The 187,413-nt window shown below is 59.8% G+C and carries 166 protein-coding genes and 3 tRNA genes; 88 read left to right on the forward strand and 81 right to left on the reverse strand.

Annotated elements, in window-relative coordinates:
- Positions 1 to 46 precede the first annotated feature (46 nt).
- From ACYVDM_RS16395 to ACYVDM_RS16405, 3 genes are read right to left on the reverse strand one after another with little or no spacing between them, the layout of a single operon-like run.
- Positions 47 to 1,453: an efflux transporter outer membrane subunit gene (locus ACYVDM_RS16395; protein ID WP_415787099.1), complete on the reverse strand. Its 1,407-nt coding sequence runs from the start codon at positions 1,451 to 1,453 to the stop codon at positions 47 to 49.
- Entirely contained in the window at positions 1,450 to 3,462 is a 2,013-nt protein-coding gene (locus tag ACYVDM_RS16400) for a MacB family efflux pump subunit (RefSeq protein WP_415787101.1), read from the reverse strand. Before ACYVDM_RS16400 ends, ACYVDM_RS16395 begins: the two co-directional genes overlap by 4 nt.
- Entirely contained in the window at positions 3,459 to 4,661 is a 1,203-nt protein-coding gene (locus ACYVDM_RS16405; protein ID WP_415787103.1) for an efflux RND transporter periplasmic adaptor subunit, read from the reverse strand. Before ACYVDM_RS16405 ends, ACYVDM_RS16400 begins: the two co-directional genes overlap by 4 nt.
- A 236-nt stretch (positions 4,662 to 4,897) precedes the next feature.
- Here ACYVDM_RS16405 and ACYVDM_RS16410 point away from each other — a divergent pair, with 236 nt between their 5' ends.
- The gene (locus ACYVDM_RS16410) at positions 4,898 to 5,617 is read left to right on the forward strand and encodes an IclR family transcriptional regulator (RefSeq protein WP_415788819.1); all 720 of its coding nucleotides are present in this window, start codon (positions 4,898 to 4,900) and stop codon (positions 5,615 to 5,617) included.
- A gap of 51 nt (positions 5,618 to 5,668) precedes the next feature.
- On the opposite strand, the gene ACYVDM_RS16415 is transcribed toward ACYVDM_RS16410, so the two are convergent.
- A complete protein-coding gene (locus tag ACYVDM_RS16415) occupies positions 5,669 to 6,586 on the reverse strand; it encodes an isocitrate lyase/PEP mutase family protein (protein ID WP_415787105.1) in 918 nt (305 codons plus the stop codon).
- 221 nt (positions 6,587 to 6,807) lie between these two features.
- On the opposite strand from ACYVDM_RS16415, the gene ACYVDM_RS16420 reads away from it, so the two are divergent.
- Positions 6,808 to 8,364, forward strand: a complete 1,557-nt coding sequence (locus tag ACYVDM_RS16420; RefSeq protein ID WP_415787107.1) for a phospholipase D family protein — start codon at positions 6,808 to 6,810, stop codon at positions 8,362 to 8,364.
- Between the two features lie 108 nt (positions 8,365 to 8,472).
- On the opposite strand, the gene ACYVDM_RS16425 is transcribed toward ACYVDM_RS16420, so the two are convergent.
- The 12 genes from ACYVDM_RS16425 to ACYVDM_RS16480 form a co-directional block, all read right to left on the reverse strand.
- Positions 8,473 to 9,294 (reverse strand): SAM-dependent methyltransferase, encoded by an 822-nt coding sequence (locus ACYVDM_RS16425; RefSeq protein WP_415787109.1) that lies wholly within the window; start codon positions 9,292 to 9,294, stop codon positions 8,473 to 8,475.
- A gap of 27 nt (positions 9,295 to 9,321) precedes the next feature.
- Positions 9,322 to 10,761 carry an APC family permease gene (locus tag ACYVDM_RS16430; RefSeq protein ID WP_415787111.1) on the reverse strand — a complete coding sequence of 480 codons (1,440 nt, stop codon included), beginning with the start codon at positions 10,759 to 10,761 and terminating at the stop codon, positions 9,322 to 9,324.
- Positions 10,762 to 10,817: 56 nt separating this feature from the next.
- A complete protein-coding gene (locus ACYVDM_RS16435) occupies positions 10,818 to 12,191 on the reverse strand; it encodes a heavy metal sensor histidine kinase (protein ID WP_415787113.1) in 1,374 nt (457 codons plus the stop codon).
- 5 nt (positions 12,192 to 12,196) lie between these two features.
- On the reverse strand, positions 12,197 to 12,895 hold the full coding sequence (locus ACYVDM_RS16440; RefSeq protein ID WP_415787115.1) for a heavy metal response regulator transcription factor: 699 nt from the start codon (positions 12,893 to 12,895) through the stop codon (positions 12,197 to 12,199).
- 192 nt (positions 12,896 to 13,087) lie between these two features.
- Complete coding sequence (locus tag ACYVDM_RS16445) at positions 13,088 to 13,468, reverse strand: YchJ family protein (protein WP_415787117.1); 381 nt, start codon at positions 13,466 to 13,468, stop codon at positions 13,088 to 13,090.
- Positions 13,469 to 13,471: 3 nt separating this feature from the next.
- Positions 13,472 to 13,756, reverse strand: a complete 285-nt coding sequence (locus ACYVDM_RS16450) for a GNAT family N-acetyltransferase (RefSeq protein ID WP_415787119.1) — start codon at positions 13,754 to 13,756, stop codon at positions 13,472 to 13,474.
- A 29-nt stretch (positions 13,757 to 13,785) separates the two neighbouring features.
- Complete coding sequence (locus ACYVDM_RS16455; protein WP_415787121.1) at positions 13,786 to 14,166, reverse strand: hypothetical protein; 381 nt, start codon at positions 14,164 to 14,166, stop codon at positions 13,786 to 13,788.
- Positions 14,167 to 14,223: 57 nt separating this feature from the next.
- Entirely contained in the window at positions 14,224 to 15,489 is a 1,266-nt protein-coding gene (locus ACYVDM_RS16460; RefSeq protein ID WP_415787123.1) for a glutamate-5-semialdehyde dehydrogenase, read from the reverse strand.
- A gap of 175 nt (positions 15,490 to 15,664) precedes the next feature.
- Positions 15,665 to 16,720 (reverse strand): DNA polymerase III subunit delta, encoded by a 1,056-nt coding sequence (holA, locus tag ACYVDM_RS16465; protein ID WP_460475426.1) that lies wholly within the window; start codon positions 16,718 to 16,720, stop codon positions 15,665 to 15,667.
- Between the two features lie 3 nt (positions 16,721 to 16,723).
- Complete coding sequence (locus tag ACYVDM_RS16470; protein WP_415787127.1) at positions 16,724 to 17,380, reverse strand: LPS-assembly lipoprotein LptE; 657 nt, start codon at positions 17,378 to 17,380, stop codon at positions 16,724 to 16,726.
- Positions 17,381 to 17,392: 12 nt separating this feature from the next.
- Complete coding sequence (gene leuS, locus ACYVDM_RS16475) at positions 17,393 to 20,050, reverse strand: leucine--tRNA ligase (protein ID WP_460475427.1); 2,658 nt, start codon at positions 20,048 to 20,050, stop codon at positions 17,393 to 17,395.
- 196 nt (positions 20,051 to 20,246) lie between these two features.
- Positions 20,247 to 20,720 (reverse strand): HU family DNA-binding protein, encoded by a 474-nt coding sequence (locus ACYVDM_RS16480; RefSeq protein ID WP_415787131.1) that lies wholly within the window; start codon positions 20,718 to 20,720, stop codon positions 20,247 to 20,249.
- Positions 20,721 to 21,031: 311 nt separating this feature from the next.
- Between ACYVDM_RS16480 and ACYVDM_RS16485 the strand changes: the two genes are divergently transcribed.
- The 4 genes from ACYVDM_RS16485 to ACYVDM_RS16500 all read left to right on the forward strand — a co-directional run bounded on the left by ACYVDM_RS16485 (position 21,032) and on the right by ACYVDM_RS16500 (position 27,538).
- Complete coding sequence (locus ACYVDM_RS16485) at positions 21,032 to 22,846, forward strand: chloride channel protein (protein WP_415787133.1); 1,815 nt, start codon at positions 21,032 to 21,034, stop codon at positions 22,844 to 22,846.
- Positions 22,847 to 22,893: 47 nt separating this feature from the next.
- The gene (locus tag ACYVDM_RS16490) at positions 22,894 to 23,442 is read left to right on the forward strand and encodes a hemerythrin domain-containing protein (protein WP_415787135.1); all 549 of its coding nucleotides are present in this window, start codon (positions 22,894 to 22,896) and stop codon (positions 23,440 to 23,442) included.
- Positions 23,443 to 23,670: 228 nt separating this feature from the next.
- A complete protein-coding gene (locus tag ACYVDM_RS16495; protein WP_415787137.1) occupies positions 23,671 to 25,488 on the forward strand; it encodes a SulP family inorganic anion transporter in 1,818 nt (605 codons plus the stop codon).
- A 286-nt stretch (positions 25,489 to 25,774) separates the two neighbouring features.
- Positions 25,775 to 27,538, forward strand: coding sequence for a monovalent cation:proton antiporter-2 (CPA2) family protein (locus ACYVDM_RS16500; protein WP_415787139.1), 1,764 nt, complete (start codon positions 25,775 to 25,777; stop codon positions 27,536 to 27,538).
- 70 nt (positions 27,539 to 27,608) lie between these two features.
- Here ACYVDM_RS16500 and rpmG read toward each other — a convergent pair whose 3' ends face one another.
- Both rpmG and rpmB read right to left on the reverse strand, forming a co-directional pair.
- The gene (rpmG, locus tag ACYVDM_RS16505) at positions 27,609 to 27,776 is read right to left on the reverse strand and encodes a 50S ribosomal protein L33 (RefSeq protein WP_003810296.1); all 168 of its coding nucleotides are present in this window, start codon (positions 27,774 to 27,776) and stop codon (positions 27,609 to 27,611) included.
- Between the two features lie 30 nt (positions 27,777 to 27,806).
- Positions 27,807 to 28,043 carry a 50S ribosomal protein L28 gene (gene rpmB, locus ACYVDM_RS16510; RefSeq protein ID WP_415787142.1) on the reverse strand — a complete coding sequence of 79 codons (237 nt, stop codon included), beginning with the start codon at positions 28,041 to 28,043 and terminating at the stop codon, positions 27,807 to 27,809.
- A 350-nt stretch (positions 28,044 to 28,393) separates the two neighbouring features.
- Between rpmB and ACYVDM_RS16515 the strand changes: the two genes are divergently transcribed.
- The 4 genes from ACYVDM_RS16515 to ACYVDM_RS16530 all read left to right on the forward strand — a co-directional run bounded on the left by ACYVDM_RS16515 (position 28,394) and on the right by ACYVDM_RS16530 (position 33,389).
- Positions 28,394 to 29,653: a class I SAM-dependent methyltransferase gene (locus tag ACYVDM_RS16515; protein WP_415787144.1), complete on the forward strand. Its 1,260-nt coding sequence runs from the start codon at positions 28,394 to 28,396 to the stop codon at positions 29,651 to 29,653.
- 492 nt (positions 29,654 to 30,145) lie between these two features.
- The gene (locus ACYVDM_RS16520; protein ID WP_415787146.1) at positions 30,146 to 31,144 is read left to right on the forward strand and encodes an ABC transporter substrate-binding protein; all 999 of its coding nucleotides are present in this window, start codon (positions 30,146 to 30,148) and stop codon (positions 31,142 to 31,144) included.
- 113 nt (positions 31,145 to 31,257) lie between these two features.
- On the forward strand, positions 31,258 to 32,115 hold the full coding sequence (locus ACYVDM_RS16525) for an ABC transporter permease (protein WP_415787148.1): 858 nt from the start codon (positions 31,258 to 31,260) through the stop codon (positions 32,113 to 32,115).
- Positions 32,112 to 33,389: a quaternary amine ABC transporter ATP-binding protein gene (locus tag ACYVDM_RS16530; protein WP_415787150.1), complete on the forward strand. Its 1,278-nt coding sequence runs from the start codon at positions 32,112 to 32,114 to the stop codon at positions 33,387 to 33,389. Before ACYVDM_RS16525 ends, ACYVDM_RS16530 begins: the two co-directional genes overlap by 4 nt.
- A 156-nt stretch (positions 33,390 to 33,545) precedes the next feature.
- Here the strand turns inward: ACYVDM_RS16530 and ACYVDM_RS16535 are convergent, their stop codons facing one another.
- Both ACYVDM_RS16535 and ACYVDM_RS16540 read right to left on the reverse strand, forming a co-directional pair.
- Positions 33,546 to 34,016 (reverse strand): MaoC family dehydratase, encoded by a 471-nt coding sequence (locus tag ACYVDM_RS16535; RefSeq protein WP_415787152.1) that lies wholly within the window; start codon positions 34,014 to 34,016, stop codon positions 33,546 to 33,548.
- A complete protein-coding gene (locus tag ACYVDM_RS16540) occupies positions 34,013 to 35,266 on the reverse strand; it encodes a CaiB/BaiF CoA transferase family protein (RefSeq protein ID WP_415787154.1) in 1,254 nt (417 codons plus the stop codon). The genes ACYVDM_RS16535 and ACYVDM_RS16540 overlap by 4 nt, the downstream gene beginning before the upstream one ends.
- 70 nt (positions 35,267 to 35,336) lie before the next feature.
- On the opposite strand from ACYVDM_RS16540, the gene ACYVDM_RS16545 reads away from it, so the two are divergent.
- Entirely contained in the window at positions 35,337 to 36,230 is an 894-nt protein-coding gene (locus ACYVDM_RS16545) for a LysR family transcriptional regulator (protein ID WP_415787156.1), read from the forward strand.
- An 86-nt stretch (positions 36,231 to 36,316) separates the two neighbouring features.
- Here ACYVDM_RS16545 and ACYVDM_RS16550 read toward each other — a convergent pair whose 3' ends face one another.
- The 8 genes from ACYVDM_RS16550 to ACYVDM_RS16585 form a co-directional block, all read right to left on the reverse strand.
- Positions 36,317 to 36,691, reverse strand: a complete 375-nt coding sequence (locus ACYVDM_RS16550; RefSeq protein ID WP_415787158.1) for a tautomerase family protein — start codon at positions 36,689 to 36,691, stop codon at positions 36,317 to 36,319.
- A gap of 86 nt (positions 36,692 to 36,777) precedes the next feature.
- On the reverse strand, positions 36,778 to 37,872 hold the full coding sequence (locus ACYVDM_RS16555) for a mandelate racemase/muconate lactonizing enzyme family protein (RefSeq protein ID WP_415787160.1): 1,095 nt from the start codon (positions 37,870 to 37,872) through the stop codon (positions 36,778 to 36,780).
- Entirely contained in the window at positions 37,869 to 38,651 is a 783-nt protein-coding gene (locus ACYVDM_RS16560) for an ABC transporter ATP-binding protein (RefSeq protein WP_415787162.1), read from the reverse strand. The genes ACYVDM_RS16555 and ACYVDM_RS16560 overlap by 4 nt, the downstream gene beginning before the upstream one ends.
- Before the next feature lie 2 nt (positions 38,652 to 38,653).
- Positions 38,654 to 39,409, reverse strand: a complete 756-nt coding sequence (locus tag ACYVDM_RS16565) for an ABC transporter ATP-binding protein (protein WP_415787164.1) — start codon at positions 39,407 to 39,409, stop codon at positions 38,654 to 38,656.
- Entirely contained in the window at positions 39,406 to 40,413 is a 1,008-nt protein-coding gene (locus ACYVDM_RS16570) for a branched-chain amino acid ABC transporter permease (RefSeq protein WP_415787166.1), read from the reverse strand. Before ACYVDM_RS16570 ends, ACYVDM_RS16565 begins: the two co-directional genes overlap by 4 nt.
- Positions 40,410 to 41,270, reverse strand: coding sequence for a branched-chain amino acid ABC transporter permease (locus tag ACYVDM_RS16575; protein ID WP_415787168.1), 861 nt, complete (start codon positions 41,268 to 41,270; stop codon positions 40,410 to 40,412). Before ACYVDM_RS16575 ends, ACYVDM_RS16570 begins: the two co-directional genes overlap by 4 nt.
- A gap of 30 nt (positions 41,271 to 41,300) precedes the next feature.
- Positions 41,301 to 42,488, reverse strand: coding sequence for an ABC transporter substrate-binding protein (locus ACYVDM_RS16580; protein WP_415787170.1), 1,188 nt, complete (start codon positions 42,486 to 42,488; stop codon positions 41,301 to 41,303).
- An 87-nt stretch (positions 42,489 to 42,575) separates the two neighbouring features.
- Positions 42,576 to 43,697, reverse strand: coding sequence for a mandelate racemase/muconate lactonizing enzyme family protein (locus ACYVDM_RS16585; RefSeq protein ID WP_415787172.1), 1,122 nt, complete (start codon positions 43,695 to 43,697; stop codon positions 42,576 to 42,578).
- A gap of 276 nt (positions 43,698 to 43,973) precedes the next feature.
- Here ACYVDM_RS16585 and bktB point away from each other — a divergent pair, with 276 nt between their 5' ends.
- The 10 genes from bktB (at position 43,974) to ACYVDM_RS16635 (ending at position 54,654) form a co-directional block, all read left to right on the forward strand.
- Positions 43,974 to 45,155: a beta-ketothiolase BktB gene (bktB, locus tag ACYVDM_RS16590; RefSeq protein WP_415787174.1), complete on the forward strand. Its 1,182-nt coding sequence runs from the start codon at positions 43,974 to 43,976 to the stop codon at positions 45,153 to 45,155.
- Positions 45,156 to 45,278: 123 nt separating this feature from the next.
- On the forward strand, positions 45,279 to 46,049 hold the full coding sequence (locus tag ACYVDM_RS16595; protein ID WP_415787176.1) for a class I SAM-dependent methyltransferase: 771 nt from the start codon (positions 45,279 to 45,281) through the stop codon (positions 46,047 to 46,049).
- A 137-nt stretch (positions 46,050 to 46,186) separates the two neighbouring features.
- Positions 46,187 to 46,966 (forward strand): GntR family transcriptional regulator, encoded by a 780-nt coding sequence (locus ACYVDM_RS16600; RefSeq protein WP_415787178.1) that lies wholly within the window; start codon positions 46,187 to 46,189, stop codon positions 46,964 to 46,966.
- Positions 46,917 to 48,215: a malonyl-CoA decarboxylase domain-containing protein gene (locus ACYVDM_RS16605; RefSeq protein WP_415787180.1), complete on the forward strand. Its 1,299-nt coding sequence runs from the start codon at positions 46,917 to 46,919 to the stop codon at positions 48,213 to 48,215. The genes ACYVDM_RS16600 and ACYVDM_RS16605 overlap by 50 nt, the downstream gene beginning before the upstream one ends.
- An 82-nt stretch (positions 48,216 to 48,297) precedes the next feature.
- A complete protein-coding gene (locus ACYVDM_RS16610) occupies positions 48,298 to 49,059 on the forward strand; it encodes an enoyl-CoA hydratase/isomerase family protein (protein ID WP_415788821.1) in 762 nt (253 codons plus the stop codon).
- Positions 49,060 to 49,064: 5 nt separating this feature from the next.
- Positions 49,065 to 50,606 (forward strand): malonate--CoA ligase, encoded by a 1,542-nt coding sequence (locus ACYVDM_RS16615; RefSeq protein ID WP_415787182.1) that lies wholly within the window; start codon positions 49,065 to 49,067, stop codon positions 50,604 to 50,606.
- Between the two features lie 169 nt (positions 50,607 to 50,775).
- The gene (locus ACYVDM_RS16620) at positions 50,776 to 51,759 is read left to right on the forward strand and encodes a Bug family tripartite tricarboxylate transporter substrate binding protein (protein ID WP_415787184.1); all 984 of its coding nucleotides are present in this window, start codon (positions 50,776 to 50,778) and stop codon (positions 51,757 to 51,759) included.
- Positions 51,760 to 51,971: 212 nt separating this feature from the next.
- Complete coding sequence (locus ACYVDM_RS16625) at positions 51,972 to 52,946, forward strand: ABC transporter substrate-binding protein (RefSeq protein ID WP_415787186.1); 975 nt, start codon at positions 51,972 to 51,974, stop codon at positions 52,944 to 52,946.
- Positions 52,947 to 52,966: 20 nt separating this feature from the next.
- Positions 52,967 to 53,857 carry an ABC transporter permease gene (locus ACYVDM_RS16630; protein ID WP_415787188.1) on the forward strand — a complete coding sequence of 297 codons (891 nt, stop codon included), beginning with the start codon at positions 52,967 to 52,969 and terminating at the stop codon, positions 53,855 to 53,857.
- Between the two features lie 2 nt (positions 53,858 to 53,859).
- The gene (locus tag ACYVDM_RS16635; protein WP_415787190.1) at positions 53,860 to 54,654 is read left to right on the forward strand and encodes an ABC transporter ATP-binding protein; all 795 of its coding nucleotides are present in this window, start codon (positions 53,860 to 53,862) and stop codon (positions 54,652 to 54,654) included.
- A gap of 298 nt (positions 54,655 to 54,952) precedes the next feature.
- On the opposite strand, the gene ACYVDM_RS16640 is transcribed toward ACYVDM_RS16635, so the two are convergent.
- Positions 54,953 to 55,759 (reverse strand): TOBE domain-containing protein, encoded by an 807-nt coding sequence (locus ACYVDM_RS16640; RefSeq protein WP_415793258.1) that lies wholly within the window; start codon positions 55,757 to 55,759, stop codon positions 54,953 to 54,955.
- Positions 55,760 to 55,880: 121 nt separating this feature from the next.
- Between ACYVDM_RS16640 and ACYVDM_RS16645 the strand changes: the two genes are divergently transcribed.
- The 11 genes from ACYVDM_RS16645 (at position 55,881) to ACYVDM_RS16695 (ending at position 70,179) form a co-directional block, all read left to right on the forward strand.
- The gene (locus tag ACYVDM_RS16645; RefSeq protein WP_415793257.1) at positions 55,881 to 56,474 is read left to right on the forward strand and encodes a DUF4136 domain-containing protein; all 594 of its coding nucleotides are present in this window, start codon (positions 55,881 to 55,883) and stop codon (positions 56,472 to 56,474) included.
- A complete protein-coding gene (locus tag ACYVDM_RS16650) occupies positions 56,471 to 57,658 on the forward strand; it encodes a patatin-like phospholipase family protein (protein ID WP_415793256.1) in 1,188 nt (395 codons plus the stop codon). The genes ACYVDM_RS16645 and ACYVDM_RS16650 overlap by 4 nt, the downstream gene beginning before the upstream one ends.
- A 181-nt stretch (positions 57,659 to 57,839) precedes the next feature.
- Positions 57,840 to 59,168 carry an efflux RND transporter periplasmic adaptor subunit gene (locus ACYVDM_RS16655; protein ID WP_415793255.1) on the forward strand — a complete coding sequence of 443 codons (1,329 nt, stop codon included), beginning with the start codon at positions 57,840 to 57,842 and terminating at the stop codon, positions 59,166 to 59,168.
- A gap of 61 nt (positions 59,169 to 59,229) precedes the next feature.
- Positions 59,230 to 62,463, forward strand: coding sequence for a multidrug efflux RND transporter permease subunit (locus ACYVDM_RS16660; protein WP_415793254.1), 3,234 nt, complete (start codon positions 59,230 to 59,232; stop codon positions 62,461 to 62,463).
- Complete coding sequence (locus tag ACYVDM_RS16665) at positions 62,460 to 64,058, forward strand: efflux transporter outer membrane subunit (protein ID WP_460475428.1); 1,599 nt, start codon at positions 62,460 to 62,462, stop codon at positions 64,056 to 64,058. The genes ACYVDM_RS16660 and ACYVDM_RS16665 overlap by 4 nt, the downstream gene beginning before the upstream one ends.
- Before the next feature lie 76 nt (positions 64,059 to 64,134).
- Complete coding sequence (locus ACYVDM_RS16670) at positions 64,135 to 64,875, forward strand: pyridoxine 5'-phosphate synthase (protein ID WP_415793252.1); 741 nt, start codon at positions 64,135 to 64,137, stop codon at positions 64,873 to 64,875.
- A gap of 28 nt (positions 64,876 to 64,903) precedes the next feature.
- Entirely contained in the window at positions 64,904 to 65,341 is a 438-nt protein-coding gene (gene acpS / locus ACYVDM_RS16675; RefSeq protein ID WP_415793251.1) for a holo-ACP synthase, read from the forward strand.
- 44 nt (positions 65,342 to 65,385) lie between these two features.
- The gene (gene nagZ / locus ACYVDM_RS16680) at positions 65,386 to 66,441 is read left to right on the forward strand and encodes a beta-N-acetylhexosaminidase (protein ID WP_415793250.1); all 1,056 of its coding nucleotides are present in this window, start codon (positions 65,386 to 65,388) and stop codon (positions 66,439 to 66,441) included.
- On the forward strand, positions 66,404 to 68,233 hold the full coding sequence (gene uvrC, locus ACYVDM_RS16685; protein WP_415793249.1) for an excinuclease ABC subunit UvrC: 1,830 nt from the start codon (positions 66,404 to 66,406) through the stop codon (positions 68,231 to 68,233). Before nagZ ends, uvrC begins: the two co-directional genes overlap by 38 nt.
- 81 nt (positions 68,234 to 68,314) lie before the next feature.
- Entirely contained in the window at positions 68,315 to 68,887 is a 573-nt protein-coding gene (pgsA, locus tag ACYVDM_RS16690; RefSeq protein ID WP_415793248.1) for a CDP-diacylglycerol--glycerol-3-phosphate 3-phosphatidyltransferase, read from the forward strand.
- Positions 68,887 to 70,179, forward strand: coding sequence for an MFS transporter (locus ACYVDM_RS16695; RefSeq protein WP_415793247.1), 1,293 nt, complete (start codon positions 68,887 to 68,889; stop codon positions 70,177 to 70,179). Before pgsA ends, ACYVDM_RS16695 begins: the two co-directional genes overlap by 1 nt.
- Before the next feature lie 19 nt (positions 70,180 to 70,198).
- On the opposite strand, the gene queF is transcribed toward ACYVDM_RS16695, so the two are convergent.
- The gene (gene queF, locus ACYVDM_RS16700) at positions 70,199 to 71,020 is read right to left on the reverse strand and encodes an NADPH-dependent 7-cyano-7-deazaguanine reductase QueF (RefSeq protein WP_415793246.1); all 822 of its coding nucleotides are present in this window, start codon (positions 71,018 to 71,020) and stop codon (positions 70,199 to 70,201) included.
- 403 nt (positions 71,021 to 71,423) lie between these two features.
- Here queF and aceA point away from each other — a divergent pair, with 403 nt between their 5' ends.
- The 3 genes from aceA to ACYVDM_RS16715 all read left to right on the forward strand — a co-directional run bounded on the left by aceA (position 71,424) and on the right by ACYVDM_RS16715 (position 74,658).
- Positions 71,424 to 72,749 carry an isocitrate lyase gene (aceA, locus tag ACYVDM_RS16705; RefSeq protein ID WP_415793245.1) on the forward strand — a complete coding sequence of 442 codons (1,326 nt, stop codon included), beginning with the start codon at positions 71,424 to 71,426 and terminating at the stop codon, positions 72,747 to 72,749.
- 224 nt (positions 72,750 to 72,973) lie between these two features.
- Positions 72,974 to 73,894 (forward strand): ABC transporter ATP-binding protein, encoded by a 921-nt coding sequence (locus ACYVDM_RS16710; protein WP_415793244.1) that lies wholly within the window; start codon positions 72,974 to 72,976, stop codon positions 73,892 to 73,894.
- 2 nt (positions 73,895 to 73,896) lie between these two features.
- Complete coding sequence (locus ACYVDM_RS16715) at positions 73,897 to 74,658, forward strand: ABC transporter permease (protein ID WP_415793243.1); 762 nt, start codon at positions 73,897 to 73,899, stop codon at positions 74,656 to 74,658.
- A 42-nt stretch (positions 74,659 to 74,700) separates the two neighbouring features.
- On the opposite strand, the gene ACYVDM_RS16720 is transcribed toward ACYVDM_RS16715, so the two are convergent.
- Positions 74,701 to 75,459, reverse strand: coding sequence for a GntR family transcriptional regulator (locus tag ACYVDM_RS16720; protein WP_415793242.1), 759 nt, complete (start codon positions 75,457 to 75,459; stop codon positions 74,701 to 74,703).
- Positions 75,460 to 75,631: 172 nt separating this feature from the next.
- Between ACYVDM_RS16720 and ACYVDM_RS16725 the strand changes: the two genes are divergently transcribed.
- From ACYVDM_RS16725 to ACYVDM_RS16745, 5 genes are all read left to right on the forward strand, one after another.
- Positions 75,632 to 75,913 carry a UxaA family hydrolase gene (locus tag ACYVDM_RS16725; protein ID WP_415793241.1) on the forward strand — a complete coding sequence of 94 codons (282 nt, stop codon included), beginning with the start codon at positions 75,632 to 75,634 and terminating at the stop codon, positions 75,911 to 75,913.
- A gap of 43 nt (positions 75,914 to 75,956) precedes the next feature.
- Positions 75,957 to 77,132 (forward strand): UxaA family hydrolase, encoded by a 1,176-nt coding sequence (locus ACYVDM_RS16730; RefSeq protein WP_415793240.1) that lies wholly within the window; start codon positions 75,957 to 75,959, stop codon positions 77,130 to 77,132.
- An 88-nt stretch (positions 77,133 to 77,220) separates the two neighbouring features.
- Positions 77,221 to 78,234 (forward strand): Bug family tripartite tricarboxylate transporter substrate binding protein, encoded by a 1,014-nt coding sequence (locus ACYVDM_RS16735; RefSeq protein ID WP_415793239.1) that lies wholly within the window; start codon positions 77,221 to 77,223, stop codon positions 78,232 to 78,234.
- 63 nt (positions 78,235 to 78,297) lie between these two features.
- Positions 78,298 to 79,227, forward strand: coding sequence for a hydroxyacid dehydrogenase (locus ACYVDM_RS16740; RefSeq protein ID WP_415793237.1), 930 nt, complete (start codon positions 78,298 to 78,300; stop codon positions 79,225 to 79,227).
- Positions 79,228 to 79,254: 27 nt separating this feature from the next.
- The gene (locus ACYVDM_RS16745; RefSeq protein ID WP_460475429.1) at positions 79,255 to 80,265 is read left to right on the forward strand and encodes an Ldh family oxidoreductase; all 1,011 of its coding nucleotides are present in this window, start codon (positions 79,255 to 79,257) and stop codon (positions 80,263 to 80,265) included.
- Between the two features lie 88 nt (positions 80,266 to 80,353).
- Here the strand turns inward: ACYVDM_RS16745 and ACYVDM_RS16750 are convergent, their stop codons facing one another.
- Entirely contained in the window at positions 80,354 to 81,967 is a 1,614-nt protein-coding gene (locus tag ACYVDM_RS16750) for a thiamine pyrophosphate-binding protein (RefSeq protein ID WP_415793235.1), read from the reverse strand.
- Positions 81,968 to 82,136: 169 nt separating this feature from the next.
- On the opposite strand from ACYVDM_RS16750, the gene ACYVDM_RS16755 reads away from it, so the two are divergent.
- Positions 82,137 to 82,859, forward strand: coding sequence for a haloacid dehalogenase type II (locus ACYVDM_RS16755; RefSeq protein WP_415793234.1), 723 nt, complete (start codon positions 82,137 to 82,139; stop codon positions 82,857 to 82,859).
- A gap of 61 nt (positions 82,860 to 82,920) precedes the next feature.
- Here ACYVDM_RS16755 and ACYVDM_RS16760 read toward each other — a convergent pair whose 3' ends face one another.
- On the reverse strand, positions 82,921 to 83,967 hold the full coding sequence (locus ACYVDM_RS16760) for an NADP(H)-dependent aldo-keto reductase (RefSeq protein ID WP_415793233.1): 1,047 nt from the start codon (positions 83,965 to 83,967) through the stop codon (positions 82,921 to 82,923).
- A gap of 182 nt (positions 83,968 to 84,149) precedes the next feature.
- On the opposite strand from ACYVDM_RS16760, the gene ACYVDM_RS16765 reads away from it, so the two are divergent.
- Positions 84,150 to 84,572 (forward strand): VOC family protein, encoded by a 423-nt coding sequence (locus ACYVDM_RS16765; RefSeq protein WP_415793232.1) that lies wholly within the window; start codon positions 84,150 to 84,152, stop codon positions 84,570 to 84,572.
- A gap of 132 nt (positions 84,573 to 84,704) precedes the next feature.
- Positions 84,705 to 85,541 (forward strand): class II glutamine amidotransferase, encoded by an 837-nt coding sequence (locus ACYVDM_RS16770; protein ID WP_415793231.1) that lies wholly within the window; start codon positions 84,705 to 84,707, stop codon positions 85,539 to 85,541.
- Positions 85,542 to 85,601: 60 nt separating this feature from the next.
- On the opposite strand, the gene ACYVDM_RS16775 is transcribed toward ACYVDM_RS16770, so the two are convergent.
- From ACYVDM_RS16775 to araD, 4 genes are all read right to left on the reverse strand, one after another.
- On the reverse strand, positions 85,602 to 86,090 hold the full coding sequence (locus ACYVDM_RS16775) for a VOC family protein (protein WP_415793229.1): 489 nt from the start codon (positions 86,088 to 86,090) through the stop codon (positions 85,602 to 85,604).
- Positions 86,091 to 86,249: 159 nt separating this feature from the next.
- Complete coding sequence (locus ACYVDM_RS16780) at positions 86,250 to 87,239, reverse strand: Bug family tripartite tricarboxylate transporter substrate binding protein (RefSeq protein WP_415793228.1); 990 nt, start codon at positions 87,237 to 87,239, stop codon at positions 86,250 to 86,252.
- Positions 87,240 to 87,379: 140 nt separating this feature from the next.
- Positions 87,380 to 88,099, reverse strand: a complete 720-nt coding sequence (locus ACYVDM_RS16785) for a ribonuclease activity regulator RraA (protein ID WP_415793227.1) — start codon at positions 88,097 to 88,099, stop codon at positions 87,380 to 87,382.
- Between the two features lie 51 nt (positions 88,100 to 88,150).
- Positions 88,151 to 89,884, reverse strand: coding sequence for an L-arabinonate dehydratase (gene araD, locus ACYVDM_RS16790; RefSeq protein WP_415793226.1), 1,734 nt, complete (start codon positions 89,882 to 89,884; stop codon positions 88,151 to 88,153).
- A gap of 104 nt (positions 89,885 to 89,988) precedes the next feature.
- Here araD and ACYVDM_RS16795 point away from each other — a divergent pair, with 104 nt between their 5' ends.
- Entirely contained in the window at positions 89,989 to 90,693 is a 705-nt protein-coding gene (locus ACYVDM_RS16795) for a GntR family transcriptional regulator (RefSeq protein WP_415793224.1), read from the forward strand.
- Between the two features lie 122 nt (positions 90,694 to 90,815).
- On the forward strand, positions 90,816 to 91,748 hold the full coding sequence (locus tag ACYVDM_RS16800; protein ID WP_415793223.1) for a PhzF family phenazine biosynthesis protein: 933 nt from the start codon (positions 90,816 to 90,818) through the stop codon (positions 91,746 to 91,748).
- 39 nt (positions 91,749 to 91,787) lie between these two features.
- On the opposite strand, the gene ACYVDM_RS16805 is transcribed toward ACYVDM_RS16800, so the two are convergent.
- Positions 91,788 to 92,369, reverse strand: coding sequence for a TetR/AcrR family transcriptional regulator (locus ACYVDM_RS16805; RefSeq protein WP_415793222.1), 582 nt, complete (start codon positions 92,367 to 92,369; stop codon positions 91,788 to 91,790).
- A gap of 182 nt (positions 92,370 to 92,551) precedes the next feature.
- Here ACYVDM_RS16805 and ACYVDM_RS16810 point away from each other — a divergent pair, with 182 nt between their 5' ends.
- Positions 92,552 to 93,361, forward strand: a complete 810-nt coding sequence (locus ACYVDM_RS16810; protein ID WP_415793221.1) for a hypothetical protein — start codon at positions 92,552 to 92,554, stop codon at positions 93,359 to 93,361.
- Positions 93,362 to 93,392: 31 nt separating this feature from the next.
- On the opposite strand, the gene ACYVDM_RS16815 is transcribed toward ACYVDM_RS16810, so the two are convergent.
- The 4 genes from ACYVDM_RS16815 to ACYVDM_RS16830 are packed head-to-tail and all read right to left on the reverse strand — an operon-like array spanning position 93,393 to position 97,309.
- The gene (locus tag ACYVDM_RS16815; RefSeq protein ID WP_415793220.1) at positions 93,393 to 94,847 is read right to left on the reverse strand and encodes an FAD/NAD(P)-dependent oxidoreductase; all 1,455 of its coding nucleotides are present in this window, start codon (positions 94,845 to 94,847) and stop codon (positions 93,393 to 93,395) included.
- Entirely contained in the window at positions 94,844 to 95,152 is a 309-nt protein-coding gene (locus ACYVDM_RS16820; RefSeq protein ID WP_415793219.1) for a (2Fe-2S)-binding protein, read from the reverse strand. The genes ACYVDM_RS16815 and ACYVDM_RS16820 overlap by 4 nt, the downstream gene beginning before the upstream one ends.
- Positions 95,145 to 96,275, reverse strand: coding sequence for an NAD(P)/FAD-dependent oxidoreductase (locus tag ACYVDM_RS16825; RefSeq protein ID WP_415793218.1), 1,131 nt, complete (start codon positions 96,273 to 96,275; stop codon positions 95,145 to 95,147). Before ACYVDM_RS16825 ends, ACYVDM_RS16820 begins: the two co-directional genes overlap by 8 nt.
- A 44-nt stretch (positions 96,276 to 96,319) precedes the next feature.
- Entirely contained in the window at positions 96,320 to 97,309 is a 990-nt protein-coding gene (locus ACYVDM_RS16830) for a Bug family tripartite tricarboxylate transporter substrate binding protein (RefSeq protein WP_415793217.1), read from the reverse strand.
- Positions 97,310 to 97,425: 116 nt separating this feature from the next.
- On the opposite strand from ACYVDM_RS16830, the gene ACYVDM_RS16835 reads away from it, so the two are divergent.
- A complete protein-coding gene (locus ACYVDM_RS16835) occupies positions 97,426 to 98,349 on the forward strand; it encodes a LysR family transcriptional regulator (protein WP_415793215.1) in 924 nt (307 codons plus the stop codon).
- On the opposite strand, the gene ACYVDM_RS16840 is transcribed toward ACYVDM_RS16835, so the two are convergent.
- The 4 genes from ACYVDM_RS16840 to ACYVDM_RS16855 form a co-directional block, all read right to left on the reverse strand.
- Positions 98,307 to 100,028: a hydantoinase B/oxoprolinase family protein gene (locus ACYVDM_RS16840; protein ID WP_415793214.1), complete on the reverse strand. Its 1,722-nt coding sequence runs from the start codon at positions 100,026 to 100,028 to the stop codon at positions 98,307 to 98,309. The genes ACYVDM_RS16835 and ACYVDM_RS16840 overlap by 43 nt on opposite strands.
- 29 nt (positions 100,029 to 100,057) lie before the next feature.
- The gene (locus tag ACYVDM_RS16845) at positions 100,058 to 102,091 is read right to left on the reverse strand and encodes a hydantoinase/oxoprolinase family protein (RefSeq protein ID WP_415793212.1); all 2,034 of its coding nucleotides are present in this window, start codon (positions 102,089 to 102,091) and stop codon (positions 100,058 to 100,060) included.
- Between the two features lie 239 nt (positions 102,092 to 102,330).
- Positions 102,331 to 104,130, reverse strand: coding sequence for a gamma-glutamyltransferase family protein (locus ACYVDM_RS16850; protein WP_415793266.1), 1,800 nt, complete (start codon positions 104,128 to 104,130; stop codon positions 102,331 to 102,333).
- A gap of 20 nt (positions 104,131 to 104,150) precedes the next feature.
- The gene (locus ACYVDM_RS16855) at positions 104,151 to 105,653 is read right to left on the reverse strand and encodes an ABC transporter substrate-binding protein (protein ID WP_415793211.1); all 1,503 of its coding nucleotides are present in this window, start codon (positions 105,651 to 105,653) and stop codon (positions 104,151 to 104,153) included.
- A 296-nt stretch (positions 105,654 to 105,949) separates the two neighbouring features.
- Here ACYVDM_RS16855 and ACYVDM_RS16860 point away from each other — a divergent pair, with 296 nt between their 5' ends.
- A complete protein-coding gene (locus tag ACYVDM_RS16860; RefSeq protein WP_415793210.1) occupies positions 105,950 to 106,306 on the forward strand; it encodes a helix-turn-helix domain-containing protein in 357 nt (118 codons plus the stop codon).
- Entirely contained in the window at positions 106,303 to 107,706 is a 1,404-nt protein-coding gene (locus tag ACYVDM_RS16865; RefSeq protein ID WP_415793209.1) for a HipA domain-containing protein, read from the forward strand. The genes ACYVDM_RS16860 and ACYVDM_RS16865 overlap by 4 nt, the downstream gene beginning before the upstream one ends.
- A 149-nt stretch (positions 107,707 to 107,855) precedes the next feature.
- Here ACYVDM_RS16865 and ACYVDM_RS16870 read toward each other — a convergent pair whose 3' ends face one another.
- Positions 107,856 to 108,794: an MBL fold metallo-hydrolase gene (locus ACYVDM_RS16870; protein ID WP_415793208.1), complete on the reverse strand. Its 939-nt coding sequence runs from the start codon at positions 108,792 to 108,794 to the stop codon at positions 107,856 to 107,858.
- Positions 108,795 to 108,865: 71 nt separating this feature from the next.
- Between ACYVDM_RS16870 and ACYVDM_RS16875 the strand changes: the two genes are divergently transcribed.
- Positions 108,866 to 109,762, forward strand: coding sequence for a DMT family transporter (locus tag ACYVDM_RS16875; protein WP_415793207.1), 897 nt, complete (start codon positions 108,866 to 108,868; stop codon positions 109,760 to 109,762).
- A 105-nt stretch (positions 109,763 to 109,867) separates the two neighbouring features.
- On the opposite strand, the gene ACYVDM_RS16880 is transcribed toward ACYVDM_RS16875, so the two are convergent.
- The 5 genes from ACYVDM_RS16880 to ACYVDM_RS16900 form a co-directional block, all read right to left on the reverse strand.
- The gene (locus tag ACYVDM_RS16880; protein WP_415793206.1) at positions 109,868 to 110,746 is read right to left on the reverse strand and encodes a spermidine synthase; all 879 of its coding nucleotides are present in this window, start codon (positions 110,744 to 110,746) and stop codon (positions 109,868 to 109,870) included.
- 111 nt (positions 110,747 to 110,857) lie between these two features.
- Positions 110,858 to 111,970: a porin gene (locus ACYVDM_RS16885; RefSeq protein WP_415793205.1), complete on the reverse strand. Its 1,113-nt coding sequence runs from the start codon at positions 111,968 to 111,970 to the stop codon at positions 110,858 to 110,860.
- Between the two features lie 149 nt (positions 111,971 to 112,119).
- The gene (locus ACYVDM_RS16890) at positions 112,120 to 113,523 is read right to left on the reverse strand and encodes a PepSY-associated TM helix domain-containing protein (RefSeq protein WP_415793203.1); all 1,404 of its coding nucleotides are present in this window, start codon (positions 113,521 to 113,523) and stop codon (positions 112,120 to 112,122) included.
- Between the two features lie 56 nt (positions 113,524 to 113,579).
- A complete protein-coding gene (locus tag ACYVDM_RS16895) occupies positions 113,580 to 113,996 on the reverse strand; it encodes a DUF2946 family protein (protein ID WP_415793201.1) in 417 nt (138 codons plus the stop codon).
- Between the two features lie 12 nt (positions 113,997 to 114,008).
- Positions 114,009 to 114,263 (reverse strand): hypothetical protein, encoded by a 255-nt coding sequence (locus ACYVDM_RS16900; protein ID WP_415793200.1) that lies wholly within the window; start codon positions 114,261 to 114,263, stop codon positions 114,009 to 114,011.
- A gap of 209 nt (positions 114,264 to 114,472) precedes the next feature.
- On the opposite strand from ACYVDM_RS16900, the gene ACYVDM_RS16905 reads away from it, so the two are divergent.
- From ACYVDM_RS16905 to ACYVDM_RS16925, 5 genes are all read left to right on the forward strand, one after another.
- A complete protein-coding gene (locus tag ACYVDM_RS16905) occupies positions 114,473 to 114,895 on the forward strand; it encodes an organic hydroperoxide resistance protein (protein ID WP_415793199.1) in 423 nt (140 codons plus the stop codon).
- A gap of 3 nt (positions 114,896 to 114,898) precedes the next feature.
- Positions 114,899 to 115,090, forward strand: coding sequence for an oxidoreductase-like domain-containing protein (locus ACYVDM_RS16910; protein WP_415793198.1), 192 nt, complete (start codon positions 114,899 to 114,901; stop codon positions 115,088 to 115,090).
- A gap of 68 nt (positions 115,091 to 115,158) precedes the next feature.
- Complete coding sequence (locus tag ACYVDM_RS16915; RefSeq protein WP_415793265.1) at positions 115,159 to 115,485, forward strand: hypothetical protein; 327 nt, start codon at positions 115,159 to 115,161, stop codon at positions 115,483 to 115,485.
- Between the two features lie 66 nt (positions 115,486 to 115,551).
- Positions 115,552 to 116,151, forward strand: coding sequence for an NUDIX domain-containing protein (locus tag ACYVDM_RS16920; protein WP_415793197.1), 600 nt, complete (start codon positions 115,552 to 115,554; stop codon positions 116,149 to 116,151).
- Entirely contained in the window at positions 116,132 to 116,386 is a 255-nt protein-coding gene (locus ACYVDM_RS16925; protein WP_415793264.1) for a DUF3820 family protein, read from the forward strand. Before ACYVDM_RS16920 ends, ACYVDM_RS16925 begins: the two co-directional genes overlap by 20 nt.
- On the opposite strand, the gene ACYVDM_RS16930 is transcribed toward ACYVDM_RS16925, so the two are convergent.
- Both ACYVDM_RS16930 and ACYVDM_RS16935 read right to left on the reverse strand, forming a co-directional pair.
- Entirely contained in the window at positions 116,370 to 117,548 is a 1,179-nt protein-coding gene (locus ACYVDM_RS16930; RefSeq protein WP_415793263.1) for a hypothetical protein, read from the reverse strand. The genes ACYVDM_RS16925 and ACYVDM_RS16930 overlap by 17 nt on opposite strands.
- Positions 117,545 to 118,273 carry a helix-turn-helix domain-containing protein gene (locus ACYVDM_RS16935; protein ID WP_415793196.1) on the reverse strand — a complete coding sequence of 243 codons (729 nt, stop codon included), beginning with the start codon at positions 118,271 to 118,273 and terminating at the stop codon, positions 117,545 to 117,547. Before ACYVDM_RS16935 ends, ACYVDM_RS16930 begins: the two co-directional genes overlap by 4 nt.
- A gap of 262 nt (positions 118,274 to 118,535) precedes the next feature.
- Between ACYVDM_RS16935 and clpB the strand changes: the two genes are divergently transcribed.
- The gene (gene clpB / locus ACYVDM_RS16940; RefSeq protein ID WP_415793195.1) at positions 118,536 to 121,133 is read left to right on the forward strand and encodes an ATP-dependent chaperone ClpB; all 2,598 of its coding nucleotides are present in this window, start codon (positions 118,536 to 118,538) and stop codon (positions 121,131 to 121,133) included.
- A gap of 192 nt (positions 121,134 to 121,325) precedes the next feature.
- Here clpB and ACYVDM_RS16945 read toward each other — a convergent pair whose 3' ends face one another.
- Positions 121,326 to 122,183, reverse strand: coding sequence for a LysR family transcriptional regulator (locus ACYVDM_RS16945; protein ID WP_415793194.1), 858 nt, complete (start codon positions 122,181 to 122,183; stop codon positions 121,326 to 121,328).
- A gap of 93 nt (positions 122,184 to 122,276) precedes the next feature.
- On the opposite strand from ACYVDM_RS16945, the gene ACYVDM_RS16950 reads away from it, so the two are divergent.
- Positions 122,277 to 123,290, forward strand: a complete 1,014-nt coding sequence (locus ACYVDM_RS16950; RefSeq protein WP_415793193.1) for a zinc-dependent alcohol dehydrogenase family protein — start codon at positions 122,277 to 122,279, stop codon at positions 123,288 to 123,290.
- A 60-nt stretch (positions 123,291 to 123,350) separates the two neighbouring features.
- On the opposite strand, the gene ACYVDM_RS16955 is transcribed toward ACYVDM_RS16950, so the two are convergent.
- From ACYVDM_RS16955 to ACYVDM_RS16975, 5 genes are read right to left on the reverse strand one after another with little or no spacing between them, the layout of a single operon-like run.
- Positions 123,351 to 124,736: a sulfite reductase subunit alpha gene (locus ACYVDM_RS16955; protein WP_415793192.1), complete on the reverse strand. Its 1,386-nt coding sequence runs from the start codon at positions 124,734 to 124,736 to the stop codon at positions 123,351 to 123,353.
- A 19-nt stretch (positions 124,737 to 124,755) separates the two neighbouring features.
- Positions 124,756 to 125,802 (reverse strand): FAD:protein FMN transferase, encoded by a 1,047-nt coding sequence (locus tag ACYVDM_RS16960; protein WP_460475430.1) that lies wholly within the window; start codon positions 125,800 to 125,802, stop codon positions 124,756 to 124,758.
- Between the two features lie 30 nt (positions 125,803 to 125,832).
- Positions 125,833 to 126,633 carry a DUF4198 domain-containing protein gene (locus tag ACYVDM_RS16965; RefSeq protein ID WP_415793191.1) on the reverse strand — a complete coding sequence of 267 codons (801 nt, stop codon included), beginning with the start codon at positions 126,631 to 126,633 and terminating at the stop codon, positions 125,833 to 125,835.
- A gap of 28 nt (positions 126,634 to 126,661) precedes the next feature.
- Positions 126,662 to 127,177: a DUF2271 domain-containing protein gene (locus ACYVDM_RS16970; protein ID WP_415793190.1), complete on the reverse strand. Its 516-nt coding sequence runs from the start codon at positions 127,175 to 127,177 to the stop codon at positions 126,662 to 126,664.
- Between the two features lie 22 nt (positions 127,178 to 127,199).
- Positions 127,200 to 127,829: a PepSY-associated TM helix domain-containing protein gene (locus tag ACYVDM_RS16975; protein ID WP_415793189.1), complete on the reverse strand. Its 630-nt coding sequence runs from the start codon at positions 127,827 to 127,829 to the stop codon at positions 127,200 to 127,202.
- A 65-nt stretch (positions 127,830 to 127,894) separates the two neighbouring features.
- Here ACYVDM_RS16975 and crcB point away from each other — a divergent pair, with 65 nt between their 5' ends.
- Positions 127,895 to 128,278, forward strand: a complete 384-nt coding sequence (crcB, locus tag ACYVDM_RS16980; RefSeq protein WP_415793188.1) for a fluoride efflux transporter CrcB — start codon at positions 127,895 to 127,897, stop codon at positions 128,276 to 128,278.
- Positions 128,279 to 128,287: 9 nt separating this feature from the next.
- On the opposite strand, the gene hpnE is transcribed toward crcB, so the two are convergent.
- From hpnE to hpnC, 3 genes are read right to left on the reverse strand one after another with little or no spacing between them, the layout of a single operon-like run.
- Complete coding sequence (gene hpnE / locus ACYVDM_RS16985) at positions 128,288 to 129,604, reverse strand: hydroxysqualene dehydroxylase HpnE (RefSeq protein WP_415793187.1); 1,317 nt, start codon at positions 129,602 to 129,604, stop codon at positions 128,288 to 128,290.
- Positions 129,601 to 130,467: a presqualene diphosphate synthase HpnD gene (hpnD, locus tag ACYVDM_RS16990; protein WP_415793186.1), complete on the reverse strand. Its 867-nt coding sequence runs from the start codon at positions 130,465 to 130,467 to the stop codon at positions 129,601 to 129,603. Before hpnD ends, hpnE begins: the two co-directional genes overlap by 4 nt.
- Before the next feature lie 47 nt (positions 130,468 to 130,514).
- Entirely contained in the window at positions 130,515 to 131,339 is an 825-nt protein-coding gene (gene hpnC, locus ACYVDM_RS16995) for a squalene synthase HpnC (RefSeq protein WP_415793185.1), read from the reverse strand.
- A gap of 114 nt (positions 131,340 to 131,453) precedes the next feature.
- On the opposite strand from hpnC, the gene alr reads away from it, so the two are divergent.
- The 5 genes from alr to ACYVDM_RS17020 all read left to right on the forward strand — a co-directional run bounded on the left by alr (position 131,454) and on the right by ACYVDM_RS17020 (position 135,957).
- The gene (gene alr, locus ACYVDM_RS17000) at positions 131,454 to 132,584 is read left to right on the forward strand and encodes an alanine racemase (RefSeq protein WP_415793184.1); all 1,131 of its coding nucleotides are present in this window, start codon (positions 131,454 to 131,456) and stop codon (positions 132,582 to 132,584) included.
- 22 nt (positions 132,585 to 132,606) lie between these two features.
- Complete coding sequence (locus ACYVDM_RS17005; RefSeq protein ID WP_415793183.1) at positions 132,607 to 133,323, forward strand: SDR family oxidoreductase; 717 nt, start codon at positions 132,607 to 132,609, stop codon at positions 133,321 to 133,323.
- A 110-nt stretch (positions 133,324 to 133,433) separates the two neighbouring features.
- Positions 133,434 to 134,795, forward strand: a complete 1,362-nt coding sequence (gene radA, locus ACYVDM_RS17010; protein WP_415793181.1) for a DNA repair protein RadA — start codon at positions 133,434 to 133,436, stop codon at positions 134,793 to 134,795.
- 61 nt (positions 134,796 to 134,856) lie between these two features.
- Positions 134,857 to 135,636, forward strand: a complete 780-nt coding sequence (locus tag ACYVDM_RS17015; RefSeq protein ID WP_415793180.1) for a sulfite exporter TauE/SafE family protein — start codon at positions 134,857 to 134,859, stop codon at positions 135,634 to 135,636.
- 84 nt (positions 135,637 to 135,720) lie between these two features.
- Entirely contained in the window at positions 135,721 to 135,957 is a 237-nt protein-coding gene (locus ACYVDM_RS17020; protein ID WP_415793179.1) for a hypothetical protein, read from the forward strand.
- On the opposite strand, the gene ACYVDM_RS17025 is transcribed toward ACYVDM_RS17020, so the two are convergent.
- The 6 genes from ACYVDM_RS17025 to radC all read right to left on the reverse strand — a co-directional run bounded on the left by ACYVDM_RS17025 (position 135,924) and on the right by radC (position 141,965).
- Entirely contained in the window at positions 135,924 to 137,345 is a 1,422-nt protein-coding gene (locus ACYVDM_RS17025) for an MATE family efflux transporter (RefSeq protein ID WP_415793178.1), read from the reverse strand. The two genes, ACYVDM_RS17020 and ACYVDM_RS17025, sit on opposite strands and share 34 nt — an antisense overlap.
- The gene (locus tag ACYVDM_RS17030) at positions 137,342 to 139,072 is read right to left on the reverse strand and encodes an ArnT family glycosyltransferase (protein ID WP_415793177.1); all 1,731 of its coding nucleotides are present in this window, start codon (positions 139,070 to 139,072) and stop codon (positions 137,342 to 137,344) included. Before ACYVDM_RS17030 ends, ACYVDM_RS17025 begins: the two co-directional genes overlap by 4 nt.
- Before the next feature lie 118 nt (positions 139,073 to 139,190).
- Complete coding sequence (locus ACYVDM_RS17035; protein WP_415793176.1) at positions 139,191 to 139,457, reverse strand: type B 50S ribosomal protein L31; 267 nt, start codon at positions 139,455 to 139,457, stop codon at positions 139,191 to 139,193.
- 179 nt (positions 139,458 to 139,636) lie between these two features.
- On the reverse strand, positions 139,637 to 140,485 hold the full coding sequence (gene kynA, locus ACYVDM_RS17040; protein ID WP_415793175.1) for a tryptophan 2,3-dioxygenase: 849 nt from the start codon (positions 140,483 to 140,485) through the stop codon (positions 139,637 to 139,639).
- A 63-nt stretch (positions 140,486 to 140,548) separates the two neighbouring features.
- The gene (kynB, locus tag ACYVDM_RS17045; protein WP_415793174.1) at positions 140,549 to 141,178 is read right to left on the reverse strand and encodes an arylformamidase; all 630 of its coding nucleotides are present in this window, start codon (positions 141,176 to 141,178) and stop codon (positions 140,549 to 140,551) included.
- Positions 141,179 to 141,287: 109 nt separating this feature from the next.
- Positions 141,288 to 141,965, reverse strand: a complete 678-nt coding sequence (radC, locus tag ACYVDM_RS17050) for a RadC family protein (protein ID WP_415793173.1) — start codon at positions 141,963 to 141,965, stop codon at positions 141,288 to 141,290.
- Between the two features lie 226 nt (positions 141,966 to 142,191).
- On the opposite strand from radC, the gene ACYVDM_RS17055 reads away from it, so the two are divergent.
- Genes ACYVDM_RS17055 through maiA form a run of 3 tightly spaced genes read left to right on the forward strand, consistent with a single transcriptional unit; the run spans position 142,192 to position 144,326 of the window.
- Positions 142,192 to 142,671, forward strand: a complete 480-nt coding sequence (locus ACYVDM_RS17055; RefSeq protein WP_415793172.1) for an FKBP-type peptidyl-prolyl cis-trans isomerase — start codon at positions 142,192 to 142,194, stop codon at positions 142,669 to 142,671.
- A complete protein-coding gene (gene ispH, locus ACYVDM_RS17060; protein WP_415793170.1) occupies positions 142,671 to 143,657 on the forward strand; it encodes a 4-hydroxy-3-methylbut-2-enyl diphosphate reductase in 987 nt (328 codons plus the stop codon). The genes ACYVDM_RS17055 and ispH overlap by 1 nt, the downstream gene beginning before the upstream one ends.
- 24 nt (positions 143,658 to 143,681) lie before the next feature.
- Positions 143,682 to 144,326 (forward strand): maleylacetoacetate isomerase, encoded by a 645-nt coding sequence (gene maiA, locus ACYVDM_RS17065; RefSeq protein ID WP_415793169.1) that lies wholly within the window; start codon positions 143,682 to 143,684, stop codon positions 144,324 to 144,326.
- 68 nt (positions 144,327 to 144,394) lie between these two features.
- On the opposite strand, the gene ACYVDM_RS17070 is transcribed toward maiA, so the two are convergent.
- A tRNA-Thr gene (locus ACYVDM_RS17070) sits at positions 144,395 to 144,470 on the reverse strand.
- 212 nt (positions 144,471 to 144,682) lie between these two features.
- Between ACYVDM_RS17070 and ACYVDM_RS17075 the strand changes: the two genes are divergently transcribed.
- A tRNA-Asn gene (locus tag ACYVDM_RS17075) sits at positions 144,683 to 144,758 on the forward strand.
- 344 nt (positions 144,759 to 145,102) lie between these two features.
- Positions 145,103 to 145,516, forward strand: a complete 414-nt coding sequence (locus ACYVDM_RS17080; RefSeq protein WP_415793168.1) for a GreA/GreB family elongation factor — start codon at positions 145,103 to 145,105, stop codon at positions 145,514 to 145,516.
- Between the two features lie 10 nt (positions 145,517 to 145,526).
- Here ACYVDM_RS17080 and ACYVDM_RS17085 read toward each other — a convergent pair whose 3' ends face one another.
- Entirely contained in the window at positions 145,527 to 146,414 is an 888-nt protein-coding gene (locus ACYVDM_RS17085; protein ID WP_415793167.1) for a bactofilin family protein, read from the reverse strand.
- Between the two features lie 401 nt (positions 146,415 to 146,815).
- Positions 146,816 to 148,936, reverse strand: coding sequence for a bifunctional 2',3'-cyclic-nucleotide 2'-phosphodiesterase/3'-nucleotidase (locus tag ACYVDM_RS17090; RefSeq protein ID WP_415793166.1), 2,121 nt, complete (start codon positions 148,934 to 148,936; stop codon positions 146,816 to 146,818).
- Between the two features lie 164 nt (positions 148,937 to 149,100).
- Here ACYVDM_RS17090 and ACYVDM_RS17095 point away from each other — a divergent pair, with 164 nt between their 5' ends.
- Complete coding sequence (locus ACYVDM_RS17095; protein WP_415793165.1) at positions 149,101 to 150,147, forward strand: CobW family GTP-binding protein; 1,047 nt, start codon at positions 149,101 to 149,103, stop codon at positions 150,145 to 150,147.
- 743 nt (positions 150,148 to 150,890) lie between these two features.
- On the opposite strand, the gene ACYVDM_RS17100 is transcribed toward ACYVDM_RS17095, so the two are convergent.
- Positions 150,891 to 150,967 (reverse strand) — tRNA-Met (locus ACYVDM_RS17100).
- 78 nt (positions 150,968 to 151,045) lie between these two features.
- Between ACYVDM_RS17100 and scpB the strand changes: the two genes are divergently transcribed.
- A complete protein-coding gene (gene scpB / locus ACYVDM_RS17105; RefSeq protein ID WP_415793164.1) occupies positions 151,046 to 152,026 on the forward strand; it encodes an SMC-Scp complex subunit ScpB in 981 nt (326 codons plus the stop codon).
- Here scpB and ACYVDM_RS17110 read toward each other — a convergent pair.
- Positions 152,016 to 152,408, reverse strand: a complete 393-nt coding sequence (locus tag ACYVDM_RS17110; protein ID WP_415793163.1) for a hypothetical protein — start codon at positions 152,406 to 152,408, stop codon at positions 152,016 to 152,018. The genes scpB and ACYVDM_RS17110 overlap by 11 nt on opposite strands.
- Positions 152,409 to 152,898: 490 nt before the next feature.
- On the opposite strand from ACYVDM_RS17110, the gene rluB reads away from it, so the two are divergent.
- From rluB to typA, 7 genes are all read left to right on the forward strand, one after another.
- The gene (rluB, locus tag ACYVDM_RS17115) at positions 152,899 to 154,686 is read left to right on the forward strand and encodes a 23S rRNA pseudouridine(2605) synthase RluB (protein WP_415793262.1); all 1,788 of its coding nucleotides are present in this window, start codon (positions 152,899 to 152,901) and stop codon (positions 154,684 to 154,686) included.
- Positions 154,687 to 155,041: 355 nt separating this feature from the next.
- Positions 155,042 to 155,548, forward strand: coding sequence for a ribosome maturation factor RimP (gene rimP / locus ACYVDM_RS17120; RefSeq protein ID WP_415793162.1), 507 nt, complete (start codon positions 155,042 to 155,044; stop codon positions 155,546 to 155,548).
- Positions 155,545 to 157,023 (forward strand): transcription termination factor NusA, encoded by a 1,479-nt coding sequence (nusA, locus tag ACYVDM_RS17125; protein WP_415793161.1) that lies wholly within the window; start codon positions 155,545 to 155,547, stop codon positions 157,021 to 157,023. Before rimP ends, nusA begins: the two co-directional genes overlap by 4 nt.
- Before the next feature lie 87 nt (positions 157,024 to 157,110).
- Positions 157,111 to 160,224, forward strand: a complete 3,114-nt coding sequence (infB, locus tag ACYVDM_RS17130; protein WP_415793160.1) for a translation initiation factor IF-2 — start codon at positions 157,111 to 157,113, stop codon at positions 160,222 to 160,224.
- 29 nt (positions 160,225 to 160,253) lie between these two features.
- On the forward strand, positions 160,254 to 160,655 hold the full coding sequence (gene rbfA, locus ACYVDM_RS17135) for a 30S ribosome-binding factor RbfA (RefSeq protein ID WP_415793159.1): 402 nt from the start codon (positions 160,254 to 160,256) through the stop codon (positions 160,653 to 160,655).
- A gap of 39 nt (positions 160,656 to 160,694) precedes the next feature.
- A complete protein-coding gene (truB, locus tag ACYVDM_RS17140) occupies positions 160,695 to 161,447 on the forward strand; it encodes a tRNA pseudouridine(55) synthase TruB (RefSeq protein ID WP_415793158.1) in 753 nt (250 codons plus the stop codon).
- Entirely contained in the window at positions 161,444 to 163,267 is a 1,824-nt protein-coding gene (gene typA / locus ACYVDM_RS17145) for a translational GTPase TypA (protein WP_415793157.1), read from the forward strand. The genes truB and typA overlap by 4 nt, the downstream gene beginning before the upstream one ends.
- Positions 163,268 to 163,459: 192 nt before the next feature.
- Here the strand turns inward: typA and ACYVDM_RS17150 are convergent, their stop codons facing one another.
- Positions 163,460 to 164,140, reverse strand: coding sequence for an LOG family protein (locus ACYVDM_RS17150; protein ID WP_460475431.1), 681 nt, complete (start codon positions 164,138 to 164,140; stop codon positions 163,460 to 163,462).
- Here ACYVDM_RS17150 and polA point away from each other — a divergent pair.
- The 3 genes from polA to ACYVDM_RS17165 all read left to right on the forward strand — a co-directional run bounded on the left by polA (position 164,139) and on the right by ACYVDM_RS17165 (position 168,718).
- Positions 164,139 to 166,856 (forward strand): DNA polymerase I, encoded by a 2,718-nt coding sequence (gene polA / locus ACYVDM_RS17155; RefSeq protein ID WP_415793156.1) that lies wholly within the window; start codon positions 164,139 to 164,141, stop codon positions 166,854 to 166,856. The two genes, ACYVDM_RS17150 and polA, sit on opposite strands and share 2 nt — an antisense overlap.
- A gap of 97 nt (positions 166,857 to 166,953) precedes the next feature.
- Positions 166,954 to 167,796 carry a ZIP family metal transporter gene (locus ACYVDM_RS17160; protein ID WP_415793155.1) on the forward strand — a complete coding sequence of 281 codons (843 nt, stop codon included), beginning with the start codon at positions 166,954 to 166,956 and terminating at the stop codon, positions 167,794 to 167,796.
- Positions 167,797 to 167,929: 133 nt separating this feature from the next.
- Positions 167,930 to 168,718 (forward strand): dienelactone hydrolase family protein, encoded by a 789-nt coding sequence (locus tag ACYVDM_RS17165; RefSeq protein WP_415793153.1) that lies wholly within the window; start codon positions 167,930 to 167,932, stop codon positions 168,716 to 168,718.
- Between the two features lie 46 nt (positions 168,719 to 168,764).
- Here the strand turns inward: ACYVDM_RS17165 and ACYVDM_RS17170 are convergent, their stop codons facing one another.
- Positions 168,765 to 170,432 carry a Na/Pi cotransporter family protein gene (locus ACYVDM_RS17170; protein WP_415793152.1) on the reverse strand — a complete coding sequence of 556 codons (1,668 nt, stop codon included), beginning with the start codon at positions 170,430 to 170,432 and terminating at the stop codon, positions 168,765 to 168,767.
- Between the two features lie 180 nt (positions 170,433 to 170,612).
- Between ACYVDM_RS17170 and ACYVDM_RS17175 the strand changes: the two genes are divergently transcribed.
- Both ACYVDM_RS17175 and ACYVDM_RS17180 read left to right on the forward strand, forming a co-directional pair.
- A complete protein-coding gene (locus ACYVDM_RS17175; protein WP_415793151.1) occupies positions 170,613 to 172,004 on the forward strand; it encodes an L-serine ammonia-lyase in 1,392 nt (463 codons plus the stop codon).
- 129 nt (positions 172,005 to 172,133) lie between these two features.
- Positions 172,134 to 173,042, forward strand: coding sequence for an ankyrin repeat domain-containing protein (locus ACYVDM_RS17180; RefSeq protein ID WP_415793150.1), 909 nt, complete (start codon positions 172,134 to 172,136; stop codon positions 173,040 to 173,042).
- On the opposite strand, the gene lpxO is transcribed toward ACYVDM_RS17180, so the two are convergent.
- Positions 173,020 to 173,919: a lipid A hydroxylase LpxO gene (gene lpxO, locus ACYVDM_RS17185; protein ID WP_415793149.1), complete on the reverse strand. Its 900-nt coding sequence runs from the start codon at positions 173,917 to 173,919 to the stop codon at positions 173,020 to 173,022. The two genes, ACYVDM_RS17180 and lpxO, sit on opposite strands and share 23 nt — an antisense overlap.
- 125 nt (positions 173,920 to 174,044) lie before the next feature.
- Here lpxO and dnaE point away from each other — a divergent pair, with 125 nt between their 5' ends.
- The 5 genes from dnaE to ACYVDM_RS17210 are packed head-to-tail and all read left to right on the forward strand — an operon-like array spanning position 174,045 to position 181,383.
- A complete protein-coding gene (gene dnaE, locus ACYVDM_RS17190) occupies positions 174,045 to 177,536 on the forward strand; it encodes a DNA polymerase III subunit alpha (RefSeq protein ID WP_415793147.1) in 3,492 nt (1,163 codons plus the stop codon).
- Entirely contained in the window at positions 177,536 to 178,639 is a 1,104-nt protein-coding gene (locus ACYVDM_RS17195; protein WP_415793146.1) for a glycosyltransferase family 4 protein, read from the forward strand. The genes dnaE and ACYVDM_RS17195 overlap by 1 nt, the downstream gene beginning before the upstream one ends.
- Before the next feature lie 23 nt (positions 178,640 to 178,662).
- Complete coding sequence (locus tag ACYVDM_RS17200; protein WP_415793259.1) at positions 178,663 to 179,514, forward strand: polysaccharide deacetylase family protein; 852 nt, start codon at positions 178,663 to 178,665, stop codon at positions 179,512 to 179,514.
- Entirely contained in the window at positions 179,511 to 180,260 is a 750-nt protein-coding gene (locus ACYVDM_RS17205) for a glycosyltransferase family 2 protein (RefSeq protein WP_415793145.1), read from the forward strand. Before ACYVDM_RS17200 ends, ACYVDM_RS17205 begins: the two co-directional genes overlap by 4 nt.
- A gap of 10 nt (positions 180,261 to 180,270) precedes the next feature.
- A complete protein-coding gene (locus ACYVDM_RS17210) occupies positions 180,271 to 181,383 on the forward strand; it encodes a glycosyltransferase (protein ID WP_415793144.1) in 1,113 nt (370 codons plus the stop codon).
- Between the two features lie 74 nt (positions 181,384 to 181,457).
- On the opposite strand, the gene ACYVDM_RS17215 is transcribed toward ACYVDM_RS17210, so the two are convergent.
- From ACYVDM_RS17215 to ACYVDM_RS17225, 3 genes are read right to left on the reverse strand one after another with little or no spacing between them, the layout of a single operon-like run.
- Positions 181,458 to 181,736 carry a YkgJ family cysteine cluster protein gene (locus ACYVDM_RS17215; RefSeq protein WP_415793143.1) on the reverse strand — a complete coding sequence of 93 codons (279 nt, stop codon included), beginning with the start codon at positions 181,734 to 181,736 and terminating at the stop codon, positions 181,458 to 181,460.
- Between the two features lie 17 nt (positions 181,737 to 181,753).
- Positions 181,754 to 182,518 carry a YdcF family protein gene (locus ACYVDM_RS17220; RefSeq protein ID WP_415793142.1) on the reverse strand — a complete coding sequence of 255 codons (765 nt, stop codon included), beginning with the start codon at positions 182,516 to 182,518 and terminating at the stop codon, positions 181,754 to 181,756.
- A gap of 13 nt (positions 182,519 to 182,531) precedes the next feature.
- Positions 182,532 to 183,443 carry a glycosyltransferase family 9 protein gene (locus ACYVDM_RS17225; RefSeq protein WP_415793141.1) on the reverse strand — a complete coding sequence of 304 codons (912 nt, stop codon included), beginning with the start codon at positions 183,441 to 183,443 and terminating at the stop codon, positions 182,532 to 182,534.
- A gap of 129 nt (positions 183,444 to 183,572) precedes the next feature.
- Between ACYVDM_RS17225 and msbA the strand changes: the two genes are divergently transcribed.
- The gene (msbA, locus tag ACYVDM_RS17230) at positions 183,573 to 185,348 is read left to right on the forward strand and encodes a lipid A export permease/ATP-binding protein MsbA (RefSeq protein WP_415793140.1); all 1,776 of its coding nucleotides are present in this window, start codon (positions 183,573 to 183,575) and stop codon (positions 185,346 to 185,348) included.
- A gap of 182 nt (positions 185,349 to 185,530) precedes the next feature.
- Here msbA and rng read toward each other — a convergent pair whose 3' ends face one another.
- Positions 185,531 to 186,994 (reverse strand): ribonuclease G, encoded by a 1,464-nt coding sequence (gene rng / locus ACYVDM_RS17235; protein ID WP_415793139.1) that lies wholly within the window; start codon positions 186,992 to 186,994, stop codon positions 185,531 to 185,533.
- Between the last annotated feature and the right edge of the window lie 419 nt (positions 186,995 to 187,413).

A 187,413-nucleotide genomic window follows, 5' to 3' on the forward strand; every position in this document is an offset into this window, starting at 1 on the left:
ACGCCCGCCGCCTCCGGCCAGAGGCTTACAACCCACCCTGTGGCGCTCAATCCTCACTGTCCGCTTGGCGGGTATCGCCGCCTAGCGCCTGGTACAACTGAACCTGGTTGAGTAGCCGGTCCAGCGTGTTCTGATCTCGTTCGATCTCGGCGGTACGGCGTTTTTCTTGAGCGTCGAGCCAGAATCGCAACGCGACGGCGCCGCTGCGATAGCGTACCTCGTACATATCTTCTGCTTGCTGCGCCGCGGCCAGGGATTGCGCTAGCAGTTCGCCCTGTGCGCGGAGTTGGGTGCGCGCCGACAGGGCGTTTTCGACATCGGTCATGGCCTGGTATAGCGCTTGACGGAACAGCAGCACGCGCAGTGCGTATTCCTCCTCGGATACCTGGATGCTCAGGCGCATCTGGTTCCAATTCAGAAACGGCAGCGTCAGTCCCGCTCCCAGCGTGCCGACCGGATTTTGCAGCAGATTGCTCAGTGCCGTGCTGGCGCTACCCAAGGCGCCGGTCAGCGTGATAGGTGGATAGAAGCTCGAGCGCGTGGCGTCCGTCTGTGCCAGAGCTTGGCGCAACCGCAATTCGGCGGCACGCAGGTCGGGTCGGCGCGCGAGCAAATCGGCTGGCACCCCAATCGGCACGGTCGGCAGAGTGGTCGGCGGTAGCCGCGGCGGATCGGCCATGGTGCGGTTTGGCGGGCCATCGAACAAGATCGTCAGCGCATTGACCGTCTCGACACGCTGCTGTGCCATCAGGGTCCGGGCAGCCTGCTGGCTGGCCAGGTTCTGGCGCGCTTCGGCCACTTCCAGCGCCGAGGTGCCGCCTGCGTCGTATTGCACTTGCACCAGTTCCAGCGTGCGCTGTGCGTAGGCGATGCTTTCGTCGGCACTGGCCAGGCGCTGGTTGATGAAGGCTGTCTGCCAGTACAGTGTGGCGGTGGTGCCTACTAGTGACAGGGCAGCGCTGGCGCGATCTTGCTCTGTGGCGGCGGCTTCCCATTCGGCAGCGTCAGTTTGGGCCTGCAGGCGGTCCCACAGATCAAGCTCGTAGCTGACGGTCAGGTTGGCATTGTTATTGCGCAGGATCGTCCGGTCGCCATCCAGGTTGCGCTGGCGGCTGATATCGACAGCGCCGCCGAGCGTGGGAAATTGGTCCGAGCGCGCCAGGCCGGCCCGTAGCTGCGCCATGCGCACGCGCACGGCGGCGGCGGCCAGGTCGTTGTTGCGCGACAGCGCCAAGTCGATCAGTTGCGTGAGTACCGGGTCGTCGAAGTTGCGCCACCAGGTGCCGCCGGCGTTGGCCGTGTCCTGCGCCGTGGCTTGCGTCCAGGTCGGCGGATTTTGTACCGCCGGGCGTTCGTAGGGGGTGCGCATCAGGCCGCAGCCGACTAGCGCTAGCGGTAATGCCAGCAGCAGCGCAGTGGCGATGTGGCGCGCGCGGATGAAAGGAGTGTTCATTCTCGAGCCAGAGATTCGACCGGGTCGAGCCGGGCGGCGTTGCGTGCCGGCAGGTAGCCGAAGCCCACGCCGATCAGCGTGGCGCACACAAAGGCGGCCACCATCGACGCGCCGGAATAGATCAAGCGGAAACTGCCGCCGGAAGCCTGCGCCACCAGCACGCCCAGGCCTAGCGATAGCAGGATGCCCAGCAAGCCACCGATCAGGCAGACCAACACGGCCTCGATCAGGAACTGCTGCATGATATCGCTGCGCCGCGCGCCGACCGCCATCCGTACACCGATCTCGCGGGTGCGCTCGGTGACTGACACCAGCATGATGTTCATCACGCCAATGCCGCCCACCACCAGCGAAATGATGGCAATCGCCGACACCAGCAGCGTCATCGTGGCCGTGGTGCGCTCGATGGTCTGCCGGATGGTGTCGCTGTTGAAAACGAAGAAATCCTTGGTGCGGTGGCGCTGCAGCATGAGCTGCGTGACGGCTTGTGCGGCGATCTCGGTGGGCACGGTGTCCTTGACCCGCACGGTAATGCCGCGCAGATGCTGCTGGCCCAGTACACGGCTGAGCGCGGTGGTGTATGGGATCCAGACATTGAGCGTCTGGCCATCGCCGAACATGCTTTCTTTGCGGACCGTTACGCCGATGACACGCGCCGGCACGGCGCCCAGGAAAATCACCTGTCCAATCGGTTCGGTGTGATTGCCGAACAGCGCCTTGCGTGTGTTCTCGTCGATCACGACTTCCTGGGCACGCCGCGTCACGGCTTCGGCATCGAAGAATTGGCCTAAGGCCGGCTGCAGGCCTCGCACGCGAAAGAACTGCTCGCCCACCCCCTGGATCGAGCCATTGACCGACACGTTACGGTAGCGCAGCGAGGCGGTGGTCGACACCTGGGGGGTGGCGCTGTCCACATAGGCTTGGCGCGCCAGCGCGTCGGCATCGGCTGGCATCAGGGTGCGAATAGTGGCGGCTTTTTCGTCACCGAAGTCCTTGCCCGGATAAATGTCTACAGTGTTGGTGCCGATCTCGCTGATGTCGGCCAGGATCTTCTGCCGTGAACCCTCGCCCAACGCCACTACCGACACCACCGCGGCGATACCGATCACGATGCCCAACATGGTCAAGAAGGTGCGCAGCCGGTGCGCGTTCATGGCCAGCAATGCCATGCGCATCGCCTCGCCGACACGCTCTACCTCGGCCAGCCAGGGGCGCGCGCGCTCGCGTGGTGGGTCGGCTCGCACCGGGTCGGTGGACGCCGCGGGCGCGGCGGGCGGCGCCGGTGGCGGGGCGGTGTTGCGGCGGTCCGCCACGATCTGGCCGTCACTGATTTCAATGATGCGGCGCGCATGGTGTGCGACGTTCATGTCGTGCGTGACGATGACGACAGTGTGGCCTGCGTCGTTGAGTTCTTCCAGGATGCGCAGTACCTCCTGGCCGGTATGCGTGTCCAGCGCGCCGGTCGGCTCGTCGGCCAGGATGATGCGTCCGCCGTTTGTCAGGGCTCGCGCGATGCTGACGCGCTGCTGCTGACCACCTGACAGTTGGCCGGGGCGGTAGTCCAGGCGCTGGTCCAGCCCCAGGCGGCGCAACAGGGCCTGGGCCCGATCGCGTCGAATGCCGCGTGGCGTGCCGGCATAGATCGCCGGCATCTCTACGTTGCCCTGCGCAGTCAGGTCGGCCAGTAGATGGTAGCGCTGGAAGATGAAACCGAAATGTTCGCGCCGCAGTTCGGCCAGTTCGTCCGGGGTCATCGTATCGGTCGCGCGGCCATCGACCTCGTATACACCGCGGCTGGGCCGGTCAAGGCAGCCCAGGATATTCATCAGCGTGGATTTTCCCGAGCCGGACGCGCCCACGATGGCCACCATTTCGCCTGCGTCGATGCGCAGGTCCACCTCGCGCAGCACTGCCACGACCTGGTCTCCGGCGGCGAATTCGCGCCAGACGCCGCGCAGGCTGACCAGCGGATGTTCGTCCGGGGTGTCCCGCATGGTCGGCAGCGTCATTGCGCCACCGCGGGGGCAGCGGCCTCGGCAGACACCACGCGTTCGCCCGCCGACAGACCTTCCAGCACCTGGGCGTTGACATTGTTGTTCATGCCCACCTTGATCTGGCGCTTGGTCGGCTCGTTGTCCGTGCCTACCACCTGCACGGTGTAGCGGCCATCTTCGCCGCGCTTGCCCAGCGCGGACGATGGGATGATCAGGGTCTGCTTGGCCTCGCCCAGCACAATGAAGACTTGCGCCGTCATCGAAATGCGCAGTGTCTCGTCCGGGTTGGGCACGTCGAAGAGGCCGTTGTAATAAACCGCCTCGCTGGTCCCGCTGGCGGCAGTTCCGCCACCTGTCAGCGTGCTGGTGCTTTCGTCGCGCTGGATTGAGTCGGGCGCGGGTTCAATGGCGCGCAGGGTACCGTAGTAGCGTTTGTCGGGTTCGCCCAGAATCGTGAAATACACTTTCTGACCCGGTCGCACGCGTGTGACGTCGGCTTCCGAGATCTGCGCTTTGACGGTCATGGTGTCGACCTGTGCCACTTTGATGATGGTGGGCGCGGTCTGGATCGAGTTCACCGTCTGGCCTTCTTTGGTGACGATGGCCACCACCTTGCCGCTCATCGGTGACGAGATGCGGGTGTAGCCGAGGTTGACGCGCGCCGTGTCGACCTCGATCTCGGCCTGGGCGATTTGCGCATCCAGGGCTACGATGTCGGCGCGCGTGACGTTCAGTGTGGCCTCGGCTTGTTCGAAGTCTTCGCGCGAACTGGCATCGCGCGCCAGCATCTGGCGTTGGCGCGCGTAGGCCAGCTCGGCCTGTTTCAGCGTGGCTTGCTTGGCCTGCCGCTCGGCCTTGCGCGTAGCCAGCGCGGCCTGGACGTTGCGCAGGTCGTTCTGCTGGGTCATGTCATCGATCTCGGCCACCAATTGGCCCTGCTCGACTTCGTCGCCCAACTGTACTTTCAGCGATTTTAGTTGGCCCGACACCTGAGCGCCGACGCTGACCTGCCGCACGGCTTCCAGCGTACCGGAGGCCAGCACGCTGTCTTCCATGTCGGCCAGGCGGGCCTCTGCAGTGACGTAGTCGGGCTTGGGTGGTACGCTGAAGAACAGCATCTTGCCCAGCAGCAGCATGGCCACCAAGGCTATTGCGATCCAGAGATAACGTTTTTTCTTGGTTTTACCCAGAGGCTTCGCGGTCGAATTCGTCATGCAAGGGTTTTAAGACGGACGGGGAGGGCAGTGCTGGGCTTCGCCGGGCATAAGGCGATTTGCGCACCACCGCGTATGGTACTCGATGGTGAATGATTCTCATGAACTGCGCATGACTTAAGGGGTATCCGGTGGATGTTACTAAATGACTGACTTGCATATTGAATTTTATTAAATAGAATTAAATTCTTTATAATAAAATTAAAATGATTCCAGTCAGCACGACATATAAAGCCATGCCCAGATATCCCGTACGCCCGCAAAATGCCGCCCATGCTTCCGAAGGCGGGGTAACCGCAGTTGATCGAGCCTTGACTATCCTGGCTGCTTTTCGAGATACGGATCACGGGCTTACGCTGAGCGAGCTGTCCGAGCGGGTGCAACTTGTTCCCAGCACCGTGCTTCGTCTCCTTGCGTCGCTGCTGCATTTCAATCTCGTCACGAAGCGCAACGATGGCCGCTATGCATTGGGTCATGGGGCGGCACAGCTTTATCGCGTGTATGCCTCCTCGTTCAATCTGCAAGATCTCGTTTTGCCCGCGCTTGAGCAGTTGGTTGCCCGTAGCCAGGAGAGCGCTTCTTTACACGTGAGGCAGGGAGATCACCGTTTGGTGCTGTTTCGCGTCAATTCACCACAATCGTTATCCGATCAAAGCCAGGCCGGTGACCTTTTGCCGCTGGAGCGGGGTTCTGGCGGACACGTGTTGCTCGCCTTCGCCGGTGCAACAGGACGCCAATACGATGAAATACGCCAGGCAGGATTCAAGGCATCGCCGATCAGCGACCGGTCACCGGACCTCGCTGGCATATCGGCTCCAGTGTTTGATGCGCAAGGCGGTCTTCGCGGCGCGCTCGTGCTCACCATGCCTGCCCAGCGATACGCCCCGACGCATATTCAAATTGTGTGCGAAGAGGCTAGGAAATTAACGGAAAGATTGGGAGGTAACGTGTCGTGACTTCTGTGTGTTTGGCGCGCCAGCGCAATACCAGCGCGCGATAAAACTCGCTTAGTCGTGACGCAAACGATCTTCGGTCGCGGTCCATTTTTCGTATTCGAACAGGGACCACAGCTGACGATGCGACAGCATGCGATCGGCTGCGCCGGCCGTCGTTCCTGTGCTGGCCAACTCTTTCAGCATTTGCTGCCCCGCGTAGGTAAAGCAGCGGGTTACGGCATTGGGATAGATCGCGAGCGAGAACCCCAGTTGCGTCAATACATCCGCAGGCAGGATCGGTGTGCGGCCGCCTTCGACCATGTTGGCCAATACCGGGACATTCAATCGCCGAGCGACTTCGGCCAATTCGTCTTTATTCTCAGGACTCTCCACAAACAGCACGTCCGCGCCCGCTTCTGCATATAGAGCCGCACGCTCTAGCGCAGCATCGAGGCCCTGGTCGGTTCGTGCATCGGTGCGCGCCACAATGACGAGATCGGGGTCGATCCGTGCGTCGACGGCGGCTTTGATGCGACCGACCATTTCATTGGTGGACACGAGGTTTCTTCCGCCTTCGTGTCCGCACTTTTTGGGCCAGGCCTGGTCTTCTATTTGGATACCGGACACACCTGCTCGTTCGAATGCTCTGACAGTACGGATGACATTCAGCGGGCCGCCATAGCCCGTATCCGCGTCAACGATGACGGGCACCGATACGACGTCGGCCACGCGAGATGCACGATCTAGGACCTCGGAAAAGGACATAAGACCGACGTCCGGCGCGCCCAGTGCGGACATCGACATGCCGGATCCGGTCAAGTACGTCGCTTCGAATCCGGCCTGCTCCACCAGTCGTGCGCCGATGCAGTCGTAGACACCCGGCGCGACCAGCACGTTCTGCGCGGCAAGCCGACGTCTTAGCGCTGCATTTCTACCGGTTGGTTGACGCAAGCCGAGGGGGTAATCCTGATGGTTAATAGGAACGGTCACATGCTCTCCAAAACGAAGTAGTCAGGTTATTTGATATTTTATCTAATAGAATTTAATTTATTCTAATAGAAATACTATTCAATGTTCCGATCTGCTGTCAAGGCGGTGATTCCTTTGAATGCCTCGCGATTCTTTGAAATCCGGTATCGGGGCAGTTCTGGCATGTCACGATGCGTCATCGTGCGCCAGTGTAAAGTTGGGCTTTCCTTTCCTCTGTCTGTATGGCGTGTACCCGTTTTGCGCTTGTCCTTTGCTTGTGCCTCGGTTTGCTTGGAGGCTGCTCCTTGCCTGATCTCTCGGCGCGCACCCCCAGCGTCGCGCTGAGTCAAACCGAAGCGCAGGACACCGCGTTGGGCCGCGCTATTGCGCCGCAAGCCCGACAGCACCCCGGGAAAAGTGGTATCTATGCGCTGCCCGACGCGCACGATGCTTTTGCCGCCCGCGCATTGCTGGCACGGTCCGCGCAAAAGACGCTGGATGTGCAGTACTACATTTGGCGTGGCGACGTCACCGGTACTCTGCTGCTCGAAGAGTTGCGCGCGGCAGCGGATCGAGGCGTACGTGTCCGTTTGCTGCTGGACGATAACGGCACCTCAGGGCTGGACAGCGAGTTGGCGGCGTTGCACATGCATCCCAACATCGAGATCCGCTTGTTCAACCCCTTTGTGGTGCGACAGCCCAAGATCCTCGGTTTTGTGACCGACTTCATGCGTTCGAATCGCCGCATGCACAACAAGTCATTCACCGCTGACAATCAAGCGACGATTGTGGGCGGACGCAATGTAGGCGACGAGTACTTCGGGGCCGCAGAGGCAGTGCTGTTCGCGGATCTGGATGTCATGGCTATTGGAGCGGTGGTCAATGACGTATCCGCCGACTTTGATCGTTATTGGGCGAGTGAATCAGCCTACCCGGTCGACCTGATTCTGCCCAAGGTCGATGCGGCGGTCTTGCAGACACTGGCATCGACTGCGAAAAGCGTGGCTGAATCCCGGCCCGCGGCGGAGTATATGCGGGCGATTAAAGAGTCTGCGTTCATTAGCCAAATGCTGCAAGGGACTCTCGTCTACGAATGGGCCGACACGCGCCTGGTCAGCGACGATCCGGCCAAAGGCCTGGGCAAGGCTGCCTCTGATGCCATGCTGACGTATCAATTGACCGAACTCCTGGGACGTCCAACTCACAACGTTGATCTGATTTCGCCGTATTTTGTGCCCACCGCGGCTGGTGTGGAAGTGTTTACGAAAATGGCGAAAAGCGGCATCAAGCTGCGCGTGTTGACCAACTCATTAGATGCGACAGACGTCGCCGTGGTTCATGCGGGCTATGCCAAGCGGCGCAAAGACCTGCTCGAAGCCGGCGTCACGCTGTACGAGATGCGCAGCAGATTGCCAGAGACCGATCGGAAAGATAAGGATAAAGAAAAAGGCGGGCCCTTTGGTAGCTCAGGTTCCAGTTTGCACGCCAAGACTTTTGCCGTGGATCAGAAGCGGGCATTCGTGGGCTCATTCAACTTCGATCCGCGTTCGGCGCACTTGAATACAGAGTTGGGCTTCGTCATTGAAAGCCCGATCATGGCACGCCAGATCGGGAGCTCCTTCGACAAAGAAATACCCGAGAGCTCATACGAGGTTCGCCTGTCGGAGTCCGGCAAGATAGTTTGGGTAGAGACCCTGGGCGGTCAGCAGATTTATCACGACACGGAACCTGAAACTAGCCTGTTCAAACGTGCCTATGTCGCGTTTCTGTCCGTGTTGCCTATAGAGTGGCTGCTGTAAGTTGAAAGTACTTTCTGCTGTACCGCCCACTGCGCACCCTACCTGCATGTACATGAGGCGATATTAACGAGGCCCGCTGTCCAGCATGCGTTGACCGAGTACTCCGTGCTACTCGCGCGATGCTTGCCAGGCTGTGTTGTCTTGCGTCGCGCCCTCCATGCGCTTGCCTGATACTTGGCCTGTGTATTGCTGGTCTCCCGCGGTGAACTGAATCGCTTCGCCATTGAGGCGTGCTTCGGTAATCGGTATGACGTTGGTGCCGTCGCGCAGCGATCCACTCAGCATTTGATAGCGTTGGTTGAGTACCAGCTCCTTGTCACCGAGCTTCCAGGTGCCGGCGACTTTGGCGGGGACGATCCATTTGTGAGCGTTGCAATAGGCGGAGCAGTTTTCGTTGACTTGGTCGGATTCATCAGGTTGCCAATCACCCATGGTGAATGAGTTGGAGACAACGCGCGTGCCGGGTTTCATTTCCAGGATGATCGGGCGTAAGCGCTCGTTCAGACTGGGCAACAAGAACAACGTCAAGACCGTCGCCTCGGAGAAATCCGACTTGAAAATATCGGCTTGTTCAAATTTTGCCTTGTCGGCGACGCCTTCGGCTTTTGCCGCCTGTTTCGCCAAGGCGACCATGTCGGGGTTGAATTCGATGCCGCGTGCCGTAGCGCCGCGTTTGGCGGCGGTGATAACGGTGCGACCGTCACCCGAGCCGAGGTCGACCAGGCGATCTTCAGGGGTGAGTTCGGCCATTTCCAGCATACGATCGACCAGCGCTTGGGGCGTAGGCACCCAGACCACGTCTTTACCGGATTGACCAACGGTAGGCTCGTAGGTCGAGGTCTCGGTGGTCGCGGTTTGGGCGGCAAGGTTGGCATGCCAGGCCATGGCGCAGAGCGCCGCGGACACTAAGGATTTTTGCAACGTTTGCATGGACGTTCTCCTTGTTAAGAAGGTAAGTCAGTGGGCGTTGTCGTCGCTCGGATCGGCGGCGACAGTGGGTTCAACGGCTTTGTTCCTGAGCAACAAGAGGGGAGTGCCTGCGGCTAGTACGGCGATACCTACCCAGGCCGCTGCGCCGGTGTGCAGCGTACTGGCGTACAGCATGTACAGGCAGGTCAGGCAGAACACAATCGGGGTGATGGGATACAGCGGCACGCGGTAGGGGAGTTCACGCCCGGGATGTCTCCAGCGCAGCACGAACACGGCAAGGCCGATCAATAACAGAAACCCCCAGAAAACGGGCGCGGTGTAGTCCACCATGGCCTTGAAGCCATCGCGGGTGACCGCGCCCATGGCGATCAAGGTCAGGGCGATGGCGCCTTGGACGAGTTGTCCATTGGCGGGGGTTTTGCCGCGGCCGTTCCAGACGCCCATCCAGCGCATGACGGACAGATCTTGCGCCATGGCATAAAAGACCCGCGCGCCGGTAAAGATGGTGGCGTTCAGTGTGGATACCGCGGCCACGATGATGGCCAGGGTGACGACGATTTCGCCGGTGCCGCCGGCGACGCGCCGCATCATGTCGGCGGCCACCGCATCCGAACTGCGCAGTCCGTCCAGGCCGAGTATCGACAGCAAGGCCACATTGGCCAGCACATACAGAATGACCAGAATCAGGGTGCCGGCTACTAGCACTTTTGCGATGTTGCGTGGGGCGTCTTTGAGTTCGCCCGTCAGATAGGCTGCCTCGTTCCAGCCGCCGAAGGTCAACAGGACAAAGATCATGGCTACGCCCAGGGCGGCGGTTTCTGTTGGGGCGGTCGGTGTTGCTGGTGCCGTTTCGGCGGGTGAGCCGAATAATCCAAAAAGAATTACCGCGGCCAGTGCGCCGATTTCGATCAAGGTCACGACAACCTGGAGGGTCTTGCTTTGCGCGGTGCCGATGACGTTGATGCCGGTGAACAGCATGACGGCCAGTGCCGCGTAGAGCGCGGGGCCGTAGCGTCCGAGCGGGAATAGCTGGGAAACATAATCCCCCAGCACAAATGCCACGCCTGCGATGGCGCCCGTTTGAATGACGGTACCTCGTGCCCAGCCAAACAACATGGCGACGGGGCGACCGTAGGCGCGCGATAGAAAATGATATTCGCCACCGGCATGAGGGTGCGCGGCCGAGAGCTCGGCATAACACAGTGCGCCCATCAATGTGACCAGGCCGCCCGCGACCCACACCATGATAAACGCCCATTCAGAGTTGACATTGGCGGCCACGATGGATGGAGTTCGAAAGATGCCTATGCCGATGACGATGCCCACCATGATGATGACGGCGTCAAAGACCGATAGCGTGCTGACGGGTTTGGCCGATGCTGTCTCGGATCGTGACGTGGGTGATGACACCCGTGGCGCGGTCGGGAGGGCAAGGGAGTCCGTACTGTGCTGGGAAGGGCTGTTCATGAATTTGTCAGGTTCTGGACAATCGACCGCCAGCATGGCGGGTGAAACGATGGGGACTAAATCGACTTCAGCAAAGAGAAGCCGAAGGTGTTGATACCGTGTTCGCTACGAATAAAGACGGCGCCACCATGCATGGAAGCAATCGCGCGTACGATGGATAAACCCAGCCCGTGGTGAATGCCACTCTGGGTGCGCGCGACATCGCCACGATAAAAGCGTTCGAATAGACGAGACTGCAGGTCAGGGGGGATCGGGTCGCCATGGTTGGAAACGGAAATCCACGCATGATCGCCGCGCGTTTCAATGGCGACGATGACATCGGTGCCGGTATAGGCATAACGCGCGCTGTTGGACAGCAGATTAGCCAGCGCGCGATGAAAGAGACGCTTGTCGGCGTGTACCTGAGCATCGCCCTCGACGCGCACGACGAGATGGCGTTCGGAGAAGGTGTCTTCGACGTATTCCACTGTCTTGCGCGATTCGGTCAATAAAGAAATGTCGCTGAGTTCCGCGGCACGATGCCCGTTGTCGGCGCAGGACAGGAACAGCATATCGTTGACGATGCTGCTCATGCGTTCGAGCTCTTCCAGATTGGACTCAAGGAGATCTTGCAATGCACCGAGGTCGCGTTCGCGCACGAGAGCGACCTGGGTCTGGCCGATCAAATTGGTCAGTGGTGTGCGTAGCTCATGGGCGACGTCAGCGTTAAAGCCCTCGAGTTGCAGCCAGGCGGCTTCGCGACGTTCCAGAGCGTTGTTGAAGGACACGGCCAACTCGCGGATTTCGGGGGGCAGTCCGACGGTATCCAGGCGTTCACGTGGGTTGTTGGGCGGCAGGAGGTTGGCTTGCCGGCTCAGCTTACGGACGGGACATAGCCCCAGTTTGGCTATCCAGTAGCCCAATATCGCAACCAGCAAAATACCCAGCGCTGACGCAATGCTCATGACCTGGGTGAATTTCTCTTTGGTATCGATATGGGCCGAGGCATCCAGCGCCACAATGAACTCGACTTCGGGGCGATCGCCAGAGGCCGGAATCGCGCGGCTCATGACGGCCCAGACGTTGGCAGGATCACGGACTTTGACGAAACCGAATGGCGCTTTGGGCATCGCCTGGCCGTTTTCCAGCAGGAATGGGCCACCGTAAGCAAACCGGTCGTCAGCGCTCCGTATCCAGTAGCGAACACGGGCGCCTTCTTGGGAAAAACCATCGAGTTTGCGGCGCACGAGCTCCCATTGAGGTTCGGTGTGACGTGCCTCGATCATGGGGTCAAGCAACGTGTGATGAAACTCGAGCTCGCCACGCACTTGCTCGCGTACGGACTCCGTCAGGAAACAATACAGAAAGAACGCCACCCCTGAAAACACCACCGCGGCGGTGATGGCGAACATCGTAGCCAATCGCCATGCAATGGACGTGCGGCGGCTCATGCCTATCATGCGGTGTCGTCCGGTTGGTCACCGTGTCGGTCCTCGAGCACATACCCCATACCGCGCACGGTATGCAGCAGTTTTCGCGAGTAAGGCGCGTCAACTTTGGCGCGCAGTCGTTTGACGGCGACTTCGACGACATTAATGTCGCTATCGAAATTCATGTCCCAGATTTGCTCGGCGATCGTGAGTTTGGACAGAATCTCTCCCTCGTGGCGCGCCAGCAGACTGAGCAGTGAGAATTCCTTGGCAGTAAGCTCCAGTCGCTGCCCGGCGCGGGCGACTTTGCGTGCCAGGAGGTCGATATGCAGATCGTCAATTTGTAGCGTGGTGGGTTCTCGTGCCTCGGTGCGGCGTCGTGTCTGGGCTTGCAGGCGCGCGACCAATTCCGTAAAGGAGAAGGGCTTGGGCAGATAGTCGTCGGCCCCTTTGCGTAACCCGATGACACGATCATCGACGGCGCCACGGGCGGACAACATGATGATGGGAGTGGATTTCTGGCGGCGCAGTTGGGTCAGTACGCCGTGGCCATCCAGGCCGGGCAGCATCAGATCGAGCACGATGGCGTCGTAGTCGAATTCCAGGGCCAAATGCAGGCCATCCACGCCCGTGTCAGCGACATCAACGGTATAGCCGAGCTCGGTCAGCCCCCGCAGAATATAAGAGGATGTCTTTGCTTCGTCTTCAACGACAAGTACACGCATGAGGTGGGATCGCTCTTGTACAAGGGGGAAACAACTCGTACCACGGGAAATCAGTCTACGTAGGCGTGTGGGTCACCGCGCTGACGATACGCTGACATTTTTGTCAGCTACACCGCTATGTCGCGTATTTTGAGGGGTAGGCTTGGCGCCGGCCGATAGCCGATGCCAAGCGTAACGTCCAGTGTAGGCGAATCAGCGGTGTTCGCCATCCAGGTAGAGCCAGTGGCCGTCGACGCGCAGGAATCGGCTGATTTCGTGCAGGCGCGTGGCTCGGCCCGCCTGACGGTAACGTGCGACGAATTCAACACTGGCGTGCTCGGCATCCTGCTGGATGTGCTGCTTGATTTGCAGCCCCAGCCATTTCAAGTCCGCGGGATTGGGGTCGAGTTGTGTTGGTCGCGTATCTGGGTGCCACGTATCGCGTAAATACGACAGTTCGTCCAGGACAAACGCGCTGTAACGCGAACGCATCAAGGCCTCTGCGGTGGGGGCCTGCAGACGTTGCGAGCCACGATGCCATGGCTCGCAGCATCGTGCATAAGTCAGGCCGCTTTCGCACGGGCATGACGGCATGGATCAGGCTACCAGGTCTTGATAATCGGGGTGCCGAGCGATGTAGGCCGCGGCATAGGAGCATACCGGCAGGACGAGCCAGCCACGTTTGCGGGCCGTGTCCAGGGCATGGCGGGTCAGCGCCGCGGCGATTCCCCGGCCGCCAATCGCGCCAGGTACGCCCGTGTGCTGGATGATCATGGTGTTGCCACGCAGTTGGTAATCCAGCACGCAAAGGTGCCCATCCACGTCGGCTTGAAAGCGACCTTGTGCTTCGTCGTGCGTAATGGCAATTGGGGTGTCGGACATAGGGTGCGTGAGATCAACGGCCTGTGAGATCAACGATAGAGCAGCAGCATGACCCAGACTGCGATCATGGCGATCAAGCCCACCCAGCATGACATCCAGAATCCGACGATAGGGACTTTGATGCCGAAGGGGACGCGCTTGGGATCGACGTGGCTGAGCTGTTTGTTGGCATGTGCAAACATACCGAAATTGAATCCGGGGAAGGCCAGGCGAAAGAAGTAATCTTGAAAAATCGTGGTTTTGATGACGAGCGGAAAACGGCGAAAGGATCCGTGCTCGAGCAGCGGGTGCTTGAGCGTGGCATTAATGCGTTCTGTGCGAAAGAAAAACAGCACGAGGCCGCACAAGCAGCAGACGACAAAACATAACGTGACGAGACTGAAAGCGTAGGCGAGTACTTGCGTGGGCATAATATTTAATTGGTAACGAGTGGGCGACGGGTCGGGCGTGGCGGAGCTGGGTGGTATCTAACCCCGTGTCTGCCCTTCGCCGTTCAGTATCCATTTTAGGGTGGTGAGGCCTTCGAGGCCGACTGGACCGCGTGCGTGCAGGCGGTTGGTCGAAATGCCGATTTCTGCGCCCAGGCCGTATTCGAAGCCATCGGCAAAGCAGGTGGGCAGATTGACATAGACGGAGCTGGAGTCGACTTCACGCTGAAAACGCTGAGCCGCGGAGAGGTCTTCGGTCACGATTGATTCGGTGTGGCCGGAGCTCCATCGGGCGATGTGCTCTATGGCTTCGTCGAGCGAGTCGACGATACGCACCGCCAGGATGGGCGCCAGATATTCCGTGGCCCAGTCTTGCTCGGTGGCGGGTTTGGCGGCCGGCACGATGTCACAGGTACGAGGACAGCCGCGCAGTTCGACGCCGTGTGCGGTAAAGGCCGTGGCCAGTCGGGGCAGGATGGAAATGGCGGCGCCGGCATCGATCAGCAGGGTTTCCATCGTGCCGCAAATCCCATAGCGATAGGTTTTTGCATTAAAGGCGATGGTGTGGGCTTTTTCCGGATCGGCGGCCGCGTCGATGTAGACGTGGCAGTTGCCGTCCAGGTGTTTGATCAAGGGGACGCGTGCCTCGCGTGCCAGGCGTGCAATCAGGCCTTTGCCGCCGCGCGGAACGATGACATCGATGTGCTCGGTCATCGTGATGAGCTTGCCGACGGCCGCGCGGTCGGTCGTGCCGACGACTTGAACAGCCTCGGCAGGCAGACCCGCGGCCTGCAGGCCGGTTTGTACGATCTCGCCGAGCGCGACGTTGGAGTGAAAGGCCTCGCTACCCCCACGCAAAATCGTGGCATTGCCGGATTTCAAGCACAGCGCAGCGGCGTCGATGGTGACGTTGGGGCGAGATTCATAGATGATGCCGATGACACCCAGCGGGACCCGCATCTGGGCGACCCTCATCCCGTTGGGGCGGGTGCTGCCTGCCGTGGTGCTGCCGACGGGGTCTGGTAGGCTCGTGATTTGACGCAGACCCTCGGCCATCTGGGCGAGCGATTTGTCCGACAGGGTCAGGCGATCGAGCAGGGCGGGTTCCAGACCGTTGGCGCGCGCGGCCTCGAGGTCTTTGGCATTGGCGGCCTTGAGCGTGTCGCCGCGCTCGAGCAGGGCGTCGGCCATGGCGAGCAAGGCCCGGTTTTTCGCCGCGCCGGTGGCGCGCATCATGGCACGCGATGCGCGTCTGGCGTTCTCGCCCAAGGCCAGCATGGCGGAATCGAGATCAGAAAAGGACATGAACGTGTCTAGCAAGATTTTGTAAGTGGCGCCGCGTTGTGCACCAGCAGATAGGGTTAAGTGTACCTGTTGCGCCCTGATGGGCTGCTGAGGGAGCACACTGGGGCGCCGCGGAAAACCAGGCGTCGGCAGGCGAACCAACGGCACTGGTACCCGTGGTGGCCCTCTTCACGAATCAGGCACGCCTGCCGGCAGCGGCCACGCGCAGAGCCAGCCGGGTCATTTCTTCCCAAGGATCGGATAGGCGGCCGGGGACGGTCAGGCCCTTGATCAGGCGGTCGACCTCGTGGGCGTGCTGGACGGCGACGGGCCAGGCTTTGGCCGGGATGCGTCCCAGGGCCTGCAGGGCCAGTTTTTCATGGGCGCCGAAAATTCGCAGACGGCGCATCAGGGCGCCGGTATCCTGGCCGTTGGCGCGTGCCTCGGCCACACGCGCCAGGAGACGGATCTCGTCGCCGACGGCCCAGAGCACCAAAGGCAGGGCTTCGCCCTCGGCGCGCAGGCCTTCGAGCATGCGAACGGTGCGTGAGGCATCGCCCGCCAGCATGGCATCTCGCAAACCGAATACATCGTAGCGGGCTACGTTGAGCACGGCGCGCTCGACGTCCTCGGCAGCCAATTGACCCTCGGGATAGAGCAGTGCGAGCTTCTGGATTTCCTGGTGGGCCGCCAGCAGGTTACCTTCGACTTTATCGGCGATCCATTGCAACGTCGTACTGTCGGTACGCTGGTTTTGGCGCGCGAGGCGCGCCCCGATCCAGGCGGGCAGGCGGCCGCGCTCGATGGCGGGCAGCTCTACCATGATGCCGTTTTGCGCCAGCGCTTGCGCCCATTTGGTGTCGCGGGTGGCTTTGTCCAGACGGGGCAACGCCACCACAATCATGGTATCGGGGTCGGGCTGCGCGGCGGCCTGGGTGGCCAGTTTGGTCAGCGTATCCGCACCGGTCTTGCCTGGTTTGCCGGTGGGGAGCTTAATTTCCAGAATGCGCCGGTCGCCAAATAGCGAGACGCTTTGAGTAGCGGCAAAGACGGCGCTCCAGTCACTACGCGCATCCATGATCATGGACGTACGGTCGGTATAGCCCGCCTGGCGCGCGGCGGCACGCAGCGCGTCGGTGGTTTCGATAACCAGCAGGGGTTCGTCGCCGGACAGCACGTACAGCGGCGCCAGGCTTTGCCCGGCGCGCTGTAGATGATCGGCCAGGCGATCAGCGTCCAGCTGTTGCCCCATGCGTCACCAATTGCCCGTACCGGGCGACCCGGGCGTCTGCCAGGTTTCAGGCCGCTCGTTCGAAGGCGCGAAATTGGGATCGTAGACCGGGTTATCGGGATTAATGTCGCCGCGTTGGGCTGCGGCGTAGGCCGTATGGACCTCAGGCGCGGTCAGGCGTCGTAGCAGCCGGCTGACGAGAGACTCCTGCATGGATTCGTACAGGGTTTCCATTTGTGCTTGCTTGGCCTGGACGACTTGGTCGTCGTAGGGCATTTCGCGATAGACCGACAAAGTGGTATCGGGCAGGATGGCGATGCCCTTGTTGGTGATCAGACGAAAGGTAAAGATGATACCGAGTTCGTATTCTTCGACGCGGCCTTGTGCATTGAGGGAGACCTCGCGCAACGATCGGTCGTTAGCCACCAGTTGCAAAATGGCGGCCGCCTCTTTGGGTGTGCCGACCAGCTTTGTGTCGGGGGACGACGCCCGGATGGCGCGGCGGACGTCGGCGCCAAAGCGGGTGTTGTCGGGAATGCCGACATAGAGCGTTTCAAAGGGCAGGGGGGTGACGCCGCGCATGGTAAAGCCGCACGCCGCCAGCAGCATGACGGTCGCCAAGCTGACGGCACGCAGCCACCAGCGGGAGCAGTGTTGCGGGCGGGATGGGGCAGAGTGCATGCGTGACCTCTTTTAACCGACGACGTTGACCAGCTTGCCCGGCACGACAATGACGCGCTTGGGCGGGCGACCTTCGAGGAAGCGGGCGACCTCGTCCTGGCCGGCGGCGATTTGCTCGATGTCCGCTTTGGAGGCCTGGGCCGCGACGCGGATCGAGCCACGCAATTTGCCGTTGACCTGGAGCATAAGTTCGATTTCGTCGGCCACCAGGGCTGCCTCGTCGATCTGCGGCCAGGGCGCGTCCAGCAGATCGCCCAGGACGTCCGCGTAGCCCAGGTCGCGCCACAGGAGCCAAGTGACGTGCGGGACGACCGGGTACAGCACGCGCAGCAAGATGCCGAGGGTCTCGGCACGCGCAGCATCCGCCATCACGCCGTCGGGCAGTTCGGCGCCGTCGATGGCGTTCAGCATTTTCATGCATGCCGACACGACGGTGTTGTACTGAATGCGCTGGTAATCGTAGTCGGCCTGCTTGAGTAGGTTATAGACTTCGCGACGCAGGTCTTTGACGGGGGTGGGTGCTTGCGACCAATCAGGGCTGGCCGTCAGGCCACGCGCGACGGTTTCGTGCTGGGCGTGGCCCAGCGACCAGAGGCGGCGCAAGAACCGATTGGCGCCGTCCACACCGGAGTCCGACCATTCCAGCGTTTGCTCGGGCGGACTGGCGAACATGACGAACAGGCGAGCGGTGTCGGCGCCCAGGGTGTCGATGAGCGCTTGCGGATCGACCCCATTGTTCTTGGACTTGGACATGGTGCCCACGCCGCCGTACTGTATGTCGGAGCCATCGGACTTGAGCTTGGCGCCAGTGATGGCGCCCTTGGCGTCGTACTGGTTTTCGACGTCTTCGGGCCAGAAGTACTCGACGCCGCCCTGTTCGGTTTTGCGAGAGTAGATATGGTTGAGCACCATGCCCTGGCACAGCAGCTTGGTGAACGGCTCGCTAAAGTTCAACAGGCCCAGGTCACGCATCACTCGTGTCCAGAATCTGGCGTACAACAGGTGCAGCACGGCATGTTCGATGCCACCGATGTACTGGTCCATGGGCATCCAGTAATCGTTACGGCTATCCACCATGGCCTGATCGTTGCCGGGCGAGGTATAGCGCATAAAGTACCAGGACGAGTCCACAAAGGTGTCCATCGTGTCGGTCTCGCGCCGCGCGGGCTTGCCGCAGCTCGGGCACGAGCATGACAAGAAAGCCTCGTTTTTGGTCAGCGGATTGCCGCTGCCATCGGGGATCAGGTCGTCGGGCAGCACCACCGGCAGGTCTTTTTCAGGGACCGGTACCGGGCCGCAGTCGGCGCAGTGAATGATGGGGATGGGGGTGCCCCAGTAGCGTTGACGCGAAATTCCCCAGTCGCGCAGGCGCCACGTGGTTTGCTTTTCTCCCAAGCCTTGCGGAGCCAGGTCGGCGGCGATCGCATCGACGGCCTGCTTGAATGACAGGCCGTCGTATTTGCCGGAATTGACGGTGCGACCCTGTTGCTTGTCGCCATACCATTCTTGCCAAGCGTCGGTAGAGTACGTCTTGCCCTCGACTGCGACGACTTGCTGGATGGGCAATTGGTACTTTTTGGCAAAAGCGAAATCGCGTTCGTCATGGGCAGGCACGCCCATGACCGCACCGTCGCCGTAGCTCATGAGCACGTAATTGCCGACCCAGACGTCGACAGGCGCGCCCGTCAAGGGGTGCGTGACAGTCAGGTCGGCTCGCATACCGGCTTTTTCGCGGGTGGCGATTTCGGCTTCGGTCGTACCGCCGAGCTTGCATTGCTCGATGAATGCGGCCAGCTCGGGGTTGGACCGGGCGGCGTGCGTGGCCAGCGGATGCTCGGGCGCGACGGCGCAGAATGTGACACCCATGATGGTGTCGGCACGGGTCGTAAAGACGTAGAGCTTGCCGTCCTGGATCAGTTGGCCGTCCGCGCCGGTGATCTGGTGCGGGAAGGCAAAACGCAGGCCCTCGGATTTGCCGATCCAGTTTTCTTGCATGATGCGAACGCGTTCGGGCCAGCCAGGCAAGCCCGTGCGCACTTGGTCGAGCAATTCGTCGGCGTAATCCGTAATGCGCAGGTAGTACCCGGGAATCTCGCGTTTTTCGACGAGCGCGCCCGAACGCCAGCCACGACCGTCGATGACCTGTTCGTTGGCCAGTACGGTGTTGTCGACCGGATCCCAGTTGACGACTTGGGTCTTACGATAGGCGATGCCTTTTTCGAGCATCTTCAGGAACAGCCATTGGTTCCATTTGTAGTATTGCGGATCGCAGGCGCACATTTCGCGCGACCAGTCGATCGCCAACCCCATCGCCTTCATTTGTTTCTTCATGTAGGCGATGTTGTCGTAGGTCCATTTGGCCGGTGGCACTTTGGACTTGATGGCGGCGTTTTCGGCGGGCATGCCAAACGCATCCCAGCCCATGGGCATGAGCACGTTGTAGCCGCGCATACGCAACTGGCGCGCCATCATGTCGTTGATGGTGTAGTTGCGGACGTGACCCATGTGTAGCTTGCCGCTGGGGTAGGGCAGCATGGAACATGCGTAGAACTTTGGCTTTGGGGTGCCATCGGCGTTCTGGGCGTGTTCGGTGACACGGTAGGCGTCGCGCGCCTGCCAGTCTTGCTGGGCGGCGGCTTCGACGGCGGTGGGGCTGTAACGTTCCTGCATGGGCTCGTGCGCGTATCTAGAAAAAGAATAAGGGCCGTCCGGCGCAATGCCACGGACGGTCAAACCGCTAATTATAGAGAGTCCCTGCGTTTGGGGCGCCGAAGGCCGATTTTCGGGCGACGGCAGGGATCAAAACGACAAGGCCCGCCTCTTGCGAGACGGGCCTTGTCGTTGAAACTGAGGAGCGGGCTCGAAATTACTGAGCGGCGTCTTTCAGTTTCTTGAGCGGGCGAACCTTGACCTTGACCGAAGCGGGCTTGGCCGGGAACCAGCGCTCTTGGCCGGTGAACGGGTCTTTGCCGAAGCGCTTGGCCTTGGCGGCGATCTTTTGCACGGTCACTTTGAGCAGGCCGGGCATGGCGAACTCGCCGACGCCGCGCTTGTTGACCGAACCCAGAACGGCGCTTTCCAAGCTAGCCAGCACGGCCTTGACCGATTTGGCTTCTACGCCGGTCTGCTCGACCAGGTGAGCAATCAATTGCGACTTGTTCAGTGCTTGTTTGATGACGGGAGCCGAAACCGTTTTCTTTACTGCAGCGGTCTTGGCGACGGTTGCCTTTTTAGCAGGTGCTTTTTTAGCGGGTGCTTTCTTGGCCGCAACCTTGGTGGCAGGGGCTTTGGCAGCAGTTTTGCTAACTTTCTTGGCGGGAGCTTGTGCTTTGGTAGCCATGGTCGAAATCCGTATGTTGAGAACACGAGATAGCTCGGTACCGAAGATCGGCACTTGGCACCTCGCGCCCGATGATAGCGGAACTTCGCGCGTACGGGCGCATTTCTGTGCGTTAAGGCCTTAAAACATGTTGTTTTCGTGACAAAAGAGAGAGGTATGTTGATATGGCCGTGTGTCTGCGTGGTCTCATCGGCCGCGCTCTCAGTTAGCTGTAATTTGCGTCGTGATACGATATTTTTGGGGTCGGCACACTGCCGATCCCGTTTTGTTTTCTAGACATTGTCTTTGTTCTTTAACCCTGTGTTTGCCCTATGGCCCCTCTTGCTTCTTTGTCTCCCACCCGTACACCGGGCACGTCGCGATTAGGCGATTTCACGACGGATCGTCGCGTTCTCTTGTTGATGTTGATGGCCGCGTTGGTCGGCTTGGCGGGCGTCGGTGCTGCATGGGTGTTGCTGCGCTTGATCACGCTGTGCACCAATTTGGCGTATTTCGGCCGTTTATCACTAGAGGAGATACCGATAGCGAGCCATACCTTGGGTTGGGCGTCCGTTGCCGTGCCGGTGGTAGGGTGCATCATCATTGGGTTCATGGCACGTTACGGGTCGGAAAAAATCCGCGGCCACGGTATTCCAGAAGCAATGGAAGCCATCTTGATCGGCAAGAGCCGTATTCAACCCAAGGTTGCGGTGCTCAAGCCATTGTCCTCGGCGGTATCAATCGGTACAGGCGGTCCGTTTGGCGCGGAGGGGCCCATCATCATGACGGGCGGCGCGATTGGCTCGTTGTTGGCGCAGATGGTGCATATGAGTTCCAGCGAACGCAAGACGTTGCTTGTCGCAGGAGCGGCGGCGGGTATGACGGCCGTATTTGGAACGCCCATTGCCGCGATTTTGCTGGCGGTAGAGCTGCTGTTGTTTGAATGGAAGCCGCGTAGCTTTTTGCCGGTGGCCGTGGCTGCCATCGTCTCGGCCTCGGCGCGGCCCCTGTTATTACATAGCGCGCCGATTTTTCCGTATGCCGGATTGGGCGAGCCCTCACTGCCGCATGTGCTGGCCTGGGCAGGTTTAGGTGTGTTGGCGGGCCTGGGGTCAGGGGTGCTGACGTCGCTGGTTTATTTGTTTGAAGACTGGTTTGAGAAACTCCCTATCCATTGGATGTGGTGGCCGGCCATAGGCGGCTTGGTCATCGGTCTGGGTGGCTTGATCGAGCCATCTGCGTTAGGGGTCGGCTATGACAACATTGCTGATTTGCTGGCGGGCAAACTGGCGATTCAGGCCGTATTGCTGCTGTTATTGGTGAAAGTGGTGATCTGGTCCGTCGCGTTGGGGTCCGGAACATCGGGGGGCGTGTTGGCCCCGCTGCTGATTTTTGGCGGTGCGTTGGGGGCGCTGGCGGCGCCGCTGTTGCCGCAGGCCAGTCCGGGTTTCTGGGCCCTATTGGGCATGGCGGCGATGATGGGGGGCACGATGCGCGCGCCACTGACCGCGACCTTGTTCGCGGTAGAGTTGACCGGTAATTTCAGTGTGTTGTTGCCCGTCTTGACAGCGTGTGCGTTTGCCTATGGGCTGACCGTGTTGCTGTTGAAACGCTCTATCCTGACCGAGAAAATCGCGCGTCGCGGCCATCACATTACGCGTGAATATCACGTCGATCCTTTCGATTTGGTGCGGGTGTCGGCAGTGATGACGACCTCGGTTCAGACGCTGCCCGCCTCATTGTGTGTCGCTGAGGCGATCGAGCACTTTACGACCGCGGAGCGGCGCCATACCGCCTATCCCGTGGTGGATACGCAAGGTAAAGTGGTTGGGGAAATGACGCGCGCCGATAGTCTGGCCTGGACCTTGGAAGACGAAGACGCTGCGCGGCCGTTAGGCGAGATATTGGCGGGTCGTGAGCTTTTCGTGGGTTATCCTGACGAGCTAGCCAGCCAAGTGGCGGATCGCATGGCCTTGACGGGGGGCGGCCGCGTGCCGATTGTCGAGCGTGCGACGGGTCGCCTGGTGGGGCTGGTGGGCCGCAAAGACTTGCTGCGTGTGCGGGCCGGCCGACTGCGGGACGAGCGTGAGCGCACCGCATATTTTCGCTGGCGCGGTGCGCGTCGACGTTCGGTCGACCCTCAGTAGGGACTATCGGGTAGAGGTGAGCCGGGCCGTTCAATAAGGATACGATCATGGCAGTCGATATTTCGGGTTTTTCATCGCCAGCCGTCGGGCTGGATACACCGTTGGAATTGCTTTCGGCCTGTCATGATCGGATGGGGCGGCAATGCGCGACTCTCACCCGCTTGGCCGCGCATGTGGCGCAACATGGCGCCGATACCGTGGCACAGACCGCGGCGGCCAGTGTCTTGCGTTACTTTGATACCGCGGCCTTGCTGCATCACCGTGACGAGGAGGACGACCTATTTCCCGCCTTGATCGAGTCCATGGCGGGCTCGGATGCGGTGTGTCTGCATGCAATGGTCGATGGGCTCACACAAGAGCATCGTCAGTTAGAGGCCCTTTGGCATCGTTTGCACGAGCCATTGGCGGCGTTGAACGCGGGACAGTCCGCGAACTTGGACTCGTCTCTTGTCGAGCGGTTTTGTGCGATGTATGCGGCGCATATTCAGCGGGAAGAGGACGAGTTGTTGCCGATGGCAGGCCGGCTACTGGACGATTTGGCGCTGTCCGACATGAGCCGAGCGATGCGGGCACGGCGTGGCGGCGGCGCGAGCTGAGGACTCCCGGGACACAGCGTGATGATAGACACGATGAGGCGCCTGTCAATACCGAACGTGAGGGGTGCCGTGATCTGGTTTGTCAGGTGATCCTGCGTTGCGCGCATCGGTGCATACGGCTACCCTAGATACCCGCTGGGAGACAGCAATGCGTCGGCATCGTACCGGCGACCGGCCTGTCAATGGTCGACCGCGATCCGAATTGGCTAATAACCGCATGACATTAGGATGATGCAGCGCGTGGGCAAGGTGTTAAGCCGCTTGTTGGGGACATGGGTCCATGATGTTGGGCCCGCCTCGTTGCGAGCCGATGCGGTCGCGGGGCTGCTGGGGGCGTTGCTGGTATTGCCGCAAGGGGTGGCGTTTGCCACGCTGGCCGGGCTACCCCCTCAATATGGGTTGTATTCCGCGATTGTGCCCTGTGTGGTGGCCGCGCTGTTTGGCTCCAGCCGACATGTCATGTCCGGCCCCACGAATGCCAATTCGCTGGCTCTCTATGCGGTGTTGGCGCCGCTGGCCGTAGCGGGCAGTCACGAGTATATCCAGATGGCCCTGGCCGTCACGATTTTGGTGGGTGTCTTGCAATGGCTGGTCGGCATCCTCAGATTGGGTGCGCTGGCGAACTTCATTTCCCCATCGGCATTGTTCGGTTTTACCAGCGGTGCGGCCTTGCTGATTGCGGTGCATGCGCTTAAAGACGCGTTGGGTATACATGGCATCGAGGCGCATGGGGCGGGAGCGGTGCTGCTGGGCGTCGCGCAAGGGTTGCCCGCGCTGCACTGGGGGGCCTTCTTAGTGGCGCTGGTCACGATCGCCATATCGATCGCGGTACGCCGCTGGGATCGCCGCAAGCCTCACCTATTGATAGGGCTGGTGGCTGGTACGGCGGTGGCGGCGATGCTGAATGCCTGGGTTTTTTTGGGTAATGCCGAGCGCATCCCGGTGCTGGGTTCGCTGTCGCAGCCTTGGCCGCCCTTTCATGTACCCGATATCCCATGGCGTTCGCTGCCGGAGCTATTGGGGCTGGCATTTGCCCTGTCCATTGTGGCGCTGGCGCAATCCATCTCGATTGCCAAGGTCGTGGCGTCGCGATCGGGGCAGGCGATTGACGCCAATCGCGAGTTCATCGGACAGGGTTTGTCGAACATGGTGGGCGGATTTTTTTCGTCCTATTTATCCTGCGGCTCGCTGAATCGCTCCATTCCCAACTACGAGGCGGGGGCGCGCACCCCCATGGCGGCCGTTTTCGCGGCGGTGCTGCTGGTGTTGCTGGTGACCGTCAGCGCCCCGTTGTTGGCAAGCATCCCGGATGCGGCGATTGCCGGGCTGCTGCTCGTGGTGGCCTGGAATCTGCTGGACTTGCCGCACTGGCGCCGCCTCGCTCAGGTACAGCGCAGCGAGTTTCTGATTGCGCTGGCGACGATGGCCGCCACGGTGATGATCCGCATGGAAATCGCGATTTTGCTGGGCACGCTGCTGTCATTGATGACGTACTTGCACCGTACCTCGCATCCCGCCATGCGTACGATGGGGTTCAGGGCTGACGATCCGGACCGTCATTTTGCGGTGCTGGATGATACGCCTGATGCACTGCCCGAATGTCCCCAACTCAAGCTGTTGCGCATGGAGGGCTCGGTCTATTTTGGTGCGGTGGCGCATGTGGCGGATCGTCTGCAGGCCCTGCGGATGGAGCCTGATGCGCCCCGGCATCTGCTGGTCATGACCAAAAGCATGAATTTCATCGACCATGCCGGCGCCGTAGTGTGGGAATACGAGTTGCGCAAGCGGCGCGAGATGGGGGGCGATCTGTATTTTCATCGCCCGCGACCTGGGGTGATGCAAATGTGGCGCCGCTCTGGGTTCGTTGATGACTTGGGCGAAGACCACCTCTTTCCGGACAAGGCGACCGCGATTGCGCGGATCTACCAACGCTTGAATCCGGATATCTGCAAAGGCTGTACGGCTCGCATATTTCGTGAGTGCGGGCCGCCGGGCTACGCGGGGCAGCCGTCCGCGACGTGTGGTGACAAATCGTCGGCCGCGTGAAAGCAGATAGAAAATAGCCGAACTCAATCCTCTGGCAAAGACCGCTAGAAGGGCGGTCTGTGTCTCGAAGGCCTTGGCGTGGGCGAAGCGGTGTTCCACTTTGCGCCACACAGTTTGATAAGGGTCGAGACTAGCTCGCCGAGTATGGCAATGATATTCTCCGCTTTCAAAAATCGAGGAAAATGTCATGGGAAACGTTCTGATCCCCAACTGTCGTGTTCCTCGGTGACGAGCCCGTATGCCGGCCTTTCGTCGTTGAATTCTTCAATATTAGAAAGGTGACTTGATGGCTGAAGCGAGCCTGGGACAAATGATTGGACCTGCGGTCGTCCTGATGGGAGCGGCTGTGGTTGCGGTGCCATTGTTTCGGCGGCTCGGCCTCGGGTCGGTTCTGGGCTATTTTGCCGCCGGCGTGCTGGTGGGCCCATCGGTGCTTGGGTTATTCACCGACGCCCAGTCCATCCTGCATTTCTCGGAAATTGGCGTGGTGATGTTCCTGTTCGTGATCGGATTGGAACTGCGACCGCACAAGCTGTGGGCGATGCGCGGTCAGATCTTCGGACTGGGCCTTGCTCAAGTTGCCGCCGCGATCACGGCTCTTGCGTTGACAGCCATGGTGATCTTCGGCCTTTCTGCGCCGGTGGCTTTCATCGCCGGGGCGGGCTTCGTCCTTTCCTCGACCGCCGTCATCATGTCGGTGCTGCAGGATCGGGGCGAGATTTCGAGTACGGAGGGTCAGAAATCGGTTGCGATCCTTCTGTTCGAGGACCTGATGATCGTGCCGCTTCTGGCGGTGGTCGCCTTCCTGTCCCCACTGTCGCACGGACAGGCAGGATGGACCGATATTCTTCTGGCATTCGCCGCGCTGCTGGCGCTGTTGGTGGTGTCGCGCTGGTGCCTGAATCCGTTCTTCGCCCTGCTGGCACAAACGCGGGCGCGCGAAGTGTTGACGGCAGGCGCGTTACTGGTGGTGCTTGGCGCGGCGCTGCTGATGGACGTCGCCGGCCTCTCGATGGCGATGGGTGCGTTCCTCGCCGGGGTGATGCTGTCGAGCTCAAGCTACAGGCATCAGATCGAGAGTGACATCGAGCCGTTTCGTGGGCTGCTCATGGGGCTGTTCTTTTTGGCCGTCGGCATGTCGCTCGATTTTTCCGTTGTCGCGGCCGAATGGCAGCTTCTGCTGTCCTTGTTGGTTGCGTTCACAGTCGTGAAGGGTGCCGTGGTCTATGTGGTCGCGCGCCTGTTCGGCGGCTCCAACCACCAGGCGTTGCACCGGACGTCCATGTTCTTGCAGGGAGGGGAATTCGCCTTTGTGCTTTATGCCGCGGCGACGTCGGGCGGCGTGATCGATGCACGGGAAAATGCGCTTTTCGCCACCGTTGTGATTTTGTCGATGGCGCTGACTCCTTTGCTCATGATCGTGGCCGACCGCCTGCTGCGTACCGAAGCATCGATGGACGGCGTCGATGTCGCTTGCGATCTGAAGGGGCGAATACTTGTCATCGGCTTTGGCCGCTTCGGTCAGATTGCTTCCCAGATTTTGCTATCCAAAGGGGTCGAACTGATCGTCATCGATAAAGAGCCCGACCGCATCCGCGATGCGGGGCGATACGGATTCAAGGTTTTTTTCGGCGATGGCACTCGACTCGACACCTTGCGCCACTCCGGTGCGAGTGAGGCCGATGCCATCATGGTCTGCATAGATGCCCCTAAGGCCGCGTTGCAGATTGTGGAGCTGGCGCAGCACGAATTTCCACAGGCGAAGCTTCTGGTGCGAAGCTATGACCGTGGACATTCGATGGAACTGATCCGCGCGGGTGTCGAATATGAGATTCGAGAGACGGTTGAATCCGCCTATTTAATGGGAGCGCAGGGTCTGCGAGCGTTGGGTTTTGCCGAACTGGATATTGAGGAGGCGGCCGAGGGCATTCGTCAGCGGGATGCCCAGCGGCTATCCGAGCAAGTACAAGGGGACCTCATGTCGGGTCGAGATCAACTGCATTTGCAACCCGTTCCAGAGCCGCTCACCCGACCGTCAGGATCGAAATAACCGAATGACAGTCGAAAAAAAAAGCCTCGCATGCATGCGAGGCTTTTTAATTGACGCAAAACCAGCGGAATTACTTCAGCTTGGTTTCTTTGTAGTCGACATGCTTGCGAGCGACGGGATCAAATTTCTTGATCAGCATCTTCTCGGGCATGTTGCGCTTGTTTTTGGTAGTGGTGTAAAAGTGGCCCGTGCCGGCAGTGGACTCGAGCTTGATCTTTTCGCGGATACCTTTGGCCATTTCGTGCTCCTAGATTGTGATGGGGCCTGATTAGGCCTGTTCGCCGCGGGCGCGCATGTCGGCCAGAACAGCGTCGATGCCGTTCTTGTCGATGATGCGGATGGCCTTGGTGGAAACGCGCAGGCGAACCCAGCGGTTTTCGCTCTCAACCCAGAACCGGCGCGTTTGCAGGTTGGGGAGGAAGCGACGCTTGGTCTTGTTGTTAGCGTGCGAAACGTTGTTGCCCGTCATCGGGCCTTTGCCAGTTACTTGGCATACGCGTGCCATGATTTTTACCTCTAAGTATTTCTGGCCGCGTATGGCGAAGCTGGGGAAGGAAAGTCAGGTATGGGCTTGCGCCCGTGCTTATTACCCGCTACCTGCCGCCCGCTGTACCTATACACGGGGTGCTGGTCGAAAGTGGTAGCAACAAAGCATAGTTGGCTACTCACGGGAAAACTTCATACTAAGCTCGCTATTCTAATACAGAAATGCCAGAAAAATCAATAGCCTGTTCCGCCAGGCCCGTGGGCTGTCCGCCACACTACGGCGCGCAGGGCAGGGCGCGGCGCCAAAGGCTGGCCCTTTCCAGTGATTTTCGGATAGAGTTACTGCGTCTTTCATGTCGGGGAGAAACTGTGAATCCGTTGCTGTCTGTTGTGGAACGCAAGTTGCAGTCATTGCCAGTCGCCGTACAGCTAGAGATGCCTGATGGCGCCATCGTGGGCCCTACCGACCCCAAGGTCCGGTTTGTGGCACGCGACAAGGGGGCACTGGCGCACTTGGCCGAAGGTGCCGTCGGTGTGCTGGGCCAAGACTACGTCGAGGGTCGCATCGATATTCAGGGCAATATGCGGGATGTGATGGCGGCCTCCGCGGCGCTGTTGCCAGGCTCACCGGTCGACGCCGCGCGCGGCGGCTGGCTGACCGAATTGGTACGCAAGGTCGTGTCCGTCTGGCGCCATTCCGTCGAGCGCGATGCCAAACAAATCGAATTTCATTACGACCTGTCCGATGATTTTTATGCACTGTGGCTCGATCCGCGCCGCGTCTATTCTTGCGCATATTTTCGTACGCCGGACATGAATCTGGCGCAGGCCCAAGAAGCCAAGCTGGATCACATTTGCCGCAAATTGCGCCTGCAGGCCGGCGAGCGGTTCCTGGATGTGGGCGCCGGCTGGGGCGGACTGTTGCTGTGGGCTGCCGAAAATTACGGCGTCGATGCGACCGGGATTACTTTGTCGCGCAACCAGCATGCCTATGTCAACAAACTGATCCAGGAAAAAGGACTTTCGGGCCGGGTGCGCATGGAGTTGCTCGACTACCGCAAACTCGACGAGTCCACGCCGTTCGACAAGCTGGGGTCCGTGGGGATGTTTGAGCACGTGGGCCGGGCGCAATTGCCCGACTATTTCGCCAAGCTGCGCAGGCTGGTCAAGCCGGGCGGGCTGATCATGAACCATGGTATTACCGCGGCCGGCCTCTATAACGCCGAACTCAGTAGCGGCATGGGCGAATTCATCGAAAAATACATATTTCCGGGCGGTGAGTTGACGCACATCAGCAGTGTGATGGGCGCTCTGACCCAGGGCGGCCTCGAAGCCGTGGACGTGGAAAACTTGCGCCCGCACTACGCCCGCACACTATGGGCATGGAGTGATGCGCTGGAGGCTCGATTGCCCGAGGCCAGCCGAGTGCTGCAGGGCGAAGAGGGGGCCCGCTCGCTGCGTGCCTACCGTCTGTATCTGGCGGGTTGCGCGATGGCGTTCGAGCACGGCTGGATTGCGCTGCATCAGATCCTGGCGACGGGCCTGTCCGACGGACGCTCTGACGAGTTGGATAACCCGTCTGACTTGGCTTATCCGTGGCGGCGTACGTATATGTACACCGACGCTTGATGTGTGAGCGACTGCCAGCCTGCCATCGTCGGGCATCAATACGCATGACCTGGCTTGGCGGACTGGCGTTTACCCGTATAAACGAGACTATTAGAAACAATAATTATCTAAATGGTTCTTTATGATGTTGCACTGCCGCACCACGTAAACAGGGGCTTTCCACTCGATCTCTTAGTAATGACCCTAGCTGTTTTTGGGCTTTGTGCATCTAATTGTTTCGGCTCAGTTCTTGGTGTGCGAGACAAAATCGGCTAAGATGCCGTCTTCTTCATTTAGTTGTATTCAAAATTCTGTCAGCTCGACACCCCTTTAATAGAGGTGCTCGGGTTTACTGTCTGACAAGGCCGTCGCCACCTTCGGCGCTTGGTCCTGCTGCTAGTGTCGGTTTGTATTGGCGGTTCTGCCCGTCTTCCGCACAACCCCCTTAGCTCCACGGCATTAAGCAACTCGACGAGTTTGCATATGTCCCTGAACCTATGGAGGCAAAATCCAATGCATTTAAATCCTGTCAAAACCCTGGCCGCCGCAGCGGTATTTTTTGCGTTCGCCGGGTCCGTCCAAGCCGCGGATGCCAAGTGCGAGCTTGATCGCACAGTCAAATTCGGTGGTATGAACTGGGAATCTAATCTGGTCCTGGTCGATGTCGAGCGCTTCATCATGGAAAAGGGTTATGGTTGCAAGACCGAAACCCTGCCCACGGAGACTTTGCCGGCACTGGCCGCGCTAGAACGTGGTGATCTGGATATCAATAGCGAAATCTGGCTCAACAGTGTGGCTGATCCTTGGGACAAAGCCGAGAAGACCGGCAAGGTCAAGCGCATTGGCGATGTCTACATGGGCGGCGAGGCCTGGTTCATCCCCCGCTACACCGCCGAGCGTTTGCCCGAACTCAAGTCCGCCGCAGACCTGCCTAAGTTCAAGGACGAGTTCAAAGACCCGGAAGAGCCCTCGAAAGGCCGTTTCTATGGCTGCCCGGCCGGTTGGGGCTGCGAAGTAACCAGCACCAATCTTTTCCATGCCCTGAAGCTCGACGATACCTATACGCTGTATTCCCCGGGAACGGGCGCGGCCCAAAAAGCAGCACTGACGTCCGCCTACAAACGTAAGCAGGACGTGGTGTTTTATTACTGGTATCCCACGCCGTTGGTGGGGGCGCTGGATCTGGTCAAGCTGGAGTTGCCGCCCTATGACGCCGAAACCCATAAGTGCCTGACCTCGACGACATGCAAGGATCCGAAGCCAAGCGCCTATCCTGATAATCCCGTATTTACTGCGGTCAGCACCGAGTTTTCCAAAGAAGCCCCTCAACTGACCGAGTTCCTGTCCAAGGTGTCGATACCTCTGCCCGAGGTTGATAAGACCCTGGCCCACATGGAAGAGTCCGGCGACGACTCGGCAGCCGTTGCCGAGTGGTTCTTGAAAAACAAGGCTGATATCTGGACCAAGTGGGTGCCTGCCGAGGTCGCGACGCGCGTCCAGGGTGCGCTGTAAATCAGCGATAACGTCGCCTCACGTGGGCGCAGATCGCTTGCGTGACGAGGGTCATGCGGCTGACGGTAGATTGTCGGCCGCATCCCCTGCGGCATGCCCGTAAGGAGTTCTTGATGTTTCCAGAAATCATTCCGCCACGTGCTGTGCGTGGCGCGATCGACGCATTTGTCGATCAACTAGTTACCCGCTATGCCGACACGCTGGAGGCTATGTCGCAGCCGTTCCTGAGCGTATTGGTCTGGCTGGAGCACCTGCTGCGCAGCACCCCCTGGTGGGTCGTCGTGCTGGTCACGATCGCGATCGCATGGGGCGTGAGCCGTCGCATTGGCTTGAGCCTGGCGATGGGCGCGCTGTTGTGCGTCATTGGCGTGCTGGGTTTGTGGGACGCGGGCATGCAGACGCTGGCCCTGATGATCATGGCAGCCGGCCTGTCCGTCATGATTGGTATTCCACTCGGGATACTGATGGCGCGCGTCAACTGGCTGCGCTCCATCATGCTGCCACTGCTGGACATCATGCAGACGATGCCCAGTTTCGTGTATTTGATTCCGGTTGTGATGTTGTTCGGACTGGGCAAAATCCCTGCGATCATCGCGACGGTGATTTATGCCGTGCCGCCGCTGATTCGTCTGACGGATCTGGGTATTCGCCTGGTCGATCGTGAGGTCCTCGAAGCTTCGCGCGCCTTTGGGGCGAACGCCCGCCAGCAATTGTTTGGCGTGCAACTGCCGCTGGCGTTGCCGAACATCATGGCGGGTGTCAATCAGACGACCATGATGGCGCTCTCGATGGTGGTCATCGCCTCGATGATCGGTGCACGTGGCCTGGGTTACGAAGTGCTGTTAGGCATCAATCGCCTGGAAGTCGGTCGTGGTCTGCTGGCAGGTCTGGGGATTGTGGTGCTGGCGGTGCTGTTTGACCGCATCACGCAATCGTATGGACACCGCGTTCGTCAGGGAGCCCATCGATGAGCAAGATCGAAGTCAAAAATATTTTCAAGATCTTCGGCCCGCACTCGGCCAAGTGGCTGCCTGCCGCCCGAGATGGTATTTCCAAGGAAGATCTGTTGGCCAAAAGCGGCCACACGCTGGGGCTGCGCGACATCAGCCTGTCGATTGAGGAGGGCTCCATCTACGTCATCATGGGCCTGTCGGGCTCGGGCAAGTCGACATTGATCCGCCATTTCAATCGCTTGATCGAACCGAGCGCGGGCCAGATCCTGGTCGACGGTGTCGATGTGGTCAGCCTCGGCAAGCGCGAGCTGGAAGTCTTTCGCCAAAAGACCATGAGCATGGTGTTTCAGCGCTTTGGCTTGTTTCCGCACCGCACGGTGCTGGACAACGCGGCGTATGGCTTGACCGTGCAAGGGGTTCCCAAGGCCGAGCGCGAAAAGCGTGCCCTGCACTGGCTGGACCAAGTGGGTCTTAATGGTTTCGAGAAACAGTATCCGCATCAACTCTCCGGTGGGATGCAGCAACGTGTGGGTCTCGCGCGGGCACTGGCCACCGATGCCGAGATCCTGCTGATGGATGAGGCGTTTTCGGCCCTGGATCCGCTAATTCGCCGCGAAATGCAAGATAACCTGCTGCAGTTGCAGGCCAAGCTGAACAAGACCATCGTGTTTATCACGCACGATCTGGACGAGGCGCTGCGCCTGGGTAACCGTATCGCGATCCTGAAGGACGGTGAGCTCGTGCAGGAAGGTACGCCGGAAGACATCTTGCTGAATCCAGCCAATGATTATGTGCAGGCCTTCTTGCAGGATGTGAACCGTACCAAGGTGCTCAACGCGGCACACGCGGTCAACCCGCCGCGACTGACACTGACCATGCGTTCGCGTCCCACCCATGCGCTGGACCGCATGCAGGCGCTGAGCTTTGAATATGCCCCGGTGCTTGACGGCAAGCGTTTAGCTGGCGTGCTGACCGCCACTGATGCGCAGCGCGCCGTCGAGGCGGGGGCCCGCGATGTGTCGGCGTATGTCGAGGATTTGGCGTCGGTGCCGGCAACGGCAGGATTGGATGAAGTGCTTGCCCGCCTGGTGCACAGCGATCAACCGGTGGCCGTGACGGGCGACGATGACGAGTTTATCGGGATGCTGTCGCGCAAAAAAGTCGTGGATTTGGTGACGCCCACGTTGCAAGAGGGAACAGACGGCGTGGAGCCGTCTACGGCTTCGACGCAAGCGGTATCCTCCACCGACGACTCTGCGGTCGGCAAGAAGGAATCCGAAACGACGGCCTGACTCGGCAAGGTTGCGTGATCCGGCTAGTTTGCTTGAGGACTGCTGGTGATGGCGGGGTTTTGCGGATGTGCGCTGAGCTCGCCGATGCTGGCGGGCCCGGTTCCGGTCGGTACGACCATACCTTGCCAGGCGCTTGGCGTCTGGCAAGACCTCCTGTCAGTCGGGCCGTCCCGCCAGCAACCGGGTGGCGGTGTACGTCATGACGGTTTGTTCACGCTGATTATGCACATCGACGGATGAGTGGACGACGGCGCGATTGTGCTGTGACGTCGGGCGGATGCCGGTCACCTCTACGGTGGCCCAGATGGTGTCTCCCGCGACGACGGGCGCCAGCATTTTTTTGTGTACCTCTAGCAGTGCCAGGCCCGTGCCTTGCACCATGCCCTGCATGAGCAGCCCTTCGATCAACCCATATGTCAGTGCGCCGGGGGCGGGGCGGCCGCGTATGGCACCGTGCTCGAAGGTGGCATCGATAAAAATCGTTTCCAGCATGCCGGTCGCGCTGATGAAATTGATGATGTCCGTCTCGGTAATTGTGCGACGGAACGTGCGAAAACGTTGGCCGACCTGCAGGTCTTGCCAGTAGTAGCCTTGGCCAAGCAGGGTAAGGGGCTGGTTGTTCGTCATGAGGATTCCTTGGGTAAAGGGGGCGATGGGTTGGGAGGGGAGCTCTGGTGCGCACCGCCCTGAGCCAGGAGCTGTTCGATCTGATCGGCCGATAGCCCCGCCTGTTGCAGAACTTCGCGCGTATGTTCACCTAGTCGAGGCGGCATGGCAGGTGCGACGTCCGAGCGCTGCAGGCGGACAGGATTGCGTGTAAAGCGGTAACGATGTCCCGCGGCACTAGTCAGGGGTACGAAAAAGTCCACGCTGCGCAGGTGTGGATCGCGTTCGAGGTCCTCTAACTGATTGACGGGTGCTGCCGGGATCTCCAGCCGCTGGCACAAGGCCAGCCAGTGCGCCGTGTCATGGTGCGCGACGATACTGCCGACTTGCGCGTACAGGTCTTCGATATGTTGGGTACGTGCCGTAATGTCGGCAAAACGCGCATCCGTCGCCAGCTCCGGTTGGCCCGTCTCGTTGAAAAAACGCTGCCAATGGGCATCGGTGTACGGCATCATGCACAAATAGCCATCGGTAGTCTGATAGGGGCGTCGCCATGGCGCCAGGACACGCGGATACCCGGCAGTGCCTGGTGTGTCCTCCAGGTGACGGCCGTAGAAATGCTCGACCAGCAAATACGACGCCATGGATTCGAACATGGGGACTTCCAGTTGTTGTCCCTGTCCGGTGCGTTCGCGTTGAAATAGGGCGGCCAGAATGGCGTGGGCGGCGACTTGGCCGCAGGTCTTGTCGGCAGCGATCGTGGGCAGGTAGCGCGGTTCTCCGCCTTGTCGTTGGGTAATGTCGGCGATACCGGCCAGTCCTTGCACGATATCGTCATAAGCCGGCTGACCCGCATAGGCACCGCCTTCTCCAAAGCCATACAGGCCGGCGTAAATCAGGCGTGGATTGCGGGCACACAAGGTTTGCGGATCCAGCCCCAGTTTCGCCATTTTGGCCGGACGCATGCTGTGCATGAGGACATCGGCGCTGTCTACGAGTTTCAGCAACGCATCGCGTGCGTCGGCTTGTTTCAGGTTCAGGACGATACTGCGCTTGTTACGGTTGATGCCCAGGAATATCGCTGCCAGATCGGGCTCTTGCCTAGGCCCCGTGCGGCGAGTCGAGTCGCCCTCGGGCGACTCGATCTTGATGATATCGGCGCCGTAATCGGCCAGTATCAATGAGGCGTAGGGGCCAAAGACCACCGTGGTCAGGTCAAGTACGCGTACGCCCGCCAGGGCGCTGTGTTCGGGATTGATAGGTGCTGTCATGGGCAAATGCTAACGATCAGAGACATACACGTCTAATATGGCGTTGGTATAGCGTGATATGGAATTTGTTATGGCTATGGACCTGCGGCAATTACGTCAGTTTGTCACTATCGCGGAGCTGGGCAGCTATCGACGGGCCGCCGAGGTATTGCATATTGCTCAGCCGGCACTGTCGGTATCGATACAGAAACTGGAGCACGGTGTGGGCGTACAGTTGCTGGAGCGGGGCGCCAAAGGCGTCTCGCTGACCCCTGCGGGCGCGGCATTGATGGCGGACGCCCGTCGTGCCTTGTTCCACGCCGAACAGGCGCGGCAGTCTGCCCGGCGCGTGGCCTTGGGCGAACTGGGCCGATTGCGTCTGGGATTCGTTGGCTCGGCAACGTATATGTTGTTGCCACGCTGCCTGCCCGAGTTTCGGCGCTGTTACCCCGATGTCGAACTGGCGTTGCGCGAAGACAGCACCCTACGTCTGGCGGAAATGCTGCGCGCCAATGAAATCGATGCGGGATTGGTGCGTGGCCCATTGTCCGAGGACTTTTCATTGTCGGCGTGGGTGGTCGAGCGTGACAGTCTGATTCTTGCGGTACCGGCTGAGCATCCATTGGCGCATGGTCCTGTGCATTTACAGGCCGTGCAGTCGGAACCGTTCGTGATGTACGCGCCCGATCATGTCCCTGGTTTGTACGGGATTACTCACGAGTTGTGCCGCAAAGCGGGTTTTTCTCCGCGTATCAGTCAGGAGGCTATCCAGGTCCAGACGCTCGTCAGCCTGGTCGCTAGTGGTTTAGGGGTGGCGTTGGTCCCTGGCGTGACGCGTGCATATTCCCACCCGCATGTAGCTTTTGTGGACTTGTTGGATGCCGAGGCGCATGACGTGCTGGCGTTGTCACTGGTCGCGCATCGTGATACCTCGTGCGCGCCCGTATTGATGCTGCGCGACACGATGCTGTCGGTAAGAAAATAGATTGGGCGGCAATCGCGTTGTTAATAAAGCGCGTTTTGTGTCGCAATGCGTGGGCGGGCCGTCGCGCCCGCCACCGTGTGATGATCTTAGCGTCCCGCTGCCAACGCGGTGATGCCGTTGGCCACACCCATGTCCGTCTTGGGAATGTCGGTGATGATCACGCGGACATCTTGCTCCGAAATGTCGATGCTTTTGTGGATGGCCTGGCTCAGGGCGGCGATCAGCGCGGCTTTCTTTTCGGGGGTGCGGCCTTCGATGAGGCGCGCCAGTACCAATGCCATGGGTTTGGCGAGTTCGCCCGCGACGATGACGTGATCGGAGGCGACTTCTTCCAGCACCACGCGCACGGAGGGCAGCGGCGCCGCAATACTGTCGACCACAGCTTGTGAGCTGTTTTTCAACAAGTTGGTTTTCTGGGCGGCGCTGTGGCCTTGCATGATCTGGATGTTCAGTATGGGCATGGTCGTTCCTGAGGAGTCACGCGAGCTTGGGCTCAGTAGAGTGTAGGGTGTTTGGCATCATAGCAATCTCGTTGCCATAGCAGTCTTTAGACGCGGTAGCGTGCAACGATTTCTGGGTCGGGATCGCAACCGAGACCGGGACTTTGCGGGATGTCGACTTCGCCATCGGGGCCGGGTAAACCGACATCGCCGAATAACCCGGCTTCGAGTTGCACACCGAATATTTCGATACCGCCGATGTGTGAATACACCGCGGCCATTTGCAGTGTCGCCAGCAGGCCGGGACCAAAATACGGAGAGTGAGGGGCCACAGCCCGGCCGTGCCGGCGCGCCAATTCGGCTACCGCACGAAACTCAGTAATGCCGCCGACTTTGGTGATGCTGGGCTGAAAGTAATCTAGCGCACCAGATTCAGCCAACGGCTGAAACGCCCAGGCATTGCCGACGTTCTCCCCGGCGGCCAGCGGGATGTTGGCCTCTCGTTGCAAGCGTGCCAGGCCCGCGACGTCTTCGGGAGGCCAGACGGGCTCCTCCAGCCATTTAAGTGCATAAGGCTCGAGTCGATGCGCCATGCGCAGTGCCTCATCCGCGGGCCAGGCGCAGTTCACATCCAGCATCAGTTCGACATCATCTCCCAACGCCTGACGGGCTGCGGCGACCGCGGGTATCGTGACTTCGTGCAGCTTCACGCGTTGAAAGCCACGTTCCAGCGCGCGCTCGCAGGCCGTGGCAATGATGTCGGCTTCGTGCAAGCGCATCAGGCTGGTATAGGCTGTTACCGAACGGCGCGACCCTGCGCCCAGTAGTTGGCAGACCGGCATACCCGCGCGTTTGCCAGCCAAGTCCCACAGGGCGATATCCAGCCCGGATAGTGCATAGATGACCGGCCCATTGCGGCCAAATATGTGCAGGGGCCGCTTCAGGTCCTCCATCAGCTGAACGATGTCGTTGGCGTCACGGCCGATGGCGAGCGGGCTCACGATCTTGTCCAGGGCCGCCACGGTCGCTGGAATGGCGTTGTAGCCGAATGCCTCACCCCAGCCGATCAGGCCATCGTCGGTGCTGACCTTGACGAGGAGATAGTTCAGCTTCGACCACACGGTCCCGCCAAAACCGGTAAGCGGCCCGTCGTGCCGGTACGGGATGGAGACGACGATGGGCTCGATCGCGGTGATCTTCATGATGTGGCTCCGGTGGCGGCAAACGGGGGCGGGGTGGCGTGACCACCCAGATAGATGCGCTGAATCAGTTCGCCCGCCTGCACCTGGGTGGGTGTGCCCTCGCCGCCGATGTGGCCGGTCTCGACCAGGTAGCAATAATCGGCAAAACGCAGCGCTTCTTTCACGAGTTGCTCGACCAGTAATACGGCCATGCCGGTGCGTGTCAGATCCTTGGCGACGGTGAGGATGCGATCCACCACCATCGGGGCGAGTCCGCCGGAGGGCTCGTCCAGGATAAGCAGCGCGGGTTCCGCGATGACACCTTGGGCAACGGCCAGCATCTGTTGTTGTCCGCCACTCAAGCGAGAGGCGGGCTGTAGGCGTTTTTCCGCCAGCTCTGGAAACAGCTCGTAGATACGAGGCAGGCGGCTACGGTCACCATGCCGATGGGTCGCATAAGTGCCCAGCAGCAAATTGTCTTCGACCGTGAGTCCGGTAAAGACACGGTGCCCTTCCAGCACGACGTTGATGCCAGCCCGTACCGTGGTGCGCGCATCGGCTGAGGAAATGTCCTGGCCGCGAAACGTAACGCGGCCAGCCTGCTTGGGAATCAAGCCCGCCACGGCATGCAGCATGGACGTCTTGCCCGCGCCATTGCGGCCCAGCATGACGACAAACTCGCCTTGATGCACACGCAGATCGACGCCGTGCACGACTTGTGCTTTGCCGTAGGCGACTTGTAGGCCCGAGACGTCCAGCAGGATCGGCGCCGATTCATGGGTGCGTTGATCGTTCTGCATGATTAGGCTCCCAGGTAGACGCGTATGACTTCGGCGTTGTGACGCACCTCTTGCGGCGTGCCGTGCGCGATCATGCGTCCCAGATTGAGCGTGGTCACGCGATCGCATAAACGAAACACAAAATCGGTGTGGTGCTCAACGATCAGCACGCCCAGTCCGGCCTGGCGCAGGACGGTAATGATCTGGGCCAATTGCTCGATCTCGTGTTCAGTCAGTCCGCCGGCGGGTTCATCCAGCAAAATGAAGCGGGGTCGCATGGCAAGGCAGCGCGCGATTTCCAGAAAGCGTTGTTCGGCGTGATCCAGCAGGTTCGCAGGTCGTTCGGCGACGCGTTCCAGCCCGACACCGCACAGCATCTCGTAGGCCAGGTCGCGCGCCTCGCGCTCGCGCCGGCGCATGGCGGGCAGCGACAGCACGGTGCGCAGAAAGCCCGCGTTACTTTGCTTCCAGCTTCCCAACATCACGTTTTGCCAAGCGCTCAGGCTGCCCAGCAGACGTGGTTTTTGAAAGGTACGGGCAATGCCTTGCAGGGCGCGACGTTGTACCGACGCCTGAGTGATCGGCGCATCGTCCAGCGTCAGTGCGCCGCTATCGGTGGGGTAATACCCGGAAAGCAGATTAAGCAGCGTGGTTTTTCCGCTGCCATTAGGGCCGATGAGCCCGTGGATCTCGCCCTCGGCAAGCGTAAGGCTGACATCGTCCACGGCGGTAATACTGCCGAATCGTTTGGTGACGGTGCTGGCGCAAAGTTGACTCATGAGGGGCGGCCTCCGCGAATAGCGCTCAGCAGGCGCGGTAGATCGGGAGAAACCACGTGCTTTTCGGGTTTGCGCGGTGCAAGCTTGTTGCGTATCACGCGCACAATACTGCCGATGCCTTCCGGTACCAATAGGACGACAAGCAACAGCAGGATGCCATAGAACAATTGTCCCCAGCGCGCTAACGGGGCAACCAGCTCGGGCAGCGCGGCCAGTACCAGCGTCCCGACAAACGGCCCCATGATGACGCCGCGTCCGCCAATCACAATGCAAACGAAGAAGAACAGACTGAGCTCGAAAACAAAGGTCTCTGGTGTGATGTAGCTTTGTAATGAGGCAAAGAGCGCGCCCGCAATACCCGCCGTGACCCCGCTGAACGTATAGATGGCCAGTTTGATGCGAAAGATCGGTACCCCGACCGCAGCTGCCGTCACGGTGCTGTCGCGCAGCGCGATCATGGCGCGTCCCCATGAAAAGCGGGCCAAATTCCATACCAGCCAACTGACGACACCAGCGATGGCGGCGACCAGCCAATATAGGCCGGCAGGGCTATCGAACGGCGCATCAAAAGAGGCCACGCTGATACCAGCGCCGCCGCCCGTCAGATCGTCCAGGGCCAACGAGAACTCCGTGACCATCAGGGCAAAGGCCATGGTTGCCATCGCGAAGTAAAACCCGGGCAGGCGCAGCGATGGCAGCCCCAGCAGAAAGCCGCATGCGCCGCAAAGCACGGCCGACATGCCCATTGCGGCCCAGGGGCTGACCGCATAATTTCCTGTCAGGATGGCGAAGGTATAGGCGCCGATCGCCAGCAGGCCGACATGCCCGATAGAAAGCAGGCCGGTATATCCCACGACCAGATTCAGGCTGGCAATCAGGATCCAATAAGTGCCGATCAGCGTAGCCACATGCAGGTGGTAGCCATTGCTGGTCAACAACGGTAGTGCTGCGAGCAGGAGCACGCCGATGAATAGCGGCCAATGGATTTTTTGTGTGGTTTTCATACTTGCCGCACCTGCTTATTGCCGAACAAGCCTTCGGGTTTGATTAAGAGAAAGAGCATCAACAACCCCACTGCGATGGTCTGTTGATACTCGCCGCCAAAGAAGTAGGTGGCAAAGGTGCTGAGCAGCCCCAACGTAATTCCCCCCACGATCGCCCCGACATTGCTGCCCAGGCCACCCGCGGCCAACGCGATAAACCCATAGAGTGTCAGCGTGAGTCCGAGGGCAAAGTAGGCAAAGGTCAATTGGCCCGCGGCAAATCCGACCACGCCACCCAGCAATCCGGAGAGTGCGTAAGAAAAGGCGCGCACTCTTTCGGTGGAAATGCCGCGTGCGCGCGCGGCATAAGCATCCTCGGCGACAGCCAGGAATACTTTTCCGAATAGGGTGCGCCGGTAGAAGAGATCCAGCCCCAGGGCCAGCAATACCACGCAGCCGATCGGCAGCCAATATTTTTGATCCCAGATGCCGGCGGTGTAGTCCTGCGGGATCAGGCGCGGAAAGGCGCGCGGTTCCGTTCCCCACCATAGCCCGATCGCTTGCTGGACGATCGTCGCCAACGCCAGCGTGCTGAGCAGCCATAGGTGTTCATCTGAACGGGCCAGAATGCGCCGGATGGCCACCGCTTCGGTGACCAGGCCAAACACGATGGCCGCCGCCACTGAGCCCGCCAGACCGACCACGGTGGGCAAGCCCAGGTCGCCGATCAGCCAGGCGCCTACGACGCTGCTCACCATGAAAATGTGGCCGGTCGTGATGCTCAGCACCTTGGAGGTGGAATACATCACGTTATAGGCTAGCGCGGCGGCGGCATAGAGCGCGCCGATCGCCAAGCCTGTCACAAGGACAGTCAGCATGGAAAACTCCTCGATGTATTGGGGATCGCCTTACTGAGGAGCGATCTTGAAGCTGCCATCCTTGAAGGTGTTCGCCAGATTCATGACCATGCCGGAGTCGGGAAAGCCGTTGCGATTTTCTGCCGTCCAGGTATAGGTGGCATAAACGCCCGGAAAGTCGCTCGTGCTTTCGAGTGTCTTGCGAAAGGCCTCGGCATCGGTGCTGCCATTCTTTTTGACTGCGTGCTCGATGATCTTGACGGTGTCGTAGCCGAGCGCGACCCACCAGAATGTAAAGTCAATTTTCCCGCCCAGTTTCGGTCGCATGGCATCCATCAGCGCTTGCGTGCGCTCGGGGAGTTTGCCCGAGGCGTCGTAGGTCGTGCTGACATAGCCGGCCCCATAGGTGTTATCCCAATACGAGGGCTTGTTCAGCAAGTCCCGAATGGGCAGGCCCATGAGCGCGGGGTGACCCACGACCGGGACGTCCCACTGCATGTTTCCACGCGCATTGAGGATGCGGGCCAGCAGGCCCGTAGCGGCCGACCAGGGCATGATGACGTCCGCACCGGCTTCGCGCGCTTTCTGGATTTCGTCGGTGACGCTGGTCTTATTGGGATCGATCAGGACGGAGTACACCGGCTTGATATCCAGTTCTTCAAGCAGGGCTGCGGCACGCTTTGCCGAGGATGCGCCATAGCCGCTGGTGTCGCCAATCACGGCGATTTTCTTGAGCTTCAGCGTTTCCAGGGTGTATTTATTGGCAGAGGAAATCCACTGGTCGTTCGTATTGATCACCCGAAAAGCCAGGGGATATTTTTTGGCGTTGGTCAGCGAGTCGACGGTCCCGATGATGAGGTTGGGCACGCCGGCTTTTGACAGGATAGGCACGGTCGCCAGCGACTCGCCGGAGTTGACCGGCCCGATGATAAACGACACTTTGTCGTCGTAGGCCAGTTGTTTGGCATAGCTGACGGCCTTGGTGGGGTCGCCCGCCGTGTCACGGGTGAGCAGTTCCAGTTTACGGCCGTTGATGCCGCCCGCGTTATTGATCTCTTCGACTGCGAATTGCACGCCCTGGTTCTCGGCGATGGCGGCAGAAGAGAGCGGACCGGTCAATGAGGATAGCCAGCCTATCCGGATGGGTCCGCTTTCCTCTGCCGCGTGAGCGGGCAGAGCGGCCGTGGCCATCGTGGCCAAGCAAAATATAGGCGCTGCAAGTTTCTTGAAAATGATCATGTTTGTCTCCGTCTGTTTTTACCCAGTTCTGATCCTGGGTTTTTCGGCAAGGTTGTGCACGAGCGGTCGGCGCGTGCGAATCCACACTCAGCTGCCGCTGGCCGCGCGTGGGGAAATCAGATAGGGGTCAATGCTTTCCCAGTCGAAGGTAAAGCCTGTGCCGGGACGATCGGGGACCGCCACGCAGCCGTCGGCGTCGACCGTCATACGCTCATGGAAGAGGGGTTCGAACCACGGCATGTGTTCGGCCCACGTTGCATTGCCCGCGGCGGCGACGATATGCAAGCTGTGCTCCGTGAAAATGTGGGGTGCAACAGGGAGATCGTGCGTAGCGAGATACCTGACGGCTTTGAGCATTTCGGTATAGCCGCCCATGCGCTGCAGGTCGGGCATGAACACACTGGCTGCGCGTTCGCGCGCCATGCGGCGAATGCCATAGCGCGTATATTCCGTTTCGCCGCTGGCGATGGGCATGGGCAGGCGGCGGACAATCTCGGCGGCGCTGTCGTCATCCCATGTGGGAACGGGCTCTTCGAACCAGGCCAAATCGTAGGGGGCGAGCTCACGGCCCAGGCGCAATGCCCGACTCAGATCCAATCCCTGATTGGCATCTGCCATCAAGGTGATCTGATCTCCTATAACGTCACGCACGGCCTGGACGCGGGCGATGTCTTCTTTCCAGTCGGGCGAACCCAGCCGCATCTTCATGGCCTTGAATCCCTGGTCCAGGAACGCACGCGCTTCTGCGCGCAATTCGTCGCGGCTGGACGATAGCCAAAGTCCAGCGCTGGCGTACACGGGGACGCGGTCCCGGTGTGCGCCGAATAGCTTATACAAGGGGCGATTCGCCAGTTTGCCGATGCAATCCCAGCACGCAATGTCGATCGGGTTGTAGGCCAGGATGGCTATGCCGCTCTGGCCGTAGAAATTGCAACTACGAAGAAAGTCTGTCCAGAGTGCCTCGACATCATGCGGATCACGACCTATTAACAACGGTTCGAGCGATCGAGTGAATTGTGCGATGGCCTCCAGTCTTTGTGCATTGAAGCAAAAGCCATAGCCTTCGCCCGTGACACCCGCATCGGTCTCGATAGAAACCAGCAGGCAGCAGACGTCCGCAATTTCGTGGATAGAGGTTTTGAGAGGGCGTGGAAGAGGGATCGTGGCAAGCCGGACGTGCAAGGCGATAATGCGTACAGCACTCGACATGAAAAGTCTCCGCGATAAGGGTTTACCAGGGGATTGGCGCAGTGGCCGATACGCGTGCAAACGATACGCATGTACGGTCAGGTCGAGCATGCGTACACAGGTCAATAAGGAAGTATGGTTACTAGGCGCGGCTATTACTAATATTTTTTTGAAGGTTGGTTGATATCTATTGCGTATCGAAATTGTCGTGCGCCGACCCTTCGGCTTGTGCGGCGGTATGATGAGGTTATTGTTGCCGGTATGGTGCCGGCATGCCGGACTCCAGGAGAATATTGCATGAACGAAGTCATCATCGCTGCTGCTACCCGGACTGCCATCGGCGATTTTGGCGGCGCGTTGAAAGACGTGCCGCCTATCGATCTGGGGGCCGCCGTTATCAAAGAGGCCCTGGTGCGTGCCGGGGTCGGGGGCGACGAGGTCGGCCATGTCGCGGTGGGCCACGTTATCAATACCGAACCACGTGACATGTATTTGTCGCGGGTCGCCGCCATGAATGCCGGCATTGCCAAAGAAACGCCTGCGTTTAACGTCAACCGCTTGTGCGGCTCGGGGCTGCAGGCCATCGTGTCGGCGGCACAGACGATCTTGCTGGGCGATGCCGAAATCGCCATTGGGGCAGGGGCGGAAAGCATGAGCCGCGCACCCTATATCGCGCCGGCGCAGCGCTGGGGCGCGCGCATGGGGGACGCGAAGATGCTGGATATGATGACGGGCGCGTTGTCGGATCCGTTCGCCGGTATCCATATGGGTGTGACCGCCGAGAACGTCGCGGCCAAGTTCGGTATCAGCCGCGAGGATCAGGATGCCCTGGCGGCTGAGTCTCATCGTCGTGCGGCCGCCGCTATCGATGCGGGTTATTTCCGCGACCAAATCGTGCCTATTGTGCAAAAGACGCGTAAAGGCGATGTCGTCTTTGATACGGACGAGCACGTGCGGCGTGATGTGACCGTCGAGAACCTGGCTGGGCTGAAAACCGTGTTCCAGAAGGAAAACGGCACGGTTACGGCGGGTAACGCCTCGGGCTTGAATGACGGTGCGGGTGCAGTCGTGCTGATGAATGCCGCAACCGCTGAAAAACGCGGCGTCAAGCCATTGGCGAGGCTGGTCGCTTATGCCCACGCGGGGGTTGACCCCAGCATCATGGGCATTGGGCCGATACCCGCCACCCAGGCCGTCTTGAAGCGCGCCGGTCTTACGGTGGATCAATTGGACGTCATCGAGGCCAACGAAGCCTTTGCCGCGCAGGCGTGCGCAGTGGCCCGCGAGTTGGGGCTGGACCCGGCCAAGGTCAATCCCAACGGCAGCGGTATCGGCCTGGGGCACCCCATTGGCGCGACCGGGGCCATCATTACCGTCAAGGCGCTGTACGAACTGCAGCGTATCCAGGGACGTTATGCCTTGGTGACGATGTGCATTGGCGGCGGGCAGGGCATTGCCGCCATCTTCGAGCGCGTCTAAAGCAAGTCCTCATCACGGCCCGGGTGTTTGAACTTCGTTCAGGCACCCGGGCCGTTGTGGCGTTTGGGCTGGCCATCGTTGCGGTCTGGCTACAATCACGCGGTTATTGTCTGAGCCATTCTGATGCCCACCCGTACTACGCCCGCCGCTGCTGACCAACCCAATCTGTCCGAATCCGACGGTATCCGGTATCTGCACTTTGGAACGGAGTGGATTCAGGGCGCCATGCGCATCAAGGCGCCCGGCGAGCTGGTGCTGGAGTACACCGCCCAGATGATGGCCTGGTTGCTCTTTCTGGCGCCACCGAAAGAAGAGTCGATTGGTTTGCTTGGTCTGGGTGCGGGTTCGCTGACACGCTTTTGTCTGAAGCACACGCGCAGCCCCCTGGCCGTGGTGGAATGGAATCCCCAGGTCACCGCGGTGTGCCAGATGTTCTTTCGCTTGCCTGCCTCCTCGCGCCTGAGCGTGCACCATGACGATGCGGCGGTCTGGGTGGCCGATCCGCAACGCGCGGGGAGCTGCCCCGTGCTCATGGTGGACCTGTACGATGCCTCGGCGCGCGGTCCGGTGCGCGACTCGGTGACTTTTTATCGACATTGCCGCCGAGTTTTGGGCGAGGTCGGGGTCCTGTCGGTCAATCTATTTGGCCAGCACGAGAGCTTTGACCGCAATATCGAAAACCTGCGCGTGGCATTTGACGATCGTATCGTGCTGTTACCCGAGATTGACGCCGGCAATCAGATCGTGTTGGCCTTTAGCGGCCCGTCACTGGGCATCACCCCGGCGCAACTCCTTGCCCGGGCGGAAGAGGTGGAAAGCCAATATGGCTTGCCCGCTCGTCGCTGGGCGCGCGCGCTGACCCGCCACACGGTGAACGGCATTCTGCATTTCTGATGCAGGCGTTTCTCCGCGCAATTTTCTCTTGACTAAGGGATTGCCCTAGGTAATGGCAGGCTTTCGTACGGCCGCGATAACTACTATGATGTGAATTCCTATAATTATGAATTATAGAAAGCCTGAACGGGTTCTCCATGACTATACGCATCGTTCGTCAAGCGTTGTATCTCGAGGTCGCCGACCGCTTGCGGGGCATGATCCGGTCACAGGCGTTGGCCAGCGGTGAATGGATCGACGAGGTACGCCTGACCCGTGAGTTGGGCATTTCACGTACGCCGCTACGCGAGGCCCTCAAGGTATTGGCCACCGAGGGGCTGGTGCGTCTGGAGCCGCGTCGCGGCTGCTTTGTGAATGAGCTGTCACTGCAGGATCTGGAAGACATTTTCCCCTTGATGGCTATGCTCGAGGGGCGCTGTGCATACGAGGCCACATTGAAAGCCACAGGCAGCGAGTTGGCCGACCTGGATGGCCTGCATCAGGCATTGCAAGCCCATGCGTCAGCGGGGCAGATCGACGCGTATTACGACACGAATGCGCAAATTCACGAGGCGGTTCAGGCCCTGGCCAATAACCGCTGGCTATCCGACATGGTGGGTAATCTGCGCAAGGTGCTCGGCCTGTTTCGTCACAAGAGTCTGGTGGTGCCCGGCCGCATTCATGAGTCCTGCGCCGAACACATGGCTATTTTCGCGGCGCTGAAGGCGCGCGACCCCGATGCTGCCGAGGCGTTGGCCCGCAAACATTTGCTTCGCCAATTGGATGCGCTGCGTTTGCTGGCCCGGCAGGCCGAGGCGGCCACTGCCGCGGCCAACCCTGTCGATCCACTTTCGTCCCCCAGTATGTCCGCTACACAGGAGACTACCCATGCCCGCCCTAGACTCCAACCCGCTCGCTCGCGGCGCTCGGCCGCCTGAGGCCGATCCCATGTCGGATGAAAAAACGGTCGTCGAAAGCGCCAGCCTGATCACACGCCTTGGTCGCTTGTGGGACCGGGACCGGTTGCCCGGCACGGCTGAAATTCTGCCGCTGTTCCAGGCCCGGCTGACCGATGTGGCGGCCAATAAACTGGCGCGTACCTGGTGTGCGTCGTATACCGCCGCCGATGGCAAGCGCCGGCGCGAGTTGCTGGCCGGGTTGGCACAGGTCGATGCCGGACTGCAGCCGCGCGGAGATCGTGGTCTGATTCTTTTCAAGCGCTTGAACGCGTTGCCCGATGGCTTGCGCTTTCTGGTGGATTTGCGGGCCGACATGCTGCGTTGGCGCAAGCAGGTGGCGGGTTTGCAGGCCCTGGACAAAGACCTGGAAAGCCTGCTGTCCGCCTGGTTTGATGTGGGCTTGCTGGAACTGCGCCCCTTGACCTGGGATTCACCGGCCTCATTGCTGGAAAAGCTGATCATCTACGAGGCCGTGCATGAAATTAAATCGTGGGACGACTTGCGTCATCGCGTGTCTCCCGATCGCCGCTGTTATGCCTACTTTCATCCGCAAATGCCGGACGTGCCTCTGATTTTTGTCGAGGTGGCCTTTTCGGCGCAGATGGCCGACAACGTGCAGGTCTTGTTGGACACCACCTCGCCGGTACAAGATTTGGACAAAGCCCGATGGGCGATCTTTTATTCCATTTCGAATACACAGCCGGGACTGCGCGGCATCAGTTTTGGCAACTTCCTGCTCAAGCGCGTGATTGATCGCTTGCTCGAGGAATTGCCCAAGCTGCGTTCCTTTGCCACGCTATCGCCTATCCCAGGCCTGGTCGATTGGCTATCGCGCCTGAGCGCCGCCGAGGTCGAGTCTATCGTGCGCGATAAGCAACGCACACGCGCCGGGGCGCCTGATGGCGCGCGCTGGGCCGCGCGGCTGACCAAGGCCGCAACGGGCAAGCCATCGGAGGTTGTGCAGCGCGCCGCGATGCGGCTGGTGACGCAGTATCTCTTGACGATGAAAAACGGCCAACCGATTGATCCTGTTGCCCGCTTTCACTTGGGTAACGGCGCACGCATCGAACGCCTGAATTGGGCCGCGGATATCTCGGCCAAGGGCTTGGCGCAGTCTTGCGGCATGATGGTCAACTATCTGTATGAACTGGAAGAACTGGACGCGAATCTTGTGCGGTTAGGCGAGGGTAAACCTCGCATCAGTCGCGGTATCGCGCGTATCGGATAAGGACGTCATGAGCGAACAGAACGTATCGGTCCCTGACCAGGGTCAGGGACCGGATCAAGGGTACGGGCAGGGTAGTGTCGCCATGACGCGCGAAGAGGGCTTGGCATGGGTGACGCTATCGCATCCCGGGCGTCTGAATGCCATCACCATTTCCATGTGGGAACAACTGCGCAGCGTGTTCGACGCTTTGTCGGCAGACACGTCCGTGCGTTGCGTCATTGTGCGTGGAGAGGGGGGGCAGTTTGCCGCGGGCGCCGACATTCGTGAGTTTGCACAGCAGCGTGGAAACATGGCACAGGTGCGCCGCTATCACCAGCATATCCTGGCCCCGGCACTGATGGCCGTCGCCAATTGTCCTCATCCTGTCGTGGCCCAGATCGACGGGGTGTGCGTGGGTGGTGGCCTGGAAATCGCCTGTCAATGCGATCTGCGTATTGCCGGCGAATCAGCGCGTTTTGGCGTGCCCATTAACAAACTGGGTTTTCCCATGGCGCCTGACGAAATGCGGGGATTGTTGGCGCTGGTAGGGCGTGCCACCACGTTGGCGATTTTGCTGGAGGGGCGTGTATTCGACGCTGCCGAAGCCCGGTCGCTGGGCTTGCTGACCCGTGTCGTCCCGGATACCGAAGTGGCCGCTCAGGCTCGCGCCAGCGCGGATCGCATTATGCGCGGCGCCCCGTTGGCTGCACGTATTAATAAACGCCAGTCACGCCATTTGCAGCAAGGCGCGCCGCTGGAAGAATCACACTATCAAGATTTTTTTTCTTACGCCGAAAGCCAGGACCACCGTGAAGGCGTCTCCGCCTTTCTGGCAGGGCGGGCGCCGGTATTTACAGGAGACTAAATAAGGTGAATAACGCCAATTTGTACACTGTGCTGGCTAGCGGTTTTCCCGCGGATCGTCGTCAAGTGGCTCTGGAAACTCCCGAGCAGCTCTACACCTGGGACGACATCGATCATGCCAGCGCATGCCTGGCCAATTTGTTGAGCTCGCTCGATTTGCCCGATGGCTCACGCGTCGCGGTACAAGTTGAAAAGTCACCTGAAGCCCTGCTGCTGTATTTGGCCACGCTGCGTGCGGGCCTGGTATATCTGCCCTTGAACACCGCCTATCGCGAGTCGGAAATCGCTTATTTCCTAGGGGATGCCGAGCCGGCCGTCGTGGTGTGTTCCAGTAAAAATCTGGGCTGGGTCAGCAAAGTGGCCGAGCAGGCCGGTACGGCCCATGTATACACCCTGGACGAGAATCGTACGGGGTCCTTGCTGGATGCCGCGGCAGGATTGAGCCAGTCGTTCGAGGCCGTGGAACGCGGGACCGATGACCTGGCGGCCATTCTCTATACCTCGGGGACCACGGGCCGCAGCAAGGGCGCCATGTTGTCGCATGGCAATCTAGCCTCCAATGCGCAGGTATTAAAGCAGTATTGGGGCTGGCGTTCGGATGATGTGTTGTTGCACATGTTGCCGATCTTTCATGTACACGGCTTATTTGTGGCCTCGCATGGTGCTTTGCTGGCCGGTGCGCGCATGGTCTGGTTGCCCAAGCTGGATATGGAGCAGGCATTGCGTTATCTGCCGCGCTGCACGGTAATGATGGGGGTACCCACGTATTACGTGCGCCTGTTGGCCGATGCACGGTTTACGCGCCAGGTGTGCCAGCGCATGCGCTTGTTTATTTCCGGCTCGGCGCCGCTGTTAATGGAAACGTTCGACGATTTTCGCGAGCGTACCGGCCACACGATCCTTGAACGTTATGGCATGAGCGAAACGGTCATGCTCACCTCGAATCCGTACGATTCGGCCAATGGTGAACGCCGGGGCGGCACAGTGGGCAAGGCGTTGCCGGGCGTGCAGGTGCGCGTGGTCGATGATCGCGGCGCGACGCTGGGCGCGGGGGAGATCGGCAATGTGCAGGTGCGTGGCCCGAATGTGTTTTCCGGCTATTGGCGCATGCCTGAGAAAACCCGCGAGGAGTTCACCGCGGATGGTTGGTTCCGCACCGGAGACGTCGGCCGCTGGGGCGGCGAATCGGGCGGGGCTGACGTCCCTGCCGATTATCTGTCTATCGTCGGCCGCAGCAAAGACTTGATTATTTCGGGCGGCTACAACGTTTACCCCAAGGAAATCGAGTTGATCATCGATGAAATGCCGGGTGTGCTGGAGTCGGCCGTCATTGGCGTGCCGCATCCCGATTTCGGTGAGGCCGTCGTTGCGGTGGTGGTGGCGCGTGACGGCGCCGTGCTGGATACCGCTGCGATGCAGGATGAATTGAAAACCCGCATCGCCAATTTCAAGGTTCCCAAACAATTGCATTTGATTGGGCAACTGCCGCGCAACACCATGGGTAAAGTACAAAAAAACGTCCTGCGCGAGTCATACACGGCCGCGTGATTTTGATTAACTGTTCCAGACAGGAGGCCCGCACCCTACCAGGATAATGGCTACCACAACCGCGCTCGCAGGAGGTGAGAAACACCGGGACGCGCGGCGGAAGTATTGATGCATTCATATAGAACAAATACGGGCGGCGCCGCGGCGCTGTTTCAATCGAGGAGACGAAATGAAGCATTCCATGATTCGTGCATTGAGTTTGGCAACTGCGCTGGGAGCCTGCGCGGCACTGGCGCCGACTGCCGCGATGGCAGATTGGCCCGATCATCCTATTAACCTCATTGTGCCGTTTCCGGCGGGTGGGGGGACCGATACCTTTGCCCGGCCACTGGCACAGCAACTCAGCATGCAGCTCGGTCAAACCGTGGTGGTGGACAACAAGGGCGGGGCGGGCGGCACAGTGGGTGCGTCCGTCGCGGCGAAAGCCAAACCGGATGGCTATACCTTTTTTATGGGTGGCGCCCATCATGTGGTGGCACCTGCCTTGTATAAAAATCTGACCTATGACATCCAAAAGGACTTCGTGCCCGTGGCGTTGTTGGCGCAACCACCGCAAGTCGTGGTGATCAATACGTCCAAACTGCCAGTCAACACGTTGCAAGAGCTCATTGAGTATGCGCGTAAACGACCGGGCGAGATCAACTTCGGCACTGCGGGCAAGGGCAGTACTCACCATCTGGCGGGCGAGATGTTCGCCATGCAGACGGGCATCAAAATCGTGGACGTGCCGTATCAGGGAGCGGGGCCTATGCTGTCGGCATTGATCGGCGGCCAGGTCGATATGGCGTTTGACGGTTTGGGTTCGTCGGCCGGGCACATTCGCTCTGGCACGATCAAACCGCTGGCGATGGCGGCCGCACAGCGTTCGCCGTCCTTCCCGGATGTGCCGACGGCCGCCGAAGCGGGTGTGCCCAATTACGAGGTGTCGACCTGGTACGCCATGTGGGCGCCCGCAGGTACCCCGCAGCCCATCGTGGACAAAATGATCGCCGAGGTCACCAAGGCGCTGAACAACCCCAAGGTCAAACAAACCTGGGCCGGCAACGGGTCTGCCACACCCGATCTCACCGGTGCAAAGTTCGGTGAGTTTGTGGATAGCGAAGTCATCCGCTGGGGCAAAGTCGCCAAGGACTCCGGCGTTACACTGGATTGATGGTAGGTGCGGCTGACGTGCGCGTCGCGCACGTCAGCCGTTTTGTTTTCTTGCCTGGGCGGAGATGGGCTTAAGACGGTATATTCACAGCTTAAACTAATGGCACACGAACCATTAAACTAAGCAACACACGGGCGGGCAGATTGGCAACAAGCCGACGATGCCCAGTGTGTACCACCAATAACACCCAAACGGTGCAAGGAGCAAACCCAATGCGAATCGGAAAAAAACATTTTCTGGCGATGGGGGCAGTAGCAGTGGCGCTGGCTATCTACGGAACCCCTGCTGCGGCAAAACAAAAATCAGTGGCCGTGACAGCCATCGTTGAGCATCCCGCGCTGGATTCAGTGCGCGACGGCGTGAAAGACGCGTTAGAAAAAGCTGGCTACGAGCCTGGTAAAAATCTGAAATGGCAGTATCAAAGTGCGCAGGGCAATACCGGTACCGCGGCACAGATCGCCCGTCAGTTCATTGGTAACCGTCCCGATGCCATTGTGGCCATCGCGACGCCTTCGGCGCAGTCTGTCGTTGCCGCGACGAAAGATGTTCCGGTGGTGTATTCCGCAGTGACGGATCCGGTTGCCGCGCAACTGGTGCCCAGCATGGGACCCTCTGGCACCAACGTGACCGGCGTATCGGATTTGCTGGCGCTGGACAAGCAGATCGAGCTCATCAAGAAAATCGTACCCGACGCCAAGCGGGTGGGGATTGTCTATAACCCGGGCGAGGCAAACTCGGTCGTGGTGGTCAAGCAACTGCAAGCGCTGTTGCCCAAGGTCGGCATGAGCCTGGTCGAAGCCGCCGCGCCGCGTTCGGTTGACGTCGGATCGGCCGCGCGCAGTCTGATCGACAAGGTCGATGTCATTTATACCAACACCGACAACAACGTGGTGTCGGCGTACGAGTCCCTGGTGAAGGTGGGCAACGATGCCGATATTCCGCTGATCGCGTCGGATACCGACAGCGTCAAGCGCGGTGCGATCGCGGCGCTGGGTATCAACTACTACGACTTGGGCGTGCAAACGGGCAAAATCGTTGTGCGCATTCTCAAGGGTGAAAAACCTGGCGCCATTGCCTCGGAAACCAGCACGAATCTCCAGTTGTTTGTGAATCCGGGCGCTGCGAAGGCGCAAGGCATCACATTGCCTGAGGACCTGGTGAAATCCGCCGCCGAAGTCATTAAGTAATCGCCGGCGGGATTTCATTTATGTCTTTATTTTCGTTACTTGGCGCGCTGGAAATTGGTCTGATTTTCAGTCTGGTCGCGCTAGGGGTGTTTATTTCTTTTCGTTTGCTGCGCTTTCCCGATCTGACGGTGGACGGTAGCTTTCCGCTGGGCGGCGCGGTGGCGGCAACGCTGATTTCCGGCGGTGCAGATCCGTTTTCGGCGACGGTGGCGGCCACGGTTGCCGGGGCTGCGGCGGGGTTTATCACCGGTTGGTTGAATGTGAAGCTGCGCATCATGGATTTGCTGGCCAGCATTCTCATGATGATTGCGCTGTATTCCGTGAATCTGCGGGTCATGGGACGACCCAACGTCCCGTTGATTACCGAGCCGACGGTTTTTACGATTTTGCAGCCTGAGTGGCTAAGCGACTATGTGGCGCGCCCGCTGATTTTGGTGGGCGTGGTGTTTGTCGTTAAATTGGCACTCGATTGGTTTCTGGGGACTCAGTCTGGTTTGGCAATGCGTGCCACGGGATCGAACGGTCGCATGGCACGTGCTCAGGGCGTCAATACCGGTGGCATGATTTTGGCGGGCATGGCCTTGTCCAACGCGATGGTCGGTCTGGCGGGAGCGCTGTTTGCACAAACCCAAGGCGGAGCGGATATCTCGATGGGTATCGGCACGATTGTGATTGGCCTGGCCGCGGTGATTGTCGGCGAGAGTATTTTGCCGTCGCGCAAGTTGGTCCTGGCGACACTGGCAGTTGTCCTGGGCGCGTTGGTTTACCGGTTCTTTATTGCGCTGGCGCTCAATAGCGATTTGATCGGCCTGAAGGCGCAAGACCTGAATCTGGTGACGGCGTTGCTGGTCACGGTTGCACTGGTGATCCCTATGCTGAAGCGCCGTTTGCTCGGCAAGAGGGGGGGCTGATCATGCTGCGTGCACAAGACATCAATATGACGTTCAACGCGGGTACGCCGATCGAGACGCGGGCGCTGCGCGGATTGTCGCTGGAGATCCCGAGTGGCCAGTTTGTCACGGTGATTGGTTCGAACGGCGCCGGCAAGTCGACGTTTTTGAATGCGGTGTCTGGCGATCTGCCGATCGATTCGGGGCGCATTGAGATTAATGGCGAGGACGTAACGGGTAAGTCGGTCTGGGCACGCGCGGACCGGGTGGCTCGGGTGTTTCAGGACCCGATGGCGGGGACCTGCGAGGACCTGACGATCGAAGAGAACATGGCGCTGGCGCAGTTGCGTGGCGAGCGCCGGGGTTTTGGTCGCGCGGTCAAGGCCAGTATGCGAGAGGGGTTCCGGGCACAGCTCGCGCGGTTGGGGCTGGGCCTTGAGGGGCGTTTGTCCGATCGCATTGGTTTGCTTTCAGGCGGGCAGCGGCAGGCGGTGAGTCTGTTGATGGCGGCATTGCAGCCGTCGCGTATTTTGCTGTTGGATGAGCATACGGCGGCCCTGGACCCGCGGACGGCGGATTTTGTGCTGCGGTTGACGGCGCGCATTGTCGCGGAGAACAAACTGACGACGATGATGGTGACGCACAGTATGCGACAGGCGCTGGATGTGGGTGACCGCACGGTGATGTTGCATCAGGGTCAGGTCGTGCTGGATGTTTCTGGCGACGAGCGCAAGGGCATGGAAGTGCCGGATTTGCTGGCGATGTTTGAGCGCGTGCGGGGGGAGACGCTCTCGGATGATGCGTTGCTGCTGGGGTAGCTGCAATGTCTTGGGCCTCGCTTTTAGTCTTAGCCACGGGTGTTTCTATTGCGGCGTGCCTGTCACGCGCTTGAGCGTCGCGCCGGCGTAATCAGCCCGGCTCGGCCCATGACCACGGGCCTCGGTCCCGCTGCGCGGGACTGCCCGGGCTTCAAAATGCCGGCGCGACGCTCAAGCGCGTGACAGGCACTGGTAATGGGGCATGCCTCGGGGGCTGATTGCCATGGTTTTGCCATGGTTGTGGGGCATACTTGTTGTTTGTGTTTGTTGGGCGTTTGCGCTTTTGGGGCACTCGCGCTTATGCGAGCACACCCAGGATTACGTTGTTGGCATCGAAGATCGCGATGACTTGGATGCCGGGAGCGAGTTGCAGGGCGTTGGCGCTTTCTTGGGTGATGACGGCGATGATGCTGGTGCCGTTGGCGATGTCTACGACGATTTCGTTGTTGACGGCGCCGGGATGAATGGCGGCGATGGTGCCGGCGAGTTGGTTGCGGGCGGATAGGCGCAGGTTGTCGCTGGGCAGGGCGATCATGACCGAGGGGGCTTTGATCAGCGCGATGGCTTCGCTGCCGGGAGCCAGGTCGAGGTCGGCGGTGCTTTCGCGGGTGATGGTGGCGATGATGTCGTGGCCGCTGGCCAGGCGCAGGGTGATTTCGTCGTTGACGGCGCCGGTGCGGATAGCGGTGACGGTACCGAGGAGTTTGTTGCGCGCGCTGGTTTTCAGCATGATCCGTCTCATGAGGTTGAGGTCGCTGGGGGCATCGAGGTTGGTTTGGGCCAGGTGCGCCATGACGCGACGGTGTTCGGCTTCTAGCGTTTCGAATGTGGCGATGAGTTGCCGGGCGCGGGGGGTGAGTTGGGCGCCGCCGCCGCCTTTGCCGCCGGTGGCGCGCAGGACGAGGGCTTCGCCGGCAAGGTTGTTCATCGCGTCGATGGCATCCCAGGCGCCTTTGTAGCTCATGCCGACGGCACGGGCGGCGGCGCTGATGGAGCCGGTGCGTCCGACTTGGGTGAGCAGGTCTATGCGGTTTTTGCCGCCCCAGGGCTGGGTCCCGACCCGTAGCCAGAGGGATCCGTCGAGTTCCAGGGGATGAGTGGTCATGGTGGGGAGGTCGATGATGGTACGGGTAGCGGGACCTTGGCCTTAACGAGAATGAGATTCCATTGCAAATTTATAGGCTTCAAGGCATGATGTTTGCGCACTTATTGCGGAGAATTTCGTTATGAAACGCGTTGCGCTTTTCCCTGTGCTGGCTGTCGCGGGCCTGTTGTCGGCCTGCTCGGCTCCCACGATTCGCAGTGATTATGATCACAGCGCCAATTTTGCTCAGTATCGCAGTTTTGGTTTTATGTCGCCTTTGGGTACGGATACGTCGGGCTATAGCACGCTGTTGACGGCGCGGCTAAAGACGGCAACGCGTGGGCAGATGGAGATGCGGGGGTATGTTTATTCCGAGCAGTCTCCTGATCTGCTGGTGAATTTCAATGCCAAGCTGCAGGATAAGACGCAGGTGACGCCGGCGCCGATGATTCCGTATTATGGCTACCGTACGGGCTTTTATGGTGGCTGGCCGGGTTATGGCTGGGGCGGTAATGATGTGTATCAGTACACCGAAGGCACGCTGAATGTGGACCTGATCGACGCGCGGCGCAAGCAGTTGGTCTGGGAGGGCGTTAGCCAGGGGATTATTGATGATCAGGCGACGGCAGCGTCGTCGGAAAAAGTCGAGGCGACCGTGGCGCAGATATTTCAGCGTTATCCGTTCCGCGCCGGTAGTGCGGCGCCCCAAACCCCTCAGGCAGGTAAGACTCGATGAGCAAGCCAACTGACCCGCGCGGGACGCACTCGTCGCAGGCTGACGCTTACGAGACGGTGGCGTTGGTCCTGCAGGGTGGCGGTGCGCTGGGCTCGTATCAGGCGGGGGTCTATCAGGGGTTGCACGAGGCCGGTATTTCCCCGAACTGGATTGCCGGGATTTCGATTGGCTCAATCAACGCGGCGATTATCGCGGGCTCTCCAATGGATGAGCGCATCGAGCGTCTGCGCGGTTTCTGGGAAGATATTTGTCGTCCGACAGGATTTTCGGCTTTGCCTTGGGGCGATGCGTGGGCGCAGGCGTTTCAGGGGATACCCTTTGGATTTGGGTCACCGATGATGAATAGCCAGTTGGCTGCGTACCGGGCGTTGACCGAGGGGCAGCCTGGATTTTTTTCGCCACGCTATCCGCCGCCGTACCTGCTGCGGGGCGGCCCCGAGGCCACCAGTTTCTACGATACGTCGCCATTGGCCGCGACCCTGCACAAGTATGTCGATTTTGATCTGCTCAATCGAGGCGCAGTGCGGGCCAGTTTTGGCGCGGTGAACGTGCGTACCGGTAATTTCGCGTATTTCGATAATAAGCAGATGCCGTTGCGGGCAGAGCATATTATGGCGTCGGGCGCGCTGCCGCCCGGGTTTCCGGCGATCGAGATCGACGGGGAGCACTATTGGGATGGTGGCGTAGTGTCGAATACGCCGCTGGCCCATGTGCTGGCGGCCTTGCCGATCAAGGACACCTTGGCTTTTCAGGTGGATCTTTGGCCTGCAAGGGGGGCGTTGCCGACCAATCTCGAAGAGGTGGCCGAGCGTCAAAAGGACATCCAGTATTCCAGTCGTACCCGTACGGTGACCAATATTCACCAGCGCCTGATGAAGTTGCGCCGCGGGTTGCAGCGCGTGCTCGAGCATTTGCCCGAGGATGAACGCAATAGCCCGGACTTGGCGGACATCCGCGAGCTTGCCTGTACGCCCGCGGTGAACGTGGTCAATTTGATTTTCGAGGCCAAGCACTATGAGCGTAATTCGAAAGATTACGAGTTTGGCACCGAGGCGATGCGCGAGCATTGGCAAAGCGGATTGACGGATATTCGGCACACGCTGGCGCAGCCCAGAGTTTTGGATCGCCCGCATGCCAATCAAAGTTTTGTTTCGCACGACATCCATCGTACGAAGCCGCAGTGACGCGACAAGATCGATATCGTCGAATTTCAGATGGTGCCGCGATATTGTGGTTAATTTGATGTCAAATGCGGTGGTTTTACGACAAAAATGAGGTTACAGTAACGGCCTTGGCGGGCGTGACTACCCCGTTTCAGCGCCGTGCGCGAGTTTGCGCGCCTCGGCTCTACTCCGTGAGGAATCCATGCGTTTTCCGCATCATCGTGTCTCGGGATTCGGTGTCGCTGTGTTGGTTGCTTTAGCACTGGCAGGCTGCAATGAAAGACCCCAAATGAACCCCGGTATGCCGCAAGTTAGCGTCATTACGGTACAACCCAAACCTGCTTCCATTGTGTCCGATTTGCCGGGCCGTGTTGATGCCGTGCGCGACGCCGAGATCCGCGCGCGTGTGACAGGTATCGTGCAAAAAATCGAGTTTGAACAAGGCAGCGAGGTTAAAGCGGGCCAACTGTTGTTCAAGATCGATCCTTCCCAGTATCGGGCGACGCGTGATCAGGCCGCTGCCCAGCTCAAGCAATCGCAGGCCGATCTGTACAGCACCAAGGCACTGGCGGATCGCTATGCGCCGCTGGTCAAGGCCAATGCGGTCAGCAAGCAGGAATACGACAACGCCGTGGCCGGCTACCGACAGGCCCAGGCCGCAGTGGCGGCTGCCAAGGCCAATCTTGACTCCGCTGAGATCAACCTGGGGTACACCGATGTCACGTCGCCGATCGACGGGCGTATCGGCAAGGCACTCGTCACCGAAGGCGCGTTGGTCGAAGGAACGTCGGCCACGCAAATGGCCTTGGTACAGCAGTTAGACCCTATTTATGTCGATTTCACGCAGAGCACGACCGACTTGGCCAGGCTGCGGCAGGCGTTTGCCAGCGGACAGATCGAGCGTATGGGGGCAAATGCCGCCCGTGTGAAGGTGATCCAGGAAGACGGTACCGAGTACGCCCATCCGGGCAAGCTGCTGTTTACCGGTATTACGGTCGATCCGACCACGGGACAGGTTAATTTGCGCGCCGAGGTGCCCAATCCCGATCACGTCTTGTTGCCTGGCATGTATGTGCGCGTGCGCCTGGAGCAGGGGACGAATCAGCAAGCGCTGATGGTGCCTCAACAATCTCTGCAACGCACGGCCGATGGCTTGCAAAGCCTGATGTTGGTCAAGGACAAAAAGGTCGAGCAGGTCGCTGTGACGACGGGTGGCGCGATTGGTACCGAGTGGCTGGTGACCAGCGGCCTCAAGGCAGGAGATGTCGTGGTCGTCGAGGGCTTCCAGAAAATTCGTCCGGGTGCACCGGTAGAGACGTCTGCCTGGACGCCGGGGGCCGAGGGCAAGGCTGCGGCACCTGCAGGGGGCAAGCCGGCCGATGGCAAACCCGCGCAAGACAAACCCGCCGAAGGTAAACCAACTGAAGCCAAGCCCGCTGACGGCGCACCTGCCGAAGGCAAGCCAACAGAAGGCAAGCCCGCGGAGGGCACCGCGCCACCTGCACAGCCCGATTCCGGGCACAAATCCTAAACGGCACGCGGCGCGATGCGCCGCGTGCCTGTTTTCGTGAGCACTTTCCGGGTTAGCCCACATGCCGCAATTTTTTATTGATCGACCAATCTTCGCCTGGGTAGTCGCCCTGTTCATTCTGTTGGCAGGCTTGTTGGCTATTCCCAATATGCCGATCTCGCAGTATCCCGACGTGGCACCACCGGCCATTACGATTACGGCGACTTATCCGGGGGCCTCGGCCGGCGAGGTCGCCGAATCGGTGACCAGTATCATCGAAGACCAACTCAATGGCGCCAAGGGGCTGCTGTATTACGAGTCTGTCAGTGACTCGAATGGTCAGTCGACGATCACCGCGACGTTTACGCCCGGCACCGATCCGGACTTGGCGCAGGTAGACGTACAGAACCGAGTGTCGAACGTCACCGCCCAGTTGCCGACGGCCGTCGCGCAACAAGGGATCCAGTACGAGCAGACCAGCACGGGCTTTCTGATGATCGTGACGCTGTCGTCGACCGACGGCTCACTGAGCGAGACGGCGCTGGCGGATTACATCACTCGCAACGTCCAGAACCCCGTCTCGCGGGTGCCTGGCGTGGGGCAGTTCCAATTGTTTGCGGCCCAGCGCGCGATGCGCATCTGGATCGATCCCGACAAACTTGTGGGCTATAACCTGAGCGCGTCCGACGTCAATACGGCCATCAGTCAACAAAACGTGTTGATCTCGGCGGGTAGCATGGGTGCGCCGCCCAACCCTGACAGCCAGCGTATTACCGCCACGGTGGTGGCTAACGGACAGCTGTCTACGGTAGAGGGGTTTGGCAATATCGTGCTGCGCGCCAATACCGATGGTTCTTCGGTGCGTCTGCGTGACGTGGCCCGTGTCGAGGTGGGTGCTGATAATTATCAGTTTGGTGCCCGACTGAACGGCAAGCCCACGGCGGCCTTTGCGGTGGTGCTGTCACCCGAGGCCAACGCGTTGGCCACGGCGCAGGGCGTACGCGACCAGATGGAATCGTTGTCCCAGTATTTCCCGGGCAACATCAAGTTCGACATTCCGTACGACACTGCGCCGTACGTGAAAATATCCATCGAACAGGTTCTGCACACTTTGGCTGAGGCCATGGTGCTGGTGTTCCTGGTGATGTTCCTGTTCCTGCAGAACGTGCGCTATACCCTGATTCCGGCCCTGGTGGTGCCGGTTGCGATGCTAGGGGCGTTTGCGGTGATGCTGGCGCTGGGCTTCTCGATCAACGTGCTGACTATGTTTGCCATGGTGCTGGCCATCGGGATTTTGGTCGATGACGCTATCGTGGTGGTCGAGAACGTCGAACGCATTATGGCGTCCGAGGGGTTGTCACCCAAGGAAGCCACCAAAAAAGCCATGCCGCAGATCAGCGGCGCTATCGTGGGTATTACGCTGGTGCTGGTCACAGTGTTCCTGCCGCTGGCATTCATGAGCGGCTCGGTCGGGGTGATTTACCGTCAGTTCTCGGTGGCAATGGCGGTGTCCATTTTCTTCTCGGCATTCCTGGCACTGAGCTTTACCCCCGCCTTGTGCGCTACGCTGCTCAAGCCGATTCCCAAGGGGCATCACGAAACCAAGAAAGGCTTTTTCGGATGGTTCAACCGCAGATTTGACGCGACCACGCATAGCTACCAAAACTGGGTGGCCCGCATCCTGCACCGGGGCGGTCGCATGATGTTGGTGTTCCTGGTGCTGGTGTTGCTGCTGGGCTGGTTGTATCTGCGTCTGCCGTCGTCGTTTCTGCCCGAAGAAGATCAGGGCTATGTGGTCAGCAACATCGAGTTGCCGACGGGCGCCAGTGCCAACCGCACGGTCGAAGTGATCGAGCAGGTTGAGGAATACTTCATGAACCAGCCCGCCGTCGAAAATATCATTGCCGTTCAGGGCTATAGCTTTAACGGTAATGGTCTGAACGCGGCGATTGCCTTTACCACGCTGAAAGACTTTTCAGAACGGACGAGTCGCGAGGATTCGGCAGGCGCGATTGCATTCAAAGCCTTTCAAAAGCAGTTGATGGGCATTCATGACGCCACGGTGTTCACGCTGGTGCCGCCGGCGATTTCGTCGCTAGGTAACGCGACCGGCTTTGACTTGCGTCTACAAGACCGCGGGAATGCCGGGGGTGCGGCATTGGCGCAGGCGACGGCGCAGTTGATGAAAATGGCGAGCGAAAGCCCGGTGCTGTCGCAGGTGCGTATTACCGGGCTGCAACCCGGACCGCAGTTGTCATTGGACATCGATCGTGACAAAGCGGCGGCGCTGGGCGTGGACTTCAACGCCGCGGCCACGTTGATCGCGACGTCACTCGGGTCGGCCTACATCGACAAGTTCCCCAATATGGGGCGCATGCAGAATATCTGGGTGCAGGCAGAGGCACGTCATCGTATGCAGGTGGACGAAATCCTCAGGATGAACGTCGCCAATGCCAGCGGTCAGATGGTGCCCCTGTCGAGTTTCGTGTCGTCTAATTGGACGCAAGGTCCCATTCAGGTGGTGCGCTACAACAGCTACAACTCCATGCGGATCGGTGGCGATGCGGCGCCGGGTTACTCCACCGGTGAGGCGATGGCCGAAATGGAGCGCCTGGTCGCACAGCTACCCTCGGGCTTTGGCTACGAGTGGAACGGCTTGTCGTACCAGGAGCGTCAGGCCGGTAACCAGGCGCCTATCTTGATGGGACTGGCGTTGCTGGTGGTCTTCCTGGTGCTGGCGGCCCTATACGAAAGTTGGGCGATTCCCCTGTCGGTGATGCTGGTGGTGCCGTTGGGGATGCTGGGGGCGGTCGGTCTGGTCTCTCTCCTGGGCATGTCCAATGACGTGTATTTCCAGGTGGGGATGGTGACGGTGATCGGGTTGGCGGCCAAGAACGCCATTCTGATTGTTGAGTTTGCCAAGGACCAGTACGCCCGTGGCATGGGCCTGCACGAGGCCACTGTCGAAGCAGCGCGCTTGCGGTTCCGCCCTATTTTGATGACTTCAATGGCCTTTATCCTGGGTGTGGTGCCGTTGGCCATGGCCACGGGGGCCGGCGCAGCCAGCCAAAGGGCCGTGGGCATTGGCGTGCTGGGCGGCATGTTGGCGGCCACGCCGTTTGCGGTGATTTTCGTGCCGACCTTCTTCGTCGTGATGCTCGGTCTCTTTAAAACCAAACCGCGTTTGCTGGGCAATGAGCTCAAGGAGTTCGAGGCCGAGCAGGCTGCAAAACGCGCCCGCGAGGCCGCGGAGTCTAATCAATCTGGTAACGAACCCAAGCCTGATTCGGCTACCGGCCAGGAGGGCAAGGAATGACAGCCCTGATGTACAAACGAACCGCGTTATCGGTATGTGTGGCGGCCATCATCAGTGGCTGCTCGCTGGCACCTGACTATCATCGTCCCGAGTCGCCCGTGCCGGGCGACTGGCCGACGCAGCCCAAGGTGCAAATCGGCTCGACGAGCGGCCGCGCCTCGGTGTCTGAACAGCCCGCCGCGGCTGTCGCTCCAGAAGGGACCGTGCCGGCGGCAGATCTCGGCTGGCGCGAGTTTTTCCGTGACCCGCGACTGCAGGCGTTGATCGAATTGGCGCTGATAAACAACCGCGACCTGCGCGTGGCGGTACAAAGCGTCGAAGAAGCGCGCGCCCAGTATGGCGTGCAGCGGGGGGCGCAATGGCCCAGCATCGGGGCGGGTATCGAGGGCTCGCGTCAGCGCATGCCGCCGAATATGCGCGTCGGTGGCGAAGACGCGCCTTCGGTTTCCAGCAGCTATCAGGCCGGCGTCGGCATGACCGCTTTCGAGATCGATTTGTTTGGCCGCTTGCGTAGCCTGTCCGATGCTGCATATCAAGCCTATCTGGCTACAGAGCAAGCGCAGCGCAGCGTGCACATCACGCTGGTGGGGGCGGTCGCCCAGGCGTATTTCAATATGCGTGCAGCCGAGGTTCAGCTCGAGCTGACCCAAAAGACCCTGGCGGCGCGGCAAGAGTCCTACAACTTGGTCAAACGCCGTTTCGATGGTGGCGTTGCCTCGGAAATGGACCTGAACCAGTCCCGGAGTCTGCTGGATTCGGCGTCCGCCGATCTGGCGCAATTGGCGCGTTTGCGTGCGCAATCAATCAATGCGCTGACCGTATTGGTCGGCGTGTCTTTGCCGGATGGTCTTCCGCCCCCGGCGGAGTTTGGCCGCGATCAGTTGCTGGCAACCGTGCCGGCGGGCTTGCCGTCTGACATGCTCGAGCGCCGGCCCGATATCATGGCCGCCGAAAATACCCTGAAATCTTCCAATGCCAATATTGGCGCGGCGCGCGCGGCATTTTTCCCGACCATTTCCCTGACGGGCATGCTCGGCGTGGCCAGCGATTCGCTGGGAACACTGTTTCGTGGCGGCCAGGGAGCCTGGAGTTTTGCCCCGTCGATTACCACGCCGATCTTTTCGGGCGGCAGTATCCGCGAGGGCCTGAACCTGGCCGAGGCGCGCAACAATATCGCGGTCGCGCAGTACGAACAGACGATCCAGCAGGCATTCCAGGAGGTCTCCGACGCGTTGGCGGGCGAGGCTACCTACGGGGCGCAAGTCGATGCGTTGCGTTCGCTGCAGACCTCTACCGCGCGCACCCTTGAATTGTCTAACATGCGTTACGTCAATGGCATCGACAGCTATTTGCAGGTTCAAACGGCGCAGGTCGATTTTTTCAGCGCCCAATTGAGCTTGGTGCAGGCGGGATTGGCCGCACTGAACAACCGCGTCGCCCTGTACAAGGCATTGGGCGGAGGATGGTCCGAGGTGACGCCGCTGGCGTCCGGCGACACGACAACACCGACGTCCAGTGCGCCGGCGGGCAATCCGTCGACGACAACGCGCACCTCGGTGCCGCAGCCGAGTGTCGCGCCCGCATCGGGTTCTTGATCTGGGGCTACACTTGAGGGGGCATCTGGCCTGTTATGGCTAGATCCTCCTCCTCCGTTTCACCCACGAAAGCACCATGATAGAACTAGGCGTCAACATTGATCACGTGGCGACGCTGCGCCAGCAGCGCCACACGACTTATCCCGACCCTGTACAGGCCGCCCTGCGTGCCGAAGACGCCGGGGCCGACCTGATTACCCTGCATCTGCGCGAAGACCGTCGCCATATTCAGGATGCGGATGTCCATGCTATTCGGCCGTTGCTGCGCACCCGCATGAACCTGGAGTGCGCGATCACGCCGGAAATGCTCGAGATCGCTTGCCAGGTGCGGCCCAACGATGTGTGTCTAGTGCCTGAAAAACGTACAGAACTGACCACCGAAGGCGGGCTGGATGTGGCTGGGGCATTGTCTGCCGTCAGCAGCGCCGTGGCGCGCTTGCATGAGGCCGGTATTCGCGTTTCGCTATTCATCGATCCCGACCCTCATCAGATCCAGGCGGCCGCCGAGGCCGGCGCGACGGTGATCGAGCTGCACACGGGCTCCTATGCCGAGGCGAGCGGCGATCAGGTTCAACACGAACTCGACCGCGTGAGCCTTGGTCTGGCCGAGGGCTTGCGTCATGGCCTGCGGGTGAACGCCGGGCATGGACTGCACTACGGCAATGTGGCGCCGATTGCCGCGCTGGACGGGATTACCGAACTCAACATCGGGCATGCCATCGTGGCGCAGGCGGTATTTGACGGCTGGGACAAGGCGGTGCGCGACATGAAAGCGATCATGGTGCAGGCGCGCTTGCTGGCTGTACGCGGTCGCTGAATCCGATCCGTGTCTTATCGCGAACCCGATGTCTCAAGCCCCCGCTCATTCGCCCCCGACGCCGCCTGGCAGCATTGCCGGCATCGGGATGGATTTGCTGCGCATAGATCGTATCGAGCGCGCCTTGGCACGCCATGGCGATCGCTTTGCCGAAAAGATTCTGGGGCCGGACGAACTGCAGAAATTCCACGCCCGTCGCGCTCGCGATGCCGCGCGCGGCGTGCGTTTCCTCGCGACGCGGTTTGCCGCCAAGGAGGCCTTTTCCAAGGCCATTGGCTTGGGGATGCGCATGCCCATGACCTGGACACGGGTACAAACGTTGAACGCGCCGGGCGGTCGACCGATCCTGGTGATCGCCCCGAGTCTGCTTCAGTGGTATACACCGCGCTTCGGGGCCGCGCATGTCTCTATTACCGATGAGTCTGATCTCGCGGCCGCTTACGTCATCGTCGAGCGCAAGGGCTAAGCCCGGCGGCTTCCTCTTTCTCGAATAGCAAAGGACAAACCCATATGGCCAAGAAACAGAAAAGCGTGCTGCCTCCGGGTCCCGTCGTGGTCGATGTGGCGGGCACGACGCTGACCAAGGAAGAAAAAGCCCGCTTGCGCCATCCACTGGTGGGCGGCGTGATTTTGTTTGCGCGCAACTTCCAAAGCCGCGAGCAGTTATGCGAACTGACTCGAAAAATCCACCGCGCACGCGGCGAGCCTTTGATGATCGCAGTCGATCACGAAGGCGGCCGGGTACAGCGTTTTCGTGAAGACGGTTTTACGCCATTACCCGCCATGCGCGACCTGGGGACCATCTGGGATCGTGACCCGCTGACGGCCATGCGATTGGCGACCGAAACCGGCTATGTCTTGGCCGCCGAGCTGCGCGCATGTGGCGTCGATCTCAGCTTTACGCCAGTGCTGGACCTGGACTACGGTGTCAGCAAGGTCATTGGCACCCGGGCCTTTCATCGGGATCCACGAGTGGTGGCCATGTTGGCCCGCGCCGTGTCCCAAGGTTTGGCACAAGCGGGGATGTCGGCTTGTGGCAAGCATTTCCCCGGGCACGGTTTTGTGGGGGGCGACTCTCATCATGAAATTCCTGTTGATTCACGCTCGCTCGAGCGTATCCTGAAAGAAGATGCGGCACCCTATGCCTGGCTGGGTGATGCGGTGCTGCCGGCGGTCATGCCCGCGCACGTGATTTATCCCAAGGTGGACAAGCATCCCGCGGGATTTTCGCGCCGCTGGGTGCAAGACATTTTGCGCAAGCAACTTAACTACGGCGGCGTCGTGTTTTCCGATGACCTCACCATGGAAGGCGCGACGGTCGCGGGCGACATCCTGGCCCGTGCCCAAGCCGCGCTGGGCGCGGGATGCGATATGGTACTGGTCTGCAATCGTCCCGATCTGGCTGACGATTTGTTGTCTCGCCTGGACGTGACCCCCGCGCCGGAATCGGTCGAGCGTATCCGCCGGCTGATGCCCCGTTTTGCCGCCCCCAACTGGAAGGCTCTGCAGGCCGAAACTCGCTATCAGAATGCCCGACGACTTCAATCTCAAATCGTTCCTGGCTGATCTGCCACACCTGCCCGGCGTCTATCGACATATAGACGCCGAGGGTGTCGTGATGTACGTAGGCAAGGCACGCGATCTGAAAAAGCGTGTCTCATCGTATTTTCAGAAGAATCTGGCCAGCCCGCGCATCGCCCAGATGGTGGCGAAGGTCGCGCGCGTCGAGGTCACGGTCACGCGCTCCGAGGCCGAGGCTCTGCTGCTGGAAAACAACCTCATCAAGAGCCTGCGGCCGCGATACAACATCCTGTTTCGTGATGACAAGTCGTACCCGTACTTGTGGATCACCGGGCATGAGTGGCCACGGATCGCCTACTATCGTGGCGCGACCAACAAGCGTGGGCAGTATTTCGGCCCCTTTCCGAATGCCTGGGCCGTACGCGAGACCATACAGATCCTGCAAAAAGTGTTTCGCCTGCGTACTTGCGAGGACACGGTCTTCGCCAATCGCTCGCGTCCCTGTCTGCTGCATCAGATCGGTCGTTGTTCCGCGCCCTGCGTCCAGGCGATTTCGGCCGACGACTACGCCAGCGACGTCAACCGCGCCATGCGCTTTCTGAATGGTGAAGCGCGCGAGGTGATGGGTGAAATCGAGCAACGCATGCAATTGGCTGCGGATGAACTGCGTTTCGAAGAGGCGGCCGCTTTACGCGATCAAATGGGATCGCTGGCGCGTGTCTTGCACCAGCAAACCATGGAAGAAGCCGGTGGCGAGGACACGGATGTGATCGTGGTGGCCTCGGCGGGGGGCAAAGTCTGCGTGAACCTGGCCATGGTGCGCGCGGGACGGCACTTGGGCGACAAGCCCTTTTTCCCCGTGCATGTTGATGGCCAGGAAGCGCCTCAGATCCTCGAGGCGTTCATTGCGCAGCACTACACCGAGAATCCGTTGCCGCCAGTGCTGGTTTGTTCCCATGCCCTGCCCGACAAGGGGCTGATCGAATTGCTGGCCGAGCAGGCACAAGTCCGGCCCGCACGCGTGCTGACTCGACCGCAGGGGGTGCGGCGTGCCTGGCTGGAGCAGGCCGTCAAAAATGCAGAAATGGCCTTGGCCCGTGCGCTGACCGAATCGGGCGCCCGCGCCGCACGGACATTAGCGTTGGCCGAGGCGCTGGACCTGGATACGGACGAGACCGCGCTGGACGCTCTGCGCATTGAGTGTTTTGACATTAGTCATACGGCCGGTGAGGCCACGCAGGCTTCTTGCGTCGTGTTTTTACACCACGATATGCAGCCCTCCCAGTATCGTCGCTACAACATTGCGGGCATTACACCGGGCGACGATTATGCGGCGATGCGCCAAGTGCTGACGCGTCGCTTTGGGCGAGTGGCCGATGGCGACGCACCCATGCCAGGCCTGGTGCTCATTGACGGGGGCAAGGGACAAATCGAGGTCGCTCGCCAAGTCTTCGCCGAATTGGGACTGGATATCCAGACGCTGGTGGGCGTGGCCAAGGGGGAAGGGCGCAAGGTGGGCCTGGAAACCCTGGTGTTTGCCGACGGCCGTCCCCCCGTCGCGCTAGGGGGCGAGTCGGCCGCGCTGATGCTGATTGCCCAAGTGCGCGACGAAGCCCATCGTTTTGCCATCACCGGCATGCGGGCTCGCCGTGCCAAAGCGCGCAACGTCTCGCGCCTCGAGGAAATCGAGGGTGTCGGCGCGCGCCGGCGTCAACGGTTGCTGGCGCGGTTCGGCGGGTTTTCAGGAGTGGCGAGCGCCAGTATCGAGGACTTGGCTTCGGTGGACGGGATTTCGCACGATCTGGCCGAGCGCATCTATGAGACGCTGCATGGCTAAACCCTTGGCCCTGAAACAGAAATACCAAACCGACACGTCGTGCCAACAGTTTTCACGCGGGTGATGTAGGATACAAACATTATGCCAATCAATGTGCCCATTTTTCTTACATGGCTGCGTATCGCCATGATCCCGCTGGTGGTGGGGCTGTTTTATCTGCCCAACACGTGGATAGCCGAGCCTGCCCGCGACACCCTGGCCGCCTGGGCGTTCATTATTGCGGCACTGACTGATTGGTTTGATGGGTGGCTGGCACGCCGCTGGAACCAGACCTCGGCGTTCGGCGCGTTCCTGGATCCGGTGGCCGACAAGCTCATGGTTTGTGCCGCCTTGATCGTATTGCTGGATCTGGGCCGGGTTGATGCCTTTATCTCGTTGATTATCATCGGCCGCGAAATCACGATATCGGCTCTGCGCGAATGGATGGCCAAGATCGGCGCCAGTGCCAGTGTCGCGGTGCATCGCCTGGGTAAATTCAAAACTGCCTCCCAGATGGTGGCCATACCGTGCCTGCTGTACAACCAGCCGATTTTTGGCATGTCCAGCCGTATCCTGGGGGCGGTATTGATCGTCATTGCCGCAGTCCTCACCGTCTGGTCCATGCTGTATTACCTCCAACGCGCCTGGCCGGCTATTCGCGAAAAATCTCAGTAATGCGTCCCGCTGTAGAGACTGTCACACCCGAGTCGGCGGCCCTGCGTCGCCGCGACTGGCTGACGATTTTGTTGATTGGCGTCGTGCACGCGTCGTCGCACTTCTTCCAACTGGTGCTGCCCTCGCTGTATGTCTCGCTGGGCAGTACCTTCGATCTGGACTTTGCCCGGCTGGGCCTGCTGGTATCGGCGTTTTACGTCGTATCGGGTATCGGCCAGGCATCTTCGGGCTTTGTGGTGGATCGCATCGGCGCACGGCCGGTGCTGTGGTTTGGCCTGTCTTGTTTCGTGCTGTCGGGGGTGTTGATCGGTTCGGCCAATGGCTACGCCATGTTGATGGTGGCGGCCGTGATCGGCGGTGTGGGCAACTCGGTCTTTCACCCGGCCGACTATTCCATCATTAATCATCGCATCAGCCCGGCACGCTTGGGCCATGCCTTTAGTACGCACGGGTTGACCGGCAATCTAGGCTGGGCGTTGACGCCGGTCTTTATGACTTCGATTACGCTCTTGGCAGATTGGCGTGTGGCAGCCTTTAGTGCCGCGGGTCTGGTCGCGGTAATACTGTTATTAGCCGTACTCGGCCGGGATTTGTTGGGCGGCGCCGTGCCGGCGACGGCCGATAGCGTTCAGGGCAAGGCCGCCGCCTCGATGGCTCAGGCGCCACAAGAGTCCGTGATCACCACGCTGATGACGTTGCTTTCCAAGCCGGCGTTATGGGGCGCTTTCCTGTTCTTTGCGTGCACGTCCATTGCACTGTCTTCCGTACAAAACTACACGATTCCCTTGTTGGGCGAGCTCTACGACCTGTCCAAGGTGGTTGCGAGTTCGGCCCTGTCGGGCTACATGGTGGCGTCGGCGATAGGCATGGCCGCGGGGGGCTTCTTGGTCTCGGCAAATCCGCGAACCGAACTGACCGTCACGGTGGCATTGCTCTTGGCGGGTCTGACCCTGGTGGTGCTGGCGCTGGGGCTCGTTCCACCGGGCTGGGCCGCGTTGGTCGTGGGGCTGGCCGGCTTTTGCTCAGGTGTTGCCGCGCCGTCGCGCGATATGTTGATCCGGCGCGTTACCCCTAAAGGCTCAACGGGGTCGGTGTATGGCCTGGTCTATTCGGGCATGGATGTGGGGTCGGCGTTGGGGCCGCTGGGGTTCGGTTTGCTGCTGGACGCCGGGATGAACCATGGCCCCTGGATTGGCGCTGGCGTGGCATTTGCGTTGGCGGCGGTCCTCGCACAATGGATCGCCATTCAGGCGCGCAAGGTCAGCTCGCCAGCCATGTCAGTCGCACGTTGACACGGTGCCGGGGCGCGAATTATTGACGCGCCATTCGCACGTCGCTCGGCACAGGTTCGTCCGTATTGCTGCGCCAGGGGTTGATATCCAGACCCCCGCGCCGTGTATAGCGAGCATAAACTGTTAATTGCTCGGGCTGGCACGCCGTCATGATGTCGGTAAAAATGCGCTCCACGCAGTGCTCGTGGAACTCCGCATGATTGCGAAACGACACAATGTAGCGCAGCAGCGCGGCGCGATCGATCGACTGGCCGCGATAGCGAATCTGCAGGCTGGCCCAATCAGGTTGGCCGGTGACGGGGCAGTTTGACTTCAACAGGCGCGACGCCAGCGTTTCCGACACGATGGGGCCCGCCGCTCGCTGCAATAGCGAGGCATCGGGCGTATAGACACCGACGTCGATATCCAGATCGTCCAGATATTCCCCCTCGAGCTCACCGAGTCTCAATTGCGCAAAGCGCGCGGGCAAGATCAGATCCACGCCAACCGTGCTGCCCGCAGCAGAAGATAAATCGCATGCCAAGTGATCGCTTAATTGCTGGGCGCTATCCAACCGCGTCTGGTTGAACGAATTCAAATAGAGCTTGAACGACTTGGATTCGATGATATTTGGGCTTTCGGCCGGAACACTGAACGTCGCCATGGCAACCTGGGGCTTGCCCTTGGCGTCGAGCCACGACAACTCGTAGGCGTTCCAGATATCGACGCCCATGAAGGGCAGGGAGGTCGAGAGATTCAATCCCGCGCGATTGTGCGAGCGTGCGATGGGAAACAGCAGGCCGGGGTCATACTGCGACGGGTAATCAACAGGCTGGCCCAGTGGGGCATTAGATAAAGACATGAGCGGGCAGTGTAGGGCTGCGTTGAGGCGATGTTCGGAATTGCTATTTTAGGCCGTGTAGGGTTTGGTGTTTTTCGTATTGTGAAATGATATCTGCGTCATATGAAAGCCGCTGTTGCAGAGCAGCGTGACAGCATTTCATAGCGGGTAATTTTGTTCCGTAATATGAAATTAAAATTATAACTATATGATTTAAAGGAAAAATATTTTTAGTCTTGTAGAGGATCAAAGCGCACATTGCTTTGCAGCATAGGCATAGACTTTTATCGAACGAGGCAAAAAAAATTTCCTCACATTGCACCTTCGGATCGGCGCCAAAAGCCTCCCGCTACCGAATCAGGATTCTTCCCCGGTATTCCTTTTTTCTTCTCTCGTAGTGTCTTTTGTCTTTCTGGAGTATGTCATGAGCAATCGCGAAACCGAAATCCGTAATCTGCAAAAAGACTGGGCCGAAAACGCTCGGTGGCAAGGTATCAAGCGCGGCTATGGCGCCGAAGAAGTCGTGCGTCTGCGTGGCTCAGTGCCGGTGGAGCACACGCTGGCACGCCGCGGGGCGACCCGTTTGTGGGACCTGATGCACAGCGAGCCCTTTGTGAACTCGCTCGGCGCCCTGACGGGCAACCAGGCCATGCAGCAGGTCAAGGCCGGCCTGAAGGCCATTTACCTGTCGGGCTGGCAAGTGGCGGGCGACGCGAACCTGGCCGGCGAGATGTATCCGGACCAATCGCTGTACCCCGTCAATTCCGTTCCGCAAGTGGTTCGCCGCATCAACAATGCCCTGTCGCGTTGCGACCAGATCCAGTGGATGGAAGGAAAAAATCCGGGCGATGAGGGCTATATCGATTATTACGCTCCGATCGTGGCGGATGCAGAGGCCGGATTCGGTGGCGTGCTCAACGCGTTTGAGTTGATGAAGGCCATGATCGAAGCGGGCGCGTCGGGCGTGCACTTTGAGGATCAACTGGCGTCTGTGAAAAAGTGCGGCCACATGGGGGGCAAGGTGCTGGTGCCCACGCGGGAAGCCATCTCCAAACTGGTGTCGGCACGTTTGGCGGCCGATGTCATGGGCACGCCGACGGTGTTGCTGGCCCGTACCGATGCCGATGCCGCGGACTTGGTGACCAGCGACGTGGACGAGAACGATCGCCAGTTCATCACGGGCGAGCGTACGGTGGAAGGGTTCTTCCGTACCCGGGCTGGCATTGATCAAGCCATTTCGCGCGGCCTGGCCTATGCCCCTTATGCCGACCTGATCTGGTGCGAGACCTCGACCCCCAATCTGGAATACGCCCGCAAGTTCGCCGAGGCCGTTCATCATCAATTCCCGGGCAAGATGCTGGCCTACAACTGCTCGCCGTCGTTTAACTGGAAAAAGAATCTGGACGATGACACGGTGGCGAAGTTCCAGCGTGAATTGGGCGCCATGGGATACAAGTTTCAGTTCATCACGCTGGCGGGCTTTCATGCCCTGAACTACGGCATGTTCGAGTTGGCGCACGGCTATGCCCGTCGTCAGATGAGCGCGTTTGTTGAATTGCAGCAGAAGGAATTCGCCGCGGCCGATCTGGGTTTTACCGCCGTCAAGCACCAACGCGAAGTGGGCACCGGTTACTTCGATGCCGTGACACAGGCCATCGAGGGGGGCAAGTCCTCCACCACGGCGCTGACCGGATCGACGGAAGAAGCGCAGTTCCATCACGAGGAGCCCGCGGCCGTGCGTGCCGCTTAATGCGGCGTCACAGGTGCAGCACGCCTGTTGTGTTTGGCGAGCCTGAGTTTTTGAAGGGTTGTTTGCTGTAGTAGTAGGGTGGTTAAAGGGATGCCCACGGGCATCCCTCTTTTTATCTGGCCTGATTAGACTCGGATAATGGAATAATGTTGATGCATAGATTGAATGGTGCGCAGGAGTCGAACAAGTAGAATGAGCGGGTCAATAGCTATGCAGAGGTTCGCGTGCAACCCGTTATTTCCGTGCAGGGCCTGTCCAAGACCTATGCGTCGGGGCATCAGGCGCTGAAAAACATCAACCTGGATATCCAGCGTGGCGAGATCTTTGCCTTGCTGGGCCCCAATGGCGCGGGCAAGACGACGCTGATCAGCATCCTGTGCGGCATTGTCACGCCAGGGCAGGGACGTGTCTTGGCCGATGGCCACGACATCGTGACTGACTATCGGGCGGCGCGTTCGAGTATCGGACTCGTACCACAGGAAATTTCCACGGACGCTTTCGAAAACGTCTGGAATACGGTGAATTTCAGTCGCGGCCTCTTTGGCAAGCCCGCCAATCCCGTCTATATCGAAAAAATCTTGCGTGCCTTATCCCTATGGGACAAGAAGGATACGCGTATCATGGCGCTGTCGGGCGGGATGAAGCGTCGCGTCATGATCGCCAAGGCGCTATCGCACGAGCCCGATATCTTGTTTCTGGATGAGCCGACAGCCGGGGTGGACGTAGAGTTGCGCCGGGGCATGTGGGACATGGTGCGGCGTTTGCGCGAGAACGGGGTCACCATCATTCTGACCACGCACTATATCGAGGAAGCCCAGGAGATGGCCGATCGAATCGGGGTGATTCGCAAGGGCGAGATTATCCTGGTCGAAGAGACACAAGCCTTGATGAAAAAGCTGGGCAAACGGCAATTGACCCTGACGCTCAAGACGGCGTTGGACGCGATGCCTGCCGCGCTGACCGAATACGGTCTGGATCTCTCGGACGACGGCTATCAGCTTGTCTATACCTATGACAATCAAGAAGGCGGCGGCGAGATCGCCCGTCTGCTGCGTCAATTGGATGAGTCAGGGATCGAGTTCACGGATCTGCGTTCTTCCGAAAGTTCGCTAGAAGACATTTTTGTCAGTTTGGTGAGTGCCTGACTATGAATTTTTACGCTATTCGCGCCATTTATCTTTTTGAAATGGCGCGCGCGCGCCGCACGCTGATGCAGAGTGTGGCCTCGCCTGTGATATCGACGGCGCTGTATTTCGTGGTGTTCGGCTCGGCGATCGGCTCTCATATGGTTGAGATCGAGGGCGTCAGCTATGGGGCGTTTATTGTCCCCGGCATGATTATGTTGTCACTGTTGACGCAGAGTGTCGCGAATGCTTCTTTTGGCATTTATATGCCGCGTTTTTCAGGCACGATCTACGAGATCCATTCCGCGCCCATTTCATATATCGAGATTGTGGCGGGCTATGTGGGGGCGGCGACGAGCAAGTCCGTGATCCTGGGACTGATCACGCTTGGGGTAGCTCGCCTGTTTGTGGAGTTCGATATTCAGCATCCTTTTGTGATGCTGGGCTTTTTGATTTTGACGTCAGTGACGTTCAGCCTGTTTGGATTCATTATCGGGGTCTGGGCCGATGGCTTTGAAAAGCTGCAGATCATCCCGCTGATGATTATTACGCCCCTGACTTTTCTGGGCGGTACGTTTTATTCGATCAATATGCTGCCCCCGTTTTGGCAGGCTGTGACGCTATTTAATCCGGTGGTGTACCTGGTCAGTGGATTTCGCTGGAGCTTCTATAGTGTGTCGGATGTCAGTGTGTCGATTAGCCTGGGTATGACGTTGGCGTTCTTGATCGTCTGTTTGATCACGGTGCGTTGGATATTCAAGACGGGGTATCGGTTAAAGACCTGAGCCTTCGGTGCTGGCAATAACCCGCGCTCCACACTACACCCCTCATGCGCCCAGCACCCCGCCCGCCTCCTGGCCCAGATATTCATAAGCCGCTGTATTGACCCGGGAAACCCGCCACTCCACCGGTTGCTTGTTATACGAATAAGCCACCCGCCGGATTTCCAGCAATGCCGTGCCCTGCGTCACTCCCAGCCATTGGGCATGAGTGGCATCGGCCAGGCCAACCCGCAGCCACTCGTCGGTCGCAATGACGTTTACCCCAAACACGTCCTGGTACAGAGCGTATAAGGTGCTGGGCCGTTCGCGCAGATGATATTCCGCCATGCCCGGAAACCGTGACTCGGGCAGGCTGATGTCATCCACCATCACCACATCGCCATTGAGCGACAGCACATTCGAGAATTCGAACACATACGCCCCTGCCGGCAGCGCCAGGCGTTCACGCACCGCGGCCGTGGCCCGCACGCGGCGAAAGCGCAGCAGCTGCGTCGCGGGATAGGACTTGTGGCCGTCCTGGCGGACGATGCGGAAGAACTTGAAGAAATGATGGTTGCGCGTATGCACTGCCACATACGTGCCACGTCCCTGGTGTCGCACCAAGATGTTCTCCGCCGCCAGTTCATCGATGGCCTTGCGCAGCGTCCCAATCGAGACACCGAACCGTTCGGCCAGGGTTTTCTCGGGGGGCACCGCCTCGCCTTGTTTCCATTCTCCGCGTGCCAGCGCCGCAAGCACCTCCTGCTTGACCTGGGTGTACAGGGGGCTGCCTAGGGGAACAGTCGTGGTCGAAGTGTTTCTCATGGTGATACCGGCGATGAAAGAGGGCGAATTATAGCGGCGCACGTTATCGCAACTTAAATCATACAACTCATACATATGATTTAGTTGACTATGATTTTAGTCGCGCCTAAGATGTGATGAACCCGGCCGGACCGAGCGGCCCCGGACGGCTATTACTCCAGAGAGGAAAACTATGATTCACGCCGTATTGCACGATGCGAAGGACACGGTGGCGGTCGCCGTCGTGGAAGGCCTGACAGCAGGCACTGAACTGAATGCCTGGATCATGGATGAAGACAAAATCGTCCATTTGAAGGCGCTGCAAGACATTCCTATCGGCCACAAGGTGGCCCTGAAAGACATGGCGGTAGGCGACACCGTGTTCAAGTACGGCACCGATATCGGCAAGGTGGTCGCGCCCATCCAGGTCGGTCAACACGCCCACGTTCACAACATCAAGACCAAACGCTGGTAAGCGGCTGCGTCCCCATCACAGATTACCTACATAGGAAACCGCTATGGCCATCATCAATGCCTCGACCACGTTCCAGGGATACCGTCGCGATAACGGACGTGTCGGCGTGCGCAACCACGTCATCGTCCTGCCCGTGGACGATATCTCGAATGCAGCCGCCGAAGCCGTCGCCAACAATATCAAGGGCACCATGGCTCTGCCTCACCCCTACGGTCGCCTGCAGTTCGGTGAAGACCTGGAGCTGCACTTTCGCACGCTGATAGGCACCGGCAGCAACCCCAACGTCGCCGCCGTGATTGTCATCGGCATCGAAGAAGGCTGGACTAAGCGCGTGGTCGACGGTATCGCCGCTACCGGCAAGCCCGTGGCGGGCTTCAGCATCGAACTGCACGGCGACCACGACACCATCATGCGGGCCTCGCGTCAAGCCAAAGACTTTGTGCACTACGCGACTGCGCTGCAGCGTACCGAATGCCCCATATCCGACTTGTGGGTGTCCACCAAGTGCGGCGAGTCGGACACTACCTCGGGCTGTGGTGCCAACCCCACCGTGGGCAATGCCTTCGACAAGCTATACGAGCTAGGCAGCACGCTAGTGTTCGGCGAAACCACCGAACTCACGGGCGGCGAACACATCGTGGCCGAGCGCTGCGCCAACGACGCGGTACGCGAGCGCTTCATGTTCATGTTCAACCGCTACCAAGAAGTGATCGATCGTTGGAAGACCAGCGACCTGTCCGAATCGCAGCCCACCAAGGGCAACATCGCCGGCGGCTTGACCACCATTGAAGAAAAGGCGTTGGGCAATATCCAGAAAATCGGCAAGAAATGCCGCGTCGACGGCGTGCTGGATAAGGCCGAGACGCCTACTGACAAAGGCCTGTGGTTCATGGATTCCTCGTCGGCGGCGGCCGAGATGGTGACGCTGTGTGCGGCCTCGGGCTATGCGGTGCACTTCTTCCCCACGGGCCAAGGCAACGTCATAGGCAACCCCATCCTGCCCGTCATCAAGATTTGCGCCAACCCGCGTACGGTGCGCACTATGGGCGAACACGTGGACGTGGATACCTCGGCGCTGCTGCAACGCGACATCGACCTGGACCAGGCGGGCGACCAGTTGCTGGAATGCATGCTGGCCACCGCTAACGGCCGCTGGACGGCCGCAGAAGCCCTGGGCCATCGCGAATTCGTACTGACGCGCTTGTACGAAAGCGCCTGATCGCGACGCGGCACACCATCCGCAGGAGGGGAATGCAGCAATGACTGGCCGCGCAGTCGGCGGCGACCTGAACCAAAGGAGAAGAGCAATGCGCAATGATCGTCACGCCTGTCCTGATGTCCAGCGCCGCAACGCGCTGGGGCTGTTGGGGGCAGGTGCCCTGGCCTTGGCCCCCTGGTCACGGGGGCTGGCCGCATCAAAAGACTGGCCACAGCGGCCCATCAGCTACATCGTCCCGTTTCCGCCGGGTGGCCTGACCGACGTGGCCGCCCGTCAGGTCGGTCAGGCTGTGTCTACAGGCGAAGGTTGGAACGTGGTGGTCGAGAACAGGCCCGGCGGCAGCGGCAATATCGGCGCTACGTTGGTGGCGCGCGCCGACCCCGATGGCTACAGCTGGCTGGCCATTACCATGACGCACGCGGCCAACGTCACGTTGTTTGCCGGCAGGGCCGGCTATGACCTGAAAAAAGACCTGGTGCCGCTGGCGGGCCTCGCGTCGTCGCCGATGATGGTGGTGGTCAACGCCAAGAGCCCCATCCGCACCCTGGACGAGCTGACCCGTGCGGCCAAGGCCAAGGCCCAGTCGCTATCGGCCGGGTCCAGCGGCAACGGCACGCCGCCCCACCTGACGCTGGCGCTGTACCAGAAACTGACCGGCGCGTCGTTGCTGCACGTCCCCTACAAGGGGGGCACGCCGTCGCTCACCGACCTGCTCGGCGGCCAGTTGGATGTGATTTTCTCCAACTATCCGGAGTCGCTGCCGCATGTCAAGAGCGGCGCCCTGCGTGCCCTGGCCCTGACCACCCACGAGCGCAGCCCCGACTTGCCTGATGTGCCCACTGTGGCCGAGGCCGGCATCCCGGACCTTATCGTCGAGAACTTCACTGGCGTGCTGGCTCCGGCCGGCATGCCCGACGCGTTGGTGCAGCGCATTGGCGGCGCCATCGAGAAACAGATGTCGCAGCCCGATATGCAGCAGGCTTTTCGACGCCTGGGTTTTGTGCCGCAACCGCGCGGCCCGGCGGCCTTCAAGCAATATCTGGACAGCGAAGTCGACCGTTGGGGCAAAATCATTCGTGAAGCGAATATCCAGGTCGGTTAGCCGACTCTTTTCCACTCGGGCCGGTATCGATCGGCCCGGCCCCATTTCCATTGAAGAAGCCCGATGCACATTCTCATTTCCGAGTTCATGGACGAAGCGGCCATTGCCGCGCTGCGCGCCGATTTCGACGTGCGTTACGAACCTGATCTGGTTGACCGGCGCGACGCGCTGCTGGCCGCGTTGCCCAGCGCCGATGCGCTGATCGTGCGCAACCGCACCCGGGTCGATGCCGCCCTGTTGGCGGTCGGCCCGAAGCTCAAGGCGGTAGGCCGCCTGGGTGTAGGCCTGGACAACATCGATGTGCCGGCCTGCCAGGCGCGCGACATTGCCGTGCTGCCCGCCACCGGCGCCAATGCACGTGCCGTCGCCGAGTATGTGATCGCAGCGGCGCTGCTGCTGCTGCGTGGCGCGTATCATCACAGTACCCAGGTGGCGGCCGGCGCCTGGCCGCGCACCGACTTGTCCAACGGGCTGGAGGCCGAAACTCGCACGCTGGGTATCGTGGGTTTCGGCGGCATCGGCCGCCTGACGGCGCGCCTGGCGCAAGGGCTGGACATGCGGGTTGCGGCCCATGATCCTTTGCTGCGCGACGATGACCCGGCTTGGCGCGAGGCGGACGTCGAGCCCTTGGCGCTGGACACCCTGCTGGCCCGCGCCGATGTGCTGACCCTGCATATTCCACTGACCGACGCCACGCGCAACCTGATGAATGCCGATCGACTGGCCGCGATGAAGCGCGGCGCGGTGCTGATCAATACCGCGCGCGGTGGCATCGTCGACGAGGCAGCGCTGGCCCGGGCGCTACGTAGTGGTCACCTGCGTGGCGCGGCCATCGACGTGTTCCAGGACGAGCCCTTGCCCGCCGACGGCCCGCTGGCCGATGCCCCCAATCTGGTGCTGACGCCGCACATCGCTGGCCTGACTCAGGAAGCCAATACGCGTGTCTCCAGCATGGTGGCGCAACGCGTCGCGCAAGCCCTGCAAGGCCGCTGAGCCTGTTTCTTTCCTTGTGAGTCTTCCATGGCAACCGTAGATCTGAAGTCCTTGCATGATCTGGCCGGCGCCGCGCTGCGTGGCGCTGGCGCCCACCCTGACATGGCCGACAGCACGGCGCGCGCGTTGGTCTATGCCGACGCGCAGGGCTTGGCCTCGCACGGTGTGTCGCGCGTGCCGTCGTATGCGGCACATGTGCGCAATGGCCGCGCCGTGGGCGATGCCGTCCCCCACATTGCGCAACAGCGCGGCGGCGCGGTGCTGATTGATGCCGGCGCGGGATTGGCTTTCCCCGCCTGCGCCCTGGCGGTACACGAAGCCGTGTCGCGCGCGCAGACGCATGGGGTGGCGTTCGCGGGTGTCACCAATAGCCATCATTTTGGTGTGGCTGCCTATCATTTGGACGCGCTGGCGCGGCAAGGGCTGGTCGGCCTGGCGCTGGGCAACTCGCCCGCAGCCATGCCGGCCTGGGGCGGCAAGCGTGCGCTGTTCGGCACCAACCCCATTGCCGCGGCCTTCCCGCGCCGCGACGCCGATCCGCTGATCATCGACCTATCTCTGTCCGAAGTGGCGCGCGGCAAGCTGATGGTGGCCGCGCGCGAGGGCCACGAGATTCCGTTGGGCTGGGCGCTGGACGCCCAAGGCAACCCTACCACTGATCCCAAGGCCGGCCTGGCGGGCAGCATGTTGCCCATGGGCGGCGTCAAAGGGGCCATGCTGGCGCTTATCGTCGAACTGCTGGCTTGTGCGCTGACGGGTGCGCATTTCGGTTTCGAGGCGGATTCGTTTTTTTCGGAGCAAGGCAATCAGGCGCGCATCGGCCAGGCGTTCCTGGTCATCGACCCGGGGGCGCTGGCCGGGCGCGACGTGTATCTGGAGCGCGTGGAAACGCTAGTAGCCGCCATGTTGGCTGACAGCGACGTACGTTTGCCGGGTGCGCGCCGTGCTGGCTTGCAGAAGCAGGCCGGCGAACAGGGCGTCGAGATTCCGGATACCTTGTTGGCGCAGTTGCGCGAGTTGGCGACGGGGCAGGCTTAGTCTGCCACGCCTCCGATTACTTCTAGAAAGACGTGCACTAAACAGCGCGCATTCCCGCTATCGTCAGCGTCACACCGGGCGCCGCGCGTCAGCCTTGCCGCACCACCGGGGCGGGCAGGCCGGCTAGCGCCACGTTGACACAGGTGGGCAGCCTGGCTTGTGCCGCGGTCTGCAAGGCGGGCGCCAGCGCGGCCGCTTCCGTCACCCACGCGCCATGGGCGCCGAAGCCTTCGGCTACGCGATCGTAGCGAGTCGGCAGCAATTCGCAGCCCACCAGGCGTTCGGCGCCGTAGCTATTCAGTTGGATCTGGTATTCGGCGTTCCAGCGCGCGTCGTTGCCTACCACGCAGATGAACGGCAGGCCGTAGCGCACCGCTGTATCCAGCTCGGCACAATGAAAGCCAAACGTGCCGTCGCCCATCATGGCCACCACCGGTGCGTCGCGATGCGCCAACCGGCCGGCCAGCGCCATGGGCAAGGCACTGCCGATGGCACCGGCCGCGCCGTTGATGACACGGTGCGGCGCGCGCAGGCAGGCTTGGGCCCATTGGCCGAACTCGCCGCCATCACAGATCAGCACCGAATCATCGTGCGAATCCAGCACCTGTTGCACCGCACGGCACAGCTCGGCCGGATGCAGGCCAGCGCCATTGCCGACGGCTTCGCGCCAGGCGGGCGGGCGGTAAGCAAGCGCGGTTTCTACCTGCGCCAACCAGTCCGGCGTGCCGCGCAAGGACCGTTGCGCCAGGCTTTCCAGGGCGGTGACGCTGTCGGCCAGCAGGGTTTCCTGTAGTCGTTCGCTCACAGCGCGACGTGTGCGCGTCCATTCATGCGCATCGGCGTCGATTTGTATAAATTCGCAGGCCACATCGAAGGCCTTGCCGAACTGCAAGGTGAAGTCCAGGCGCTTGCCCAGCAGCAGCACGCAGTCGGCACGCGCCAGTATCGGCGCAAAGGCCCCCAACGCCGGGTCGTTGGCGCCGCGCGGGCTTTCCGTGGCGACGACGGGTATGCCCCAAGCCTGTTGCAGCGCCGCTACGCGAGCGCGCCCGGCATCGGTCAGGCCGGTCGGTCCCACCAGTACCAGGGGCCGCTGGGCCTTGCTTAGCCGCGTTACCAGGGCGGTCGTTTGCCCGGCATCCAACGGCATCAGTATCGGCGCGTAGTCGCGCGCGTCAGGCAGCGCTTCGTCGGCGGGATGCTCCAGGGCATCAGTGGGCAGGCTCAGATGCACCGGCCCGGGCCGGCCGCTGCGCGCGACGCGACACGCTCGCGCAAAATCGGTCGCCATGGCTGCCGCGGATCCTACCGCCCACGACGCCTTGGTCACAGGCGCCGCCATGGCGGCCTGGTCTATTTCCTGAAACGCGCCCCAACCGGCCTGTCCATTGGGCGCATGACCCGACAACAGCACCACGGGCGATTCGGACATCTGCGCGGTGTATAGCGCGGACACCGCATTGGCATGGCCCGGGCCGCCCGTCACCAGTGCCACGCCGGGCTCGCCGGTCAGGCGTGCCCATGCGTCGGCCATATGCACGGCCGCGGCTTCGTGGCGTACGTGCACCAGTTCGATGCCGGCCGACAGCGCCGCATCGAAGACGGGCATGATGTGATTGCCCGATAGCGTGAACAGACGGCTGATGCCTGCCGCCTTGATAGAGCGCGCCAGCGCATCGGCGCCGCGAGAAGAAACCGTCATCGAAAAACTCCTGGTCTATCAACCTGAGTATGACACTGGTGTTCCTGGCCGTGATCCTTGATCACCGTGCGGTGGATATTCAAGACAGGGTATCGCCTGAAGACCCGATTATCCTATGATCTTCCGATGCGGCGTATTTATCGATTTTGATTGAATGGAGGCAGGCATCATGGCATGGGACAAGGTTCAGGCGTTGGTCTTCGATGTATTCGGTACGGTCGTCGATTGGCGCAGCGGCGTGGCTCGCGACGCCGCGCCATTTTTGGCACAGTATGGACAGGGACGCGTAGAGCCTTTGGCGTTGGCTGATGCGTGGCGCCGGCAATATGGGCCATCCATGGAGCCGGTGCGCAACGGGTCGCGTCCCTTTGTGCGGCTGGATGTGCTGCATCGCGAAAACTTGGAAAAAGCACTTCGCGAATTGGGCATTGATCCAAATGAGATACCGCCGACGGCGTTGGACGGGTTGAACCTCGCCTGGCACAAGTTAGACCCTTGGCCGGATGCCGTGGCGGGTCTCACTCGCCTGAAAACACGCTACATCATTGCGCCGTTATCTAATGGCAATATCCGACTGATGCTGGATATGGCAAAGCGAGCAGGCCTGCCCTGGGATGCTATTTTAGGAGCGGAAGTCGCCCAAGCGTACAAACCCACGCCGCAAGCCTATCTGCGCACCGCCGAAGTACTGGGTTTGGCGCCTGACGAAATCTGCATGGTAGCGGCCCACAACAACGATTTGGCTGCCGCTCGTCAGTGCGGCTTGAAGACCGCTTTTGTGCGCCGCGCGACCGAGCATGGGCCACAGCAAACCACCGATTTGGAAGCTCAGCAGGATTGGGACGCGGTCGTCGAGGATTTTGCCGCGTTGGCGGATCAGTTGTTAGGCTGACCCTCAGCCGCGGGGCGACACTCCATGCACCTTGAGGATGACTGAGCGTCGCCCGATAACCTTAAGGTGCAGGGTTAGGGTGCTGTGCGTGAATCGCGTCGATCGCTTTGAGTATCTCGTCGGACAAGGTCACGTCGACGCTGTCGATGTTTTCCTTGAGTTGCTCCAACGTCGTGGCGCCGATCAGGTTGCTGACCACGGAGGGCTGTTGGTTAACCCAGGCCAGGGCCAGATGCGTCGGTGATAAACCATGATCGCGTGCCAATTTCACGTATTGCTCTGTGGCCGCTTCGCTTTGCTCGTTGCTATAGCGCGTGAAACGCGTAAATAGCGTCATTCGCGCGCCTTCGGGGCGAGCGCCATTCAGGTATTTGCCCGAGAGCACGCCCATTGCCAGGGGGGAGTAGGCGAGCAAACTGACTTGTTCCAGGTGGCTGAATTCGGACAGGCCGGTTTCGTAGGTGCGGTTGAGTAGGCTGTACGGGTTTTGGATGGTGGCGATGCGCGGTAGATTCTGGTTTTCCGCGTGCTTGAGAAACTGTGCGACACCCCAGGGAGTTTCGTTTGATACGCCAATGTGACGGACTTTGCCGGCGCGCACGAAATCCTGCAGGACTTCGAGCGTTTCCTGGACGGGTACCGTGTATTCGTCGGTGAACCAGGGGTAGCCGCGGCCAAAGGTGGCTGTGCTGCGGTCGGGCCAGTGCAACTGGTACAGGTCCAGGTAGTCGGTCTGCAAACGTTTGAGGCTCGTGTGGAGGGCCTCGGTGAGATTCTTGCGATCCAGAAAGGTCTTGCCGTCACGGATGTGGCCCGGACGCTTGGCGTCGCGAACGGGGCCGGCGGCTTTGCTGGCCAGCACGATGTCCTGGCGACGTTTTGTTTTAGCGAGCCAGGTGCCGATATAGGTTTCGGTACGGCCCTGCGTTTCGGCTTTCGGTGGCACGGGATACATTTCCGCCGTGTCGACCAGCGTGATGCCGCGCTCTAGGGCGTAGTCCAGTTGCTGGTGGGCTTCGGCTTCGGTATTTTGTTCGCCCCAGGTCATGGTGCCCAGGCCGATCAGGCTGACTTCGGTGTCGGTGCGGCCAAGTTTTCGGTATTTCAAGGAAAAGCTCCGAGTAGAGAAGAAAACGGATCGATCTTACTCCTGCGTGTGTCAGAGTGATTTAATAGGTGATGTTTCTTCGGCGTTGTCGAACGCTGGTCATTGATGGTCCTTGCCGGGCAAGTTTCTGCATTTGCGAAGGCCTGGCGCAGGGATTGTCGTTTGCACACTATGGAGCCAGAATGAAACCTCGCGTCAGTTTTATCACTTTGGGTGTGGATGATCTGGACCGTGCCATGCGGTTTTATCGGGATGGCTTGGGCTTATCGACGGCCGGTATTGTCGGTACCGAGTTCGAGCATGGCGCGGTTGCATTCTTTGAAATGCAACCCGGGTTGATATTGGCGCTCTGGCCACGCGCGAGTCTGGCGCATGAAGTCGGTCTGGAATTAGGGCCCCGCAGTGCGACGGAGTTTTCGCTCGCCCACAATGTGAGCGACAAAGCCGAGGTCGATCTGGTGATGCAGCAGGCGGGCGCGGCTGGCGGCCGGATTCTCAAAGCCGCTGCAGACACGTTTTGGGGTGGCTATGCAGGGCATTTTCAGGATCCGGATGGACACTTATGGGAGGTTGCCTGGAACCCGCAGGCATTGCCGCAGGAATGATGGCGGGCCCTTTTTTGCCGCCGGGCCGCCCCAAGGCAAAAACGCCGAAGGCGCGGCGTGGGGGCCTTTAGGGCCTTGGTCGCAGATTAGTATTCCTTATAAATAATACGAACGACTTCGCAGGAGCATGCTATGTGCCGCTGGATGGCGTATTCCGGTAATCCCTTGCAGTTGGATATGGTGATGTTCAAGGCCCAGCATTCGCTGATCGATCAGAGTCTGCACTCGCGCTTGGGGGCCACGACGACGAATGGAGACGGTTTTGGCGTGGGATGGTATGGCCGTGATCCGAATGAAATGCCATTTCGTTATCGCAGTATTCATCCCGCGTGGAATGATCGCAATCTACGAGAGGCCGCTCGCGCCATCAAGTCGCCGCTGTTCGTGGCGCACATCCGCGCGGCCACGGATACCCCCGCTCAGGAAACGAACTGTCATCCGTTTCGCCATAATCGCTGGTTATTCGTCCACAATGGCTCGATTCGGAACTACCCCCTCCTGCGGCGTGACTTGCTGATGCAGGTGGACCCCCAATATTTTCTTTCACTGGAGGGTTCCACCGATTCCGAAGTGATGTTCCTGCTGGCCTTGAGCTTTGGTTTGGAAAAGGATCCGCTGCCGGCACTGGAGCGCATGGCAGCTGCAGTCGAAGAGGTCGGGCATCGCTACGCGGTCGAATCTCCCCTGAACATGACGGTGTGCATTCTCGATGGTGAACGGCTGATCGCGGTGCGCTATTCGAGCGAAGCCAATTCGCGAACCTTATTCCACAACACCGATGTGCGGCATCTGAAGCACCTATATCCCGACGAGCCACGCATTGCCGCATTGGGGGACGATACGTACATGTTGCTATCCGAACCGCTGACCGAATTGCCGGGCGTCTGGCAAGAGGTGCCCGAGGCCACCGCAATCATCGCGCACAAAGGGGAGGTCAACTATTTCCCCTTTGTGCCAGGCGGGTTGTAAGCGTCAGGACGTCCACGCGCCACGCCCCCCATACCGCGAGACTGATGGGGGGATGTCGGATCAGGCAGGCGCCTGGCCGCCTTCGTTCGGGGCGAAGCAGGCCTTCATGCCTTCCTGAATCTGTTCGGGCGTCAGATCTTGCGTGTGCGTCGCGATTGACCAGCGATGGCCCACGGGATCGGTCAACTGCCCGTAACGATCTCCCCAAAACATGTCCATCGGCGCCATGGTTACTTTGCCGCCCGCGGCTTCCGCCTGGGCCATCGCCGCGTCGACATCCTCGACATAGAGATGCAGATACACCGGCGAGTCCTGCAGCCCTTTGGGGCTCATGGCGCCGCATTCGGTAAACGCGTCGGCCAGCATGACCTTGGAGTCTCCGATTTGCACCATCGCGTGCATGATCCTGCCGTCCGGGCCCGGCAAACGGGCCAGCTCTACCGCGTTAAAGGCCCTGACATAAAAATCAATCGCCTCGGCCGCTCCGTCGCAAATCAGGTGGGGCGTCAGCGTATACATACCATCGGGAATCGGTTTTACGGTGGCCATGAGGGGCTCCTGAAAAGTGCGCCCGCCACAATGGCAGGGCGCTCTATTCTCACGACGGTTGAGGCTGACCCAAATCGACAAGTGCGATGGATATTTTTTGTCGGACCGGTACTTTTAAGGGCTGCGGCACAAAAAAATCGGCCGCGCCCTTGCTCCTGCTTAGTCGACGCTAGCTCCGGATTTCTCGACGACCTCAGCCCAGCGCGGGATTTCGGTGGCCATCAGGTCGCGCAGGGCTTCGGGACTGCTGCCTACCAGTTGCATGCCCATGGTTTTGCCCAGTTTTTCCTGGACGTCGGGTTCTTGCAGGACGGCGGCGATCTCTTGCGAGAGGCGGTCAACGATGGCCTTGGGCGTGCCTTTGGGGGCGTACACCGCTTGCCAGGAGGCCATCTTGAAGTCTTTTACGCCGGATTCTTCCATCGTGGGGGTATCCGGCGCCAGCGCAATGCGCTCCGGTGTGGTGACGGCCAGCAACTTGAGTTTGCCGCTTTGGAGCAAGGGCAGGGCGGCTGTCATCTGGTCGAACATAAAGGTCACGGCGCCCGAGGATACGTCCACCATGGCGGGCGGCGTGCCCTTGTAGGGAATATGGGTGAGGGGGATATCGATCTTGTCGGCGAATAGCTCACCGGCCAAGTGGGTCGACGTACCGGGTCCCGATGAGGCGAAGGTACGCTTGGCGGGATCGCGCTTGAGCACCTCAATCAGTTCGGCGACAGAGTTCACGCCCAGATTGGGATCCACCAGCAACACGTTTGGCAGCGTGGCGACCAGCGAGACGGGCTCGAAATCCTTGACCGGGTCATAACGCAGGTTCTTGTATAGGCTGGCGTTGATGGCATGCGTGCTGATCGTGCCGCCAAACAGGGTGTAGCCATCGGGCGCGGCTTTGGCCACATAGGTGGCGCCGATCGCACCGGCGGCGCCGGGTTTGTTTTCCACGATGACGTTTTGTTTGAGGCGTTCGCCCAGTTTTTGTGCCAACAGGCGACCGACTACGTCAGTCGAGCCGCCTACCGTGAAGGGCACAACATAGGAAATGGGCTTGTCGGCGGGCCAGTCTGCGGCATGGGCGGGCAAGCCGCAGGCCGCCAGGGTGGCTGCGGCCAAGGTCAATGCCAGATGGCGGCGTCGGATCGGATTCATGGCGTTGTCTCTGTAAAGATTGTTATTGATGCGTTCGAGGGTTTGCTGTTGCCCCGATGGGGCCTACTCGAGTAAAAAAAAGCGTGGGTTGCTCATCGCAAGGCCACGCCGTTTTCACCGTAAAAAAATCTTCCGGACCTTTAACGCCCGTTTTTTGTCCGCCACGCTGTGAACTGCTCGCGGGTTTGCGGGTCGGTGGGCGGATACAGGCCCAGGATGCTGCGCCCGCCCTGGACCTCGCTGGTAACGAAGTCTTCGAAGGCGGTCATTTCGTGGGCTTCGTCGGCGATCTCTTCGACGATGTCCGCGGGAATGATCACCACGCCTTCGCCATCACCCACCACGATGTCGCCGGGAAAAACGGCCACGTCGCCGCAGCCGATAGGGGCATTGATGTCCAGGGCCTGATGCAGTGTCAGGTTGGTCGGTGCCGACGGACGGTTGTGATAGGCCGGGATGTCCAGGTTGGCGATCTCGGGCGAATCGCGAAAGCCCCCATCCGTGACGACACCGGCCACGCCGCGCTTCATCAGGCGGGTGACCAGGATGGAGCCGGCCGACGCGGCACGCGCATCCTTGCGGCTGTCGATCACCATCACCGCGCCTTCGGGGCAGGTTTCTACGGCCACGCGCTGGGGGTGGCCGCGGTCTTCAAATACCTTGATCGTGTTCAGGTCTTCGCGAGCGGGGATATAGCGCAACGTGAAAGCCGGGCCCACCATGTTGGGCAGGCTGGGATTCAACGGATGCACGTCCTGGATGAATTGATTGCGCAGGCCGCGCTTGAACAAGGCAGTGCACAGTGTGGCGGTGCTGACGGCCGACAGGCGGGCGCGGGCGGTATCGGATAAGGTGCTCATGAATGTCTCGAATCAGGTTGGATGCAATGGCGAGGGAACAGACGGGACGCGTTAGAAAATGCTGGGTTCAGACACTGGCGCGCCGAAGCCTGTTTCCAGGAAATCAAAATCGCAGCCCTCATTGGCCTGCAAGATGTGTTGGGAGTACATCCAGCCGTAACCACGCTCATAGCGTTTGGGCGGAGGCGTCCACGCCGCGCGGCGTGCCGCCATTTCCTCGTCGCTGATATTCAGATGAATACTGCGAGCGGGGACATCCACCGTGATGAGATCGCCCGTGCGTACCAACGCCAACGGGCCGCCGATGTATGACTCGGGAGCGGCGTGCAGAATGCAGGCGCCGTAGCTGGTGCCGCTCATCCGGGAGTCAGACAAACGCAGCATGTCGCGCACGCCTTGTTTGACCAGCTTGGTCGGGATGGGCAGCATGCCCCATTCCGGCATACCAGGGCCGCCCTGCGGGCCGGCATTGCGCAGAATCATAATGTGGTCGGCGGTGACGTCGAGGTTCTCGTCGTCGACCGCGGCCTTCATGCTGGGATAGTCGTCGAACACCAGGGCCGGACCCGTGTGTTGCAGAAATTGCGGAGCGCAGGCGCTGGGTTTGATCACGCAGCCATCAGGCGCCAAATTGCCTTTCAGGACGGCCAGCGCGCCTTCGTCATAGATGGCGTTGTCCAGCGGGCGAATCACGTCGTCGTTGTACACGTCGGCACCCTCGATGTTCTCGCCCAATGTGCGGCCGGAAACCGTCATGGCCGACAGGTCGAGGTGATCTTTCGCCAGGCGCGACATCAGGCCTGGCAGGCCGCCCGCGTAGTAGAAGTCTTCCATCAGGTATTTGTCGCCGCTGGGACGGATGTTGGCAATCACCGGCACCTTGCGGCTTGCTTCGTCGAAATCCGCCAGATCCACGGCACAGCCCGCGCGGCGCGACATGGCGACCAAGTGCACGATCGCATTTGTCGAGCAGCCCATGGCCATGGCGACATTGATGGCATTCTTGAACGAAGCGACCGACAGGATTTTTTGCGGCGTCTGGTCTTCCCAGACCATTTCGACCACACGGCGGCCGCATTCGGCGGACATACGCATGTGGCTCACATCGGCCGCAGGGATGGACGATGCGCCGGGCAGCGTCATCCCGATGGACTCGGCAATCGCCGTCATCGTGCTGGCTGTGCCCATCGTCATACACGTGCCGTAGCTACGCGCAATGCCGCCTTCGACCTCGGTCCAGTCCGCTTTGGTGATGTTGCCGGCACGGCGTTCGTCCCAGAGCTTCCAGGCATCGGAGCCCGAGCCCAGGGTTTTGCCTTTCCAGTTGCCGCGCAGCATCGGGCCGGCCGGCAGGTAGACACAGGGCAGGTTGGCGCTAAAGGCGCCCATCAGCAATCCAGGCGTGCTCTTGTCACAGCCGCCCATCAACACGGCACCGTCCACCGGATGGCTGCGCAGCAGTTCTTCGGTCTCCATCGCCAGAAAGTTGCGGTAGAGCATGGTGGTGGGTTTGACGAACGATTCCGACACGGAAATCGCAGGGAGCTCCACCGGAAAGCCGCCCGCCTGCAGAATGCCGCGCTTGACGTCATCGACGCGGTGCTTGAAGTGGCTGTGACAGGGGTTGAGATCCGACCAGGTGTTGATGATGGCGATGATCGGACGGTCGGCCCAGTCTTGCGGGCCATAACCCATTTGCATCATGCGCGAGCGGTGGCCAAACGAGCGCAGGTCGTCGTGTGCCATCCAGCGCGCACTGCGCAAGTCTTTATAAGAGCGGGTCATGCAAGTCTCCGGTGGTGTTTTGATGATTAAAACACTAATATATTAGTACGTCAATGAACCTCATGACCGGTACAATCCGGCCTATTCACGTTATTAATCCGCCTATGATTCAGCTGTCAACGCTGCCTGCCGACCTGCGATTGGACCGCTCCCGTCATGCGGCGCCGCAGGTATTTGAAAAGCTGCGCGACCTGATCGTGTCGATGGAGCTACAGCCCGGCGCGCCGCTGGCGCGTGCCGAGTTGGCCGAGGCTTTTGGCTTGAGCCAAACGCCGATTCGGGATGCGCTGAGCCAATTGCGCGACGAAGGGCTCGTCGACATTTATCCACAGCACACGACAGCGGTCAGCCGTATCGATATTGCCGCAGCTCGCCAGGCGCATTTTCTGCGCCGATCCCTAGAGCTGGAAATCGTGCGCATGCTCGCCGAGCGTGACGATCCGGCATTGATCGACAGGCTGCAAGCACACATCGATGTGCAGCAAGCCAATCGTGGCGCAGAGCACCATCCCGCTTTTATGGCCGCCGATCAGGCTTTTCATCAAGAGATGCATCTGGCCGCTGGCGTGGGAGCGTTGTGGGAGCTAGAGCAACGCTATAGCGGCCACGTCGATCGACTGCGTCGTTTGCATCTGCCCGAGGCCGGTAAAGTCGATCGCATCCTGCGCGATCATCAGCGCATCGTCGACGCCATCGCTCAGCAAGACGTGGCCGGCGCCCAGGCTGCACTGCGTGAGCATTTGTCGGGGACCTTGAGCCAGATCACAGAAATCTGCGAGCGCTATCCGGATTACGTACGGGTAGAGTAGGGTGCTTTGCGATCTGGGCATGCGCGATGCTGTTACGGTGCAAATTCAGGACGCCTGTATCTATCGCAGTGCAATCGTTCCCAATATATTGATCCGTTGTTCCAATCCAGCGAGACAACCGCATGCACTACCGCTACGTTACTGCCGATGTATTCACCAGCCAAGCCTATGGCGGCAATCCCCTGGCCGTGGTATTGGATGCTCAGGGCTTGAGCACCGAACAGATGCAGGCGATTGCTCGGGAGTTCAATTATTCCGAGACCAGTTTTGTCTTGCCACCTAAGGACCCCGAACACACGGCATGGGTTCGAATTTTTACGCCAGACCGCGAAGTACCGTTCGCAGGTCATCCGAATGTGGGCACGGCGGTGGTGCTAGCGCGCGAGTTGGCGTTGGCGGGCCAGACGGTACCCGATCAGTTTGTATTTGAAGAGGCCGCGGGATTAGTGCGGCTGTCGCTCGTGACGAGTGCGAAGGGTGTTGAAGGGGCTGAGTTGTTGGCGCCGGAGCCGCTATCTCGCGGTAGTGAGGCATCGGCTGAGGCGGTGGCGCATGCGCTGAGGCTGGATGTGTCGGATATCGACGTCTCTGAGCACGCTCCTCAAGTGGTTTCCGTAGGTCTCGCGTTTTTGGTGGTTCAGCTCGCGAGTCGCGATGCGCTGCGACGTGCCGCTCCGGATGCCAGTGGCTATGCGGCCTTGTTTCCGCTGGATGGCGCGAAGTCAATTTACGCTTACACCACAGACACGAGTTCAGACACCACGGACAGTCCGACGGATATACAGGCCCGGATGTTCACCGGTCGAATGACCGAGGATCCCGCCACGGGTAGCGCGACGGCTGCGGCCACTGCGCTGCGCGCGGCATTACGCGACGATGGCATATTGCGCCTACGGGTCGGGCAGGGTGTAGATATGGGGCGTGCGAGTTTGCTTCTGGCGCATGCCGAGCCGCGTTCTGATGGTGTATGGGCAGGTGTTGCCGGCGGGGCAGTGATAGTGATGGAAGGTGTCCTCTTGGCGGTAGAACCGCGGCAGGTACCGATGCAACACTAAGCCCCAGGCGCTCGCGCTGCACGTCAGGTCGATGAACGGCTACAGCGTATCGAGCGCCACGTGGACCACGTCCAGCAAGCACTGGCGGCGTTGCTGTGAGGGACTGCCTTTGCTTAACACCCGCAGCCCCTGCATGGTGTTGACGAAGAACCGGGCTAACGCTCGCGGGCTCTTGCCGGCGGCGAGTTCACCCGATTGCTGTCCCCGCTGGATCAGTTTCTCCAACGCTTTTTGCAACCGCTGGAAGTTATACGCCACCAGCTCGGCAACCGCATCGTCCTGGCCTGCCAGCTCCAGTGTGGCATTGGCGACCAAGCAGCCGCGCCGCTGCGGGTCGTCCAACTCGTCCTCGACGATACGCATCAGCAATTGTCTGATCAGATCCTTGGGAGCGCCCGGGCTAGACACCAATGCCACATTAGCGGTGGTCATGGCCAGATAACGGTGAAGCGCTTGCTGATAAAGCCCCTGCTTGTTCTCGAATGTGTTGTAAAGGCTGCTGCGCGACAGGCCGGTGCCCTCGACGAGATGCTGAATCGAGGTCGCGGCATAGCCACGCTGCCAGAAGATCTTCATGGCGGCATCAGCAATCTCGTCAGGCTCGAACGCTTTGGTACGCATGGCAATCCCGCCTAATTGGAATGATCGTTCCAAATAATGTACGATGCAGCTTCTGGAGCGTCAAGAACAATCAGATCGTTCATCGTCTCGCTGTAGAAGACGCTGGTGCCAGGTGCACCCATGCCTCGCATTGAGGCGGACAAACACCGTATTGCCAGTTTGCGGTCTCTTGGGCACAAGGCATGACGACGATGGGAACGCTTTTCTTCGACATACCACTGGATGCGCTCGCCGTAAGAATGCTCACCACGGCATTTGTCGTGATGGCTGTTTCTTGGGCGGTGGGCGCCTTTGGTCCGGTGGTTGGTGGCGCATTGGCGGGGCTTCCGATTATTCTCGGGCCAGGGTTCTATTTCCTGGCAGCACAGACCCCAACGGCGTTCGTCGCGCAGGCTGCGTCGTATGCCTTGCTTTCGTTGTGTGCCACGCAGTTCTTCGTGCTGGCCTACATTGCGATGGCAGGAAAACAACCGCCGTGGGTGTGCTTGGCATACGCCGTGGGGGCTTGGCTGGTGGCCGCGCTCGTACTCCAGTTTCTGCCAGCACAACCAATCGTTGGCGTCTTCATGTTCATCGTGGCAACCGGGGTTTGTCGGCGTATAGGCCGGCGGTTCATTGTGCCTGAGGCTTCGACAAGGGTAAGCGCAGGACTTGGCCTACTCATCGTGCGAGGCATTCTTGCCGGCATACTGGTTGCCGTTGTGACGAGCGCACATCATCTACTCGGATCGACAGGGGCCGGACTACTACTCGCGTTCCCCATCGGCTATACCGTCGTCGCGGTAACCATCCACCAGAAGATGGGCGCCGCGAGCGTTGTCGCCATGCTGCATTCAGCGCTACTTGGAACGATCAGTCTTGCCGGATTCTGCGCGGTGCTGGCAAATGCCATCGAGCACCTGACAGCACATACGGCATTGGGGGTTGCACTGGTGGCTTCGATGTCGATTACGGTGGTAATCATCTTTGGGAAAAGAATTTCACGCCGCTAGCATCGCATCGCAGGCCGGCCATTGCCAAGGGCTATTTTTTGATCCGAATAACCGCTTTTCGGCTGGCGTCCGTCTGCGGCATGGAGGCCATTTCCCCCAGGGTCAGTGGCTTAGTGGGATAACGCAGACGGTAGTAACCGACCTCGGCAACAGGGACCTCTCGTACCTCGGCAATGAGTTCGCTGACGGTCAACCCACAGAACCGCCCTTGACAAGGGCCCATGCCGCAACGCAAGAAGGCTTTCATTTGGTTTGGGCCAGTTGCACCTAACTGGGCTGTTTCGCGCACTTGTGCGGCAGTGACTTCCTCGCATCGACAGACAATCGTGTCGCCCTGGGGGCGACGCATCGCTTTCGTAGGTTGATACAGCGTATCCAGAAAGCGGCGACCGCGGTAGGCGCGGTACAGGGCTGCGCGTGCCTGTTTGGCGGCGTCATCGCGTTGTGCTTGACTGATACGGCCTAATTGCCGCGCGGCGCCCAGGGCTGATAACCGACCTCGGTGTTCAGCCGCCAGTGCGCCGGCGATACCTACAGCATCGCCCGCGACAAACACGCCTTCCGACGACGATGCACCCCATTCATCCACACGCGTGTGCCAGCAAAGCTGCTCCGCGTCGTAATCGTGAGCCAGACCCAGGGCGCGACTTAAATTGGGGTTCGGCACCACGCCCTGATGCAGCAATAAATAGCGGGTCGGCAAGTCGATCATGTCGGCGCTACCTGCGACGCGATAACGCACGGTTGCCAGCCTGCCTTCTTGGCCTATCGCTTCTAGCGCCTCTATGTTGCGCACGATGGGGATTTGTGCACGCACCTTACGCATTAACTGTAGGCCTTTGCGTAGGTATGGCGATCTTAAAAAGTCCCAAGCATGCGGCAGTGCTTGCTTTAATCGGCCGCTGGGTACGGTCTCGAGCAGCGCATCGATCCGTGCGCCGGCGTTCAGGTATTGCCAGGCCAGCAAGTACAGGAGTGGGCCGCCTCCGGCCAGCACCAGCCCGCCCTCAGGAATAGCACCCGCTTGTTTTAGCAGGATCTGTGCGGCGCCGGCTCCCATCACGCCGGGCAAGGTCCAACCAGGCACCGGGAAAGGACGCTCTTGTGCACCCGTGGCTAACAATACGCTGCGAGCGTTGATTTTCTGTGCATTTCCGCCAATCGAATAGCCGATTTCGTAGCCGGCGTTATCCTCTAAGGGAACCATGGCCCAGACCGTGGCATTGGGCTGATAGCGAGCCCCGCAGCGCTGGAAGGTCTCTACGAGTGTCGTGCCGTGCCAATAGTCGGCGCCTAGCACTTCGGGCTTGGACAGGGGGGTGTAAGTAATGGCTCTGTAGATCTGGCCGCCTAGCGTGGGCTGTTCATCTAACAGCAACACATCAATACCCAGTTCGGCAGCTTGTGCTGCCGCAGCGAGGCCCGCGGGGCCAGCGCCCACAATCAGTAGTTCGCAATCCGGGGATTTTGTCGAGACAGTGTTCACGCTTGAACCTCACGAGCACCCTGTTGACGTGTGATTCGCATCCCTTCACAGACGCGGGTCATGCAAGCCTGTTGATTGGGGCGGCCATCAATCGTGACGAGACAGTCGTAGCACACGCCCATCATGCAAAATGGGCCACGTGGCACGTTGCCGGCGGGGGTGTCACGACAGGCGTCGACACCGTGTAGAAAAAGTGCCGCGGCAACGCTGATTTCAGGTGCAGCCTGTAGCGGTGTACCGTCGAAGGTGAACGTGACAGGTGTTGACGCGACGGGGCGCGATGCCTCTGGCGATGGTTTAAACATCGAATCTCCGGGGGGAAAAGTCAGCGAGTGTGTTGTCGATGTGGCCACGGGCGATCATGGGCGCCAGTTGCAGCGCGTGGGCGGCGGCTAGCGTTACGCCACTGTGGCAGGTGGCGGCAAAGGCACCAGGGTGAGACGCCGACTGCGTGTACACGGGAAAGCCATCCCGAGAAAGCACACGCAATGCGGCCCAGGAGCGCACCATGCGCACGTCACGTAATGCGGGAAGCGTACGTATTGCGCGTTCGGCCAACGTGGCCATCACCGGCAAGCTGGTCATTCGGTCGTCAACGCCCATTTCTTCTTGCGAATCCCCTACTAGCCACGTGCCTTCGTCCATTTGTCGCAAACTGACCAAGGGTAGGTCCAGCAACCGGCGAGTACGTTCCAGCACGAGTATCTGCCCCCTTTGTGGGCGTACGGGAATATTGATACCGACTTGTTCCCCCAAAATTTGATTGCCCAGGCCACAGGCGAGTACGATTTTGCGCGCGCGCAATGTGCCTTGTGGAGTCTCTAACCTGAAATCATTGTCCGACGCGGTGATGCGGGATACGGGGTGTAATGGCCGATAGTCGATAGCTAAGCGATCGAATGCAATATGCAGTGCACGCAGGAGTTTAAGGGGATTGACAATGCCGTCTACGGGGGTCCAGCTTGCGCCACGCACATCCGGGCCAATACCAGGCATCAGCGCTGCCGTTTCATGTCGGTCCAATATGCGATAGGGATAGTGGGGCATGCCGGACTGCGCATGCAGTTTCTGCATGAATGCGCTGCGGGCCTGTACTTCCTCCTCGCTCAGGAGAATGTTGAGGCCGCCGCGCTGCTCGAGATGCAGGTCTAGACCCGTCAGTGTCTGCAGTTTTTCAGCCAGTTCCGGCCAACGTTGCTGCGAGGCTATCGTCCAGCGGGCGTAAGCAGGAAACCCCATGCCTTTGCTCTGCACCCAAACCAAGCCGAAATTGCCGCGCGAGGCTCGAAACGCGGTGTCGTCCTCGTCCAATACCGCCATCGTGCCGACATGTGCTCGTAGGCCGTAGGCAATCGCTGCGCCCACTAGGCCGCCACCTACGACGATGACGTCGTAAATGGCTGGCATTTTTTTCTGTTGTTGCTGCATTTTTCTTCCGGTCAATCGATCTTGCGGTCCGCAGACGACGTCACTTACTGAGGCTTGACTCCCGCCTTCTGGGCGATGTCGCGCCACTTCTCAGTGTCCTGGCGCACTGTCTCGGCCAGGGCTGCGGGACCCGTGCCTGTGGCTGTGATGCCTTGACGCAGCAGGAGTTCTTTCATCTGCGGCTCTTGAATGGTTTCATCGAAGGCTTGTGCGATACGTGTTTGTAACGCTGGGTCCATGTTGGCGGGAGCGAATAGGGCGAACCAGATGATGGCTTCAAATCCCGCGATACCGGATTCTTGTACCGTCGGTACATCGGGTAGCAACGCAGAGCGTTCTTTCGACGTCACGGCCAAGGCTTTCAGGCGGCCCGCTTTGACGGGTTCAAGCGACGTCATGACCACGTCGAGCATCATGTCTACATGCCCGCCCAGCACATCGATCAGTGCGGGGCCCGATCCGCGATAAGAAATGTGATTCAGTTTCAACCCCGCTTCTGCCGCGAAGTAAGCCCCACCCAGATGACTAGAGGAGCCCGTTCCCGCCGACGCATACGAAATCTCTTCCGGGCGTGACTGGGCCAGCTTAATGAACTCGCTTAAATTGCTTACCCCTAAATTGGGGTTGACCACAATCAGATCGGGAATGGTGCCGATCGTGGTGATCGGCGTGAAATCCTTGACGATGTCATACGGGAGATTCGCGGTGACGCTGGGGGCGATGGCGTGGCTGGTGACCGTACCTAACAACAGCGTGTAGCCGTCAGCAGGTTGACGGTGCACGTATGACGAGCCGATCATGCCCGAGGCGCCAGCGCGGTTTTCTACGATCACATGTCCGCCGGTTTTCTTGCTGACGGCGTCAGCCAGTTGCCGTGCGACAAGATCGGTCGATCCACCATTTGCATAGGGCACAATCAGTTGTATGGGTTTGCTGCCCGGCCAGCTCTCTGCGGCTTGTGCGATAGGGGCGACACAAAGTGTCGGGATTGCCAAAGCCAAGAGGCAAGCGAGGCGTTCGTTGATGCGTAACATGTATTCCCCTGAATTTTTTGTCTCCCGCCTACGTTTGGGGGAGTGTGCTTAAATAGTAGGGACGATGCCTGAGAGCGTCGACAGGGTGAAACTTATAAGCCTATAAAGCGCACGCTATGAAATCCGCCGATTTGAACCTGCTGGTGCATTTCGATGCGCTGATGACCTGCAACAGTGTGTCTCAAGCGGGGGAGTTGCTTGGGATCAGCCAACCCGCGATGAGCTCGGCGCTGAGTCGTTTGCGCTACCTGTTCAGTGATCCGTTGCTACAGCGGCAAGGCAATCGCTGGATGCCCACGCCTCGGGCACTTGAGTTGCATCGCAGCTTCCAGCCCCTGCTGCAAACATGGCGCCGTAGCACCTCGCGTGATACGGAGTTTGATCCCGCGACCACACAAAGAGTCTTTACTATCTGTGCCAGTGATTACTTGCAATTAGCGGTTTTCCCTAGGGTCTTGTCGGCTGTGCAGGCTCAGGGACCCGGAATCGGTCTGAGGTGTTTACCTCCTAAGTTGGGCGGTGCGCTGGAGATGTTGGCAGAAAATTACGTCGAACTCTACATCGGTCACTATCCCAATCCGCCGGACAACCTACGGGCGCGTTTTCTGTTTGAAGAGGCTTGTACATGTCTGGTGCGTAAGGGGCATCCCGCTTTGGCCCGCGCCTGGAATCTGGATACGTATCTTCAGTACGGGCATATCAACGCTTCGGGTTACGCCAACTACTTTAATGCTCAGGTCGATGCCGCCTTGCGTGCACAGGGGTTGCAACGCAATGTCGCGGTATTGTTAAGTAGCTATATGGCGACGCCATTTGTGGTGGCTCAGACCGACATGATCGCTACCCTGCCACTAAGTGTTGCCAGTCAATTGCAGAGCGCAGCAGACATTGAATTGTTGCCGGCACCATTACCTTTGCCACCGCTGAGCGTGTCGCTGTATTGGCATGAGCGCTATCAGAGCGACGACGCTCATGCCTGGTTGCGCCAACGGATGGGTCAAGCTTTCGACGCTAGCGCTCGTTCAACGAGATCACCGTAGGCTTGGCGGGCAACAGTGGGCGAAACGCGTTCGTCGCGCAGATCGTCGGCCAACGCGGTCAAGGCACGTGCCTGAGGTTCGCCGAAACCGCCGGCGCCCGATGTTTCAAGACACACACTCTCACCGTACGACAGACGTAAGCTGGAGGTTTTCGAAGATAAAATTTCTTCGCTACCATCCGCACGTTTGTAGACCAGTTTGGCTTGTCGCCCGTCGCCGCCTCCTAGCACCCCAGTGGCGCGGCCAGCGACATGGTTATCCGAACGTGCCGAGAAAATGATGCCATCGGCCAGTGCGCGTACCTCGCGCACGACTGCCATGCCCCCGCGCTGACGGCCTACGCCACCAGAGTCGGGTATCAAGGCGTAGCGTTCGACGCGTAAGGGGTATTCGTTTTCCAGGGCTTCCACAGGTAGGTTCGAGGAATTTGTCATGTGTACATGGACGCCGTCCATGCCGTCCATGTCGTCGCGAGCGCCAGATCCACCCGCGACCGTCTCCAGGTAGACAAAGTCCCCGGGCCGATTGGGCAATCGACCGGAGAACACGATCGCGGGGCAGACGTCGTTGCCCGACGCCATGATGCGTGCTTGCGGCAGGGCTTGGCGAAAGGCGCCGAAGATGGCGCCAGCGACTTTCTGCGCTGTCAGCGAGCGCGCACCCACTGCGGCCGGTGCGACGGGACTCACGATCGAGCCTGGTGGTGCGACAATCTCCAGCGGGGCAAACAAGCCGGAGTTTGCCGCTAGTTCGGGATCGAGCAGGGCTTTCACGGCGTAGTAAACGCATGCCTTTAGGGCACTTTCAGGCAAATTCATCGCGCCACGTGCTTGAGCGCCTGACCCCGAGAAATCGAAACGCAGGCGTGCGTCCAGAACGGTGACCGCGACTTGCAACGGGACGGGTTCGCCACCGCCCATGCCATCGTCGTCCATCATGTGCATGAAGGAGTACGTGCCAGGGTTAAGTTCGGAGATTCGACGTTCCAGGCGTGCACGGGTGTACTGAATTAAGTCTTCCACTGCGGTTAGCGCGCGTTCCAGGCCCATTTGTGCGAGCAAGCCCTGAACTGCCACGGTACCGCGTTCATTGGTGGCAACTTGCACCTTCAGGTCCAGCCAACGTTCCTCCGGGTCGCGCGTATTGCTGCAGATGAGTCGCAGCAGGTCTTCCTGAATTTCGCCTCGTTGGGCAATTCGAACGACAGGAATCCGTATGCCTTCCTCAAAGACGCTGCGCAGGCTGCCTGCGATAGAGCCTGGTACCGATCCCCCCACATCCGCGTGATGACCTACGTTGGCAGTGAAAAATGCGAGCTTGTCCTCATGGAAAACGGGCGTCACGATGTTGATATCAGGCAGATGGCTGCCACCCGCCAGATACGGATCGTTGCTGATGAAGGCGTCACCCGGTTCAATCTGTGCGGCGGGGTATTGATCAAGTACCGCCTGCATAGCGCCATTGAGTGAGCCTAAGTGCAAGGGAATCTGCGTCCCTTGAGCAACGAGTCTGCCAGTGGCATCAAACAGCGCAACCGAGCAGTCTTTACGCTCCTTGATATTGGTCGAGAACGAAGAACGCACGAGCGTGTTGTTCATGTCCTCGGTGATCGAAAGTAGGCGATTGACGAAGACCTCCATTTCAATGGGGTCACGCAGGGCAGGGGTGAGAATCGTCATGAAATTGTCCTAGGAAGCAGCGGTGGGGCTCAAACCCGCACCACGATATTGCCGAATTCGTCTACACGTGCCGATTGGCCGGGGGCGATGACGGTTGTCGAACTCATCTCCTCGAATACCGCTGGGCCTTCAAAACTAGCGCCAGCACCCAATTGATCACGGTCGTATACGCTGGTTTCGCACCAGCCGATTGCCTGGCCGAAATGGATGAGACGATGTGAAATAGGTTCGGGGATGGCCTGCTCGGCTAAGCGACGTAACGGTGCTTTGGTGACTCGGCCGATGGCTTTGGTTCGGCAATTGATGATCTCAATGGCGCGATCGGGAACCTCATAGCCATATTCGCGCATGTGCGCTTTAGCAAAGCCGAGATGGAAGGCTTCAAACGTGGCCGTCTCGTGCGCGGGCAATGCGACCTGAACTTCAAAATTCTGCCCGACATAGCGTGCATCGATCACGACTTCGTAATCGCGGTTAGCCGTATCTACACCCTCTTGCTCGAGCCAGTTGTTGGCTTCGATGCGCAGTCGGTCCAGGCGAGCGAGCACGCGTGACCATCTATCAGGCTCGATGATGGCGATTTCACTTTCGACAAAATCGAAAGAAACGTCCGTCAACAGGATGCCACGTGCACATAATGTGCCGGGCTCTTGAGGGATGATGACAGTGGGTACACCACACTCACGTGCGACATCTAGCGCATGCAGGGGGCCCGCGCCGCCGAACGCGCAGAGGGCAAACTTCGAGAGTTCGTGACCGCGCTCCGTGGATACCGAGCGAATGGCACGAGCCATGTTGGCATTGGCGATGCGGATGATGCCTTCGGCTGCCGCCTCTACGCTCAGTTCCAATGGCTCGGCGATACGGCGGGCGATGACCTCGCGCGCGGCAGCCGCGTCGACTTTCATGCGCCCCTTAAGCAGGGTGAGCGGGTTCAGGCGTTGTAGCGTGAGCATCGCGTCAGTAATGGTGGGCTCGGTACCGCCACGCGCGTAGCCAACCGGTCCGGGTGCGGCGCCTGCGCTATGGGGACCTACTTTCAGGGAGCCGGCCTCGTCGATCCAGGCAATGCTGCCACCCCCCGCACCAATCACATGGATGTCCACCATCGGCGTTTTCACGGGGTAGCCCGCCACGGAACGGCTGGATGTGAATGCCGGGCGTCCTCCCACAATCAGGGAAACGTCGGTGCTGGTGCCGCCCACATCAAAGGTGACCACATTGGGAAAGCCCACGGTGCGGCCCAGCACCGCCGTGCCTACCACGCCAGCCGCGGGGCCGGACAGACAGGTGCGTACGGGAAACTGGCGTACCGTTTGCACCGACATGAGACCGCCATTGGAATGGATCGTATGGGGCTCGTGACGGATGCCAATGTCGGCGACGCGCTCCAAAAATCGTTGCAGATAACGCTCCATCCGAGGTCCCACTGCGGCATTGAGCGTCGTGGTGGACAGACGCTCGTACTCCCGGAATTCGGGCAGTACATCGCTGGACAGACTGATATAGACATCAGGCAGTATCTCGCGCACGATGTCACGGGCGCGGCGCTCGTGATCGGGATTGCGGTACGCGTGCAGAAAGCAGATCGCGACCGCTTGTACGCCGGCGGTACGCAGGACCTCAGCGGCGGTACGTACGGCGGTTTCGTCCAAGGGCTCAAGGATTTCGCCTTGCGGCGAGATGCGCTCAGGAACCTCCTGACGTAAGGCGCGACGCACGAGCGGCGTGGGGCGCGTCACACTATAGTCGTAAAGATGGGGGCGAATTTGTCTAGCGATTTCGAGTACGTCGCGAAAGCCACGAGTGGTAATCAGCCCGCAAGATGCGACTTTTCGTTCAATGATGAGATTGGTCGCCACCGTCGTACCATGGCCGATATGCTCGATCTGGTCCGACTCTAGGCTATGTTTATCCATGAGACCCGCGATGCCTTGATGAATGGCTTCCGATGGATCGTGCGGTGTCGACGGGACCTTGAAGAAGGCGACCTCGCCGGTTTGGCTATTCACCAGCGTGAAGTCGGTGAACGTGCCTCCGACGTCTATACCGATTCTATACATGCTTTGAGTCCTTACTACGACAACTAAAGAGGACTTGATGGTAGAAGTCGAGGGGAGCCAAGAGAATAGGGTGCGGCTTATGACGTCATATGCAAGGCTTATGCTGGATCTGTGCGCGTACAAAAGCTTTTGTGTACTTGTCCTCTGAGGCGGGACGGGTTATTACGCCCATGCTACGCATAGGCGTAATAACCCGTATCTGTCTTACTGACTCGGCAGGTTTCTGGTGAGCCGCATGGTTATCGCCCTACGGCATACGCCTGCATTAACCGGGCTGTCGCCGCGGCATGCAACAAACCATCCTCATCGCGCGACGCGGCAGTCAACCGTCCGGTTGACCATTCAGGTTCTTCCTCGATGACGTGGCCACGTTCTCGCAGCGCTGCGATGACATCCGCGCCGAACGAAGTCTCCACGGCCAGATGCCCCGGTTTACGATCACGCGGATAGAACGATGACGGAAAGTGCATCGTGTGCGACATGGGCTGATCAATGGCTTCTTGCAAGTTCAAGTCATGATGGACATGACGCAGGAACATCAAGAGTTGCCACTGTTCTTGTTGATCTCCCCCTGGCGTGCCGAACACCATATAGGGTTTGCCGTCTCGCAAGGCCAGCGACGGCGTCAATGTCGTGCGGGGGCGTTTGCCCGGGGCCAGCGTGCCGGGCAAATCCGGCTCCAGCCAAAACATTTGCGCGCGCGTGTTCAGTGGGAATCCCAGCTCCGGAATGACTGGCGATGATTGGAACCAGCCACCCGATGGCGTGGCCGACACCATGTTTCCCCAACGATCAATCACATCGACATGCGTCGTGTCGCCGCGTTTGACCGAGGCTTGCATGTCAGCCAGTGTGGGTTCACTGCTTGGCGAGCCCACGGGGGTGATCTTGGACAGGCGGGACAAGACCGCCATGACCCGATTCACCTGTGCGTCGAAGCCGGGAACATGTCCTGGCCGCAGTTCGTGCGAGGCCATTTTCCCGATCAACATGCGACGTTCATCGTTATAAGCATCCGACAGCAGGTGCCCTAGTGGGACATCTACAAAAGACGGGTCGCCGTAATAGGCCTCGCGATCCGCAAAGGCCAGTTTCATGGCTTCGGTCACGAGATGAACGAACTCGGTGCTATTCGGGCCGGTTTGCCGCAGGTCGAGTCCTTTGAGCAGCGCCAGAGTCTGCAAAAATACCGGCCCCTGACTCCAGGCGCCCGCCTTGGCAACGGTATAGCCGTGATAGTCATAGGTCGCCGGCGCGTCGTAGCTGGCCGACCAGCTCGCCATGTCCTGCGCGGTCAGGACGCCACGATGCGGCGTGCCGCTTTCGTCCATGACGTCATGGTTGCGCGTGTACTGGTCGATCGCCTCCGCGACAAAGCCGCGATAAAACGCATTGCGTGCCGCATCAATCTGGCGTTCTCGGTCATTGCCCGCGGCCTCGGCTTCGCGCAATATGCGTCGCCAGGTTTCTGCCAAACGAGGATTGCGAAAGCCCTTGCGCGCTTGAGGCACGACGCCGCCAGGCAGGTACACCTCTGCCGTCGTGGGCCAGTGCGTGGTGAAAAAATCCTTCAAGCGCGTGATCGTATTGGCGATGCGTGGCATGAGGGGATGCCCCTGGTCGGCATAGTAAATCGCCGGCTCCAGCACATCGCGCACGCTCAGCGTGCCGTGGTCGCGCAGCATCAGCATCCAGGCATCGAAAGCACCGGGAATGACCGCGGGTAGCAGGCCATTGCCGGGAATCAGGCTCAGGCCTAGCGACTGATAATGCGCGAGCGTCGCGCCTGCCGGTGTCGGACCTTGGCCGCACAGTACCTCGGTACGTCCCGTGCGAACTGAATGAAAAATCACAGGGACTTCGCCGGCGGGTCCGACCAGATGGGGCTCGACGACTTGCAGGACAAAGCCTGCGGCGACGGCGGCATCAAACGCGTTGCCCCCGCGTTCCAGTAATGACATCCCGGCGCTGCTGGCGAGCCAGTGCGTCGACGTCACCACCCCAAATGATCCCATGATCTCGGGGCGGGTGGTGAACATGCGGTAGCCAGAATCGATGCTCATTTGGTTGCGATCTTCACGTTTTTCAGACGGATCAGACCGTCAGGGTAGGGGATGAAGCCTTGTACCTTGGCTTGCGTACCAAAGATCCAGGGCAGGTAGAACAGATAAATACGGGGATCGTCTTCCTGCATCTTTTGCATGGCCTGCGCATACAACTCGCGGCGTTTGGCTTCGTCGGCCACGCTGCGCGCGTCGTCCATCAGTTTGTCCATTTGTGCGTCGCAGTACTTGCCATCGTTCAAGCTGCCTTTGCAGGTGATGTACTGGTAGATGTTGCCACTGGGATCGACGCGACCGGACCAGCCCGTTTGTCCAACCTCGAAGTCGCCTTGTGGCAATGCGGATTGCAGTGAGGCAAATTCCAGGGGCTTGAGCGAGATGTCAAAGCCAGCCTCGGCCCCCATGGCTTGCACCAGCTCAAAAACTTGCTGCATGGTGGTGTTGTTGCCAAAGGTCAATTCAAATTTGACGCGGTCGTACCCGGCTTGGTTTAGTAACTCTTGTGCTTTCTTTGGGTCGCGGCCGGTACGCTCTATGCTCTTGTCGTAGGCAAAGCTGGCGGGCGGAAACGGCTGATAAGCCGGTTGAAACATGCCTTCGCCGACGACCTGGTTGATGACGTCGCGATCAATGGCCAGATCCAGCGCCTGCCGCACCCGTTTGTCTTTGGCTAACGGATTGTTGGCGCGCGCACCGTTGGCAATATTGATCGAGATGGCCTGATAACCCAGGCCTGTTACCGGCGCCAGTCGCAAGTTCGTATCTGATTTCACTGCTTGAGTATCGCTGGGTGCGATACGTTCGACGATATCCAGCCCCCCCGAGCGCAGATTATTCAGGCGTACGGTGGTGTCAGGCATCGGCGTGAAGACGACCTGATCAAAATGATAATTGTCTTTGTCCCAGTACTTGTCGAAGCGATCGAGCACGATTCGGTCGTTCTGGACACGCTCCTTGAACCTGTAGGGCCCCGAGCAAACGGGATTGCGGCCGGGTTCTTTATCAAACGTCGCCGGCGACAACATCATGCCCGCGCGATCAGAGAGCTGCGATAGCAGCGAGGCATCGCGTTGTTTCAGGCGCAGCACGACTGTACGCGCGTCGGGCGCCTCTACGCTGGCGACCGAGACGAGTTCGCTCTTGCGGTTGCTGTCGGGCAGTGTCATGGCGCGATCCAGATTCGCCTTGACCGATGCGGCATCGATGGGCGTGCCGTCATGATAGAAAGCACCGTTGCGCAGCGTAAACGTCAGCGTCAAACCATCATCGCTGGTTTTCCATGACTCGGCCAATTGCGGCACGATTTTCAGATCGGGGGAAATATCGACGAGTTTGTCGCACAGGGACGCAAACACAATACGACCGACAAATGTACGGGCGCGGACCGGGTCCAGTACGTCGGGATCATCTTGGAGCCCAATGCGCATCGTGGTTTGAGCGGTGGCGGCAGTGCTGGCAAACAAGCCGGCGGCGACCAGGGCGAGACAGAGGCTACGCATGGAAAGTCCTTTATTGAGTGATACCAACAGGACGCCGAATCGAGTGAGTCTGTACCCAGTCGTGGCGATGTCGTGAATGAGAAGATTCTACTTCTGACGGGGGGGGCAAGCGGCCATTGTGCGATACCGTCTCCCCATGCTCTGCAATCAACTCGGTCATCGATTATTTCTTTATTCGGTAATAAATGGCCTTACGGCTGCGGGCGACGGTATTGTTTTCTAATTGGGAAATTATTGACATTTGATCGTTTTTGCTCTAAAAATTTCCTTATTCGGAAATTTTCCCAAAAGAAACTATGGCACGTTCGCTGTCGGTACCCGGAGCTCGGCCTAGCCCGCAAGTCAATGACTTGCGGGCGCTTGGCACACTCATTCGCCACCGTCGGCTAACGCTGGCTCTGCGGATTGACGATGCGGCGCACGCGTGTGGTGTTGCGCCCAGTGTGCTGTCACGCTTGGAAAATGGTGGCGCTGTCGGTACGGATCGCCTGCTTCGCATTCTGGCTGGGTTGGGGTTGACGATGGCAGTGGCCACGAACGATGAAACGGTACTCCTGCCGCCCGACGGTCGAGCGGAAAGTTTCCAATCGTGGTCTGACGCGGTGAGTTATTTCAAATCGTACCCGTCCCCTATCCGGGGGGGTAAACCATGACGCAGCACATCCTCCACGTCTGTACACAGGACAGCCCGGTAGGGCAACTCACGTTCGACCCACTCGAGAACCGCTACGGTTTTCGCTATTATCCATCTTGGATGGCATCTCGAGATAGGTTCTACTTGTCTCCTGCTATTGCGCTAGATCGTGAGCCGGACAACCCAGGGTCTGTGCAACGCTTCCTCGGGAATCTTCTACCCGAAGGTCGCGTTTTAGACATCATCTCAGCTACCGAGCAGATTTCTAAGAGCAATATTTTTGGGCTGATTCGGGCATTGGGCAAAGAACCCGTAGGCGCCTTTAGTTTCATGGCACTCGATGCTGACGAGGAACAATTGACGCGCGAAATCCGGGCGCAGCAGCAAGAGGCAGTACGTCGTCCTGTCTGCGATGACGAGTTGAGTGATCGTATAAGAAAACGTGATCTGATGCCATTTCCTATTTGGGACGGCAAGGTCAGGCTATCCCTGGCAGGCTATCAGGACAAACTGCAGGTGTTGGTCGAAGGTGACAGTCTCTCGCTGGTAGATGGCTCGCTGAACTCATCTCATCTTCTCAAGCCGGAGTCACTAAATCCCAATACTCCTCATCTAGTGGCCAATGAGCATTTCTGCATGACACTGGCGCGGCTGATGACGCTGCCCGTCGCACCAGTCAGTATTCGGCGCATCCCGGACCCTATCTTGCTCATAGAGCGATTCGACCGGAAAATCGTGTGGAACGAGGACAGGCCGAATACGGCGAAAGCAGTCTTGCGGCAGCATGTTATCGATGGATGTCAGGCAGTCGATCTGCCCGTCGACTACAAATATGAACGCAACTTCGGCAGCAATCGGGATGTGCGGAATATCCGGGAGGGCGTCAGCTTTGCTCGCCTATTCGCTTTACTGGACAAAACCACTGCCGATAGCAAGATGGTGGTGAGTGCTGGCGCCGAGGCACGCCAGTTTATGCTGCGCTGGGCTGTGCTGAACTTGTTGCTCGGCAATAGCGACGCGCACGGAAAGAATCTTTCATTTTTTGTCCGGCCCTCCGGCCTCGCGCCTGCACCGCTTTACGATCTGGTCTCTGTCTGCACGTATGATGAGAAATCCATCTCTCATGAGTTAGCGATGGCCTATGGGGACGATTTTCGGATCGAGGACATCATGCCTTTTTCCCTGGCAGATTTTGCTTATAGGACCAATACGCCTGCCTTGCAGCTGGTGCGCGAGATTCGGCGTCTCGCGTCTTCTGCAATGCGCTTGGCACCGCAGCTTGCCAAGTCTGACGTCTATGTTGGCGAGGAATGTGATTTGGTGCAAAGAATTTCCGAGTTCATCGTAAATCAAGCGAAGCGTCTGATGGCCATAGCGCAGGAAATTCCGAAGGTCAATACGGCGTTGTTGCGTGAGTGACCAGCCCATGCGAGTCCAGGTATTTTCAGCTCCATTTGGATGCTTGAGTTCCGTACCCGCACACGGCGTCCCGCAAGGGGCGCCGTTTTTGGGTGACCAGGCGCTCGCGCTGTAGTGAAAAAAGACTGAGCTCAGCCTGGGCGATCAGATCACAACATATTCAACGGCAGTTTCAGGTAACGAACGCCATTGTCTTCCGGTGGGGGTAATCGCCCGCCTTGCATGTTGACCTGAATGGACGGAATCAGTAGTTTGGGCATAGACAGTGTGGCGTCGCGTTTTTCACGCATCGCTACGAATGTCTGTTCGTCGATGCCCTCATGGGCGTGGATGTTTGCGCCGCGCTGCGCCGCTATGGTGGTTTCCCAGACGTACTCGTCCCGTCCCGGCGCTTTGTAGTCGTGGCAGACAAAGACGCGGGTGGCATCGGGTAGCGCGAGAAGGCGTTGGATCGATCGATAAAGCGTCGTGGCGTCTCCGCCGGGGAAATCACAACGCGCAGTCCCGTAGTCCGGCATGAACAGGGTGTCGCCGGTGAAGACGGCATCGCCGATCACATAGGCCATGCATGCGGGTGTATGGCCGGGGACGTGCAAAGCGATGCCTTGCAGGCCACCAATTTCGAACGTGCCTCCGTCCTCGAATAACAGGTCAAACTGCCGGCCATCGCGAGCGAACTCGGACCCCGCGTTGAAGATTTTGCCGAACACATTTTGTACCGTGATGATGTGTTTCCCGATGGCCAGTCGACCTCCCAGCTGTTCGACAAGCAGGGGTGCGGCGGAGAGATGGTCCGCGTGGGCATGCGTCTCTAGCACCCACTGCGTTTGCAGAGCGTGCGCCGTGACATAGTCGGCGATTCGCGTGGCAGACGTCTCGGTCGTGCGACCGCTGGCATAGTCGAAGTCGAGCACACTGTCGATGATCGCGCAGGCATTGCCGCCTGGGTCGCGCACAATGTGGCTGGCGGTGTAGGTATCGGGATCAAAAAAAGAATGGATCTCCGGGCGCGGTATCTCACCACGCAGCGTACGCTGTACGATCGCAGTTGCGATATCCAGCGCGTCATCCAGGATTCGGGTCGTCATTTTTCTGCCCCCGCGAGTTGACGGATAGCCATTATTGCCTGATTTTGCCACCCTAACACCGAGATGTCCTCATGCAGTTCCCCCGCAGCGCCTCAACTAACGCAACGCCACTGGCCGGTATCGCCTGCGTGTCCGTGGGTATTCTGTTTTTGACCTGCAGTGATGCGCTGGCCAAGTGGGTCGGACAGTATTACAGCCCGGTACAGCTCCTGTTTCTACGCGCGGCGATCGCTTTTCCGGTGGTTTTCGTACTGGTCGTGGCGTTGGGCGGACGACGTGCGCTGCGGTCGCGTCATCTGGGACTGCATCTGGTGCGTGGCGCGATCAATATTATTTCGGCGTCGTTTTTCTATCTGAGTTTGCAATCGCTGCCTTTGGCCGAGGCAATCGCGATCGCATTTTCCGCGCCATTATTTGTCACGGCACTATCAGTGCTGGTATTAAAGGAGCGTGTGGACGGAGCTCGTTGGTTGGCGGTCGCGGCGGGTTTTGCCGGGGTGTTGGTGATTGTTCGCCCCGGTGCGGCCAGCTTTCAGGTGGCGGCGCTGCTGCCACTGGCGACGGCGGCGTTGTATGCCGTCATGATGTTGACCTCTCGAGCGATTGGGGCAGCCGAAAGCATGCTCACGACTACGTTGTATATCGTGGTCGGTCAACTGGTCTGCAGCGCGGTTGTGGTGCCCGCGTTCTGGACGCCGCCGCAGTGGTCTGATTGGCCGTACTTTGCGGGAATCGCGCTATTTAGCACGCTCGGCCTTACCTTTATTACGCAAGGTTTTCGCATCGGGCCGGCATCGGTGGTCGCCCCATTTGATTACACCGGATTGTTGTGGGCATCTTTGCTGGGTTGGATGGTGTGGCAAGATACCCCCGATGTCCACGACAGCCTCGGGGCGGCGTTCATCGTCGGCAGCGGGTTGTATATCGCGTGGCGTGAAACCCGGCCAATCAACAAGCGAAACGCTTAAATTGCTTCCTGCTGTTTTGCGTGTTCATCGGCTCTCAAAAAAGGTGCAGTATGGGTGTTCAGTCGTACTGTCGGTCAGTAAGCGCATAGTTTCCGCCAGCATGGTTTACTCACGCGCAGGGTCTCTGATCACTTTTGCCGTGCCTTGGGTTTGAATGTGCGCATATCTGTCGAGCTCTCGTTCCACGTCGACAGAAAAGGGAACCAGCTTGTCCTTCACTGCGCGGGCATTATCTTTAAGCGTGGCCGGATCGGGTAACGCTTCGCGGGTAGCCACGATAACGCGATTGCCTTGCCGCAGGTTGAAGAACGGCCCGAATACGTGAGCGTAGGTTGCCGACTCTTGTTCGTATAGGTCGCTGTTTGTGAACGTGTTCGCGACGACGACGCCATCGATTTTTAGAATGGCCTTGACATGCTCCAGAAACTCGACCGTCATCAAGTGCCGTGGAACGTAGTCGACATCAAAGGCATCCAGCAGAACCATGTCGTATTGTTGTCCTGTCCGATGGGCGTTTTCGATAAAAAGGCGCCCATCCTCCAGGAATAGCCGTTGCTTGGGGCCGGGACGATAGTCAAAGTACTCCTTGGCCACGCGTGCGACGCCAGGGTCGATTTCCGCGGTGTCGATGGTGGCTTCGGGCAGGAGCTTGGCTAATGTTTTTTGCAGGCTGGCGCCACCCAAACCGACGATGAGGATGTGCTGGGGCCTGGGATGGACGAACAACGCGCTGATCATCATGCGCGTGTAGGAAAATACCAAGGCATCAGGGTGCCGTATATCCATGCAGGTTTGTCGGCCCAGGTCGGTGACGGAATTGAAATTCAGGCAGCGTTCGCCATTGTCTTCGAAGACCAGGATTTTGCCGAAAGGCGATGGCTCGCTATGCAATAACCGGGGTTCGGCGTACACCGCTAGCGAGAGCAGCAGCGCAGCGAACCCGGTTATGAGGCGTGAGACGAGGAGGGGACAAGCGCTTGGCATGATAGGGTGTGACCAGGGGAATTCGTCTCATCATAAGACGCTTTGGGCGGTTGGCGATCCATCTCCTCATGCCGCGTGGCGAGATAGGCTCCTCGTGATGCCTATGCCGCTTTAGAACTGGTGGCGAATGCCGACACCTGCGGCCGTGCTCTTCAGACCGTCGATGAAGGCATAGTCTTTACCGTACGAACCATAGGCATACAGGTTGGTGCGCTTGGACAGATCGTAGGTGTAACCCACGCTCCATACGTTCATGGTGGAGTCACCTCCGGTCAGGCGATCATTGGACGGGTCCACCCGTTGCCACGAAGCAAACACGTTGCTGGCGCCGCCAATGGGCACGGTCGCGCCAACCATGTACGAATTGGCTTTGAAGCCGTCTACGAAGCGGTTCGAGCCCAACTCATTGCTGAACGGCGTGCCGGAGTCCAAGTCCTGCCCGGTGAACCAGCCGTCGGTGGTGCGGCCGTAGGCGGCTGCCAGTTTCAGGACTTCGAAATCGTACGTGATGCCGGCCGCATACTGGCGAGGTGTCGCGTCATTGTCGATGCTAGAACTGCTGTTGCTGCCGTTGAGTTGATCGTAAGTCAGGGTGACGTTCAGCGGACCATTCAGATAGCGCAGGCCAGCGGTGATGCCGCGGGTATTGTCGGCGGTACGAAAGCCGGTCTGGTCGCTGTTGTTGTCGTCAACGTTGAACGAATAGCCCACGCCCAGTTCAAACCCGCTCATCGATGGGGTGCGGTACATCACCATGTTGTCCCAACGTGTGGTGTTGGCAGCACTAAAGCCCAGGCCCAGGTTGGATTGGGTGTAGCTGGTATAGAAAGGATCGATGTCAGCCAGGTACTTGGAGGACATGTTGGTCTGACGGCCGAATTCCAGGCTGCCCCAGCTGTCGTTGGCCAAGCCGATGGTAGCCTGGCGGCCGAACAGTCGACCATTTTGTGCGCTGTTGCCGTCGCTTGAATCAAAGCCGCTTTCCACTTGGAAGATGGCTCGCAGACCATCACCCAGGTCTTCGGAGCCACGCAAACCCCAGCGCGAACCAGCCTGGATGCCGTTGATCATGCCGATGCGACTGCCGCTATAACCCGGTCCCTTGATCTTGTTGTAGCCGATACCGGTGTCGATGACACCATAGAGAGTGACCGACGTCTCTGCCTGGGCGGCGCCTGCGAAAGCTGCCAGCAGGGCCGTGGCGAGTAGCGTCTTTTTCTTCATAAGGGGATTCTCCGTTGAATTAGAAAACAGAGATGACGACGCAGAGCGGTCGGGCTGCTTTGCGAGTGATCTCTGGTGCGCCCATGGTAAAGCAAGGGGACTTACCGATTCTTTAAACAGCGGATTTTGCAGCTAAAAGTAGTCATCCCTCACGAATTGGAACGTGACGGCCGATGTTCAAGGGCAGACTCGACGGGTGCGCTGGGGACACGTCGGGTATCGCGGCGCGTCAGGCGCTGCACGATGAGATCGAGCACCAACATCACCAGCAGCGAGGCGCCTACCAGCGGAAAAATAACCCCGCCAATAATCATCAAGACCATCACACCGCGCAGTGCGCCGCGCGCGGCCGGCATGGGCGGAATGCCAAGACTGCCCGTCGGTCGCCGTTTCCACCACATCGCCGCCGCCGCGATGCTCATCAACACCATGGCGAGGCAAGCGGCAACCAGGATCAGTTGGTTGGCCAGGCCAAACTCTTGCCCCATGTGTACGTTGATGCCCCATTCCAGCGCCTTGCCCAAAGGGCCATAGTCGGCATAGCTCATGTCCAGCAGGGGTTGGCCGCTGTATTGATCCAGATGCACGACACGTTGACGGACGAGGTCGTTGGGATAGACCGACGCGGTGTAAACGCCTGTGGGGCTCTGCGGTACGTTGATGGCGTAGCCGGGCGCCAAGTCCAACCGGTTAAACGCACGGACCGCGGCATCTAGCCCGATAGGCTCGCCCATGGCGTGTGAGGGGGCAGATTCGGGCATGCGAGCTTGTTCTAGCGACCAGGAGGTCTGGCCCATGTGCGCGAGGTGCTCGTCGGACATGGGAAGGGCCACGCGCACGCCTGCGGGATAACCGAAGTTGTTACCGTTGGCCCATTGGTTGACCTTGGCGCCCCAGACCAGTGACCAGGGCATGCCGGTGACCGCCAGAAATAGAATAAAGAAGCCCGCGACCGCGCCGGTGACGGCGTGCGTATCGCGCCAGAACACGCGTTTGGCCGGTGTGCCGCGTATGCTGATCACGCCCTGTTTGCGTCCGCGTGGCCACCAGAGGTACAGGCCGGTCAGGACCAGTAGAACACTCCAGCCGGCGGCGATCTCGATGGCTCCATTGGCGATGGGGCCAAAGTAATCCAGGCTGTGCAGCCGGCGTATGGTCCACATGAGGGTACCGCGCTCGGGGAGCGCGCCCAGGACATGGCCATCGTAGGGGTTGACATAGACGCTCAGGCTGTCGCCCGTGTCGGGCTTGATGACCACCTGTGCGGCTTTATCGGGGGCGGCGGGTGGCAGGTATTTGGCCAGCGTGCCGGGGTAGGCTCGCTGGGCCGACTGCGTCAGGGCTGAAGGCGCTAACGTCGGCGTGGTGGCGACCTGCACTTGTTTCAGGTCGCGATACCAGGCGTTTTCGATTTCTTGGTGAAAAAGGTATAGCCCCCCGGTGATAGCTAGCAAAATCAGAAAGGGCAGTACCAGGAGGCCGGCATAGAAATGCCAACGCCAGACGGCGCGATAGGCGTCGACATGACGGATCGTGTCGGGAAGGGAGGGCATGGGAACTCTCGGCAGAAAGGGCTGGGCCATCGCCAGGAGCGATGGGGTGTCAAGCACTAACTGAGGTAGAGCGGCGGGGCGCGTGCACCGAGCGGTGCACTAAGGGCAGAAGCGGTGGCAAATGGGGGCGGGGCACGCGCGACGGCACGTCGCGTGACGGTGCTCGTGGGAATCAAGCCCTGCGGGGAGGATAGCAGAGGCAGCGCAGCCAGAGCGGCGCCCACCGCGCAGACGGCGGATTGCTCCGCGTGCTGAGCGTCTTGGTGCGGCGGGTGATGATCGTGGCCGGAGACGGACGGATCTGCTATCCAGATCGGGCCGGCTGCCGAACAGAGTTGGATGAGCGTCGTACTGGGATCGGATCCCGGCATGAATCCTTGCGGAACCAGTGCCTTTAACGCGAATACGCACAACGCCAACCAGATGGCGGCGCGGTAGCGTATCGATGTGAGGGCACGGTTGGCGGGACGCATAATGTTGTAATGTTACTCGTTACCCGTCTGTTGCGTGAATGCGCGCACCAGGTGCGCGATCTGGTCCAGTTCGTCTTGCGCGCCCGCTGTCCAGGGCGGCTGATCGAATGGGCTGTCGGTCGGGGCATTGTCGGTGGCGGCCCTGAAGTCGGCCAGGATTTCCAGGGCCAGTTCCGTCGCCTGCGGATTGCTGCGCGTCGAGAGTGCCAGGGCCAGTGCAACCGTCTGGCGCAGAGCAAGCAAGCGGCCGTCGAGTTCAGTTTCCATGGGATGCCTTTCGGAAAGTAAAAAAAGGGGTAAGGTGAAGGATCCGTCTATTTTACGGATGTGCAATGTTCTTGTAGTAGGGTAGAACGGTTGTGAGCGTAGTGGGCGATCGCGGTGCAGACGGTGTGCACGGTCGGCGATGCCCGATGCGCAGTGGGTTGATGAAATCCGTGTTTTTCTTATCTTTGATTCCTGAAAGGAGACCTGTCATGTCTATTGAAAAAATCGTTTACCGTGCTCATGCCAAAGCAACGGGTGGCCGCGATGGCCGCGCCGTGTCGTCGGACAATATTCTGGATGTCAAACTGGCCGTGCCGCGTGAAATGGGTGGCGCGGGCGGGGGCACGAATCCCGAGCAGCTCTTTGCCGCAGGCTATTCCGCTTGCTTTCTGGGGGCCATGAAGTTCGTGGCTAACCGCGACAAGATCGAGATCCCGTCGGACGTGTCGATTGACGGTACAGTCGGCATCGGCCAGATCCCAGACGGGTTCGGCATCGAGGTGGAACTCAAGATTTCCTTGCCCGGCATGGCCCGCGAGCAGGCCGAAGACCTGGTGCAACGGGCCCATATCGTGTGCCCGTACTCCAATGCCACCCGCAACAACATTGATGTCACGCTGACGGTGGTGTAAATAGTGGCCGTCGATGATCCCGTATTGCCGACGGCGCCCGTTGACGACCCGGAGCCGATCCCTCCCATCGCTCCGGAACCCTACGAGTGTTGTCAAAGCGGTTGTGATCCGTGCATTTACGATTTGTACAACGACGAAATGGACAAGTACCGCGAACAACTGCGCGCCTGGCGCGCGCGGCACTCGGCGGCTTGACGGTACGATAGACGTTTGCGGAGGCTTATGCGGGCACCCGCAGGAAAACCGATAAGGATGACATCATGATGAAAACGATGGCGGCGTCTGGTTTGACGGCTTTGGCATGCCTGATGGGGGCAATGGGGATGGCGCAAGCGCAGACTCAGGCTCAGACTCAGGAATACAGTTTCCCCTCGCACGAAAGCAGTTCTTCGCCGCCTTCCACTCTGCGCATTACCGAGCAGCCCGCTGCCGGCGCCGCGTCGTCGGGGGCGGTCCGTGATACGCCCGAAAGCCTGGATCAGTACAAGCGATGCCGCAGCAAGGCTGACCGCGAGGCGATCAGCAATGTGCAACTGCAGACCGAGGTTGCAGCCTGCTTGCGCGAGCTTGAGACGCGTCGTCAACAGTAACCCTTCGAATGCTAAGCTCCGGGACGCGACGCGATCCGTTTTCCCTTTGTTTACTTTTTGCCGCCCATGAATGCTTCTGATGATGTGCACCTGACCGAAACGCTGGTCGATAGTCAGTCTCTGTGTGAGGGGAGTTTTCTCAAGGCGCGTCGGGATACGGTACGCCTGCCTGACGGTGGTACGTCGACACGCGAGTACATCGTGCACCCGGGCGCCGTCGTGATTATTCCGCTGCTCGATGATGGCCGTGTCTTGATGGAGCGGCAGTTTCGTTATCCGGTGGGGCAGGTCATGACCGAGTTCCCGGCGGGTAAGCTCGATCCAGGTGAAGACCCGCTAGCTTGCGCGCAACGCGAGTTGCTCGAAGAAACCGGCTATACGGCCAGACAGTGGGCTCGTGCTGGCGTCATTCATTTGGCGATCGCTTATTCCACCGAGATTCTCCATATCTATTTTGCGCGAGACTTGGTGGCAGGGCCTGCTCAACTGGACCAGGACGAGTTCTTGGAGGTGTGCACCGCAACGCCTGACGAGCTGCTCGAGGCTTGCCGAGCGGGCGGCGTCACGGACGCCAAGACGCTGACATGTACGCTGTGGTTGCAAAATGTGCTGGCCGGACAATGGCCGCTGGATTGGCAGCATAATGTTGAACGCGCAAGACCTTGAGCGTCTGGTCACGCTGGAGATGCCATTCGGCAAATACAAGGGTCGGCTGATTGCCGATCTGCCGGGGCCGTATTTGGCGTGGTTTGCCCGCAAGGGGTTTCCGCCAGGTCAGATGGGCCGTTTACTGGCCTTGATGCACGAGTTGGATCACAACGGCCTGACAGGGTTGCTGCAGCCTTTGCGGCAACAGGCCGCGGGCGGCAAACCCCGTGTGCCGCTCAAGGCAACGGCGTGATGGTTTCGCAGGTGGCGGCGCGATCCGCCGCTTGGGCATCATCACCCAATAAAGCGCGCGTGCCGCACTCTGAACGGAACATACCCGCCGCGTCGTGCCCTACTTTCATGACGTGTTGTTGAACATGCATCAGTTTGATGGGCTGATTGCCGCGGTTGGCTAGCAGGTGGTCGTAGCGCAGATAGTCCTGCCCGCGCGACAACCGGGTTGCCCCCTGGGCCATGGCGCCGCAATGCTTGTCCAGCCCGCGCCCTTCGGGATTGTTATCAGCGCTGCCCAGCAAGTAGACCACGTCGCGGGCGGCGTAGCGTACGTAGAGGCTGGCCGAAGCGGGATCCTGTGCGTAGGGCGGGAGCTGCTGAGGCCCGTACGGATACTGGTTATAGGTGGGGCAGATGCCGCGCTCATAGGGCGCGTAGCCCGCGCGATTACGGCGCGGCCGTTCGTCGGTGAGATACAGATAGGAAGGCGCGTTGGCCACGACGTAACGCAGCCCGGATCCGTGGCGGCGCACCATGCCGTCCAGGTCATTTAACACGGCATAGCGTTGCAGCAATTGCGCGCCGCTGCCGTGCGCCGCCAGTACGATGTCGGTTAGCGCGGGCAGTTCTTGGCGGTCGGTGAGTCGCAGAACGATATCGTCCAGCACTTGAAAGGCGCTCATCGGTGCGGGCCGGTCCGCGGACTGCACACTTTCCCCGCCTGTTTCCCAACTGGCTTTGCGCCAGGCCGGAAACCCCGTAAAGGAAGCATCGATCGACGTCGGGAATTCCAGCGCCAGGATCAGCGTGTCGGCCTTGCGATCCGGGTCGCGGGTGACCAGGGGGGCGATATCTTGGTAGTGTTGTCCGGCCTTGCGCCGGGCGCTGGGCAACACCACGATGACGCGCCGGATGTCTTTCAGGCCGTCGGCCAGGTTGCGGTTGGCGTAGACCGGCATTCGGTAGCTTTGCCGGGTCGAGCCCAATATCAGCGCTTGCCAGTCGGGCAGGGGGCTGGGGGGTTTGGGCAGCGGCTCGTCGTAGTTATACGGCGGCGGCAGCGGTGTCTGGGCAACGACGTTAGCGGTGGGCAAGGACAGGGCCAGCGCCAGGCTGCCCGCGGCAACCTTCGGCAGGCGAGAGCCACCGACAAGGCGGCGTGAAGGGCGCGCCAGGCTCAGCAACTTTTTTGCCCCGCTATCTGATTCAGGGCGGGGATATCCAACAGGCGGACTTCCCGCTGGTGGGTACTGATCAGGTTTTCACGCGAAAGCCTCGAAAATACGCGACTGGTGGTTTCGAGGGTCAGGCCCAGATAGTTGCCGATTTCTTCGCGGCTCATGCGCAGCACGAATTCCGTCGACGAATAGCCCAGTGTGGCATAGCGCTCGGATAGGTTGAGCAAAAAGGCCGCGAGCCGTTGCTCGGAACGCATGCTGCCCAGTGAGGCCAGTACCTGGTATGACCGGCCGAGTTCACGGCTCATCAAGCGGCGCATCTGATGCTGTAATGAGGGCAAGTGGCTGGCGATGTGGTCGATTTGCGCGAGGCGGATGACGCAGACTTCGGAGTCTTCCATAGCCAGGGCGCTCGAGACATGTTGGCCTTCCATCATGCCGTCCAGGCCGATCATTTCCCCCGGCAGGTTAAAGCCGGTAATCTGTATACGACCGGCGGCGTCTTCGGTTTGGGTTTTGACGCTGCCGTAGCGCACGCTGTAGATGGCATCAAGCGGCTCTGTCGGGGAATACAGCGACGCGCCTTTGGGCAGGCGCAGGCGCTCCTCGACGAGGTCATCCAGTTGTTTGACATCGGCGGCCGCCATTCCGATGGGAACGCAAACATGACCGAGCACGCATGTCGAGCAGTTGGGTGATTCTGGCGACACAAGGACACGTTTTTGCATAAGGGTCAGGCTGGCCAGCGGCCAGATACGGTGAAACGATGACGGTGCACAACGACTGCTGGACTTGGTATTGTAGGCTTCGCGAACGAAGCGCTGATTTCCGGCCGGCTGCAATGGTCTGTACGGGATTATTCACGATGATTGTTACATACTGTACTGTCTCATCTTGAAAAAACCTCCTGGCGTCAGCATATGTAGGTCATCGAGCCCGCCGCGCATCTGTTTCGGTCAGGCTCCCCTCTAAGCCTAAATGACGACTGTTATGCGATTCGACAAACTTACTACGAAATTCCAGCAGGCATTGGCCGACGCGCAAAGCCTGGCCGCCCGCAATGATCATCCCTATATCGAGCCGGTACACGTGCTCTCGGCGCTGTTATCCGATACGGACAGCGGTGCGGGTAGCCTGCTGGCGCGCGCCGGCGTGGCGGTCAACCGTGTGACGGCCGCCCTGGAGGGCGCGCTGAAGTCGTTGCCGCAGGTGCAGGGCAATGACAACGTGCAAATCAGCCGCGATCTCCAAGCCGTGCTTACGCGTACGGACAAGGAAGCCGCTCGCCGTGGTGATACGTATATTGCCAGCGAGCTGTTTTTGTTGGCGCTGGCCGACGACAAAGGTCAGACGGGCACGATTCTGCGCGATGCGGGCCTGCAGAAAAAGGCCCTTGAGGCCGCCGTCGACGCCGTGCGCGGCGGCGAGAACGTGTCTGGCGCCGAAGGCGAGTCCAACCGTGAGGCCCTGGCCAAGTACACGATGGATCTGACCGAGCGTGCCCGAGAGGGCAAGCTGGATCCCGTAATCGGCCGCGACGATGAAATCCGCCGTACTATTCAGATCCTGCAGCGCCGCACCAAAAATAACCCCGTCTTGATTGGCGAGCCCGGTGTGGGCAAGACCGCCATCGTCGAGGGGTTGGCCCAACGTATTGTGAATGACGAGGTTCCCGAGACCCTGCGGGGCAAGCGGGTGCTGTCGCTGGATTTGGCGGCGCTGTTGGCCGGGGCCAAGTTCCGTGGCGAGTTCGAAGAGCGTCTGAAAGCCGTACTGAAAGAGCTTTCGCTCGACGATGGTCAAAACATCGTCTTTATCGATGAGCTACACACCATGGTGGGCGCGGGCAAGGCCGAAGGCGCCATGGATGCCGGCAATATGCTCAAGCCGGCCTTGGCGCGTGGCGAGCTGCATTGCATTGGCGCGACGACACTGGACGAATACCGCAAATACATCGAGAAAGATGCCGCGCTGGAGCGTCGTTTTCAAAAGGTGCTGGTCAACGAACCGGATGTCGAGTCGACCATCGCTATTTTGCGCGGTCTGCAAGAGCGCTACGAGATTCACCATGGCGTCGAGATTACCGACCCGGCCATCGTCGCGGCGGCCGAGTTGTCGCATCGCTACATCACGGACCGCTTTTTGCCCGACAAGGCCATCGACTTGATCGATGAGGCCGGTGCGCGCATCCGCATGGAGATCGACTCCAAGCCCGAGGTGATGGATCGCCTGGATCGCCGCATTATTCAGCTGAAAATCGAACGCGAAGCTGTGCGCAAGGAAACCGATGATGGTTCCAAGCGCCGTCTGGCCGCCATCGAAGAAGAGCTGGAAAAATTGCAACGCGAGTACAACGACTACGAGGAAATCTGGAAAGCGGAAAAGGCAGCCGTACAAGGCACGCAGGCAATCAAGGAAGAAATCGATCATGTGCGCGCCGAGATGGCAGAGCTGCAACGTAAGGGGCAGTTCGACAAGTTGGCTGAGCTGCAGTACGGCAAACTACCTGAGCTTGAGGCGCGTTTGAGCGCAGCGAACACGGCCGAGCAACAAGGCGAGCCATCGGATGCCAGTAAACCGCGTTTGTTACGCACGCAAGTGGGCGCCGAGGAAATCGCCGAGGTGGTGTCACGTGCAACGGGTATTCCTGTCGCCAAGATGATGCAGGGCGAACGTGAAAAGCTGCTGCAAATGGAAGACTATTTGCACAAGCGCGTGGTGGGCCAGGACGAGGCGGTACGGTTGGTGTCCGATGCGATCCGCCGTTCACGCGCCGGTCTGGCTGATCCCTCACGTCCCTATGGTTCATTCTTGTTCCTGGGCCCCACGGGCGTGGGCAAGACCGAGCTCACGCGTGCGTTGGCGGATTTCCTGTTCGACTCCGAAGAGCACCTGATTCGTATCGACATGAGTGAGTTCATGGAAAAGCACTCGGTCGCTCGCTTGATTGGTGCCCCCCCCGGATATGTGGGCTACGAAGAAGGTGGATATTTGACGGAAGCTGTCCGTCGCAAACCGTATAGCGTCATCTTGCTGGACGAGGTCGAAAAGGCGCATCCTGATGTGTTCAACGTGTTGTTGCAAGTGTTGGACGATGGCCGTTTGACCGATGGCCAGGGGCGTACCGTGGACTTTCGCAACACGGTGATCGTGATGACGTCCAACCTGGGTTCGCAACACATTCAGAGCATGGCTGGTCAGCCTTACGAGGTGATCAAGGAAGTGGTCTGGGACGAGTTGAAGCAGTCGTTCCGCCCCGAGTTTCTGAACCGTATCGACGAGGTCGTGGTGTTCCACGGGCTGGAGGCTCAGCATATTGAGTCGATCGCACGGATTCAGCTCAAACGCTTGGCGGATCGCCTGGAGCGTCAGGAAATGCGCCTGGAAGTCACCGACGCCGCGTTGACCGAGTTGGCTCGTGCCGGGTTTGATCCCGTGTTCGGTGCTAGACCCTTGAAGCGCGCGATCCAGCAACAGATCGAAAACCCGGTCGCCAAGCTGATTCTCGAAGGTGAGTTCGGGCCACGCGATGTGGTGCCAGTGGATTGGCAAGACGGCAAGTTCGTGTTTACACGGACGCTGCAATGATTGTTTAAATCGTTGTAGTGAAAAAGGGCAACGTGGTTTCGCGTTGCCCTTTTTTATTTCTTGCCGACTCCGCCACTGAGTTCGGCTGGTCTATGCTGAAGTCCGTCACAACCAAAATCAAACTGACCAAGTCCGCAGGTAGAAATGCGGCACATTCCCAGGTGCCCCTCGTAGTTGGTATTTATCGGTTAGTTATTTTGTTATGAAACCTCGAGTTCTGTCTGCAATCGCATTTTCCACTTTTGACATTGCGCTGGGATGTGGCGAACGCAGTATCAATATGCCGAGATGAAGATTGCCAATACCTACATCGATTTCTTTGAGTCCATATAATTTTATTTGATCGAGAAAACGCTTTGGCATCAGCCCGAGTCCGAGCCCTTGGCGTATAAGTCCCATTTGTAGTCCTGCATGCTCGATTTCGGCTGCAATGATCAGTGATTGTTTATTTTGAGCTAATTTACCAGTGAGGCAGCGCCGAGCATCACAAGGTTCTGGACTTAATATCCAGCCGAGTTGCGCATTTTCTTCTGCACCGGTAGCGAGATCGCTTGATCCCACCACAATCAATTCTTCTTCTCCTATCTGCTCAGCGTCATGGAAGCACGCCGTATCGGATAGGACAATGGCGGCATCAAGGCGTCCCCGTTTGTGTTGCTCGGCAAGTTCATCACTCCATCCGGATTTCAGACGAAGTGAGACGCGAGGAAATTGCGAAATGACCGCGGCGAAACTTTCTGCCAATCCTTCATGTGCGAGGCCATTGGCGAGGCCAAGCCGAAATACACCCTCAGGTTCGGGGGGCGCAGCAATGGCCTTCAGTTTTTCGAAAGACTCCAGTACCTCCTTGCCTCGGCTCAGAACCTCCTTCCCCATCGGCGTGAGTGTCGATGGCTTCTGCCGTCTATCTAATAGCTGAATTCCAAGCGTTTGCTCCAGCCTCTGGATCTGACGACTGACTGCGGGCTGCGTCAGTGGGATCCTTTGTGCCACCCTCTGGATGGAGCCTTCTTCAGCAAATAGGATGAATGTCCGTAATTCGTCAAACATGCATAACTCGCATAATTATGTATTTAATTATGCATTAGGATATTTTTTAGGGCAAGGCGATACTTTGGGTATCGAACTCACTGAGAGGTCTTGATGAAAGCGATCGTGCTTCAGAATAGCCCTGGTCTTAACAATCTCACGCTCGTGGAGCGGCCGATACCCACCCCGCGTCGACAGGAAATCCTTGTTCGCGTTGGCGCTACAGCGCTGAACTATCGTGATGTCGAGATTGCCAACGGAACCTATCACACTGCATTTAACTTGCCGCTTGTCCCTCTGTCGGATGGTGTCGGTGAGGTGGTAGCGGTTGGCGACGATGTCACGCGCTTTAAGGTTGGAGATCGGGTCTGCAGTACGTTCTGGCAACGTTGGGTGGGTGGCTCTTTCCGCATGGCGGAGGCGTCTTACCAGCGTGGCGGTCCGGTCGATGGGTTACTTGCCGAATATGCAGTGCTTGATGAGCAGGCAGCGGTTTTTACACCTAAGAATCTTACGGACGTGGAGGCCGCGACTTTGCCTTGTGCAGCCGTTACTGCGTGGCATGCTCTCGTGACGGAAGGGGCGATCAAGGCGGGTGATACGGTCTTAGTGCAAGGAACGGGGGGAGTTTCGCTCTTTGCGCTGCAGTTTGCTCATGCGAGCGGTGCTCGGGTCATTGTCACATCTAGCAGTGATGAAAAATTGACGCGTGCTGCAGCACTTGGCGCCTTTGTGGGAATAAATTACCGGAAAAGCCCTGAGTGGAGCGAGGCCGTTCTTGAGGTGACTGAAGGTCGTGGTGTTGACCACGTAATTGAAGTCGGCGGGCCACGCAGCTTTCAGCAATCACTGAAGGCATGTGCAAGACGTGGTCAAATCAACGTTATTGGTTATCTTGGCGGGAAAGAAGGAAGCATCAATCCACTTGACATTTTTACAAGGCAGATTGTGGTTAGAGGCATTCCGGTTGGTTCACGTGAATCATTTGAGGCGATGAATCGCGCGATTGAAGCAAATGACCTACATCCGGTGATCGATCGTACTTTCCCTTGGACTGATGTTGCAGGAGCAATTCGTTATTTAGAAGCCGGGGCTCATTTTGGGAAAATCGGTTTGATTCACAACTAAGTCAACTACGTGTGACATCGATAAGTGCTCGTAGCATCGCGGCGGTGCCTGTCAGTGGTCTTAGTACACGTCGCGTCGGTATCGGTTGTCGTGACGTAACGTGGCTAATCCTTGTACACCGATGATATCGGTCAACGCTTCATCGACGCCCTGGGCCATGCCTTGCAGGCTGCCGCACACGTAGATGCTGGCGCCGGCTTGAACCCAATCCCGTACAGCACCGCTTGCCTCGAGCAAGTGGTGCTGTACGTACTTTCGGGACGGGGTATCGCGTGAAAAGATCGCGTCCAGGTGTTGGAGTTTGCCGGCGTTCGACCAGCCTTCGATTTCCTCGCGGTGAAACCAGTCATGCGCCGCGTTCCGTTCTCCAAAGATCAGCCAATTGCGATGATGGCCGGCGGCGATGCGAGCCTTGAGCAGGGCGCGCAACCCGGCCAGGCCAGTGCCATTGCCGATCAGCAGCAAGGGACGGTCATCGGCGGGCAGATGAAAATTGCTATTGGTACGCAGTCGCAGATCGATGACATCGCCCGGTTGCGCGAGGTATGTGAGCCAGCCGCTGCCCAGGCCCAGGCGGCCATCGTCATGGTGCATTTGCCGCACCAGCAGATGAACGGCGCCATCGGTGGGTACAGAAGAGATGGAGTATTCGCGGTGAGGCAGCAGCGTGCCGCCGCGTGCGTCCCGTGGGCCGATCTCGGCAATATCGCCGGCCTGCCACAGCGCATCGGTGCCGTCGGGCGGGGTCAGGATCAGGTGAAAGCACGGGTCGCCCTGACTACCTGGGTTGAGCAAGGTGCGCTGCGTGAGCCGCCACGGGCGATAGCTGGGCGTTTCCCAGTCGGGCAGGTTACTGCGGCCAGTGAGCAGACCGAGATGGTGTTGCCAGTGCCGCAGGGCCGCCGAGTCGGCGTTGTCGGCCTCGACCCGGTCAAAGAGCGGCGTGGCGCCACAATCGCGCAGCCAAGTGTCGAGTTCGCGGCCAAAACCGCAGAAATGCGGGTATTCGCTGTCGCCCAGCGCGAGTACCGCGTAATTCAGGCCTTCAAGCGCGTCTGCCCCACGGGTTGTCATGAGCGTGTCCACGAAAGCGGCCGCGCTGTCAGGTGGGTCTCCCTCGCCGTAGGTGCTGGCAACGATCAGCAGGCTGGGATAGGTGCGTAACAGGGGCAAGTTCAACTGTCCCAGGGCAGCGATGCGTGTTGGCAGGCCGCCCTGGCGCAGGGCCTCGGCGGTCTGATGGGCCAGTGCCTCGGCCTGTCCGGTTTGGCTGGCGTGGGCGACCAGGATGGTTCGGTTTGTGATCGGCGCTGCCAGATCGCGGACCGCCTGATTTTGTTGCGCGTGACGTTGGCGGGTCTGGCGCCATGCCCATAGGCACAGCAGTAGCCAGGCGGCAATGAGGCAGCAGGCACACAGCAGGCGATGGGTGGGGGAAAGGGACATGACGATAGGGACCGCTGCGCTATTGGTTGGCCGATGCCGCAAACGCGGCAAAGGCTTCGCTGGCGGCCAGGCGCAGGTGCTGCCCATCGCGCAAGATGAACAGCACCGCCAAGCCGTGGCGGCGCGCATAGTCCAGGCCATCGCGTTCGCCCAATACCGTCAGGGCCGTTGCCAGCGCGTCGGCTTGCATGCAGTGTGCGTGAATGACGGTTACCGACGCCACGCCATTGATGATGGGGCGTCCCGTGCGCGGATCCAGTGTGTGCGCGTATCGGCGTGTGTCACTGTCGCGATAGCGTCGATAGTCTCCCGATGTGGCGATACTGCGATCCGACAGGATCAATGACAGGGCGTGATCGTCGGTGCCGTCGGGGACCTCGATCGCGACGCGCCAGGGATGTCCGTCCGGGCGTTGGCCACGGGCACGAAGTTCTCCCCCGACTTCCATGAGGTAGTCCTCGATACCTAGCGCGTTCAGGGCCTGGGCGGCCAGATCCACCCCGTAGCCCTTGGCGATGGCGGACAAATCCAGATAGGCGCCGCCAGGTTGCCAGGCGCGTCCGGTTGCGTTGTCCAGCCGGATACGCTCCCAGCCGCAGCGTTGCTGCAACGTCCGGATGGTGTCCTCGGAGGGAGGCTCGCTGGCGTAGGGCGGTGGTCCGAATCCCCAGGCGTTGACGAGTGGGCCGATGGTCGGGTCATAGGCGCCCCGCGTGTCGGCGGCCAGTTGCAAGGCGTGCCGCAGAACATAGAGACACTCCTCAGGTAACGAGACCCAACCCGATGATGTCGATCGGTTGTAGCGCGACAGGTCAGATGTTTCGTCCCAGGTACTCATTTGCGCGACGACTTTGTCCAGGGCCTGCTGGATGGCGTCGCGGGCAGCGTCCGCTGTCATCTGAGCGGGCAGCGCCAACCGCACCGACCACGTGGTCCCCATCGTGGCGCCCGCCAGCGCCACGGGGGTCGTGAGGCAGGCGGACGCGCGTTCTCCGGCGGGATAGCCGGAGAACGTGACTCGATAGCCTGGGGGCGCGACGGGCGTAAGGGCCCGCTTGGCTGCCATGAGATCTACCGCTAGGCCATCTGCACCGGCTTACTGTGCCAGAACTTCCAGCGTGGCGACGTAGGTGAGGCGACGCTTGGTGGCTTTTTCGACGGTGGTCTTGTCGTCGGTGATGCTGGCTTCCAGCCAGTACAGGCCCGGTTTTTCCCATTTGACGGAAAACTTGCCGTCCTTGTCGGTCTTTAGTTCGATTTCACCGATCTTGTCGCGATAACGGCTGCCGCCTGGAACAATGGTGACTTCCAGGCTGGAAGCAGGCTTGCCATCAACCATCATCTGAAAAGTCGCGGTTTCGCCAGCGTACAGGTCATTGGGGTGAGTGACGCCCACCAATTCCAGGCCCTTGCCTACGGGCGGTAGCGTGCTGGGCTTGCCTGCCGTGGCAAACGTTTCAATACGGCCAACGGATTGCGAAATTTCCAAGTCTTGCGCCTGCGCGGGCACGGCTTCGGCCAGGCCTTCGGGTTTGCCAAAATAGCGCTTGCCCTTGCCGTTTTCTTTCCAGCGCGCAAAGACGCCGTCGTTGACGACGGCGATGCGATAGGTGCCAGCCTGGTTCAGTTGCAGGTCAAAGGTGCTGCGCAATTTACCGCGGTTGGCGTTTTCGGGCTGAACCGTCTTGCCGTCCGGTGCGATGATGACCAGGTTGTCCAGACGCAGCGGTGCATGGTTGAAGTAAAACTTGTCGTTTCCCACGGCGCCATCAACGGTGATCCAGCTTTCCGTACCCGAGATCACGGTGGACGAGGGCTTGAGCCACGCGTCGTGCGCTTGAGCGATCACGGGAAGGCTCAGGGCCAGCGCGGCAGCAATTCGAATGGCAGTTTTCATACGTCTTCCAGAAATAGGGTTGTAATGGTCAGGGTTTGAGGTCGACGGCAATGGCGCCCAGTTCGTGCTCGCCCTTGGCGGATAGGCTTTCGGCTTTGGTGGGCGGCCAATCGAACGGCACGCGTACCAGTTCGCGCCCGCCGACTTCGCGAGAGGCCTCGATCACCACGGCATAGCGTCCCGGCTTGAGGTCGGCCAGCGGCTTTTGCGTGCTGGCAAACGCCAGTTCATGCTTGCCGGCCGGACGCGTGGCGCCGCTGACGCCGTCCACGGGGAATTGCTGGTTGCGGCCGCTACGACGCCACCATTGGCGGATGTCCTTCAGCCATTCGGTGCCCTCGTTGTTTTTCTTAGCCACGTCGTACCAGACAGCAAGGTCGCCAACGGCGCTCTGATCGGTATTTTCGAGCCAGATGGCGACGTAAGGGCGATGGTATTCAGCGACATCCAGCCGCGGAATCTCAATGTTCAGACCGAGATCGGCGGCCTGGGCCGTTCGGACGATCAGGCCGGCGAGCAGGGCCGACAACAGCAGCTTGCGCATAGATTCTCCAGACTTGCGGTATTCAATGAATGAAAAGCAGGGCCAAGACAACGGGGATCACCACGCCCAACCCGACCATCGGCCAGGTCCCGGCGCGCTGGCGGCCGTGCAATTGCAGCAGCACCAGCCCTGTCAGCGAAAACACCAGACAGGCAATGGCGAAAATATCCAGAAACCAGCTCCAGGCCGTACCGGTATGGCGGCCTTTGTGCAGATCGTTCAGATAGGAAATCCAGCCCCGGTCAGTCTGTTCGTATTCCACTAGGCCATCGTTCAAGTCGATCGACAGCCACGCGTCGCCACCCGGGCGAGGCAGAGAGATATAGAGTTCGTCAGGCGACCATTCAGGGTTGCGGCCGTTCACGTGGGCCTGAAGTTCGGTATCCAACCAGTGCGCGATCGGCGCGGGAACGGATGCGTGCTTGTCTTTCGTATTGACGGATTTGAGCTGAGTCAGCAGCGCGGCAGGCAGTTGTGCATCGCGCGTCGTGACGGCGGGCTTGACGCTGATCAACGAGGCATTGTTCAGCGTCAAGCCGGTAATCGCGAACAACAGCATACCGAGCAGGCATAATGCGGAACTGATCCAATGCCATTGATGCAATGTCTTAAGCCAGTAGGCCCGTCGTCGGGAAGGGGGTTGACTGTCCATGGCGCACGTAGAGATGAGGCTGCGGATTCTATCATTTAAATGAGAATGAGTATCAAACTACTGCCATGCAAGCACTGATTCCACTCCATGTGCTGGCGGTCGCGATAGGGGCTGCCGTGGGCGCGTGCGCGCGCTGGTTGCTCGGGGTCTGGCTGAACTCGTCCGGTTGGCCCTGGGGGACGTTGATCGTCAATCTGGTCGGCGGGTACCTGATTGGCGTGGCGTTAGCGGTGTTGCTGGCCCATCCGGAATGGCCACAGTGGATACGTCTGGCCGCGGTGACGGGTTTCTTGGGCGGGCTGACTACGTTTTCGACGTTTTCGGCGGAGACGGTGGCGATGCTGGAGCGCGGCGCGTTTGGCACTGCGTTCGGTTATGCCGCGATCAGTTTGCTGGGCTCACTTGCGTTGACGGCGCTGGGCTTGGCGACCGTTCACGTGCTGCGTTGAGCAAACGCGCTAGCGGTTGAGCAATATTTGTGCGGCCCGCTGGCCGCTGCGTACCGCGCCCTCCAGGACGCCCGGATAGCCGGTGTCGGTCCAGTCGCCAGCTAGCGTCAGCGTTGGCCAGGGGGTCGTGTTCAGGGGGCGGACCAGACCCGGTACGGCCGCAAAGGTCGCACGTTTTTCGATGAACAACTCGGTGGCCTCGACGGCGGGCATAGGTGCCAACCGGGCGGGATGGCGTGCCGCCTGTTCGGCAATCTGGGTGGTCAAGTTGCCGATGACGGTCTCGCGGTCTGCATCAGCCAAGTCGCGGGCGGCACTGGCCACGAGGGCCAGTTCGGCGCCGGGCGCGCGGCCAGTCAGGCGCGAGCGATCAAAAATCCATTGCCCCATATGACCGCGTGCTTTGTCTTCGCGCAGCAGCATCATGGGTTCCGGCAGCGGCCAGGGTGACGCCAGTCGCAGGTTCAGGGTGGCGATAGGCAAATAATCAAACGCCTGCAGCGCATTCAGGAGCCCGGGGCATTGGGCCTGCAGCAGGGCGTCTTCGAGCAGGCGCGCGGCGACCGCGGGCGGCACCGCGAGTACCGCAGCATCAAAACGTTCGCGGTTGACGTCAATACCGTTTGCCAGCGGCATCAGTTGTCGCACCGTCGCGCCATAGCGCATCGTGGCGCGCAGCGCTACGGCATCCGGCCAGAGTGCGGACAGATCCACACAGGGCAGCAACAGATCACTGTTGTGGCGGTGACCGGTCAGGCTGTCTTGCAGAATGCGGGCGTACAGGGTAGCGCTGGCCTCGGCGGGCGGGGTGTTCAGGGCTGCGAGGCAGAGGGGTTCCCAAATCGATGCGACGAGCGCGTCGGGTTGCTGGAAGTGTGTCAGTAACTGAGCGACGGTCCAATGGCGTGGCGGATGCCAGGCCATTTTTTTTAGACCATGCATGAAGCGCAATGCGGCAATACGACTGCGCCAAGACAGACCGCGCGCTCCGAGTAGCGCCGCCGCGGCATGGAGGGGGGCGGGTAACGCCGGCGCCGTGAGGCGAAACTGCCCGTCCAGGCTCGCTAACCGTAATGATCGGCGCATGAGCAGCATGTCAGGGTTACGACCCAGCCGGCGCATGAGCGCCAGCGTCTGGTCGTAGGCTCCCAGCAGAATATGTTGGCCGTTGTCTAACTGGCCACCAAAGTCCGGATGCACGACACGTCGTGCACGTCCACCCGGGGTACGGCCCGCCTCGAACACCGTGACATTTGCGTCTGCATCTCTCAAGACGGCACAAGCCGCCAGGCCCGCCCAGCCGGCACCGATAACCGCGACCTTCATCGTTTCGCCAAGCGGCGCACCAGACCGCGACCACCGCTGACCCAGGTCTTCCAGGCGAGCCAAAATTTACGCAACGGGGTCAGCGAAATCCGCTGATGGAGTACCTGCCAGTTATCCCGTTCGATTTCGTCGAGCAGCGCGTGATAGATCGCTGCCATCATCAGGCCAGGCCGCTGTGCACGGCGGTCCGCCTCGGGCAGGCTCTGAGCGGCTTCCTGGTAGAGTTGCCGGGCGCGCTCGGTCTGAAATTTCATCAGCGCGGTGAAGCGGTCCGAATAGGCCCCGTTCAGGATCTCTGCCGCTTTGACGTCGAATTGCTGCAATTCGTTAACGGGGATATAGATGCGACCGCGTCGGGCGTCGTCGCCGACGTCACGGATGATATTGGTGAGTTGAAATGCCAGTCCCAGCTTGCCGGCGTACTCCATCGTGCGGGGATCGGTATACCCAAAGACGCCCGCGGAGAGTTCGCCCACGACACCGGCGGCATGCCAGCAGTATTTGCGCAGGCCGGGCCAGTCCAGATAGCGGGTCTGGTCCAGATCCATTTCCATGCCGTCGATCACGGCCAGCATCCGTTCGCGCGTGATGTCACAGGATGCCAAATGGGGCAGCAACGCTTGGGCGACCGGGTGCTCGGCCTGTCCCGCGAATAATTGATCGACTTGCGTGCGCCACCACGCCAGTTTGATTCGGGCGACCGACGCGTCGGAGCATTCGTCGACCACGTCATCCACCTCGCGGCAAAACGCATACAGTGCCGTGATGGCACGGCGTCGTTCGGGCGGCAGGAACAGGAACGAATAGTAAAAGCTCGAACCGCTTTTGGCGGCCTTTTCCTGGCAGTACTCGTCAGGCGTCATAGGTTTGGTGAGTATCCCATCAGTTTGTCAGCACGAGCCGGGCGGACCTATCGGCAGCGCCACAGCATGACGGCCCAGTCTTTCGGGCCCAGTTCGGGCCGATTCATGAATACGTCATAGCCGCAGCGTTCGATTCGCTCGAGAATGCGCAATCCGCCTTGCACGACCAGACGCAGCTCCAGGCCGATACGGCCAGGCAGGCGACGGGCCAGCGGAGCGCCTGAGTGTAGCAGTGCTCGCGTTCGCGCCATTTGAAAGGCCATCAGGTTGCGCCACGCGGGCGTCAACCGGCAGGCGGCGAGGTCCTCGTCGCTGACGCCATATCGAAGCAGGTCTTCGCGCGGCAGATAAATGCGTTGCTTGCGCCAGTCTACCCGCACATCTTGCCAGAAGTTGACCAATTGCAGCCCCGTGCAAATCTCATCGGCCCGCACCAGATTGTCCGGCGTTGCGGCATCATACAAGTGCAGCATCAGCCGTCCGACGGGATTGGCGGAGCGGGTGCAATAGTCCAGCAACGCCGCGTAATCCTCATAGCGCTTGACGGTCACGTCCTGTTCAAAGGCTGACAGCAGATCGAGAAACGGCGTGATGGGCAGTTGGTGTTGCGCGATCGTCCGCGCCAACGGAGCAAAAACAGGGGCGAGCGTGGGTGACGCCGTCGGTGCGCCACCCGGCTCGGCGCCGATGCGATGCAGTTCGGCACGAAACTCGGCCAGCCTGGACAGGCGCTGCCCATCGCTGGCGTCGCCTTCGTCGGCGATATCGTCAGCGGCCCGCGCGTACCGGTAAATGTTTGTCACTGGCTCGCGCAGACGACGAGGCAGCAGCAGTGACGCAACCGGGAAGTTTTCATAGTGATCGACAGCCATAGATTGCCATTTTAGTCGGGCATTGCATTTCCCATCGGCTTACGCGCATCCTGCCCATCCCGGATGCATCGGGGCAGTGAGATCAGTTAGACTAGGCGCCACAGGAATTCACCTATGCCACGCCCGATACACGCCTCTATTTCCGTTTCCGCACTCAGTCACAATCTGGCTGTTGTGCGACGTCGTCTCGACCAAGCCGCACAGGCGGCAGCGGGCACTGCGCCGTCCATATGGGCGGTGATCAAGGCCAATGGTTATGGTCATGGTATCGAGACCGCGGTGGCCGGATTTTCGGCCGCGCAAGGGCTGGCGATGCTGGATCTTGACGAGGCCGTGCGCTGTCGTGAGGCCGGGTGGGGTGGACCGATTTTGCTGCTCGAGGGGTTTTTCCAGCCGGTCGATCTCGAGTTGGTCGATCGCTATCATCTCACCGTGACGGTTCATACACGAGAGCAACTGGACATGCTGTCGCAGGCGCGCTTGTCGCGTCGGGTCGATATCATGCTTAAACTGAATAGCGGCATGAATCGTCTCGGGTTTTCGCCTGGCGCCTACGGCAGCGCGCACGGGCGTGCCATGCAACTGCGCGAACAAGGGGTGGTGGGCAGTATCGGCAAAATGATGCATTTTTCGTGTGCCGATGGCCCGCAAGGTGTCTCCGGCCCTTTGCAGGTCTTTCGGTCCATTACTGACGAATTGGCCAATGGCCCCATCAGCGTTTGCAACTCGGCAGCAACATTGCGTTATCCCGAGATCGCGGTGGGGCAGGACGACGAAGCGCACTGGGTGCGCCCCGGCGTTTGTCTCTATGGCGCGTCGCCGTTCGATGACACGAGCGCGGCCGCGCTGGATTTACAGCCCGCCATGTCGTTGCGCTCAGAAATCATTGGTATACAGGACCTGTCCGCGGGCGACGAGGTCGGCTACGGCGCGACGTTTCGCGCCGAGCATCCGATGCGTATCGGTGTCGTGGCCTGCGGCTATGCCGACGGCTATCCCCGCCATGCCGGGACAGGCACGCCGATCGTCGTGGGCGGCGTGCGTACGCGCCTCCTGGGGCGCGTGTCCATGGACATGCTGGTGGCCGATCTCAGCAACGTCCCGGCCGTTGGCGTCGGTACCGCGGTATCGCTGTGGGGGCAGGATGGCCCGGCAGTCGACGAGGTGGCGCAGGCCGCCGGCACCATCGGGTACGAATTATTGTGTGCGGTAGCGCCACGCGTTCCTGTCAAGCGTATACCCTGATTATTCATTTAGCGAGGATTCCATGAAGGATAAATGCGTGCTGATAACCGGTGCCACCAAAGGCATCGGCTGGGCGCTGACGCAACGGTTGGCTGATCAGGGATGTCATGTCGTGGGTATCGCTCGCAATACCGATCACATCGATTTCCCTGGTTATTTGTATGGCTGTGACCTGGCGGATGCGGGGCGCACCGAAGAGGTCTTGCGCGAGATTCGCGAAAAATTCCCGGTCGACGCCATCGTCAACAATGTGGGTGTCGTTTTGCCCCAACCGCTGGGTGGCGTGGATCTGGCCTCGCTGTACAACGTGATGGATCTGAATGTGCGCGTGGCAGTGCAGGTGACACAGGCGTTTGTCGACTCGATGAAGGTCCGTCGTACGGGGCGTATCGTCAACGTGACGAGCCGGTCCATCCATGGCGCGCTGGATCGTACCAGTTATTCCGCCGCCAAAAGCGCGCTGATCGGATGCACGCGTACGTGGGCCCTCGAGCTGGCCGAGTACGGGGTGACCGTCAACGCGGTAGCGCCCGGCCCCGTCGAGACGGAGTTGTTTCGCGTCGCGCAACCTGCGGGTAGCGAGGGGGAGCGTCGGGCATTGGCGTCCATTCCGATGAAGCGACTGGGTACCCCCGCCGAGGTTGCGGCAGCCATCGCCTTCTTGCTGTCGGACGATGCCGGGTTTATTACCGGTCAAGTTCTGGGGGTGGATGGCGGCGGCAGTCTGGCGGGACGCTGAGGCCCTGCGTCGCCAGATCGCTCGCGCTTCGCGGCGAAATCAAACGTATCCGTGGCGATATTGCGCGGCGACCTGACGAATGACGCGGAGTTGCCGGGTAAACTGACGTCATGGCCAAGCCTCGAACCGTATACGTCTGTGCCGAATGTGGCGGCACCAGCCCCAAATGGCAGGGAAAATGCCCGCATTGCTCTGCCTGGAATACCCTCGAAGAAACCGTTGAGGCCTCGGGTCCGGCGGCGGCCACGCATCGCTATGCGCCGCTCGCCTCGGCCAGCCCTGTGCGTAGCCTGGCGGATATCGAGGCCCGCGAGACCCCGCGCCAACCCACTGGTCTGGATGAGTTTGATCGCGTTCTAGGCGGCGGCCTGGTCGCTGGCGCGGTGGTATTGATCGGGGGGGATCCCGGCATCGGCAAGTCAACCTTGCTGCTGCAGGCCTTGGCCAGCTTGTCGACGCAGACGAGTGTGCTCTATGTCACCGGCGAGGAGTCCGCCGAACAAGTGGCGCTGCGTGCCCGCCGTCTGGGCTTGCAGACCGGCAATGTGAACCTCTTGGCCGAGATTCGGCTAGAGTCCATTCAGGCGGCTGTGTCCGATCAAAAACCCACGGTAGCCGTCATTGATTCGATTCAGACGCTATATAGCAGCGAACTGACCGCCGCGCCGGGTTCAGTGTCGCAGGTCCGTGAATGCGCGGCCCAGTTAACGCGCCTGGCCAAGCAAACGGGCATTGCCATCGTCATGATCGGCCACGTCACCAAAGACGGCTCCCTGGCCGGGCCACGCGTGCTGGAGCACATTGTCGATACCGTGCTGTATTTCGAGGGCGACACGCATTCATCGTTCCGTTTGGTTCGGGCGTTCAAAAACCGGTTTGGCGCGGTCAACGAGTTGGGCGTGTTTGCCATGACGGACCGCGGCCTGCGCGGCGTTGCCAATCCTTCCGCCCTGTTTTTATCCCAGCACGAGCAGCAGGTCTCGGGCTCTTGCGTGATGGCTACCCAAGAGGGGACTCGTCCTTTGCTTGTCGAAATCCAGGCCCTGGTCGATAGTTCTCATGCACCGAATCCCAAGCGTCTGACGGTCGGGCTGGAAGGTAATCGCCTGGCGATGTTGCTCGCGGTGCTGCATCGCCACGCGGGCGTCTCGACGTTTGACCAGGATGTATTCGTCAATGCGGTGGGCGGGGTGCGCATTACCGAGCCGGCTGCCGATTTGCCGGTGTTGTTGGCCATCATGTCGTCGCTGCGCGACCGACCCTTGCCACCCGGCATGATTGCATTCGGAGAGGTTGGTCTGGCCGGTGAAATCCGTCCGGCGCCGCGTGGGCAGGAGCGGCTACGCGAAGCGGCCAAATTGGGCTTCAGTGTGGCGTTGATCCCCAAGGCGAATGCGCCGCGCCAGCCCATCGAGGGACTCGAGGTCTGGGCAGTCGATCGTCTGGATGCCGCGCTGGACAAGCTACGCTGAACGAATAATCCATCCACTTTTTCCATCCAGCATCGATGATAGTCATGACGAGGATCAGGGCATGAGCCTATGGATAGTGGGCATCTGCCTCATATGCGGCGGGTTGATTGGGTTTTTGGGCGGTGTATTGGGCATCGGCGGCGGCATGGTTGCTATCCCGGCGCTGGTATTGCTGATGGACATGACTCAGCAACTCGCCCAAGGGACCGCGCTGATCATGGTGTTACCCACCATCGTGATGGCTGTACGCAAATACAACCAGAATGTTCGTATCGATCGTCGGGTCGCGGGGGCGGGGGCGGTGGGCGCTGTGCTATTCACGTGGGTTGGCGCTCAACTGGCGCTGGGCATTCCATCCAGTACCCTGCGGATCAGCTTTGCGATTTTTCTATTTTTTGTCGCCACGTTCTACGTCTATCGAATCATCAAACGGCCGGGTGCCGTCACGGTAGGCGCAAGCCCGGAGGGCCGTCCGGCTCCCGTGTTGACGTCCGGGTGGGCGGTGATGCTGGGGGTGGTTTGCGGCACCTTGGGCGGGTTTTTTGGCGTGGGCGGCGTAGTGCTGGCCGTGCCTATCCTGACGAGCGTATTTCGTCTATCCCAGACCTCCGCACAAGCGTTGGCGCTGTCGATGATTATCCCGGGCTCTACGATCGCCCTGATTACCTACACGTGGGCAGGCCAAGCCAACTGGTGGCTGGGTGTGCCGCTCGCCGCAGGCAGTTTGCTGTTTGTACCCGTGGGTGTGCGGGTGGCCTATCGTTTGCCCGAGCGCAAACTGCGCAGTTGCTTTGCGGCGATGCTGTTTCTGACCGTTGCGCTGTTGATCTTCGAGGGTTGATTTTTTTTTACAATGAACTAACGGCTTCTTGGCGCCTCTAACGAACATCGAGCTGTCGGCTCGGTTTGTTTTAGGAGTACCTGTATGACGACACCCACTCGTATCGCCAATTTTTTGTTTCAATCCGCCCTGTGCCTTGGGTTGGTTGCCGGTCCGGTCTATGCGGGCCAGAAAAATCTCGAGGGCGAGCCAGACTCTCACACGCTGACGCGCGACCGAGATAGATCAGAGCGTGTTGCAGACGCGGCGCGCACCACCCAAGAAGAGGGTGCCACCACGAGCGTGTCTCAGGCCGCGCCAGGCACAGAAACGACGCGATAGCTGCGTACGATTTTCCAATACCAAACATGAAGCAGAGTCGCTGACAGCGCCAGGCCGATCATGGCCATCAGCCACATCGTGCCGGCGCCAGTCGGAGAGCCGGGCAGCAGCAGGGTACGTAGCCAGTCCAATCCACCACGTCCCGGCCCGAATCCCAACCACCATCCCCCTAGCAGGCCGACACCGGCCAGCGCGATCACTTGCAACAATAGCGGCACGATCGCGACTTTGTAGGCGCGCAACACATACGAATTGACGCACTGCATCGAGTCGCACAAGTGAAAGAGCGGAATAAGCGTCAGCAAGGTGCCGGCGACGGCTGCCACATTCGCATCATCCGTATAGGCCGCCAAAATCAGTGGCCGCCCCGCCAACAGCACGGTCGAGGTCAGTAGTGCGCCCAGCAGTCCTAGTGCCATGCCGGCCAGGCCACTGCGTCGGGCGAGAGCCAAGTCTCCCGCCCCGATTGCTTGCGCCGTCACGGCGGCGGTGGCCACCCCCAAGGCCATGGGCATCATGTAGCACAGGGCGGCCAGGTTGGACATGATCTGATGGCCGCCGCTGACATACGTGCCCTCGCGCGCGACCAACAAGGCCATAAAGGTAAAGGCCGAGACTTCGACCAGATACGAGCCGCCCATTGGCAACCCCAGACGCAGCAACTCTTTCTGCGCCGACCATGAAGGGCGTCCCAGCGTAAGCGAAAAACGGCGAAAGTAGCGATCGTGCGTGATGACCCATAGGCCGACCAGCAGGCTTAACCAGGACACGATCGCCGTCGCCAGGCCCGCGCCGGTGGCGCCCATGGCTGGCAGGCCAAAATGGCCATAGATCAGTATCCAGTTGAGTAAGGCTTTTATGCCGACGGCCGACAGGTTGATCACCATGACGACTTTGGGGCGCGACACGGCCGTGCCCAAGGCATAGATGGTCCGAAAGATCAGTGCTGCCGGCAGGGCGAGTGCCAGGGCGCGCAAGTAATTCGTGACGCGCTCGCGAACCTCGGGGGCGACGTCGCCGGACAACGACAACCAGGTATCCGGGAACATCATCAACGTGCAGCCCACGAAAGCCAGGCCCAGTGCCAGCCATACCCCTTGACCCCAGCTACGGCCTACCTCGGCGTAACGGCCCGCGCCGAAATGCTGTGCCTGAATGGGGATCAAGGCGTGCACGACGCCCATCAAGCCGACGAAGACAGTGATATACACCGAGATCGACAATGACATCGCCGCCAGATCGGCCGCGCTGGCATGGCCGGTCATTGCCGTGTCCAGCACGCCAAAGGCGATGCCCGCCCATTGACTGACCAGGACGGGCCAGGCCTGTCGGGTAATACGCAACATGGCGGCACGCAGGCCGCCAGCGGTTGAAGTAGCAGCGATCATTGTGAATGGTTAACGCGCAGCAGACGGAATATCTCGTGACGGTCGGCGCGACGTCCCCCACGCCACAGTTCGGTGGCGCCATCACTGTAGGCGGCATTGCCGTCCTTCAGGCGTTCGCGCGAGGTTTGCTGCAGCACCAGGGGGCACTTCGAGTCGTAGCTCAGGGTGAGATTGTCGAAAATCAGCAACGAGGCGCGTTGGCCACTACCGACACTGAGGCCGCGGACACATTCGCCGGGTTTACGGTGCTGCTCCAGGACGGTGCGGAGCTCGGACGACATGTCGCGATAACTGCGCGCATAGTCCACGGCCGGTTGCCATAGCAGGACCAGCAAAATCCAGGTAGCGGTCAGTCCACCCGCGGACAGTACCGTGCCACGCCACAGCACGGCGGGGTGCGAGCGCAGGCGCCACAGAACCAGCAGGGCCCAGGCGACGGTCACGGCCAGTGCGATGGAGAACGCGACCCACGAAATCACAGGTTCGTAGCCGGCCGTCTGGCGAGCAATATTGCGAGAAATTTGCGCCGGCCAACCGAAATGCAGGGCAATCCAACCCAGCCACGAGGTCGCCACGGTGAGTGAAAAGCACATCACTGCGAACCAGTCGAGCGTGTTGACGACGCCGCGACGCAGGGTGGGCAATGAGAACGCTCCCAAGATGGCGCACGGCACGGCCAGCATGATGAATTCCGCGTCGGTGGGTGCTGCGAGGAAAATCAGCTCGACGGCAGCAAATGCCGCAAGCGCCAACGCCAGCCAGATATGGGGCGCATAGAGCCACCCGCGCCAACGCCAAACTGCCAGTAGCGCCAGCGGCCAGGTGGGCCACAAGTACCAGGGCAAATCGCGCAGCGTGCGGCCGACGGCTGACAGGTCGGGCCACGAAAACGAGTTGATATTCCAGGTTTTCCAGTTGCTGATCCAGTAGTCGCTGCCCTGTGAGGCCGGGATCCACCAGGCCAGAATCAACGCCACCGAGACGCCAATGGCCAAGCTCAGCCATCGGCGCTGTGGCCAGAGTGCGCTGCGCGGATAAAACGCTACCAGGGCACCCAACATGACGGGCAGTGCGCCGACCCAGCCCCTGGTGAGAAAACTGGCCGCCAGGGCAAAGCCCAGGGTGACGGCGCCAGAGGCAGGGCGATCCAGCATACGTGCCATGCCATAAAACGACAGTGCCTGCCAAGCCATATTGGCGGGCACCACCGACGTTTCATGCGTGCGTTGCAGGATACCTACCGTCGCCAGCAGCAAGAGCAGGGCTGCATCGGCCAGCATCCGGCCATAATCGCGTGCCGCAGGCTCACCGCCAAAGGGCAGGGCCAGGGGTTGCGCCTCGGTACGACGGCCGACCAAATAGGTGCCGTACCAAACGCTGCTGGTCGCGATGGTGAACCAGAGCAAGTTCGGTAGCCTGCCGGCCGTGATGTCGCCGAGCCATGGGCCAAACAGATACATGCTGATGGCCCCCGCCCAGGTGATCAGGGGGCCTTCTTCGGCATAGGCCAGTTGGCCGACCTGGGGCCAGAGCCACGAGGCCCCCCCTTCGCGCAGTGCGGTGATCATCGTGGCCAGGCCGACCGCGTCATCCGTCTTCCAGGGATCGCGCATGAACAGGCCGGCCAGGATGTAGGCCACCGCCAGCCCCAACAGCACGAGCCGGGGGAGTTTGGTCGTGGCCGAGGCGGTCAGTCGGGCCGGAGTAGAGTGCGTTATCGGAGACACGGAGCTAATGTAACTGAGCAGTCCGGGCCTGTGGCCCTGAAAAGGGGATCGATTGGATCAATATGGAAAAAAAAGCAGCCCGAAGGCTGCTTTTTTGAGCATCTTGGGAGACGCCAGTTTACGACGCGGACTTGACCGTGCCAGCCGTACGGGCGAAGCGGGCGCGGAATTTTTCAACGCGGCCGGTTTCGACGAGACGGGTTTGTGCACCCGTGTAAAAGGGGTGGGACTCGGACGTAACGTCGCACTTGAAGAGCGGGTAGCTCGTGCCGTCGATTTCGATGGTTTCGCGGGAGTGCAGCGTGGAACGGGAGATAAACTTGTTGCCCGTTTGCTGGTCCAGGAACACCACTTCGCGGTATTCGGGGTGGATGCTTTCTTTCATGATTAATTCCGGTTCTTCCGGTCTGGCCGGGGGTTAGCGGGTCGCCAGCCTAGCAGGGTCTCTCACCCAGCCTGAGCGACAAGTTATTGACAAGTCGTCCGGCAGAGTCAGCATCCGAAGGCCACGTATCCAGGAAGCAACTGTGTATTCTAACACTAATTTCGGTGATTTGCGCGGATTCAGAGGCTTGTGCGTAGTGTCCAGATCTCCGGAAATAGCACCACATCCAGCATTTTCCGCAAAAAACCCACGCCAGAGGTACCGCCCGTGCCGCGCTTAAAGCCGATCACGCGCTCGACAGTCGTTACGTGTCGAAAACGCCACTGCCGGAAAGCGTCTTCCAGGTCGGTGAGCTTTTCGCCGAGTTGATACAGGTCCCAGTACTGGTCGGGCTCGCGATAAACAGTCAGCCACGCGGCCTCGACGACGGGGTCGGCCTGGTAGGGCTGGGTCCAGTCGCGTTGCAGGTGGCTGGTGGGGATCGTCAGTCCGTTGCGCGCCAACAAACGCAGCGACTCATCGTAAAGCGACGGGGCACGATAAGCCGCCTCGACCAGCGCCAGCAGATCGGGCCGGTGTGTATGCGGCTTGAGCATCGCGGCATTCTTGTTTCCGAGGAAAAATTCGATTTGCCGGTACTGATAGCTTTGAAAACCACTCGAGCGTGCCAGATACGGACGCAATGCCGAGTATTCCGGGGGAGTCATGGTGGCAAGTACGTCCCAGGCGTGGACTAACTGCTCCAGGATTTTGCTGACCCGGGCAAGCATCTTGAAGGCCGGCGGTAATTTGTCCTGCGCGACGTGGGCGATCGCGGCCTGTAGCTCGTGCAGCATGAGCTTCATCCATAGTTCGCTCGTTTGATGTTGCACGATAAACAACATCTCGTTGTGCTCGGGGGACAACGGATGCTGAGCGCCCAGGAGCTCGTCCAGATGCAGATAGTCGCTATAGGACATGTCCCTGGAAAAATCGAGTTGGGCTTTTTCCTGGTGAACGATGTGCTCGGGAGTTTCGGAAGCGTTCATAGATAGATGGTCTTGCCAGACAATAGGATTGCCGCGAAAGAGAGGGGCAACCTCAGGAGAGGATCAGCCCAGTTCGCGCAAAATGGCGCGCACCGGGCTGGCATCGGCCTGGATCAGTGCCAGCGGCAGGGCGATGAGCTCGTAATCGCCTTCGGTCACCTCATCGAGCAGCAGGTTTTCCAATACGCGGATATCGCGCCGCAGGATGACGTGATGGCTGTCCAGGGTCTTGCTGGATGCCGGGTCGATGCTGGGAGTATCCAGACCGATCAGCATGACGCCGTGATTGGCCAGCCATTCAATGGTGTGTGGCGCATAGGCCGCAAAGTCGTCCGTCCACCAGTCCAACGCCGCGTGGCGGGCCGTGCGTACCAAGACACGCGGGGGGAGGTCGGTGGTTGCGTGTTCCAGGTGTTCGGGCAGGATCAGGGGCCCGCAATCCAGTGCATGGATGACCCGGCAAGGGCCTAAGAAGGGCGCTAGCGGCACCTGGCCGATGGAGGGCTCGTCATTGCCGTAGTGCAGTGGTGCATCGGCGTGGGCGCCGATGTGGGGTGACAGGGTGATTTCGCTGACATTCACCGGGCAATCCGGCGTCAGTGTCCATTTCCATTGCTGGCGATACGGCGTATCGCCCGGGAATACGGGCGAGCGGGCCGATACCGGCGGAGAAATATCCCAAATACGCTTCATGAATGGAGAGTGGGGAGAGCGTTACAGGTGAAAAGCCCGTATGGCCAGGGGGGGCGTACAGGTCTGGGTTCAGGATAGTCAGGGCGACCGTCAATAGCAATAGGGACAACTACAACAGGCCAAGCTCCGCCATGGACACAACATCATTGCCGGCAATGATCAGGTGATCGACTAATCGGATGTCCACCAATGCCAGGGCTTGTTTGAGGTGCTGGTTGAATTTGTGGTCCGATTCGCTCGGTCGTGCGACACCCGACGGATGGTTGTGCGCCAGGATTATGGCGGCCGCGTGGTGTCGCAGGGCTTCGCGTACCACCTCGCGTGGGTAGACCGATGCCTGGGTCAGGGTGCCGCGGGCCAGCTCACCGGTGGCAATCAGGTTGAGCTGATTGTCCAGGTACAGGGCCAGGCAGTGTTCGATCGTGCGGTGCATGAGCGCCGTCTGAAAATACTGCTTGACGCTGGCGGGTTGGGACAACACGTGTTTGTGAGCAAGTCGCTCCTCGGCCACGCGCCGTGCCAGCTCCAGGACAGCGGCCAACGAACCGGCCTTGGCGGCGCCCAGCCCGGGCAGGGACATCAGTTCCTGAGGGGAGGCGGCAAACAGGCCGCGCAATCCGCCATAGTGCCGCATCAGCTGACTCCCCATGTCGATGGCGGTACTGCTACGCGTGCCAGTACGTAGCGCCAGCGCCAGTAGTTCGGCGTCGCGTAATGCGCCGGCCCCGTGGCGCAGCAGGCGCTCACGGGGGCGTTCGTGTTCTGGCAGGTCGTGGGGCAAGCTCATTGAATTGCTCCTTTCAAGCTCCGACCTTTGGGCCGATGTCGTTGGCGGCACCAGGAAAAAGTCGACAGATGATCAGAATGCCAGAGGAGCAAATGAGAGGCGTGTGAGTGATCGTTTTTATCCAGTCGCAGAAGTACGCCAGCGTCTTGTAGCACCCTGTGTCTGCCGATTCAGCCAAGACGTTCTAAAATCAGGTCTTATCGTTACTATTTCTTGGTGAACCATTTTGAGCGCCACCTCCGCCGATCAGGCGACCCTTCTCGTCCGCCCCGATTCCTATCTCACGCTGCACTATCGCATCGTGCTGGCTTCCGGGCCTGCGGAGGGGTCGGTATTTACCGACACTTTTGACGGTCGCCCGGCGACGCTGCAGATGGGCGGTGGCCAATGGGCGCCGGGTCTTGAGGCCGCCTTGCTGGGTCACGCCGAGGGCGAGCGCTTTAGCGTTACGCTGGAGCCCGCCCAGGCCTACGGCGATCGCAATCCCGATTTGATTCAAAAAATCACGCGCGCCATGTTGACGGAGCACGCTGGCGCCGACGCCACCTTCGAGCCCGGTGACCTCGTCGAGTTCGCCGCGCCCAACGGCGGGCGCTATTCGGGCGTGCTCAAGCAGCTTGAGCCCGACTGGGCATTGTTCGACTTCAATCATCCCTTGGCGGGCACGGCATTGCGGGTCGAGGTCGAAATTTTAGGGGTGATGTGATGACGTCTCCGGTTACCGGCACTAACGCCGAGGTCGTGCTGGCTCAGCCGCGTGGCTTCTGTGCGGGCGTCGATCGGGCTATTGATATTGTCGAGCGCGCGCTTGAGTTGCATGGCGCGCCTATCTATGTGCGCCACGAGATCGTGCACAATCGTTATGTCGTCCAGGATCTACGCGAAAAGGGCGCCATCTTTATTGATGAGCTCGATCAGGCGCCAGCCGGCGCGATTGTGGTGTTTTCCGCGCATGGGGTGTCCAAGGCCGTGCGCCGAGAGGCCGAGACCCGGGGGTTGCAGGTGTTCGATGCAACCTGCCCGCTGGTGACCAAAGTGCACATCGAGGTCTCTCGTATGCGCGCAGCCGGTCGGGAAATCATCATGATCGGCCACAAGGGCCACCCCGAGGTCGAGGGTACGTTGGGGCAGGCTCAGGGGGGCATGTACCTGGTCGAGACCGCTGACGATGTCGCCAATCTGCAGGTGACGAATCCCTCCAATCTTGCTTTTGTGACGCAGACGACTTTGTCGGTCGACGATGCCGCCGCTGTGTCCTCGGCATTGCGCGCGCGTTTTCCGGATATCGTCGAGCCCAAGAAAAGCGACATCTGCTACGCCACCCAAAACCGTCAGGACGCCATCAAGGTATTGGCTCCCAACTGTGACTTGATGCTGGTCGTGGGCAGCCCTAACAGCTCCAACTCCAATCGCCTACGCGAGGTCGCCGAACGCATCGGCATTGACGCTTATCTCGTCGACGGAGCGGCATCTATCGATCCTGCGTGGCTGGTAGGTCGCCAGCGTATCGGTATTTCGGCGGGAGCCTCGGCGCCCGAGGTGTTGGTGCAGCAGGTGATCCAGCGCTTGAAAGAGCTGGGTGCGGTATCGGTACGCACGATGCCGGGCCTGGAAGAAAACGTCGCCTTTCCGTTGCCCAAGGGCTTGTCACGCAAGGCCGCGCCAGCGTCCGACGCAACCGCGGCGGAATAGTCTTTTTACTTGCCAGGAGATCTCATGCAGTTGTACAGCTATTTTCGCAGTTCGGCCGCCTATCGTGTGCGCATTGCGCTCAATCTGAAAGGCCTGTCTTACGAATACCTGGGTGTGCATTTGCTGAAAAACGGTGGCGAACATCTGTCCGATTCGTACCGTGATCTCAACCCCTCCGCGCTGGTCCCGACGCTCGTTGATGGCGACGTGTCGATTGGTCAGTCCATGGCGATCATCGAGTACCTGGACGAAACCCATCCGCAGCCTGCGCTATTGCCTGCAGATCCGGCCGGCCGAGCGCGCGTGCGCAGCATCGCGCAAATCATCTCCTGCGATACGCATCCCCTGAATAACCTGCGGGTGCTCAAGTACCTGAAACACGAACTGCAGGCCAGCGATGATGCAAGAAACGCTTGGTATCGGCATTGGGTCACGTTAGGTATGGGCGCTGTCGAATCGATGTTGGCCGGCTCGTCGGCCACTGGCAAGTTTTGCCACGGAGATACGCCGAGTCTGGCTGATTTGTGCCTGGTGCCTCAGGTGTTCAACGCTCGCCGTCTGGATTGTGATCTTTCCGCCATGCCCACAGTGGTGCGTATCGATGCAGCCTGCCGCGAAATCCAGGCCTTCGATCTCGCTGTGCCAGAAAAGCAGCCCGACGCAGAATAGGGCTGCTGCGCAGCACGCCCGCAACAACAAAAAGGCCATCCCGAGGGATGGCCTTTTTGTTTGGAATCTGGTGCCGGCAAGAGGAGTCGAACCCCCGACCTTCGCATTACGAATGCGCTGCTCTACCAACTGAGCTATGCCGGCGTGCATCAGCGTTGTGCCTTTGCCAGTATTGCGCCCATGGCGCAGCACCAAAGACCGAAATCATATCAGAGATTTTTGTCTGGTGCAGATGGCATGCCCCAAAATTTTTTGTTCAGATTCAAATTCATCGTCGTCAAGAAAACAGGATAGGGCGTTTTGGGGCGACTTGCATACTTCAAATAACTAGTTCATAATCTCATTTCTGTAGTTGATCCCCGATAGCTCAGTCGGTAGAGCGACGGACTGTTAATCCGCAGGTCGCAGGTTCGAGCCCTGCTCGGGGAGCCAAAAAACTAAAGAAATCAAAAAGATAAACCGCCTTAGCCGGCGGTTTTTCGCTTTTGTCTCGCCTTTCTGGCTAGATCTCGATTTCTAACGCCCTCCTGCGGTATTTCACTCCGCCAATGGGGTACCATCCTGATATGAACGCGGCTAGTCGATTCCCCTTCGCTATCGTTGGCACCTGTTGCGCCGGTTTTCGGCGCGTGGTTGGCGCGCGCCCGTTCAATACGGTTCACGACGCCGGCTCAGACTCCTAAGCCCGGCGACAATCTAAGGCTCCTTCCTCGGGAGTTTGCTGCCGGGCCAAGTCAGATACACCGATTTCTTTTTCTATCTGCCAGGAGTCCCGTATGTCCGCTGCACTCAATACCGACCGCATTTTTTCCGAACTCGATCGTGTTCGCATCGAGCGTCTTGCCGCGCGCTTTTCTGCGCACGATGGCTTGCCCCACACGCTGTTAGAGGGTTTCGATGAGGGCGATTTTTTGATGCCCAGTGATATTCCCGGCGACGTCGTGACGGTGAATTCCCGGCTGAGCGTGCGCGACCAGGACGGCGACGTTCGTCAGATCACCATTTGCTATCCGGGCGAGGCTGACGCCGCCAAGGGATTCTTGTCCGTGCTCTCTTTGGTTGGTGGGCAACTATTAGGGCGTCGTGTGGGTGAGACCGTGTCCTGGGCGGATGTGGGCGGCACAACCTCGACACTGCATATCGAGTCGCTGTTGTTTCAGCCTGAGGCCAGCGGGGAGCTGGCGCTCTGATCCTTCGCGTTCACGACGCCGTGCTTTCTTGGTTGTCAAAGGATGCGTGGGCCCAGTGGCCGCTGCGCAAGCTCTCGGGACGGCGGCACGCGTGGACTCTCGCGCTGCTTTCCCATGCATGTTCGGGCACTTGCAGGCCTGCGTAAACGCCGTAGCCGTCACCTGCGCAAACCTCGCCTTCGGTATATAGGCTTTCCCCCGCGCTGATGGTGCCAGCGGCCGTGATCTGTTCCAGCGCCTTGATGCCCCAGCCCGCATAGAGGTGTCCGCCGCAGGTGATTGCACCGCCACACTCTATGCCTTGGCGCGTCATCAGGTCTGCATCGCTGATGACGTCTCCGCCCACGCGAATCCCTTTGTCGCAATGTAGCGAGGTGACTTGCAATTGCTGGCCCACTTGCACTGCGCCACGTACTCGTGCCGGGCCAACAGAGATGAAGTCCCAGCCGGCGCGGATGTCTTCGCACTCGGTCTCCCCTTGCACGAGAACGTTCCATGCCGCGTGTACGCGGCCATTGACGTGCAGCGCGTCGCCGCACAGCAATGCGCCACCGCAGTGCACGTCGTCTCCCGCTTGCAGGTGGCCGTCCACACGCATCCCGCCCCCTACGCGAATGCCGCGTCCGGTGCGTAGCGTGCCAGTGACTTCCAGGGTGCCGCGTACGGTCACCGCGCCGGCAAAGACAAAATCTTGTGCGTCCAGGTGATCGAGTTCCAGTACGGCATCTGTCGGGCCGAATTGATCCAAGAGCCAGTGCGCGTCTTTGCTGCGGCCATCCGCGACGAGCGCGTCGAGTAGTTGCTGATAGGTGCCGTGCGGCGGCGCGTGCCGCAGATACCAGCGAAAGCCATCCGCGCAGGGCTGTTTGAGTTTGATGAAATCCTTGGTGATGTCCATGCGAGTCCTGGGTCGGCCCGCTCGATGTGAGGCGGGCCATGTGGGTGTGCCGGGCCCGAGAAAGGCGAGCGGACACCGATTCGCGCGGGAGGGGCCCGACGACCTAGGCGTTGCGCAAGAAAAAAAGTGGGGGGTCGCCGGGCTTAGTCAAGTGCGGCGAAAGCCGCAGCCGGGCCGGCGTTTGTGGACCGAGATCGTGGCGCACGCCAGATGGCCCACCGTGTGGTGGACATTACACGCAGCGGGGTGCGTGAATAGGGCTGACGACTGTGCATAACGCCGATTGTAGGCCCAGGTCAACGAGTTTGTACACCGCCGAGCGTCTCAGCCTGCTTCTGCGGGCCGAGCAGCCGCTCGACCCGCAGGGCATTCTGATGGGGACGCTGGGTCTGGCGGCGTCTTTAGTTCGTCGACGATAGATCAATGCGGTAGACCGCCCGACCTTCGCCTGACCCGTCATCAGCGCTTACCAGCGAGATTTCCGTCAGGCGTGCGGCTTGCGCGACGCTAAGCGAGTCTTTGCCCGATTTGAACAGCACGGCGCCAGCGGTATTGACGGGTGTAAAGCGCCAACTGCGGGCGGCACCATTTGCCATGCGGGTGATCTGTGGGTTTTCTTTGATGTAGTTGATCACTACGTCGCGGTTTGTATCGGGCGAGGCATAGACGATATCAAACTCATTGCCGTCGCCCAGTATGTAGCGAGCGCTGCTCTCGGCGCGATAATTGTTGGTGGCGACGATGAAATCTTTGCCATCAACGGGCACGTTGCGATAGGTCAGGTTTTTAATGCGGTTCCCTGAAGGTTGGGTGATATCGATTTCGTACTGCAGATCCGGCGTCGTGAACATATCAAAGTTATAACCAGCGAAAGCAGATTCCCCAGCCGGGACCTGGCCTGTTTTGGTGTCTTTGATCAGCCACTGATCCTGTGTTGAGGCGGGATTGATCTGATTAAAGCGCAGTGCCGCGTTTTCCAGCCAAAGCTTGAGTTCTGCGCCAGTGACCTTCACGGCATACACGGTGTTGGGATAGAGGTACAGGTCTGCCGCATGGTAGATGGCCAGTGCGCCCGAGGCCACGTCGGTGTAGTCGCCACCACCCTGGAACCCTGCCTTGAACGGTGCGCTGATCGACAGCACGGGCACGTTGGCATATTGCGGCAAATTGGCTGCAACATAGTCGCTCACGTAAGCCTGTTGGGCCTGGTTCACCAATTGAATGGCGCCCGGATCGCCAACATCGGCAAACAGCGTGCTCATGCGAAAGTCAGAGGAACCGATAGGCGTCTTGACGTACTCGACGGCGGCCTCGTGTTGTGTCTGCACCGATGCCGCCACGACCGAGTCGGCCGCGACGAATTGCGACGCGCCATTGGCGTCCGTGCTTTGGATAGTGCGCACTTCGGCAGTGGTCTTGGGGGTGTCGATCTGCCACGCTTTACCGTCCCAGTTCAGCGAGTAGTCAATGACGCCCAGTCCCTTGCCCCACGAGCTGGCCATGACGGTGGGTACGCCGTGTACGGTGCCTGCCACGTTGTCTACGCCGGTGTAGGTATAGGCCGGGCTATTGCCGCGATCGGGAAACGTATTGTGCTGGTGCCCCATGATCAGCCCGTCGACGCCGGGGATCTGTGCGATATACAAACCGGGGTTTTCCATATCCGCGGAGTAATCTGCGTCACTCATACCGCCATGCAGCAGTACGAAAACCAGATCGGCGCCTTCTGCGCGAGCCTCGGCGACCTGGGCTTGCGCGGCGGCACGTCCGTCGTTAATAGTGACTTTGCCATCCAGGTAGCGCTTGTCCCAGTTCATGATGCCGGGTGTGGTCAGGCCGATCACGCCGATCTTGATCGGCAGGGTCACTTCGTCGCCGTCTTCTTGGGTGGCCGTGATTTCACGTTCCAGGATGATATGGGGCGGCAGTAGCTCTTCGCCGCTCGCCACGCTTTCCACGTTGGCCAACGTCATCGGAAAGCCGGGGCCCGAGCATTCCAGCTCGGCATCTACGCCTTCGACCTTCAGGCCGCCGCCCAGCACTTGGTTCAGGAAGGGCAGGCCGTAATTGAATTCGTGGTTACCCAGTGTGCCAGCATCGTATTGCAATACGCCCATGGCTCTATACATGGACAATTGCTGGCTGCAGGTAATGGGAGAGACCTGGGCCTCATAGTCGGCCAGTGCCGTACCCTGAATGGTATCGCCGTTATCGACCAGTACGGTGTTTGGGAACTCTTCGCGCGCGGCGCGAATTAGCGTGGCGGTGCGTTCAAAACCGTAGGTGGGGTCTTCGGCTAACTTAAAGTAGTCGTAGCTGCGGGCATTGAAATGCAGGTCGGTGGTCGCGAGCAAGGTCAGGTTCGCCGTTGCCTTTTCCTGGTGTGCTGACGGCGGTGCGTCATCGTCGTCGTCGGAGTCATCGCTGTTGCTGCAAGCAGAGAGAGAGCCTGCTAATACTAGCGCAAGCATTACCCGCGGTAACCCTTTACGAGCGTTGAAGAACGGCACGCGTACAGACATCGGAAGCTCCTGATGTAGTGATCAATGAGAGTTTCCGAGTATTGGGGACAATGCTGACTGCGGTGTGACGGAGGGATGTACGCTAGATGACAGTACGTCGACCACGCCAAAGGCGAGGCGCCCAGGTGCGTCACGTGTCGTTTTTTCGCAGCATAATGCCGGTTATGCAAACTTCTGTTCAGTCTCGATTCGATGGTGCCGCGGATTACCGTATCGGCGTGACGGTGTTGACCGGCTTTCTAGGCAGCGGCAAGACCACGCTCCTGAATCGTCTGGTTCAGGACCGCGCTTATTCGGACGCCGCGGTGATCGTCAACGAGTTTGGCGAAATTGGTGTTGACCATCATTTGTTGCGCCATACGGATGGCCGCATTGCGGTGATAGAAGGGGGATGTATCTGCTGTACGGTGAATGGTGGCCTGGTTAATACCTTGCGAGATCTGTTCATGCTGGCGCTGCGACGGCAGGTTCCGCGATTTCATCGCGTGTTGATTGAAACCACGGGCCTGGCTACGCCGGCCGCGATTTTGTTCACGTTGCGGCATGAACACTTCCTGGCCGAACGTTATGCTCATCGTGGCACGATAGTCGTGGCTGACGCCAAGCATATCCAGGCTCAACTCGCCGAGCAGCCTGAGGCCTCGCAGCAGATTGCCTTGGCGGATCTCGTGATATGCAGCAAGCCCGATTTGGTCAGGGCGCCTATGTTGGCAGATGCTGTGGATGCCGTTCGACAGATCAATCCCGGGGTGCCGATAGGTGTGCAGTGGCCCGATACGCCGTTGGACGAGCGCTTGTTGGCGCCGTCTCTGACGCGTTCGCACGACAGTCAAGGTGATCTGCGGGGTTGGCTGGCGAGGTTTTCCCCTTTGGGTGGCCGCCATTCGCAGGTGCGTCATGCTGTGTTTGAGTTGTCCGAGCCGGTCAGTCGGGCGGTGTTCTTGACCGGGATGGCGCGTGTTCAAGAGGCGCATCATCGCAGCCTGTTACGTATCAAGGGGATAGTGGGTTTCGAGGGCGAATCCTTGCCTTGCGCTATCCATGGCGTGCATCGTGATCTTTATCCGCCCGAGCCATTGGCAGTCTGGCCGGAGGATGCTCATCGATCCTGGCTGGTCTTTATTGTGCGTGAGTTGGATCCGGGGGCGCTTGTGCAGGCGTTGCGGGCGTCGTTGCTTCAACCCGGCCCCGAAAGCCCGGTCCCGGCGTGACCGTCGTGATATTTATTGTGCAGTGCTTTGTCCGCAGGGGCATTAGGGGTATAATCCAAGTACTGTCTTCGTGTAGACCAACGTCACCTCGCTCGGGCTAGCCTCATTCGGCAGCTATTGTGCTAGCGGTATAAAACCGCATTGCCAAGGGCAGAAGGTGCAGACAAAACCGCAGCGAGTATTTCCGTGGCGGGTATCCCGACAGCCGGTACCGTTACAGCGGTTCCAGCGTTGATCGTGGGGTTGTCGAATGAGTTGGCAGGCCGCATGCGCTGCCGATCATGAGGGCAGATGGTCGTCCCATACGTCTAAAAATCGTCGGTCATCGTCGCTACAAGACGGGTTCCGCTCGTGTTTGACGCGAGTCGTAGTCCGTTGGTGTGCTTGTCGCTCCGAAGAAAGGGGTGCCCTGTATTTCCGTCCTGCGCTTTGGGGCCAGGCGATCCAGGTTCATTTTTTCAGCTAATGCCGTTTGCGGCGCTGTGCACTGATACGCGTAGCACCGATGCAAGCCTAACGCGCTCTTGGCGCGAGGCGGCATGGTGCGACGTCTACAGGAATCTCGTGAACATTACGCAAGTCCATGCCTTATGGGTTTTTCAGCTACAGAAGCTTTGGTGCTCCCTTTGGTGCGCCTCTAAGCAGCTGCGCGGGCAGATGATGTACCGACAGTTGCGTGGACAACAGACGTTCCGTCGCCACAAACAAAAAGGCCCGGCGGTAAGCCAGGCCTTTAAGAATCTTGGTTGCGGGGGCAGGATTTGAACCTACGACCTTCGGGTTATGAGCCCGACGAGCTGCCAGACTGCTCCACCCCGCGTCTGAGAGGACAGAATCATAGCGTTTTTCGAAAATTGGCGCAAGTTCGCCCCTTTTTAATAAATTAGACATAAGCTCAATGAACGATAGCGAGGCAACATGTGTGCTGGAAACTGCGCTGTTATGCGCTAGTCAGCCCATGCCGTTGGCCGAAATGCGCAAGCTGTTCGGCGAAGATCCGGATTTTGATAATGACAGGCTGCGAACATTGCTCCAGGGCTTGCAAGAGCACTGGGCGGATCGCGGCATGGATTTGGTACAGTTGGCCACGGGTTGGCGTTTTCAGAGCCGTCCGCAAATGCAGCGCTACCTGGAGCGCCTCAATCCCGAACGTCCGCCCAAGTATTCTCGCGCGGTGATGGAAACGCTGGCCATTGTTGCCTGGCGTCAGCCGGTCACTCGCGGTGATATCGAGGATATTCGTGGTGTGACCGTGTCATCCCCGATCGTGAAAACGCTTGAGGATCGTGGCTGGATTGAGGTCATTGGTCACCGGGATGCGCCGGGCAGGCCGGCCTTGTTTGGCACTACGCGGCAGTTTCTGGATGATCTGGGCCTGCGGGCACTGGACGAATTGCCGCCACTGGACAGTGCCCAAGCCGCGGCGGCATTGCAGGGACTGGACCTCGGTGGTTCAGAGGTCACGCTGCAAGTCAGCGACCCAGAGGAGCCGAGTACGGTGCAGGCTGAGGCGGACGTTGATGCCGAGGTTGTTGCGGATGCCGAAACCGCTGCGGAAGCTGAGGTTGTTACGAATATCGAGGCTGCTGCGCATGCCGAGGCTGCTACGGATATCGAAACCGCTGCGGATGCCGAGGCTGCTACGGATATCGAAGTCGCTGCAGACGCCGAGGCTGCTAAGGATACCGAGATTTCTGCAGATTCTGCGGACGAGATCGACGTCTTGCCCGTAGAGGTGGCTCCCGATGCCACCGCCGAACTAAAAACTGAAGTCGAACCGCAAGTTCCCGAGCTCGAAACCGAGGTTTCTGAGCAGGACGGTTCGCCATCCTCTGATGATGACAGCCGATCCGCCGAGAGCGGATTGGCTAAAGCTTAAAGAATTTTGGAGCTGTCTCCGTGACAACCGATATTACGCGTACACAAATGCAAGACGATTCCTCTGTTCCTGACTCGACGAATGATGCTGCCCCTGCCGCTGCGAAGCCCAGGGCGCGCAAAACGGCTGCCACCAAATCTGCTGCGACGACGTCGACGGCGGTGAAATCTTCTGCGACGAAGTCGGCGACGGCGAAGTCACCAGCGAAAAAGTCGGCGACAGCGACAGCGACGGCGAAAAAAGCGGTCTCGGGCAAGTCGACGCCGACAAAGTCCGCGACGAAGGTCGCTGCTACCAAGACCACTGCTGCTAAGACGGCTGTTACCAAGACGGCAGCGACGAAATCGGCTGCGAAGAAGTCTGCAACCAAAGCCGCTGCCACGAAATCGGCAAAAGCTAAGGCGGTTGCCAGTGAGCCTACCGTAGCCGATGTCCAGTCTGTGGTTGCCGCTGCACCTGCCGCGGCTGCTCAGTCTGGGGCCGTGGCGGCGGTAACGCCTGCGTCGTATACACCGCCTGCGCCGCCCGCGATATCTGCGCCGTCCGTTGTTGTGCCTGATGTCGTCACCGTGCGGGCTGTTGCCCCAGCACCGGCTGCCGTTTCTGCTCCTGTGTCGCCTGTGGCCTCGGCGGTCGCCTCGGGGACCTCGCCGGCCAAACAAGGCCCTTCGTCAACGGATGCCGGGTCTTCTGTCGACGCGCCGTCCGCAAAACAGGTTGAACCCGCCGTGTCGACCGAGTCGTCGGTGGTTGCGTCGACCGAGGCCTCTGCCTCTGTCGGGTCTTCTGCGCCGACAGGTCGTCCGCGTCGTCAGCGCGGCGAGCGCGCGAATGCCTCGGCGCATTCGAGTGCCGCAGCGGAGCCTGGCGTCATGTCACACGAATCTCCAGAATCCGCCCAAACGCTGGCTGCCGGGCAGTCGGCAGAGGGAGATCTGGGGGCGGGTCGCAATCGTGGCCGCAAGCTGCGTACCCCGTTCCGTCGCCGGCGTGGCGATGCAACGGGTGTCGCGGGTGCCCCAGGTGCAGTCGACGGCGCGCCCGTTGCTCCCTCGGCCGAGGTCGAGGGGCGCGGTGCTGAGCGCGAGGCCGAGCAGGCCCTCTCTTATCTAGAGCACTCTGATCGCAGCGAGCAGCGCCTGAGCAAGTATCTGAATAGCGATGTCGTGATGCCCAAGCTGCACAAGGTGCTGGCAGATGCGGGTATCGGATCGCGTCGCGAAATGGAAGAGCTGATTACGGCCGGTCGCGTGTCAGTCAATGGTGAGCCGGCGCATATTGGTCAACGAGTGGCGGCCAATGATCTCGTGCGGGTCAACGGCAAGCCGATTGTCCGCCCGAATGCCAAAAAGCCGCCTCGCGTCATTCTGTACCACAAGCCGGCCGGCGAAATTGTCAGCCATGACGATCCGGGTGGCCGCGCCAATGTGTTTGCCCGACTCCCCAAACTGCGTACCGGAAAGTGGTTGTCGGTCGGGCGTCTGGACTTGAATACCGAAGGCCTGTTGATCTTCACGACCTCGGGCGACATGGCCAATCGGATCATGCACCCTCGTTATGGCACTGAGCGCGAATATGCCGTGCGTGTGTTGGGGGAAATGGACGATGCGACCCGCAAGTCGCTGGTCGAAGGCATTCAGCTCGACGATGGTCAGGCGGCGTTCGGTTCGTTGGACTACCTGGGTGGCGACGGCAGCAATCGCTGGTACCGCGTCACCTTGCAAGAAGGCCGCAATCGCGAAGTGCGTCGCATGTTCGAGGCAGTCGGCGTGACGGTCAGCCGGTTGATCCGGACCCGATTCGGCGACCTCGTGCTGCCGCGCAATCTGCGACGGGGCCGTTGGGACGAGTTGGATTCCCAGTTGGTGACGGCGCTGATGGTTCAGTTGGGCCTGTTGCGCGATGACGACGATACCGGAAACGGACGTCCTCCTCCACAGCCTCGTTCGCATGACAGCGCGTTGCCGCCGGGATTCGGTACCATGGATCGCAACGGAATGAATGGTGCGCGGATTGGTCGCCGGGGCAAATTGCAGGGCGGCCGACCGGGCAGCGCAGGTCAAGTGGCCTCGTCTCCGTCGGATCCCTTCGGGACTGGCCTGATGTTTACGGGCGGCTATGCTAACGGACATCCGCTAGGCAAGGATGGTGGGCAGGGTGCGAAGGGTGGCCGGCCTGGTGGTCGGCCTAGCGGCAAGCCAGGTGGCAAGCCGGGCGGCCCCCGGCGCGACGGCGGCAAGGGGCCCAGTGCCCAGTTCGGCGGTCGCAGCGGTGGCGGTAATACGCAGGGTGGTCCCAAAAATAGCGAGGGTAATCCCGCCAAGCATGGCAAGCCGCGTCGTCCCTACAAGGGCCCGGCCGGCGAGGCGCCCGCTTCCGACGCGGGGATGCCCGGGATGGCAGGGGCGCCGCGTAAAGGCCCGAATCGTCCTGGCGGCAAGCCGGGCGGACAGGGTAAGCCGGGTGGACAGGGTGCACAGGGTGGGCCGCGTGGCAATCAAGCTGCCCGTAATGGTGGCAAGCCCCAGGGCGGCGGCGGTGGTAAAGGTCGACCGCAGCGTAGCGGTCCGAAAGGCGACGATTGGCAACCCAAAAGTGCCTCGGCACACGAGTCACGCCTGGGATTTCTCGGTGGTGGCCGGGGGCGCGGCGACCGTTAAGTCTTGCGGCGGGTACGTCACGAATGCCGATTGCGCGTCTGTGACGTAAACCCGCGACATAGCAGACAATTTTTGCAGTAATCTGGTAAAATCATTGGTTTTCATGGCGCGCATGCCCCTGCGGATGCGTCTTTGCCGTGTGCCGCTGTATGTTGTGCTGCGGTATGTTTGTGCTGCAGTACGTGGCCACACTATGTTGTGTCGCAGTATACGCAGCCCGCCCGGGTGGGTTTCCTGGTGTGCTTTCTTTGGGCTTGGGTTCGGTGTTGGGTTTCGATGGGGTATCTCGTCGGGATGTGATCCGGGGGCCAGGCGATACAGTGGGCTGGGTTTGCAGCCCATTTTTTTTGAGTGTATGGCAGATATTTACGCATTGACCCAACAGGCATTGGCCGGCATGGACGTCGAATTAGTCGACGTCGAGCGTGCTGCGCTAGGCCTTTTGCGCGTCACCATCGATAGGGTCGGGGGCGTGCGCATCGAAGACTGCGAGCAGGTCTCGCGTCAGTTGTCGCGCGTCTTTGAGGTCGAAAATATCGACTACAAGCGACTCGAAGTCGGCTCGCCGGGCACTGATCGCCCGCTGCGTACCGAGGCCGAGTTGCGCCGTTTCGTGGGCGAACGTATCGAGATCAAGCTGCGCGAGCCACTGGATGGCCGCAAAGTGTTTTCCGGCACCCTATCGCTGCCCGAGGCAGAGCAGGGCGCTGCAGGCGACGCGTCGGCCGCTACACAGCCGACTGTGTTCGGTCTCGAATTTGAGGCAAAAAAGAACGATATTCAGGTATTGAGTTTCACGCTCGGCGACGTCGAGCGTGCCAAACTGGATCCCGTTCTGGATTTCAAGGGCAAAAAGCGATGAGTCGCGAAATTCTTCTGTTGGTCGATGCCTTGGCGCGTGAGAAAAACGTCACGCGCGAAGTCGTATTCGGAGCGCTCGAAAGCGCGCTGGCTTCGGCCATGAAAAAGCGTTTCAAGGACGACGCCGAAATCCGCGTCTCCATCGATCGTGAAACCGGCAGCCACGAAGGGTTCCGCCGGTGGTTGGTGGTGCCCGACGAGGCCGGTCTACAAGAACCGGACAAGCAGGAAATGTTGTCCGATGCGACCGAGATCGTGCCCAATATCACCGTGGGCGAGTACATCGAAGAGGCTCTCGAACCCATCGAGTTCGGCCGGATCGGTGCGCAAGCCGCCAAGCAGGCGATTCTGCAAAAGATCCGCGACGCAGAGCGCGAGCAAATTCTGAGCGACTTCCTTGATCGCGGCGAGACCATCGTCTCGGGTACGATCAAGCGTATGGACAAGGGCGACATCATTGTCGAAACCGGCAAAATCGAAGCCCGCCTGCCTCGCTCCGAAATGATCCCGAAAGAAAACTTCCGGGTCGGTGATCGAGTGCGCGCTTTTGTGCTCAAAATTGATCACGCAGCGCGTGGCCAACAAGTCATTCTGTCGCGTACGTCGCCCGATTTCATCCGCCAGTTGTTCGACAACGAAGTCCCCGAAATCGAACAGGGCCTGCTCGAAATCAAAGCCGCAGCGCGTGACCCTGGCGTGCGTGCCAAGATCGCCGTCGTCGCTTACGACAAGCGCATCGATCCCATTGGTACGTGTGTGGGCATGCGCGGTTCGCGCGTCACCGCCGTGCGGAACGAGTTGGGTGGCGAGCAAGTCGACATCGTGTTGTGGTCCGAAGACCCCGCGCAATTCGTCATCGGCGCACTGGCGCCGGCCAACGTCGAATCGATTGTGGTCGACGAAGACAAGCACGCGATGGACGTGGTGGTTGACGAAGAAAACCTGCCCAAGGCCATTGGTTCTCGCGGGCAAAACGTGCGGCTGGCTTCCGAGCTGACGGGCTGGCAGATCAACATCATGACGCCCGAAGAAAGCCTGAACCGGCAGGAAACCGAGCGTGCGGGCCTGCGTACGACATTCATGAACAAGCTGGACGTCGACGAAGAAGTCGCCGACATCCTGATTGATGAAGGGTTTACCGGTATCGAGGAAATCGCTTACGTGCCCATGCCTGAGTTGCTGGAAATCGAGGCTTTTGACGAAGACACCATTAACGAGCTGCGTGCCCGCGCCCGCAATGCTCTCTTGACCGAGGCGATTGCCCAGGAAGAGCGCCTTGAAACGGCCCAGGACCTGCTCGAGCTCGAAGGCATTACGCCCGAGCTGGCCGCCAAGCTAGCCGAGCACCAAGTGCTGACGCGTGATGATCTGGCCGAGTTGGCTACCGACGAGCTGGCTGAAATTGCCGGGCTCGACGAACAAGCGGCCAGCGACTTGATCATGCGTGCCCGGGCTCATTGGTTTGACGAGGAATAATCGCCGGGACGCCCAGCCAATTCCGTTGTTGATCCAAAAACCACTCATCGTTGTTGTAATTGCTGCATATAGAGGGAAGATAGCCTAATGTCGAGTAATACTGTCGCCCAGTTCGCTACCGAGCTGAAAATGCCAGCCAACGTGCTGCTCGAGCAGCTGCGTTCGGCTGGTGTTGTCCTCAACTCGGTGGACGATGCGGTCACAGACAGCGACAAGGCGAAGCTGCTCGACTCTCTGCGCCGCGCTCATGGCGCGACCGAGGGCAAGAAGATCACCTTGACGCGTCGCCAGACCTCCGAGATCCGCCAGGCAGATGCCACCGGCCGCTCGCGTACCATTCAGGTCGAAGTCCGCAAGAAGCGCGTGTTCGTCAAGCGTGATCCGTCCGAGATCGCCCAGGAGCAAGCCGAAGCCACCGAAGCAACCACAGCCGCAACGACCATGCCGGAATCTGCGCCTGCCGCTGACGATGTGGTTGCAGCGCCCGTCACTTCTGTGGTTGAACCCATTGTTGGTGAGCAAGCACCCACCCCTGCAGAAGCTCCTGCCAGCAAAGAGGCAGGAGCCTCGGCGGAGCCCGCGCAAGTCGAGGCTAGCGAATCGCCGGATTCAGTTGCTGCCGAACCTCAGGCCGAGACGCCTGAGTCGACGCCGCCCGCCGCCGAATCCGTGCCCGAGCCCGAGACCCCGCCCGTTTCCGAGCGGACTTCGCCCGAGGCGGCATCCGAGCCCTCATCTGCTCCCCCCGCGACGCAGGCCGAGCCTGAGTCCCAACCCGAACCGGCTACCGCGTCGGCAGAGCAGCCGGACTCCCCGGCTGAATCCGCCGCTGAACAAGCCGCTCCCGTGCGCGAGGCCTCTGCGGCCCCGTCGGAACCTGTTGTGCAAGCTGAAATCGAAACTATTTCCAAATCTACCGCTCATTCGCCCAAACCGCCGCAGCCCGCGGCTGCGCCCAAGGCCTCCGCTGGTGCGCCTCGTCTGACGCGCGCCGAGCGTCGTGCTCCGCCGCCGCTGGCCCAAAGCTCTGGCTCCGCTGGCGATGGCGCGTCGCGCGAAGACGCTCGCCGCAAAGCCGAGGCTGAGGCCGCCGCGCTGCGTGATATGTTGAATCGTCCGCGCAAGGTATTGCGTGCACCCGAGCCCGAGGCCCCCGCGCCCCTGTCAGGCACGTTGCACAAGCCTAGCGGCAAGACGGCTGCACCTGGTGCCAAAAAAGACGCCAAGCCGGCGGCTGGTCCCGGTTCCAAGAAAACCATCAAGACGGCAGAGGTCTCCTCTTCCTGGTCTGATGATGCGTCGCGCAAGAAACCCGCCGATGCCAAACCTGCAGCCCCCAGCCGTGATGGCTGGCGTGCGGGAGGCAAGGGGGGCGGCAAAGGCGGTCGCAACAATCGCAACCAGCAATCGGATCATCGCCGTCAAGAGCCGGCCCAACAAGAATTCATCGCACGCGAAGTCCACGTGCCTGAGACCATCAGCGTGGCCGATCTGGCACACAAAATGTCGGTCAAGGCGGCCGAGGTGATCAAGCACCTGATGAAATTGGGCCAAATGGTCTCTATCAATCAAGTGTTGGATCAAGAAACCGCCATGATTGTGGTCGAGGAACTCGGGCACGTCGCGATCGCGGCCAAGCTCGACGATCCGGAAGCCTTCCTGGACGACGCGCCCGTCGCTGTTGATGCCGAGGTGCTGCCTCGTGCGCCGGTGGTGACCGTCATGGGTCACGTCGACCACGGCAAGACCTCGCTGCTGGATCACATTCGCCGTGCCAAGGTCGCCTCGGGCGAGGCCGGCGGGATTACCCAGCACATCGGCGCATATCACGTTCGCACCGAGCGCGGCATGGTGACCTTTCTGGACACCCCGGGCCACGAGGCGTTTACCGCCATGCGTGCACGTGGCGCCAAGGCCACGGATATCGTTATTTTGGTGGTGGCGGCCGACGACGGCGTTATGCCGCAAACCCGTGAAGCGATTCACCACGCCAAGGCCGCCGGCGTGCCGTTGGTTGTGGCGGTGAACAAGATCGACAAACCCGAGGCCAATCCCGAGCGCGTCAAGCAGGAGCTCGTGGCCGAAGAGGTCGTTCCGGAAGAGTACGGCGGCGACGTGCCGTTCGTATCTGTGTCGGCCAAGACCGGCGCGGGTATCGACGACTTGCTCGAAAACGTATTATTGCAGGCCGAAATCCTTGAACTGACCGCACCCATCGAGGCACCAGCCAAGGGGCTGGTCATCGAAGCGCGTCTCGATAAGGGACGCGGTCCGGTTGCCACCATCCTGGTGCAGAGCGGTACGCTCAAGCGCGGTGATGTGATCCTGGCCGGCGCCAGCTTCGGTCGCGTGCGTGCCATGCTGGACGAAAATGGCAAGCAGATCCAAGAGGCAGGTCCGTCCATCCCCGTGGAAATCCAAGGTCTGACGGACGTGCCAGCTGCTGGTGACGAACTCATGGCATTGGCCGACGAGCGCAAGGCGCGCGAAATTGCCTTGTTCCGTCAAGGCAAGTTCCGCGACGTCAAGCTGGCTCGTCAACAGGCCGCCAAGCTCGAGTCCATGTTCGATAACATCGGCGAAGGCAGACAGACGCTGGCATTGATCGTCAAGACCGATGTCCAAGGCTCTCAAGAGGCGTTGGTTTCTTCGCTGACCAAGCTTTCTACCGACGAAGTCCGAGTGCAGGTTGTGCACGCGGCGGTGGGTGGTGTTTCCGAGAGCGACGTCAACCTGGCGATTGCTTCGAACGCTGTCGTCATCGGCTTTAACGTCCGCGCCGAGCAAAGCGCCAAGAAACTGGCCGAGTCCAATGGCATCGACCTGCGCTACTACAACATCATCTACGACGCTGTGGATGAAGTAAAAGCCGCCATGTCGGGCATGCTTGCTCCTGAAAAGAAAGAAGAGATCATCGGTCTGGTCGAAATCCGCGAGGTTTACACTATTTCGCGTATCGGCGGCATTGCGGGTTGTATGGTGCTCGACGGTATCGTTCGCCGAGACTCGCAAGTCCGTTTGTTGCGCAACAACGTGGTCCACTGGTCTGGCTACCTCGACTCGTTGCGTCGTTTCAAGGACGACGTCAAGGAAGTCAAGTCCGGCTTTGATTGTGGTCTGACCTTGCGCGGCAACAACGATATCCAGGTGGGCGACCAACTGGAAATCTTCGAAATCAAGGAAATCGCGCGTACGCTGTAAAAAGCGGCCGCGACTTTCATACGTACTACATGAGCCGTCACAAGTCTAAATCCATCCCCGGTCGCAATTTGCGACTGGCCGACCAGATCCAAAAGGATCTGGCTGGCCTTATCCAGCGCGAGATCGATGTATCTCGCGCCGGATTAATCACGCTGTCCGGAGTGGAGCTGTCGGCTGACTACGCACACGCCAAAGTCTATTTCACCGTGATGGGCGCCGAGCCCGAAACGGCGACGGCGGCGCTCACCGAGAAAGCCGGTTGGCTGCATTCCTTGCTGTACAAGATGCTGCACATCCATACGGTACCCCGATTGCATTTTGTGCACGACGTACAAATCGCACGCGGTATTGAAATGTCGGCGTTGATTGACCGTGCAAACCGGCCTGGCCCGGTCGCGGATGAGCCTGACGAACCCGAAGACCCGCGCTGACCGGCTGTCGTCACTGCTGCTTTTTTCCCGGAATTGACGATGGCTAAAAGACGAGGGCTTGCGCTCGATGGTGTCCTGTTGCTCGACAAACCTGTAGGTTTGTCCAGTAATCACGCCCTGCAGCGCGCCCGACGCAGTATGGATGCTGCCAAGGCAGGGCATACGGGTACACTGGATCCGTTTGCCACTGGCTTGCTGGTGTGCTGTATGGGGCGCGCAACCAAGATTTCCGGTGCGATGCTCAATGCCGATAAGTCTTATCATGCGACGCTGCAGTTTGGCGAAGAAACTGATTCAGGCGATTTGACTGGTATTGTCACGACGCGTGCGGCGGATGGCTTCAGCGTGACCGAGTCGGCTTTGCTCGATGTATTGTCACGTTTTCAGGGCATGATCGAGCAGGTGCCGCCGATGTATTCGGCCCTCAAGCGCGATGGCAAGCCCTTGTACGAATACGCGCGTCAGGGCATTGAACTCGAACGCCCCGCGCGTCAAATCAATATTTACCGCATCGACCTGTTGTCACTAGAAGGCAGCCGGGCCGAGATCGATGTGGCGTGCAGCAAGGGTACGTATATACGCACCCTGGCTCAAGATATCGGCCGGGCACTAGGTTGTTATGCCCACCTGGCGGCGCTGCGGCGCACGCACGTCGGGCCGTTTTCGCTGGATCGCGCCATTACGCTCGAGGCCCTGCAAGCCATGAGTGACCCCAAGCAGGCTTTGCTTGCATTGAATGAATTGCCGGCGGGCCTGCTGCCCGCCACTCCGACCTTAAAGGACCCGCTATGACTCGCGCCTTGCGCAACGTCGCCATTATTGCCCACGTCGACCACGGTAAAACCACCCTGGTCGACCAGTTGCTGCGCCAATCCGGCACCTTCCGAGAGAATCAGTCGGTTACGGAGCGGGTCATGGACTCGAACGACCTCGAAAAAGAACGCGGCATTACGATTCTGGCCAAGAACTGTGCCGTCGAATACGAAGGCACGCACATCAACATCATCGATACCCCGGGACACGCGGACTTCGGTGGCGAGGTCGAGCGCGTGCTGTCCATGGTCGACGGCGTGTTATTGCTGGTTGATGCGGTCGAAGGTCCGATGCCGCAGACCATTTTCGTCACCCGCAAGGCACTGGCGCTGGGTCTCAAGCCCATCGTCGTGGTCAACAAGGTTGACCGCCCGGGTGCGCGTCCCGACTTTGTGATCAACGCGACCTTCGATTTGTTCGACAAGCTGGGTGCTACCGAAGAACAATTGGATTTCCCCGTCGTGTATGCGTCGGGTCTGTCCGGTTATGCCGGGCTGGCCCCCGATGTGCGCGAGGGCGATATGCGTCCGCTGTTCGACGCCGTCCTGCAGCACGTTCCGCAACGCGACGATGATCCCAATGGCCCGCTGCAGATGCAGATCATCTCGTTGGACTACAACAACTACGTAGGCAAGATCGGCGTTGGCCGTATCAACCGCGGGCGTATCCGTTCCGGCATGGAAGTCGCATTCCAGTTTGGCCCCGAGAGTTCGGTTGCCAAAGGCCGTATCAATCAGGTGATGAAATTCAAGGGCCTGGAGCGCGAATTGGTCGATGAAGCTGAAGCAGGCGACATCGTTCTGATCAACGGCATCGAAGACATCGGTATCGGTTGCACCTTGATGGATCCGGCTAATCTGGAACCGTTCCCCATGTTGCGCATCGACGAGCCGACGTTGACCATGAACTTCATGGTGAACACCTCGCCGCTGGCGGGCCGCGAAGGCAAGTTCGTGACCAGCCGTCAGTTGCGCGACCGTCTGGAACGCGAACTCAAGTCCAACGTTGCGCTGCGTGTGCGTGACACGGGCGACGATACTGTGTTCGAAGTCTCCGGCCGAGGTGAATTGCATCTGACCATTTTGCTGGAAACCATGCGGCGCGAAGGCTACGAGTTGGCCGTGTCGCGTCCTCGCGTGGTGTTCAAGGAAATCGATGGCGTCAAGTGCGAGCCTTTCGAGGCGCTGACGATTGACGTCGAAGATCCGCACCAAGGCGGCGTGATGGAAGAGCTTGGCCGTCGCAAGGGCGATCTGCAAGACATGCAGCCCGATGGTCGTGGCCGTACCCGCCTGGAATACCTGATCCCGGCCCGTGGCCTGATCGGCTTCCAGAACGAGTTCCTGACGCTGACCCGTGGCACGGGCTTGATGAGCCACATTTTCCACGAATACGCAGCGATGCGCGAAGGCAATATCGGCGAGCGTCGCAACGGCGTGCTGATCAGCCAGGACAACGGTGATGCCGTCGCCTACGCCTTGTGGAAGCTCCAGGACCGTGGCCGTATGTTCGTCAGCCCCGGCGAGGCCCTGTACGAGGGTATGATCATCGGTATCCACAGTCGCGACAACGACCTGGTCGTCAACCCGATCAAGGGCAAACAGCTGACCAACGTCCGTGCCTCGGGTACTGACGAAGCCGTGCGCCTGGTGCCGCCGATTCAGATGTCGCTGGAATACGCAGTCGAGTTCATCGATGATGACGAATTGGTCGAAATCACGCCCAAGTCGATCCGCCTGCGCAAGCGCTACCTGCAAGAGCACGAACGTCGCAAGGCTTCACGCGAAAACAACGCCTAAGTCCGCGTTGATCCCGTGCGCTTGAAAATGGCTGGTAATGCTCGCAAAGCTTACCAGCCATTTTTTTACCGCCGGGCCGCCCCAAGGTAAAAACACCCCCTCGGGGGGCAGCAAGCCGAAGGCGCAGCGTGGGGGTCCTTTTACCGCCGGGCCGCTCCAAGGTAAAAACACCCCCTTTGAGACCCTTTTTATTCAGCCCGGCAGCGATGGCGCGTATTGCTGGTCGTCTTGTTGCGTCGCATGAAAATCCAACACGCGTTGTACGACTTTGTGGGGATCGTCTTCGATGATGAAGAGCTCTGTGTCGTGTGCGCTGATCATGCCATTGCCCAACATTTGATCGTTCAACCATCCGACCAAACCTTGCCAGTACTCCCGGCCCACCAGAATGACCGGCGCGGGCGGGACTTTGCCGGTCTGAATCAGCGTGAGGGCCTCAAACAGCTCGTCCATCGTGCCAAAACCACCCGGCAACGCCACATAGGCAAAGCTGTGCATGAAAAAAGTGGCTTTGCGCGAATAGAAATATTCAAACGACAGGCTGATCGTCTGGTATTTGTTGTTGTGCTTTTCATGCGGTAGGCTGATGTTCAGCCCGACGCTGGTACCTCCCGCCTCAAATGCCCCTTTGTTGGCGGCTTCCATGATTCCCGGGCCGCCCCCGGCGATGACGGCAAAGCCCGCGTCGGCCAGTGCACCGGCAATGACTTCGCTAGTTTCATAATAGGGCGAGCCGCGACTGACGCGGGCACTGCCGAACAGGCTGACAGCAGGGCCTAAATTGGCCAGTTGCTCTGCCGCTGTGCGTATCTCTGACATAATCACCGGTATTTGCTTGCCGGCGGGCGTTTCTAATTCTGCGTTTGTAACCATGAAAAAAACCTTATTGCTGGTAGACGGTTCGAGTTATTTGTACCGCGCTTTTCACGCTATGCCCGATTTGCGCAATGCGCAAGGCGAACCCACGGGCGCACTCTATGGTGTCGTGAATATGTTGCGAAAGCTCGTGTCTGATCATAAGGCAGACTACGCCGCTTGTATTTTTGATGCGCGCGGCAAGACTTTCCGTGACGATCTCTACCCTGAATATAAATCTCATCGGCCTTCGATGCCCGAAGATCTTGCCGCTCAGATCGAGCCCATACATCAGGCCGTCAAGGCGTTGGGTTGGCCGGTTTTGGCCATCCAGGGCGTCGAGGCCGACGACGTTATCGGCACCCTGGCCTGCCAGGCCACTCGCGAGAACATACACACCATTGTATCGACTGGCGATAAAGATCTGGCGCAATTGGTCGACTCGCACGTGACGCTGGTCAATACGATGAGTGGCGAGGTGCTCGACGAGCCAGGCGTACAAAACAAGTTTGGCGTGTCGCCCGAGCGCATCGTGGATTATTTGATGTTGATCGGCGATACCGTGGACAACATTCCGGGCGTGACGAAAGTCGGCCCGAAAACCGCGGTGAAGTGGTTAAGCGAATTCGGCACCATCGATGCGCTGGTCGAGCAGGCTGACGCTATCAAGGGCGTGGCGGGTAACAATCTGCGCGAGGCGATCGCTCAGTTTCCGCTGACCCGCGAATTATTGACCGTGAAATGCGACTGCGATTTGACCGGGCATATCGCGAGTATTGATGATCTTGCGCCGCGCCCGCCCGATACGCAGACCCTGCAGGCACTATACGAAAAGTATGGTTTTCGTACCTGGCTCCGAGAGGTCACGGGCGATGCCGCGCGCGTACCCGAGGGCGATGCGCGCGTGATCGCGCAGGCGCCTGCGGCGCCCATCGAATTGCGTTATGAAATTGTTTCCGCCTGGCCCGCGTTCGACAAGTGGATGGACCAGATTGCCGAGGCGCCGCTTGTGGCGCTAGACACAGAGACGACCTCGCTGGACGGTATGCAAGCCCGCTTGGTCGGGCTATCCCTTTCCACCGAACCGGGGGTAGCCTGTTACATCCCCGTGGCTCATCGGGGGCCGGATAACCCGGAGCAACTGCCCAAGGACGAAGTCCTGGAGCGCCTGCGTACCTGGCTGCAAGACCCGGCGCGGCCCAAGCTGCTGCATCATGCTAAATACGATACTCATGTGTTTGCCAACGAAGGCATTGCGCTGGCCGGTATTCAGGAAGACACCATGCTGCAAGCCTATGTGCTGGAGTCGCATCGTGGCGTTGGCCTGAGCGACTTGTCGCAGCGTTATCTGGGACGCGGCGGTATTACTTACGAAGATCTGTGCGGCAAGGGAGCCAAGCAAATTCGCTTCGATGAGGTTGCGGTCGACAAGGCGGGTCACTATGCTTGCGAAGATGCCGATTTCACGCTGCAATTGCATCAGGCGTTGCGCCCGCTCGTCGCGGCCGACACCGGGTTGGAGCGCATTTATCAGCTGGAAATCCAGACGTCCCGCGTGCTGACCGTGATCGAGCGCAATGGCGTGAAAGTCGATGCGGCCGAGCTGGGTCGACAAAGTCATCGCTTGGGTCAAGAGATGCTCACGCTAGAGCAGCGCGCCTACGAGTTGGCGGGCCAGCCATTCAATTTGAATTCACCCAAACAGCTTGGCGAAATCCTGTTCGGTCGTATGCAGTTGCCCGTCGTACGTAAGACGGCCAGCGGAGCGCCCTCCACGGATGAAGAAGTCCTGACCAAGCTGGCGCAGGATTACCCCCTGCCGCAGGTGTTGCTGGAATATCGTGGGTTGTCCAAGCTGAAGTCGACCTATACCGACAAACTGCCGCGCATGATCAATACGCAGACGGGCAGGGTGCATACGCATTACTCTCAGGCGGCAGTCATCACGGGCCGCCTGGCTTCGTCCGACCCGAATTTGCAGAATATTCCCGTCCGAACCGAAGCGGGGCGACGCGTGCGCGAGGCCTTCATCGCCGAACGCGGCGTGCTGGTCTCCGCGGACTATTCGCAGATTGAACTGCGCATCATGGCGCATGTGTCCGACGATGCCAATTTGCAGAAGGCCTTTGAGGCGGGCGAAGACATTCATCGTGCCACGGCCTCCGAAATTTTTGGCGTATCACTCGCCGACGTGTCCAGTGAGCAACGGCGCGCCGCCAAGGCGATCAACTTTGGCTTGATCTACGGCATGGGCGTGTTCGGTCTGGCCTCCAACCTGGGCATCACGCGTGATGCCGCGCAGGCCTATATCGATCGTTACTTCGCGCGCTATCCCGGTGTTGCGCAGTACATGGAAACCACCCGGCAACTGGCCCGCCAGCAAGGCTATGTCGAGACGGTTTTTGGCCGTCGCCTGCAGTTGCCCGATATCCGCGGCGGCTCCGGACCTCGCCGCCAGGGCGCCGAGCGTGCGGCCATCAATGCGCCCATGCAGGGTACGGCAGCCGACTTGATCAAGATGGCCATGGTTGCCGTACAAGGCTGGCTGGATACCGAACGACTGGCCAGCCGCATGATCATGCAAGTCCACGACGAACTGGTATTGGAAGTCCCCGACGACGAACTGGAAACGGTGCGTCAACGTCTGCCCGAGCTGATGTGTCAGGTCGCCACGTTACGGGTGCCACTCTTAGCTGAGGTCGGTGTTGGGGCGAACTGGGAGCAAGCCCACTAAACCGCCCCCCTCACCAGGTTTGCCTGCGTCGGGGCGGAATAGGGTAATAAGTGAAATGATATAATGTAACTTATCCTTCCTTCCTGCCCCGCTTCCCATGTTGCTTTTTTCGATCTTGCTGGCCACCGTCGCAGGTGGCCTGATTGCTGTGCTCGTTGCCAGTTGGTTGGCCTATCGCGTGTTCAGCAAATATCTGCATCATATGGTCAGTTTATCGGTGGGCGTGCTGTTATCGGTCGCACTATTGCACTTGCTTCCCGAGGCATTCGAGAGCGCTCAGGCCGATATTCATACGCTCTTTGCCGTTATGCTGGCGGGGTTGCTGGGCTTTTTTGTCCTCGAAAAAATCGCGTTGCTGCGCCATAGCCATCACCACGAGGGAGATGGGCATCATCATCACAAAGGCCACGACCGACACGAAGCCGGCCGCGGCGGCGTGATGATTCTGATCGGCAGCTCCTTGCATAATTTATGCGATGGGGTGTTGGTCGCCGCTGCCTTTTTGACGGACCCGGTACTGGGTGTCCTGACCGCGTCGTCCATCATCGTGCACGAAGTGCCCCACAAATTGGGCGATTTCGTCGTTCTGCTCAATGCGGGCTTGGCGCGACGTCGCGCATTCATGTTGATCCTGTTCACCAGCCTGTGCACGGCGCTGGGCGGGCTGGCCGGTTATTTCGTTTTACAACAGGCCCAGGAGATCGTGCCCTATGTTCTAGTGATCGCCGCCAGCAGTTTTCTGTATATCTCGGTGGCCGATCTCATCCCGCAAATGCACGAACGCGTGTCGTTGGCCGACGCGATTCCGCAGTTGCTCCTGGTGGGTGTTGGGGTAATCCTTATTTATGGTGTAACGTCGTTCATGCACCATGGTCATGAACACGACCGTCACGATGCCGAACGCCAGCACGAGCAGCATGAGGCCGTTCATTCGCATTGACGATCGCGATGCTTGTCCCATTTCGAGCATCTGGGTCACCATGAGCAATGGTGAAAACTGATAGTGCTGTCTCACGCACGTCGCGACGAAATCCTGCCGTCTTCGGCAGGGCATTGGCATAAGGAGTTCTGTCATGAGTTTTGCCCCCGCAGCTGGCCAGCCAACGGTGACGACTATCCATACGGATGCCGAAGGGCTGGAGCAGGGTGATATTGATTTGCCTGTGCCAGACGGCACAATTGCCGCGTATTACGCGGCGCCACTCGGAAAACAAGACCTACCGGTGATCCTGGTGGTACAAGAAATTTTTGGTGTGCATGAGCACATTAAAGATATTTGCCGTCGTCTAGCCAAGGCCGGTTATCTCGCCATCGCCGCCGAGCTTTATCAACGACAGGGCGATGCCTCGCAATACACCGATGTCCCCACGTTGATTTCCGAGATCGTCGCCAAAGTCCCGGACGAACAGGTCTACGCGGATCTGGACGCGTGCGTGGCCTGGGCGGCGCAGCATGGTGGCGATACTTCGCGCGTTGGCGTGACCGGCTTTTGCTGGGGAGGGCGCTTGACCTGGATGTACGCTGCGCATAATCCCGTCGTGAAAGCCGCGGTTGCCTGGTATGGAAAAATCACGACAGGGCATGGCCCCTTGATCAAGACCATGGTGCAGGATGTAGCGGCCAACACGCATGCGCCGGTGCTGGGTTTGTATGCTGGTCAAGACGCCAGCATCCCGCTTGAGGGCGTCGAGGCGTTGCGTACCATCCTCGCTCAGGGCAACGATGCCGCGCAGGCGTCGGAAATCGTGGTCTACCCAGAGGCCAGTCACGGCTTCTTGGCGGATTACCGCCCGATGTATCGTGAAGCGGACGCGCGTGACGGCTGGCAACGCATGCTGGCCTGGTTCCAGCGCTATCTTTAATGTGATCCACGGCATCCACGGCTAAGGCCGATGGGTGCCGTACGGTTTAATTTCCAGACTCTCGCTCGCGCACACGGCTGGGCAGCAATTCGCCATGTCGAGCCAGCAAGGGATAGGCCGCGGCGCCGACCAGATGCGAGTTGATGCTTTTCATATCCCGCAGAATATCCAGGTAGAGCGCGCCAATTTCGGCGGCATCGGTCTGTCCGGATTTTATTTTCTCCAAAAGCGCTTCGGACTCCTGCGCTTCGAGTTTTCTGAACCGCGACTTTTCCCCTGCCAGTTCACGCGCCTGAGTGACGTCATCGTTGACGAACAGCGCAGCGGCTTCTCTCTGATTCGATATCAGGCGCGCTATCGTGTCGTCCAGTACCTGCCGTTGTTCGAGCGACAGGACCCAACCTAGTTTGCGCAGGCGGGCAATGTGACTGAGCACACCATGGTGGGTGACATCGGCGGCATGGCCGACGTTGCTGGCAAAGGCCAGAATATCGTCCAGCCGCCGGGTGTCCGTACGGGTCATGTCTTCGCGGTCGAGCATGGCCAGATAGGTCGTAATCGCCGCTTCTATTTTGTCGGTGGCATCGTCCAATTGACGTGCTTGCACGAGACGGTGGCGGTTATCGCGCTTGAAACCGGCGCGGGCATAGAGCAAGAGCGTTTGCAGCATGTCAGCCATGCGTAGCGCTTCGCGCGTGGCGTTTCCCAGGGCGACAGCGGGTACATCGTGCGCCGACTCATCAAGATACTTTGGGCGGGCCGGGTCATTCGGATCGACGCGCTTGGGTAGCCAGCGTGTCAATAGCGCCGCATACGGCGTCAGCAAGGGCAGGAAAACCAGCGCAATGGCGACATTGAATACCGTATGAAAATTGGCGACCATGCGCCCGTTGTCGCTCTCTATCATGCTCATCCAGTCGGGCAGCCAGGGCAGCAGCAGCAGGCCCAGTACGGCACCAACCACGCGAGTCAGTAAATTGCCTAGAGGCAATCGGCGTACAGCCGGGTCATCGCCGGTGACGCCTTCGAGCATGGGGTTGATCGATGTGCCCAGATTGGCGCCCAGTACCAGCGCGAGCGCCAGGGGCGGTGTGACTAACTCATGGTCTGCCAGCGACATGATCAGGATGATGATGGCAACGCTGGAGTGCGACGCCCAGGTCAGCGCCGCAGACAACAAGACGGCCGCTACAGGCTGGGTCGCCAAGGCATTTAATATCTGGCCGAGCAACGGAGCATGCTGGAGGGGGGCAAACAGTTCCATCAGTTGATGTAACGAGAGCAGCAACAACCCCAGCCCGATGAATACCCGGCCCAAGTCGCGCGTACGGCCGGGCGGATAGCGACGAAACATCCACACGCCCACCAGGATGAGCGCGGGCGCCAATGCCGTCAGATTGAACGACAGCACCTGGACAATCAGGGTCGTTCCGACGTTGGCGCCCAACATGGCCGCCAAAGCCGGAATCAGACCCACCAGGCCACCACCTGCAAAACCCGTGATCATCAGGCCCGTGGCCGTGCTGCTTTGCAGCGCGGCTGTGATACCCAGGCCCGTTGAAAAAGCTCGTAGCCGAGTACCGAGCGCACGTCCTAGTGCTGCGCCCAAAGCCGCACCGAACGCACGTTGCACGCCCGTTTGCACCATGTGCACTCCCCACAACAACAGGGCCACATAGCCTGCAAAATCGAGTAAGGGGATTAGTCCTGACATGGCGGATAGGGCGAGATCAACGGGCAATTCCTGTTCTAGGCTGGAAGCAAACGTGTCATATTTAATGATCGCACGGTAACGCCTCAAGGGGAAATCGCTACGGGAGGTTTCCCCCGTTTGGACCTCACCCGCGTATTATGTCTTTGAACGTCGCTGTAACTACTATTATTGAGGTGAACCGTGGCTGTTTCTGCTTTTGATCTTTTTAAAATCGGCATCGGGCCGTCCAGTTCCCATACGGTTGGTCCAATGCGGGCCGCCCTGTTGTTTGCGCAGGGCCTGGAACGAGATCAATTGCTGCCTCAGGTCGCGTCGGTGCGGGTTGAGTTATATGGGTCATTGGGGGCGACGGGCAAAGGCCACGGCACAGACAAGGGCGTCATGCTGGGTCTGATGGGCTACGCACCCGACGCCGTAGATCCGTCGGCCATCGCCGGGCTATTACAGGCCGTGCGCACTGGCAAATCGCTGGCGTTGCTGGGCCATTTTCCGGTGCCCTTTACCGAGCGCGAACACATCCTGTTTTATCGCCGCGAGGCCATGGCCGAGCACCCTAACGGGATGAAGTTTCACGCATTCGACGCGGAGGGAGAATCCTTGCGCGAATCGCGTTATCTCTCGGTAGGTGGTGGGTTTGTCGTGACCGCCGGGGCGTCCAATAGCCAGATCATTGCCGCGCACGATCAACTGCCCTTTGCCTTTCGTACCAGCCGCGAGCTGATGGCGATGTGTCAGGCGCAGTCTTGTACGGTGGCGCAACTCATGATGCACAACGAACGATTCTGGCGCAGTGAGGCAGACGTCAACGCCGCGCTTGATCGCATTTGGCAGGTCATGCAGGATTGCGTGAGCCGGGGCTGCGGGATCGACTACCCCGAGGCCGATGGGGACTTGCCGGGCCCGCTGAAAGTACGTCGCCGCGCGCCGGAGCTATACCGCAGCCTCACGCAGCGGGCCGAGCGTAGCCTGTCTGATCCCTTGTCCGTCATGGACTGGGTCAATTTGTACGCCATGGCGGTTAACGAAGAAAATGCAGCGGGCGGCCGTGTCGTAACGGCACCGACCAACGGAGCGGCGGGCATTATCCCGGCCGTATTGCATTACTACGATCGTTTCGTTCCGGGCGCCACTGCGCAGGGGGTACGCGATTTTCTACTGACGGCGGCGGCGATTGGTTTGCTCTACAAATACAACGCCTCGCTTTCTGGTGCCGAGGTCGGCTGTCAGGGCGAGGTCGGCGTTGCGTGTTCAATGGCCGCCGGGGCGTTGGCCGCCGTATTGGGCGGCTCCGTTGGGCAGGTCGAAAATGCTGCCGAGATTGGCATGGAGCACAATCTCGGGTTAACTTGCGACCCTGTGGGCGGCCTGGTGCAAATCCCCTGTATCGAGCGCAATGCCATGGCATCCGTCAAGGCCGTCAACGCCGCACGCATGGCCTTGCGCGGTAATGGGCAACATTACGTGTCGCTGGATTCGGTCATCAAGACCATGCGAGAGACCGGCGCGGATATGAAAACCAAATATAAAGAAACCGCTCGTGGCGGCTTGGCGGTAAATATCGTCGAATGCTAGGGGCGGGATCGGCAGCGTCGTAGTGGAACTGAAAAGCGGGGCACGGTTACTTACCGTGCGCTGTCAGAGTGATCTGGCGTCACCCCATCTTTTTCGTCTGTTTTCAATTCCATACGGAGCTTCATCATCATGATGCCGGCAGTTTCCTCTCGACCCCCCATTTTTTTCAACGAGATCACGCCGGGTGGCGACCTCGCCCACTCCACGAACTGGAAACCGGTGACGGCAGATGCGTTGCACGACGCCCTGTTCAAGGAAGACAAGGCGACACTTCGAGGTTGGATCACTCAAGGTCGAATTGACGAGGCCGCATTGACGGCACCGCATTCCCATAGCAAACAGCCGCTGTTGAGCTATCTCGCGAAGTACATCAAACCGGGAATCACTGAGGAAATCATCGAACTGATCAAAATGACGCCTGCAGCCATCATCGATGCGCGGGACGAAGACGGCAATACCGCTTTGCTTGTGGCCGTGAAGCAGTCCCAGAGCGAGCGCATTGTCGAGGCCCTGCTAGAGGCGGGCGCTGATGTCAATGCTGTCGATAGCAAAGGACGTTCGGTACTCGCGCATTGCGTTCGCACGGTTAATGCGTCGGAAAAGGTAGTGCTGCTGTGCAACAAAGGTGTGCACCTGAATGCGCAGGATAACAAAGGAATGACGGCGATGCATCATGCCGTCAAATATGAGAATTGCTGTGTCGTGGTGTCATTGATCGCGGCAGGTGCGAACAAGGATATTCAAGATAACCAGCATCGTACGCCGTTGGATATCGCCGAATCGCAATGTATGGACCCACACGACAAGGATCAGGACCTGATGATGATTGAGCTGCGAAAAAGCCAGGGATTTGCGTTGTCGCAGCTTGGCAATATGCTGGGTTCCTATGTGCCCGGTTATTTGTCGAACGCGTCGACCGCCATTTGGGGGAGCGTAGCGAATTCGATGTCGTACGCGCTGGCTATTTTCGAGACGCCGAGCGCGCCTGTCATGTCGGGTGCCGAAACCACGACGACTACAGTATCAGAAATCCAATAATCACCAGCGTAATCAGCGCGGCTTTGGTGAGCTTGTATACGGTGCGATTCCACGCCTTGAATTGTTTGCGTTTTTGGTCGATGACCCAATGGGCGTGGGTCAGTTTGTTGATCGCACCGGTTTTGTCGCCACCGTCATTCGGCGAGCTGGCGGCCGACATCACGACGCGCCCGAACCAGCGATTGAAGGCCTCGGCCCAGCGCCATTTCAAGGGGCGCTCGACGTCGCAAAACAAAATGATGCGGTTGGCGTCAGTCTTGTTATGGGCCTCGTGTACGTAGGTTTCATCAAACACCACGCTTTCGCCATCACGCCAACTGTAGGTTTCACCGTCCACGATGATGTGGCAGCCGTCATCATTGGGGGTGGCTAGGCCAAGGTGATAGCGCAGCGAGCCAGAAAACGGATCGCGGTGGCGGTTTAATTTGCTGCCAGGAGGCAGCTCGGCAAACATGGCCGCCTTGATGGTGGGCAGCCCTTTCAGAATACCGACCGTGCGCGGGCAGAGTTCCTCTGCCGACGGATGGCGAGCGTCATACCATTTCAGATAGAAACGCTTCCAGCCATTTTTGAAAAACGAATTAAAGCCGATGTCATCGTGCCGCTCGGCCGCCTTGATGCGGCGCAATTCGGCCATTTTTAGGGCCTCGTCGCGAATGACCTCCCAGTTGTCGTCCAATACCTGCAGCGCCGCAATTTCACGCGAGGGCAGGTAGGGCGTTGTCGGGACACGAGAGCACAACACCATAAAGGCATTGATCGGCGCCAGCAGTACAGAATGATCGAGCAGTTGGCGCGACAGGGACAGGCGCACACGGCCTCTGAAGTGTGCAAACAATATCGACGCCAGCCATATACCAAGAATCAGCCACTTCATAACGCAAACCCGGCCCCGGAGTGAGCCGTATCAGGAAAGGCCCTATTTTCTCATATCTGGTTGAAATAGGAGGGCGACCAAAATGCGCGCGCCGCGCCGGCAGCTGACTAGGTACAATTCCGAGCATGTCTGAAGCCGTTCTCTCCAAGCCTGCCTTTGTCCATTTGCGTGTCCATTCCGAGTTTTCGGTGGTGGACGGCATCGTACGTATTCCTGATCTGATCAAACGCGTCGCCAAGCTGGGTCAACCTGCTGTGGCGCTGACAGATTTGTCCAATATTTTTGGCCTGATCAAGTTTTACAAGGGCGCGCGAGCGGCCGGGGTCAAGCCTATCGCCGGCTGCGATGTCTGGCTGACCAACGACGAAGATCCCGACAAGCCGTTTCGCTTGTTGTTGTTGGTGCGCAACCAAAAAGGCTACCTCAACCTGTGCGAGTTGCTGACCCAGTCGTTCCTGACGAATCAGGGTAAGGGCCGCCCGGAAGTTCGACGCGAATGGTTACATAATCGCGAAGGGCTGATCGTGCTCTCGGGGGGGCGTAGCGGGGATATCGGCCATGCGCTGGATGCCGGCAATGCCGTGAATGCGCTGTCATTGGCGCGTCAGTGGGCGCAATTGTTTCCGGGCGCGTTCTATGTCGAATTGCAGCGCAGCGGCGCCGACGGCGACGAGGCTTATACGCAGGCAGCCATGCGCCTAGCCGCGGAACTGGGGTTGCCGGTGGTGGCGACGCACCCGGTGCAGTTCCTGGATGCCGCCGAGTTTCAGGCCCACGAGGCACGGGTATGCATTTCCCAAGGCGAAATCCTGGCGGATCCGCGCAGGGTGCGCCGTTTTACCCAGGATCAATACCTGCTCAGCACCGAGGAAATGGCCCGACGTTTTGCCGACGTGCCATCGGCGCTGGCCAATACTGTCGAGATCGCCAAGCGGTGCAACCTGACACTGGTGCTGGGTAAACCACGACTACCTATTTTCCCCACACCAGACGGCGTGTCGCTGGACGACTATCTCGTCCAGCTATCCGAAGAAGGGCTGGAAAAACGCCTGGCATTCCTGTTTCCCGAGCAGGCCGTCCGTGACGCCAAGCGCGATCAGTATTACGAGCGCCTGCGTTGGGAATGCAACACCATCATTCAGATGGGTTTCCCCGGTTACTTTTTGATCGTTCAGGACTTTATTAACTGGGGCAAGCAAAACGGCGTTCCCGTCGGTCCGGGCCGGGGTTCGGGGGCGGGCTCGCTGGTGGCCTATGCCCTGGGTATTACCGATCTCGACCCGATCCGTTACGACTTGTTGTTCGAGCGTTTCCTGAATCCCGAGCGGGTTTCCATGCCCGACTTCGATATCGATTTTTGCCAGGACAACCGCGAACGCGTCATCGATTACGTCAAGATGAAGTACGGTCGCGATGCCGTCAGCCAGATTGCCACGTTCGGCACACTGGGTGCGAAGGCCGTGGTGCGCGATGCGGGCCGGGTGCTGGACATGCCCTACCTGTTCTGCGATGGTCTGTCTAAACTGATCCCGTTTAATCCGGCCGACCCGTGGTCGCTTGATCGCACCTTGAAAGACGAGCCTGCTTTCAAAGAGCGCTACGAACAAGAGGAAGACGTTCGCGGGTTGGTCGACCTGGCACGTCCTCTCGAAGGGCTGACGCGCAACATCGGGATGCACGCCGGCGGCGTGCTGATCGCGCCGGGCAAGCTCACGGATTTTTGCCCGCTGTACTGCCAGCCGGGTCAGGAAAACAGCGCCGTATCACAGTTCGATAAAGACGACGTCGAGGCCGCCGGGCTGGTCAAGTTCGACTTTCTGGGGCTACGCAACCTGACGATTCTGGACTGGGCTGTGCGCTATGTGCGCCAGTTCAATGAGTCTCAACGCGACTTCGACATCATGGCCCTGGAGCTCGACGACCTGGCTGCCTACAAGGTGCTGTGCGACGCCAACACGACCGCCGTGTTCCAGCTGGAATCGCGGGGTATGAAAGAGCTGTTGAAAAAGCTCAAACCCAGCAACTTCGAAGACATCATCGCTATGTTGGCCCTGTACCGGCCGGGCCCGCTAGAGTCCGGCATGGTGGATGACTTCGTCAACCGCAAGCACGGGCGCGCCTCGGTCGATTACTTCCATCCTGATCTCGAGGGTACGCTCAAGAGCACCTACGGCGTCATCGTCTACCAAGAACAGGTGATGTTGATCTCGCAGATCATCGGTGGCTATTCGCTGGGCGGTGCAGACTTGCTGCGCCGGGCCATGGGTAAGAAAAAGCCCGAAGAAATGGCCAAGCACCGCGAGTTGTTTGAAAAGGGTGCCAAGGAAAAAGGCCACGATCCCGATCTGGCGGTCAAGCTTTTCGACTTGATGGAAAAATTCGCGGGCTATGGCTTTAACAAGTCGCACTCGGCCGCGTATGCGCTGATTGCCTATCAGACGGCTTGGCTCAAGGCCTACCATCCGACCGAATTCTTGGCGGCGACGATGTCGGCGGATATGGATGATACTGACAAGGTTCAGATCTTCTGCCGCGATGCACAAGACAATGGTGTCGTGGTGTTGCCCCCCGATGTGAATGCGTCGGGCTATCGTTTTGCGCCCGTCGAGGACGAGTACACCCGACAAGGCAAGCCGCCGCGCACGATGCGCTACGGCCTGGGGGCCGTCAAGGGTACCGGTCAGGGCGCGGTCGAAGAGATCCTGCGTGTTCGTCAGGCAGACGGGCCTTTCGCGAATCTGTTCGATTTTTGCCGGCGCGTGAACAAGCACTCGGTCAATCGCCGTACGATTGAGGCCCTGATCCGGGCGGGCGCTTTTGACACCATCGAGCCCAACCGAGCCGCGATGCTGGCATCGGTCAGCACCGCGATGGAGGCCGCCGAACAAGCCGCCCGCAGCGCGAACCAGTCCTCGTTGTTTGGCGACGACAGTAGCGAGGTCGTTGCGGGCGAGCTCAGCAAAGTCGCTCCCTGGAACTTGCACGCCAAGCTCACCCAGGAAAAAGCAGCGTTAGGCTATTACTTCAGTGGCCACTTGTTTGATTACTGGCGCGACGAAGTTCGTCGTATCGTGCCGACGCAGCTCGCACGCATCGAGCCGCAGCGCGACCTGCAATGGATGTGTGGCGTATTGGCTGGTGTACGCACCATGATGACGCGCCGCGGAAAAATGGTTTTTGCGGTGCTGGACGATGGCACCGCGCAACTGGAAATTTCCGTTTTCAGCGAGCTATATGAAAAGCATCGATCCCGCCTGCGCGAAGACCAACTGATCATTGTTCAGGGCAAGGTCAGCAACGACGAATACTCGGGCGGTATGCGTATCGTGGCCGAAGAGCTTTACGATTTGCAGCTGGCCCGCGAGGCACGCGCCAAATCGTTGCGCATCAAGCTCAATGGTCAGGCTGATGCCAAACGTCTGCATCAGATGCTGAATCCGTTTCGTGCCGAACCTGAAAACGGCGTTCCTGGCGTGCCGGTCGATATTGTCTATGAACGCGATAATTTCCTATGCACAGTACGGTTGGGCGAAGGCTGGCGAGTGCGCATGGCCGATACGCTACTCGATAACCTGACTGCCTGGGCCAATCCTGATGGTGTCGAGGTGACTTACTAATGCAGCCGCTACGCATACTCCATTCCGAGGCCGCCGTTGCGTTCGGTGGCCAAGAGCACCGCATCTACAAAGAGATGCATGCTATGCGTGCGCGTGGTCATCACATCGAGGCCGTTTGCCAACCGCAGGCCCAGCTAGTACCGCGCTTGCGCGAGGCGGGCTTTACTGTACACACAGTTCCGATGGGGGGCTTGCCCAAATATCTCAAAGGGGTCGTCGCCGTTCGTCGTATCCTGCGCGAGGGCAATTACGATGTGGTCAATACCCACAGCCGCATTGATACCCTGATCGCCGGCACCGCCGGCAGGTTAGCGGGTACGCCGCTGATTGTGCGCACGCGCCATCTGGCGAGTAAAGTCGGCTCAATGCTGTCGTATACGTGGTTGCCGCATCGCGTGACTACGGTCAGCGATTACGTGCGCCGTTATCTGATCAGCCGCGGCGTGCCGGCCGAGCATACGGCGACACTGTATTCCCCCGTGGTTCTACCGTCGCCCGTCGAGCACTCCACACTGCGTGCCGAGTTGGGGCTGGCCGATGACGATATCGTGGTGGGTTGTGTGGCAGTGATGCGCGCCGCCAAAGGCCACAAGAATCTCGTTGATGCCATTCGCCCTCTGATGCAGACACGTCCCAATCTGCACATGGTATTCGTGGGCTCGGGCTCTCCCACCTTCGAAAATACCCAGGCCTATATCCAGGAGGTCGGTCTGCAAGACCGCATTCACCTGATGGGGACGCGGCGCGATGTTCCGAATTTGCTGGCCGGGTTTGATCTCTTTGCACTGGCCACCGAGCAAGAGGCTTCCGGCACGGTGTTTGTCGAGGCCGAGGCTGCCGGCTTGCCCGTGATCGGCACTGACGTGGGGGGCGTGTCCGAGATGATGCGCGATGGCGTCACCGGCATTTTGGTGCCCGTGCATGATCAACCTGCTTTACAGGCCGCGCTGGAGCGCCTGATCGACGATCCGGCATTACGCCAAAAAATGGGTGAGGCCGGTCGCAGTATGGTGTGGGACGAGGGTGTATTTTCCCCCGCCCGTCTGGCGGAAAATACCGAGGCGGTGTACCGCAAATGGTTGGCCGAACGCCGCGCATCATGAACGCACCTGCGAGCCAAGATTCCATGTCCAACGCGCCCAATATTCCGGTTTTGATGTACCACCATGTGACTCCGGGAGGCGGCATGATCGCCGTGACGCCCGAGGTCTTCGAGCAGCAAATTGCTGGCCTGGCCCGTGCGGGATATACCTCGCTGGGGACTGAACAGTTCGCTCATTATCTGGCTGGTGGTGACGTTCCAGAAAAGTCCGTATTGATCACTTTCGACGATGGTTACCTGAACAACTGGACCTACGCGCATCCCGTGCTGCAGCGCTATGGGATGAAAGCCGTGCTGTTTCTGATTACCGGGTGGGTCGGACAGGGGGACGTACGCCCGCACGTGGGGCAGGGGCAACCCGTGCCCGCATCACCCGATCATCATGAAAGCAAGCGTTTGGTGGCGGCAGGGCGCACGGATGACGTCATCCTGCGATGGAGTGAGGTACAGGCAATGTTGGCGGCAGGTACCTTTGAGGTGCATTCCCACACGCATACGCATACCCGCTGGGACAAGGAATGCGGCCCCGATGTGGCGGCCAAGCGTGAGCATATCGCCCGCGAGCTGGCAGACTCTCGCGCCGCCCTCGTACGCGAGCTGGGAAGCGTGAGTGACCATCTGTGCTGGCCCCAAGGGTATTTTGACGCCGAATACGTACAAGCTGCACGCGATGCCGGCTTTCGGCACCTGTACACGACCGACGCGCTCGGACAAAACCTGCCCGATACCGACCCTGAGCATATCTATCGCTTTGCCGTGCGAAATTTGGGTGGTTCCTGGCTGAATCGTCGCATTTGGATGTCGCGTCATCCGGTGATCGGGCCGCGCTATCACGCCTGGAAAGCCTGGAAAAGGCGATTAAGGAATCGCGCATGACACTGTCGGTCATCATTATCACCAAGAACGAATCCGCGCATATCGTCGACTGCCTGAAGTCCGTGGCGTTTGCGGACGAGTTCATCGTGGTGGATTCCGGCAGCACCGATAACACCGTAGCGTTGGCACGCGAATTTGGTGCCAAGGTGGAGATCACCCCCGATTGGCCGGGCTTTGGACCTCAGAAAAATCGTGCTCTGGATCTGGCGACGGGCGACTGGGTATTGTCGATCGACGCTGACGAGCGCATCACGCCCGAGCTGGCCCAGGAAATCCAGGCGGTGCTCACAGCACCCAAAGCGGATGCTTACGAAATCGCGCGCCTCTCTGAATTTTGTGGCCGCTTTATTCGCCACAGCGGTTGGTGGCCAGATTACGTCTTGCGTTTGTTCAAACGAGGCACTGCGCGCTTTAACGATGTCGCGGTCCATGAACGCGTCGTGCCGCAGAGCCCAACGTTACGCCTGACGGGATATTTCGAGCATTACCCCTACGCCAATCTGGATGCCCTGATCAACAAAATCAATCGCTATTCCTCCGATGCCGCTGCGATGATGTATGCGCGAGGCAAACGGGCGACGGTCTTTAGCGCGTTGGGTCATGGGTGCTGGACCTTTGTGCGTATTTATTTGATCCGCCGGGGTTTTCTGGATGGACGCCATGGCTTGGTGCTGGCCGTGACGGCTGCCGCGGGTAGTTTCTTTCGCTATGCCAAACTCAGTTTCATGTCTAGTGCGCGCAAGTGAATATGCTTAAGTGAAGATCCTCTACACCAACTTTCATCCACGCAACGGCGGCGGCCACACCACTTACATCACGAGCCTGGTCAGGGCGCTGGCGAGCGAGCATCAGATCACCGTTGCTACGCCTGATACGAGCCGGCTGTTTCGCTACGCGGGTGCGATTCCGCGTGTACGTATAGTGGGCATGCATTTTTCGACCCGGCCATCATCGTGGTTTGGCGAGCGCGCGGCCCTGCGTCGTCTGGTCGTGCAAGAACGCTACGACATCATTCACGTTAATGGTTCGGCAGATCACAAACAGGTCATGCTCGCGTTGATCGGCCTGCGCATCCGCCCGAAGGTGGTGCTTACCAAGCACAATGATCATCCACTGGATACGTTCGGCCATCGGTTGCGGGCCTCGCTGGCGACCAACCAAGTGATTGCCGTCAGCGATTTTGTACGGGATATGCTGATGGCGTCATCCTACCGGCGTTTGCCCGTCACGACGATCCGGCATGGGATTGATACGGATTATTTTGCACCCGTGCCGGCACCGACACTCGACGCGTTGCGCGACCGCTATTTCGGTTCGGGTTGGCGTGGCTGTGTACTGTTGGGCAGTGCAGGAGGCACCGATTACGACAAAGGTTGGCTGGATCTCGTCGATGCGGCCGGCAGCTTGCCGGCGGAGCTGCGAAAACGTATTTTAATCCTGGTGGCGGGCGATCCTCCCAGTGCCGAGAAATTGGCGCGTGTTCGGGCCGCTGGAATGCAGGACCAGGTCATGTTTCCCGGACTGCTGGACGACGTGCGCGATGCCCTGGCCTGTTGCCACGTCGGGTTCGTATTGTCCTATCGAGAGGCCCTGTCCTATGCCTGTCGCGAAGTCATGGCCTTGGGATTGCCCGCGCTGGTCAGCAACGCGGGCGGGCTGCCCGAGAACGTGCGCGACGGTCACGACGGCTGGATTGTGCCGGTGCGCGATGTGGGCGCCATGGCGCAGGTACTGCGCACGATCCTGCAGGATCCCGATCGCGTGTCCGCGATGGGGGCGGCAGCCCGTCGCAGTGCCATCGATCATTTTAGATTGACAGAATTTGCCCGGGCGACGGTGGATGTTTACCGACAAGCCCTGGCGGCCTGAATTCTCGCCGGGGCAGGCATCCAGCCGATAACAGGCCCATCTCAGATCCACCTCGGATCTCTCTGCGCCCTGCCTCAGGCAGTAGGGGCAGTTGCAATTTCCAATTCGGTTAACCAGACAATCGCCTGGTGACGATCCTGTCCGCACATGTCGATTTGTGGTTGCAGGCCCCCGCAAAAATCAGGCCGTGACCGTTGTCCAAAAATCGCACAACGCATATCCGGCATCAATTGCACACAAGGAATGCCCGCGGGTTTGCCGTGCGGCATTCCCGGGATCGGACGGGTGATTGACGGGGCAATGCAACACGCCCCGCATCCCGGACGGCATGCCAAGGCAGCGGGCTCAGACATCGTGGCGCATCCTCTGGCTACACCCAACCGCGCAGCCAATACAGCAGCAGGCCCGCATATTCTTTAATGATGGACCGGCTGGCCTCCAGCGTCCGCAGGTGAGGCAGCCAGGCGGCCACAGATCCATCTGGCGGCAGGAAGATTTGCGGCGGCGTCGAGGCGGGAATAGCCGAGACCCCTTGTTTTGAAAATGCTGCCATAGCGCGCGGCATGTGTAGAGCCGATGTGACCAGCAACACTTGTTTGAACCCCTGTTTTTTCAGGGCTTCTTCCGTTTCGGTAGCGTTCTCGTAGGTGGTGCGACTGGAGTTTTCCAGTAGCAACGCCTCTTCGGGGACGCCGTGTTGTTTCATCACGTGTGCCATGCCTCGGGCTTCGCTGACATCACCCTCCAGGGCGCCGCCCGACAGCACCACCTTGGGGGCACGCCCGGCTTGGTACAGATTGATGGCGGTATCAACACGTACGATCGCTGTTTCCTTATCGTAGGGCAGGAACCAGTTCGCCCTGCCATTGGCCGTGTTGCCCCCTAGCACCACAATCGCATCCGCCATGGGGACCTGCGCGGGCGGCAGGTGGGGGTAGCGTGCCTCGAGCGAGCCGCCTAACCATAACGACGTGATCGGTAGCGACCAGGCTAGCAACCAGGCCAACCCAAAGGCAGCCACGGCTGTGCCTGTGCGGCGCAGACGAATTAGCCCCAGCACCAACCCCAGTACGACCAGGGTCAGGCAGAGATTTTGCGGAATGACCAAGTTGGCCAGGTAGCTCGTAAAAGTCATGTAAACAATCCGATCATACTGAGGGCAGCAGGCTGCAGGCTTTGCGTTCGACTACGTTGGCAGCAGGCCAGTTCCCGTCCGAGCCAACACAAACGGCATGGGCCGACCACGGTCCCGTGCGGTTGGGGTCCGTGACCCCGAACAGCGTCAGTTGCCTCGCATTGGCCGCCGCTGCGACGTGTGATACCCCGGAATCATTGCATACCACCAGCGCGGCGCGGGCCGTCAGTGCGGCGAATGCGCCCAAAGAAACCGCCGGCAATAGCCGGGCTGTCGGGGCATTACGCCGGGCTTCGTCGATTTCAGCAGGAGGAGGGCACATTACCACGGTATAGCCGCGTGATTGTAATGAGCGGGTCAACACATCAAAACCTGGCCAGACCTTGACTTTTCCCTTGTGCAGGCCCGTTGCCGTCGGGGCAATCAGTACAAAAACCTGATTGGCCAAGCCTGACTCCCGCAGCAGATTATCTGCCGCGGCGTAGTGAGCCGGCGTCATCGGCAGATTCAGGGCTGGGCCGGGTTGTTCGGGGTCGGCTGGCAAACCCCAGCGTTGCAGGGCGCTACGCGTCAGGTAGTACCATGACTGCACGGCATGCAGTCTTTCGGCAGGCTTGGCAATGGGCCAGCGCAGCAGCAGACTGCGGCCATCGTCGCGATAACCCGCACTGGGCACGCCCGCCAGTCGAAAGACCGCGGCGCTGGACAGCGAGTCGGGCAAGGCCAGTCCCCGCACGTGGGCGGCGTTCATGCCCCAGGTCCGCCGATGCTCGCGCACCGTCCGGCGGTCGTCCTGCACGCGACCTCGCATGGGAATGAAATCGTGCTTGGCGACCCCCTCCAGCAGGTCGCGCGCCCAGGGGCGCGCACAAACCACCAGGGGAAAACCGGTGCTTCCCAGCAATGACAGGCTAGGCAGGCTCATGCAAACGTCGCCCACCCAATTGGGCAGGCGGACATATAGACAGGAAATCTCGGATGAGGGCAAACTGCAGTTCCTTGGACAGTCGAACGGTACAATCCCGGGCACAATTGTATTAAAGCGAGTCTCCCCTTGAATTCTGACGCACGTCACGCACCTGCGGGCTCCCACCCGGTCAAGACCGAGCTCTGGAAACGCGTATATAGCCGCGTGGGTTCCTATTGGAAAGGCCTGTTGCTGGCTATCCTGCTCATGGCAGGTGCTGCTGCGACGCAACCGACACTTGCCCTTATTATGAAGCCGTTGCTGGACGACGGTTTCAACGGCACTAAACCTTACTACGTATGGGCGATCCCGCTTGCCGTTATCGGGCTGATCCTGATGCGCGGGATATTCAACTTTTTTAGTGAGTATTTGTTGGCCTGGGTGGCCAACAATGTTCTGCTTGGCATCCGCCGGGACATGTTCGAACGCTTGCTCGGACTACCCGACGCGGATTTCAAGCGCGGCGATACGGGCCGCTTGCTGAACCGTTTCACCATCGACGCGGGGCATGTAACAGGTTACGCGACCGACGTCATCACGGTACTTGTGCGCGAAACACTGGTAGTCATCGCGCTGATCGGCGTGTTGCTGTACATGTCCTGGATGTTGACGCTGATCATCCTGGTCATGCTGCCCATATCAACCTTGATTGCCCGCGTGTTCATTCGACGCCTGCGCAGCATCAACCGTGAAACGGTCAACATGAATGCCGAGCTGACCCGTGTGGCCAGCGAGGGCATCAACGGCCAACGTGTCATCAAATTGTTCGATGGCTACGAGGCCGAGCGAGGTCGTTTTTCCTTCGTCAACGCCCGCTTGCGGCGTTTCGCCATGCGCACTGCCACGGCGGATGCCGCTATGACGCCGCTAACCCAGTTCTGCATTGCGGTCTCGGTGGGGTGCATCATTGCGGTAGCACTTGGCCAAGCCAACAATGGCACACTTACTGTTGGTAGCTTCGCGTCCTTTATGGCCGCGTTGGCCCAGATTTTTGACCCCATCAAGCGCCTGACCAATCTGGCCGGCAAAATGCAGAAAATGCTGGTGGCGGCCGAAAGCGTCTTTACCCTGATTGACCAGGAACCTGAAATCGACGCGGGCACGCGGACGCTGCCCGAGCCCGTGCGGGGCAAAGTAGAGTTCCGCCAGGTTTCGCATCGTTTCCCGGACGCGGATAGCGACACACTCAGCAATGTTTCGTTCATGATTGAACCGGGCCAGACCATCGCCCTCGTGGGGCGTTCCGGCAGTGGCAAGACGACGTTGGCAAACATGTTGCCGCGCTTTGTCCTGCCTGGTGACGGCAGCATTTTGCTTGATGACGTGCCGATTAACGAGCTGACCCTGCGTAGCCTGCGTTCGCACCTCTCGTTGGTCAGCCAGGACGTCGTGCTGTTTGACGACACTATCGCGGCGAACGTTGGCTATGGCTCGCTGGGCCAGGCTAGTGAGGAACAGATCCGGGAGGCCCTGGCGTCGGCCAACCTGCTCGAATTCGTGGACGGCCTGCCACAGGGCATGTATAGCCAGGTGGGCGAAAATGCCGCCCGTCTGTCTGGTGGGCAGCGTCAACGCTTGGCCATTGCGCGCGCACTGATCAAAAACGCGCCCGTCCTGATCCTGGACGAAGCCACCTCCGCGCTCGACAACGAGTCCGAGCGTCAGGTGCAAGCGTCGCTCGAGCGCCTGATGCGTGGCCGTACCACGATGGTCATCGCCCATCGCCTGTCGACCGTGCAGAACGCGGATCGCATTGTGGTGCTTGATGCCGGCCAGATCGTCGAGCAGGGCGCCCACGCGGAGTTGCTGGCGGCCCAAGGGCTTTACGCGTCGCTATACAACATGCAATTCCGCAACGACTGATTTTCGGGCATGGCCGGCAGTGGGGCTGGGGTGTCCCTGCACGTGGATAGGCGTCGCGGCGATTCCCTCCCTGCTGCGCCTGCAGGGGAGGCCCCTCGCTCGCGGGTAGGCGTGTTATTGGATACGAAGACGCAGTGAGAAGCCAGGCGATCCCCCCGTCCGAGGGTAGGCGACCAAAGTCCTCAAGTCAGAATAATGTCGTATTGCTCTTGAGAATAAGCCGTTTCCACTTCCAGCGAGACGGGCTTGCCTACAAAATCCCCTAGCATGGCCAGATGCTGGCTTTCTTCTTCCAGGAATAGATCGACGACGTCCTGCGAGGCCAAAATGCGGAATTCCCGCGGATTGAATTGACGGGCCTCGCGCAAAATCTCGCGCAGGATCTCATAGCAGACAGTACGTGCCGTGCGAACGTTACCTCGCGATTCGCACATAGGGCAGGGCTCGCAGAGCTGATGCGCTAACGAGTCTCGCGTACGCTTGCGGGTCATTTCGACCAATCCTAACTGTGTGAACCCATTGACCGTCATGCGCGTGCGATCACGCGCAAGCGCCTTTTTCAGCTCGGCCAGCACCGTGTCGCGGTGTTCCAGGTCCTCCATATCGATAAAGTCCAGGATCACAATGCCGCCCAAATTACGCAGCCGTAGCTGCCGCGCAATGGCCTGAGCGGCTTCCAGGTTGGTTTTGAAAATGGTGTCGTCAAAATTTCGGCCACCTACGAACCCGCCGGTGTTGACGTCGACCGTCGTCAACGCCTCCGTCTGGTCGATAATCAGGTAACCCCCGGACTTCAGATCGACCCGACGTGACAGGGCGCGTGCAATCTCCTCGTCCACGTTCGCGGTATCGAATAGCGGCCGATCGCCGCTATAGTGCTGAATACGATCAGCGACGGATGGCGTATAGATTCGCGCCCACTCAGTGAGCGTCGTGGTGGTGGTGCGCGAATCCACCTGTATGACGCCGGTGTTGGGGCTCACCATATCGCGCAGCACACGTTGTTCCAGCGTCAGGTCATGATGCAGCAGCGTCGGGGCAGGTTGACTACGCGCAGCGGTCTGTACGCTGCTCCAGAGCTTGCGCAGATACTCCATATCCGCGGTCAACTCTTCGTCACTGGCGCCTTCCGCCTGCGTTCGCACAATCAGGCCGCCTTTTTCTTCCGCCGGAATCAGCGCCTGCAGGCGCTCCCGCAACTGAATGCGCTCGGATTCGGAGTCGATTTTTTGCGAGATTCCGATATGGGGATCATGCGGCAAATACACGAGCATGCGCCCGGCGATACTGATCTGTGTCGACAGACGAGCGCCTTTCGTCCCTAAAGGGTCTTTGATGACCTGCACCATCAGGGTCTGACCCTCAAATAACAGCTTTTCGATAGGCGTCGGGGTCAGCCCCTGACTACGCTCGCTGCGATTCTCGCGCAGATCCGCAATATGGATAAAGGCCGCGCGTTCCAGGCCCACGTCGATAAAAGCACTCTGCATACCTGGCAATACGCGTACCACGCGGCCCAGATAAATGTTTCCCACGTGGCCGCGCTGAATGCTGCGCTCGACGTGTAGCTCCTGTACTGCGCCCTGTTCCACCAAGGCGACCCGCGTTTCAAAAGGGGTGATATTGATCAGGATATCTTCGCTCATAGCTCAGCAGTGACGTTTCATGGATTCAACTTGCATAGTAAACGGTGACGGACGGCTTTCGAGCGAATCTCTAATAGCGCAAACCCCATATAGAAGGGGGCCGTGGCCACCACCTGCGCTAGGCCCCGCGCAATGGCGGGTTACGTATAGCGAGCAGAGGGCCGCGAAGAAAGGACCTCGAAAACAAGGGGAAGAAAAGGAGGAAATAGTGAAAACAGATCCAAAATCTGATGCGTCTCCAGTTTATTTTCAAGATTTGCGGGCCGATTTGCCACCGCCCCAAAAAATCGGGTATAGTCTCGCTCCTTCGCTGCTGGAACACGAGTGTTCAGGCGGCGGGGCCGGAGTAGGGGATGCACAAGACCGGCGGTGATGATTGTTAGGATCTCACTGCGCAGGCGATAAAAAGTGTGTTAATA

This window comes from Bordetella tumulicola, assembly GCF_054779135.1.

Excerpts from the sequence above, each read along its gene's own strand:
- ACYVDM_RS16395 (WP_415787099.1), bottom strand. The coding sequence starts at position 1,453 with ATGAACACTCCTTTCATCCGCGCGCGCCACATCGCCACTGCGCTGCTG.
- ACYVDM_RS16400 (WP_415787101.1), bottom strand. The coding sequence starts at position 3,462 with ATGACGCTGCCGACCATGCGGGACACCCCGGACGAACATCCGCTGGTC.
- ACYVDM_RS16405 (WP_415787103.1), bottom strand. The coding sequence starts at position 4,661 with ATGACGAATTCGACCGCGAAGCCTCTGGGTAAAACCAAGAAAAAACGT.
- ACYVDM_RS16410 (WP_415788819.1), top strand. The coding sequence starts at position 4,898 with ATGCCCAGATATCCCGTACGCCCGCAAAATGCCGCCCATGCTTCCGAA.
- ACYVDM_RS16420 (WP_415787107.1), top strand. The coding sequence starts at position 6,808 with ATGGCGTGTACCCGTTTTGCGCTTGTCCTTTGCTTGTGCCTCGGTTTG.
- ACYVDM_RS16425 (WP_415787109.1), bottom strand. The coding sequence starts at position 9,294 with ATGCAAACGTTGCAAAAATCCTTAGTGTCCGCGGCGCTCTGCGCCATG.
- ACYVDM_RS16430 (WP_415787111.1), bottom strand. The coding sequence starts at position 10,761 with ATGAACAGCCCTTCCCAGCACAGTACGGACTCCCTTGCCCTCCCGACC.
- ACYVDM_RS16435 (WP_415787113.1), bottom strand. The coding sequence starts at position 12,191 with ATGAGCCGCCGCACGTCCATTGCATGGCGATTGGCTACGATGTTCGCC.
- ACYVDM_RS16440 (WP_415787115.1), bottom strand. The coding sequence starts at position 12,895 with ATGCGTGTACTTGTCGTTGAAGACGAAGCAAAGACATCCTCTTATATT.
- ACYVDM_RS16445 (WP_415787117.1), bottom strand. The coding sequence starts at position 13,468 with ATGCCGTCATGCCCGTGCGAAAGCGGCCTGACTTATGCACGATGCTGC.
- ACYVDM_RS16450 (WP_415787119.1), bottom strand. The coding sequence starts at position 13,756 with ATGTCCGACACCCCAATTGCCATTACGCACGACGAAGCACAAGGTCGC.
- ACYVDM_RS16455 (WP_415787121.1), bottom strand. The coding sequence starts at position 14,166 with ATGCCCACGCAAGTACTCGCCTACGCTTTCAGTCTCGTCACGTTATGT.
- ACYVDM_RS16460 (WP_415787123.1), bottom strand. The coding sequence starts at position 15,489 with ATGTCCTTTTCTGATCTCGATTCCGCCATGCTGGCCTTGGGCGAGAAC.
- holA (WP_460475426.1), bottom strand. The coding sequence starts at position 16,720 with ATGGGGCAACAGCTGGACGCTGATCGCCTGGCCGATCATCTACAGCGC.
- ACYVDM_RS16470 (WP_415787127.1), bottom strand. The coding sequence starts at position 17,380 with ATGCACTCTGCCCCATCCCGCCCGCAACACTGCTCCCGCTGGTGGCTG.
- leuS (WP_460475427.1), bottom strand. The coding sequence starts at position 20,050 with ATGCAGGAACGTTACAGCCCCACCGCCGTCGAAGCCGCCGCCCAGCAA.
- ACYVDM_RS16480 (WP_415787131.1), bottom strand. The coding sequence starts at position 20,720 with ATGGCTACCAAAGCACAAGCTCCCGCCAAGAAAGTTAGCAAAACTGCT.
- ACYVDM_RS16485 (WP_415787133.1), top strand. The coding sequence starts at position 21,032 with ATGGCCCCTCTTGCTTCTTTGTCTCCCACCCGTACACCGGGCACGTCG.
- ACYVDM_RS16490 (WP_415787135.1), top strand. The coding sequence starts at position 22,894 with ATGGCAGTCGATATTTCGGGTTTTTCATCGCCAGCCGTCGGGCTGGAT.
- ACYVDM_RS16495 (WP_415787137.1), top strand. The coding sequence starts at position 23,671 with ATGATGCAGCGCGTGGGCAAGGTGTTAAGCCGCTTGTTGGGGACATGG.
- ACYVDM_RS16500 (WP_415787139.1), top strand. The coding sequence starts at position 25,775 with ATGGCTGAAGCGAGCCTGGGACAAATGATTGGACCTGCGGTCGTCCTG.
- rpmG (WP_003810296.1), bottom strand. The coding sequence starts at position 27,776 with ATGGCCAAAGGTATCCGCGAAAAGATCAAGCTCGAGTCCACTGCCGGC.
- rpmB (WP_415787142.1), bottom strand. The coding sequence starts at position 28,043 with ATGGCACGCGTATGCCAAGTAACTGGCAAAGGCCCGATGACGGGCAAC.
- ACYVDM_RS16520 (WP_415787146.1), top strand. The coding sequence starts at position 30,146 with ATGCATTTAAATCCTGTCAAAACCCTGGCCGCCGCAGCGGTATTTTTT.
- ACYVDM_RS16525 (WP_415787148.1), top strand. The coding sequence starts at position 31,258 with ATGTTTCCAGAAATCATTCCGCCACGTGCTGTGCGTGGCGCGATCGAC.
- ACYVDM_RS16530 (WP_415787150.1), top strand. The coding sequence starts at position 32,112 with ATGAGCAAGATCGAAGTCAAAAATATTTTCAAGATCTTCGGCCCGCAC.
- ACYVDM_RS16535 (WP_415787152.1), bottom strand. The coding sequence starts at position 34,016 with ATGACGAACAACCAGCCCCTTACCCTGCTTGGCCAAGGCTACTACTGG.
- ACYVDM_RS16540 (WP_415787154.1), bottom strand. The coding sequence starts at position 35,266 with ATGACAGCACCTATCAATCCCGAACACAGCGCCCTGGCGGGCGTACGC.
- ACYVDM_RS16545 (WP_415787156.1), top strand. The coding sequence starts at position 35,337 with ATGGCTATGGACCTGCGGCAATTACGTCAGTTTGTCACTATCGCGGAG.
- ACYVDM_RS16550 (WP_415787158.1), bottom strand. The coding sequence starts at position 36,691 with ATGCCCATACTGAACATCCAGATCATGCAAGGCCACAGCGCCGCCCAG.
- ACYVDM_RS16555 (WP_415787160.1), bottom strand. The coding sequence starts at position 37,872 with ATGAAGATCACCGCGATCGAGCCCATCGTCGTCTCCATCCCGTACCGG.
- ACYVDM_RS16560 (WP_415787162.1), bottom strand. The coding sequence starts at position 38,651 with ATGCAGAACGATCAACGCACCCATGAATCGGCGCCGATCCTGCTGGAC.
- ACYVDM_RS16565 (WP_415787164.1), bottom strand. The coding sequence starts at position 39,409 with ATGAGTCAACTTTGCGCCAGCACCGTCACCAAACGATTCGGCAGTATT.
- ACYVDM_RS16570 (WP_415787166.1), bottom strand. The coding sequence starts at position 40,413 with ATGAAAACCACACAAAAAATCCATTGGCCGCTATTCATCGGCGTGCTC.
- ACYVDM_RS16575 (WP_415787168.1), bottom strand. The coding sequence starts at position 41,270 with ATGCTGACTGTCCTTGTGACAGGCTTGGCGATCGGCGCGCTCTATGCC.
- ACYVDM_RS16580 (WP_415787170.1), bottom strand. The coding sequence starts at position 42,488 with ATGATCATTTTCAAGAAACTTGCAGCGCCTATATTTTGCTTGGCCACG.
- ACYVDM_RS16585 (WP_415787172.1), bottom strand. The coding sequence starts at position 43,697 with ATGTCGAGTGCTGTACGCATTATCGCCTTGCACGTCCGGCTTGCCACG.
- bktB (WP_415787174.1), top strand. The coding sequence starts at position 43,974 with ATGAACGAAGTCATCATCGCTGCTGCTACCCGGACTGCCATCGGCGAT.
- ACYVDM_RS16595 (WP_415787176.1), top strand. The coding sequence starts at position 45,279 with ATGCCCACCCGTACTACGCCCGCCGCTGCTGACCAACCCAATCTGTCC.
- ACYVDM_RS16600 (WP_415787178.1), top strand. The coding sequence starts at position 46,187 with ATGACTATACGCATCGTTCGTCAAGCGTTGTATCTCGAGGTCGCCGAC.
- ACYVDM_RS16605 (WP_415787180.1), top strand. The coding sequence starts at position 46,917 with ATGCCCGCCCTAGACTCCAACCCGCTCGCTCGCGGCGCTCGGCCGCCT.
- ACYVDM_RS16610 (WP_415788821.1), top strand. The coding sequence starts at position 48,298 with ATGACGCGCGAAGAGGGCTTGGCATGGGTGACGCTATCGCATCCCGGG.
- ACYVDM_RS16620 (WP_415787184.1), top strand. The coding sequence starts at position 50,776 with ATGAAGCATTCCATGATTCGTGCATTGAGTTTGGCAACTGCGCTGGGA.
- ACYVDM_RS16625 (WP_415787186.1), top strand. The coding sequence starts at position 51,972 with ATGCGAATCGGAAAAAAACATTTTCTGGCGATGGGGGCAGTAGCAGTG.
- ACYVDM_RS16630 (WP_415787188.1), top strand. The coding sequence starts at position 52,967 with ATGTCTTTATTTTCGTTACTTGGCGCGCTGGAAATTGGTCTGATTTTC.
- ACYVDM_RS16635 (WP_415787190.1), top strand. The coding sequence starts at position 53,860 with ATGCTGCGTGCACAAGACATCAATATGACGTTCAACGCGGGTACGCCG.
- ACYVDM_RS16640 (WP_415793258.1), bottom strand. The coding sequence starts at position 55,759 with ATGACCACTCATCCCCTGGAACTCGACGGATCCCTCTGGCTACGGGTC.
- ACYVDM_RS16645 (WP_415793257.1), top strand. The coding sequence starts at position 55,881 with ATGAAACGCGTTGCGCTTTTCCCTGTGCTGGCTGTCGCGGGCCTGTTG.
- ACYVDM_RS16650 (WP_415793256.1), top strand. The coding sequence starts at position 56,471 with ATGAGCAAGCCAACTGACCCGCGCGGGACGCACTCGTCGCAGGCTGAC.
- ACYVDM_RS16655 (WP_415793255.1), top strand. The coding sequence starts at position 57,840 with ATGCGTTTTCCGCATCATCGTGTCTCGGGATTCGGTGTCGCTGTGTTG.
- ACYVDM_RS16660 (WP_415793254.1), top strand. The coding sequence starts at position 59,230 with ATGCCGCAATTTTTTATTGATCGACCAATCTTCGCCTGGGTAGTCGCC.
- ACYVDM_RS16665 (WP_460475428.1), top strand. The coding sequence starts at position 62,460 with ATGACAGCCCTGATGTACAAACGAACCGCGTTATCGGTATGTGTGGCG.
- ACYVDM_RS16670 (WP_415793252.1), top strand. The coding sequence starts at position 64,135 with ATGATAGAACTAGGCGTCAACATTGATCACGTGGCGACGCTGCGCCAG.
- acpS (WP_415793251.1), top strand. The coding sequence starts at position 64,904 with ATGTCTCAAGCCCCCGCTCATTCGCCCCCGACGCCGCCTGGCAGCATT.
- nagZ (WP_415793250.1), top strand. The coding sequence starts at position 65,386 with ATGGCCAAGAAACAGAAAAGCGTGCTGCCTCCGGGTCCCGTCGTGGTC.
- uvrC (WP_415793249.1), top strand. The coding sequence starts at position 66,404 with ATGCCCGACGACTTCAATCTCAAATCGTTCCTGGCTGATCTGCCACAC.
- pgsA (WP_415793248.1), top strand. The coding sequence starts at position 68,315 with ATGCCAATCAATGTGCCCATTTTTCTTACATGGCTGCGTATCGCCATG.
- ACYVDM_RS16695 (WP_415793247.1), top strand. The coding sequence starts at position 68,887 with ATGCGTCCCGCTGTAGAGACTGTCACACCCGAGTCGGCGGCCCTGCGT.
- queF (WP_415793246.1), bottom strand. The coding sequence starts at position 71,020 with ATGTCTTTATCTAATGCCCCACTGGGCCAGCCTGTTGATTACCCGTCG.
- aceA (WP_415793245.1), top strand. The coding sequence starts at position 71,424 with ATGAGCAATCGCGAAACCGAAATCCGTAATCTGCAAAAAGACTGGGCC.
- ACYVDM_RS16715 (WP_415793243.1), top strand. The coding sequence starts at position 73,897 with ATGAATTTTTACGCTATTCGCGCCATTTATCTTTTTGAAATGGCGCGC.
- ACYVDM_RS16720 (WP_415793242.1), bottom strand. The coding sequence starts at position 75,459 with ATGAGAAACACTTCGACCACGACTGTTCCCCTAGGCAGCCCCCTGTAC.
- ACYVDM_RS16725 (WP_415793241.1), top strand. The coding sequence starts at position 75,632 with ATGATTCACGCCGTATTGCACGATGCGAAGGACACGGTGGCGGTCGCC.
- ACYVDM_RS16730 (WP_415793240.1), top strand. The coding sequence starts at position 75,957 with ATGGCCATCATCAATGCCTCGACCACGTTCCAGGGATACCGTCGCGAT.
- ACYVDM_RS16735 (WP_415793239.1), top strand. The coding sequence starts at position 77,221 with ATGCGCAATGATCGTCACGCCTGTCCTGATGTCCAGCGCCGCAACGCG.
- ACYVDM_RS16740 (WP_415793237.1), top strand. The coding sequence starts at position 78,298 with ATGCACATTCTCATTTCCGAGTTCATGGACGAAGCGGCCATTGCCGCG.
- ACYVDM_RS16745 (WP_460475429.1), top strand. The coding sequence starts at position 79,255 with ATGGCAACCGTAGATCTGAAGTCCTTGCATGATCTGGCCGGCGCCGCG.
- ACYVDM_RS16750 (WP_415793235.1), bottom strand. The coding sequence starts at position 81,967 with ATGACGGTTTCTTCTCGCGGCGCCGATGCGCTGGCGCGCTCTATCAAG.
- ACYVDM_RS16755 (WP_415793234.1), top strand. The coding sequence starts at position 82,137 with ATGGCATGGGACAAGGTTCAGGCGTTGGTCTTCGATGTATTCGGTACG.
- ACYVDM_RS16765 (WP_415793232.1), top strand. The coding sequence starts at position 84,150 with ATGAAACCTCGCGTCAGTTTTATCACTTTGGGTGTGGATGATCTGGAC.
- ACYVDM_RS16770 (WP_415793231.1), top strand. The coding sequence starts at position 84,705 with ATGTGCCGCTGGATGGCGTATTCCGGTAATCCCTTGCAGTTGGATATG.
- ACYVDM_RS16775 (WP_415793229.1), bottom strand. The coding sequence starts at position 86,090 with ATGGCCACCGTAAAACCGATTCCCGATGGTATGTATACGCTGACGCCC.
- ACYVDM_RS16780 (WP_415793228.1), bottom strand. The coding sequence starts at position 87,239 with ATGAATCCGATCCGACGCCGCCATCTGGCATTGACCTTGGCCGCAGCC.
- ACYVDM_RS16785 (WP_415793227.1), bottom strand. The coding sequence starts at position 88,099 with ATGAGCACCTTATCCGATACCGCCCGCGCCCGCCTGTCGGCCGTCAGC.
- araD (WP_415793226.1), bottom strand. The coding sequence starts at position 89,884 with ATGACCCGCTCTTATAAAGACTTGCGCAGTGCGCGCTGGATGGCACAC.
- ACYVDM_RS16795 (WP_415793224.1), top strand. The coding sequence starts at position 89,989 with ATGATTCAGCTGTCAACGCTGCCTGCCGACCTGCGATTGGACCGCTCC.
- ACYVDM_RS16800 (WP_415793223.1), top strand. The coding sequence starts at position 90,816 with ATGCACTACCGCTACGTTACTGCCGATGTATTCACCAGCCAAGCCTAT.
- ACYVDM_RS16805 (WP_415793222.1), bottom strand. The coding sequence starts at position 92,369 with ATGCGTACCAAAGCGTTCGAGCCTGACGAGATTGCTGATGCCGCCATG.
- ACYVDM_RS16810 (WP_415793221.1), top strand. The coding sequence starts at position 92,552 with ATGACGACGATGGGAACGCTTTTCTTCGACATACCACTGGATGCGCTC.
- ACYVDM_RS16820 (WP_415793219.1), bottom strand. The coding sequence starts at position 95,152 with ATGTTTAAACCATCGCCAGAGGCATCGCGCCCCGTCGCGTCAACACCT.
- ACYVDM_RS16825 (WP_415793218.1), bottom strand. The coding sequence starts at position 96,275 with ATGCAGCAACAACAGAAAAAAATGCCAGCCATTTACGACGTCATCGTC.
- ACYVDM_RS16830 (WP_415793217.1), bottom strand. The coding sequence starts at position 97,309 with ATGTTACGCATCAACGAACGCCTCGCTTGCCTCTTGGCTTTGGCAATC.
- ACYVDM_RS16835 (WP_415793215.1), top strand. The coding sequence starts at position 97,426 with ATGAAATCCGCCGATTTGAACCTGCTGGTGCATTTCGATGCGCTGATG.
- ACYVDM_RS16840 (WP_415793214.1), bottom strand. The coding sequence starts at position 100,028 with ATGACGATTCTCACCCCTGCCCTGCGTGACCCCATTGAAATGGAGGTC.
- ACYVDM_RS16845 (WP_415793212.1), bottom strand. The coding sequence starts at position 102,091 with ATGTATAGAATCGGTATAGACGTCGGAGGCACGTTCACCGACTTCACG.
- ACYVDM_RS16850 (WP_415793266.1), bottom strand. The coding sequence starts at position 104,130 with ATGTTCACCACCCGCCCCGAGATCATGGGATCATTTGGGGTGGTGACG.
- ACYVDM_RS16855 (WP_415793211.1), bottom strand. The coding sequence starts at position 105,653 with ATGCGTAGCCTCTGTCTCGCCCTGGTCGCCGCCGGCTTGTTTGCCAGC.
- ACYVDM_RS16860 (WP_415793210.1), top strand. The coding sequence starts at position 105,950 with ATGGCACGTTCGCTGTCGGTACCCGGAGCTCGGCCTAGCCCGCAAGTC.
- ACYVDM_RS16865 (WP_415793209.1), top strand. The coding sequence starts at position 106,303 with ATGACGCAGCACATCCTCCACGTCTGTACACAGGACAGCCCGGTAGGG.
- ACYVDM_RS16870 (WP_415793208.1), bottom strand. The coding sequence starts at position 108,794 with ATGACGACCCGAATCCTGGATGACGCGCTGGATATCGCAACTGCGATC.
- ACYVDM_RS16875 (WP_415793207.1), top strand. The coding sequence starts at position 108,866 with ATGCAGTTCCCCCGCAGCGCCTCAACTAACGCAACGCCACTGGCCGGT.
- ACYVDM_RS16880 (WP_415793206.1), bottom strand. The coding sequence starts at position 110,746 with ATGCCAAGCGCTTGTCCCCTCCTCGTCTCACGCCTCATAACCGGGTTC.
- ACYVDM_RS16885 (WP_415793205.1), bottom strand. The coding sequence starts at position 111,970 with ATGAAGAAAAAGACGCTACTCGCCACGGCCCTGCTGGCAGCTTTCGCA.
- ACYVDM_RS16890 (WP_415793203.1), bottom strand. The coding sequence starts at position 113,523 with ATGCCCTCCCTTCCCGACACGATCCGTCATGTCGACGCCTATCGCGCC.
- ACYVDM_RS16895 (WP_415793201.1), bottom strand. The coding sequence starts at position 113,996 with ATGCGTCCCGCCAACCGTGCCCTCACATCGATACGCTACCGCGCCGCC.
- ACYVDM_RS16900 (WP_415793200.1), bottom strand. The coding sequence starts at position 114,263 with ATGGAAACTGAACTCGACGGCCGCTTGCTTGCTCTGCGCCAGACGGTT.
- ACYVDM_RS16905 (WP_415793199.1), top strand. The coding sequence starts at position 114,473 with ATGTCTATTGAAAAAATCGTTTACCGTGCTCATGCCAAAGCAACGGGT.
- ACYVDM_RS16915 (WP_415793265.1), top strand. The coding sequence starts at position 115,159 with ATGAAAACGATGGCGGCGTCTGGTTTGACGGCTTTGGCATGCCTGATG.
- ACYVDM_RS16920 (WP_415793197.1), top strand. The coding sequence starts at position 115,552 with ATGAATGCTTCTGATGATGTGCACCTGACCGAAACGCTGGTCGATAGT.
- ACYVDM_RS16935 (WP_415793196.1), bottom strand. The coding sequence starts at position 118,273 with ATGCAAAAACGTGTCCTTGTGTCGCCAGAATCACCCAACTGCTCGACA.
- clpB (WP_415793195.1), top strand. The coding sequence starts at position 118,536 with ATGCGATTCGACAAACTTACTACGAAATTCCAGCAGGCATTGGCCGAC.
- ACYVDM_RS16945 (WP_415793194.1), bottom strand. The coding sequence starts at position 122,183 with ATGTTTGACGAATTACGGACATTCATCCTATTTGCTGAAGAAGGCTCC.
- ACYVDM_RS16950 (WP_415793193.1), top strand. The coding sequence starts at position 122,277 with ATGAAAGCGATCGTGCTTCAGAATAGCCCTGGTCTTAACAATCTCACG.
- ACYVDM_RS16955 (WP_415793192.1), bottom strand. The coding sequence starts at position 124,736 with ATGTCCCTTTCCCCCACCCATCGCCTGCTGTGTGCCTGCTGCCTCATT.
- ACYVDM_RS16960 (WP_460475430.1), bottom strand. The coding sequence starts at position 125,802 with ATGGCAGCCAAGCGGGCCCTTACGCCCGTCGCGCCCCCAGGCTATCGA.
- ACYVDM_RS16965 (WP_415793191.1), bottom strand. The coding sequence starts at position 126,633 with ATGAAAACTGCCATTCGAATTGCTGCCGCGCTGGCCCTGAGCCTTCCC.
- ACYVDM_RS16970 (WP_415793190.1), bottom strand. The coding sequence starts at position 127,177 with ATGCGCAAGCTGCTGTTGTCGGCCCTGCTCGCCGGCCTGATCGTCCGA.
- ACYVDM_RS16975 (WP_415793189.1), bottom strand. The coding sequence starts at position 127,829 with ATGGACAGTCAACCCCCTTCCCGACGACGGGCCTACTGGCTTAAGACA.
- crcB (WP_415793188.1), top strand. The coding sequence starts at position 127,895 with ATGCAAGCACTGATTCCACTCCATGTGCTGGCGGTCGCGATAGGGGCT.
- hpnE (WP_415793187.1), bottom strand. The coding sequence starts at position 129,604 with ATGAAGGTCGCGGTTATCGGTGCCGGCTGGGCGGGCCTGGCGGCTTGT.
- hpnD (WP_415793186.1), bottom strand. The coding sequence starts at position 130,467 with ATGACGCCTGACGAGTACTGCCAGGAAAAGGCCGCCAAAAGCGGTTCG.
- hpnC (WP_415793185.1), bottom strand. The coding sequence starts at position 131,339 with ATGGCTGTCGATCACTATGAAAACTTCCCGGTTGCGTCACTGCTGCTG.
- alr (WP_415793184.1), top strand. The coding sequence starts at position 131,454 with ATGCCACGCCCGATACACGCCTCTATTTCCGTTTCCGCACTCAGTCAC.
- ACYVDM_RS17005 (WP_415793183.1), top strand. The coding sequence starts at position 132,607 with ATGAAGGATAAATGCGTGCTGATAACCGGTGCCACCAAAGGCATCGGC.
- radA (WP_415793181.1), top strand. The coding sequence starts at position 133,434 with ATGGCCAAGCCTCGAACCGTATACGTCTGTGCCGAATGTGGCGGCACC.
- ACYVDM_RS17015 (WP_415793180.1), top strand. The coding sequence starts at position 134,857 with ATGAGCCTATGGATAGTGGGCATCTGCCTCATATGCGGCGGGTTGATT.
- ACYVDM_RS17020 (WP_415793179.1), top strand. The coding sequence starts at position 135,721 with ATGACGACACCCACTCGTATCGCCAATTTTTTGTTTCAATCCGCCCTG.
- ACYVDM_RS17025 (WP_415793178.1), bottom strand. The coding sequence starts at position 137,345 with ATGATCGCTGCTACTTCAACCGCTGGCGGCCTGCGTGCCGCCATGTTG.
- ACYVDM_RS17035 (WP_415793176.1), bottom strand. The coding sequence starts at position 139,457 with ATGAAAGAAAGCATCCACCCCGAATACCGCGAAGTGGTGTTCCTGGAC.
- kynA (WP_415793175.1), bottom strand. The coding sequence starts at position 140,485 with ATGAACGCTTCCGAAACTCCCGAGCACATCGTTCACCAGGAAAAAGCC.
- kynB (WP_415793174.1), bottom strand. The coding sequence starts at position 141,178 with ATGAAGCGTATTTGGGATATTTCTCCGCCGGTATCGGCCCGCTCGCCC.
- radC (WP_415793173.1), bottom strand. The coding sequence starts at position 141,965 with ATGAGCTTGCCCCACGACCTGCCAGAACACGAACGCCCCCGTGAGCGC.
- ispH (WP_415793170.1), top strand. The coding sequence starts at position 142,671 with ATGACGTCTCCGGTTACCGGCACTAACGCCGAGGTCGTGCTGGCTCAG.
- maiA (WP_415793169.1), top strand. The coding sequence starts at position 143,682 with ATGCAGTTGTACAGCTATTTTCGCAGTTCGGCCGCCTATCGTGTGCGC.
- ACYVDM_RS17080 (WP_415793168.1), top strand. The coding sequence starts at position 145,103 with ATGTCCGCTGCACTCAATACCGACCGCATTTTTTCCGAACTCGATCGT.
- ACYVDM_RS17085 (WP_415793167.1), bottom strand. The coding sequence starts at position 146,414 with ATGGACATCACCAAGGATTTCATCAAACTCAAACAGCCCTGCGCGGAT.
- ACYVDM_RS17090 (WP_415793166.1), bottom strand. The coding sequence starts at position 148,936 with ATGTCTGTACGCGTGCCGTTCTTCAACGCTCGTAAAGGGTTACCGCGG.
- ACYVDM_RS17095 (WP_415793165.1), top strand. The coding sequence starts at position 149,101 with ATGCAAACTTCTGTTCAGTCTCGATTCGATGGTGCCGCGGATTACCGT.
- scpB (WP_415793164.1), top strand. The coding sequence starts at position 151,046 with ATGAACGATAGCGAGGCAACATGTGTGCTGGAAACTGCGCTGTTATGC.
- rluB (WP_415793262.1), top strand. The coding sequence starts at position 152,899 with ATGTCACACGAATCTCCAGAATCCGCCCAAACGCTGGCTGCCGGGCAG.
- rimP (WP_415793162.1), top strand. The coding sequence starts at position 155,042 with ATGGCAGATATTTACGCATTGACCCAACAGGCATTGGCCGGCATGGAC.
- nusA (WP_415793161.1), top strand. The coding sequence starts at position 155,545 with ATGAGTCGCGAAATTCTTCTGTTGGTCGATGCCTTGGCGCGTGAGAAA.
- infB (WP_415793160.1), top strand. The coding sequence starts at position 157,111 with ATGTCGAGTAATACTGTCGCCCAGTTCGCTACCGAGCTGAAAATGCCA.
- rbfA (WP_415793159.1), top strand. The coding sequence starts at position 160,254 with ATGAGCCGTCACAAGTCTAAATCCATCCCCGGTCGCAATTTGCGACTG.
- truB (WP_415793158.1), top strand. The coding sequence starts at position 160,695 with ATGGCTAAAAGACGAGGGCTTGCGCTCGATGGTGTCCTGTTGCTCGAC.
- typA (WP_415793157.1), top strand. The coding sequence starts at position 161,444 with ATGACTCGCGCCTTGCGCAACGTCGCCATTATTGCCCACGTCGACCAC.
- polA (WP_415793156.1), top strand. The coding sequence starts at position 164,139 with ATGAAAAAAACCTTATTGCTGGTAGACGGTTCGAGTTATTTGTACCGC.
- ACYVDM_RS17150 (WP_460475431.1), bottom strand. The coding sequence starts at position 164,140 with ATGGTTACAAACGCAGAATTAGAAACGCCCGCCGGCAAGCAAATACCG.
- ACYVDM_RS17160 (WP_415793155.1), top strand. The coding sequence starts at position 166,954 with ATGTTGCTTTTTTCGATCTTGCTGGCCACCGTCGCAGGTGGCCTGATT.
- ACYVDM_RS17165 (WP_415793153.1), top strand. The coding sequence starts at position 167,930 with ATGAGTTTTGCCCCCGCAGCTGGCCAGCCAACGGTGACGACTATCCAT.
- ACYVDM_RS17170 (WP_415793152.1), bottom strand. The coding sequence starts at position 170,432 with ATGTCAGGACTAATCCCCTTACTCGATTTTGCAGGCTATGTGGCCCTG.
- ACYVDM_RS17180 (WP_415793150.1), top strand. The coding sequence starts at position 172,134 with ATGATGCCGGCAGTTTCCTCTCGACCCCCCATTTTTTTCAACGAGATC.
- lpxO (WP_415793149.1), bottom strand. The coding sequence starts at position 173,919 with ATGAAGTGGCTGATTCTTGGTATATGGCTGGCGTCGATATTGTTTGCA.
- dnaE (WP_415793147.1), top strand. The coding sequence starts at position 174,045 with ATGTCTGAAGCCGTTCTCTCCAAGCCTGCCTTTGTCCATTTGCGTGTC.
- ACYVDM_RS17195 (WP_415793146.1), top strand. The coding sequence starts at position 177,536 with ATGCAGCCGCTACGCATACTCCATTCCGAGGCCGCCGTTGCGTTCGGT.
- ACYVDM_RS17200 (WP_415793259.1), top strand. The coding sequence starts at position 178,663 with ATGTCCAACGCGCCCAATATTCCGGTTTTGATGTACCACCATGTGACT.
- ACYVDM_RS17205 (WP_415793145.1), top strand. The coding sequence starts at position 179,511 with ATGACACTGTCGGTCATCATTATCACCAAGAACGAATCCGCGCATATC.
- ACYVDM_RS17215 (WP_415793143.1), bottom strand. The coding sequence starts at position 181,736 with ATGTCTGAGCCCGCTGCCTTGGCATGCCGTCCGGGATGCGGGGCGTGT.
- ACYVDM_RS17220 (WP_415793142.1), bottom strand. The coding sequence starts at position 182,518 with ATGACTTTTACGAGCTACCTGGCCAACTTGGTCATTCCGCAAAATCTC.
- ACYVDM_RS17225 (WP_415793141.1), bottom strand. The coding sequence starts at position 183,443 with ATGAGCCTGCCTAGCCTGTCATTGCTGGGAAGCACCGGTTTTCCCCTG.
- rng (WP_415793139.1), bottom strand. The coding sequence starts at position 186,994 with ATGAGCGAAGATATCCTGATCAATATCACCCCTTTTGAAACGCGGGTC.